This window comes from Cupriavidus sp. Agwp_2 (assembly GCF_040784895.1).
Taxonomy (GTDB): domain Bacteria; phylum Pseudomonadota; class Gammaproteobacteria; order Burkholderiales; family Burkholderiaceae; genus Cupriavidus.
In genome coordinates this window covers 1,311,255-1,540,531 of the sequence record NZ_CP088084.1, presented here as the reverse complement: position 1 = coordinate 1,540,531, position 229,277 = coordinate 1,311,255, and the positions used below count along the sequence as shown (strand labels likewise).

Below are 229,277 nucleotides of genomic sequence, written 5' to 3'. Positions count from 1 at the left end.
CAAACGCTGGAAATGCCCTTCCAGCAGGGTCGGCACGCTGCCGAGCACGCTTTGCTCGCGCGCGCCCAGCACGCGCTCCATCACGGCATCGACCATCGCCAGCCGGGCCATGTCCGGCGCACGCGTCGACAACGCCGCCCGCAGCCGCCCGCGCAAGGCGCCGATCGCGGTCTCCATGGCCTGCTGCTGCGACACGTAGCGGTGGCGGTAGATGGCGTAGTCCACCTGCGCATCCACGGCCTCGGCAAGCGCCGATGGCCGCCCCGGCCCGCGCCGGCGCGCGGCGAGGGCGTTGTCCCCGGCGATGGCATCGGCCAGCGCGCCGCGCACGCGCGCGCATTCCTGCTCCTCCGCAGTGGCGCCGGAGGCACGCGGGTTGGCCGGCACCGCAGCCGGCGCACCTTTCAGGGCGGCCGACAGGGCGATCGCGTCCGGCCAGCCCAGCCATTGGCTCAGCTGGCCCGAAAGTGACGTTGCAGGAGGTGGGGCGTCGGCGTCGGTCAGGCGCGCCAGCAGCCGGACTAGCGTCGGACCGCTGAAACCTGTGCGCCGGGGCTCTTGGGACATACCGCCGGATTCAAAAAGCCAGCAGTTTACACGCCTCGGGGAGGCGGGCGGCAGTATCCGGGGGAGGGGAGTGGCGGCAAGGGATGCCGCCGTGGGCGAGCCGGGCTGTTCAGGAAATCCCGCGGTTCGTGAATCCTGAACCTGCCGCGAGCAGGAACAGGCCGGCCGCGTCCCTTCAATGCATCAGGCCGCGAGCTTCTGCAGCGACGCGACCGTGCGGACGCAGGCCTGCGCCGCCTCGCGGCCCTTGGTCACGAAGTGCTCGGCGAAGAAGCGATGGTGCTCGTCGTGCTCGTGGAAGCTCTTCGGAGTCAGCACGGCGGAGAACACAGGGACCTCGGTGTCGAGCTGGACCCGCATCAGGCCGCTGATGACGGCATCGGCGACAAATTCATGGCGGTAGATGCCGCCGTCGACGACAAAGCCGCTGGCGACGATGGCGGCGTATTTGCCGGATCTGGCGAGCCGTTGCGCATGCAGGGGGATTTCGAAAGCCCCGGGGACATCGAAGATGTCGATGACATCCGCGGTGACGCCGAGCTTTGCCATTTCGGCCACGAACGCGTCGCGCGCGCGATGGACGATATCGGCATGCCATTGGGCATGGATATAGGCAATACGCTTGCCTTCGGGGAGGGAAAAGCCGGCCGCGGGTGCGGTGGCACGCTGGAAAGCTGAGACAGGCTGATTCATGGTGTTCCTGTACGGATGGAGTTGGCCAGAATCAGGGCGCACGAGACTTGCCCCCGTGGAGGCGGGGGCATTTTTGCTCGCTCTCTTTCATCCGGACTATTACCGTCGGCTTCGGATTTGAACCGAATCTGCTGACCCCGGCGTGTGGACACGCCGGGCGCTCGCGGGCTTGTGCGTCAGACGCCTTCACCGCCGGTAGGGACTTCCACCCTGCCCTGAGAACGTTGCCGCGTTGTGCTTGGTTGTGCGTTCAACGCGGCGGGGGAATCATACCGCAGAGTGGCGTTCGGTGTTGGCGGCCGGTTTCGTCAGGTGCGCGCAGCGGTCAGCGCCTGCACCGGCGCCACCGACAGCGCCGCCAGCAGCCTGAGCGTTGCCACCTCTGCCGCCGACCAGATCGCGCGATCGGCCAGGTAGTTGAAGGTGCCGATCACCGCGCCCTGGTAGCCCAGCGGCACATTGACCACCGCCGTGCAGCCGAGGGTGCGGATTACCTGCACGTCGTCGAACACCGCCGCCAGCGCGTCATCGCCTTCGCCGACAAAGACTTCGCCGCGTTCCAGCAATTGCCGGCGCCACGGGCTGTCGCCCTTGGTCTTGTGCCCGCCGACCGGATAGGCGGCGGTGTCGGAAGACCACAGACGTTCGATCCGCGCAGTCTCCACATGCCAGGCATTGATCGTCAACAACCCGGGGCCGAGCGTGCGCAGCGTGGCCGCGCCGATCGCATCGAGCGCCGCGGCTGGTTCGCGCGCCTGCCGCAGCGCATCGCACAGCAGGTTGACCTGCGCGATCAGCGAGCCGGCGTCTTCCAGCGGTGCGCCGGCTTGCGGGACGAAATGAGATGCCTGGTGCGATGCCTGGCTCACGTCATTCCCCCTGGATGCCGAGTTCGCGGATCAGCTTGCCGTAGCGGTCGGCATCGCGGCGCATGATGGTGCCGAACTGTTGCGGCGTGGAGGTCGCGGTTTCAACGCCGATGGCGTTCATCTTGGCCTTGACTTCAGGCATCGCCATCACGGTGTTGATCTCGCGGTTCAGCCGCGCCGTCAGCTCGGCGGGCATGCCCTTGGGCCCGAAGGCGCCGTACCAGACCGCCAGCTCGTAGCCGGGCAGGGTCTCGGCAACGGTCGGCACGCTGGGCAGCAGCGGTGAGCGCTTGCTCTCGGTCACGGCCAGCAGGCGCAGCTTGCCCGCCTTGACGTGCGGCAGCGTCTGCGTGCCCGCCGAGAACAGCAGCTGGGTCTGCCCGGCCACGGTATCGACCACCGCCGGCGCGCCGCCCTTGTACGGCACGTGCAGCATCTGAATGCCGGCCATCTTCTCGAACAGCACCGCGCTGAGGTGGTTGGTGGAGCCGGGACCCGCGCTGGCGTAGGCCAGCTTGCCCGGGTTGGCCTTGGCGTAGGCCACCAGTTCCCTGACGTTCTGCGCCGGCACCGACGGGTGTACCACCATGGTGTTGGTCACGTACGCCAGCAGGCCCAGCGGCGTGAAGTCATCCACGCCGCGGAACGGCATATTGGACATCAGCGCCGGGTTCATGGCGTGGGTGCTCATCGAGCCCACCAGCAGCGTGTAGCCGTCGGGCTTGGCGCGGGCCACCATGGCGGAGCCGATGTTGCCGGAAGCGCCCGGCTTGTTGTCGACGATCACCGGCTGGCCGAGCGAGCGCGTCAGGTGCTCGGACAGCACGCGCGCGAGGATATCGGTCGAGCCGCCGGCGGCCCACGGCACGATCAGCGTGATCGGCTTCTGCGGCCAGGTTTCGCTGGCGCCGGCCGGGGCCGCCAGGCACATCGCCAGCGCGGCCACGCCGCCCAGCAGGGTTTTCAGTACTGCGCGCATTTTTCCTTCCTCCTTGGTACTTGCGCGGACCTGGTGCGGTCCGCTGTCATGCATCGAATCGTCAGCGACGCATCGGTCAGCGACCCACTGCGTAGCCCTGCATGCCGCGCGGATTGGCGCCGGCGCGCAGCACCAGCCGCCCGCGCCCGTCGCGTTCGCGCGAGCATGCCGACATGCGGCCTTCGGACCAGGCCTCGCCCACGCGCACCTCATGCCCGCGTTCGCGCAGCGCCGCCAGCGTTGCCGCCGGGAAGCGCGATTCCACGCTGATGCGGTTGAGCACGGTCTGGCGCGGCCAGAACGAGCCCGGGAAATGGTCGATATGCCAGGCCGGCGCGTCGATCGCTTCCTGCAGGTTCATGCCATGGACCGCATGGCGCAGGAAGAATGCCAGCGACCACTGGTCCTGCTGGTCGCCGCCCGGGGTGCCGAACACCATGTAGGGCTCGCCGTCGCGCAGCGCCAGCGACGGCGACAGCGTGGTGCAGGGGCGCTTGCCGGGGGCCAGCGTGTTGGGCAGGCCCGGCTCCAGCCAGGTCATCTGCAGGCGGGTATTGAGCGCGAAGCCCAGCGTCGGGATGGTCGGGCTGGAGGACAGCCAGCCGCCCGACGGCGTGGCGGCGACCATATTGCCGTGGCGGTCGATCACGTCGATATGGCAGGTGTCGCCGACGAACAGCTCGCGTTCGGCCCATTCGGCCACCGGCGGCAGCTCGGCGAAGGTCGGCTCGCCCACGCCGAAGCGCACGTCGGCGCGCCGCAGCGTGCGTTCGGCCGCGCCCAGGTCGGGCAGGCGCGGCGCCATGCCGTTGAGCGTGCCGGGATCGATAGCCAGCGCCGCGCGTTCGCCGATGCGCTGCGCGCGCGCGGCCAGGTAGCCGTCGTCGAGCAGCGCGGCGAGCGGGCTGTGCGCGAAGCGGGGATCGCCGTACCACGCCAGGCGGTCGGCCATGGCCAGCTTGGTGGCCTCGGCAATGCGGTGCACGAATTCGGGGGAATCGGGCGCATGCTGCGCCAGCCCGGCGTGGCGCAGCATGCCGAGCTGCTGCAGGAACACCGGACCCTGGCTCCAGATGCCGCACTTGGCCACGGTGTGGCGGCCGAAGTCGAGCGTGACAGGATCCTCTTCCTCGGGTGTCCAGCCGGCCATGTCGTCATAGCGCAGCAGGCCGGTGTGCTTGTCGCCGGTGGTGTCGCGCACCGGCGTGTTGCGGCAGTACGCGTCGATTTCTTCGGCGACGAAGCCGCGGTACCAGCAATTCAGCGCGGCGTCGATCTGGCCGGTGCGGCTGTCGCTGCGGCGCTGGGCATCTTCGACGATGCGGGTGTAGGTATCGGCCAGCACCGGCAACGTGTGCAGGCTGCCCGGGCGCGGCACCTTGCCGTCCGGCAGCCAGGTGGCCGCCGAGCTGTGCCATTCGTCGCGGAACAGCGCCTGCACCGCCAGGATCGCGCGCGAGATCCGCGGCACCAGCGGGAAGCCGTCGCGCGCGTAGCCGATGGCGGGCGCCAGCACGTCGGCCAGCGACCACGTGCCGTGATCACGCAGCATCGTCAGCCATGCGCCGAAGGCGCCGGGGACGGTGGCCGGGACCAGGCCGATGCCCGGCATCAGCTCCAGGCCCTGCGCGCGCAGCGCGGCGGGATCGGCAAGCGCCGGCGCCGGGCCCTGGCCGCACAGGGTGCGCATGCGGCGCTCGCGCTCGCTCCAGAAAATGATCGGGACTTCGCCCCCGGGGCCGTTCAGGTGCGGCTCGACCACCTGCAGCACAAAGCCGGCCGCCGCGGCGGCGTCGAAGGCATTGCCGCCGCGTTCCAGCACGCCCATGGCGGTCTGCGTGGCCAGCCAGTGGGTGGAGGCGGCAACGCCAAAGGTGCCGACGATTTCGGGGCGGGTAGTGAACATGGATTGCAGCTCCGGTGATGCGAGCCAGTATAGGACTGGTGAATAACCACGATCGCCTGAATAGTTATCGTTGTATTACGATTTGGTTATACGACTGTCCGCCGACTGTTCTCCCTGTTTGCAGGAATTCCCCGTGTCCCTCGCCGCCCCCGACAAGCTGGTCCACAACCTCGTCTCGCGCCTGCGCCTCAGGCACCTGCCGCTGCTGCTGGCGCTGGAACGCCAGCGCTCGGTGTCGCGCGTGGCCGCGGAGCTGAACCTGTCGCAGCCCGCGGTCACCAAGACCCTGCGCGAGATCGAGGACATCTTCATGGTGCCGCTGTTCACCCGCACCCGGCGCGGCCTGGAGCCCACGCCCACGGGCCGCGCGGTGCTGGCGCATGCGCGGCTGACGCTGGCGGATACCGATGCGCTGGGTCGGGAGCTGGCGGCAATCGGTGCCGGCATGTCGGGGCGGCTGCGCATCGGCGTGATTCCGTTTATCAGCCGTACCGTCCTCGATGCCGCCTGCAGCTTTGGCCTGACCCAGTCGCCGCGGGTCTCGGTGCTGGTGCGCGAGGGCACCACCGACGAGCTGGTGGCGGCGCTGCGCGAGCACGAGCTGGATTGCGTGGTGGCGCGCACCTTCTACGCGCCCGGCGCGGACATCGCCCAGCAGCCGCTGTATCGCGAGGAGCCGGCGCTGGTGGTGCCCGCCGGTGCCGCCAGCCGGCTCGGGCGCGGGCCGCTCGACTGGCGCCGGCTGGCCGAACGCGACTGGATCCTGCCGCCGCCGAACACGCCGATCCGGCGCACCATCAACACCATCTTCGCGGTGGCCGGCGTGGCGCAGCCGGTGCCGATCGTCGAGACCTACTCGATCAAGACCATGGCCACGCTGCTGCGCAACCACGCGGCGGCCACCACCATCGTGCCGCGCGCGGTGGCCGGGGAGCTGGTCGAGGGCGGGGGCGCGGCGGTCTTGCCGCATGCGCTGAGCTGGGACTTGCCGCCGGTGGGGGTGATGTGGCGGCGGCAGGCGCTGGAGGATGATGTGGTGGTGTCGCTGGTGGCGACGTTGGGCAGCCTGAAATGGGCGGAAGGGTGAGGACGCTGGCATTGCCGCCAAGGCTCGGCGATCATAAGCAGCTTCACGTCCCGCATTGCCCTCAACCCCAACCCGGAGCAATACCCATGCGACTCATCGGCATGCTCGATTCCCCCTACGTGCGCCGTGTCGCCATCACGCTGCGCCTGCTGGGTTTGCCGTTCACCCACGAATCCATTTCCGTGTTCCGCACCTTCGACCAGTTCCGCGCCATCAACCCGGTGGTCAAGGCGCCGTCGCTGGTGTGCGACAACGGCGTGGTGCTGATGGACTCGACCCTGATCATCGACTACGCCGAAGCGCTGTCCGGCCGCAGCCTGATGCCTGCGTCGCTGGACGAGCGCCAGCGCGCGCTGCGCACCATCGGCCTGGCGCTGGCTGCCAGCGAGAAGGCAGTGCAGCACGTGTACGAGCACAACCTGCGGCCGGCGGAGAAGGTGCACCAGCCGTGGGTCGAGCGCGTCGACGGCCAGCGTGCCAGCGCCTTTGCGCTGCTGGAAGACGAAATCGCCCGCATGCCTGTGCCGGCCGACGAGGCGGCCGTGACCCAAGCCACGCTGACCGCGGGCGTGGTGTGGACCTTCACCCAGGCGCTGCTGCCCGGCCACGTCGACCGGGCGGCGCACCCGGCGCTGGCGGCGCTTGCGGCGCAGCTCGAAAGCTTTCCTGCTTTTAGCGCGCTGCCCCACGCATGACAGCTCCCGGGAGCCCGGCCGCCGATTGCGGTAAGCTTCTGGCGCACCCATCGCTCCCGCCTGGCCGGCTCCGCCGGGTGACGCCGCCAACACAGGCAGCGCCCCGGCGCCAGATGCAAGCCGCACCATGGCCGCAGACCATGAACCACGACCGATCCATTGCCACCCAGATCGTTGCGCTGATCCAGGCCGAAGGCCTGACCGTCGGCGCGCACCTGCCGGCGCAAATGCTGGCCGACAAGCTGCGCGTATCGCGCTCGCCCGTCAACGAGGCGCTCGCGCTGCTGCACGAGAAGGGCGTGCTTACGCGCGAGAAAAACCGCGGCTTCTTCCTGGCGCAGCCGGTGGCGGCGCCGGCCGCGGAGTTTGCCTCGCAGCTGGGCCTGGCCGAGCCCGACCTGGCCAGCGCGGCCTATTTCCAGATCGCGGAAGACTTGCTGCAAGGGTCCCTGGAAATGGAGGTCTCCGAGCAGCACCTGCGGCAGCGCTACGGCCTGACCGCCACCCAGCTCAGCACCGTGCTCAAGCGGATTGCGCAGGAGGGCTGGGGCGAGCGCAAGCCCGGCTATGGCTGGGAGTTCTCGTCGATGCTGACCACGCCCGATTCGCTGCTGCAGTCCTACCGGCTGCGGCTGGCGCTGGAGCCGGCCGCGCTGCTCGAACCCACCTACCGGCTCGAGCCACAGGCGATCGAGCGGCTGCGCGCCGCCGAGCGGCACCTGCTGGAAGGCGGCATCGAGACCGACAGCGCCGACCAGCTGCACGACCGCGGCGTGCGCTTCCATGAAACGCTGGTCGAGGCGTCGGGCAACGCGTTTTTCATCGACACCATCCGGCGCGTCAACCGCGTGCGCCGGCTGCTGTCCTACCGCTCGATGCGGGATCGCGAGCGCTACCCGGAACACGCCAGGCAGCACCTGCACGTGCTGGACCTGCTTGCGCGCGAGCGCAACGAGGAAGCCTCGGAGGCGATGCGCGAGCACCTGCAGCACACGCTCAACGCGCTGGCGCAGATCAGCCGGCTGCTGGAGCCGTAGCCGATTCTGTCGGCGGCTGGCTCAGCAGGTCCAGCGCCACGTCCACGATCATGTCTTCCTGACCGCCCACCATGCGCCGGCGCCCCAGCTCGACCAGCACGTCGACGGTCTTCAGGCCATAGCGCGCCGCGGCCGCTTCGCTGTGGCGCAGGAAGCTCGAATACACCCCCGCATAGCCCAGCGCCAGTGTCTCGCGGTCGACCCGCACCGGCCGGTCCTGCAGCGGGCGCACCAGGTCGTCAGCGGCGTCCATCAGCTGGTACAGGTCGGTGCCGTGATGCCAGCCCATGCGCTCGGCGGCGGCGATAAACACCTCCAGCGGCGCATTGCCCGCGCCCGCGCCCATGCCGGCCAGGCTGGCGTCGATGCGGTCGCAGCCTTCCTCCACCGCGACGATGCTGTTGGCCACGCCCAGGCTCAGATTGTGGTGCGCGTGCATGCCGGTCAGCGTTTCGGGCTTGAGCACATCCTTGAATGCGCGGAAGCGGTCGCGCACGCCATCCATGGTAAGCGCGCCGCCGGAATCGACCACGTAGCAGCAGGTCGCACCGTAGCTCTCCATCAGCCTGGCCTGCTGCGCCAGCTGCTGCGGCGTGGTCATGTGGCTCATCATCAGGAAGCCGACCGCTTCCATGCCCAGCTCGCGCGCCGCCTCGATATGCTGGCGCGAGATGTCGGCCTCGGTGCAGTGCGTGGCCACGCGCACGATGCGCGCGCCGGCCTGGCAGGCGTCCTTGAGGTCGTGGACGGTGCCGATGCCGGGAAGCAGCAGCGTGGCGATCCTGGCGTGGCTGACCACGTCGGCGACGGCCTCGATCCACTCCAGGTCGGTATGCGCGCCGAAGCCGTAGTTGAAGCTGGAGCCTTGCAGCCCGTCGCCGTGCGCGACTTCGATCGAATCGACGCCGGCCTTATCGAGTGCCGCGGCGATCTGGCGGACCTGCGCCACGCTGTACTGGTGGCGGATGGCGTGGCTGCCGTCGCGCAGCGTCACGTCGGAGATATAGAGTTTCTTGTCGGTGCTCATGGCGTGGTTCCTGTTCAGGCCGCGGCGGACTCGGCGAGCATGGCTTCGGCCATGCTCTCGGCGGTGTTCAGCGCGGCGCTGGTCATGATGTCCAGGTTGCCGGCATAGGCGGGCAGGTAGTGCGCGGCGCCCTCGACTTCAAGGAACACCGTGGTTTTCAGGCCGGCAAGGCGTCCCAGCCCCGGGATATTGAGCGGCGCGTCCGCGGTGATTGCCTCGAACTGCACCGCCTGCTTGAGGCGGTAGCCCGGCACATAGCGCTGCACGTCGGCGGCCATGCGCGCCACCGATTCGGCAATGGCGTCCTGGTCGGCCGGCTCGCTCAGGCAGTACACGGTGTCGCGCATGAGCAGCGGCGGCTCGGCCGGGTTCAGCACGATGATGGCCTTGCCGCGGCGCGCGCCGCCCACCTGCTCGATGGCGCGCGAGGTGGTTTCGGTGAATTCGTCGATATTGGCGCGCGTGCCGGGGCCGGCGCTCTTGCTGGAGATGCTGGCGACGATCTCCGCGTAGTGCACCGGCGCCACGCGCGATACCGCCGCCACCATCGGGATGGTGGCCTGGCCGCCGCAGGTGACCATGTTGACGTTGGGCGCGTCCAGGTGCGCGGCGCCGTTGACCACCGGGATGCAGTACGGGCCGATCGCCGCCGGGGTCAGGTCGACCATGCGCAGCGCCGGGCGCAGCGCGCGCAGGAAGGCGTCGTTCTTCACGTGCGCGCCGGCGCTGGTGGCATCGAAGACGATGTCGATGTCGCCGAATACCGGCAGCCGGCTCAGCCCTTCCACGCCTTCATGCGTGGTGGCCACGCCCATGCGGGCCGCGCGGGCCAGGCCGTCGGAGGCGGGGTCGATGCCGACCATCGCGCCCATCTCGACCTGCCGGCCATGCCGCAGGATCTTGATCATCAGGTCGGTGCCGATATTGCCCGAGCCGATGATGGCGGCTTTGAGCTTGCGCGTCATAGGGATTCTCCTTGGATGGGTTACTCGACACTGGCGCCGCTGGCCTTGACCAGCGGGGTCCAGCGCGTGCTTTCGCTGGCGAGGAAGGTGCCGAACTGCTGCGGGTTCATGGGCATGGGATCGAGGCCCTGGTCGGCGAAGCGCCTGGCCACTTCCGGGGCCTTGAGCGCCTTCAACGCGGACTCATTGAGCCGTGCGACCACGGCATCTGGCGTGCCGCTGCGCACCACCATGCCGAACCACACGCCGGCATCCAGGCCGGGCACGCCCAGCTCGGCGAGCGTGCGCACATCGGGCAGGCTGGCCGAGCGCTTGCTCGACGCGATTGCCAGCGCCTTGACCTTGCCGCCCTTGATCAGTGGCGAGGTGGTGATGACCGGGTCGAACATCATGTCGACCTGGCCCGCCATCACGTCCTGCAGTGCGGGCGCGGAGCCCTTGTAGGCAACGTGGGTGAACTTGCCGCCAGCCTTGTCGCCGAACAGGCCGCCGAGCAGGTGTCCGATCGAGCCGATACCCTGCGAGGCGTAGTTCACTCCGTCCGAGCGCGACTTGGCCAGCGCGACCAAGTCTTTTACCGAATTGGCCGGGCTGTTCTGCGGCACCACCAGCACCAGCGGCGATGCCGCCAGCGCCGTCACCGGCTTGAAGTCCTTGAGCGGGTCGTACGAGAAATTGCGGTACAGGCCCGGGTTGATCGCAAACATCTCGGTGGCCGCGACGAACACCGTATGCCCGTCCGGCTCGGCGCGCTTGACCGCCAGCGCGGCGATCTGCCCGCCGCCGCCGGGGCGGTTCTCCACGATCACCGGCTTGCCGAGGTCGCCCTGCATCTGCTGCGCGACCTGGCGCGCGATCATGTCGGTGATGCCGCCTGCCGGGAACGGGACCACGATGGTGACGGGGCGGGTTGGGAAGGCGGGCGCTTGCGTTGTCGCTGCGCCGGCGCTGCCGATCAGGGCGGCGCCGATGGCAAAGGGGGCGAGCAGCCTAACCAGCAGGCGATGGTTGCGATGGGGGCGTTGCATGCTTGTCTCCGTTTCTCTGTCGTTATGGGTTGAATGCTTCCGGGGGCGTGTCAGCTGTCGGCGAACTTCGCGCGCACCGTGCCGACGCCGGCGATATGCGCCTCATAGGTCTTGCCGGCCTGCGCCGGCACCATCGGCCCCAGCGCTCCGGTCAGCACCAGGTCGCCGGCGCGCAGCGGATCGCGCAGGCTGGCCAGCTTGCGCGCCAGCCACACTGCAGCGTTGAGCGGATGGCCCAGGCAAGCGGCGCCGTTGCCTTGCGAGACGCGTTCGTCGCCGCACCGCATCTCCATCTCGACGGCCTTCAGGTCCAGCCCGGACAGTGGCACCGGCACCGCGCCCAGCACGACCAGCCCGCTGGAAGCGTTATCGGCCACGGTGTCGACATACGAGATGTCCCAGTTGGCGATGCGGCTCCCGACCACCTCGATCGCCGGCAGCACGTAGTCCACCGCGCCCAGCACGTCTAGCACCGTGGCATCGGCCACGTCGAGGTCGCGGCGCAGCACCAGCGCCACCTCGGCCTCGACCTTGGGCTGCAGCGTGCGCGCCATCGGGATCGGCTCGTCGTCGCCGTAGACCATGTCTGCAAACAGGGTGCCGAAGTCGGGCTGGTCCACGCCCAGCTGGCGCTGCACCGCGGGCGAGGTCAGGCCGATCTTGCGGCCGACCACGCGGCGACCTGCCGCTTGCCAGACGGCGACGTTGGCGCGTTGCACGGCATAGGCGGTGGCCGCGTCATCGGCGGCGATTTCGCCGCGCAGCGGCGGCACCGGCGCGCGCCTGCGTTCGGCTTCGCGCAGGCGAGCGGCGAGGGCGAGGATGGTTTCCTGGTCGGGCATGGCTGTTGTCCTTGTGATGGGTCAGGGGGCTGCGTTCAGCGGGCAGGCGCGGCGTGCATCAGCGCGAAGCCGGCGATCCATTCCGGGATCGGGCGGTAGTAGTCCAGTTCGGCGCGGTAGGCGCCGCTCGCCGCGAGCGCGGCAAAGGCGGCGATCCAGGTGCGCACCTCATGGGCCGATTTGCCGGCGTCGCGCGTAATGCCGTCGTTGGTCATGCTGTCGACCCGGGCCAGTTCGCCACTGGCGAGCAGCGCCAGGAACGCGCGGTCCCAGTCAGGGTTGAGCGCATGCAGTTGGCTGTCGCCGCCGGCAAAGGCGCGCGCGGCGGCCACGGTGCGCTCCTGCCGCGCCTGGCGTGAAGCCGGCGGCGGGTTGCGTCCCGCGATCAGCCGTTCCGCCACCTCCGCGCTGGCGCCGGCGATCTCCGGCACTGGCGGCTCGTGCGAGATGCCGCCGGAGCCGACCACCAGCACGCGCTTGCCCAGGCCCGCCAGGTAGCGGCCGATGGCATCGCCCAGCAGCCGCGCGCGGCGGCAGCTTGCCATCGGCGGCGCGACCGAGTTGATGAAGACCGGGATCACCGGGTAGCGGCCGAGCGCGCCGGTCAGCACTTCCAGCGCCTGCGCGCAGCCGTGGTCGACCTGCATGCGGTACGACACCGCCACGTCGAGGTCCTGCGCCATCACCGCTTCGGCCAGGCCGAGCGCCACGTCCTGCGGCACGTCGAGCGGACCGGCGAGGCTGTTGAAGTCGCCGATGGCGCTGGCGGCCACGCCGACACAGAACGGCGGCATCACGTCATAGAAGAAGCCGTTGTAGTGGTCGGGCGCAAACACCACCACCAGTTCGGGATCAAAGGCTTCCACGCGGGCGCGCGCCGCGGCCTGCAGGCGCTCGACTTCGGCCACGATTTCCGGCGCGGGGTCGTAGTAGCCGTGCAGCGGCGTATGCGACAGGCATTCAAGATGGACCGGCATGTCAGGCTCCTGCGGCAAGCTGCCGGACGGCGGCGGCCTGGGTGTCGTACGAAGGCGCGGCGGTGCGGGCGGCGGCACGCGTATCGGTTTCCCCGGTTTCCTCGGCTTCCTCGGCTTCCTCGGCAGCCGGGGTGCGCAAGGCCAGCTTGCGCGCCAGCGCCACCACCGATTCCGAGACCTGTTGCGGCGAGCACATGCCCGCGACGAAGCGGTCGGGCCGGAGCAGCACCACCGAGCCGGGCTGGTTGCCGAACCAGTCCTTGAGCCGGCCGTGCGCGTCGCCCACGGCGATCACGCCGTCGGGCACGTCGTCGCGGTATTCGAGCTGCGGGTCCGGCTTGGCCAGCACGAACACGCCGCCAAGCTGGCGCCACACCGCGCGTGCCTGCGCGGTCAGGCCGAAGGTGGGATCGGTGCCCCAGCCAAGGATGGCGAAGCGGTTGCCGATCACGTCGTCGAGGCGCTCGACGGTATTGGCTTCGGTGCGCACCAGCGGCTGGATGAACATGCGGCCCACCGGCGAGTTGCCGGCCGGGTCGCGGCCATGCACCAGACGTCCGGCCAGCGACTCGCGCTTCTCGCTCATCAGCCCCAGCAGACGGCCCAGCGCGGAGTTGCCAGAGCGCTCCAGCCAGCGCGCCAGCAGGCCGGGATGCGAAGGAAGGCGCTGGCCTTCGGGCAAGAGCACGACGCCTTGCTCGTAGCGCGGCATCGGCTTGAAGCGCATCTCGACAAAGTACTGCTTGACCGCGGGGAACCGGTTCAGCACCCTGGTCAGCCCATCGCGCAGCGCCGACCCCGCGCGGCTGGCAGGCGCGAAGATATCGCCGGCCACTTCCGACAGGTGGATCATCGAACGCGCATGGGCGCGGCGCTCGGCGGTGTAGGTGTCGAGCAGCGCATCGCCGGCCTGGCCCTTGACCACCATCGCCAGCTTCCAGCCCAGGTTGCTGGCGTCGCGGATGCCACTGTTGTAGCCCTGGCCCTGCCACACCGGCATGATGTGCGCGGCATCGCCCGCCAGCAGCACGCGGCCGGCGCGGAAGTCGCGCGCCAGGCGTGCGTTGTGCGTATAGACGCGCTGGCGGATGTAGTCGACCTTGTCCGGGTCGGCGACGACCTTGCGGATCAGTGCGGCCATGTTCTCGGGGCGCGACAGTTCTTCCTCGGTCTCGCCGGGCATGACCATGAACTCGAAGCGGCGGATGCCGTGCGGCAGCGCGGCCGACACATAGGGCCGCTCGGGGTCGCAATGCATGTAGATGTGCGGCGTACCGATCGGGTCATTGCGCACGTCCACCACGATCCACTGGTTGGGCTTGGTGCGGCCTTCGAACGGCATGTCGAGCGCGCGTCGCACCAGGCTGTTGCCGCCGTCCGCACCGACCATGTAGGCGGCACGGATGCGCACCGGCCGGCCGGCGTCGTCGGCGGCATCGACCTGCACGCCGTGGTCGTCATGCGTGAACGACGACACGCCGTGGCCCAGCAGCGTGCGCACATGCGGGAAGCGCTGCAGGCCCTCGAACAGGATGCGGTCGGCCAGCGGCTGGATAAAGGCATTGCGGCGCGGCCAGCCGAACTCGTCGGTGCGCGGCTCGATCGACGCAAAGCAGCGCCCGCCCGCGGTGACGAAGCGCATCCAGTGATTGGGCGTGGTGTGCGGCAGCAGCGTCTGCGCCAGCCCGACCGACTGGAACACGCGCAGCGCTTCGTCGTCCAGGCCGATGGCACGCGGATAGTCGATGATCTGCGCGAGCTTTTCCACCAGCACCACGCTGACGCCCTGCAGGCCGAGGATATTGGCGATCATCAGGCCGACCGGCCCGGCACCGACGATGGCGACGTCGCAATCGAAAGTGTCGGGACGAGCGTCGCCGCCCGCCATGGCGATGGCGTGGGTCATGTCTGTCTCCGTTTTATGTTGTGGGTGTCCGGGCGCGGCCCGGACCGTCAGGGATGCGCGTAGCGCGGTCGTCAGGGATGCGCGTAGCGCATCAGACCGTGGTCGCCTCGGGCACCGGCTTGCCGAGCAGGAAGTCCAGGTGGATGCGGTTGAAGGTGTCGGCGTCCTCGAACTGCGGCCAGTGGCCGCAGCCATCCATCACCGTGAACAGCGCGCCGGGAATCATGGTGGCGATGCGGCGGCCTTCGGAGACATCGGCGGTGGGATCGTCGGAGGTCCACAGCACCAGCGTCGGCGCCTGGATGCGGCCGTAGTCGCCGGCACGCAGGATGTTGCGCTGGCGCGTCTCCATGTCCTGCAGGATCATGCTGCCGCGCTGCGCCTCGACCATGCCGGGCTGCGCATAGATTGCCTGGCGCGTGGCGACGAGGTCGTCGAAGACCCTGGACTTGTCGGCCATCAGCCATTCCACGCGGGCCTTGATGAAGTCCCAGCTCGGGTCTTCGACCGCGCGCATCGACAGCGTCTTCAGGCGTTCCATCACCACCGGGTCGGCTTGCGAGCCGCCTGCGGTGTTCAGCACCAGGCGCTCGATGCGCTCGGGATGGTCGATCGCCAGTTGCGAGGCGACCCAGCCGCCCAGCGATTCGCCGCTGAACGAGGCGCGTTCGATGTCGAGCGCATCGAGCACGCGGATCACGTGGTCCACGTAGGCCGACACCTCGCGCGGGCCATCGGGCTTGTCGGTCCAGCCGTGGCCGATCATGTCGATGGCCCAGACGTCGAAGTGCTCGGCGTGCGCCTTCAGGTTGCGCACATAGGCCTCGGCGTGGCCGCCGACGCCGTGCAGCAGGATCAGCGCGGGCTTGCTGCGATCGCCGGCGTGCAGGTAGCGTGTCTGGATGCCGCCGGCATCGAGCCAGCCCTGGGTGAAGCTGACGCCGCGCAGGTCGGCCCAGATGCTCTGGAACGGCTTGGCGGCGGGGGAGGAAGTGTTGGGGGCGGTGGCCGGGGCGGCTTGCGTCGACATCGGTTGTCTCCAGGTTCTGTGCAGGGTGCCTGCATTCGGGGGGCTTGCTTTGAACGGAAGTCTAGAGACCGCGTTGCTCGCGGCAAAAAAAATGTGCAAACTGTGCAAGGAATGCACGGCATTGATTTAAAAGGACTTTTTATGGCGCTGGAGCGGGATGCCATTTACGCCAATGTCAGGGGACTGACGCGCGGCCTGGATGTGCTGCGCGCGCTGAACCGCATGGAAAGCGGGCGCGCAACGGCCCAGCAACTGGCGCAAGAGACGGGGCTGCACCGCACCACCGTGCGGCGCCTGCTGGAGACACTGGTGGGGCAGGGTTTCGTTCGGCGCAGCGAGTCTGACGACACCTTCCGCCTGACGCTGCAGGTGCGCACGCTCAGCGAGGGCTTCACCGACGACGAGTGGATCTCCACCACCGCCGCGCCGCTGATGGGCGAACTGCTGCAGCAAGTGGTGTGGCCCTCCGACCTGACCACGCCCGACGGCGACGCGATGATCATCCGCGAGACCACGCACCGCTTCAGCCCGCTGTCGTTCCACCGCGCCATGGTCGGGCGGCGGCTGCCGATGCTGCTGACGGCGTCAGGGCGCGCGTACTTTGCCAACTGCACCGAGGCCGAGCAGGAGAGCGTCGTCGCGATGCTGCGCGCTGGTGCCGGCGGCGAGCGGCAGGCCGCGCTTGCGAGCGATGCGCAGTTCGTGCAGAACCTGGTGAAGCGTGTGCGGGAGGACGGCTTCAGCACCAATCATGGGGACTGGAGCGAACAGCGCAACATCAGTGCCATTGCGGTGCCGCTGCGTGCGGGCGAGCGCGTGCTCGGCAGCCTGAACGTGGTTTATCTGTCGCGTGCGCTCAAGCCGGCCGAGGCGGAGGCGAAGTTCGTGGCGCCGCTGGCCAGCATTGCGGGCAAGATCGCGGCGGGCCTTGCAGGGGACTGAGCGGACTGGCGCCTCCTTGTAAGGATCGGACTTCCGGGAAGGATCCGGTTTGGTTTTTTGTGTTGTGTGTTGTGTGTTGTGTGCTGCGTGCTGCGGCTGGGCATCTGGCGGATATTTGATATGTCCTGTTCCGCCCTTTAGGGCGGAACCGGGCGTATCAAATATCCACCAGATGCCAAGCCGGAGGCACAACACACCCACCCCGCCAAGCCCCCAAGGTTTACCATTATTTGACACGATATCAAATAAATCCTACATTATTGAGACGGTATCATTTACCACCCAACAAGGAGCCCCCGTGACCGACCAAGACAAGCCACAAGTAACCGCAGGCATGCGCGGCGCCTCGTGGGACACCCGCCTGATGTCCCGTCCGTACCAGATGGTCCCCTATGCGCTCACCACGGCAGATGGCCAGCGCACGCTAGGCTTCCTGTTCACGGTCACCGGAAAAGAAAAAACCGTCGTCTCCCTGATGCACCCCCGCGAAATGGCCATCACCCACTACCTGGTGCCATTCGTGCTGGACGCCGGCTGCGCCTGCTGGGTCCAGGGCCCGCGCTCGATCGGCAACGATCTGCGCCTGGAGCATGAACTCGCCTTGCTCGACGTAGCCGCCGGCATGACCCACTTGCGCGAGCTCGGCTACGAGCGCATCGTGCTGCTAGGCAACTCCGGCGGCGCGGGACTGTATGCCTTCTACAACCAGCAATCGCAAGCGGCCCCCGACCAGCGCATCGCCCGCACGCCAGGCGGCCGCCCGACCAACCTGGCCGAAGCCCCGATGCCAGTGGTCGACGGCATGATCCTCGTCTCGCCGCACCCCGGCCAGGGCAAATTGCTGATGAGCGGCCTCGACCCCTCCGTCGTCGACGAGAACGACCCCATGCAAACCGACCCGTCGCTCGACCCGTTCTCCGCCGCCAACGGTTTTGACGCCGCCGCCGGCCGCGGCACCTATGCGCCGGACTTCATCGCTCGCTACCGGGACGCGCAGGAAAAACGCGTGGCCCGCATCGACAACCGCGCCCGCGCACTCCTCAAGGCCAAGCAGGAAGCGCGGCAGCGCATCAAGGCCGGCAGCGGCACCGAAGCCGACCGCCGCGTGGCCGCGCATGCCCCTATCTTCGAGGTCTGGCGCACCGATGCCGACCTGCGCTCGTGGGACATCTCGCTTGATCCCTCGGATCGCAAGACCGGCTCGCTGTGGGGCAAGGACCCGTTCGTGTCGAACTGGGGCAGCGTCGGCTTCGGCCGCGTGGTCACGCCGGAGTCGTGGCTGTCGACGTGGTCCGGGCTGTCGTCGAATGCCGCGCTCGACAAGACCCTCGACGCGCTGCACCAGCCCACGCTGCTGCTGGAATACACCGGCGACCAGTGCACCTTCCCGGCCGACATCGAAGCGATCTACCGCCAGATCCCCGGCACGCGCAAGCAGCTCCTGCGCGTGCGGGGCAACCACCACGGCATGGCGCTGAGCCGGGACGAGGAACCGGGGCAGCGCATCGCCGGCCGCCACATCGTTGCCTGGCTGCGCGAGAACATGAACTAACCGGCAAGCATCCACCAGGGCCAGCGCGCACGTCGCCCCCCGACATCAAGCGCGCGGCTCCGACCATCGACTACAAAGGGTAGAGACACATGCTGCAGAACCACACCGTCCGTCCGCCGCAATTGCTGGAGGGAGTCAGGTATCCGGATGAAGACCGCCTGCGCCGCTATGTCGCCGAAGGCGTGCTGACCGGCGAATCCCTGGCGGGCGCCTTCCGTGAATCGTTCGAACGCCATGCAGACCGCCTGGCGCTGGTGGGCCCCGAAGGCGAGCTGACCTATCGCCAGCTTGACGAGCAGACCGACCGCCTGGCCGCCGCGCTGCTGGCGCTCGGCCTGAAGCCGCTGGACCGCGCCGTGTTCCAGTGCGGCAACTGCAATGAACTGCTGCTGGCGTTCTTCGCCTGCCTGAAGGCCGGCATCATCCCACTGTGCTCGCTGCAGGCCTTCCGCAAGCTGGAGATCGGCTACCTGGGCAACCTGTGCGAAGCGCGGCTGCACCTGGTGCAGGGCGACGATTCCAAGTTTGACGATGTGGCTTTTGCCGAAGAAATGCAGGCCGAGGTGCCGAGCCTTGCCCATATCCTGCAGGCGCGCGGCGAGCGTCGTGGCAAGGCAGTGTTGATTGCCGACCTGATCCAGGAGATGCCGCTGGCGCGGGCGCGCGAACTGCTCGCCGGCGTGCGGCACGATCCCTTCCAGGTGGCGGTGTTCCAGCTTTCCGGCGGTACCACCGGCGTGCCCAAGATCATCCCGCGCTTCCAGAACGAATACCTGTACAACATGCGCGCGGTGGCCGCGTGCAACGGCTACACGCAGGAAGACGTGCTGTTCTTCCCCACGCCGTACATGCACAACCTGAACATGGGTTGCTTCTTCGGCCCGTTCCTGCTCGCCGGTGCGACCGTCACCGTGACGCCTGACATCGGCGAGGAGAACCTGCAGCGGCTGGTGCGCGACTACCGCCCGACCTGGTTCGGCGTCGCCGGCCCGATCCTGACGCGGATCGCGCCGGAGCTGGCCAAGGCCGGTGCGGCCGAGCGCGCGCGCCGCAACTTCGTCGCGCCCAAGAATGCCGCGGGGCTGACACGGCTGACCGGCTCGCCGACGCACCATATCTTCGGCATGACCGAGGGCGTGATCATGTTCGCGCGCCGCGACGATCCGCAGGAGATCCGCGATACCTCGGTCGGCAGTCCGGTGTCCGAGCATGACGAAGTGAAGATCGTCCATCCCGGCACCGAGGATCCGGTGCCCGACGGCGAGGCCGGCGAGGCGCTGTTCCGCGGCCCGTACACGATCCTCGGCTACTACAAGTCAGAGAAGGAAGATGTGACGCGCTTTACCGCCGACGGCTTCTACCGCTCCGGCGACCTGATGTCGGCGCGCGTGGTCGACGGGCGCCGCTATTACTTCTTCTGCGGCCGCATCAAGGACGTGGTCGACCGCGGTGGCGAGAAGATCAATGCGGAAGAGCTGGAGAACGTGATCAACCTGCATCCGGCGGTGCTCGCCTGCGCCGTGGTGGGCATGCCCGACCGCATCTACGGCGAGCGCGTGTGCGCGTTCATCGTGCCCAAGCCGCCGGCTACCAGCCTGTCGCTGCCGCAGCTGACCCAGTACCTGCACGAAGCGGGCCTCGCCAAATTCAAGTGGCCGGAGCGGCTGGAAGTTGTGCGGGAATTCCCGCTGACCGCCTCCGGCAAGCTCAGCAAGGCGCTGCTGCGAGAGCAGATTATCCAGACGCTCGAGGCCGAGGCGGCCCGTGGCAACACCAACGAAGGGAAGTGAGATGACCCAAGCGACGACCCAATCGACGACCCAAGCGACAAACATTGCCGCAGCGCCTGCCGTGCAGCTGCATGGCGTGCACCACACCGCGCGCCCGACCTGGAAGCTGGCCGAGACCGTGCATTTCTACCGCGACCTGCTCGGCCTGCCGTTGGTGCATGCGATCTCCGCCAAGGGCTGGGGGCCGGACAACCATGCCGACTTCCTGCACTTCTTCTTCGACAGCGGCAACGGCAGCACCATCGCCTTCTTCTACTACATCGGCACCGAGCGCCCGGACTGGCTCACCGTGCGCGAGCACTACCAGGACCGCGCCACCCACACCGCCTGGCGCGTGCGCGACGAGGCCGAGCTGCTGCTGTGGCGCCAGCGCGTCGAAGCGGTCGGCATCCCGCTGCGCTACCAGATCCGCCATGAGGTGATCGAGTCGATCTACTTCAACGATCCCAACGGCTACCCGATCGAGATCACCTGGCAGGTGCGACCGTTCAGCGAGTCCGATGCCGAAGACGCACGGCTGACCATCGAGGCCGCCATCGAGCTGGAGAACGCCGGCAAGGACGGCGCGCCGTTCGGCTCGATCGAGCCGGTGTGGCAGCGCAAGGCCGCGCTGATCGACAAGAGCGCGCCGGCCGGCAAGGCTTCGGTGTTCGTGCTCGATGTGCCCGAGTTCTCTGCGTTGCTCGACGTGGCCGGCAAGACCGAAGGCTACAACACGACGTCGCTCGGCAACGGCTACGTGCGCATCGACGGCAACCCCGGCATCCGCTTCGGCCGCAAGGCGCTCGGCTTCAAGCCGGCGGTCTGGTACGGCGCGCTGACCGGCGGGCTGGCGGGGCGCATCGAACAGTTCGACATGGATGCATTGGTCATCGCCCCGGGGGACGCCAAATGAAGATCGCCATCATCGGGGGCGGCCCGTCGGGGCTGTTCCTGGCTATCCTGCTGAAGGAACGGCTCGCCGGAGTCGACATCGACATCTACGAGCAGAATCCGGAAGACGCCACTTTCGGCTTTGGCGTGGTGCTGGCCGATACCGGGCTGTCCAACCTGCGCGCGGCGTCGCCGGCCGTGGTCGATGAGCTGGCGCGCGCGATGCGCTTCAGCGACCGCCATTCCATCGTCAGCCACGAGCACCCGATCACGATGAAGCGCCCTGGCGCGGGCGGCGGCGCAATTCCGCGCCTCCGGCTGCTGCAGATCCTGCAGGCGCGCGCGCGGGAGCTGGGGGTGCGGATCACGTACAACCAGCGCATCAGCGATTTCTCGGCGATCGATGCCGACCTGGTAGTCGGTGCGGACGGCGTCAATTCGCAGCTGCGCGCGGCCAACGAGGCCGGCTTCGGCACGCGCCGCCACAGCCTGACCAACCACTTCGCGTGGTATGGCGTGGAGAAGCCGTTCCCGAACCCCGCGCTGGTGTTCCGCAAGTACGAAGGCGGGTATTTCGTCGCGCACTACTATCCCTACTCGGACTCGATGAGCACCTTCGTGGCCGAGTGCGACCACCAGACCTGGCTCGACTTCGGCATGGAGTCGATGACGCAGGAAGAGCGCCAGGCGCTGTTCGAGAAGATCTTCGCCGCAGAGCTGGGTGGCTACCGGCTGGTGTCGAACAACTCGGTGTGGCGCCAGTTCCCGGTGATCGTCAATGACACCTGGCATGTCGGCAACCAGGTGCTGATCGGCGATGCGCTCACCAGTGCGCATTTCTCGATCGGCTCGGGTACGCGCATTGCCATGGAAGACGCGATCGCGCTGGCCGAGGCCATCGTCGCCTCGCCGGATGATGTGCAGGCTGCGCTGCAGCGTTACGATGCCAGGCGCCGCCCGGAGAAGGCCAAGCTGATCAGTGCGTCCGAGGCCTCGTACAACTGGTACGAACGCATCCGCGAATGGATGGATCTGCCCACGGCGCATGAGTTCGTGTTCCGCTTTATGACCCGTACCGGCCGCGTCGACCTGAACCGGCTGCGCGAGCAATACCCGAACCTGCTTGCCGAGCTGACGGCGGCGGGCGTGTCGGTGCCGGCCGGGCAGCACCCATGATCCGCGCCACCGAGTATGTACTCAGCGAGCAGCCATTCGTGGTGCGCCGCACCGTGCGCTGGGGCGACTGCGATCCGGCCGGGGTGGTCTACACCGGACGCTTCACGGACTACCTGCTCGGTGCGGTGGGGTTGTTCTCCGACCATATCGCCGGTGGCACGGGCCGCCTCGGCACCGCGCATGGCGTCGGCACGCCGTGCAAGGCCATGCGTTTCGAATTCATCGGCACCTTGTGGCCGGACGATGTGATCGACATCGAGTGCCGGGTCGAAGCGATCCGCACGCGTTCCTACGACATCCGCTGCACGGCCAGGCGCCCGGACGGGAGCGCGGTGTTCGACGCGACCTTCTCGCCGATCTGCGTGCGGCTGGACGAGCGCGTCGGCACGCCCATCCCCGACTCCCTGCGCGCCGCGCTGTCGGCTTTCCAGCGGCCTGCGGCAGCGCGCTGATGCGCGGCACTGCCGCCGACTTTCTCGAATTTCATCATGCAATACAGAATCGGACAGATCGTTCCCAGCTCCAACATCACCATGGAGCGCGAAGTCCCCGCCATTTTCGCCGGCCGCATGCAGGTGCTGCCCGAACGCTTCTCCTTTCATTCGAGCCGGGTGCGCATGCACCGCGTGGTGGCCGAGGAACTGGCGCAGATGAACCGCGACATGGGCCGCTGCGCGCAGGAACTGGCCGACGCGCGCGTCGACATCATGAGCACCGCATGCCTGGTCGCGACCATGTGCATGGGGCAGGGCTACCACCGGCAGGTCATCGAAGACCTCACCGCGGCGATCGGCGACGCGCCGCATTTGCCCGAAGTAATGACCTCGGCCGGCGCGCTGGTGGAGGAACTGAAGGACTTCGGCGCGCGCCGCATTGCGCTGCTGGCGCCATACAGCGATGCGCTCACGCGCACCGTGGTCGACTACATCGAAAGCGAAGGCATCGCGGTGCAGGATGCGATCAACTTCTCGATCCTCGACAACCTGGAAGTCGGTGCGCGCGACCCGATGCAGTTGCTGCAGGATGTGCAGCGGCTGGATACCGCCGGCGTCGACGTGGTGGTGCTGTCCGCCTGCGTGCAGATGCCATCGCTGGCGGCGCTGGAGCCGGCGCAGCAGGCGCTAGGCATCCCGGTGACGTCGACGGCGGCCTGCACCGCGCGCCAGATGCTGCGCCGGCTCGGCCTGCGCGCCGAGGCGCCGGGCGCAGGCGCCTTGCTCGGCAGCCGCACCGGACTGGCATGACGCAAGACGGCCGCCCGCAGAGGCCGCCGCCATCCGCCCACCATCGGCACGGAGACAACCACCATGCAGCAAGCCCCCCAACCGGCGCCCGCCGCCGGCCGCTGGACCTATGTCGCCGTCATCCTGGGCGCGGCGCTCGGGATGCTCGCGGGCTACGCCCCGCTGTTCAATGCTACCGCCGGCGTCTTCGTACAGCCGCTGGCGCAGGAGTTCGGCTGGGGGCGCTCGGAAGCCTCGCTGTCGTATGCGGCGTCGATGTTCGGGCTGGCGGTGGTCAGCCCGCTGGTCGGCACGATGATGGACCGTTTCGGCATCCGGCGCGTGATCGCGGCGTCGGCGCTGGTGTTCGGGATTGCCACGGCATGCATGGCCTTGCAGGATGGCAGCAAGGCAATGTGGGTGAGCTTGTCGGTGGTGGTCGGCGTGTTTGGCGCGGCGACCTCGGTGCTGGGCTACCTTGCGGTACTGCCGCAGTGGTTCGACCGTCGCCTGGGGCTGGCGCTCGGCATTGCCATGTGCGGGCTCGGGGCGGGCACAGTGCTGATGCCGGCCACCGCGCAGTACCTGGTGACCGGCTATGGCTGGCGCACGACGTATGTGGCGCTGGGGCTCGGGTCGATCGTGCTGTCGCTGCTGGCCTGCATGCTGCTGCGCGAACGCCGCGTGCCCGGCGTGGCACGGGCCGCGTCCGGGGCGGCGGCGCCCGGGGTGCCGCTGCGTGAGGCACTGCGCAGCTATCGCCTCTGGGCCATCTGGGCGGTGTTTATCCTGGCGTCGTCGGCGACGCTGTCGCTCGGGCCGCACCTGCCCGCGATGTTTGCCGACAAGGGCTTCAGCCCGGCGGACGCCGCGCGTAGCGCGTCGATGGTCGGCGTGGGGCTGCTGGTGGGCCGTATCCTGACCGGAGTGCTGATCGATCGCATCCACGCGCCGTTCGTCGCCTGCGTGTTCTTTGTCGGTGGCGCTGCGGGCATCTACCTGCTTGGCGTCACGCGGGATTACCAGTTGCTGCTGGTCGCCGCCACCCTGATCGGCCTGACCATCGGTGCCGAGGGCGACCTGATCTCTTACCTGGTGCGCTCGTATTTCGGGCTGCGGGCGTTCGGGGCGCTGTTCGGCATCGCGTTCTCCGGGTATGGCTTCGGCGCGGTGATCGGGCCGATCGGGCTGGGCGGATGGTTTGACCGGCATGGCAACTACGACACCGCGCTGCTGGTGCTGCCGTGCATGCTGCTGGCGGCCGGGGCGCTGACGCTGTCGCTGGGGCGTTATCTGCGCCCGAGCTCGCATGGTTCCGGTTTGCCCGAGCCTGCCGGCGCCTGAGTTCGCCATGGCTGGCGCAGCGCGGTAAAATTACCAGGGCCGCAATTTACGCGGCCCTGTGTCCATGACCGGTCAAACCAACATGCCAGCCGCTCGCCGCAATACCACAGCCGCCGCCGCACCCGCCGGAAAGGCAACCGCCACCCCCACTGCGCCGCGCCGTCGCGGCCGCCCGCCCAAGACCGATTCGCCTATCGGCGCCGAGCCGATGCTGAGCCGTGTCGCCATCCTGCAGCATGCGATCAAGCTGACCAAGTCCATGCCGCTGGACCAGATCTCGATGGTGCAGCTGGCCAAGGATTTCGGCGTGGCGCCGGGGTTGATCCACTACTACCTCGGGGGGCGTGACCAACTGGTGTCTGGTGTACTCAACGACTACTACCGCCAGCGGGTTGGCGTGCTGCCGTCGTTGACTGGCGACTGGCGTGCGGATGTGGAGGGGATTGCGCGGCTGAGTTTCGAAGTTGCCGTGGAGAATCCCGGGGTCAGTATCTACGTCGCGTCGCATAACCGGTATCGCTTGTTCCAGGAAGTGGAGCCGGGGGAAACCGATTACGGGATGGAGTTCTTCAACCGGATGACGTCGGCCATCATGCAGGGTGGTTTTACTGCCGAGCAGGTGGCGCTTGGCTATCACCTGATTGCGCAGTATCTGGTGTCGGCCAGCATGGCCGAGGCCTCGCGGCAGTTGCCGGCTTATCACCAGGCCTTTATCGAGAAGAAGCTGGAGTCGGCTTCCGAACTGCAATATCCGGGAGCGCGGTTCGTCAGCAAGGCGTTTTCGCGGTTGACTTCCGATGTGGCGTTTGAGGAAGGGCTGCGGATTACGCTGGATGGGATTGAGGGGTGGAAGGTTAGTGGGAGGGGTGTTGTGGTCAAGAGGGCCAGGAAGAAGGTTGCTTGAGGTTTGTGGCCTGGCGGCCGGCATCTGGTAGCAGTTGATATGCCCTGTTCCGCCCTGAAGGGCGGGTAACTTTTTGTCCGAGCGACAAAAAGTCACCAAAAAGCGCGTTTACTGCCCTGGGCGGGCGGCCACTCTTATCGTAGTGCGCGCGAGCTTTCGTACGGGGCTGGGCGTCGTTGCAGGGCAGGACTGCCTGACGCCATGGTGCGCCACGGTGGCTCGGGATTGACGCAGTTTTTGAACGAGCCCAGAGCTGTTGGGTGGCCCCTGCTGCTAGCGGCGTGGTAGGAACGCCTGCGGCTGCGCAGCGCGCGGGTCCTAGTTGGTCAGCTGGGCTTGGCGACAGGGCGATCGACTACGAAGGTCTTGGCTCGCCCCAGCGAATTGGCTGGCATTACTTCGTAGGGGCTCCGGCCCTCTCCCCCGGCCCCTCTCCCGCAGGCGGGAGAGGGGAGCAAACAGGCGGGCAGGGCTAGGCGCTGAGCCCATCGGCGCTAGCGCCAAGCGAGCGCAGCGACGCGTTCCGTGCCAGGGCCGCTGACCTGAGATGCTGCCGGCGCGCAGCGCAGCCGTAGGCGTTCCTATGTTGACGCTCGCAGCCGGGGCCACCCACAGCTCTGGGCTCGTTCAAACATCGCTTCAATCCCAGCGCACCGTGGCGCACCACGGCGGCAGGCAGCCCTGCTATGTGAGGAAGCCAAGCCCCGTACGAAAGCCCCAGCACACTACGATAAGAGTGGCCGCCCGCAGGGCAGTAAACGCGCTTTCTGGTGACTCTTTGTCGCTCGGACAAAGAGTTACCCGCCCTCAGGGCGGAACCGGGCGATCAAATAGCTACCAGATGCCAGCCGCCAGGCACACGGCAGACAGCACACGGCACTAGGGACATAGTGGTAACCCCTTATTTGATACACAAACAATTAATCTAAAATTAATTGCCAGTATGTCAAATAAAGACGTCCTCGTCCCGCCGCCCTGCATCAGACCCTTGACGACGAGACGCCACACCACACACGGGAGACAACCATGAACCGCCGCACCAGCCTGAGGCTGCTTGTAGCAACCAGCCTGACCGTCGCGGCCGCGGCCGCAGCCGCAACCGCCGCCCCCTATCCAGAAAAAATAGTCCGCATCGTCGTCCCCTCCATCGCCGGCAGCGCCCCCGACATCATCGCCCGCCAGGTCGCCGAACGCCTGACCGCAGTCTGGAAGCAACAAGTCATCGTAGAAAACAAGCCAGGCGGCAACGGCATCGTCGCCATGAGCGCCTTGAAGCAATCCGCGCCGGACGGCTACACGCTAGGCATCTTCCACGCCGCCGCAGCCGTCACCACCCCGGTGATGTACAAGGAAGCCAGGTTCGACATCCAGCGCGACACCGAAGTCGCGGCAACACTGGCCTACACGCCAATGATGTTCGTCGCCGACCCCAAGTCCGGCTTCACGACCCTCGCGGAAGTGCTGAAAGCCGGCAAGGCACGCCCGGACGACGTCACCATCGGCAGCCCCACGCGCGGCTCAGTCCCGCACCTGACCGCTGAAATGATGGGCCAGCTGCAGCAGGCACGCTTCCGCCAGGTCAGTTTCAGCGGCACCACGCAGGCGATCCAGGCCGTGGTCAAGGGCGATGTGCCGGTCTATGTCGACGGCATCGCACCGCTGGTACCGCTGGTGCGCAGCGGCCGCCTCAAGGCGCTGGCGGTGACCGCCGACACCACGCTGCCCGGGCTCGAAGGGATACCCCTTGCGAGGGACGTAGCCCCCGGCCTGGTGGCAAAGGGCTGGTTCGCCGTGTTCGCGCCCAAGGGCACCCCCGCGGCCGCGCTCGACGCGATCAACACCGCGGTCGGCACCGTGCTGTCGCAGCCTGTCTTCGTCGAGCGGCTGAAGGAGCTGGGCACCTACCCGATGCCTCAGAACCGCCAGCAGGGCGAACGCTTCGTGCAGGCAGAGAAGGTGCGCTGGGAAAAAGTCATCCGTGACGCCGGCGTCAAGGCCGAATAAGCACCCGGCGCACCGCAACCCATCCCGCTACAGCACATTCACATCCGCCGTGCCTGCCGCCACTTCAAGCACCCGCGTGCTTGCGGTAGCCGGCAGCGCCGGCGCGACCCCGCCGCTGATGGACTTCATCGTATGGAACGCGCAGCTGAGCTTGTCCGCCGTCAGCGTCACCAGCGCATACCCTTCCGCATTGGTGTCGGCATGGCGAATCCACGGGTTGAACGCGCGCAAAGTGGTATCGAACGCGTTCACCAGCACGCCGCCGACATCGCTGTAGACCAGCTCGCGCAACGCGGCAAAAGCCTGGTCGTTGTCGACGATGGCGCGGAACGAACTCAGCAGCGTGTTGCTCGACACGCCCGCGGTCACCAGGTCGACCATCACCGGCGTGGGCGAAGCCGCATCGTAGTCGTCCATCACCTGGCCGCCGAAGAACGCATGGATGTCGCCACTCAGCGCCACCATGTTGCGCACGCCGTTGGCCTTCAGGAACGCCATCAGGTTCTTGCGCTCGGCGTTGTAGCCATCCCACTGGTCGGCATTGAGGATAAAGCGGTCGAGCAGCGCGATCGCCGGCAGGCGGCTTTCGATCAGCGGCCGGATGTTGGCGTCGAAGGCCGCCGCGTCGATGCCTGCCTGCGACAGCAGGTTGCGCAGCGCGGTGTACGCCAGTCCGGCATAGGAGCCGGCGGCCTTGGCCGCGGCCAGATCGCTTTCCAGCGCACTGGCGATGGCCGACTGCAGCGATGCCAGCGCGCTATTGGCCTGCACCAAGGCCCGCGCGATCAGATCGGCGATGGCCTTGGTGATGTCGACCTGCATGCGCATGAGCGACAGCTGGTTGCCCCACAGCTTCCACGTGGTATTGGCGCCGCCGACGCGGTCCTGCCACCACGCGCGCTGCGCGTCGCCGAGCATCGACACCGGCGTCAGCGCATTGCCGGCATCGCTGATCTTCTGCGCCTCGGTGGAGGCCAGCGTGGCGGCGGGAACGAAGTACAGGCTGCCGACCGCGCGGCCAGTCGATTCCTCCGCGATGATGTGGTCGGCGCGGTACAGCCGTTCGTCGGTCATCAACAGCGTGGCCAGGTTGCCGAAGGTGAAGGCCCGGTAGATCTGGATGTTCTGGAACGACGGGTTGCTCGTGTCGAGGCTGACGTCGGCGGGCAGGTATTCGAACCACGCCTGGCTGGCGGCGCGCCGGCGCGCGGTGTGTGGCGTGAGGTCGTCGTCCGAGTCGTAGGTCTGGCGGTCCTGCCAGCAGTTGTCCGAGAACTCGTGGTCGTCCCAGATCGCGATCATGGGGAAGGCCGCGTGCAGCGCCTGCAAGCGCGTATCGCTGCGGTAGCTGCGGTACAGGTAGCGGTAGTCGTCGAGCGTGGTGGCGTAGACGCTGCCATCCGGCAGCACCGTGCCGTTGGGCAGCTGCAGCGCGGCGTGGCGGTCTTCCACCAGTCCGGCGCGTGAGCCGCCGGGCACGGCTTCGTAGATGTAGTCGCCCACGTGGACGATAAAGTCCAGGTCCTGTTCCACCAGCTCTTCCATGCCGGCCCAGTGGTTGGCATTCCAGTCCTGGCAACTGACAAAGGCGAAGCGCAGTTGCGCCAGCGGCGTGCCCGCGGCTGCTGCGGTGCGCGTGCGGCCTGCGGTGCTGGGGCGGTTGCCGAGCAGGAAGCGGTAGTAGTAGCGAGTGCCGGCGGTCAGGCCCGTGACCTTGTTGCGAATGGTGTAGTCCCATTCCGGAAGGGCCATCAGCGGCTGGTTGACCACCAGCGATTGCGGCGGGAAGTCCTGCTGCGTCGAGACTTGCAGCCGCACCACCACGGGCCGCTTGCCGTTGCTGCCTTCAACGCGGGTCCACACCACTACGCTGTCAGGCTTTGGGTCGCCCGAGGCGACGCCGTGTACGAAATTGAAGTTTTCCGGATTGCCCGTGTCGGGCTCATCGTCGTCGCCACCACCGCCGCCGCAGGCAGCCAGGCCGCCGGTGGCGATCGTGACGGTCATGAAACTTCCCCACTTCAGGAACTGGCGTCGATCCATGATTGCTCTCCTTCTCTCGGGTTGCGGAGCACAGCCGCGGCCCGGACGCCGGAGAGGGCATCATTTTTTGTGGGAGACGTGACTGCTTGTTGCATGGATACTAGTGGCCGGTCTCTGTCTTCGCTGTCGGTGATGCGCCGACATCGATATAGGAGAAGGACGACTGATGCCGAGAGGCGTTGTGCTCGGCCTTTCCAGTCATCCATGGCGTCAGGACGCGATCTCCGCAGCGACGCAATGATTCATCAACGACCGGCTAGGGCACGTCGCGCTGCGGCGCGCCGTCGTAGGTCCACAGGAACTGCCGCGGGATCGGTCCCTTGTTGCGCCCGCCCTGGCAGGTCTGCTCCCACGCGTGCGCGAGGATGCCGACCGAACGCGACAGGCAGAACAGGCCGCGCGCCAGCGGGGCAGGGAAGCCGAGCTCGGCATAGATCACGGCAGTGGCACCGTCGATATTCATCGGAATGGGCTTGCTGCGCCCGGCGGACAGTGCCTGCTCGATGGCACGCGCGATCGACGCATAGCGCCCCGTGACGACGCCATCGGCCGCGGCTTGTTCCACCAGCGCGAGCAGGCGCGGTGCGCGCGGGTCGACCGGATGGAAGCGGTGACCAAATCCGGAGACAAACTTGCCATGCAGGTCGCGATAGCCATGCAGCGCCGCGGCCACGGCATCGTCCATGCTGCTGCCGGCGTCGATGCGCGCGCCGACATCCTCATACAGCGCCACCGCCTGTTCGCCCGCGCCGCCATGCACGTCGCCCAGCACGTTGACCGCCGACGCCATTGCATTGTTCAGCCCCACGCCGCAGGTCGCCGCCATGCGCGCGATGGCAATGCTCGGTGCCTGCGGACCGTGGTCGACGGCGGCCATCAGCGCCGCGTCAAGCAACTCTCCCTGTCCCGGGCCAGGCAGTTCGCCGCGCAGCATCAGCCAGATCATCTGCGCAAACGAGACGCGTCCGATCAGCTGCTCGATGGGATAGCCGCGGTAGCGGATCTCGCCGGGCTTCATGTCGATGATGCCGGTATGCCACCAGTCCTGCGACAGGCGCTGGCCCGGCTCCATGTCTTGTTCGCCGGCGTTGGGATGTTGGCCGATGCCGCTCATATTGCGCGCTCCTGGCTGAGTTGATCGATGTCCGTGCTGCTGTAGCCCAGGCTTTCCAGCACCTGGCGCGTGTGCTGGCCCAGTTCTGGCGGCGGCGTGTCCACTGCCGGCGCCTCGCGGTTGAGCTTGAAGCCGGTGCGCACCACGCGGATGTCGCGGCCCACGCCTGGCACTTCGGCAAATTCGCCGATCATGCCGCGGTCGCGCACTTGCGGATGCGCCAGCGTGTCGGGCACGCCCAGCACCGGACCGGCCGGGACCCCGGCGGCGTTCAGCAGCGGCCACCATTCGGTGGCGGGCCTGGTTGCCAGCTCGGCTTCCAGCGCGTCGGTCAGGGCCGCGCGGTTGGCCAGGCGCGCCTGCCGCTGCGCGAAGCGCGCATCGCCAGCCAGTTCGGGACGGCCGACCACGCGGCACACCGCTTCAAACTGTTCCTGCTTGTTGGCGGCGATATTGAGCAGCCCGTCGCCGGTGCGGAAGGTGCCCGACGGGCTGGCGGTCATGTTCTCGTTGCCCATCGGCACCGGGGCCTTGCCGGCGATCAGGTGGTTGGAGACCACCCAGCCCATGGTGGCGAGCGTGGCCTCCAGCATCGACACGTCGATGAAATAGCCCTCGGTGCGCTGGTGATCCGCCAGCGCCGCCGCCACGGCAAGCGCCGCGGTCAGTCCGCCAATGGTGTCGGACACCGGATAGCCCACGCGGTAGGGCGCCGTCTCCGGATCGCCGGTGATGCTCATCACGCCTGACATGCCCTGGATGATCTGGTCGTACGCCGGCAGCTCCGCCAGCGGCCCGTCCTGGCCGAAGCCGGAGATCGCGCAGTAGATCAGCCGCGGGTTCTCCTGTCTGAGCGTTTCGTAGCCCAGGCCGAGCCGGTCCATCACGCCGGGGCGGAAGTTTTCGACCAACACGTCGGCGCTGCGTACCAGCTTGCGGAACACTTCGTTGCCGCGCGCGTGCTTGAGGTTGATGGTCACGGACTGCTTGCCCGGGTTCTGGGCCAGGAACGAGACGCCCATCAGGCGCTGGTTCAGCTCGGCATCCGCGCCAAGCTGGCGCGCCAGGTCGCCGGTACCCGGCGTTTCCACCTTGATGACCTCGGCGCCAAGATGCGCGAGCTGGTGGCAGCAGAACGGGCCGGCCAGCACGTTGGTGAGGTCGAGCACGCGGATGTTACGCAAGGGTTTTTGCATGGCGTTGGTGTCTGGTCCGTTGTTCGACGATTCAACTATTCGACGCGCGCGCCGGACTGGCGCACGATCTCGCCCCAGCGCGTGTTCTCGCTCTGGATAAAGGCGCCGAGCTCTTTGGCGGTGCCGCCGCGAGGTTCGCTGCCTTCTTCACGCAGCTTGCTCACCGTGTCCGGCTGCGCCAGCGCCTTGTTGACCTCGGCATTCAGCCGCGCCACCACCTCGGGCGGCGTGCCGGCGGGCGCCACCAGCGCCTTCCAGTCTTCCGCCTGGAAGCCTGCGTAGCCCGACTCTGCAATGGTAGGCACGGCGGACAGCAATGGCAGGCGTTTGGCCGATGTCACTGCCAGGGCCCGGATCTTGCCGGCCTTGATCATCGGCATGGCGATCGGCGGCGTGGCGAAATAGAAGTCGGTCTGCCCGCCCATCAGGTCGGTCAGGGCCGGCGAGGCGCCCTTGTACGGCACATGCAGCGTCTTGATGCCGGCGCGCCGTGCGAACATTTCACCGGTCAGGTGCCCGACCGTGCCCGTGCCGGCCGAAGCCATCGACAACTGCTTCGCCTTCGCTGCCGCCACGAGGTCTGCAACAGTCTTGTAGGGAGCGTCGTTACGTACGATCAGCACCACCGGCTGCGCCGCCACCAGCGCCACCGGCGCGAAGTCCTTCAGCGCGTTGTAGGGCATCTTCGGATACAGCGTGGGATTGATCGCCAGGTTGGCGGTCTGCCCCATGCCCAGGGTATAGCCATCGGGCCTGGCCTTGGCCACGCCGTCCATGCCGATGTTGCCGCCCGCACCCGCGCGGTTCTCCACCACCACGTTCCACTTTGTCGCCATGCCGATCTTGTTGAAGACCAGTCGCGACAGCACGTCGGTGCCGCCCGCCGGCGGGAAGGGCACGATCAGGCGGACCGGCTGCGCGGGATAGGCGTCGGCGGCATGGGCGACGCCGGCACCTGCGGCAAGCAGCGCAGGCAGCGCGCAGCAGGCAACGGTGCGCATCAGGGCCCGCACAGGCGCGGCAAGTATCGGGGAACGCATGGAATGGGTGGAACGGAGCGAACGGCGGGTCATGGAGTCTCCTGTCTGATGGAACCGGCAGGCCTGATCTCTTCAGTTGGCGCCGGTTTTGTTCCTTCTGATAGAACTGTGTTCTATGGAGAAGAACTTTAGAGCCAGAATAGAGAGAAACTAATCCGAGTAAACCCGATGATTTCGAAAAAATGTGAAACCTGTGTTCTACTAGGCAGAACTCTGGCCGCTCTGCAACCATGGAAGACAAGCAACCCGCCCACTCCGCCGGCGCCCCCGATACCTCCAGCGGCGTCGCCGTGCTGGACCGCGCCTTCGCCATCCTCGGCGCCTTCGGACCGACCGACGAGCGCCTGTCGCTGACCGAACTGTCGCGCCGCACCGACCTGTACAAGAGCACCGTGCTGCGCCTGCTGGCGGCGCTGGAGCATGGCGGCTATATCCGCAAGCTCGACGACGGCCAGTACGCAATCGGGCCACAGCCGCTGCGGCTGGCGGCGATCTACCAGCGCTCGTTCCGCGTCGGCCCGGTGATCGAGCCGCTGCTGGAGCAGGTCAGCCGCGAACTGGGCGAAACCTCATCGTTCTACGTGCGCCAGGGCGACCAGCGGCTGGTGCTCTACCGTGTGGAGCCGGCGCGTGCGGTGCGCGTTTCCATTGGCGTTGGCGACGCCTTCCCGGTCGACCGCGGCGCCTCGGGCAAATTGCTGCGCGCCTTCACTGAACCCGGCGACGAGCGCTGGAGCGAGGTGCGGGCGCGGCTATGGGCGGCGTCGTATGGCGAGCGCGATGCCGAGACCGCCTCGGCCTCGGTGCCGGTGTTCGGCGCCACCGGCGAGCTGGTGGGCGCGCTGACCTTGTCGGGCCCGAAGCAACGGCTGGCCGCGGCGCCGACAATGTACGCGGCAGTGGCGACCTTGCTCAAGGTCGCGCGGCAGGCCACCGCGGTGCTGGGCGGCAATGGCGCGCGCTACGATCAGGGCATCGCGCAGCTGAGCATGGAGCAGATCATGGCCAGCGGCGCGACCGGCGCCGGCGACGCGGACTAGCTGGCGTCACGCGGGCTTGCGCCTATTCGGACAGCTCGCAGAAGCGCAGCCGGTTGCCGAACGGATCCGCCACCTGCAGTTGCCGGCCCCAGCCGAGCGTCTCGACGCCGGGGCGCGCATACGCGTAGTCCCTGGCCGACAACTCGCGGTGCAGCGCATCGATGTCCTGCATTGGCACGAATACCGTCGATCCGGGCGTGGCGTCGCCGTAGTGCTCGCTGAGGTGCAGCGTCAGGCCGGAGCGCCTGACCTGCATGTACAACGGGAACCCTTCTTGGAACCCTTCTTCGAAGCGATGCTCCCAGTCCACCGTGAAGCCGAGGAAATCCAGGTAGAACTCGCGGGCCTTGTCGACCGAGAAGATGCGCAGGATCGGGATGGCGGGGGACAGTTGCATGGCATTGGCCTCGTCATGGAAACAGTTGGCGGAAAAGGGATTGCCGGATCATAGGCCATGCTTGCCGATTCGCGCTGGATGCATAAGCAACCGCGACATTGTTCGTTGGCTTGCGGCGCGCCCGTGACTATGCTGGCCCTCTTTGCCATTGCCCGGAGTGCCGCCATGAATCCCCGTTACAACGCCCGCCGCCGCCAGTTGCTCGCGGCCACAGCCGCCGCGGGCGTTGCCGCCGCGGCCGGCGCCTGGACCGGCACCGCCCGCGCGCAGGGACAGCCGACGCCGCTGCGCATCGGCTACCAGAAGTCCTCCACGCTGATGATCCTGCTGAAGTCGCGGCAGACGCTGGAGAAAGCGCTGGCACCGAAGGGCGTGGCAGTGCAGTGGTATGAATTCACCTCAGGCCTGCCGCTGCTGGAGGCGCTGAACCTCGGCAACCTCGACCTCAGCGCGGACGTGGCCGATGCGGTGCCGCCTTTCGCATTGGCCGCGGGCGCGGACCTGACCTATTACGCCAGCGAGACCCCCTCGCCGCAGGCGCAGGCCATCGTCGTACGCGGCGATTCGCCGATCCGTGAAGTGGCACAGCTCAAGGGCCAGCGCGTGGCGTTTGCCAAGGGTGCCGGTGCGCACTACCTTGTGCTCGAAGCGCTGGCGCGCGCGGGCCTGTCGATCCGGGATATCGACCCGGTGTACCTGAGTCCGGCCGATGCGCGCGCGGCCTTCGAGCGCGGCAGCGTGGCGGCGTGGGCGATCTGGGATCCGTTCCTGGCGGCGGTGCAGCGCCAGGCCAATGCGCGGGTGCTGCGCGATGGCGACGGACTGGCCAGCTACCGCCGCTTCTACCTGGCCGCCACGCCGTATGCGCGTGCGCATGCGGAGGTGCTCAACGTGGTCTTCGACGCGCTGCGCGACGCCGGCGAGTGGGTCAAGCGCAATCCGGCCGAGGCGGCGCGATGGCATGCGCCACTGATCGGGCTGGATGCGGCCACGGTCGAGGCCGCCAACGCGCGCCGCAGCTACGCGGTGCGCACCGTCGACGGCGCGGCGCTGGCCGAGCAGCAGCGCATTGCCGACGCCTTCACCGCGCAGCAGATCCTGCCGCGCAAGGTCGCGATCTCCGGCTCGCCGGTCTGGCGCAAGGCTTGACCGACTTCGGCTGCGCTGTCAGGGCGCAGCCGCACCCTTCGCATTAGCCCGTCACTGCGCAGGCACCCGCGTTCAACGCCGGTGCCTGCGCTGCTTTTCGCGCCTCCGTTCCCGCATCTTCCTCGCTGCAGCAGCGTGTCTCACGGGCGCGGCCCCGCATGCGTCTCCATGTCTTCAATGTCTCGGCATAACGGCGTAACGGCGTAACGGCGTAACGGCGTAACGGCGATCCCTGACGTGTCGGAAGCGGCTGCCGTGCCGTCCGATTCCTAAGGAATAACCCTTGGGTGCCGAAAAATATATCACGACATGATGTATTGTTCGGGGCTCCGGAAGCGGGCGCCACCGCAATGGCGCCTTCTGTCGCCCCCCAGCTTCAAGGATCCTGCATGCGCATACGCAAACAAACCGACTTCTTGTCCGGCCTGATGTTCATCGTCGTCGGCCTTAGTTTTTCTTTCGTCGCCCGTGGCTACTCCATGGGCACCGCCGCCCGGATGGGCCCCGGATACTTCCCGTTCTGGCTTGGCATCGTGCTTGCGCTGCTCGGCGCCGTGGTGGCGTTCGGCGCCATGTCGAAAGAAGGAGAGGCCGATCGCATGGCCCGCTGGGACATCAAGACGCTGCTGTGGATCCTCGGCTCGGTCGTGCTGTTCGGCCTCGTGCTCAAGGCGCTGGGCATGGTGCTGTCGGTGCTGGCGCTGGTGCTGGTGTCGTCGATGGCCAGCCATGAATTCACGTGGAAGGGCGCCATCCTGAACGCGGTGGTGCTGGTGGCGATCAGCACGGTCGCCTTTGTCTACGGCATCAACCTGCAGATGCCGGTGTGGCCGGCGATCTTCACCAACTAGGAGACACCGATGGAACTGCTCAGTCATCTCGCACTCGGGTTCTCCACGGCGTTGTCGCTGCAGAACCTCGCCTATGCCTTCCTCGGCTGCGTGCTCGGCACGCTGATCGGCGTGCTGCCGGGGCTGGGGCCGCTGGCCACCATCGCCATGCTGCTGCCGATCACCTACACGCTGCCGCCGGTGGCCGCGCTGATCATGCTGGCCGGCATCTACTACGGCGCGCAGTATGGCGGCTCGACCACGGCCATCCTGGTCAACCTGCCGGGCGAGTCGTCGGCGGTGGTGACTACGCTGGACGGCTACCAGATGGCGCGGCGCGGCCGGGCCGGCGTGGCGCTCGCCACGGCGGGCATTGGCTCGTTCTTCGCCGGCAGCGTGGCCACCTTGATCCTGGCCGCATTCGCCACGCCGCTGTCGGAGCTGGCATTCAAGTTCGGTGCCGCCGAGTATTTCTCGCTGATGGTGCTCGGGCTGATCGGTGCCGTGGTGCTGGCGTCGGGCTCGCTGGTCAAGGCGGTGGCGATGATCGTGCTGGGCCTGCTGCTCGGGCTGGTCGGCACCGACGTGAACTCGGGCGCAGCGCGCTTCTCGTTCGACGTGCCGGAACTGACCGACGGCATCAGCATCACGGCGCTCGCGATGGGCTTGTTCGGCTTCGCCGAGATCATCGCCAACCTGGAGCAGAAGGAGCACCGCGAGACCTTTACCGACCGCGTAACCGGTCTGTTCCCGAACAAGGAAGACTTCAGGCGCATGATCCCCGCTGTGCTGCGCGGCACGCTACTGGGCTCTTCGCTGGGCATCCTGCCGGGCGGCGGCGCGTCGCTGGCGTCCTTTGCCGCGTATTCGCTGGAGAAAAAGACATCGAAGCATCCGCAGGAATTCGGCAAGGGCGCGATCGAAGGCGTCGCAGGCCCTGAGTCGGCTAACAATGCCGCGGCGCAGACGTCATTCATCCCGCTGCTGACGCTGGGCATCCCGCCCAATGCGGTGATGGCGCTGATGGTGGGCGCGATGACGATCCACAACATCCAGCCGGGCCCGCAGGTGATGACCAGCAACCCCGCGCTGTTCTGGGGGCTGATCGCCTCGATGTGGATCGGCAACCTGATGCTGGTGGTGCTGAACCTGCCGCTGATCGGCATCTGGGTCAAGCTGCTGACCGTGCCGTACCGCTTCCTCTACCCGGCGATCCTGGTGTTCTGCAGCATCGGCGTCTATTCGGTCAACAACACGGTGTTCGATGTCTTCGCCGCGGCCGCGTGCGGCCTGATCGGCTACATCTTCCACAAGCTGCGCTGCGAACCCGCGCCGCTGCTGCTGGGCTTCGTGCTGGGGCCGATGATGGAGGAGAACTTCCGCCGCACCTTGCTGCTGTCGCGCGGGGACTTCTCGGTGTTCACCACGCGGCCGCTGTCGCTGGGCTTGCTGGTGGCCGCCGCGGCGCTGGTGGCGGTGGTGGCGCTGCCGTCGATCAAGGCAAAGCGGGAAGAGGCCTTCCAGGAGGAATAGGCAAGCCGCCATTCGCGCGGGCGGCGCTACGTGGCGAGACCCTCGCCCGCGCCGGCCAGGCTTGCGATCCGGTCCGCCAGCCACATCAGCCCGGCATCGCTGTCCCGCGCCGTGGTCCAGGCCGCTAGCACGGTGAAGTCGGGCAGTGGCACCGGCGATGGCAACTGTCGCAGCCCCGCGCTGGCACACCACTGGTCCGCCAGCACCGCCGGCACTGTAGCCAGCGCGGCGATGCCATGCAGGATGGCGGGCACGCTGGCGAAGCGCGCGCTGCTGTAGCGCACCTCGCGGGCATGTCCTTGCGTGGCCAGCCATGCGTCGGCGGCACTGTCGAAGCCGCCGCGATACGACACCAGCACGTGGGGAAAGCGCAGGTAGTCGGCTAGCGACAGGCGGCCACCGTCCTGCAGCGGCGCTGCCCCATACACGCAGCGAAAGCCCATGCTGCGCACATCGCGCTCGCGACGCCACGCCGGGCCCTTGGCAAACGGCCCGACACCCAGGTCCATTTCCCCGCGCTCCAGCATGTCGGTGCCGCGGAACGGATCGGTCGGTACGATCGCCAGCCGCACCCGCGGCGCATGCACCGCCAGGCACGCCAGCAGGGGCGGCGCCAGCCACAGTTCGATCCAGTCCGGCATGCCGATGACAAAGGTCCGGTCCGACGCCAGCGGATCGAATTCACGCCGCTGCAGCAGTGCGGCCTCGATCTCGGCAAGCGCCGGCAACAGGCGCCGCTCCAGTTCCAGCGCGCGCGCCGTCGGTGCCATGCCATGTGTGCTGCGGACCAGCAGGGGATCGTCGAACAGTTCGCGCAACCGGGCCAGCGCACCGCTGACCGCCGGCTGCCCGAGATGCAGGTGTTCAGCGGCGCGCGAAACGCTGCGCTCGCGCAGCAGCACGGACAGCGTCACCAGCAGGTTCAGGTCGACACCGCGAAAATGGCTTTCCTTGATTTGCATGCCTCGCTATCTCCTGCGGCAAGTCCGTCGGCGCGTCACGGCAGCGCCGGCGTGGTGGCGGGCGCGCGACGGTGCCGGGTTTGCTGCTCGAACGCGACCGCCATGGCCAGCAGCGCCGCGTCGCTGCCCGCTGGACCCAGCCACGAAACGCCGGCCGGTACGCCCGTCTCGACAAAGCCCATCGGCACGCTGACCTCCGGCATGCCGGAGGTGCTGGCGATGTGCATCGCTGCCAGCGGCTGCGCTGCCCGGCAGTGGTAGGTGGCGTCAGCCATGTCGTAGCGGGGCGAGGCGGGACACGCAAGCGTCGGAAAGACCAACGCATCCACGCGATGCGAATGCATGATGTCGTCGAGCAGGTGGCGCAGGCAACGGGCCGTGGCCGCGTCGATCCGGGGCGGCAGGCCTCGGGTCTCGCATGCGTGGCGCAAGGCGGCAAGCGTCAGCGGGTTGACTTCGCGCCCGTCGTCTTCACGCCGCTCCTGAAGGCTTGCCAGCAGTGCGGCGGCACTGCGCGGCACGGCGCTGCCTGCCAGCCGCAGGTAGCGGTCGAGGCCCGGCACCCATTCGGCGCGCGTAATGTCGTCCAGCAGGTCGGCGTAAAGCGTCAGTGCGGAGATTGGCAGGCGCACTGGGACCGCGTGGGCGCCGCCGGCCTGCATTGCCGCCACGGCAGCGTCGAACAGCGCATCGATCTCATCATTGCCGCCCGCGAAGTCGGTCACGATACCCAGCCGGCGTCCGGCCAATGTGGCCAGCGTGGCCGGCGCGCCGAAGCCCTGGCCTGGCGCCAGCACGTCCATCACCAGCGCCACGTCGGCCGCGCTGCGGCCCAGCGGCCCGACGGTGTCGAACGAGGCCGCCAGCGGCAGTACGCCGGCGTTGTCGAGCAATCCGTGGGTTGGCCGCAGGCCGGCCAGCGCATGCACGCAAGCGGGGCCGCGCACCGAGCCGAAGGTATCGGTGCCCAGGCCGAAGGCCGCAAGGCTGGCCGCGACCGCCGCGCCGCTGCCGCTGCTGGAACCGCTGGCATTGCGCGAGAGCCGGTAGGGGTTGAGCGTCAGTCCGTTGGCCGAACTGTAGCCGAAACGGCCGTTGGAAGCGGCCAGTTCAGACATATTGGCCTTGGCCAGCACGATCGCGCCGGCCGCGCGCAGCCGTGCCACGCATGCCGCATCGGCTGGCGGGTACGCCTGGCTCAGAGCCGCGCATCCGGCCGTGGTCGGCATGCCGGCCGTGTCGATGTTGTCCTTGACCACCATGGGGATGCCGTGCAGCGCACTGCGCGGACCTTGCGTGCGGAGTTCCTCGTCCAGCGCGCGGGCTTCCCGCATGGCGGACGGGTTCACTTCGCTGATCGCGTTCAGGCAGGGCCCGGCGCGGTCGTAGGCAGCAATGCGGGCGAGGCAGCCACCCACCAGCGCCTGCGCCGAGATGCGGCGGGAGCGCATGGCGTCGGCGAGCGCTGCCAGCGATGTTTCGAACGGGTCGACGGCAGCACGCGATAGCGTGTCATGCGCGGGCCATGCGGAGTGCGGTAAGGAAGTCATGGGCGGTCCTGCGGTTTGTTTGCATAGTGGCTGCTCCGGGCTGGTCCGGCAATGGATGTTTCTTCCCACGTTCTTTCCTTCCCGGAATGAATCGACGACAATGCCGGCACCTCGCTGGCCGGCGCGCAATTGCAGCCCGGCTTCCTCCACGACCTACCGACCTGCGCCTGCGCCATGAAGAGCACCACCGGACGCCACCTGCCTGCGCTGGCCAACCTGATCGCGCTGGAAACCACGGCCCGCGTTGGCAGCGTCACGGGCGCGGCCGACGAGCTGTGCCTGACGCAAAGCGCGGTCAGCAAGCAGATCACCGAGCTGGAAGACTATCTCGGCACACGCATGCTGAATCGCCGCAAGGGCGCGGTGGCCCCGACGCCGGCTGGAGAGGAATTCCTGGCGAGCGTGCGCAAGGCGCTGGCCCTGATCGAGGAAGCGACGCTTGAAGTGCAGTCCGGCCGCACCGCCGGCGGGCGCCTTAACCTGTCGGTGCCGGTCTCGCTGGGCAATATCTGGCTGTTGCCGCGGCTGCTGCGCTTCGCCAAGGAGCAGCCGCACATCCAGCTCAACGTCACCACCAAGGTCGGGCCGGTAGACCTGGAGAGCACCGGGCTCGATGCGGCGATCATGTACTGCGCCGGCCCGCCGCCGCGCCATTTTTCGCTCAAGGTCATGCCGCTGGAGCTGTATCCGGTGTGCGCGCCGGAGCTGCTCGGCGCCGGTGTGTCGTTGGCCAAGGCGATCAGGCGACTGCCCTTGCTGCACCAGAACGCCGCGCTGGAGGCGTGGCCCAGTTACCTGCAACAAGCGGGATTCCGGGTCGCGCATCCGGACGATGGCCCGCGCTACGGCCTGCTGACCATGGGCCTGCAGGCTGCGCTGAGCGGCATGGGGCTGGCGCTGCTGCCCGACTACGTGGCCGGAGACGACATCCGCGCCGGCCGGCTGCTGCGCCTGGCGACGCAACCCTATGTCTCGCCCAAGGCTTACTACTTCATCTGCCCGGAACACAAGCGCGACGGCCCCGCGATGCAGACCTTTATCGCGTGGCTGCAGCAACAGAGCGCCGACGACCGCGCGGCTCCCTGAGCGCAGAGGCCGGCGGCATGCCGGCACGCCTCATTGCGCCGAGCGCGCGTTCACCAGCGTCGAGCCGACGAAGCGCCCGGGGCGGGCGTCCAGCGGCGCACCGTCGCGCAGGGTCGCCTGCCCGGCAACGAACACATGGCGCACGCCGACCGAAGGCTGCTGCGGATCGTCGAAGGTGGCGCGGTCCTGGATCGTTGCCGGATCGAACACGGTGATGTCCGCGACATGGCCGGCGCGCAGTTCGCCGCGCCGTTCCAGCCCGAAGCGCTGCGCCGCCAGCCCGGTCATCTTGTGCACCGCTCGTTCCAGCGGAAACAGGCCCAGGTCGCGCGAGTACAGGCCCAGCACGCGCGGGAAAGTGCCCCACAGGCGCGGGTGCGGGGTCTCGTCCGAAGGAATGCCGTCCGATCCGATCATGGTGTCGGGGTAGGCCAGGATGTCGCGCACGTCGGCCTCGTCCATGATGAAGTAGACGGCGCCACCGGGCACCAGTGCCTGCGCCACCTCATGGCGCGAGCGGCCCCATTCCTGCGCCAGGTCTTCCAGGTAGCGCCCGGCGGCTTCAGGATGGGTGGCCGACCACGTGATCAGGATGCGGTCGCATTGCGTGACCCGCTCGGGCCGCAGCATGGTCGACGAAGCTGCGTACGGGTAGCAATCCAGGCACAGCGGCATGGTCTGGGCATGTTCGCGCACCTGCGCGAGCGTGGCGCGGCTGCGGCCGTGGTTCTGCTTGCCGACCAGCTTGTGGTGCGAGATCACGGTGGACACCCCCAGCGCCTTGCCGATGCGCGCGGTCTCGTCGATCGACTCGGCGATCTTGTCGCTCTCGTCGCGGATATGCGCGACCAGCACGCCGCCGAGGCGCCGCATCGGCTCGCACATGCGCACGATCTCGTCCTCGGGCGCCGCCGCCGAAGGCGGATAGAAGGTGCCGGTCGAGACCCCGATCGCGCCCTCTCGCAGCGCCGCTTCTACGTCCTGGCGCATCTGTTCGATTTCCGCGTCGCTGGCGGCCAAGCCGAGCTGGGGCACATGCCGCGCACGCAGCGTCGACTGGCCCACCAGCACTGCCACATTGACCGCTGCCGGGCTGGCGGCGAACGCTTCGCGGTAAGCGCGCACGGAGTCGAAGCGGTAGCCGCCGCGCATGATGTCCAGCGGCGCCGGCGGGATGCTGTCGGTCACCAGCGGGAACAGGCTGATGCCGCAGTTGCCGGCGATGATGGTGGTGACGCCCTGCGTTACCTTGGGCAGCATGCCGGGAGACTCGAACACCATCCAGTCGTCGTGGGTGTGGGTGTCGATAAAGCCGGGCGCGACGATCAGTCCGGCGGCATCCACTTCAGCGTCCGCACGCGCGGCGCCGAGGTCGCCGATCGCCGCGATCGCGCCGTCGGCAATGGCTACGTCAGCGGTGCGGCGTGGCGCGCCGGTGCCATCGATCACGTCGCCGTTGCGGATGATGAGGTCATAGAGCCTGGTCATGTCGGTCTCCTCGCTCAATCGACCCTGGCGCCGCTCTTGCGGACCAGTTCGCCGAACTTGACGGTTTCGGACGCGATCAGCGCCTGGAAATCGCGCGCGCTGCCACCGAGCGGCTCGAACGAAAGCTTGTCCAGTTGCGCCCGGAAGCCCGGATCGCGGATCACTGCGTTGACCTCGCGGTTCAGCCGCTCGATGGCCTCGGCCGGCGTTCCCGGCGCCGCCACCAGGCCTGCCCAGGCGGTCAGCTCGTAGCCCTTGAGGCCGGCTTCGGCCATGGTTGGCAGGTCGGGGAATTGCGGCGAGCGCTTGCTCGACGTGACCGCCAGCGCGCGCACGCGGTTCGCGCTCACGTACGGGCCGATCGACGGCACGTTGTCGAACATCAGCTGCACGTTGTTGCCGACCAGGTCTTGCAGCGCCGGCGTGCTGCCCTTGTAAGGCACGTGCATGATGTTGAGGTTGGTCATGACCTTGAACAACTCGCCGCCGAGGTGGCTGGTGGTGCCGTTGCCGGCCGAGCCCATCGACAGCTTGCCCGGGTTGGCGCGAGCATAGGCCACCAGTTCCTGCGTGGACCGCACCGGCAATGACGGGTTGACCGCCAGGATATTGAAGGTCGTGACCAGGCCGACGATGGGAACCAGCTTGTCCGGGTCGTACGGTAGCCGGCTGTACAGGAAGCGGTTGGTCGCCAGCGTGGCGTTGTTGCCATAGCCGATGGTGTAGCCATCCGCCGGTGCCGCAAGCAGCGCCTGCATGCCGATATTGCCGCCCGCGCCGGGGCGGTTCTCCACCACCACCGCCTGGCCCAGGCGCCGCGACAGGGCATCGCCGAACAGGCGCGCGACGATGTCCGGCGCGCCGCCCGGCGCGGTCGGCACGATCAGGCGCACCGGCTTCTCCGGCCACTCCGCCTGTGCCGCGCCGGGCACGCATGCCACAACGCCGAGGACCCCGGCGGCCAGGGCCTGCATTGCAAACTTCTTCATGTGCTGTCTCCCCTCGTTGGTGGTGTTTCCGGGATTGAGTATCAGCGACGGTGATTGGCCGGCCTATTGAAGTTTCGTGGACCATTGTTTCCGTGGCGGAATGCATGGCGCTTACGGCACTGCGCGGCGGGGGTGGCAGCAGAACGCGATATCGTCCCCCCCGATACCCGCGATCATGCCAAACGATTTGCGCAGGGATGCAGCCGGTCACCACAATGCCAGCCACACCTTAGCCATCCGTTTTCGAGGCCATTCATGAAAATCTTGCGATCCCCATCGATGCAGCGCATGTGGTGCGGCACTGTGCTGGCCGGCGTGGTGCTAGCGTCGGCGCTTGCCATGCCGGCCCGTGCCGCCGCGCCGCAGGTCGGCACGCAGGCGCCGGGCTACTACCGCATGCCGCTCGGCAAGTTCGAGATCACCGCCTTGTCAGACGGCACGGTCGACGTGCCGCTGGCCAAACTGCTCAAGCACGCAACGCCCGCGCGCATCGCCTCGCTGCAGGCGCGCGGCCACCAGTCGGCGCAGGCCGCCGAAACCTCCATCAATGCCTTCCTGATCAACACCGGTGCACAGCTGGTGCTCGTCGATACCGGCGCGGGGCAACTGTTTGGGCCCGGCGTGGGCGGAAAGCTGCCCGACAGCATCCGCGCCGCCGGCTACCAGCCGGAACAGGTCGATGCCGTGCTGCTGACCCATATCCACGTCGACCACTCTGGCGGGCTGTCGGTCGAGGGCAAGGCCGTGTTCCCGAACGCGGTGGTCTATGTCGAGCGCCATGAAGCCGACTTCTGGCTGAACCCTGCCAACGCCGCCACCGCGGCCAAGGGGCAGCGGCACAACTTCGCGCAGTCCGAGGCGGTGTTCGCTCCCTATTTGCGCGCGGGCAAGGTAAAGAAGTTCGAGAGCGGGGAGGTGCTGTTTCCCGGCATCCGCGCGCTGGGCCGGCCGGGCCATACACCGGGCCACACCTTTTTCGAGATCAGCAGCGAAGGCCAGCGCATGCAACTATGGGGCGACACCATCCATGCGCAGCACGTGCAGTTTCCCGAGCCGGGTGTCGCCATCGATTTCGATGTCGATTCCGCCGCCGCGGTCAGGATGCGCAAGCGAGCGATGGCCGATGCCGCCGAGCGGGGCCACTGGGTCGGCGCGGCGCACATCGCGTTTCCCGGGATCGGCCATGTGCGCCGTGACGGCAAGGGCTTTGCCTGGGTGCCCGCGGAATACAGCTTGCGACGTTAGGCGCGCCGCCGTGTAGAGGCGTTCCTGGCCTGTAGGAATAGGTGGCCTGTCGGCAGGCCCGGCAATTGCTGTCAGTTGGATGGCCTTGTTATCGGCGTAAAGCCCTCAATAGAGCTCAACTATTGATCCGATAGCGGGCAGCGATCGAGAAGATTTCCTTCCTCCCGTCCTCCAACTACCCCAGCGCAAGGAGACCGACATGGCCGAAAAGAAGGCAAAACCCAATGCAAACAACGCCGCAGGCCAGAAGTCAGCAGGCACGCCGGCGGGTTACGGCGACGCCCGGCGCGGCACTGGGGGTGAACTGCACCAGACCGCCGGCGGCAGCCATCCGCCGCTGACCACCGCGCAAGGCATCCCCATTCCGGACAACCAGAACTCGCTCAGGGCAAATCCGCGCGGCCCGACCTTGCTCGAAGATTTCATCCTGCGGGAAAAAATTACACACTTCGACCACGAGCGCATCCCGGAGCGGATCGTCCACGCACGTGGTTCGGCGGCACATGGCTACTTCCAGCTGACCGACTCGCTCTCGGCCTACACCACTGCAAAGATGCTCACCGAAGTCGGCGAGAAGACGCCGGTCTTTACCCGCTTCTCCACCGTGGCCGGCGGCGCCGGCTCGGTCGACACGCCGCGCGACGTGCGCGGCTTCGCGGTCAAGTTCTATACCAAGGAAGGCAACTGGGACCTGGTCGGCAACAACATCCCGGTGTTCTTTATCCAGGACGCGATGAAGTTCCCCGACGTGGTCCACTCGGTCAAGATGGAACCAGACCGGGGCTTTCCGCAAGCGGCCAGTGCGCACGACACATTCTGGGATTTCATTTCGCTCACGCCTGAGTCGATGCACATGGTGATGTGGATCATGTCGGACCGCACCATCCCGCGCTCGCTGCGCATGATCGAAGGCTTCGGTGTGCACAGCTTCCGGCTGCTCGATGCGCAGGGCAATTCCACCTTCGTCAAATTCCACTGGCGGCCCAAGCTGGGGCTGCAGTCGACGGTATGGGACGAGGCGGTCAAGATCGCCGGCGCCGATCCCGACTTCCATCGCCGCGACCTGTTCAACGCGATCCAGTCGGGCAACTTTCCGGAATGGGAACTGGGCGTGCAGTTGTTCACCGAGGACGACGCGGCAAAATTCCCGTTCGACCACCTCGACCCCACCAAGATCATCCCGGAAGAGACAGTGCCGCTGAAGATGATTGGCCGCATGGTGCTCGACCGCTGGCCCGACAACTTCTTTGCCGAGACCGAGCAGGTGGCGTTCTGCCCGGCCAATATCGTGCCGGGGGTGGACTTCTCCAACGACCCGCTGCTGCAGGGGCGTCTGTTCTCCTACCTCGACACGCAGTTGCTGCGGCTAGGCTCGCCGAACTTCCACCAGATCCCGGTCAACGCGCCGAAGTGCCCGTTCGCCCATCACCAGCGCGATGGCCATATGCAGATGGAGCGGCCGCGCGGGCGCGTGGCCTATGAGCCCAGCTCGCTCGATGACGGTTCCCCGCGCGAGGCGCCCGATCTTGGCTTCCCCAGCGCACGCGTGCCCGAGCAAGGCGACAAGGGCCGCATCCGTGCCGAGAGCTTTGCCGACCACTACAGCCAGGCGCGCTTGTTCTTCCGCAGCCAGACGCGCGCCGAGCAGGCGCATATCGCCTCGGCGCTGGTGTTCGAGCTGTCCAAGGTCGAACATGTGCACGTGCGCGAGCGCATGGTGGGGCACCTGCGCAATATCGACGACAACCTGGGCCAGCGCGTCGCCGATGGCCTGGCGCTGGACCAGCTGCCGGACCCGCTGCCGTCCGCCGTGCCGGTGCAGGACCTGCCGCCGTCACCGGCGCTGCAGATCATCGGCCGCATGAAAGACACGCTGCAGGGGCGCGAGGTTGGCATCCTGGTTGCCGATGGCTCCGATGGCGCCACCGTCGAATCCCTCCGGCAGGCAGCAACCGCCGCCGGCGCCACGGTGAAGATCGTCGCGCCCAAGGTCGGCGGCGCGGTGCTGGCCGACGGCAGCAAGCTGGCCGCGGATGGCCAGCTTGCCGGTACCCCTTCCGTGATGTTCGATGCGGTGGCGGTGGTGCTGTCCGCCGACGGCGCGGCGCAGCTGGCGCAGGAAAGCGCGGCGCTGGACTTCGTCTGCTTTGCCTATGCGCACCTGAAGGCCATTGCGGCCGATGACGGCGGCGACGCGTTGCTGGCGCAGGCCAACCTGAAGCCCGATAGCGGGGTGGTGCCGGCCAGCGATACCGCGCGCTTTATCGCGGCGGCCAAGACGCGGCAGTGGGAGCGCGAGCCGCAGGTGCGGATGCTGGCGTAAGGCAAGCTTCGGCAGGCGAGAGCAGGGCCTTCGCTATTTCCCCTGCCGCATCACCCATTGCACCGCCCGCGCCGGGAACGGCGAAGTACCGCCCTTATGACCATCCGAGCAGCCGAGCCCGCGCGAGCAGCGCATGTCGCGGGCGACGGCTGGCCCCGCGCTGCGCTCCGGCCGGCCCGGCGCCTCGCCGGACCGGCCGGCGACGCGATATCCCAAGGGAAACCCACTAGAAGACCCCCTCTGCCTTTGGCACATAATGTGCAAGCGATGCCGGTGAAACGGCACACGCGAGCGGGCTACCCGCCGCCACAGAGGGGAGACAATGAGCAGTTCAACCGACAAGTTCTCGGCCACCATGCGCGCCGGGCTGGCCGACCTTGCCCGCCGCCTGCGCTTCGCCATGGAGGAAGGCGCGATCTGGCTGGACGAGCAACGCATGATCCTGATCCACACCGCGGCCCTTGGCGCGCTGCGCAAGGAGCTGGTGGACACCATGGGCATGGAGCGCGCGCGCGGCCTGTTCATGCGCATGGGCTTCCATTCCGGCATGCGCGATGCCGAAGTCGCGAAGAAGCTGCGCGCCGGCCAGAGCGACTTCGGGCAGCTTGAAATCGGGCCGTGCCTGCACACCATCGAAGGCGTGGTCCGCGTCACGCCGGTCAAGGTCGATATCGATATCGCCGCCGGGATCTACGACGGCGAATTCCTCTGGGAAGACTCGTTCGAGGGCGACGTCCACCGGCAACTTTTCGGCATCGTCGACGAGCCTGCCTGCTGGATGCAGATCGGCTATGCCACCGGCTACACCTCGGCGCTGATGGGCCGCACCATCCTGTATCGCGAGGTGGAATGCATTGCCTGCGGCCATGCGCACTGCCGCATCGTCGGCAAGCCGGTCGAGGCCTGGGAGGACGGCCAGCAGGTGCTGGCGCTGTACCAGCCCGATCCCGTGATCGAAACCATCATGGCGCTGCAGAGCGAGGTCGAGAACCTGCGCGCGCTGCAGGAAACCCGCGCCACGCCGGCCGATCTGGTGGGCAGTTCACCCGGCTTCCGTGCTGCCTGGAACCTGCTGCAGCGCGCTGCCGGCAGCAACGTGACGGTGCTGCTGTTGGGCGAGACCGGCGTCGGCAAGGAGCGCTTTGCGCAGGCGCTGCACAGTGTCAGCGGTCGTGCCGACAAGCCTTTCATCGCCGTCAACTGCGCGGCGATTCCCGATGAGCTGATCGAGTCTGAACTGTTTGGCGTGGAGAAGGGCGCCTTTACCGGCGCGCACCAGTCGCGGCCGGGGCGCTTCGAGCGCGCGCATGGCGGCACGTTGTTCCTGGACGAGTTGGGGGAGCTGTCGGCATCGGCGCAGTCCAAGCTGTTGCGGGTGCTGCAGGAGGGGGAGGTCGAGCGCGTGGGGGGCTCGGGGTCGCGCAAGGTGGATGTGCGGCTGGTGGCCGCGACCAACGTCGATCTGGCGCAGGCGGTCAAGGAGGGTACCTTCCGCAAGGACTTGTACTACCGGCTCAACGTGTATCCGGTGACGATTCCGCCGTTGCGGGAGCGGCTGGATGATATTCGTTTGTTGGCCGAACGCTTCGTGGCGCGCTATGGGGCGCGTCATGGCAAGCGCATCCTTGGTATTACCGATCGGGCGCTGGCCGAGTTGCGGCGCTATGACTGGCCGGGGAATGTGCGGGAACTGGAGAACGTGATCGAGCGGGGGGTAATTTTGGCCAGCAACGGGGGGCAGATTGGTGCCGATCATTTGTTCTTGCCCGCCAGTGCTGCGCCGCCGGTCGATACCGCGCCACGCCTCGGCGCCGGCGGCACGCTGCCAGAACTGCGTGAGGCGGCTGTGCATGCGCTGCTTGACCAGTTGTCGGAGCAGCAGCTGGCGCTTGGGGATGTGGAGACTGTGTTGATGGAAGCGGCGATGCAGCGCACTGATGGGAATATGAGCCAGGCGGCGCGGTTGCTGGGGATTACGCGGCCGCAGTTGGCTTATCGGTGGAAGATGAGGAGAGGCGGGAATTGATGTTTTTTTGATGTTGCCTGCGGCTTGGCGCCGGCAGCATCTCAGGTCAGCGGCCCTGGCACGGAACGCATCGCTGCGCTCGCTTGGCGCTATCGCCGATGAGCCCGAATGCCTGTACCTGCCCGCTTGTTTGCTCCCCTCTCCCGCTTGCGGGAGAGGGGCCGGGGGAGAGGGCCGGAGCTTCCACGAAGTGCACGCAGTCAATCCGCTCAGGCGTCCCTGGCGAGGACCTTCGTTAGCGGTAGTCATGTCGCCAAGCCCAGCTGACTAACCAGGACGCGCGCGCAGCGCAGCCGCAGGCGTTCCTACCACGCCGCTAGCAGCAGGGGCCACCAAACAGCTCAGGGCTCGTTCAAAAACTGCGTCAATCCGAAGCCACCGTGGCGCACCCTGGCGTCAGGCAGCCCCACTCTGCAACGAAGCCCAGCCCCGTACGAAAGCCCCGGCACACTACGATAAGAGTGCCGCCCGCCCAGGGCAGTAAACGCGCTTTCTGGTGACTCTTTGTCGCTCGGACAAAGAGTTACCCGCCCTTTAGGGCGGAACAGGGCGCATCAAATATCCACCAGATGCCCAGCCGCAACGCACACCCCAAAGCAGCTTCACCATTTGATCCATATTAAATCCCGCCACCCAGCCCCCGCAGCAGCGCAATGCTGCACCGCGCAGTCGGAATTTCAGCACCACATCAACACGTTAGCAGCGTACGCAAGCACGCCGCTGCTGCGCCGCAAGGCCCACGTACCCAGCCACCCTCGCTACCCGCAAACGTCCATCCCAAGCGGCTTTTAACCATTTGATCAAACGCCCTCCACAGCTTGATCAATCGATCAAACACCACAACGCCAGCGCTTGCGGGTTAACGCGGACGCAAGCCACGCCCATTCCCTGCAATCCCTTATCCCATCACGCTTCAAAGCCCTTGGCACAGTCTTCGCAATAAGCCCCGCACCCCAAGCCATCGCGAAGGAGCCAGCCATGACCCCCTCATCGGTCCCCCTGTTCGAAGCCACGCCGCGCTACGTCCGCGTCGAAGGCCGTACGCCCGAAGGCTTCGTGCAATTCGCCTTCAGCGTGGCCGACCCCGACCTGAACGTCGAACTGATCATGCCCGAGCCGATGTTCGAAGCCTTCTGCTGCGTCAACCGCGTGCGCTTCCTGCCGCCGCTGGCAGAAGGCCCGCAGGAAGACGAAGACTGACAAGCCAACACCACCCACCGCACCACAAGAGAGGGACACAGGAGACCAAGCGATGCAAGTCGATATCAAGACCCAGCAGATCCAGCCGCTGCGCCAGACCTACGGCCACGTGGCGCGCCGCTTCGGCGACAAGCCGGCGTCGCGCTACCAGGAAGCGACCTACGACGTGCAGTCGGAAGTCAACTTCCACTACCGCCCCACCTGGGACCCCGGCTTCGAGCTGTACGACAAGCGCCGCACCGCCATCGTGATGCAGGACTGGTACGCGCTGAAGGACCCGCGCCAGTACTACTACGGCGCCTACGTGACCACACGCGGCCGCCAGCAGGATGCCGCCGAGAAGAACTTTGCCTTTGTCGAGAAGCGCGGCCTGTTGCAGGCGCTGCCGGCCGAATGGCAGGAGCGCCTGGCCACGGGCCTGCTGCCGCTGCGCCACGTGGAGTGGGGCGCGAACATGAACAACTTCTATTGCGCCGACTACGGCTGGGGCACGGCGATCACGCAGGCCTGCACCTACTGCGCGATGGACCGCCTCGGCATCGCGCAGTACCTGTCGCGCATTGGCATGCTGCTCGATGGCAATACCGGCGTGGCGCTGGAGCGCGCCAGGGTGGCGTGGCTGGACGGCGCCGCGTGGCAGCCGCTGCGCCGCTATGTCGAGCACACCTTCGTCACCGAAGACTGGTTCGAGACCTTTGTCGCGCAGAACCTGGTGCTCGACGGCTTGCTCTACCCGCTGGTCTACCAGCATGCCGACGCAGTCATCGTGCGCGCCTGCGGCACGGGCCTCGCCGTGCTGACCGAGTTCATGAACGACTGGCGCGACGAGCATGCGCGCTGGGTCGATGCCGTGATCCAGGCCGCCGCCGCCGAGTCCGACGCCAACCGCGCGCTGCTGTCCGGCTGGGCGCACGCCGCCGCCGCGCAGGTGGCCGAAGCGCTGGTGCCAGTCGCCGACGCACTGACCGGCGCCGACGGCGCGCAGATCGTATCGCTGTGCCGCGAGCAGTTCGAAGTGCGGCTGAACAAGCTCGGCCTCGCCGCCTGATCCCACGGACACACGGACACACGGAGACAAGACATGACGACCGCCGCCAACGTCTACATCGCCCTGCAGAACAACGACGACACCCGCCCCATCATCGACGCCATCACCGAAGCCAACCCGCACGCCGTGGTCTCGCAGTTCCCGGCCATGGTCAAGATCGACGCCCCCGGCCACCTGACCATCGTGCGCGAGCTGGTCGCCGGCAAGCTCGGCCGCGACTGGGACCTGCAGGAGATCCACCTCAACCTGATCTCGCTGTGCGGGAACATCGACGAAGACGAAGACGCCTTCACGCTGCGCTGGAACAGCTGACACCACGCACACAGGACACCACGGAGACATCATGGACGCACGCAAGAAGCTCAACCTGCGCGAGAAGTACGCCTCGATGACGCGCGACCTCGCCTGGGACACCACCTACGAGCCGATGGACAAGGTCTTTCCCTTCGACAAGTACGAAGGCATCAAGATCCACGACTGGGACAAGTGGGAAGACCCGTTCCGCATGACCATGGACGCGTACTGGAAATACCAGTCCGAGAAAGAGCGCAAGCTGTACGCGATCATCGACTCGTTCGTGCAGAACAACGGCCACCTCAATGTTTCCGACCCGCGCTACCTGAACGCGCTGCGGCTGTTCCTGACCGGCGTGACGCCGCTCGAATACGCCGCGCACCGGGGCTACGCCCACCTGGGCCGGCACTTCCGCGGCGCCGGCGCGCGCGTGGCGGCGCAGATGCAGTCGATCGACGAGCTGCGCCATGCGCAGACCCAGCTGCATACGCTGTCGGTCTACAACAAGTACTTCAACGGCTTTGGCGAATGGCGCCACATGCACGACCGGGTCTGGTACCTGTCGGTGCCCAAGTCGTACTTCGAAGACGCCATGAGCGCGGGGCCGTTCGAGTTCATCACCGCGATCTCGTTCTCGTTCGAATACGTGCTGACCAACCTGCTGTTCATGCCGTTCATGTCGGGCGCGGCGTACAACGGCGACATGGCCACGGTGACCTTTGGCTTCTCGGCGCAGTCCGACGAGTCGCGCCACATGACGCTGGGGCTGGAGGTGGTCAAGTTCCTCTGCGAGCAGGATCCCGGCAACATCCCGCTCCTGCAGAAGTGGCTCGACAAATGGTTCTGGCGCGGTTTCCGCCTGCTGACGCTGGTCGGCATGATGATGGACTACATGCTGCCCAAGCGCGTGATGTCGTGGGCCGAAGCGTGGGAGATGTACTTCGAGCAGGCCGGCGGCGCGCTGTTCAAGGACCTGGAGCGCTACGGGCTGCGCATGCCCAAGTACCACGAGGTCGCGACCAAGACCAAGGACCGCATCACGCACGAGGCGTGGGGCACCTTCTACAACTACGCCGCCGCGGCCGGATTCCACACCTGGGTGCCGAAGCAAGACGAAATGGCGTGGCTCGCCGGGAAATACCCAGAGACCTTCGAGCGCTACTACAAGCCGCGCCTGGATCACTGGCAGGAGCGGCAACAGGAGGGCGAGCGCTTCTACAACGCCACGCTGCCGATGCTGTGCCAGACCTGCCAGATCCCGATGGTGTTCTCCGAGGCGGACGATCCCACCCAGACCTGCTACCGCGAGAGCAGCTACCACGGCATGAAGTTTCACTTCTGCTCCGACGGCTGCAAGGACATCTTCGACGACGAGCCCGAAAAGTACGCACAGGCCTGGCTGCCGGTGCACCAGATCTACCAGGGCAATTGCGGCGGGGCGACGCTGCCTGACGTGCTGCAGTGGTATCGCATCAACCAGGGCGCCGACAACCTGGACTTCGAAGGCTCGCAGGACCAGCGCAACTGGAATGCCTGGAAGGGCATCGCGCCGGCCGCCTGAGCAGGCGCATAACAGACAAGGAGACAACCATGCCCGTCGTATCCATCGGCGACTACACCTTCGCGCCGGCCGACCGCGAAGACGCATTCCACGGCAACCGCCTGCTCTACATCGGCTGGGACGGCCACCTGCTGTTCTGCGCGCCGCACTGCTTTCCGTTCGCGCCGTCGATGCCGCTGCGCGCGGTGGTGCAGGACGTGCTGCCCGCGGTCTACGGCTATCACCCAGACTTCGCCCGCATTGACTGGAGCACGGTGCAGTGGCTGCGCGGCGGCCAGCCGTGGCAGCCCGACCTGGACCGCACGCTGGAAGAGAACGGCCTGGGCCACAAGGACGTGATCCGCTTCCGCACGCCGGGGCTGGACGGCATCGCCGGCAGCGGCAGCTGATGCGCGCGGTTAGCAAGCAAGGAGACCGAGATGTATTCGCTGACCATTGAACCCATCGGCCAGACCATCCCCATCGCCCCGGGGCAGACGGTGCTCGATGCCTGCCTGCGCAATGGCGTGTGGCTGCCGCACGCCTGCTGCCACGGCCTGTGCGCCACCTGCAAGGTGCAGGTGGTCGACGGCGAGGTCGACCAGGGCGAGGCTTCCAGCTTCGCGCTGATGGACTTCGAGCGCGACAACGGGCAGTGCCTGGCCTGCTGCGCCACCGCGCAGTCAGACCTGGTGATCGAGGCCGATATCGAGGAAGATGCCGATGCAGAAGGCCTGCCGCTGGCGGACTACCGCGCCGAGGTGGTGGCCACGCGCGCGCTGACGCCGACCATCCTCGGCATCTGGCTCAAGCCAACGGACGGCCAGCGCGCCGCGTTCCAGGCCGGCCAGTACCTGAACCTGCAGGTGCCGGGCTGCGACCAGCCGCGCGCGTTCTCGCTCGCCAGCAAGCCCGGCGACGAACTGGTCGAACTGCACGTGCGCCGCGTGCCCGGCGGGCCCGCCACCACGTGGTTGCACGAGCAGCTGGAGGTGGGCAGCGAGCTGCGCTTCTCGGCCCCGTACGGACGATTTTTCGTGCGCAAGTCAGCGCAGGTGCCGATGCTGTTCCTGGCCGGCGGCTCTGGCCTGTCCAGCCCGCGCTCGATGATCCTCGACCTGCTCGCCGCCGGCGAGACGCTGCCGATCACGCTGGTGCAGGGCGCGCGCAACCGCGGCGAGCTGTACTACGACGACGAGTTCCAGGCGCTGGCGCAGGCGCATGCCAACTTCCGCTACGTGCCGGCGCTGTCGGACGAGCCCGCCGACAGCGGCTGGGACGGTGCGCGCGGCTACGTGCACGACGTGCTGCACCAGCTCTACGCAAACGACGGCAGTGCCGACTTCCGCGGCCACAAGGCCTACCTGTGCGGCCCGCCGCCGATGATCGAGGCCTGCATCCGCACGCTGATGCAGGGCCGCCTGTTCGAGGCGGATATCCACACGGAGAAGTTCCTGTCCGCGGGCGATGCGCAGAACAGCGCGCGCAGCCCGCTGTTCAAGATCTGAGCGGGGAGGCCATGCATGCATACCGTAGAAATCGCCGGCAGCGGCCAGCGCTACGCATGCGCGCCGGAACAGAACCTGTTGCGGGCCATGGAAGTGCTGGGCCAGCGTGGCATTCCCGCCGGCTGCCGCGGTGGCGGCTGCGGCGTGTGCAAGGTGCGTATTGAGGCCGGGCAGTACCACGTGGGCAAGATGAGCCGCACCTGCCTGTCCGAGTCGGAGCAGCGCGACGGACTGGTGCTGGCCTGCAAGACCTATCCCGACAGCGATATCCGGCTGCGCCCGGTGGCGTTGCTGCAGCGCTGCCTGGAGCGGCATGCCGCCAGACGCGATCACGCATGACCAAGCAGTGAAGACACACACAAGGAGACAGACATGGCATTGACTGGCGTATTGCGCCCGGGGCACGTGGCCCTGCGCGTGCTGGAGCTGGAACCGGCGGTGAAGCACTACACCGAGGTCCTGGGCCTGATCGAAACCGCCCGCGACGAGCAGGGCCGCGTGTTCCTGAAGGCGTGGGACGAGCACGACCACCACAGCGTGGTGCTGCGCGAGGCCGACAGCCCGGGCATGGACTACATGGGCTTCCGCGTCGACAGCGGCCGCACGCTGGAGCGGCTGGCGCAGGAGGTCGAGCAATCCGGGCTGGCTACCGGGTGCCAGTGGATCGCCGCGGGAGAGCATCCGCATACCGGCGTGCGCTTCCGCTTCACGATTCCCACCGGCCATGCGATGGAGCTGTTCGCGGACAAGGACAAGCCGGGCTGCAAGACCGGTGACCTCAACCCCGATCCCTGGCCGGACGACCTGCGCGGCATGGCGCCGAGCCGCTTCGACCACTGCCTGCTGTATGGCGACGATGTCGACGGCACCGTGAAGCTGTTCCGCGATGTGCTCGGGTTCTCGCTGGCGGAGCAGGTAGTGGCTGGCCCGGATGGCGAGGTGCTGATCGGTGCCTTCCTGACGTGCTCGAACAAGGCGCATGACGTGGCCTTTATCCGGCATCCGGAGAAGAACCGCTTCCACCATGCGTCGTTCCTGCTCGACAACTGGAGCGAGGTGCTGAAGGCGGCGGACATCATTTCCAAGAAGGACGTGTCGCTGGATATCGGGCCGACGCGGCATGGGATTACGCGCGGGGCCACGATCTACTTCTTTGATCCGTCCGGGAACCGGAACGAGGTGTTTTCCGGCGGGTATATCCACTACCCGGACAAGCCGACGATCACGTGGACGGATAACGAGCTGGGCAGGGCGATCTTCTATCACGACCGCAAGCTGAATGAGGCGTTTTTGAATGTGCTGACCTGAACGGCGCCACTGGTTTGCTCCCCTATCCCGCTTGCGGGAGAGGGGAGCGTTTGCCGGCCTTGGCAGCCGTCTCCACCGCAACCGCTGCTGACACGTCTTCCGCACTGAACACCAGAGAACCAACATGAAAGACTTCAAGAACTTCATCAACGGCGAGTGGGTCGGCACTACCCGCACGTTCCCCAACCGCAATCCCGCCGACAACACCGTGATCGGCCACGTCCACGAAGCCGGCCAGGCAGAAGTCGATGCTGCCGTGCAGGCCGCGCGCAACGCGCTGCATGGCCCCTGGGGCCGCATGACCGTAGCGCAGCGTGTCGAACTGCTGCACGCCGTGGCCGACGGCATCAACCGGCGCTTCGAGGAATTCGTGCAGGCGGAGATCGCCGATACCGGCAAGCCCTATGCGCTCGCCAGCCATGTCGACATCCCCCGCGGCGCGGCCAACTTCAAGGTCTTCGCCGACCTGATCCGCAACGTCCCGACCGAAAGCTTCACCATGGACACGCCGGACGGCGGCAAGGCCGTCAACTACGCCGTGCGCAGCCCGCGCGGCGTGATCGGCGTGGTCTGCCCATGGAACCTGCCGTTGCTGCTGATGACGTGGAAGGTCAGCCCCGCGCTGGCCTGCGGCAACACCGTGGTGGTCAAGCCGTCGGAAGAGACCCCCGCCACCGCCACGCTGCTGGGCGAGGTGATGAACGAGGCTGGCGTGCCGCCGGGCGTCTACAACGTGGTCCACGGCTTCGGCCCGGATTCGGCCGGCGCGTTCCTGACGGCGCATCCGCAGGTCAACGGCATCACCTTCACCGGCGAAACGCGCACCGGCGAGGCCATCATGAAGGCGGCCGCCAACGGCGTGCGTCCGGTGTCGTTTGAACTGGGCGGCAAGAACGCCGGCATCGTTTTTGCCGATGCCGATTTCGACAAGGCCGTGGCCGGCATCACCCGCTCGGCGTTCGAGAACAGCGGCCAGGTCTGCCTGGGCACCGAACGCGTCTACGTGCAGCGTCCGGTCTTCGAGCGCTTCGTTGCCGCACTCAAGGAGAAGGCCGAAGGGCTGAAGCTTGGCGCGCCCACTGAACCCGGCGTCAGCATGGGCCCGCTGGTCTCGCACGAGCACCGCGACAAGGTGCTGTCCTACTACCGCAAGGCCGCAGAGGAGGGCGCCACCGTAGTCACCGGCGGCAGCGTGCCGCAGATGCCCGGCAAGCTGGCCGAAGGCGCGTGGGTGCAGCCGACCATCTGGACCGGCCTGCCGGAAGGCGCCGCGGTCATCCGCGAGGAAATCTTCGGGCCGTGCTGCCATATCGCCCCGTTCGACACCGAGGAAGAAGTCATCGCGCTGGCCAACGCCACGCCCTACGGCCTTGCCGCTACCGTGTGGACCGGCGACCTCGGCACCGCCCATCGCATGGGCAGCGCGCTGGAGGTCGGGATCTGCTGGATCAACGCGTGGTTCCTGCGCGACCTGCGCACCGCTTTCGGCGGCGCGAAGCAATCCGGCATCGGACGCGAAGGCGGCGTCCATTCGCTCGAGTTCTACACCGAGCTGCGTAACGTCTGCGTCAAACTGTGAGCCACCCCATGCAAAGCGAACAAATCCGCGAACTCGGTGCCAGCCTGCATCAGGCGTTGGCCAGCCGGCGCCCTCTGGCACCGCTGACCGAATCCTGGCCCGACCTGACCCTGGATGATGCCTACCGCATCCAGCTCGCCATGGTGCAGCACCGGCTCGACGCCGGCGAGCGCGTGGTCGGCAAGAAGATCGGCGTGACCAGCCGCGTGGTGATGGACATGCTGGACGTGCGCCAGCCTGACTTCGGCCACCTGCTGTCGGGCATGGTGTATGCCGACGGCGCCGCCATTGCCGCCGATTTCCTGATCGCGCCCAAGGCCGAAGGCGAGATCGCCTTCGTGCTCAAGGACGACCTCGCAGGCCCCGGCGTGACCAATGCCGACGTGCTGCGCGCAACCGCTTATGTGCTGCCGTGCTTCGAGATCGTCGACTCGCGCATCCGCGACTGGAAGATCCGCATCCAGGACACCGTCGCCGACAACGCCTCCTCGGGCGTATTCGTGCTGGGCGATGCCGCAGTCGATCCGCGCCAGCTAGATCTCGGCACTGTCGGCATGACGCTGGAGAAGAACGGCGAGATCGTCGCTACCGGCGCCGGCGCAGCTGCGCTCGGGCACCCGGCCAATGCGGTGGCATGGCTCGCCAACACGCTGGGCAGGCTGGGGCTCGGCCTGAAGCGCGGCGAGGTGATCCTGTCGGGCTCGCTGGCCGCGATGGTACCGGTGGCTGCCGGCGACCAGTTGCGCATCAGCCTGGGTGGCATCGGCTCGGCCGGCGTGCGCTTCGTCTGATCCTTTCCATTCCTTCTGCAGGACAATGCCATGAACCTCACGCAAGACACCATCGCCCGGCTGGCCGAGCACCTGGAAAACGCCGAGCTGCACCGGGAAGCCGTGCCGAAGATCACGGATGCGCATCCAGAGATGGACTGGGACGACGCCTATGCCATCCAGGACGCGATCCGTGCGCGCAAGGCGGCACGCGGCACCCGTATCGCCGGCCTCAAGATGGGACTGACCTCGTTCGCCAAGATGCGCCAGATGGGCGTGAGCGATCCGGTCTACGGTTTCCTCACCGACTACGGCGCGTGCATGGACGGCGCCGCCATCGATACGTCGTCGCTGATCCATCCCAAGGTCGAAGCCGAGATCGCCTTCGTGCTGAAGGCCCCGCTGAAGGGCCCCGGCTGCCATATCGGCGACGTGCTGGCCGCGACCGACTTCGTGGTGCCGGCGGTGGAGGTGATCGATTCACGCTACGAGAACTTCCGTTTCGACCTCAAGAGCGTGATTGCCGACAACACCTCGTCCGCGCGCTTCGTCGTCGGCGGCAGCCACCGTGGCGCCGATGGTCTCGACCTGAAGACGCTAGGCGTGGTGCTGGAGAAGAACGGCGAGGTGGTCGCCACCGCCGCCGGCGCCGCGGTGCTGGGGCATCCCGCCAACAGCGTTGCCATGCTGGCCAACATGCTGGGCGCGCGCGGCCGCGAGCTGCCAGCGGGGACTTTCATCATGACCGGCGGCGTGACCGAGGCCATTGCGGTCGCCGCCGGCGACAGCATTACCGTGCGCTACCAGCATCTCGGCACGGTCTCGATGCGCTTCACCTGAACCCGCACCGCGAACGCATAGAAAGGAGACACACCATGCCGATCATGCAGGTCTTCCTGATCGAAGGCCGTACCGATGAACAGAAGGCGCGCCTGATCCGCGCGCTGACCGATGCCGCGGTGGAAGCGGTGGGCGCGCCGGTGGAAACCGTGCGCGTGATGGTCACCGAGGTGCCGAAGACGCAGTTCGGCATCGGCGGCACCACCGCCAAGGCGCTGGGGCGCTGAGCGCCGCGATCAGTACAACGAAGACAGCGCAGACAACGGAGAGGACAGCGACATGGACATGAAAGCAAACGCCCGGCACAAGGTGGCCATCATCGGTTCGGGCAATATCGGCACCGACCTGATGATCAAGGTGATGCGGCAATCGCAGCACCTGGAGATGGGCGCAATGGTCGGCATTGACGCGGCCTCGGACGGGCTCGCGCGTGCGGCACGGCTTGGCGTGCCTACCACGGCGGAAGGGATCGATGGCCTGGTCGCCATGGCCGGCTTCGGCGACATCCGCGTTGCCTTCGATGCAACGTCGGCCGGCGCGCATGCGCACCACAACCGCGTGCTGCAGCAGCACGGCGTGCGCGTGATCGACCTGACGCCGGCGTCGATCGGGCCGCACGTGGTGCCGGTGGTCAACCTCGACCAGCATCTGGAGGCGGCCAATATCAACATGGTCACCTGCGGCGGGCAGGCCACCATCCCGATGGTGGCCGCGGTATCGCGCGTGGCCAGGGTGCACTACGCCGAGATCGTCGCATCGATCTCCAGCAAGTCGGCCGGGCCGGGCACGCGCGCCAATATCGACGAGTTCACCGAGACCACCAGCCAGGCGCTGTGCTCGGTCGGCGGCGCGGCGCGCGGCAAGGCCATCATCGTGCTGAATCCCGCCGAGCCGCCGCTGATGATGCGCGACACCGTCTTCACCTTGTCGGAGGATGCCGACACGGCGGCGATCGAGGCGAGCATCGAAGCCATGGCGCAGGCGGTGCAGGCCTACGTGCCGGGCTACCGGCTCAAGCAGCGCGTGCAATTCGAGCGCATCGACCCGTCGGCGCCGCTGAATATCCCGGGGCTGGGACCGATGAGCGGACTCAAGACCTCGATCTTCCTCGAGGTTGAGGGCGCCGCCCACTACCTGCCGGCCTATGCGGGCAATCTCGACATCATGACCAGCGCCGCGCTGGCCTGCGCCGAGCGCCTGGCCGCGACCCGGCTGTCCGCCTGAGCGCGGCCCTATCACCGCAGGGAGACCAACATGACCTTACCGTCCGACATGCCCAACAAGAAGCTCTACATTTCCGACGTAACGCTGCGCGACGGCAGCCACGCCATCCGCCACCAGTACAGCCTGGACCAGGTGCGCCGCATCGCCGCGGCGCTCGACGCGGCCCGGGTCGATTCGATTGAAGTGGCGCATGGCGATGGCCTGTCGGGCTCCAGCTTCAACTACGGCTTTGGTGCCCACACCGACCTGGAATGGATCGCCGCCGTGGCCGAGACCGTGCGCCACGCGCGCGTGGCGACGCTGCTGCTGCCCGGCGTTGGCACCGTGCACGACCTGCGCGCCGCCTATGACGCCGGCGCGCGCGTGGTGCGCGTGGCCACGCATTGCACCGAGGCCGATGTTTCGCGCCAGCATATCGAGTCCGCGCGCGAACTTGGCATGGACACCGTCGGCTTTCTGATGATGAGCCACATGACTTCGCCGGCGGCGCTGGCGCAGCAGGCCAGGCTGATGGAAAGCTACGGCGCGCAGTGTGTCTATGTCGTCGATTCCGGCGGCGCACTCAGCATGCAGGACGTGCGCGAGCGCTTCCGCGCGTTCAAGGACGTGCTCCGGCCCGAGACCGCCACTGGCATGCACGCGCACCACAACCTGAGCCTGGGCGTGGCCAACTCTATCGTCGCCGTGGAAGAGGGGTGCGACCGCATCGACGCCAGCCTGGCCGGCATGGGCGCCGGCGCTGGCAATGCGCCGCTGGAAGTGTTCATCGCCGCCGCCGAGCGGCTGGGCTGGCACCACGGCTGCGACCTGTACACGCTGATGGATGCCGCCGACGACATCGTGCGGCCGCTGCAGGACCGCCCGGTGCGGGTCGACCGCGAGACGCTGGCGCTGGGCTACGCCGGGGTTTACTCCAGCTTCCTGCGCCATGCCGAGGCGGCGGCAGCGCGCTACGGGCTGGGTACGGTCGATATCCTGGTCGAGCTGGGCAAGCGCCGCATGGTCGGCGGGCAGGAGGACATGATCGTCGACGTGGCGCTGGACTTGCTGGCGCGGGAGGGGCAGGGACAGCCAGCGGTGGCGTCTGCCTGAGTGATGGCGTGCAGTTGTGGAAACAGGCGCACATCGAGGCCAGGCATGGGGCATCCTTATCGCGCTGTGTCCGTACTCTAGTAGGGATCAGTTCGACTTCCCGCCGCCTACACGGATTTCACCAAGGCACGCCAGAAGGCCGCTTGCTGGCGGCGCTGCGCGTCATGAACGAGCGCCTGCCCGCCACCGTTACGCAGGTGCGCGCCAGCAGCGCCAATATCGCGCTGTCGACCAGCGAGATCGCCACCGGCAATGCCGACCTGAGCAGCCGCACAGAGGAGCAGGCCGCGTCGCTGGAACAGACCGCGGCCAGCATGGAAGAGCTGACCGAGACCGTGCGCCAGAATACCGACAACGCGCGCCAGGCCAGCGAGCTGGCGGGCAGCGCCGCCGACGTGGCGCAGCGCGGCAGCATCACGGTGCAGCGCGTGGTCGGCACCATGCAGGACATCAGCACCAGTTCGGCCAAGATTGCCGAGATCACCGGCATCATCCACGAGGCCGCCATGGCATCGCGCGCGCTGGAAGAGCAGGGGCGCGCGCTGGAAGAGCAGGGGCGCGAGCTGAACGAGGTGGTGGCGTTCTTCCGGCTGCCGGGCGAGGGGGCAGGGCGTGTGGCGTCGGGTGCGGCAACTGCGGTGCACCGTGCGCGAGGGGCGTTGGCGACGGCGTAGCGATACCGTGCTCCCTCCCTCCGGGAGAGGGTTGGGGAGAGGGTTAGGGAGAGGGCCGGCGTGGCAACGAAGTCACGGTTGCGGTATGCCACGGCCATGCCTTCTCCCCCGGCCGCTCTTCCGCAGGCGGGAGCGGGGAGCAAACCGGCGGGTGCATTGGGCGCGCGGGGCAGGTAGACTTGCCTGTCCCGCTTCCCTTTCTCCGCCATCGCCATGCCGAACCTGCCGATCTCCTTCGAAGACATCGTCGCCGCCCACGACCGCATCCGTGCCGCAGCCCACCGCACGCCGGTGCTGACTTCCACGACCGCGGACGCGGCCACCGGCGCGCAGCTGTTCTTCAAGTGCGAGAATTTCCAGCGCATCGGTGCCTTCAAGTTCCGCGGCGCCTATAACGCCATCGCCCAGTTCACGCCGCAGCAGAAGGCCGGCGGGGTGCTGGCGTTTTCCTCCGGCAACCACGCGCAGGCGATTGCGCTGTCCGCACGGCTGCTGGGCGTGCAGGCGGTGATCGTGATGCCGCAGGACGCGCCCGCGATCAAGATCGAGGCCACGCGCGGCTATGGCGCCGAGGTGGTGCTGTACGACCGCTACACCGAGGACCGCGAGGCGCTGGGCCAGCGCATCGCCGCCGAGCGCGGCATGACGCTGATCCCGCCGTACGACCATCCGCACGTGATGGCCGGGCAGGGCACCGCGGCCAAGGAACTGCTGGAGGAAACCGGCCCGCTCGACATGCTGGCGGTGTGCCTGGGCGGTGGCGGGCTGCTGTCGGGCTGTGCCGTGGCGGCGCACGCCATGTCGCCCGGCTGCGCGGTCTACGGCGTCGAGCCCGAAGCCGGCAACGACGGCCAGCGCAGCCTGCGCAGCGGCGAGATCGTCCGCATCGACACGCCGCGCACCATAGCCGACGGCGCCCAGACCCCGTTTCTCGGCCAGTACACCTTTGCCGTGATTCGCGAACGGGTCACCGATATCGTGACTGTTTCGGACGCAGAACTGGTCGAAACCATGAAGTTCTTCGCCGGGCGCATGAAGATCGTGGTCGAGCCGACCGGATGCCTGGCAGCGGCCGCGGTGCTGCACGGCAAGCTCGATGTGAAGGGCAAGCGCGTGGGCATCATCGTCTCCGGCGGCAATGTCGACCTGGGCAGTTTTGCCGGCTTTTTGCAGGGGAAGGCAGGCTGAGCCGCGACTGCCTTGCGTTCTCCGGAATCCGCCCGGCACCCGGCCGTCTAACCTGCAACGCAATGGCAACGCAGGACAGACCATGACGGCCAGGCAGCACTATGACGTTCTCGAGACCGGCGCCGGCAAGCCGGTAAAGATGTGGACCCGCGGCGTCCCGGTGGAAGACGCCGCGCGCCAGCAGCTTGTCAATACTGCGCAGATGCCGTTTATCTTCCGCCACATGGCGGTGATGCCGGACGTGCACCTCGGCAAGGGATCGACCATCGGCTCGGTGATCCCGACCGTGGGCGCGGTGATCCCGGCCGCGGTGGGCGTGGATATCGGCTGCGGCATGATGGCGGTAAAGACCTCGCTGACCGCCTCCGACCTGCCCGATAACCTCGGCCCGCTGCGCAGCGCGATCGAGCACGCGGTGCCGCATGGCCGCACCGCGCAGGGCCGGCGCCGCGACGAAGGCGCCTGGGGTTCGGTGCCGTCGCACGTCGACGCCGCCTGGGCGGGCATGGCCGACGACTTCCGGCGTATCACCGAGAAATACCCGCAACTGGCGCGCACCAACCACCGCAACCACCTGGGCACGCTTGGCACCGGCAACCACTTTATCGAGGTCTGCCTGGACGAGTCGCAAGCGGTCTGGTTCATGCTGCACTCCGGCTCGCGCGGCGTGGGCAATGCCATCGGCACCACCTTCATCACGCTGGCGCAGCAGGACATGCGCCGCCACCAAGCCAACCTGCCCGACCGCGATTTGGCCTACCTCGTCGAAGGCTCGCAGCACTATGCGGACTATGTCTTCGCGGTGTCGTGGGCGCAGGCGTTCGCGCGCCGCAACCGCGAGCTGATGATGGAGGCGGTGCTCGCGGCGGCGCAGCGCGTGCTGCGCAAGCCGTTCCAGGCGCGGCTGGAAGCGGTCAACTGCCACCATAACTATGTGCAGAAAGAACATCACTTCGGCAAGGAAGTGCTGGTGACACGCAAGGGCGCGGTCAGCGCGCGCGCCGGCGAGCTGGGCATCATCCCGGGTTCGATGGGCGCGCGCTCCTTCATCGTGCGCGGCAAGGGCAATCCGGAATCGTTCTGCTCCTGCAGCCACGGCGCGGGCCGCACCATGAGCCGCACCGAAGCCAAGCGCCGCTTCACCGTGGCCGACCAGAAGCACGCGACCGAAGGGGTGGAATGCCGCAAGGACGCGGCGGTGATCGACGAGATCCCGATGGCGTACAAGGACATCGACGCGGTGATGGCGGCGCAGTCGGACCTGGTCGAGGTCGTGCATACGCTGCGGCAAGTGGTGTGCGTGAAGGGATAAGTGCAGGTGATTTTGGTGGGCCGGCCGCTATCGCGGCCGGTTTTCCTGACAGCCGCACGCGGCCAACGCCTGCCCGGCAGATTGAGGACATAGGGACGAACGCGCTCTCACGGGGGCTGGCTTGCGCCCGTGCGGCAACGATGAAATGCGGGAAGGTGAGGGGATCTGGCTGCTGTAGCCCGGCCGGCGCCGCGGGCGGTCAGTCGACGAGCAGATTGATCTTCGTCGCGAATTTCTGCCAGCGATCGATGTCGGAGGCCACCAGCTTCTGGAATTCTGCGGGGGTGCTGGTGGTCGTGGCAAAGCCGAGCTGCGTCAGCGAAGCCTTGATCTCGGGCTTGGCGACGGCCCTGGCGATTTCCGCGTTGAGCTTCTGCACGATCTCGGGCGGCGTGTTTGCCGGCGCGAGGATGCCGAACCACTGGTCGACGTCATAACCGGCCACGCCCAGCTCGCTCACGGTCGGCACGTCCGGCAGGAACTGCGAGCGCGCCTTCGACGTCACGGCCAGCGCGCGCAGCTTGTTGCTCTTCAGGTAGGGGATGGTGTTGGTCAGCGTATTGACGCTGACATCGGCCTGGTTGCCCAGCACGTCCGCGATGGCGGGGGCGCAACCCTTGTACGGCACATGGAGCATGTCCATCTTCGCCGAGACCTTCAGCAGTTCGCCAGCCAGGTGTTGCGGCGTGCCATTGCCGCATGACGCGTAGCTGGGAGGCGTGCCGCTCTTGCCCGCCGCCAGCAGGTCGCTGAAGTTGCGGATCTTCGAATGCGAGGGCACGGCGATCACCGAGGGCACCGAAGCGAAGGTGATGACCGCGCTGAAATCGGACTTTGGATTGAACTGCAGCTTCTTGAAGACACTCGGGTTGATGGCAAAGCTGCTGTTGACGATCAGCAGCGTGTAGCCGTCGGCCGGGCTCTTGGCGACGAACTCGGCACCGATATTGCCGCTGGCGCCGGGGCGGTTGTCGACCACCACCGGCTGCCCCAGCGATTTGCTGATGTCGGTTCCGATCAGCCGCGCCAGCGAATCGGTCCCTCCTCCGGCCGGGAACGTCACCACCATGCGGATGGGCTTCTGCGGGAAGGTACTTGCGATGTTCGCCTCGGCGCGGCCTGGCATGGCTGCCAGGCTGCCTGCGACAAAGAGCAGCGATGCCAGGCTGCTGACGACGGATAGGGGTCTCATTGATTTGCCTCGTCGGTTAGGGTGAAGGAAGGGGGGGAACCGGTCAATCGGGATCTATACGCACTGCCTCGCCGCACTCGCCGCCGACGCGTGTCAGTGCCGCGGCCGCCTCAAGTGCTGCATCGCAGCCCGCATGGATGCGGTAAAGGGGTTGCCCTTGCGCCACCTTTGCACCGATCGTGCACAGCAGGTCGATGCCGGCACCGGCGTCGCGCGGGGCCCCCGCGGCGCGCGCGACGCCGGAGATCTGCAGTCCGTCAATGGCCCCCACGCGGCCCTGCATGGCGGCGCACACCACGTGCGTATGCGCTCCCGGCGCCACGGGGTCCGGGCGAACGCCCTGCGCGGCGGCAATGCGATCGAACGCTTCTCTTGCCTTGCCTTCGTTCAGCAGGGCGGTTGCAATTCGCATGCCTTGGTCGGGCGAACCCACGCGCGGATCGAAAGCGATGATTTCTCCGGCAAAGCGCAGTGCTTTCTCCCGCAGGTCCGCTGGCGCCTGCGGGTCGTTGCCGAGCACCAGCCGGACGTCGCGCACTTCCAGCGCGGGCCCGATGCCGCGGCCGATCGGGCGGCTGCCGTCCGTGACCAGCGCGCGCACGTGCAGGCCGAGTCCCTTGCCGACGTGCTCGAACATGGCGCCCAGCGTCTCGGCGTCGGCGCGGGTCGCCAGCTTGGTTTGCGGGCCATAAGGCAGGTCGACGATGACGTGGGTGGCGCCGGCGGTGTATTTTTTTGACAGGATCGATGCTACGGACCAGCGGCGGGAATCCAGGCGCAGCGGCCGCGTGATCGCGTTCATCACATCGTCGACCACGGAATGGTTCAGGCGGCCGTTCCACGCGATGCAGGCACGCGCCTGGCCCACGCAGCGGCGCACGTCCTCGTGCGCCAGGTCGACGCGCGCGACGGTCTCCATGGCGTCGGCCGTGCCGGCGGCGGAGGTGATGGCACGCGACGATGTCTTGGGCATGGCCAGCCCGTACGCCGCGACAATCGGCACCACGATCAGCGTGATGCGGCTGCCGGGCACGCCACCGATGGAATGCTTGTCGACGACGACCGGCTCGTCCCAGTCGATGCGGGGCGTAAATGCCGTGCGCGCGCGTGCCAGTGCCACGACTTCGTCGTCTGTCAGCGTACGCGTGGCGGCAACCAGGAACTCGGTCAGTTCCGCCTCGGTGTACCGTCCGGCAATGGCGTCCTGCAGGATGGCAATGTAGGCAGCTTCGTCGAGCGACTCGCCGCGCAGCTTCGCCATCAGGTTGGTGCGGCTGGCCGCAGACCCGTTGCCGCCTGCCCGGGTGCCATGCCGCAGCGCTTCCACAAAGCGTGCCATGCCCACGTCGAGCGTGCTGTCATTCGACACCGTGATGCATGGGACATCTGGCGGCACCTCTGCGCCGGTCCGCGCCACGCGCCGTGCAACCTGGTCGCCCGATTCACGGCCGCGCGCGGCAATGCGCCGGGCCAGCACCTCATGCGGCGCCGTCACCAGGACCACCACGAAGCGCGGCAATCGTCCGGCGAGTTCCGCGATGACGGCGCGCGAGCCGTTGGCGACGACGTTGCGCCCGCGTTCCAGCTCAGCCATCAGGGACTGGGGCAATCCGTAGCGCAGGTCGTGCGCATCCCAGGTGACCAGGAACTCGCCGCTGCGCTGGCGCCGTGCGAACTCGATCTCCGAGACACCCTCGTGCGCTTCGCCGACCGCGCCATCGGGGCGGGTGATGACGCGCCGCGCAAATACATAGTTGTCATCGAGCGCTGCACGCGCACCGTCCATCAGCGAATCCTTGCCCGCGCCGCTGGGTCCTACAACAAAGAAGAATGTGCCGGTCGTGTCCATGACAAATACCTTAGATGTCGAAGTTATGTGGCAATGCTAGCACCGGCAAAGGGGGTGTCAAGATAAGTTCGATGTCTAAGGTAATGCAAGCAACGGGCCAATTGCCGCAAATCCAGTGTGTACGCGGGATTCGCGTTCTCGTAGGGGAAAACACGGGTAAGCGGCGTGCGCGCTCGCGGTGCTTCATGCATCGGTTGCGCGCATCGTGCACTGATGGAGTGAACGCTACATTGGCGGAAATGGCGCGGGCGTGCGGCGTCGCCGCGTGCACGCCGGAGGCGCTATCATGTGCGCTGTCGCCGGCACTGTTCGCCTGGTGCTGCATGCATACGTTTCACTTACCGTCACGACTATGGCCACAAAGAAGCCGGATGCTCCGGTCAACATCACGCCACCGGATGAAGCCGATGAAGAGCGGCTTGCCCACCTGGTAAAGGACGCCGCGCGCGCCTATATCCGCGCGCTGCAGCTGCGGCTGGCGGAACATTCGGTGTCGTACGGCCACTGGACCATCCTGCGCATCCTGTGGCGCCATGACGGCCTGTCGCAGCGCGAGCTGAGCGAGCGGGCCGGCGTGACCGAGCCGACCACGTTTGCGGCAGTCAAGGCGCTGGAAGCGCTGGGCTATGTCGAGCGCACGCATCTTCCCGGCAACAAGAAGAAGGTGCATGTGTTCCTCAGCAAGACCGGGCGTGCGCTGCGCCGCAAGCTCGAGCCGCTGGCGACCGAAGTGAATGAACTCAGCGTGGAAGGGCTGAGCGAAGCAGATGTGCTGACCACGCGCCGCGTGCTGATCACGATCGCCAAGCGGCTGGTCGCCGACGAGGTCGCCTCTGCCGAGCATGGCCGGCGGGTTCCGTCCACGCAGGAGGTGGGGCGGCTGCTCTCGGACCTGTAGCGGGTCCGCAAACGAAAAGGCCCTCGCCGGGTGAGACCGGCGAGGGTGAATGCCTCGGGTAGAAGGCGTGAATCGCTATGGATCGCTATAGACCTATATGGAAAGGCTGGCCTGGCAGGCCTCAGGCTTCGTCGAGCCCGATATCGACCGCCGGAGCAGACTGGGTAATCTTGCTCGTGGAGATGTAGTCCACGCCCGTTTCCGCCACCGGCCGGATCGTCTCCAGGCGGATGCCGCCCGACGCCTCGACCTTGGTCCGGCCATTGACGATCTGCACGGCTTCCTTCATGTCAGGCACCGACATGTTGTCCAGCATGATCACGTCGACTCCGGCTGCCAGTGCCTCGTGCACCTGCTCCAGCCGGTCGCATTCCACTTCCAGCTTGGTCAGCACCGGCAGCTTGCGGCGCACGCGTTCCACCGCGGCGGCGATGCTGCCGCACACGGCGATGTGGTTGTCCTTGATCATCACGCCGTTGTCCAGGCTCAGCCGGTGGTTCAGGCCACCGCCGCAGGTCACGGCATGTTTTTCCAGCGCGCGCAGTCCGGGCGTGGTCTTGCGGCTGTCGATCAGGCGCGCCTTGGTATGCGCAATGGCCTGGGCATAGGTGGCCGTGTGGTTGGCGATGCCGCACAACCGCTGCATGATGTTCAGCGCGGTGCGCTCGGCGGTCAGCACGCTGCGTGCATTGCCGCTCACGTTGAGCAGCACCGCGCCTTTGCCGACCTTGTCGCCGTCCGCGACGCGCACATCGACAGTCAGCGTGGGGTCGTAGCGGGCGAAGATGCGGGCCGCCACGTCGATGCCGGCAATGATCATCGGCTCGCGGGCGTTCATGCAGAAGGTGCCGGTCTCGCCCGGCTCGATCATGGTGTGGACGGTCAAGTCGCAGATGCCGATGTCTTCGGTCAGCCAGAGGTCGATCAGCTTGTCGGTGGCAAAGAGGTCGTACATGTAAGGGCTCCTGAGCGGTGGTTGCGGTACCTCAATAATCTTAGAGATCGAAGTACATGGCGTAATACTAGCGCCTCGCCGTCCCGTGTCAAGGAATATTCGACATCTAAGATAAATGCGCGCAGGCGTTGAAGATCAGCGTGACGCAGCGTTACCTTGTCGAAAGGAGTGGAGTTGCATCCGCAATAAGGGCGCGGTGCCGCCGTACCGCTAGCGCCCGAACTGCGCCAGCACCGTTCCGATCGACTCCAGCCCGGCCTCGATCATGTGTTGCATGTAGGTGCCCATCTGCGGCATCACCAGCATCAGCACCAGGAAGCCGCCCGACAGCGTGACCGGGAAGCCCACCGCGAAGATCGACAACTGGGGCGAGGCGCGGTTCAGGATGCCCATGGCCAGGTTCAGCGTCAGCAGCGCCGCGATCATCGGCAGCGCCAGCAGCAGGCCCGATGCGAACACCATGCCGCCGGCGCGCGCCACTGCCATCGCGCCGCCCGCCGACAGCGGCGTGCCACCAACAGGCAGTCCGTTGAAGCTGTCGACCAGAGCGCCCAGCATCATCAGGTGGCCGTCCAGCGCCAGGAACAGCAGCACCGCGATGATATTGAGAAAGCGCGACAGCACCATGGTCTGCCCGCCGGCGGAGCGATCGAAGAAGGAGGCGAACGACAGGCCCATCTGCAGGCCGATGATTTCGCCCGCCTGCTGCACCGTGGCAAAGACCAGGCGCATGACAAAGCCGGTGGCCAGGCCGATGCCGACCTCGTTGAGGATGATCAGCAGGCCCTCGAAGGAGTACACCGGCACCGCCGGCAGCTGCGCGATGGTGGGCGACACCACCATCGCGATCATCGCCGACAGCGCGATCTTGGCGCGGCGCGGGATGGTCGATTCACCGAACAGCGGCGCGGTGCCGATCAGCGCCAGGATGCGGAAGAAGGGCCACAGGAATGCCGCGAGCCAGCCGTAGAGCTGGGCTGAGGTGAATTCGACCACGGCAGTCTGTCAGCAGGGCGAAAGGAGGGAGGCGTCAGTGCGCCAGCGCGGGGATGCTCTGGAACACCTCGCGCATGTAGTCGACCATGGTATTGATCATCCACGGGCCGGCCAGCACCATGGTGGCAAACAGCGCGATCAGCTTGGGGATGAAGGTCAGCGTCATCTCGTTGATCTGCGTCGCGGCCTGGAACAGGCTCACCACCAGGCCGGCCGCCAGCGCCACCAGCAGCAGCGGCGCGGCCAGCAGCAGGGTCATCTTCATCGCCTGGGTGGCGATGGTCATTACGGTTTCCGGTGTCATGGCTCGGGTCCTGCGGAAGGAATGCGGAGGGCGAGGCCAGGGCCTCAGTTCATGAAGCTCTGCGCCAGCGATCCCAGCAGCAGCTGCCAGCCGTCCACCAGCACGAACAGCATCAGCTTGAACGGCAACGAGATGGTGGCCGGCGGCACCATCATCATGCCCATCGCCATCAGCACGCTGGCGACCACCAGGTCGATGATCAGGAACGGGATAAAGATGGTGAAGCCGATCTGGAACGCGGTCTTCAGCTCGCTGGTGACGAAGGCGGGCACCAGGATGCTCAGCGGCACTTCTTCCGGGCCCTGCATTTCCGGCGCCTTGGCCATCTGCGCGAACATGGCCAGGTCCTTTTCGCGGGTCTGGCGCAGCATGAAGGCCTTGAGCGGCTCGGCGGCCCTGGCGGCGGCCGTTTCCAGGCTGATCTTGTTTTCCGACAGCGGCTTGTAGGCGTCGTTGTAGACGCGGTCGAACACCGGCCCCATCACGAAGAAGGTCAGGAACAGCGACAGTCCCACCAGCACCTGGTTGGGCGGCGAGGTGGCCGTGCCGAGAGCGTTGCGCAGCAGGCCCAGCACGATGATGATGCGGGTGAATCCGGTCATCATCAGCATCGCCGCAGGCAGGAATGACAGCGAGGTCAGCAGCACCAGCGTCTGGATCGGCAGCGACCAGATCTGGCCGCCGCCCGGGACGGGCTTGCTGATAACGCCGGGCAGCTGCTGCGCCCAGGCGGGCGCGGGCGCCAATGCCAGCACGGCGGCGGCAAGGGTCAGGACCAGGGCAATCGACAACGGGCGGCAGCGCGCGGCCACGGCAAGGCGGGGCCGAAAACGGCGCCGCCATGCGGCACGCAGGGAATTCATGACTTGAACTGGGATTGCAGCGAACGCAGCAGCTTCTCGGCGAAGGTGCCGCCGGTCGGCGGTTGCGGCATGCCGGTGGCGTGTGCCGGGGTCAGCGGGTCGGCGGAGGTACTGCCAGTGGTGTGCGCCGGCATGCTGTGCAGCGGGCGGATTTCGCCGGGGCTGACGCCCAGCACCAGCCAGGTATCGCCGACTTCCACCAGCACCAGCCGCTGGCGCGCGCCCAGCATGGTGCTGCCGACTACCTTCATCACCCCGCCGGTGGCATGGCGCACCAGCCCGGCACGCCGCGCCAGCCAGGCCATGCCGAGGATCAGCGCGATCACGGCAAACAGCCCCAGCCCGGCCTGCGCCAGGCTGCCCGCGCCGCTGATGGCCGGTGCCGGCTTGTCGTCGGCGGCCAGTGCCAGCGCCGGGGTCAGTGTCGGGGTTAGCGCGGCGAGACTGGCGCCAGCCGCCCAAAGGCGGCCAGCACCGCGCGTGGGGTACTTCCGGACGGTCATTTGTTCAGCTTGCGGATGCGTTCGGACGGCGTAATGATGTCCGTCAGGCGGATGCCGAATTTGTCGTTCACCACCACCACCTCGCCCTGCGCGATCAGGTAGCCGTTGACCAGCACGTCCATCGGCTCGCCGGCCAGCCCGTCCAGTTCGACCACCGAGCCCTGCGCCAGCTGCAGCAGGTTCTTGATGGGCACCTTGGTGCGGCCCAGCTCGACCGTCAGCTGCACCGGGATATCGAGGATCATCTCGATATCGTTGTGGAAGCCGCTGGTCGCTTCCTTGGCCAGCGGCTGGAAGACGGTGGCGGCGGCCGGCGTGGCCGCGGGCGCCGCGGCCGGGATCTCGGCAGCTGTGGCGCTGGTCTGCTCCGCCAGCGCGCTGGCCCAGTCGTCCATCGGATCGACCGGCTTGTCCTCGAAGCCGTCACTCATAATCGGTGTCCTCGGTGTCCAGGTGGGATTGGCCGTCCTGGTGATTGATCATTCGTTCTACCCGCAGCGCGTACTGGCCATTCATGGTGCCGAAGCCGCACTGCATCACGGGCACGCCGTCCACCTTGCCGAAGATCTTCTCCGGCAGCTCGATCGGCAGCACGTCGCCGGCGCGCAGCGCCAGCACTTCGGCCACCGTGCTCTGCAGGTGCGCGAACTCGGCGACCAGTTCCACTTCGGCCGCACGCAGCTGCTTTGACAGCTGGTTGACCCAGCCCTTGTCGACTTCCTTCTCGTCCTGCAGCGGATTCATCAGCAGGTCCTTGAGCGGCTCGATCATCGCGTACGGCAGGCACACGTGGAGCTGTCCGCCGACGGCGCCCAGTTCGATATGGAAGGCGGTGGTCACCACGGCTTCGTTCTGCGTGGCGACATTGGCAAACTTGGTGTGCATCTCCGAGCGGATGTACTCGGTCTCGATCGGATGCACGGTGCGCCAGGCGCTGCCATAGCTGGCCAGCGTCAGTTCCAGCATGCGCTGGATGATGCGCTGCTCGGTCTGGGTGAAGTCGCGTCCTTCCACGCGGGTGTGGAAGCGGCCGTCGCCGCCGAACAGGTTGTCCACCACCAGGAACACCAGGTTCGGGTCGTAGACGAACAGCGCCGTGCCGCGCAGCGGCTTCAGGTGGACCAGGTTCAGGTTGGTCGGCATCGGCAGGTTGCGGGCGAAATCGCCGAACTTCTCGATCCTGACGGTGCCGACAGAAATATCCGCGCCGCGGCGGATGAAATTGAACAGCGCCGAGCGCAGCGACCGCGCGAAGCGCTCGTTGATGATTTCCAGCGTGTGCAGGCGGCCGCGGATGATGCGTTCCTGCGTCGCCAGGTTGTACGGGCGAACCCCGCTGTCATCCAGCGCCGGCTCGCTGGCCTTGGGCGTATCGGCCTCGCCGGATACGCCCTTGAGCAGCTCGTCGACCTCGTCTTGCGAGAGGAACTTGTCGTAGGCCATCTGGTGTCCTGCCCCTTGTGCGGCTTTATGCGGCTTTTATGCGGCGTTATGGATGAAACCGTTGCGGCGTGCCCAGGCGCGCATCACCGTGCCCGGCGGCATGCGGTGGCGGGGTCTGGCTGGGTGGCGGCGGACAGTTTCATATCGGTTGCGGGGCAGGGCGCAAGCGGGCGCTTACTGCACCACGAAAGAGGTGAACAACACATCCAGCACGCGCTGGCCGGGCAGTCCGGTGGCGAAGGGCTGGGCGATGGTGGTGCGGATGTCGTCGGCCAGCTTGCGCTTGCCTTCGACCGTGGCCAGATCCGCGGGCTGGCGTGCCGACAGCAGCAGCAGGATGCGGCTGCGTGCCTCGGGCAGGTACTGCGCCAGGCGCGCCTGCGTCTCGGCATCCGCCACCTTCAGCGACAGGCCGGTATGCAGGAAGCGGTCGCCGTCCTCGCTCTTCAGGTTGACGGTGAACGCATCCAGCGGCACGAAGATCGGCGGCGGAATGACCGGGGTTGCCGGCGCGGCGGCAGCCGCGGGCTGGCGGTTGCTCAGCACGCTGCCCAGCACGAAGCCTCCGGCACCCAGTGCCAGGACAAGCACGCCGCCGCCGATCAGCAGCAGCCGACCGCGCTTGCCTGTGTTGCTGCCAGTCCGGGAAGGGGAAGCCGTGTTCGCCATGAGAAGCCTGTGTCGGAATGCCTGCCATTCTTCCGGAATCGCAGGCCAGCAAAGGGCCGAAAAAAAGGGGGAAACCCTTTCAGCTTGGCCGTTTGAGCGGAAAGGGGGCAGGCATGGCTACGCTAGCGGGCGCTTTGTGGTGCGCGCCTGCAGGGGGGTTAACGAGTGGTGGGGCGGGAACTTGAGGTATTGGGGTTATTGGGGGATCTGTGATTTTTTGCCTGGCGGCTGCCAAGCCGAAGGCACATAGGCAAGAAGCAATCATTCCCTACTGCTCTACTCAGGTAGTCCCTATGCAAGCCCATCAAGTCTTCTATTCAGGACAGCATTGATTCTTAACGTTTTTCCAAAACCAACTCTTATATAAGATATAAGACATTTGACCGATGCCCCCCGACGTACTACAATCGCGACGTCAAAGGAAGTTTTTCAAAACCTAATTACTCAGCAGGTTCCCATGCTTGAAAACTATCGCGCACATGTGGCCGAGCGCGCCGCGCTTGGTATCCCTCCTCTGCCCCTGACCGCCAAGCAGACGGCCGAGCTGATTGAACTGCTGAAGAATCCGCCCGCAGGCGAAGAGCAGAACCTGGTTGAGCTGATCACCAACCGCGTTCCCGCCGGCGTGGACGACGCCGCCAAGGTCAAGGCCTCGTACCTGGCCGCCGTCGCCCTGGGCAAGGAAAAGTGCGCGCTGATTTCCCGCGCCAAGGCCACCGAACTGCTCGGCACCATGCTGGGCGGCTACAACATCTCGCCGCTGATCGAGCTGCTGGACGACGCCGAAGTCGGCGCCGTCGCCGCCGACGCGCTGAAGAAGACCCTGCTGATGTTCGACGCCTTCCACGACGTGAAGGAAAAGGCGGACAAGGGCAACGCCAATGCCAAGGCCGTGCTGCAAAGCTGGGCCGACGCCGAGTGGTTCACCAGCCGCCCGGAAGTGCCGCAAAGCCTGACCATCACCGTGTTCAAGGTGCCGGGCGAAACCAACACCGACGACCTGTCGCCGGCCCCGGACGCCACCACCCGCCCGGACATCCCGATGCACGCGCTGGCCATGCTGAAGAACAAGCGCGAAGGCGCGGCGTTCCAGCCGGAAGAAGACGGCAAGCGCGGCCCGATCAAGTTCATTGAATCGCTGAAGGACAAGGGCCACCTGGTTGCCTACGTGGGCGACGTGGTCGGTACCGGCTCCAGCCGCAAGTCGGCCACCAACTCGGTGCTGTGGTTCACCGGCGAAGACATCCCGTTCATCCCGAACAAGCGCTTCGGCGGCGTGTGCCTGGGCAACAAGATTGCCCCGATCTTCTACAACACCATGGAAGACGCCGGCGCGCTGCCGATCGAGCTGGACGTGTCCCAGATGGAAATGGGCGACGTGGTCGAACTGCGCCCGTACGAAGGCAAGGCCCTGAAGAACGGCGCCGTGATCGCCGAGTTCAAGGTCAAGTCCGATGTGCTGTTTGACGAAGTCCGCGCCGGCGGCCGCATTCCGCTGATCGTCGGCCGTGGCCTGACCGCCAAGGCGCGTGAAGCGCTGGGCCTGGCCCCGTCGACGCTGTTCCGCCTGCCGCAGAACCCGGCCGACACCGGCAAGGGCTTCACGCTGGCCCAGAAGATGGTTGGCCGCGCCTGCGGCCTGCCGGAAGGCAAGGGCATCCGCCCGAACACCTACTGCGAACCGAAGATGACCTCGGTGGGCTCGCAGGACACCACCGGCCCGATGACCCGCGACGAGCTGAAGGACCTGGCCTGCCTGGGCTTCTCGGCCGACCTGGTGATGCAGTCGTTCTGCCACACCGCCGCCTACCCGAAGCCGGTCGACGTCAAGACCCACCACACCCTGCCTGAGTTCATCAGCACCCGCGGCGGCATCTCGCTGCGCCCGGGCGACGGCGTGATCCACTCGTGGCTGAACCGCATGCTGCTGCCCGACACCGTCGGCACCGGCGGCGACTCGCACACCCGCTTCCCGATCGGCATCAGCTTCCCCGCAGGCTCGGGCCTGGTGGCCTTTGCCGCTGCCACCGGCGTGATGCCGCTGGACATGCCGGAATCGGTGCTGGTCCGCTTCAAGGGCCAGATGCAGCCGGGCGTGACCCTGCGCGACCTGGTCAACGCCATTCCGCTGTATGCCATCAAGCAAGGCCTGCTGACCGTGGCCAAGCAAGGCAAGAAGAACATCTTCTCGGGCCGTATCCTGGAAATCGAAGGCCTGCCCGACCTGAAGGTCGAGCAAGCGTTTGAACTGTCGGACGCTTCGGCAGAACGTTCGGCTGCCGGTTGCACGGTGCGCCTGAACAAGGACCCGATCATCGAATACATCAACAGCAACATCACGCTGCTGAAGTGGATGATCGCCCAGGGGTATCAAGACCCGCGCAGCCTGCAGCGCCGCATCCAGGCGATGCAGGGCTGGCTGGCCGATCCGAAGCTGCTGGAGCCGGACGCCGACGCCGAGTACGCCGCCGTGATCGAGATCGACCTGGCCGACGTGCATGAGCCGATCGTGGCCTGCCCGAACGACCCGGACGACGTGAAGACCCTGACGGATGTGGCCGGCGCCAAGATCGACGAAGTCTTCATCGGTTCGTGCATGACCAACATCGGCCACTTCCGCGCAGCCTCCAAGCTGCTGGAAGGCAAGCGCGACATCCCGGTCAAGCTGTGGGTGGCCCCGCCGACCAAGATGGACCAGAAGCAGCTGACCGAGGAAGGCCACTACGGCGTGTTCGGCACCGCCGGTGCCCGCACCGAAATGCCGGGCTGCTCGCTGTGCATGGGCAACCAGGCACAGGTGCGCGAAGGCGCGACCGTGATGTCGACCTCGACCCGCAACTTCCCGAACCGCCTGGGCAAGAACACCAACGTGTACCTGGGTTCCGCCGAACTGGCGGCGATCTGCTCGCGTCTGGGCCGTATCCCGACCAAGGACGAGTACATGGCCGACATGGGCGTGCTCAACGCCAACGGCGACAAGATTTACAAGTACATGAACTTCGACCAGATCGAGGACTTCAAGCAAGTGGCGGACGGCGTGACGGTCTGAGCTTCGCACTGAGCTGGCAAGGGCGCCGCACAACGGCGCCCCACACGGCAAGACGAAACCCCGCATCTCGCAAGAGATGCGGGGTTTTGCATATTGGCCTGCGGCCCCCGGCATGGTTTGCATCGGCGGGCTATCATCCGTGGTTTCAGCTATCCGATGCCCGCCACGCGCCGGGCACCGCGCCACCGGAGCCCACGTGTCCGATCTGTCCGCTTTCCCCATCACCCGCAAATGGCCGGCGCAGCATCCCGACCGCATCCAGCTCTATTCGCTGCCAACGCCGAACGGCGTCAAGGCATCGATCATGCTGGAAGAGAGCGGCTTGCCGTATGAGCCGCACCTGGTGCGCTTTGACACCGACGACCAGCTCTCGCCGGAATTCCTGTCGCTCAACCCGAACAACAAGATCCCCGCGCTCCTCGACCCCAGCGGCCCGGGCGGCAAGCCACTGGCGCTGTTCGAATCGGGCGCGATCCTGCTGTACCTGGCCGACAAGTCGGGCAAGCTGATCCCGGCGGACCCGGCACGGCGCTACGAGACCATCCAGTGGCTGATGTTCCAGATGGGCGGTATCGGGCCGATGTTCGGACAGGTCGGCTTCTTCCACAAGTTTGCCGGCAAGGCCTATGAAGACAAGCGCCCGCGCGACCGCTACGTGGCGGAGAGCCGGCGCCTGCTGAACGTGCTCGAGCAGCGCCTGGCGGGCCGCACATGGATCATGGGCGATGAGTACACCATTGCCGACATCGCGACTTTCCCATGGGTGCGCAACCTGGTCGGCTTTTACGAGGCGGGCGACCTGGTCGGCTTCAAGGACTTCGCCAACGTGCGGCGCGTGCTGGACGCGTTCGTGCAGCGTCCGGCGGTGGTGAAGGGGCTGGATACGCCGCATCGGGGCTGAGCGCCGGCGCATGGCGGGCGGGCGTGGGCAATGTCCTACGCCGGGCCTTCCCGGGCGCCTACAGAGGGGCCGGCAGCCCGCTCCTATAGTCGAGAAGCGGGCACATCCTGCATTGCCCGAGGAGTCCGGACCATGCCGCTGCCCAAGCCCTTCCCGTCTTCTTTCCGCCTGTGCGGCGCAGCGCTGCTGGTGGGCGCTGCAGCGGCGCTTTGCGCCTGCAGCGAATCGGCGAAGCTGCCTTCGGAGGCCGGATTCGGCCCGACGCCGCAGCTGCCGCCGCCGAACAAGACCTCCATCCCCACCGTCAAGATCGCACCCGCCATTGGCTGGTCCGAGGGCCAGCGCCCGGTGCCGGCCGAGGGCATGGCGGTGACCGCCTTCGCCGACAAGCTCGATCACCCGCGCTGGGTCTACGTGCTGCCCAACGGCGACGTGCTGGTGGCTGAGAGCAATGCCCCGCCCAAGCCCGACGACGGCAAGGGTATCAAGGGCTGGATCATGAAGAAGATGATGAAGCGCGCCGGCGCCGGCACGCCCAGCGCCAACCGCATCACGCTGCTGCGCGACAGCAACGGCGACGGCGTCGCCGACCAGCGCTCGGTGTTCCTGAAGGACATCAACTCGCCGTTCGGCATGGTGCTGGTCGGCAACGACTTCTACGTGGCGGCCACCGACGCCGTGCTGCGCTTCCCGTACCAGGCCGGCCAGACCCAGATCGCCGCGGCGCCACAGAAGGTGGCGGACCTGCCCGGCGGGCCGCTCAACCACCACTGGACCAAGAACATCATCGCCAGCCGCGACGGCAGCAAGCTCTACGTGACGGTGGGCTCGAACAGCAACGTGGCCGAGCATGGCATGGACAAGGAAGTGGGCCGCGCCGCGATCTGGGAGGTTGACCCCAGGAACGGCACGCACCGCATCTTTGCCAGCGGCCTGCGCAATCCCAACGGCATGGCGTGGGAGCCGGTCACGGGCGTGCTGTGGACCGCGGTCAACGAGCGCGACGAGATCGGCAGCGACCTGGTGCCGGACTACATCACCTCGGTGCGCGATGGCGGCTTCTATGGCTGGCCGTACAGCTACTACGGCCAGCATGTCGATGAGCGCGTCAAGCCGCCGGCGCCGGAACTGGTGGCCAGGGCGATCGCGCCCGACTACGCGGTCGGCGCGCATACCGCGGCGCTGGGGCTCGCGGCGGCCACCGGCAACAGCCTGCCGGCGCGCTTCCAGGATGGCATGTTCGTGGGCCAGCATGGCTCGTGGAACCGGCGGCCGCTGGCGGGATACAAGGTCATCTTCGTGCCGTTCAGCAACGGCCGGCCGAATGGCGCGCCCTTCGACGTGCTGACCGGCTTTGTCGACGGCGAGGGCAATGCACGCGGCCGGCCCGTGGGCGTGGCGATCGACAAGCGCGGCGGGCTGCTGGTGGCGGACGACGTCGGCAATGTCATCTGGCGCGTGAGCGGGACGAAATAGCGGCTGTGCCGGTGCCGGTGCCGGCCCGGCCAGCGCCGCCTCAAGGAGCGGGTAGGCCCGGCCCGGCTGGGTGCCGCCTGCCTGATCGCCGCCGGCGTGGCCACGCTGCGTTTTGCCTGAGCGCGGCACATTGCGCGGAGGGTGCGAGGAGGTTGCGCGGAGGTTGCGAGGAGATCGCGCGGCCATTGCCAGACCATTGCGACGGCGCCGCGCTGACTATACTTCGCTTGGATGGGGGCGCGGCGCATCAATCGTGCCTGCTTCGTCCCCGCACAAACCGCAGCCTGGACACCGACGCCTGGGAGGGGGGCATGGATCACACCGGAGATTCGTTTCGCGCCTTTGAGCTGGCTGGCTGGGAGGATCCCGAAGTCGTCAGCCGCTACCAGGAGCACCTGTCGCACGTGACCCGGCAATCGATCGAGGCGCTGCTGGACGAGGCGCGCGCCGGCAGCGGGCTGCGTGTGCTCGATGTCGCCAGCGGCTCGGGCCATATTGCCGCGGCCGCGGCGCGGCGCGGCGCCGAGGCCATCGGCATCGATTTCTCGCTGGCGCAGGTGGAGCTGGCGCGCAAGCTCTATCCCGACATCGACTACCAGCAGGCCGACGCGCAGGCGCTGCCCTACGGCGATGCCAGCTTCGATGCGGTGGTGAATGGATTCGGCATGTGCCACCTGTCCGATCCCGATGCCGCGCTGCGCGAGGCCTTCCGCGTGCTGCGCCCCGGCGGGCGCATTGCCTTTACGGTGTGGGATGCCCCCGAGCGGGCGGTGGGCTTCGGCGCAGTCTATGCCGCTATCCGCGCCTATGGCTCGATGGAGGTCGACTTGCCGGCGGGGCCCAATTTCTTTCTTTTCAGCGATCCCAACCAGTGCCGCAGTGCCTTGCAGCAGGCCGGCTTCGTTGCGCCCTCGTGCCGGAACGTGCCGCAGGTGTGGCGCTTTTCCACGCCGGACCAGCTCTTCGATGCGCTGGCGCAGGGCACCGTGCGTGCCGCCGCCACGCTGCGCGCGCAGACCCCGCGGGCGCGCGACGAGATCCGGGCCGTGCTGCGCGGGACGGTGGCCGGCTATATGCGCGGCAGCGGCTTCGAGGTGCCGATGCCGGCAGTGCTGGCCGCCGCGGTAAAGCCCTGAGCCTGCGTCGCCCCGAGCCTGCGTCGCCCCGAGCCTGCGTCGCGCGCCGCCGACCGTCACCTCAAGCCAGCACGCGGCGCCGGCGCGCCATGAAGTCGCGCGGGGTTTGCCCAAGTGCGCGTCGGAACATGGTCGAGAACGCGCCTGCGTGGGCGTAGCCGGTTTCCGCGGCCACATGCGCCAGCGGCCGGCCGCGGCTCATCAGGTCGATCGCGTGGGCCAGGCGCAACTGCTGGCGCCAGCTGCCGAAGCTGGTCTTCAGCTCGCTTTCGAACAGCCGCGCCAGCGTCCGCTCGCTGGCGCCGGTGCGCGCCGCCCATTCGGACAGCGTCAGGCTGGATCCGGGATCTTCCATCAGCGCGTGGCACAGCGCCTGCAGCCGCCGGTCTGAAGGCAGCGCCAGCCCCAATGACAGCGTAGGCGCGGCGGCCAGTTCCTCCACCAGCAGGCTGGCGCACAGCTGACGGCGGCGCTCGCCGAGCGTGTCGTCGTGGGCCAGGGCTTCCATCAGCTCGCGCAATAGTGGCGACACCTCCAGCACCGCGCACGAATCGGCCGACAGCGCGCAGGCCTGCGGCGCGATGTAGCAGGCGTAGAAGCGCACCGTGCCCAGCACCACCACGTTGTGCTCCACGTCGGGCGGGATCCAGACTGCGCGCATCGCCGGCACCAGCCATGTGATGCCGCCGGCGGTGATGCGCAGGCTGCCGCTGATCGGAAACGACAGCTGGCCCCACGGATGGCGGTGCGGGTGGATCACCGCATTGGGCGGCGGACGCCGCAGGTGAGCGATCACCGGGTCGGCGGCGCTGGGGCGTGCGCGCGGCACCGGCGAGTAGACCGGGCGGCGGCGGGCCGGGGCGGCAGGCGCGTCAAGTGAGGCAAGCGAGCCAGGAGTGGGGGCGACTTCGCGTGGCATGGAATCGTAAAAAATTGCCCGATTAGTGTAACTCCGCCAATCGGGGCCGGCCTACGATGCTGACATCGAGTGGCCGCGACCGGGAACGGGACCGGCCAGTTGCCGAACAGGCACCGGCCCGCCGCAATCGCGCGCGGCATGGGACCGGCGCCATTGACGAGACGTTTCTCCATGCCTCCATTCGTACGCCGCGCCGCGGCGCGTTTCGGCCTGGGCGGCCCGGGTGCCGCGCCGGCCACCGCCGGCACGGTGCCGCCCACCACGCCTACCACGCTCGCCACGTCCGCCACGTCCGCCACGCCCACCACGCCCGCCACGCCCGATACCGGCCTGCAGCAGTCTGCCAGGGCCGCCTTCGCCATCGGCGCGTGCATCGCGCTGGTGTTGAGTGCCGGCCACGCCATCGATGCGCCGCCGGCGCTGGTCTGGGCCGCGGCGCTGGTGCTGTCCACCGTGTGCTGCTGGGCGCTCGGCGCCTTGCCCGAGCCCACCGCCACGCTGCTGTTCTTCCTGTGCGCGGTGGTGTTCCATATCGCGCCGCCCAAGGTGGTGTTCAGCGGTTTCGCCTCGCCCGCATGGTGGCTGATGTTCGGCGGCGCGGTCACCGGCGTGGCGCTGCGCAACAGCGGGCTGGCGCTGCGGCTGGCCGATGTTATCTTCCAGCGCCGGATGCACGGCTATCCGCAACTGGTCGCGCTGGTGGCGGTCAGCGCCGTAGGCCTGGCGTTCCTGATGCCGTCCACCACCGGCCGCGTGCTGCTGCTGATCCCGATCGTGCTGGCGCTGGCGGACCGTGTGGGCCTGGCTCCGGGCTCCAACGGCCGCATCGGCCTTGTGCTGACGGTGGCCGCGGCCAGCTATATGCCGCCGACCACCATCCTGCCGGCCAATATTCCCAACAGCGTGCTGCTGGGTGCGGCCAGTTCGCTGTACGGCATCAACCTCAGCTACGGCAGTTACCTGCTGCTGCACTTCCCGGTGCTGGGCCTGCTCAAGACCGTGGTGCTGGTCTGGCTGGTGTGCCGGCTGTTCCCGCACGACGCGCCGCTTGTGGCGGCGCCTGCGGCAGTGCGCGCGCCAATGGGCCGGCAGGAGCGGCTGCTGGCGGTCATCCTGGCGATCGCCGTGGTGGGGTTTGCCACCGATGCGCTGCATGGCATCTCGCCGGCGTGGATCGCGCTGGCCGCGGGCATCGTATGCCTGCTGCCGGGCGTGGGCCTGGTCTCGTCCAAAGCGCTGGCCGAGCAGGTCCACCTGGTGCCGTTGCTCTATGTGGCGGGCTTCCTCGGGCTTGGCGCGGTGGTGGAGTCCACCGGACTGGGCACTGCCGTCAGCCACGCGCTGCTGCACTGGCTGCAGCTGACGCCGGGGAACACGATGGTGAACGTTAGCGCGCTCGGGGCCGTGGGCGCCAGCATGGGACTGATGACCACGCTGCCGAGCCTGCCGGCCGTGTTGTCTCCCCTGGCGCGGGAGTTTGCCAGCGCCACCGGCTTGCCGCTGGAAACGGTGCTGATGCTGCAGGTGCCGGTGTTCTCCACGGTGTTCTTCCCGTACCAGTCGCCGCCGATCGTGATCGCAATGCAGCTGGGCGGGGTCGGGCTGCGCCATGGCACGCGGCTCTGCCTGGCGCTGGCGGCCATCACGGTGCTGGTGTTGCTGCCGCTGGATTACCTGTGGTGGCGGCTGCTCGGGTACCTGCCCTGAGCCAGCGGGTGGTGTTGGACGGATGCCGACAGCTTTTGGCTGACCGTCGGTCTTTCGCCAACGAGTTACCTTCGGATTGACCCGGGAAAGTGCGTCACGCCGCGCTGCAGGCGACGTGGTGGTGGTGGCACGGTCATTGCGGATCAGACAGCGAGCGCGGCGCCGATGCTCGTTGTCCCACCCGCCAGCAATGGCTTCCCGGAGAACTCCGATGAATCCCCAATCCCCCTGCCAACGCGGGCAGGCCGCGTCGCGCCCGCAAAAGAAACTGGTTCACCGTACACGCCGCGCTGTCGTGCTGCTGCGCGTACTGGGGCTGTGCCTGAACAGCGTCGCCTGCGCACAGGCCGAGGCCCCGCAGCCGGTCGCTCGCGCGGCAGTGGCTGTTATCCCCGAACAGAAATTCGCCCCCGGCTACCTCGAGGCCGTGTCCACCGGCTATGACAATGGCGTGGCATGGCAGGAACCGGAAGGCATCGCGCCGCTGCGGCAGCCGCGCGACGTGCGTGGGCCGGCTGCGGGAGATGCCGGCGCGGCGGTGCGACCGGTCGCGGCAAAGCCGCCGGTCCGTTGAGCGGGGTCCGAGGGAGTCAGTGAGGGATTTGCGATTCTCGGTTGGGATCTGCCTACAATGCGTCACACCGGCCATTGCAGCCCCGACCATGGACATCGAACTCGCCCGCACCTTCCTGCAAGTCGTGCGTACCGGCAGCCTGCTGGCGGCCGCTGACAAGCTGCACGTCACGCAAACCGCGGTAACGGCCCGGATCAAGAGCCTGGAGTCGCAGCTGAACTGCCGGCTGTTCGAGCGCAACAAGGCCGGCGCGCGCCTGACCGCCGATGGCCAGCGTTTCCTGGGCTATGCCAGCCAGCTGGTGCAGACCTGGGAGGCGGCGTGCCGCGAGTTGCCGCTGCCGGCGGGGCTGGAAAGCCTGTTCCGCTTTGGCGCGGAGATCAGCCTGGGCAATCCGCTGGTGCTGCTTTGGGCCACGCGCATGCGCCAGCAGATGGCGGCGCTGGCGGTGCGTGCTGAAGTGGGGGAGGGCGAGGCACTGCAGTACAAGCTGCAGTCGGGCACGCTCGACGCGGCGCTGGTCTACCAGCCGGAGTACGCGCCCGGCATGCATGTCGAGGCGCTGATGGAAGAAAAGCTGATCCTGATCCGCTCGACCCAGCGCGACGGCCCCTATGTCTACGTCGACTGGGGCCCGGAATTCCGGCGCCAGCATGACAGCGTGCTGCCCCAGCATGCGCGCGCGTCGCTGTACTTCAACCTGGGGCCGCTGGCGTTGCAGTACATCCTGCAGTTCGGGGGCAGCGGCTATTTCCGCACGCGGGTCGTGCAGAGCTACCTGGACAGCGGCGTGCTGACGCGCGTCGACAGCGAATCGGAATTCTCGTATCCGGTGTTCCTGGTGTGCGCCAGGAAGCCAGCCGGCACGACGCAGGAGGCTGTCCGCATCCTGCGCGATATCGTGCGCGAAGAATCTGACTGGTCGCAGCGCTGGGACGTGCCGCTGTAGCAGGCGCCACTTGCATCAGGCGCGCACCGGTACGGCCTGTGCCGCCAGGACCGGCCATCCCGCGGCAGGCACCAGCCGGTATTGCCGCACGCGCTTGCCGCCGCGCGGCCGGCGTGGCGGCCTCGGTTCCAGGCCGGCGAAACGGCCATGCCGCTGTGCGCGCTCGAATACCGGTTCCGGTACCCGCGTGCCGATCAGCCAGGTGACGGTGCCTCCCAGCGCCACCAGCGCCAGCGCCAGCGCAATCCAGAGGACGGCTTCCATGGTTTCCCGCTCCATCGAATAGGTGTCTGTGCTTCCAGTATTGGCACAAAGCATGCCCGCGGGTAAATGAAAGTTATCGTCGGTTCATATCAATATATTTGCATTGAATCGCTTATGCCGGCAAAACCGGCATGCACACGGCTTGTAGAAAAATCATCTTTTCCGACGAACCTGAGGCACGCGGCACGGCAGACACTCAACCGATCCGCACACCACACCGAAAGGGGACTCCAGCCATGCAACGCCTGATCTTCGAAGCCGAACACGACGCCTTCCGCGAATCCGCCCGCCGCTTCTACCAGCGCGAGGTCGGGCCGCACGGCGAGCGCTGGCGCGAGCAGGGCTGCGTCGACCGCGAGGTGTTCCGCAAGGCCGGCGAGCAGGGCTACCTGCTGATGTGGGCCGACGAGAAATACGGCGGCGCCGGCGTCGATGATTTCCGCTATGAGCAGATCCTGATCGAGGAAAACGCGCGCCATGGCGACTCCGGCTTCTTCGGCACGCTGCATTCGCGCCTGGTGGCGCCGTATGTCGGCCGCATCGGCAATGAAGAGCAGCGCCTGCGCCTGCTGCCGGCCGCGGCGCGCGGCGAGGCCATCTTCGCCATCGCCATGACCGAGCCGCAGACCGGTTCCGACCTGGCCGGCATCCGCACGCGCGCCGAGGACCGCGGCGACCACTGGGTGCTGAACGGCGCCAAGACCTATATCTCCAACGGCCAGCTGGCCGACTACGTGGTGGTGGTGGCGCGCACCGATCCCGAGCGCAGCCACGGCCTGACCCTGTTTATCGTCGAGCGCGGCATGCCGGGCTTCGAGCGCGGCCGCAAGCTGCGCAAGATGGGGCTGCATTCGCAGGACACCTCCGAGTTGTTCTTCGACAACGTCAAGGTGCCCAAGGCCAATGTGCTCGGCGAACCGGGCCAGGCCTTCCGCTACCTGACCCGGCACCTGGCCGAGGAACGGCTGATCGGCGCCTGCGGCTACATGGCGTCCGCGCAGGTGGCGTTCGACCTGACGCTGGACTACGTCAAGGAGCGCAAGGCCTTCGGCCGGCCGATCGGCACCTTCCAGAACTCGCGCTTCAAGCTGGCCGAGCTGCGCGCCCAGCTCGACGCCATCCAGACCTTCGTCGACCAGTGCGTGCTGCAGCACAACGCGGGCACGCTGACGGTGGAGACGGCGGCGTCGGCCAAGCTCCTGACTTCCGAGCTGCAGGGCCGCGTGGTGGACGAGGGCGTGCAGCTGCACGGCGGCGCCGGCTATATGGAGGAGTACCGCATCTGCCGGATGTATTCAGATGCCCGGATCTCGCGCATCTACGCCGGCAGCAGCGAAATCATGAAAGAGATCATCGGACGCAGCCTCGGGCTGGACGATCGCGTCAAGGCATAGGCACCCCGCAGGGCGAAGGCCGAATAGCGGCCCGGAAGCAGCCGACCCACGCGTCGGCCGCTTCCGGGCCGTTTGCCGTTTTTCTTCGCCGCCACGCCGCGGAACTTGGGGTTTTCACGCAGTTAAAGGCTTTTGTCAGGGATATGAAAGCCGTTTGTAATGCGATTCGGTTTGAATGCCGTCGGGAGATCGTGTCCGGGTGGCGTCTAAAGCATCAGGACAGCAGGCGAGGGCGCGGCAAGACAGCCCGGCCGAGCGACCGCGGAGGCGGCTGGCCGACGGATGAAAATTCATCGGTCGGTGCACCGTTCGGTGGGCACGGTCGTTTACCGCAGACCGCTGACCGCAAACCGCATTCGAACCGAGCCAGACTGACCGTGCCTGTTGTCTTTACCCGTGCCGCCGCGGGGACCCTGCTCCTGCTGGGTGCTCTCGCCAGACCCGCGGCCAGCATTGCCGCCGAACCCCAGCCTTCGGCGGATACCGCCGATGCCGCCGCTCCCTGCACGCCACCGCCCGCCGGTGCCACGCTGACGCTGGCCCAGGTGCGCCTGGACGCGCTGCGCTGCAACCGCACCATCATCGCCGCGCGGCGCGGCGTGGAAGCCAGCCAGGCCGATGTGCAGATTGCATCGCAGCGGCCCAACCCGGTGCTGAGCCTGGGGGTCGAGAACATCAATCCGCACGCCGGCGTTGGCTCCGGCAACCTGCGCAGCAAGACGGTGGACTCCAAGCTGCGCGTGGACCAGCTCGTCGAAACCGCCAACAAGGGCAACCTGCGCGTGGACGCCGCGCGCAAGGCCAGCGCCGCGGCGGGCGAGGTGGTGCAGGCCGTGGTGGCGCAGCAGACCGCCGCGGTCGAGCAGGCCTTCTTCGAGGCGCTGGTCAGCCAGGAACGCGTGGCGGTGCTCCGGGAAACGCTGGGTTTGTACGAGCGCACCCGACAGGCCAGCGAAACGCGCCTGAAGGCGGGCGACGTGGCGCGCGCCGACGTGAACAAGCTGCAGCTCGACGTCCTGCGCTCGCAGAACGACATGCGCCAGGCCATGACCGACCACTACAGCGACAAGGCCGCCCTGGCGCAGGCGATGGGGGTTCCGGGCACGCTGTCGGATAACCGGCTGGTCGCCGACTGGCCGGCGCTCGATGCGCCGGCGCCGCAACCCGATCCCTACCTGCTCGAGCGCCGCCCCGACGTGACCGCCGCCGAGGCGCGCCTGGCCGCGGCCGCCGCCGCGCGCGACCTGGCCCGCGCGGGACGCGTGCCCGACGTGACCATTGGGGCGCAGGCCGAGCACTATCCGGTCTCCCCCACCAATTCGTATGGCACCGGCAACAGCTTCGGCGTGTTCCTGACGATCCCGCTGTTCGTGCGCCACCGCAACGGCGGCGAGGCGCGCCGCGCCGAAGTCGACTACTACGCCGCGCTGGATGACCGCAACCGCGTGATGCTGGAGGCCGGCAACGAAATCGACCGGCTGCGCAGCCAGCTCGAAACCGCGCGCCAGTCGCTGCGCCAGATGCGCGACGAGGTGCTGCCCGCCGCCGAAAGCGTCGCCGGCAGCGCCGAGTTCGCCTACAACAAGGGCGCCACCGGCGTGCTCGACCTGCTCGACGCGCGCCGCGCGCTGCGCCAGACCCGGCTCGACGCGGTCGAAGCGCAGGGCGCGTACGCCAAGGCGCTGTCGGCCTACCGCGCCGCGTTGCAGACCACTACCACCACGGGCGAGCCCGTGGCCTCGCAGGCACGTCCCTGATCGCAGTTCCAGCGCATTCTTCATGTATCACTTGTCACGCATGTTCCGCCGCACGTCCTGCACCCATCGCCCGCGTTCCACCGCCGTGCCCGCACGGCTGTCTTCCGTCTGCGCCGTGGCGCTGTGCGCGCTGGTGCTCGCCGCCTGCGGCAAGTCCGAGCCGCCCAAGCCCGATGACGATCCCAAGGTCAGCGGCAACACCATCCAGTTCCCGGCCAGCGTGAAATCGCTGCCCGGCATCACCGGCGAACCCGCCAGGTCCGGCGGCGAACGCATGCTGAACCTGCCGGGCCGGCTGGTGTGGAACGAGGACAAGACCGTGCGCGTGTCCACGCCTTTTGCCGGCCGCGTGACCGAGGTCCTGGTGCAGCCCGGCGCCACCGTCAAGGCCGGCCAGCCGCTGGCCAGCCTGACTTCGCCGGACTTCGGCGTGGCCCAGGCCGACGCGCGCAAGGCCGCCGCCGACAGCGCGGTCGCGGCCAAGGCGCTGGCGCGCCAGCGCGAGCTGTACGGCGCCGGCGTCATCGCGCAGAAGGAACTGGAACAGTCGCAGGCCGATGCGGCGCGCGCCGCGGCCGACCTGCAGCGCACGCAGGCGGCGCTGCGCCAGTACGGCGCTGCGGCAGGCAGCGACGGCGTGAACCAGCGCTTCGCGCTGCGCAGCCCGATCGACGGCCTGGTGGTCGAGCGCAACATCAACCAGGGCATGGAGCTGCGCCCCGACCAGCCGCCAGCCGCGCCGCTGTTCCTGATCACCGACCCGACCACGCTGTGGGCGCAGGTCGATGCGGCGGAATCCGACCTCAGCCTGTTCCGCGACGGCGTCATCGTGCAGGTAGTCACCGCCGCCTACCCCGGCGAAACCTTCACCGGCACCGTGGTCAAGATCGCCGACTATGTCGACCCGACCGCGCGCAGCATCAAGGTCCGGCTGAGCGTGCCCAATCCCGGACGCCGCCTGAAGGCCGAGATGTTCGTTACGGCGCGCATGCCCGCGGCATCGTTCGAAGGCATCGCGGTGCCTTCCAAGGCCGTGTTCCTGGCCGACAACCGCAACTATGTCTTCGTGCGCACCGCCCCCAACACCTTCGAGCGCCGCCAGGTGCGCGTGGGCGTGACCATGCCCGGCACTACCGAATTGCTGGAAGGCGTGAAGGAAGCCGAGACCGTGGTGACCGAGGGCAACCTGTACCTGCAGGACATCCTGCGCGATGCCACCGCCCTGAACGCGGCAAGTGCGGCGCGTGCGGCCGACAAGAAGTGAGGACGGCGGCCACATGATCTCTCGCATCGTCAGCTTTGCCCTGCACCAGAAGCTCTTTGTCTGGCTGGGGCTGCTAATCTTCGTCGGCGGCGGCCTGGCCGCGTTCAAGAACCTGCCCATCGAGGCCTTCCCCGACGTTTCCGACATCCAGGTCAACGTCATCACGCTGTACCCCGGCCGCGCCGCGGAAGAAGTCGAGCGGCAGGTCACCATCCCGATCGAGACCGCGCTGGCCGGCACGCCGAATGCGGTGCGGGTGTTCTCGCACACCCAGTTCGGCCTGTCGTTCATGATGGTGACCTTCAATGACAAGGCTACCGACGTGACCGCGCGCCAGCAGATCCTGGAGCGGCTGCGCAGCGTCGACCTGCCCGACGGCGTGCATCCGGACCTGGCGCCGCTGTCCACCGCGATCGGCGAGATCTTCCGTTTCCGCCTGACCGGCAAGGGCTATACGCCGCAGGAACTGCGCACGCTGCAGGACTGGGTGGTGGAGAAGAACCTGCGCCAGGTGCCGGGCGTGGCCGACCTGGTGACGATCGGCGGCACTATCAAGCAGTACGAAGTCAACCCCAACCTGGCGCGCATGCGCGACGCCAGGATCTCGCTGTCGCAGCTGTTCACGGCGCTGCAGCGCGCCAATGCCAACGCCGGCGGTGGCGCCGTCGCGCACGGGCGCCAGCAGTTCCTGCTGCGCTCGCTGGGCAGCTTCCGCACCTCGGCCGATATCGCCAACGTGGTGGTGGCCGAGAACAACGGCACGCCGATCCTGGTCAAGGACATCGCCGACGTGAAGGTCGGCAGCGCACCGCCGCAGGGCCTGATGGGCCAGGACGACGAGAACGATATCGTTTCGGGCATCGTGGTGATGCGCAAGGGCGAGAACCCTTCCGCAGTGCTGGAAGCATTGAAGGCGAAGATCGAGCTGCTGGACGACCAGATCCTGCCCAAGGGCGTGAAGATCGTGCCGTACTACGACCGCTCCACGCTGATCGACAAGACCCTGCACACGGTGTTCGGCAACCTGGTGGAAGGCGCGCTGCTGGTAATGGCGGTGCTGTACCTGTTCCTGGCCAATGTGCGCGCCGCCGCCATCGTGGCGCTGATCATTCCGCTGGCGCTGATGTCGACCTTCATCGGGCTGACGTGGGTGGGCATCCCGGCCAACCTGCTGTCTTTGGGTGCGATGGACTTCGGTATCATCGTCGATGGCGCGGTGATCGTGGTCGAGAACATCTTCAAGCGGCTGGGCGAGCTCAAGGAGCAGCAGATCAAGGACAGCAAGGCGCGCCTGCATGCCATCCTGCAGGCCACCACGGAGGTAGGCCGTCCGACCGTGTTCTCGATGGTCATCATCATCGCGGCGCACGTCCCGATCTTCACGCTGCAGCGGCACGAGGGCAAGATCTTCGCGCCGATGGCCTACACGGTGACGGGGGCGCTGATCGGGTCCCTGATCCTCTCGCTGACACTGGTGCCGCTGCTGTGCCACCTGTTGCTCACGAAGAATATCGCGCACGACGACAACTTCCTGGTGCGTCACTGCAAGCGGCTCTATGAGCCGATGCTGGCCTGGGCGCTGGACCACAAGAAGATGGTGATCGGCACGGCCCTGGGCCTGCTGGTGGCGACCGTGGGCGTGGGCAAGTTCCTCGGCAGCGAATTCCTGCCTGAACTGGACGAAGGCTCGATGTGGGTCAGCTTCGACCTGCCGGCCTCAGTCTCGATCGACGAGGCGCGCGACCAGGCGCGGCTGCTGCGCAGCGTCATCCGCAAGACGCAGGAGGTCAACTCCACCATCTCCAAGGTGGGCCGCCCCGACGACGGCACCGACCCCAAGCTGATCAACACCGTCGAGATCCTGGTCGACCTCAAGCCCGAGAAGCAATGGCGCGATGGCTTCAACAAGCGCGCCATCATCGGCGAGATCGACAAGAACCTGCGCCAGCTCCCCGGCATCGAGCCCAATTTCTCGCAGCCGGTGCGCGACAACATCCTGGAAAGCATCTCGCAGATCAAGGGCCAGATCGTGATCAAGGTGCAGAGCGACAGCCTTGAGCAGAACAAGAAGGTGGCCGACCAGATCCTGGCCAACGTGCAGTCGGTCAAGGGCGTGATGCGCGCCTTTATCGACCGCGACGGCGAGCTGCCGCAATACGTGCTGGAGTTCGACCGCGCCCAGGCGGCACGCTACGGCATCAACGTGGCCGACGTGCAGGACCTGATGGAAACCGCGCTGGCCGGCAAGGCCGCCACCGAGCTGTGGGAAGGCGAGCGCCACTTCAGCGTGGCGGTGCGCCTGAAGCCGTCGGAGCGCGAGCTGCCCAACCTGCCCAATATCTTCATGCAGACCGCCGACGGCGCGCAGGTGCCGCTGTCGCAACTGGTGACGTTCCGCGCGGCGTCGGGCGCGATGAACATCAGCCGCGAGAACGGCCAGCGCACCACCTCGATCGGCATCTTTATCCGCGACCGCGACATGGGCAGCGTAGTCAAGGACATGCAGGCGCTGGTGAAGAAGAACGTCAAGGCCGACGACGTCAAGATCAGCTGGTCGGGCGAGTTCGAGAACCAGGAGCGCGCCATGGCGCGGCTGGCGATCGTGGTGCCGCTATCGGTGCTGATGATCTTCCTGCTGCTGTTCAACGCGTTCAAGTCGTTCAAGAGCGCCACGCTGATCATCTCGAACATCCCGTTCGCGCTGATCGGCGGCGTGTTCGCGCTGTTCCTGACCGGCATCCCGCTGTCGGTGTCGGCAGCGATCGGCTTTATCGCGCTGTTTGGCCAGGCCGTGCTTAACGGCGTGGTGATGGTGACCTACTTCAACCAGCTGCGCGATGAAGGCATGCCGGTGCGGCAGGCGGTGCTGACCGGTTCGATGGACCGGCTGCGCACGGTGTTGATGACCGCGCTGCTGGCGATGCTGGGCCTGTTCCCGATGGCGATCTCGCGGGCGATCGGCTCGGAGACGCAGCGCCCGCTGGCGATCGTCATCATCGGCGGGCTGATCACGGCCACGGTGCTGACGCTGATCGTGCTGCCGACGCTGTACGAATGGATGGTCGGCCGCAACTGGCCGGACGAAGAGGGCGAAGCGACTGACGAGAACAAGCTGACGCCGTCGATTTCGGGCTGAGGCTGTTTCATTGTTCGCCGGTTCGCGCCCCTCTCCCGCATGCGCTTGCGGGAGAGGGGCGCCTGCTTCAGGCGCTATTTCCTTCCTGCCAGCGTGCCTGTCTGCCACGCCAGACATGGCGACCCCGCCCAGTCCCATCCCCGCAACCCATTGCATACCCCAAGTGCTCGCGCCGGACCCTGGTGTCGGAATCGTCTGACGTACCTTTCGGAACCCCACGCCTGCTTCCGGGACCCCCCGGCTCCTACTCTGTACTTACGGCGTGGCCAGCAGCATAGCCGCCGGCCTCTCATGCGTACCCTTACGCAAACAACCGGAAAGGAGCCCGACATGATGAAGAAATGGCTGACCGCAGCAGTATGTTCGATGATGGTTGCCGCCCCGGCAGGTTTCGCCCTCGCGCAGACGGCGCCGGCTGGATCCAAGGCCGACTATGACGCGGCTGTCAAGCAGGCAGACGCGGACTACAAGGCTGCCACTGCCAAGTGCGATGGCATGAAGGACAACGCCAAGGACGTCTGCAAGGCCGAAGCCAAGCGCGACCGTGACGTGGTCAAGGCCCAGGCCGAAGCCAAGCGCGACGGCACGCAAAAGTCGTTGGCCAAGGCCGAGAAGACCAAGGCTGACCGCGACTACGACGTTGCCAAGGAATTGTGCGACGACAAGAAGGGCAACGACAAGGACGTTTGCAAGAAGGACGCCAAGGCATCTCATGAAAAAGCCCTGACCGCAGCCAAGGTCGACAAGGCCGCGGCGACCGGCTCGCGCACCGATGTGGCGGAAGCCCGCGCTGATGCCAAGAAGGACACCATGGACGCCGCTTACAAGGCCGACAAGGAACGTTGCGACGCGCTGTCCGGCGATACCAAGGACAAGTGCCAGGCTGACGTGAAGGCCAAGTACGGCAAGTAAGTCGGGCAAGCAAGTCGGGCAAGCAAGTCGCCCAGTAAGCCCTCGCAAGCCGACTCGCGCTGCGGACGGCTGGCAGACCACTCATCGAAGCAATGGCGGAAGGACCCTCGGTCCTTCCGCCCCGCATGAAGGAGCACAACATGAACTGGGACCAGATCGAAGGCAAGTGGGAACAAGCCAAGGGCAAGGTCAAGGAAAAGTGGGGCAAGCTCACCGACGATGACATCGCGCAGATCAACGGCAAGCGCGACCAGCTCGCCGGCCGCATCCAGGAGCGCTATGGCTATACCAAGGAGCGCACCGAGGAAGAAATGAAGGCGTGGGAGAACGACTCCCGCTGGTAAGCCCGCCGGGAGGCAGTCGCCATACCGGCTGCAGCAGACGACGGGGCGCCATCAGGCGCCCCGCCGTTTTTTTTCGGGCTTCACTTGATACCCCCAATACGTGGGGTGATCTGTACTGCATTAAGTGGGCGTTAGCTCTGTATGCAAGGAAATGATGCACGCATCACGCGCGGACGGCATAACATGTCGCGTCGCGCAGCAACGCCATGGTTGGCGCCGCCGGTTGCTGCGCTCCCGCCTGGCTTGTCCGGCCTGTACCCGCTCTGCGCATGTACGCTGCCCTGCCTGCCTTCGTCTCGTCCATCTTCCTCGGTTACGGCCTCTATGTGCTGGTGACCAAGGGCGTCACGCGCGTATCGGCATCGTTCTTCCTGCTGTGCGTGACCACCTTTGCCTGGCAGGGCACCTGGGTCTTCCTGTTCCAGGCGACGCATCCCGACGTGGCGCTGCTGCTGGCCCGTTTGGGTTACCTGTTCATCCTGTTCCTGCCGACGACGTTCTACCACTTCATCGCCGAAGTGACCGAGCGCCGCCAGGAGCGGCCGCTGCTGCTGGCGTCCTATGCGCTCAGCCTGGTGCTGGCGGTGCTGCTTCTGACTACCGGGCAGGTGATATCGGGTTACTACACGTATTTCTTCGGCGACTATCCCAAGGCCGGGCCGCTGCATCCGCTGCACCTGGCGCAGACCACGCTGGTCGCGCTGCGCAGTGCCTGGATCCTGGCCGAGGCCCGCCGCAACGCTGCCGCCGAACGCCGCAAGCGCTACAACCTGTGCCTGGTCGCGGTGGCGCTGTACTCGCTGGCGGCGGTCGACTACCTGGTCAACTACGGCGTGGCCTTCTACCCGCCGGGCGTGGTGTTCGTGGCGGCGAGCCTGGGCATCCTCGCCGTCAGCGTGGTGCGCTACGACCTGATGCATCCGTATTCGCTGGCGGCCACGGTCGCGCATGAAGTGCGCACGCCACTGGCGACCATCCGCATGCAGGCGCAGGAACTTGCGCGTACCTGGCCACAGGTGCTGCAGGGCTACCAGCTGGCGGTCGAGCAGGGCCTGTGCGAAGACCGCATGCGTCCCGGGCAACTCGAGCGCGTGTCGAGCCTGGTTGGCGCGATCACGCGCGAGGTCGACGGCACCAGCACCGTAATCGACATGGCGCTGGCCTCGGTCACGCTCGAGCGGCTGGACCGCAGCACCTTCGCGCCGCACGGCATCGCCGACTGCGTCCACGCCGCGCTAGAGCGCTACCCGTTCCAGGGCGACGAACGTGGCTGCGTGCAAGTGCGCGGCATCGACGCCGGCTGGCGGTTCGTCGGTTCCGACACGCTGCTGGTCTATGTGCTGTTCAACCTGATCAAGAATGCGCTGCACGCGATCCGCGCCACCGGCGGCGGGCACATCGACATCACCGGTGCGACCGAAGGGCAGTACCACGTGATCCGCTTCCGCGACTCCGGCCCCGGGATCGCGGCCGACGTGCTGCCGCGCATCTTCGAGCCGTTTTTCTCGACCAAGGCGCATGGCCTGGGCGCCGGCCTCGGGCTGGCGTTTTGCCGGCGCGTGATCGAGACCTTCGGCGGCCGCATCGAGTGCGAATCGCTGCCCACGGTGCACACCACCTTCACGCTGCGGCTGCCGCGCTTCACCGCCATGGCCGACAGCCAGCTGCGCACCAGCACCGCCGGCTGAACCACGCCGGCGGTACGTGTCCTACGGCATTGCTTGCTGCATGTCAGCGGATGTCAGGCAGGCACTGACGCATGCCGCGCCGCCGCGGCTTCAGCTGGCGAACCTGGGCATCGCCAGCTCATATTCCTTCACCCGTTCGATGATGCCCGCCGGAAAGCGCGTGATGCGCTTCTGCCGGTCGGCAAACACGATCTGCTGGTACCCCAGCGACACCGGCTTGCCGCCGACGCAGAAGCGGAACAGCAGGTAGGCCGAGCACTGGCGCACCTGGAAGGTGTTCAGGTAGCAGTCCACGCGCTGGAACGGGAAGGTTTCCTCGACATACTCCTGGTGCGCGCGCTTGGTCACGAAGACGCCGCCCGCGGCCAGCAGGTTGTCGTGGATGCATTCATGGAACCACCGCTCGCGGCAGATACCCTGCCATTCGAAATAGCGGGCGAAGTACGTATTCATGAAGGCATTGGAATCCTTGAGGTAGATGTCGATTGCATGGTGGAACGTCTTGTGTCCGCCCGCATCGAGCGAGCCTGGCTCCGGCATGGCCGTCGCGTGGTTCAGGACTTGGGGGATCACGTCTCGCATCAACATGAGTTGACTCCTTGAAAGGGCTGCAGGCGGCAGCCACGCCTGCCCCGGGGAGGTCGGGGCATGCTGGCATTCTGGCCGGATGCGGTGCGCTGATGTGCATGATGTGGCACGCCGTGGGGCTGCGGTGTGGCGTGGGACGTACGCTGATATAGTCGCCGATGACAACCCGCTAACCTGCACACCGAGACATGGACGACACACAAGCGATGAACGGCGCCGAAAGCCTGGTCAAGACCCTGCTGGCCAACGGCGTGGACACCTGTTTTGCCAACCCCGGCACCAGCGAGATGCATTTCGTCGCGGCGCTCGACCGGATTCCGGGCATGCGCTGCGTGCTGGGCCTGTTCGAAGGCGTGGTCACCGGCGCCGCCGACGGCTATGCGCGCATGGCAGACAAGCCCGCCGCCACGCTGCTGCATTGCGGCCCGGGCCTGGCCAACGGCCTGGCCAACCTCCACAACGCAAAGCGCGCACAGACGCCGGTGGTCAATATCATCGGCGACCAGGCCACCTACCACCGGCCGCTGGATGCGCCGCTGACCGCCGATACCGAGGGCTGGGCCCGCCCTGTTTCAGTATGGACGCGTACCGCCACGCATGCCGAGTCGGTCGGCGCCGATGCCGCGGCCGCGGTGCAGGCCGCACGCGCCGCCCCGGGCGGGGTCGCCAGCCTGATCTTGCCGTCGGACGTCTGCTGGGACGCGGGTGGCGTGGTCGCCGGCGCGCTGCCGCCGCTGCCGGTGCCCCGGGTCGCGCCCGACGCCGTGCAACAGGCCGCGCGCGTGCTGCGCTCAGGCCAGCCGGTGCTGATCGTGCTGGCGGGCAGCGCGCTGCGCGAAGCGCCGCTGGCCGATGCCCACCGCATCGCCGCCGCCACCGGCGCGCGGCTGATCACGCCGATGTCCAACGCACGCGTAGCGCGGGGCCGCGGCCGCCTGGCAGTCGAGCGCGTGCCGTATTCCGGCGACGCCGCGCGCGACAAGCTGGCCGGCATCCGCCACGTGATCCTGGTCGGCGCGCCGGCACCGGTGACCTTCTTCGCCTACCCGGGCAAGTTGGCGCGCCCCTATCCGGAAGATGCGGTGCTGCATGTGCTGGCACGGCCCGAAGAAGATCTGGCCGAAGCCCTGGCCCGGCTGGCGGACGAAGTTGGCGCCCGCAATGCACCGCTGCCGGCAACGGCTGCGCCGGCGCCGGCCGAGCCCGCGCGCGGCGCGGTCACTTCCGAAGCCGTAGCACGCACCCTCAGCGCATTGCTGCCCGAGCAGGCCATCGTGGTCGAGGAAAGCGTCAGCTTCGGCCGCGCCTTCTATCCCGGCACGGTCCACGCGCCCCCGCATGACTGGCTGCAGCTGACCGGCGGTGCCATCGGCGACGGCCTGCCGCTGGCAGTCGGCGCGGCGGTCGCGGCGCCGGACCGGCGCGTGGTGTCGCTGCAGGCCGATGGCTCGGCCATGTACACGCTGCAGTCGCTGTGGACCATGGCGCGCGAACGGCTCGACGTCACCGTGGTGCTGCTCGCCAACCGCAAGTACGCAATCCTGCTGGGCGAACTGGCTGGGGTCGGGGCGAATCCGGGCAAGACCGCGCTGGACATGCTGGACATCGGCAATCCGGACCTGGACTGGGTCAAGCTGGCCAACGGCATGGGCGTGGAAGGGGCGCGGGCGAAGGATATGGAGACATTCGCCGACTTGTTCCGGACGGCAAACGGACGGAAGGGCCCATTCCTGATCGAGCTGGTGATCTGACCAGGCGGTATTGCCGCTACCTGCTGACGGGTCGGCCCGACATAGTCCACCCGCGACCGGTCCGGTGCCGGGAACGGCAACGGCCGCGGGCCTTCGGTCTCGACGGTGCAGGGGGCGCCCGGGAAAGTCAGCGCTGTCGGGCGAACGCCTGCAACCTGGCCCGCCCGGATACCGCAACGAAGCATGATCCTGGCGGCACTCGCTAGCTCTCGCGCTGCGGCGCTGGCGCTTCATAGCCCAGCAGGCTTGCCAGCAGCGGCCAGCGCCGCGCAGCCGCCTGTGCGGCGCGCAGTTCCTGGTGGTCGAAATAGCGGCGTGGGTCAAAACCGTCGACCTCGTTGCCGAGGACGTCGATGTCGCTGCGTGCCAGCGGCAGCCCGCGTGCGTTGGCCGGCTTCATGGCTTGCCCTCGATCCAGACCCCGTCCGGCGTGCGCACGACATAGCCGTTGCCTTCGCGCATGGTCACGGTGGCTTCGTTCTCGCCGACCATCTGCGTCTGCGGCAGGTCGCTGGCATAGCTGGCCAGGGCCGGCGCCTGCGCGGTGAACGGGTTGTCGGCAATCAGGTTGGACAGCAGTTGCGACAGGCCCAGGTAGCTGGTCGGCGCATCGATGGTGACAGTGCTGTTGTTGGGCTTGGGCAGTCCCACCAGCTTGACGCCCACCGGCACGTTGATGATGCGCGGGGTCGGGATCTCGCGCATGCCGGCGATCTGGTTGGCGTCGCCGCGCAGGGCCGCGCCGTGCTCGGGCACGAACACGATCACCGCGCGCCGGCCCGACTGCGCCACCATCTCGATGACCTTGTCGATGTCGCCCAGCAGCCGCGACAGCCGCAGCGGATAGGACTCCAGGCTGGACAGCCGGTTGTCGGACATGCGATTGCCGTCGTGCAGCGTCACGGTGTTGTAGTACAGCGCCTGCGGGCCGCCGCCGGCCTGCTGGCGATCGCGGAACCAGCGCTGCAGCACGTCGAAGTCGCCCACGATGGGCGAGCTGTCGAACGAGCGCATCGCCACCGGCAGGCCGGTATTGGGGGTCGGCGCGACGCCGTCGACGCCGATCTCCTTCTGCACTTCCTTGAGGAAGTTGTCGAAGTGGCCGTCGTGGTTAAGCAGCATGCGGGTAGAGAAACCCGCCTGCGCCAGCGCCTGGAACAGGTGGCACTGGCCCGGCGCCGGGTCGTACAGCCCCTTGTGCTCGGGCTGGCCGCAGGCCGCGCGCAGTACGCGGATCGCCGCCGGGCCGCTGTAGCTGGCCGCCGAGCTGAAGTTGGTAAAGAGGAAGTCGAAGCGCTGCAGCAGCGGGTTGTCGCGTGCGCGCGCCGTGTCGAGATCGTCCCACGACAGCGAGCAGATATGCAGCACGATCACGTCGTACTGTGTATCGGACGTGTTGGCCGTGGCCGCCAGCCGCGTGAAATTCACCTGCCGCTGCGCTTCCTGGTTGCGGAACGCGGCCAGCCGGGCGTCCGGGCCGCTTGCGGAGACCTCGGCGCCGCCAGTGCCCAGCGCCGCGCCCGTGGTCAGTGCCGCGGTCGCGGTGCCGGCGCGGGCGCCTCCCTGGCCGCCCGGGCCGCCCGCGTCATACAGCGCCTGCCACAGCGGCACCGCCACCAGCGCGCCCAGCACCAGCGTGGTCACCCGTACCCAGCGGTTCACGAGCCAGAAGATCACCAGCGCCGCCAGCGCGACCAGCAGCATCTCGCGCGTGATGACGCGCTGCGCCAGTTCGAGCATGTACGCCGGCGTAAATGCATGCAGGTTGGCGAACTGCGAGACCACCCGCGAGAACGGTGGCAGGTCCGATTCGCGGTACATCAGCGCGGCGCCCGCCACCACCGCCAGCACGTGCCGCAGCGCCGACAGCGCCGGATGGCGGATGCGCACTACCAGCAGCAGCGCGAACAGCAGGTTCAGCAGCCATTGCGGATGCAGCCGCCCGATATAGAACAGGTACAGCTTGGCGATGAAGTAGAGGTTCCAGATACCCATTGTCCGAAGCGTGGCGTTGCCGCGTTTCCGTCGTGTTTCCGTTGTGTTTGAGGTCAGAGCCGGCGCGGGCGCACGCGCTCGGCCAGTGCCATGGTGGCGCCGCGGAACGCATCGACCAGCCGCAGCAGCCCCTGGTAGCCCATCTCGATCACTTCCTTGAGGCCGCGCAGCGGCACGTCGACCGGTTGTTCGTCGACCCAGTGGATCCAGGCGTCGGCCCGGCCGAAGGTGCACTGGATCAGTTGCTGCTCGGTGCGCGCGTCCATGTCGTCGAAGCGCACGCCCATCTGCCGCTCGACATTGCGCGTGACCACCGCCGGGAAATGGTAGCTGCGGGTGCCGCGCGACAGGCATATGCCCACGTGCGTGCCGGGCTCGACCCTGGCCTCCACCGGCAGCGCCAGGCCCAGGCCGCCGAGCGAGTAGTTGTCGGTCTTGCAGGCGAGCGTGCGGCCGTCGGGCAGCAGCAGCGTCGCCGGCACGCGCATCGGGATGCGGTGCGACACGCGCACCTGCCGCGCCTCGCGCGCCACGCCGATGGCCGCGCCCAGCATCACCAGGTTGGCCACCGCCCAGCCCAGGTTCATGATGATGGCTGAAGCCTCGAAGGCCGGATCGAACAGGATGCGCCCGAAGCCCAGCAGCAATGCGATCACGTTCAGCGCCAGCAAGACCAGGTAGGGCTTGGAAATGGTCCAGTCCAGATATTCTTCCTTGATCTGCCCGCCCTTGGCCGTGACGTTGAACTTGCCCAGCTTCGGGTTGATGAACGCCATCGTGGTCGGCAGCACGATGTACCAGGCCAGCACCGATTCATAGACCTCGGCCCAGAACGAATGCCGGTAGCGTCCCTGCAGGCGCGAGTTGGTGACATTGGCGACGAACAGGTAGGGCAGCACGTAGGCCATGATCAGCACCGCCGAAGTGTGGATCACATGCAGCCCGAAATACAGGTACGCGATCGGCATGGTCAGGAAGATCAGCCGCGGCACGCCATAGAAGAAGTGCAGCATCGCGTTGGTGTAGCACAGGCGCTGGAACAGGTGCAGGCCCTTGCCGAACATCGGATTGTCGATGCGGAAGATCTGCGCCATGCCGCGCGCCCAGCGGATGCGCTGGCCGATATGGCCGGCCAGGTTCTCGGTGGCGAGCCCGGCGGCCTGCACGATGCGGATATAGGCGCTGTTGTAGCCGCGGCGGTGCAGCTTCAGCGCGGTGTGGGCATCCTCGGTCACGGTCTCCACCGCGATGCCGCCGACTTCTTCCAGCGGCACGCGCTTGATCACCGCGCATGAGCCGCAGAAGAAGGTGGCGTTCCAGAAGTCGTTGCCGTCCTGGATCAGCCCGTAGAACAGGCTGCCTTCATTAGGCACGCGGCGGAAGGTATCGAAATTGCGCTCGAACGGGTCCGGCGAGAAGAAATGGTGCGGGGTCTGCACCATCGCGCATTTGGGGTCGGCGATGAACTCGCCCATCGTCATCTGCAGGAAGGAACGCACCGGCATGTGGTCGCAATCGAAGATCGCGACGAACTCGCCCTGCGTGTGCCGCAGCGCCGAATTGATATTGCCGGCCTTGGCGTGCGCGTGCTCGGTGCGCGCCAGGTAGCCCACGCCGGCATCGCGAGCGAAGTCGCGCACCTCGTCGCGGGCACCGTCGTCGAGGATGTAGATGCGCAGCTTCTCGGGCGGCCAGTCCAGGCCCAGCGCGGCGTAGACGGTCGGCTGCAGCACCCGCAACGGTTCGTTGTAGGTGGGGATCAGGACGTCGACGGTGGGCCAGGTGGCGGAATCGGGCGGCAGCGGCGCCGGCTGGCGGTTGAGCGGCCAGATGGTCTGCACGTAGCCCAGGAACAGCACGATCCAGGTATAGACCTCGGCCGCGAACAGCAGGTAGCCGAACACCGCCTCCGGCGCATTCTCGAACTGCAGCGTGCTCGTGATCCGCCACCAGATATAGCGCCCGGCCATCAGCACCGACAGGGCCGCCATGGTCAGCGTGGCGGCGCGCCCGGGGATGCGGCGCAACACCAGCAGTCCCAGGATGATCAGCACGGCCAGCAGGAACTGGTCTTGCAGCGGCAGCGGCGTGGTACACAGCAGGATGCCCGCGGCGGCGGCCAGCGACAGCAGCGCCGGCATCAGCCACGGCACGCCGGACAACGTGGGCGACAGCGACTCGAGCCGCAGTCCCACGCGTTTCCAGTCGATGCGCGGCAGCCGTGCCAGGATCCTGCGTCGCAGCCGCTTGGCGCGGAAATAGACCGGTTCGAGCCAGCCGCGGAACCAGCGCCGCAGCGCGCTGGGCTCGGGCGGCGCCTGCGGCTTGCGGCGGTGGTGCACGTCGGCGGCGAGCGGCACCAGCGCGCGTGGCGGCCGCAGCAGCGCGCGGCGCAGCCAGATACCCGGGCCGTACTGGTGGCGCGGGATGTCCAGGCGCTGGCGCAGGCGCCGCCGCACCCAGTTGGCGCCGAGCAGCGCCACGTCAGGGCGCCCGCGCGGCGGGGTGCGGAAGAACACCCGCAGCAGCCACAGGCTGACCGGGGCCTCGGCGGCCACGCCCAGCTCGCGCGCGAGCGCGCGGCGCAGCGCCTGGAACCAGTCGGCCACGCGGCGGCGCAGCGGCAGGGGCAGCAGCGCGCGCATCATGTCCGGTCGGCCTCGGTGGCCATCGGGCGCGCGCCCATATCGCGCACGCTGTCGGGGCCGGCCTTGCCGCGCACGGCCAGCAGGCTCCAGCCCGATACCCACGAGGCCAGCCCCTGCAGGTCATGCGCCGCCTGCGAGTAGGGCGTGCTGCGGCAAAAGCTCTCGCCGCGGGCAAAGGCTTCGGGCACGGCGGCGTCCTCATGCACTTCGTATGGCAGCAGGTCGCCGTCCAGCGTGGCGCGCAGCAGCACCGAGATATCGGTATGGAGCTGGCGCGCCGGCTGCAGCCGCGTGACTGCGCAGGCGACAGCGGCGCCGGTCTCGCGCAGCGCCGCGCGCAGCGGCGGCAGCGTGGCGCAGGTCTGCGGCTGCGGCGGCACCAGCACCAGCACGAGATCCGCCGCGGCGATGGCCTGGCGCGCATACGGCGACGGCCACGGCGCGCTGTCGACCAGCGCCAGCGCGTTGGCCGGCAGGTCTACCTGGGCCAGCAGGCCGCGCAGCCAGTGCGGATCGCGTTCCAGGCGCTCGGCCATGCGGCCTTGCTCCATGGCGCTGCCCGGATCGCCCCACGGCACGAACAGCACGCCGTCGTCGCTGCGCTGCCCCGCATCGCTCCAGTTCGCGCTGTTGCATAACCCGGCCCCGGCCGGCGCGCGCAGGCCGAAATGGAAGCCAAGCAGCCCGCGCGGGTCGCATTCGACGGCCAGCGCAGGATGGCCGTGCCAGGCCAGCAGCGTGGCCAGCTCGGCGGTGACGGTGGTGCGGCCCGCGCCGCCGACGGTCGAGACGATGGCCACGGTCTTCATTCGCGCTCTCCGGTCACTTCGCGCCAGCGCCGGCCGCGGATCACCACCGGCTGCAGCTGGGGCGGCAGCCGCACCGCGCGGCGCGCGCGCGGCAGGCGCCAGCGCGGCAGCAGCCGCAGCAGCCGGAAGTGCCAGACGACCCAGGCCACCGGCACTGCCAGGATCAGTCCCCAGATGAAATAGCCGAGAAACAAGTCCATGGTGTTTCCTGTCGATCGTGCCTAGCGTTGCGGCTTCAGCGGGATGGCAAACGCCTGCGGCTGCGCGCGCCGGCCACGGCGCGCGCGCGAGGTTGCGGGCAACGGGATCGGCGCGTCCTGCGGCGGCAGTTCCGCCGGCGCCGTCACCGGCGACAGCCCGGGCTGGCTGGCCAGCCAGCCGCTGTAGTCCTGCACCGGGCGCTGTGCGATATCGGATTCAAGCCGCTTGAGCGAGCCCAGGATCGATTCGGGATCGCCGCAGCGCAGCTCGCCGCCGAACAGCTCGGACATCGGCCGCACGAACACATGGCGGCACGCGGTCTCGACGTTCTCCATGCGGCAGGCGAAGAAGAAGGCGTAGACCGCATTGCTGCCTGCGGTGCAGAGGTCGCCGGCATCGTGCATCTGGCACGCGCGCAGCGCATCGACGTGGGCCGCTTCGGGCAGCAGCGGCAGCTCCAGCAGCACATGCGGCAGCCGGATCACGCTGCTGCGTTCGAGCGTGGTGCGCACCAGCGAGATAAAGTCGGCGGGCGGCACGTAGCCCGTGGCGGCGGTGGCCACCACCGCGGACAGCGCGCTCTTGTAGTCAGGCAGGATCGGGCGCGAAAACACCTGGCCCTGGATCGCCTCGATCATGGTCTGCACGCGCGCGAAGGGCGTATTGCGGTGGATCACCAGGCTGGCGCCCAGCGTCATCATCAGCAGCTCGTAGCGCTGGCGCAGGATCTCGTGGTCCTCGCGCACCACGATTTTGAGCGCCTTGCCGCCGTCGTGGCGCAGCTGGTGTACCTGGCCGGCAAGGGTCTCGAGTTCGGCGATCTGGCCGTAATGCAGCACCACGGTGGCCGCGACCGCACCGCCAGCGGCAGCCACCGCGGTGGCATTGTCGTCGACCACCTGCCAGTGCGCGGGGATCCAGCGCTCGCGCAGCACCGCTTCGCGGCTGACGATGACGCGGTCCTCGTCGGGGGCCAGCAGCGTGGGCGCCTCGCCGGGCGCGATGGAGTCGTCGGCGCCGGCGCCGGCCACCAGGCCGCGGTCGACCGGCGAGAAGCGCAGCGGCACCACCTCCGGCGGCAGGATCGCATCCTTGTGGCGCCAGAAGCCGACCTCCCAGACAAACTGCCCGTGCTGCTGCGCCAGCCGCGCCACGCCGGCGAAATGCCGGTGGAACCCCGCCAGTGACACCAGCTGCAGCGCCGCCGTGCCGCCGGGCGGCTCCATCACCAGCAGCACGCCGCAGCTGTTGCTTCTGCACCATTGCGCCAGCAGCTCGCCGTCATCGGCCAGCGCGACCGGGTCTTCCCAGCGGAAATATCCCTGCGCGCCTTCCACCAGGAACTGGCTGCCCTGTGCGCCGCACTGGTCCACCACGGCCTGCAGCGCTTCGGTCAGCACGGCGATGCCGGAGCGGTCGGGCACGCCGCGCAGCGTGCAGACGTTGGCGCGCGGATGCAGCGTGCGCGAGCGTTCGATGTCGAGCCCGTGCGCGCGCAGCATGTCGGCGATCCCGGCCGGCTCGCGCGGCGACAGCACCGTGGTGCGTGCGCGCAGCAGCCGTGCCGCACTTTGCCAGAACAGCGCGTCGCAGGCGGGCGTGGCGTCGGCATAGACCACGTGCACGGCGGTGGGCTCGAGCGCCGCCAGCGCGGGCGGCAGCGCATCGATGGCCAGCGCCGGGCGCGCCTGCAGCCAGGCGCGCGGCTTCTTGCGCAAGCTCGGCGGCGGCGGGGCGGTTGGGCGGCTGGCGTCGTTCATGGTGTGGCTCGGTATGTGGCTTGCTATGTGGCTTGGCAAGTCGCTTAGTAAGTCGAATAAGGCCGCACCGGCGTGGGCGGGTAGGGCACGGGCCCCTGCTGCTTGTCGAAGAAATAGCGCACGTACGCCTGCGCGCGGTTCGGCGCGTAGTCGCGCGAGCGGTCGATCTCGAACACCGCGCCGGCGACCCAGTGCGGTGCGAAGCGGTACTCGACCGCCGCGCCGATGGTATAGCTGAAACCGCCGCCGGACCCGCCGCCATAGGTGGCATTGCCGGAGAGTTCCTGCAGCCGGGAATCGGTCGGGTAGTACGGCATCGACTTCTCATACGTGCTCGACAGCCCCACCGAACCGCGCACGCGCCACGACAGCTTGTCGCGCCGCCCGGTCCAGTCGAGCGGGATGCCGAACGACAGGTAGCGCTGCGGACTGTAGTAGCCGCCGTGGCCGAAGCTGTAGTAGCGCTCGTTCTCGCTGTAGCGCCAGTAGTTCAGCACCAGGCCGCTGGTGAGGCGCTGGTCGCGCCGCACGAAGACGGGCACGTCGAAGCCGGTGCGCACGGTGAACTCGCGGTTGGTCAGGACATTGTGACCAGTGTAGATGCCGTAGCCGAGATCGGCGAACAGGCCGAAGCGCCCCACATCGCGCGCATAGCGCACATGCACGCCGTTGCGCACCACGCCGCCCCAGGTGGCCGCGGGCGTGACCACCCCGGTGGCCGGGTCGACATGGGCGGGGTCGGTGGCGCCGGCGTACGACACCAGGCTGCTGGTGACGGCGCGCCGCGACACGTCGATGGTGGTCGATGCCAGCCCCATTTCGCCGCGCCAGCGCAGTCCGCCGACGATGTTCTGCCGCAGGAACCCCAGCGGCGTGGTGCCGATGTCGGCACGCCAGCTGTTGTAGGCGCCGTTGAACTCGTAGCCGGCGGCCAGCGCCACGCCGCGGTCGTTCTGGCCGATGGGGCTGAGGCCGGTATTGCCGAGCGCGCGGATGCGCCCGAAGTCGCGCGAGGCGGACAGGTTGTCGGCGGGCAGCGTGCCCGCATTGAGCAGCACCGTGTCGGCATGGAAGAAAGTGTGGCCGGTGTAGCCGTGCGGAATGCGCACGTACAGCGGGATCTCGGTGGCCAGCAGGCGCGAGATGCCGGGATCGCCGGTCTTGTGCGAGAACAGCACCGCCGAGGCCACCTGGCCTTCGCGCCGGGCCTCGAGCGAGGCCAGCGCGCGGCCGGCCGCGGTGCTTGCGGGGCCCTCGGGGCCTGGGCTGACGCCCTCGCGCTGCTCCAGCACGCGCGCCTCGCGGTACAGCGCCGCGGCCTCGTCGAAGTTGCCGCGCGACTGCGCGATGCGCCCGGCCTGCACCGTGATGTCGGCGCGCTCGGGATAGCGCTGGCGCAGCGGCCCGACCACCGCCAGCGCCTCGTCCTCGCGCCGCATCGCGGTGAAGCGGCGCGCGATCGACAGGCGCGTATCGATGTCGTCCTCGGGCGTGTCCGCCAGCACCGCGCGCACGATCTCCAGCGCCTGCTTCTCGTCGCCCTGGCGCTCCAGCATGTTGGCCACCATCAGCCGCGCGCCGGCGTCCCTGGGGTTGGTCGCGAGCACCTGCCGCGCGGCGTCGGCGGCGCCGGCATAGTCGCCCTCGGCCTCGCGCAAGTCGGCCAGCGCCAGCAGCCAGCGCCGCTCGCGCTGCTGCGCTTCGGGCACGGCCATCAGCGTGCGCTGCGCCCCGGCGAAATCGCCCTCGGCAATCAGGCGGTCGCTCTCGCGCACCGCCAGCCGCAAAGATTGGTCGTCGAGATCGGCGCGCTGCGCGGCGTTCAGGCCGGGACGCGCGCGCACGTCGGCGATCCACGCGCGCAGTGCATCGTCGCGCCCGGCCGCGGCCAGCAGTTCGCCATAGCGGATGCGCACGTCGATGGCGGGGTCGTCCGGATGGGCGTCGAGCCAGTCCGTGACCAGTTTCAGGCCGGTGTCGGGCTGGCCCAGCGCGATCCATTCGCGCCCGACCGAGGCCAGCATCTGCGGATCGTCGGGCACCTCGGCCGCGGCGGCGCGCAGCCTGGCCATGGCCTCGTCTTCGCGGCCCTGCGCGGACAGCTGGCGCGCCTCGCGCAGCAGGCGCTGCGCCGCCAGGTTGCCGGACAGGCGGCGCATGCCTTCGGAGCGCCCGGCGTCCGGCACGCCAGCCAGCAGCGCACTGGCGGCGTCGATGTCGTCGACCGAATTCAGGTACAGCGCCGCGGCGTAGCGCATCTCGGCATTGCCGGCGGCGGCCACGCCTTCGTCCATCACGCGCCGGCCCAGCGCGGGCAGGCCCAGGTCGCGGTAGGCGCGCGCCAGCGTGAAGCGCGTCCAGGGATCCTGCGGCGCCAGCCGGATCGATTCTTCCAGGCGCGCCAGCGCCGGGCTCTGCTTGCGCTGCGCCAGCAGCTGTTCGCCCTGCAGCGCGAGCAGCTCGGCGCGCAGGCTGCGCAGTTCTTCGGCCGAGCCCTTGAGGCGGCTGGCGGTGCTGGCGATCAGCGGCCCGGTCTCGTCGCCGCGCCCGCTTTCGTTGAGCAGCTTGACCAGCGTGCGCAGGCTGCCGATGTCCGGCTCGGGGCCGGCCAGGTTGGCGCGCAGCAGGCGTTCGGCCTCGGCCGGCTGGTCCTGCGCGATCAGCGCGTCCGCGAGGATGGCGCGGGCATTGGCGTTGTCCGGCTGCTGCTGCAGCGCCTGGCGCGCCAGGGCCTCGGCCTGCGCCGGCTTGCCCTGCGCGTTGGCCTCGCGCGCACGCGCCAGCGTGCCCCAGAACGTGGCGGTGCCCTGCAGGCTGCGCCATTTACTTCGGTTGCCGGTATCGAGCTCGGCGGCGCGCGTGAACAGCTCGCGCGCTTCGTCGTGGCGGCCCTGACGCAGGCGCACCAGCCCCAGGTTGCCGAGCGTCTCGCCTTCGTTGCGGCGCTTCCGGTTGGCGATTTCCAGCGCGGTCTCGGCCTCGCGCACATTGCCGCGCGCCAGCTGCTTCTCGCCTTCGCGCCGCGCCTGGTATGCCGGGCTGGCCTGCTCGCGCTGGCGTGCGGTGGTGCGCTTGCCGAGCTCGGCCAGGGTCTGGCGCGCGGCGTCGTCGTCCGGCACTTCCTGCAGGTAGGCATCGTACCACTTGTAGTACGCGGGATCGTCGCTGACGTTGTAGAGCGTGCGCCGCCACATCTCCAGCGCGCCCTTGCGGTCGCCGTCCGGCCGCCGGGCAATGCGCTGCAGGATGCCGAGCCCTTCCTGGCGCGTCGCCTCGCGGTCGGTCAGCAGGCTGGCCAGCGCCATCTGCAGGCGCAGGTCGTCCGGGTTCTGGCGCACGCGCGTGCGCAGCTCGGCGATGGTGGCGGTGCGCCCGGCGGGCGTGCCGGCCAGGATGCGGTAGTAGTCGATCGCCAGTTCGCCGCGCGGGGCGCCGCGCGGGAACAGCTTATGCAGCCGGGCGATCGCTTCGTCGGACTTGCCGGCGCGCGCCAGCAGCCGGATGCGCGCCATCTCGGCCTTGTCGCGCGTGGCGATGCGCCAGGCGTCTTCAAGCTCGAGCGTGGCGGGGTGGCCGGGGTTGGCCTGGCGCAGCCGGCGCAGGATCTTCTCGGCTTCGAGCGGGCGGTTGGAGCGCAGCTCGATCAGGCCCATCAGCATCAGCGCGTCTGGCTGGCTGGGATCGATCAGCAGCGCCTTGTCGAGGATGCCGCGGGCCACGTCGGTGCGGTTCTTGGCTTCCCACATGCGCGCCGCGGACAGCAGCTGCGCCAGTTCGGGCGAAGGTTTGGCGGCCTGCTGCGCCGGCTGGGCCAGCGCCGGCGCGGCTGCCATCGGCGCCACGGCGGCGGCGCCGAACAGTGCCGGCAGCAGGATCGGGTTCAGCGCGCGGGGCATCCGGTCTTCCATGCAGGCAGCAGCGCACCGTCCCGGGCGAAGCGGTACTGGCCGTCGAGGTAGCCGAGCCCGAACAGCGTCAGCACCTGGGTGTAATAGCCGGCCTGTCCGCCAGGCTCGCGCTGCGCCAGCTCGCGCGTGCGGCGCGCCTGCGCGGCGGCCTGGTCGGCGCGGCCGAGCGCGGCCAGGTACGGTGCCACCGCGGCGCTGAAGCCGCCGTTGCCCGCGTTGGGACCCGGCTGGCCGGTCTGCGTGTCGATGCGCTCGGGCGGATAGCCCCTGGCCGCGACATAGTCGGCCAGCGGCGTGAAGGTGCGCAGCAGCGCGGCGCGCTGGGGCTCGTCGGCGGGCAGCATGCCGGCCCACAGGTAGACACGGATCGCGTTGTAGGCGCTTTCGGCGTGGGTGGCGGCGTCGGGCAGGAAGCCGCGATCGGCCTCGTATTCGACCCAGTCGGGCGAGAAACCGCGCGGCGCCGTGTCCAGCATCAGCCGCGCCGAAGTGCCCACCAGCTGCTGCCACGCCGGTTCTTCCGGCAGCGCGGCGGCCAGCCGGCGCATCACCTGCAGCGGCACGTAGCTGGGGTTCAGGCGCCAGCGCTTGTCGCCCAGCCTGAAGCCCTGCGGTCCCGGCAGCACGGTGCGGCCCAGGCCGGGCAGCACCGCGGTTTCCTCGCGCAGGATGCGTCGTGCCAGCAAGGTGCCGAGCGCGGTGAAGCGGCGCTCCTGCCACAGCCGGCCCGCTTCCAGCAGCGCATAGGCGATCCACAGGTCTGCATCGGATGCCGGATTGCTGTCGATCACGCCCCAGCCGCTGCCTGGGTTGCCTGCGTGGCCGGCGCTGGCCGCCTGCGCGGGCGTGAGCCTGCCCCAGATCCATGCGGGCAGGTGCGAGACCAGGTCGCCCTGCGCGAGGTTGTTCTCGGTCCAGGCCAGCAGCTTGTCGAAGCTCGCGCGGTCGTTGGCCACCAGCGCAAAGAACAGGCCGTAGGCCTGGCCTTCGGAAACGGTGGCCTGCCGGTCCGAGCTGCGGTCGATCACGCGCCCGTCGGCGCTCAGCAGGTGCTGGCGGAAGGCATCCCAGTCGGCCCACTTGCAGGCAGGCGCGGGCGCGGCCGCTACCGCCGCCAGGGAGGCACAGGCCAGCGCGCCGGCTGCCAGCCATCGGCACAGGCCTGTCAGCGTGCGCCGCATGTCAGCTCCCGCCGCGCCGCGCAGCCAGCCTGCCCAGTGTCCAGAACAGCGACAGCGCCACCACCAGCCCGGCCAGCAGCCCGCCGATCGCCATCAGGCTGGGGAAGGCCGAGACCCGCACCCAGATGCGCGCGTACCACGGCAGGTCGCCGACGTAGTAGCGCTCGCCCAGGCGCAGGCCATCGACCTGGTCCTGCCGGATCACGGTCAGGTCGCCGCGCATCTGCGCCACCTTGCCGGGGTTCTCCAGGGCGTCCAGCACATCGGCCACGCGGCGGTCTTCGGTGGCGGTCAGCGCGACCACGGTATTGCCGCCGGACAGCGGCGATTCGAAGCCGACCAGTGCCGCCACCGGCCCGTCGGCGGACAGTATGGCGCGCCCGACCGGCGTGACCGGGTCTTCGCGCACGCCGGCCAGCCAGTTCGACCAGATGCCGGTGCGCTGGTCGCGCAGCGTGAGTTCGGTCTTGCCGCGCGCGATCAGCAGCGGCAGCGACTTGCCCCATTTTTCCAGCGTGGCGGCGCCGCTGCCGGTGCCGATCAGCAGCAGGTTCTGGTCGCGCACGCTGTCGATCTTCGCCGTCGGCACCACCGTCACGCGCAGCGACGGCAGGCCGGTCCATTTGCCCATATGGCCCAGCAGCGACAGCAGCGCTTCCTGGTCCATGGCGGTCGGTGCGTCAGGCACGACCACGGCGGTGTCGGCGAGGTCGGCCAGCCGGGTGAAGGGATAGCCGCTGTTGGCGAAGTACGCCAGGTTGGGCAGCCCGGTGTAGTGCGAGAAGCTGCTGAAGTCGATGGTCGAGTCCGGGTCGATCGCCGCGCGCGCCACGTCGGTCGCGGTGGAGGTACACAGCCCCGTCTTCTGCGAATCGATATGGAACTGGAACTGCATCTGGTTGTTGCTGCCGACGCGGAACGCCGGGATGCCGACCCGCTGCGCTGCCGACGCGGTGGTGCCCGACAGCAGCGGCACGCTGACCACGTTGTGGTCGTCGGTGCTGGCCAGGGGACGCAGGCGGTACGAGCGCACCAGCTGGTCGTTGATGTCGATGCTCAGTACCGAGTCGTTGTAGGCGGGCGGCGCGGTGTAGCGGTAGCGCAGGTTCAGCGGCACGTTGCTGCGGGTCCAGTCGTACAGGTCCGCCGGCACGCGCAGGTTGACGCGGATCGGGTTCGGGTTGCTGCCGGCCACCTGCAGGTCCTGCGGGTCCGGCACCAGTTCGCGGAACAGCACCGGGCGGTCGGTCGGCGCCCACGCCGGCGCGTCATAGGGCCGGCGCGGCTTGCCGATGTCCACCGATTCCACGCGTGCGCTGTTGCCGGCCATGGCCACCTTGCCCAGCACCAGGGCATTGACCGCGGTCTGCAGGTCCTGCGGATTGCGCCCGGCTATCACCAGCAGCTTGCGGTCCGGGCTGGCCGGGTTGGGCATGAGGCTGACGGTCGGGCCCGCGATCGCCGGCAGGTTCAGGCCCGCCGGGATGGTCTGCGGCGTGACGAAGGCGATGGCGTCGCTGCCGGCCGGCGCGGTCCGCGCCACCGGGAAGCGCGCCTCGCGCCAGGCGGCCAGCGCGCCCAGCCACGACGCCGCAACCCCGGCGGCGCGCAGCGTTGCGCCGTCGGCGCCGGCCGGCAGCACGAACGGCACGGTCACGCGGCGGTTGTCGCGGCGGTCGAAGAACGGTGCCGGCAGCAGCGCCAGGTTATCCGGCAGCGTCACGCGCGAGGTATTGAGCGTCAGCGTGGTGGCCGGGCTGATGTCGGCCCACAGGCTCGAGTGCAGCGGGTCCTCGCAATGATCCAGCGTGTAGTGCGCGATCAGCTGCACGCGCAGGTGGTTGAAGTCGGTGAAGAAACGCGGATCGATATCCAGTTCGCGCGTGACCAGGCGGCCGGCTTCTTTCTCTTCCAGCGGCAGCGTGGCGATGACTTCGTCGTTCAGCGTCAGCTTGATATGCGACAGCGGGAACACCAGCGCCGGCGAATAGGTAAAGGCCAGCTTGAGCCTGGCCGCCGTGACCACTTCATCGAGCCGCACGCCGACGTCGAGCTGGCGCGCGTGGTCCACGCCGCGCAGCGCGATCGGGCCGTAGGCGCCCATCTGGCGCAGGGTGAGGACGTGGGTGGCGGTATTGGCTGCGGCGGGCTGTGTCGCGCTGGCGTTCGGGGGCGGGGCTGCCGCCTCGGTGGCGGGCGGGATGGCAGCCTGCCGCGCGGCAGGCGCCTGGGCGCCCGCCGGCCACGACAGGCACGACAGGCACGACAGGACGAGGAGGCTGGCGGCGGCGCGAAGCTGGGGCCGGTGGAAGCGGGGCGGGGCGGAGCGGGTCATGGGCAGGATGACGGTTCCTTTGCATGCTTCCAGGGCGGACGGCGCACGCGGTGCGGAAACTTAATCCCGCCGCGATGGCACGGCGCAATGTTGCGGCAGGCTTACGGCTTACGGCTTGTGGCTGGCTGATGGTCGCGCAAGTGTAGCTGCAAAAGCACTGCGGGCTCCACATCGCGCCAGTGCTCTAAAAAATATTCAACAGCGAACAAAAAAAGCGGAAATGCCACCCTCTTGCCAAAGGGGGGCATTTCCGCTCCGGTTTTGTAGGAGAAGCACTGGCACGGACCCACGGCAAGTCGTCCGCGCTCCACCCCGGCGTGCCGCTTATCCGCAGGTGTCGTCTGCCCGGCAAACGCCGTGCACCACCATCTCTCCCATCAGGTCCAGTGTCGGCTGGTCGGCAATCGCCTCGCGCATGGCGTCCAGCACGGCATCGTGCGGGTCGCCGGGATTGCCGGCCGCGAGCGGCGTGTCATGCCAGCGGCGGGGCACGGCGGCGGGATCGATGTCGACACCGGCGCCCTCGGCCAGCGCGTCCAGCACCGCCTGCTCGGCCGCCGCGATGGCGTCGGCGCTCAGGCGAGCCGCGTGCTCCGGGCCGAAGCTGTCGAAGATGCGCGCCGGCGGCCCGTCCAGCAGCTTCCACAGTGCCAGTTCGGTCAGCGGGGTGCAGTTGACGGTTTGCCCTGCCAGCACCAGGCCGTGGAGCTGCTGCCGGTTGGCCTCGCCCTGTGCCAGCCCGCCGTCGCACCGCACCATGGCCGCGCCGTCCGGCACGCCGGCCAGGCGGAAGGCGCCGCTGGCGTCGGTGGTGGCCTGGCGCACCTGGCCTTGCGTGTCGCGCAGCTGCACCGATGCGTCCGCCAGCGCCGCGCCTACCGCGGCCGTGCCGCCGATGTCGCGCGATTCGTCATCCCCGCATGCCGCCAAGGCCGCCACCGCGCACGCGAGCACGAGGTGGCGCCAGTTTCCAGGTTGCTTGCCCATGGCGTCGTCCTCAGGGCGCCAGCGCGGCCAGGTCGCGGTGCGAGCGGTTGAACAGGCCGCGCGCCAGCGGCGTCGGGCGGAAATCCACGTCGAGCGGCGAGATGGTGATGAACCTGGCCAGGAAGGCCGGCGTCTCCGCCGTGCGCGCAAGCGCCTTCGGCTCGGTTTCCGCCGCTCCCACGTCGATAGAGACCGTGTTGTCGGCATTGCGCTTGTACGCGGTGGTGAACGAGTCGACCGAGCCCGGCACCGTGAGCCGCACCCCGGCAGGGGCCTGCCCGCCGGAAGCGATCGGGTAGTTGATGCTGAGCGGGTGCGCCACCGGCAGCAGCGGCTGGCCAGCCGCGCGCGCGGCTTCCAGGCTGGCGAGCACGCGGACCAGGAAGGCGCCGGCCTTGGGGAACGCGGCCAGCGTCGCGGGAAAGCCGCTGCGCGCTTCGGCAAAGTCGACGCCGACGCTCAGCGCGATGCCCGGCACGCCGCGCCGCGCCGCGAACAGGACGTTCATCACGGTGCCCGAATGCGGGATCGAGTCCGACAGGTTCTCGCCGAAGTTGGCGCCGGAGACGACGAGGTCGGGCGTGAAGCCGCTTTCCGGGCCGACGATCTTCAGGCCCATCGCGGTGGCGTCGACGGGCGAGCCGCTGCCGATGTAGTCGGCGTTGGTGGCATTGAGCGCGCCGCCGGCCACGTAGCTGGCCTTGACGCGGTGCACGCAGTACGTGTCGGCGCCGCCGGCCAGCGGTTCCACCACCAGCCGCGTGCGCCCGTCGGGCACGGCATAGGCGGCACCGGAGCCGCTCTGGTTGCTGGCCGGGCCAACCGTGATGACGCGGTGCCCCGCATCCTGCAAGGCCTTGCGCACGGCGGTGATGCCGGGCGCGGAGCAGCCATCGTCATTGGTCAGCAGCACATTGAGCGCATGGGCGGGCCCGGCTACCGCGGCCAGGGCCGCGGCGGCGAGACTCAGCCGCAAGGGGGCGGGAAGTCGAAGCATGGAACCAGTCTCCTCATTCTGATGGTATGGAAAGCGCTGCATGGCCGCGGCGCCAGGTAAAAAGCCAATGCACCGGCGTCCTATGCCGTGAGCAATCCCCGCGCGCGCGCCAGCGTGATCGCCGTGTCCTCGATCATGTCTTCCTGTCCGCCCACCAGCCGCTGCCGTCCCAGCTCGACCAGGATCTCGCGCGCGGGGATGCGGTACTTGGCCTCGGCGCGCTTGGCGAACAGCAGGAAGGACGAATACACGCCGGCATACCCCAGCGTGAGCGCGTCGCGATCGATGCGGATGGGGTGGTCCATGATGGGCACGACCAGGTCTTCGGCCACGTCGGCAATGCGGAACACATCGACGCCGGTCTCGATGCCCATGCGCTCGCACACCGCCACCAGCACCTCCATCGGCGTGTTGCCGGCGCCGGCACCCAGTCCCGCGGCGGCGGCATCGATGCGCGTGGCGCCGGCGGCCATCGCGGCGAGAGAGTTGGCCACGCCCATGGCGAGGTTGTGGTGGCCGTGGAAACCCAGCTCGGTTTCGGGCCGCAGCGCCTGCCGCACGGCGGTCAGCTTCTCGGTGACGTCATGCGGCAGCATGTGGCCGGCCGAATCGGTGATGTACAGGCAGTTGGCGCCATAGCTTTCCATCAGCAGCGCCTGCTGCACCAGCGTCTGCACCGGCGCCATGTGCGCCATCATCAGGAAGCCCACGGTATCCATGCCGAGCCGGCGCGCCATGCCGATATGCTGCTCCGACACGTCGGCCTCGGTGCAATGGGTGGCGACGCGGATGGTCTGCACGCCGATGTCGTGCGCCATGCGCAGGTGGTCGACGGTGCCGATGCCGGGCAGCAGCAGCGCGGACACGCGCGCGTGCTTCAGTTCGCCCAGCACCGCGCGCAGGTACTCCTCGTCGCTGTGGGCGGGAAAGCCGTAGTTGACCGAGGCGCCGCCCAGGCCATCGCCGTGGGTCACTTCGATCAGCGGCACGCCGGCGGCGTCCAGGCCGCGAGCAATGCCCTTCATCTGTTCCAGCGAGATCTGGTGGCGCTTCGGATGCATGCCGTCGCGCAGGGTCATGTCGTGCAGGGTGATGCGTTGGCCCATGGCGTGGCTCCTCAGGCGGTGGTGGTGGCGGGGGTGGCGGGGCTGGCCGGTTTGGCGGCGGCGGAGGACAGCATCGCGGCGGCAATGCACTCGGCGGTGCGGGCGGCGGAGGCGGTCATGATGTCGAGGTTGCCGGCATACCTGGGCAGGTAGTCGCCCAGGCCCTCGACCTCCAGGAAGATCGACACGCGCTTGCCGTCGAACACCGGGCCGTTCTTCAGCGTGTAGCCAGGCACGTACTTGCGCACCTCGGCGATCATGTCGTGCACCGAGGCGGTAATCGCCGCGACGTCCGGGGCCTCGTCGGTCAGGCAGTGGATGGTGTCGCGCATGATCAGCGGCGGCTCGGCCGGGTTGATCACGATGATGGCCTTGCCCTGGCGCGCGCCGCCCACGGCTTCGATCGCGCCCGCCGTGGTGCGCGTGAATTCATCGATATTGCGGCGCGTGCCCGGCCCGACCGAGCGCGACGACACCGTCGCGACGATCTCGCCATACGCTACCGGCTGCACGCGCGACACCGCATACACCATCGGGATGGTGGCCTGCCCGCCGCAAGTGACCATGTTCACGTTCATCTCGTTGCTGCCGATGTGGGCCTCCAGGTTGACCGGCGGCACGCAGAACGGCCCGATCGCCGCCGGCGTCAGGTCGATCACGCGCACGCCGCGCGCGGTCAGCTTTGCCGAGTGTTCGGCGTGGACGTAGGCGGACGTGGCATCGAAGGCGATGCGGATATCGTCGGCCTCCAGGTGCGGCAGCAGGCCGTCGATGCCGTCGCTGGTGGTCTTCAGGCCGAGCTCGCGCGCGCGGGCCAGGCCCTCGGACGCGGGCTCCACGCCGACCATCCAGACCGGTTCCAGGATGTCGCTGCGGCGCAGCTTGTAGAGCAGGTCGGTGCCGATATTGCCGGGCCCGATCAGGGCGCATCGGATTTTGTTCATGGTGTCTCGCGTGGCAAGTGGAAAGAATCAGGAAGTCAGCAAGGAAGTCAGCAAGGAAGTCAGCAGAACGCGGCGCTGCAGCCGCCGATGCCGGTGATGTGCATGGACAGCCGGTCGCCGGCCTGGACCGGGATCAGCGCCGCAAGCGAGCCCGACAGGATGGCCTCGCCGGCCAGCAGCGGGATGCCGAAGCTGCCCAGCGTGTTCGCCAGCCACGCCACCGCGTCGGCGGGATGGCCGAGCGCGGCGCTGCCCAGCCCCGTGGCCACGCATTCGCCGTTCTTCTCCAGCGTCATCGCGCACGCGGCAAGATCAAGCGCGTGCGGGCTGACACGCTCGTCGCCGAGCACGTAGACGCCGCAGGAAGCGTTGTCGGCGACGGTGTCCTCGATGCGGATGCGCCAGTCGCGGATGCGCGAGTCGACGATCTCGAAGCACGCCGCCACCGATTCGGTCGCGTCGAGCACATCGTCGCGGGTCACGCCCGGACCACGCAGGTCGCGTCGCAGGAAGAAGGCGATTTCGCCCTCGGCGCGAGGCTGGATCAACGTGCTCGCCGGAACAGGCGTGCCCGCCGCGTAGTGCATGCTCTGCAGCAGGATGCCGAAGTCAGGCTGGTGCACGTCCAGCATCTGCTGCACGGGCTTGCTGGTCACGCCGATCTTCTTGCCGGTGATGCGGTCGCCCGCGGCGAGCCGGTGCGCGATAAAGCCCTGCTGGATGCGATAGGCATCGCTGACGTCGAGCTTGAGCCCGCGGCCGCTGAGCGGCGGCACCGGCGAGCGCGTGACGAGCGCGTGGTGAAGTTCGTGGCTGAGCGTGGCGATCTGGTCGTCGTGCATGGCGGGAATCGGGTTGCGCCGCCGCGGCGCCTGCCGCGGCAGCATGGGACAAAGCGGGCGTCAGAACGAGCGTCAGAACGAATACTTGGCGTTGAAGGCCACGTAGTCGCGGTCTGCCAGCGGGCGGTTGGTAATGCTCGGTCCGCCGATAAACGCCGCGTAAGTCAGGTTGAGCTCCAGGTTGTTCAGGTACTTGAAGGTCACCCCCACACTGGCGCGCCGGTCGCCATAGCCCATCAGCGTGCCGAAGGCGCCGGCCACGGCCGAGCGGCCGCTGAACTGGTGCGCGTAGGTGAGTGGCACGGTCAGGTCCCAGCCATCGAACACGTTGTTATAGGTCAGCGACCAGCCGAGCTGGAACGCCGCCGAGTTGCGCGTGTTGGTCAGCTGGCTGAAGCCCATCACCGGATCGACGCTCAGCACATGCAGGTAGGCGACTTCACCGAGCAGCGACTGCGAGTTGGCGAGGAAGGTCGGCCCCACCGAATAGATCGCGGAAAGCTGCCCCTGCAGTGCCTTGCCGCGCGAGGCGGTGGGCGAGCCGGCCACGTCCACCAGCATCGGTATGCCGTCCTTGTAGCTGACCTCGCCGGCGATGTTGGCGCCGAGCACCTGGGTGGAGAAGCTGGCGCCGGTCAGGTTGATGCCGCCGAAGAACTTCTCCTGGTATTGCAGCGTCGGGAACATCGAGGTCACCACGCTCGGGTTCTTGTCGTGGTAGCGCAGCTGGTAGAGCCCGATCTCGGTGCCTTCGAGCACGCGCCAGCGCGCGCCCACGCCCCACTGTCCCCAGTCGGACGGGCGGACGTCCGGCCCGCGCGGAATGCGGAAGCCGGGCCCGATGATGAATTCCGCGCCCGGGCCGACCAGGTCGCTGGTGCTGAAGTAGCTGCCCGGCGCCGACAGCTGGTTCGGCTTGAAGGTGAACTGGTAATAGCCCATCAGGCTGAACGATGGCGTGACCTGCAGCTGCAGCGATGCCTGGGGTACCGGCAGCAGGATGTCCTTGACCTCGGCGCCCGGCACGAAGGCCTTGGTGGCATCCGCGGGCCCCTGCGCGCCCGCGATATTGGCGAAGAACAGGCTCTCGCCCCATGCCACCACCTGGTTGCCCAGCTTGAAGCTCAGCTGGGTGCCGCCGATCGGCGTGGTGCCATAGACATAGGCATCGAGCAGCTGGGCGCGATGCTCGTGGTAGTCCTGCGCCGATTCGGTGAACTGGTTGAACGGGCCGCTGTGGTTGACCGTGAACGGTGCATTGTTCGAGTTGGTGCCGCTGTAGGCCCAGTCGTAGAACACGCTGCCGCGCAACAGCGCGCCGAAGGCGCCGTGGCGCAGGTGGGCTTCGCCCAGCAGCGACACGCGGTTGGCGATCATGTCGCCGGGCTTGAAGTTGCGGTCACCGTCGTCGCCGTTGATATTGGCCGGGCTCAGCAGCGTGTCGCTGCGGTGGCCCGTGCGCACCGCAGCGCCGTAGGACGCGGTGACGCTGTAGTCGAGCGTGGTGTCGCGGCCGAAGTCGATGGTGTCGCCGGCTTGTGCGGCAGGCGCCAGCATCGTAGCCAGCGCCGCCAGCATGGCCGCTGCGGCGATCGGCCGCAGCCGGCTGCGGCGCTTCGCTGGGCCGCGTGGTGGTTGGTGCATGGTGGTCTCCCCTTGGTTTCGGTGGTGGTTCATGGCCTGGCACTTCGAATGGCGCGCATCTGGCCGCAAGCGTAGAGAGGGGGAGACCTGCACAAATCGGCAGAACGGACTAGGCGGTTTCCCTACGCGGCGTGGTTGAGCGATGCCGCGTCGAGAAAGGCCGGGCGCTCGCCACCGCCATCGATCACGAGGTTGGCACCGGACACGTACGACGCCTGCGGCGAGGCCAGGAACAGGCACGCGCTGGCAATGTCGTCCGGTTGCGCGAGGCGGCCCAGCGGCACCGTTGCCGCCATCGCGCGCAGCGCCCCGGGGTCGCCATAGTGCTGGTCGCGCGAGGTGTCGGTCAGCACCATGCCCGGGCTGACCGCGGCAACGCGCACGCGTGGCGCCCATTCCACCGCGAGGGTGCGCACCGCGTTGAGGATGCCGGCCTTGGCGGCGCCATAGGCCGCGGTGCCGGGCGATGGCCGCAGCGCGCTGACGCTGCCGACGAACAACTGCGTGCCGCCGCCGGGCTGCTGCTGCATCCGGGCATTGACCCGTTGCGCCAGTTGCAGCGGCGCCACCAGGTTGAGCCGGATCACCGATTCCAGCAGCCGTGGCGAGGCATCGGCGACCAGCGCGTACGGCGCGCCGCCGGCGTTGTGGATCACGACGTCGAGCGTGGGGCTGGCCTGTGCAATCTCGGCCAGCATGGCATCGGCCTGTTCGAGGTCGCGGATATCCGCGGCGATGAAGCGGGCGCTGCGCCCGCTTGCGCATGGCAGCTCGCCGTCATTTGCGGGCGCGGTGCGCCCGCACACGAAGACCTGCGCGCCGGCGCGCAGGAAAGCCTCGCTGATGGCGCGGCCGATGCCGCGCATGCCGCCGGTCACCAGCACGGCCTGGCCGGTGTAGTCGAATCCTGTCATTGGGGTCCCCTGATGCGTGGAGGGCCCATCGTAGGAGAAGTGGCCGGATCGCTCGTAGTCCGAATGAACGATGCCCGGCAGGCCGGTGCTGCGCAAACTCGCTGGAAAATATCGCTCGCAACTTCGCTGGAAACCTTGCTGGCAAATCACACGGGAGACGCCCTCATGTCCGCTACGCCGCAGCAAATGCCTTCATCCCTGCATCCGAACCTGCCCGTGGGGCGCTTCATCACCACCTCCGCGGGCCTGCGGCTGCACTGCCTGGATGCCGGCAGCGGCGAACCCGTGGTCTTTATCCATGGCAGCGGGCCGGGCGCGAGCGGGCACAGCAACTTCCGCTTCAACGTGCCGGCCTTCGCCGCGGCGGGTTTCCATACGGTGGTGGTGGACCTGCCCGGGTATGGGTTGTCATCGAAGCCAGACGACGTCGAATACACGCTGGATTTCTTCGTCGCCGCGCTGCGCGAGCAGTTGCTGGCACTGGACCTGCCGCGCTGCGTGCTGGTCGGCAATTCGCTCGGGGGCGCGATCGCGCTGCAGTACGCGCTGGATTATCCCGACCATGTGAGCCGGCTGGTGATGATGGCCCCGGGCGGCGTGGAAGAGCGCGAGACCTACTTCCAGATGGAAGGCATCCAGCGCATGGTGTCGCTGTTCACCGGCGGGCATATGAACCCGGAAACCATGCGCCAGCTGCTGCAGTTGCTGGTGCATGACGCAAGCCTCGTCACCGACGCGCTGGTGGATGAGCGCATGGCGGTGTGCCGCGAGCAGCCGCGCGAGGTGCTGGCCACCATGAAGGTGCCCAACCTGACCGCGCGGCTGGGCGAGATCCGCTGCCCGGTGTTGGGCTTCTGGGGCACCGAAGACCAGTTCAATCCCGCCGCCGGCGCGATGAAGTTCCTCGGCGGCTGCGCCGATGCGCGCTTTGTCATGATCAACCGTTGCGGCCACTGGGTGATGGTCGAGCACGCCGCGTATTTCAATCGCGAATGCCTCGGCTTCCTGGCCGATACCGCACAGGCCGGCGCGGCATAATTGATCGCGCATGCCCCTACAACGACAATTCAGGAGACATCATGGAATACCCGTATAGCCTGTTCGACCTGCGCGGCAAGGTGGCCGCCATCACCGGCGCCGCGCGCGGCATCGGCGCGGAAACCGCCCGTGTGCTGGCCGCCGCGGGCGCGAAGGTCGCCGTGCTCGATGTGCTTGAAGCGGACGGCAAGGCCACCGCCGAGGCCATCTGTGGCGCGGGCGGCGAGGCCGCGTTCTGGAAGTTCGACGTCACCAGCGAAAGCGAGGTGGCGCGCGTGTTCGACGAAATTGCTGCCCGCTTTGGCGGCCTCGGCATCCTGGTGAACAACGCCGGCATCGAAGGCACGAACGAGCCCACCCACCAGGTGACGCTGGAGCAATGGCAGCAGGTGATGGCGGTCAACGTGACGGGCACGTTCCTGTGCACCAAGCATGCCATCGCGCACCTGGAGCGCGCCGGTGGGGGTGCCATTGTCAACGTATCGTCGATGTACGGCATTGCCGCGGGGCCGGACGTGCCGCCCTACCATGCATCCAAGGCCGCGGTGCGAATGATGGCCAAGACCGACGCCATGCTTTATGCGGCCAAGGGCATCCGCGCCAACTCTATCCATCCGGGCTATATCCGCACGCCGATGCTTGAACACGTGGCGCAGGCCTCGGGGCAGGGCGAGGCGCTGTTCGACTACCTTGGCGGGCTGACGCCGGTCGGCAAGGTGGGGCAGCCGCGCGATATCGCGGCGGGCATCCTTTTCCTGGTATCCGACGCCGCGCGCTACATGACCGGCGCCGAACTGGTGATTGATGGCGGCTACACCGCGCGCTGACGGACAAGGAGAGCACCATGCCCGATAGCGCTGCGATGAAAGCCACGCTGCTTGCCTATGTCGAACGCTTCAATGCCGGCGATGCCGAGGGCGTCGCCGCGCTCTACGCGGACGACGCGACGGTGGAGGATCCGGTCGGGTCGCAGCCGCTTGCCGGCAAGCCGGCCATCCTCGCCTTCTACCAGCACGCCACCTCGCGCGGCGCGCGCCTGGAGGTGGCGGCGCCGCCGCGCGGTTCGCACGGCAACGCCGCCGCGCTGACCTTTGCGGTGCATGCGCGGCTGGAAGGGCGGCCGGCACGGATCGACGTGACCGACATCATGACGTTCGGCGCGGACGGGCGCATCCAGGGCATGCGCGCCCACTGGGGGCCGGACGACGTTCATTTCCTGTAAGGCAACCGCCCTCAACCGCATCAACCGCATCAACCGCACCGGTCCCGGCCATGGTCAGGCGTAGCCGCGACGATGCCGTCGCCACGCGCGAGCGCATCCTGGCCAGCGCGCAGCAGCTGATGCACCAGCGTGGCGTGCATTGCGTCACGCTGGAGGATGTGGCCCGCGCCATCGGCATGACGCGCGGGGCGGTGTATGCGCATTTCCGCTCACGCGCGGCGCTGCTCGGTGCGCTGCTGTCGTGCGCGGAGGCGGATCTTGCCGAGCGGCTTGCACCGATGGGCCCGATTGGCGCCGGCGAGGCGCCGGCGGCGCTGGAGCCGGGGCTGGCCGCGCTGCTCGATGGCGACGGCATCGCGCGCCATGTCAGCCTGCTGGCGTTCCTGCTGCAACACAAGTGCGGCGCTGACTGTGAGCTGTGCCCGTTGCGGGCGCGCGTGCTGCGGGACATCGATGCGCTGCGCGACACGCTGGCGGCCCGGATGCCGACGCCCGCGCTGGCTGGGCTGCTGGTTGCGCATCTGTGGGGCTTGCTGAGCGCCCATGCGCTGCAGCTGGCGCCGTCGGGATTATCCGGATGCGCGGCCTCGCTCGCGCGGCTGTATGCGGCGCCGGGTATGCAACGCGGTGCATCGCCGGATGGCGCGGCTGGCCCGGCCTTTCCCCGGGATACCACCTAGTCTGCTCGGACGAAGAGCCGGCGGCCGGCGCCGCCTACGATGCTGTCAAAGGACCCGGAAAGGGTGCGGAGGAGACAGCGAATGAAGCGGCTCGGATTGCGTTGGGCGGCTGGGCTGGCCGCGGTGGGGGCTGGCTTTGGCGTGGCCTGGGTGCTTGCCGGCGGCAACGGCGCTGCTGTGGCGTACGGCGGTCACGATGATGTCCGTGCCGCCGACACGGCTCCGGATGGGTGTGATGCTGCCTGCGTGCGTAGCCGCGGTGTCGCGGCCATGGTGGTACTTAGCCAGCGCCCGCCGCAATGATGGCGGCGGGGTTGCCTGCCACGCTATCGGTCAGCGTTGGCGCTGCGCGTGCAGCGCTTCGGCACGCGCCTTGACATCTCTTGCTACCTGGTCGAAGCCCTGTTTCACCCAGGCGCCGTGTTCGCGCATGATGGTTTCGGCGTTCAGACCCAGGAACAGGTCGGTGGTGAAGTAGCGGGTGCGGGCGGGGGCGATCGCTTCGATGTACTGGTCGCGGCGGGCGGCGTCCTTGTTTTCGTCCGTGGGACGCTGCTCCCATGACAGCAGGCGTTCTGGCTCCCACGCCACGAGGTACTCATTGACCGGGATGATCTGGTCGGTGCCGGGGATGCGGACTTGCATGTGGACCATGTCGCCTAGCGTGGCTGTCGTTTCCAGGCCGGGGCAGAAGGTGTTCCATTCGGCGTAGCGCGGGAAGTCGGTCAGGACTTCCCATACCAGGGAGGCGGGGGCATCGATTTCCACGGTGATCGAGGTGACGAGGTTTTCGGGCTTGGCCATGTTGTTGTCTCCTTTCATTCCTTGATTGGAAGTACAACACTAGGGCGGGGCTGTGGGGGGCGCATACCCTGAATGGACGAGTCCGGGCGGACGATGATGGGTTGGCGTTGCTGCGGGATACTGCGGGTATGCTCCGCGAGTCTCCAGATGCTGTGAGCTTGGTGCCGGCCTGGGGGTGATGGTCGGCATTTTTTTTGTTGGTTAGGGCTGCGGCTGGGCATCTGGTGGATATTTGATATTCCCGGTTCCGCCCTGAAGGGCGGGTAACTCTTTGTCCGAGCGACAAAGAGTCACCAGAAAGCGCGTTTACTGTCCTGGGCGGACGGCCACTCTTATCGTAGTGTGCAAGAGCTTTCGTACGGGGTTTGGCTTCCTCACAAAGCAAGACTGCCTGCCGCAGTGGTGCACCACTGTGGCAGGGATAGACATGCTGGTTGAACGAGCCCAGAGGGTTAGTGGTCCCTGCTATGGGGGTCAACGCAGGGACGCCTATGGCTGCGCTGCGCGCCGGCAGCATCTCAAGTCGGGCAACCGGGCACGGAGCGTCGCTGCGCTCGCTTGGCGCTATCGCCGGCTAGCCAGCAATCCTTTCCGTGCCCGCTTGCTTGCTCCCCTCGCCCGCTTGCGGGAGAGGGGCGGGGGAGAGGGCCGGTGCGTCCACGAAGTCCCGTGCCTTGATGAGGGCGCCGCCTCACCCCATCCCCGCAACACTGGAGAGCAGCATCTTCACCAACACCGCCTGCCGCGTCGCTCCGGTCTTGGCAAAGATCCCCCGCAGGTGCGCGCGGACCGTGTTTTTCTTCACCCCCAGCCTGACGGCTGCTTCATCGAGCGTCAGGCCATCGACCATCAGCAAGGCCAGCTCGATCTCCGTCGGCGTCAGGTGGAACAGCTTGCGCAGGCTGGCATGCGTGTTGCGCGGAGAGCCGGCCGGGTCGCGGATGAATACCGCGACCGCTGGGCGGCGGGCCTTGTCTTCGGTGCGGTAGCTGAGCGGAATCGGCCGCACCAGCACGCTCAGCGGCGTGGCCGTTGCGGGGCGGCTAAGCAGCGTGACTTCGCTGCGCGATGCGGCCAGCGCGTGGGCCTGCGCGGTGTCTTCAAGGATCCTGCGGAAGCGGCGGCTTTCGACCGGGCAGTGTGCGTGCAGCGAGCCGTCTGACAGATAGAGGCCGTCGCGCGCCTGCAGCAGGCGCCTGGCGACGTCGTTGCTGCGGATGGTCTTGCCGTGCTCGTCGAGGATGATGGTGCCGACCAGCAGCCGGTCTACGGCTTCCGCGTACAGGGCACGCTCGGATTGCAGCACGTCGAGCGCGGCATGCAGGTCGACCGCGCGCTTGAGGTGCGGCAACAGGCTCTGCAGCAGTGCCTTCTCGGATTCGCCGAAGTCCTGGCCTGTCTGGGCGCGGCTGATGAACAGGGCGCATTCCACGCCATCGGCGGTGACCAGGTTGGCGGCGAGGATATAGCGCAGGTGCAGCGGCGCCAGGTACTGGGTATAGAACGGGTGGGCCAGCCATCCGGCTTCGCCGAACAGCTCATCGGCGCTGAAGAGGCGGTCGGGATGCAGGTCGAGGAAGGGGCACAGCGCGTAGTACTGCTCGCTGTACGAGGGCTCGCCCGGCAGGTGCGGGCCGTAGGTGGAGGCGTTGACGATCAGGCCAGGGCGGTCCGTGGCGGGGTGGCGCAGCACCAGCGTGACGAAGACGGCGTCGAGGCGCTGGCGCACGGTTTCGAGAAAGCCGGCCCAGGGCACGGCTTCCGTGGGGCCCTGGTAGAGCTGGGCGAGCAGGGCGCTGAGTTCGGCGGCCTGCAACGAATATGGCAGCATGGTCGAGGCGTTTCGGTTGATTGCCGGTGTGCTCCCCTCTCCCGCTTGCGGGAGAGGGGAGCATGCAGTGGGCCATGCAAGCGCATTGGATCCACGCGGGCGCGGTCAGCATTCCCAGCTGAAATTCGGTTTCGCCCATCGTACCCAACGCCACCACCGCCTCATCGTCCGTTCAGCCTAAGGCTTATCCCGCAGCCACGCTACGACACGCTCCGCCGCTTGTTCCGCCGTGTCGGCCGTGGTGTCGATGCGCAGTTCGGGCCGTTCAGGCGCCTCGTACGGCGAATCGATGCCGGTGAAGTTCTTCAGCTCGCCACGCCGCGCCTTGCGGTACAGCCCCTTGGGATCGCGCTCCTCTGCCACCGCCAGCGGCGTATCGATGAAGACTTCGACAAATTCCCCGTCGCCTGCCAGCGCGCGCGCCATCTCGCGCTCGGAGCGGAACGGCGAGATAAACGAGACCAGCACGATCAGCCCGGCATCGAGCATCAGCCTTGCCACTTCCGCCACGCGCCGGATGTTCTCGACGCGGTCGGCCTCGGAGAAGCCCAGGTCCTTGTTCAGCCCATGGCGCACGTTGTCGCCGTCGAGCAGGTAGGTGTGGTGGCCCAGCGCATGCAGGCGCTTTTCCACCAGGTTGGCGATGGTGGACTTGCCCGCGCCGGAGAGCCCGGTGAACCAGACGATGCGCGGCGACTGGTGCTTGAGCGCGGCGTGGGCGTGCCGGTCCACGTCGATGGCCTGCCAGTGGACGTTTTGCGCCCGGCGCAGCGCGAAGTGCAGCATGCCGGCGCCGACCGTGTTGTTGGTCAGCCGGTCGATGATGATGAAGCCGCCCAGCTCGCGGCTGCGTGCATAGGGGTCGAACGCCACCGGCCGGTCCAGGTGCAGGTTGCACACGCCGATTTCATTGAGTTCCAGCGTGCGCGCGGCCAGCTGTTCGAGCGTATTGACGTTGACCTTGTATTTGGGCTGCGCGACGGTCACGCCCACGATACGCGTGCCAAGCTTGAGCAGGTAGGGACGGCCGGGCAGCATCGCGTCCTCGTTCATCCACACCAGCGTGGCTTCGAACTGGTCGGCCACCGCGGGCGGGTCTTCCGCGCACGCCAGCACGTCGCCGCGGCTGATGTCGATCTCGTCGGCCAGCGTCAGCGTCACCGCCTGGCCGCGTACGGCATGCTCGCATTCGCCATCGGCACCAACGATGCTGGCGACGCGGGACTCCCGGCCGGAGGGAAGGGCGCGAACGCGGTCGCCGCGGCGGATCTCGCCGGCGCTGACGGTGCCGGCGAAGCCGCGGAAGTCCAGGTTGGGGCGGTTGACCCACTGCACCGGCAGCCGGAACGTTTCGTCCTGCACGGGGGCGCTGTCGATCGGCACGGTCTCCAGGTGTTGCATCAGCGTCGGGCCCTGGTACCACGGCGTGTTGGCACTGGGCGCGGTGATGTTGTCGCCGCGCAGCGCGGACATCGGGATGCAGGTGATATCGGTCAGGCCGATCTGGCGTGCGAATTCGCGGTACCCGGCTTCGATGCGCGTGTAAACCTCGCGCGAATAGTCCACCATGTCGAGCTTGTTGACCGCCAGCACCACGCGCCGGATGCCCAGCGTGGATACCAGGTAGCTGTGACGGCGCGTCTGCGTCTGCACGCCGCGGCGCGCATCCACCAGCAGGATGGCGAGGTCGGCGGTCGATGCGCCGGTGACCATGTTGCGCGTGTATTGCTCATGCCCCGGCGTGTCGGCGACGATGAACTTGCGTTTGTCGGTGGCAAAGAAGCGGTAGGCGACATCGATGGTGATGCCCTGCTCGCGCTCGGCGGCCAGGCCGTCCACCAGCAGCGCGAAATCGAGGTTTTCGCCCTGCGTGCCCATCTTCTTCGAGTCGGCTTCGAGCTGCGCGAGCTGGTCCTCGAACAGCATCTTCGATTCGTACAGCAGCCGGCCGATCAGCGTGCTCTTGCCGTCGTCGACGCTGCCGCAGGTGATAAAGCGCAGCAGGCTCTTGCTTTGCTGCGCACGCAGGTAGTCGGCGATATCGTGCTGTGCCGCGTTTTTCGCCGCATTTTTCGCCGCGTTTTTCGCCGCGTTTGCCGCCGCTTGTGACGCCGATTCCGGCGCGTTGTCGATCAAGGTTTCCATCAGAAGTACCCCTCCTGCTTCTTCTTCTCCATCGAACCGGCCGAATCGCTGTCGATCAGCCGTCCCTGGCGCTCCGACGTGGTCGCCAGCAGCATTTCCTGGATGATGCCGCCGAGCGTGTCGGCCTCGCTCTCGATTGCGCCGGTGAGCGGATAGCAGCCCAGCGTGCGGAAGCGGACCTTGCGCATCTGAGGCTTCTCGCCGGGGCGCAGCGGCAGGCGTTCGTCGTCGACCATGATCAGCGTGCCGTCGCGTTCGACCACCGGCCGTTCCCTGGCGTAGTAAAGCGGCACGATGGGGATGTCGTTCAGGTAGATGTATTGCCAGATGTCCAGCTCGGTCCAGTTCGACAGCGGGAATACGCGCAGGCTTTCGCCCTTGCGCTTGCGGGTGTTGTACTGGCGCCAGAGTTCGGGGCGCTGCATCTTCGGGTCCCAGCGGTGCTGTGCGGTGCGCACCGAGAACACCCGCTCCTTGGCGCGTGACTTCTCCTCGTCGCGGCGTGCGCCGCCGAAGGCGGCGTCAAAGCCGTAGTGATCCAGTGCCTGCTTCAGGCCCTGCGTCTTCCACACATCGGTGTGGACGGCCGAACCGTGCTCATGCGGGCTGATATTGCGTTCCAGCCCTTCGGGGTTGATATGGACGCGCAGGTCCAGGCCGAGCCGGTCGACGGTCTGGTCGCGGAACGCGATCATCTCGCGGAATTTCCACGTGGTATCGACATGCAGCAGCGGGAACGGCGGCCGCGCGGGATAGAAGGCCTTCATCGCAAGGTGCAGCATCACGGCGCTGTCCTTGCCGATGGAATAGAGCATGACGGGGTTTTCGCATTCCGCCACCACCTCCCGCATGATGTGGATGCTCTCCGCCTCCAGTTGCTCCAGGTGGGTCAACATCGCGTTCTCCTCTTGATCCTCTTAGTTGTGCCAGCCCCCGGACAGGGATTGGCATGGCCACAAGGTAGCGAGCCGGGGCCCCGCGCCACTTCGTCCGGGCGGACTAAGAAATCGCGGGCCGCCGCACGCATTTCCTAGTCCGCCCGGACGAGGAGGCGCTTGCCCTGCGCTGGGTATCGTTGCTACGCCGACGAACCACGGGAGCAGGCAGATGGCGACCACCGCCGAAGACCAATTGCTGAGCGGCCACACCTGGGCCGAGTTTTGCGAAGTGCTCAAGCGCAGCGGGCAGCAGATCCTGCGCCCGGAAGCGCCGACCGACGCGCTCACGCGCGCCGAGGGCTTCCGCTACCTGAGCCGATTGCTGCGTATTGCGCTGGAGATGCACGTGGAATTTGCCGATCCGGCGTTTCCTGGTTTCTTCTCGCCGTCGCATGAAACCGCCAAGATCGGCGCGGACAATCCGGACAACCTGTACCGCTACGCGCGCCTGGACGGCAATGCGGCATACCGCATTCGCGGCCGGCGCGGCACGGTGGCGTATCTCAGCTTCGGCACGCAAAAGGGAGGCTACGAAACGGACGGGCGCATGGTGCAGACCGGTTTTATCGACAGCAACAGGCTGGCGGTGGCGGCGGACGGCAGCTTCGAGATCGTCCTCAGCGCGCAGCCGCGCGACGGCAACTGGGTGCGCATGGAGCCGGCCACCAATGCGCTGGTAGTGCGCCAGACGTTCCTGGACCGCAAGGCGGAGACGCCGGCCGAACTGCACATCGAGCGGCTCGATGGCAATGGCAAGCCGCCCGCGCTCAGCGCGGAGCGCCTGCACGGCGGCCTGCTGCGCGCCGCGGATTTTGTCGAGGGCACCGCGCGCATCTTTGCCAACTGGGCACAGGGCTACGGCGGCCATGTCAACGCCTTGCCACCCGCGGACCAGGCGGTGTGCCAGGCAGCTGGTGGCGATCCCAACATCTTCTACTACCACTCCGGTTGGCAACTGGCCGACGACGAGGCACTGGTGGTCGAGGTCGACCACGTGCCGGCGTGCGACTTCTGGAACTTCCAGATCAATAACTACTGGATGGAGTCGCTCGACTACCGCTACCACGACATCTGCATCAACAAACACGGCGCCCGGCTCGACGCCAGCGGCGGCGTCACGGTCATCCTCAGCGCGCGCGATCCGGGCCTGCCCAACTGGCTGGAGACCGCCGGCCACCGCAACGGCACCATGTGCTGGCGCTGGGTGGGGGCGGCGCAGCCGGTGCATCCGCGCACGCGCGTGGTCAAGCTTGCATCGCTCAGGGAGAACAACGCATGAATGGAATCAACGTGGAGCGCCTGCTTGCGCAGGCGAGCGAGGAGGCCGGCGGACTGGCCGACTTCGGCCCGGGCAACTACCGCGAGGCCCTGGAAGTGCTGTCCGGCTCGCTCGCACGCGAGGCCAACCTGTCGCCGCAGGGCGCGCAACTGCTGGAGGGCAAGCTGCTGGCGCAGCTGGTGAACCGGCTGGTGATCCAGGACTACTGCCAGCGCCATCCGGAGATCCTGCAGGAACGCGTGGAAGACCCGCTGGTCATCGTCGGCCTGCCGCGCACCGGCACCACGCTGCTGCAGCGCATGCTGGCCACCGACGCGCGTTTCTGTTCGGCAGCGTGGTGGGAAACCCGCTACCCGGCGCCGCTGCCCGGCGAGGACGTGCGCGACGCCAGCCGGCGCATCGCGCTGGCACGCGAGGAAGTCGCGCAGATGATCCGCTTCATCCCGGACATCCTCGCCATCCACCCGCTCGACGCGATGGCCGCCGACGAGGAATTCATGCTGATGGAGCATGCCTTCCTGTGTGCGATGGATTCCTACGCCAACGTGCCCGCCTATGCCGACTGGCTGGCGCGCCAGGACCGCACGGAAGTCTATGCCTGGCTGAAGACCATGCTGCAGTTCCTGCAGTGGCAGAAGCGCCAGCGCGCAGGGACTCCGGCGGCGCCGGCGCAGCGCTGGGTGCTGAAGACACCGCAGCACCTGCATACGCTGGAGGTCCTGTTCCGGGTCTTCCCGGGGGCGCAGGTGGTGCTGACCCACCGCGATCCCGCGCAGACCATCCCGTCCATGGCCAGCATGGCGCATACGCTGTGGAAGCTGTACGCCGATGCGCCCGATCCCGTCACGGCGGGCCGGCAATGGAGCGAACAGATGCGGCGCGGCACCGATCACGCCATGGCCGTGCGCGACGCCATGCCTGCCGAGCGCTTTCTCGACGTGCGTTTCGAGGACACCGTGCGTGATCCCTTCGGCGTGGCGCAGGCGGTCTACCGCTTTGCCGGCATGCCGCTGACCGAGGCCGCGCGCGCCGGCATGTGGGCATGGATGGAAAGCAATCCGCGCAACCAGCGCGCGGCGCACGCCTATACGCCCGAGCAGTTCGGGCTGAGCCAGGCTCAGCTGGAGCGCGACTTTGCCGGCTATCGCGCGCGGCACATCGTAGCCCGCAGCTAACTGATACCGAAAACATCGAGGAGACAACAATATGCTGCTGAAAGACAAGATCGTCATCGTGTCCGGCATCGGCCCGGGACTGGGCATCAAGCTCGCGGTGGAAGCCGCGCGCGAGGGCGCCCGCGCCGTGGCCATTGCCGCGCGCACCGCCGCCAGGCTGGACGAAGCGCAGGCCCGCATCGACGCACTGGGCGCCGACTGCGAAGTGCTCAAGGTGGTGACCGACATCACCGACCGCGCCCAGTCCCGCCATCTGGCCAGCGAGGCCATGCGCCGCTTCGGCCGCATCGACGCGCTCGTCAACAGCGCCTTCCAGCACGGCAACTTCCCCGAGCCGGTGGAATCCGCCGACCTGGACGTGTGGCGCCAGGTGTTCGACACCAATGTCTTCGGCACCATGACGCTGACGCAGGAGGTGGCCGCGCTGATGAAGCCGCAGGGCGGCGGCGCCATCGTGATGATCAATACCCAGGCCACGCGCAAGCCGATGCCCGGGGAATCGGGCTACGCGGCGTCCAAGGGCGCGCTGGCGGTGGCGGTCAAGTACCTGGCGCGCGAGCTGGGGCCACATGGCATCCGCGCCAACAGCATCTTCATGGGCTGGATGTGGGGCGCGCCGGTGCAAGGCTATGTGCGCCACGCCGCGGCCGAGCAGGGGGTCGCCGAGGACGCTATCATCGCACCGGTGGCTTCCCAGATCGCGCTGGGCCGCATGCCGACGGACGACGACTGCGCGCGCGCGGCGCTGTTCCTGGTGTCGGACTACGCCCGGGCGATCACCGGGGCCTCGCTGGATGCCAACGGTGGCGACTTCATGCCCTGACCCGCCGGACTGACTGCTCAACTGCCAACTGCCATGACCCGCTACTTTGCCTTCAACGGCGACGCCGACGGCCTGTGCGCCCTGCAGCAGCTGCGCCTGGCGCATCCTGGCGATGCGACCCTGGTCACCGGCGTCAAGCGCGATATCCGCCTGCTCGAGCGGATCGACGCTTGCGCCGGCGATACCGTGACCGCGCTGGACATCTCGCTCGAACAGAACCGGGACGGGCTGCTGCGGCTGCTCGCCGCCGGCGCGCAGGTGGACTACTTCGACCACCATCACGCCGGCGAACTGCCGTCGCATGCCGGGCTGCGCGCGCATATCGACGAAGCCGCGGCGGTCTGCACCAGCATCCTGGTCGACCGCCACCTGGCCGGGCGCCACCAGCGCTGGGCCATCACCGCTGCCTTTGGCGACAACCTGGGCGACGTGGCGCGCACCATGGCGGCGCAGGCACGGCTGGACGCGCGCGAGACCGTGCTGCTGGAACGGCTCGGCACCTGCCTGAACTACAACGCGTATGGCGAGTGCGTGGCGGACCTGCATTGCGATCCCGCCGAACTGGCCCGGCACATGTTGCCGTTCGCGGACCCGCTGGATTTCGCCGGGCAATGCGACGCCTACGCGCTGCTGTGCGACGGCTACGAGGACGACATGGCGCAGGCGCGCCGGCTGGCGCCTGTGCATGAAGTCCCTGGCGCGGCGCTGCTGGTGCTGCCCGACGCGCCATGGGCGCGGCGTGCGATCGGGGTGCTGGCCAATGAGCTGGTGCGCGGGCGTCCCGGCGATGCGATCGGCCTGCTGTCGCCCAGGTCCGGCGGCGGCTTTGCGGTCAGCGTGCGGGTGCCTGCGCACAGCGCCACCGGCGCGGCCGACTTCTGCCGAGGCTTCGAGACCGGCGGTGGCCGGCGCCTGGCCGGCGGCATCAACCACCTGCCCGACGCCGAGGTAGAGCGCTTTACGCGCAGCTTTGCCGACTGCTACGGCGCGCCGCTCAGCCCGGCGGGACAAACTCCGTAACCTCCAGCTCGAAACCGGTGACCGCGCGGTAAGGCACCGGGTGGCTGAGCAGGCGCAGCTTGTGCGCGCCCACATCGCGCAGGATCTGCGCCCCGACGCCCAGCGCGCGCTGGGCGAAGGCCGGCGCCGGCGCGGCGGCAGGCGGCGCGGCCAGCCGCTCCAGCCGCTGCTGCGGCGATTCGCGCTCGTCCAGCAGCACCAGCACGCCGCAGCCTTCAGCACCGATGCGGGCGAGCGAGCGTTCCAGGTTCCAGGCCGGTTGCAGCGGCGTGCCGAAGGCGAGCACGTCGCGCTGCATCTCCACGGCCTGCACGCGCGTCAGCACCGGCTGGCCCGGATCGGGCTCGCCCAGCACCAGCGCCAGATGGAGCGCGTCGGCCGGCGCGTCGTGGTAGGCGTGCACGGTGAAGCGCCCGAACGGCGTGTCCAGCCGGGTCGAGTGCGTGCGGCGCAGCGCGCCTTCGGTCAGCAGCCGGTGGTGGATGAGCCCGCTGATCGAGACCGCCGCCAGCCCGTGGTGCTGCGCAAAGGCAAGCAGGGCGGGGCCGCGCAGCAGGTCGCCGTCGTCATCGAGCAGCATCGCATAGGCGCCGGCGGCGACGCGCCCGGCCAGCCGGGGCAGGTCGGAGCAGGCCTCGGCAAAGCCGGCGCGGCGCAGCACGCCGTCGGCCTGCGCGACCACCGGAAAGATGTGCCCGGGCTGGACCAGGTCCGCCGGCTGCGCACGCGCAGCCGCCGCCACGCGCAGCGTCAGCGCCCGGTCCGCGGCGGAAATGCCGGTGCTGACGCCGGTGGCTGCTTCGATCGACACCGTGTAGCGCTCGCGCTGGCGCTGGTTGGCGGCCATCGGCGGCAACTGCAGCCGATCCCGGCGCGCCTCGGTGATGGCCATGCAGACCAGGCCGCGCGCCTCCGCGGCCATGAAGTTGACGTCGGCCTCCGTGGTGCGTTCGGCGGCCACCAGCACGCAGCCAGTGGCCTCCGCGGTCTCGTCTTCGATCACCACCACGCGCTGGCCGGCGGCCAGCGCGGCAAGCACGTTGGCCATCGGCGGCAGGACGTTGGCCGTGTTCATGCTGCCTCCTGCCGGCTGTTGCCGAATGCCCGGACCAGCGCCGCCGCGGCCACATCCAGCGCATCGCTGGCCGCGTCGATCACGCCCTGCATGCTGATAAAGCCGTGGAACTGCCCCGGCCAGCGCCGCACGGTGGCGCTGTCGCCCGCGCGTTGCAGCGCCTCGCCGTAGGCTTCGCCCTGGTCGCGCAGCGGGTCGAACTCGGCGGTGATGATGGTCGCAGGCGGCAGGGCATGCAGATCGCGCTGCTGCAGCGGGCTCGCGCGCACGTCGGCGGCGTCGGCGCGATCGGCAAGGTACTGGGTGCGATACCAGTCCAGTTCCGCCGCGCCGAGGAAGTAGCCGGCCGCGCAATCGCGATAGCTCGCGCTGGCCGTCGCGCCATCGGTGCAGTCCAGGTAGGGATAGAGCAGCAGCTGATGCCGCAGGGCGATGCCGCTGCCGCGCAACTGCTGGCAAGCCACGGCGGCGAGGTTGCCGCCGGCGCTGTCGCCCGCCACGGCGATCCGTGACGGGTCCGCACCCAGTTGCGCCGCATGCGCGGCCGCCCATCGCACCGCCGCGACCGCATCATCCGCGGCGGCCGGGAAGCGCGCTTCCGGCGCGAGCCGGTAGTCGACCGACAGCACCAGCGCGCCGCTGCGGCGCGCCAGGCTGCGGCAGATGTTGTCGTGCGAATCCAGGCCGCACAGCACAAAGCCGCCGCCGTGGAAATAGATGACAAGCGGCAGCGCGGCGCTGTCGTCCGGCCGGTACAGACGGGCCTTCAGCGGGCCGGCCGCACCGTCCAGGGTCAGGTCTTGCTGCGCGGCGATGGCGTCGCCGGGCGCGAACCCCGGCATGGCCGCCAGCGCGGCACGATAGTCGGCGGCGCGCAGCGTGGAGAAGTCTGGGCTGGGCATGGCGGCCATGGCATCAAGCATGGCGCGGGCCTGGGGGTCGAGCGGCATGGTGTCTCCCGGTTGCCGTTGAGGATTCAAAGTTCAGAGCGCGAACACCGGCTGGCTGCCGGCGGCAATGCCTTGCGCGCGCGCCAGCGCGGCCTGCGCGGCCTGCTCGTGCGGCAGGATCCAGAAGCGGCCGGCCGCCACGCCATCGAGGATCACGTGCGCGACCTCGTCCGGCGTCATGCCGGCGGCAATGCCGCTGCGCAGCGCGCCGTTCATCTGGTTCACCTCCTGCGAGCCGGCGCCATCCAGGTCCGCCGCGATGCCGGTGGCGACCGGGCCGGGGCAGACCACCGACACCTGGATCGGAAGGCCGGCCGCCTGCAGCTCCAGCGCGAGGCCTTCGCTGAGCGCTACCACGCCCTGCTTGGACAGCGTGTAGGGCGCCAGCCAGGGGCCGACCGCGAGGCCCGCCATCGACGCCACGTTGACGATATGGCCCGAGCCCTGCGCCGCCATGCGCGGCACGAAGCAGCGCAGCGCGTGCAGCACGCTCCACAGGTTGATGCGCAGCACGCGCTCGAATACTTCCGGCGCCAGCTCCCAGCAGCGCCCGGTGGCCAGCACGCCGGCGTTGTTGACCAGCAGGTCGACGCGGCCCAGGCGCAGGAAGGCTTCCGCGCACAAGTGCTCCATCTGGCGCGCGTCGGCGACGTCGGTCGGGATGGCAATTGCAATGGCCCCCTGGCCGGCAAGCGCCGCGCGCGTCGCTTCCAGTGCATCCGCATCGATATCGGCGAGCGCCAGCGCGTAGCCTTGCGCCGCCAAGGCGTGTGCCAGCGCACGGCCGATGCCGCTGCCCGCACCGGTGATCACTGCGGCCTGCTGCCGCGGGTTTGCCGCCATGGTCATGGTTCTCCGTGGAAAAAAACGGGAATGACGGGCAGCGGGGATCGCCGCCCATGGCTGACTTGTAGCGGCGGCGCGGCGGCGCGGCATCGTCTGTTTGGGTAGGGCGGCGTCACATGGCGCCATCTGGCGCATAGGTGTTTGCCCGCGCCTGGCCGGCCATGGGTCTGCCCTTAGTCTGTTTGGAGTATGTGTTTGCGACGCCGGCGCGTGAGGATTGGCCTGTCCCGCGGGACTAGTCCGGCGTGCCTGTCATGCCGGCATGGACTAGGGCAAACCATGAAGGCAGGGGGCAAGCCGCGACCCCTTCGCCGTCCCTATAATCGGGGCACAAAAAAGGGCCGCAGAGCTCGCAGGAAGGCCAGCCGCCCGGCACGTCCGGGGCGCTGCGCACGCCACAATGGAGACAGAGGAAATGCTGATGGAGGCGAGCCACAACCAGGCAGCCGCGCACCTGTTCGCGCAGACGACGGTGTCGCTGTCTGACTTCAGCGCGTTGCTGGGCAATATCTACCAGGGACCGATGGAACAGGTGCCGTGGGGCAAGGCGCTGGAGCAGATCCGCAGGCAGCTCGACGCCAACTACGTCACGCTGATCCTGCGCTCGCCTGCCACGGACCGGCGCGGGCTCATGATCAATGCCTCGGAGCACGGTGGTTCGACGCTACCGGGCGAGACTTCCTACAACAACTACTACTACGCGCTCGATCCTTTCATCGGCCTGCCGTCGGACCGCGTGGTGACCATCGACGAGCATCTCGGGCCGGGCGTCTGGTGCCAGAGCGAAATCTACCTGCAGTTCCTCAAGGACATCGGCATCCGCTACATCCTGGGCGCGGACCTGCGTACCGACGATGGCGTGGAATGCCGCTTCCGTGTCTGCCGCAAGCATGACGGCCGCGACTTCTCGGCCGCCGACAAGGCGCTGTGCACCGCGCTGCTGCCGCACCTGAAGCGCGCGGTGGACCTGCACTCGCGCCTCGACGTGGTGGAGTCGGAGCGCACTGTCTATGCCAGCGCCATCGACCGCATGCTGGTCGGCATGGTGATCCTCGACGAGTCCGGCGCCATCATCAAGACCAACGCCGCCGCCGACGAGATCCTGGGCGCCAAGGACGGCATGCGGATCGCCAAGGGCGGGCTGGACGTGGAATACGGCCAGGAGAACCGCAAGTTCCAGCGGTCGCTGCGCCAGGCGATGATGGGGCACCTGGGCACCGCGCCGGCGCTGATGGAAGCGATGTCGATCACGCGTCCGTCCGGCAGCGCCAGGCTGGGCGTGCTGATCCGCACCATCCCGCTCAGCGAGTGGTCGGAGGACAACCGCAAGCGCCCGGCCTGTGTGGTCTTCATCCGCGATCCCGAACGGCGCTCGCAGGCCTCGCACGATGTGGTGCGCCAGCTGTTCGACCTCACGCCCGCGGAGACGCAACTGGCGCTGCAACTCGCCAACGGCCTCACGCTCGATGAAGCCGCGGACGAACTGGGCATCAGCAAGAACACGGCACGCGCGCACCTGCGCGCGATCTTCTCCAAGACCGGCGTGACCCGGCAGGCCACGCTGGTGCGCATGCTGCTGAGCAGCGTGATTTCTCTGGGCTAAGGCAAACGTCAGGGCTTTGCGCTGAGCACCAGCGCAAAGCCCTGCGGAGTCTGCAGTACCGCGCGGGTCTCATGCGGGCCCTGCGCCGCGGGCATCGTCACAGCGGCACCCGCATCCACCAGCCGCGCGATCGCCGCGGCAATCTCCTCACCCTCATCCACCTTGAACGCGAGCGCGGCCTGGTCCACCAGCCGTTCTTCGCCGGCCACCAGCGCCAGCGTGAGTGCGCCCGCATCCAGCGCGCAATAGCGGTCGCCGTCGCGAAACTTCACGGCCAGTCCGAGCCCTTCCGTGAAGAACGGCAGCGCGGCGTCGAGGTTTGCAACGGGGTAAAGCAGCAGTCTGGCTTGCATGGTTTCCTGGTCCTTTCGAAGTTCAAGAACGGGCATCGGTGCCCGCGAACCATGATAGGGATGCGCCAGGCACTGCTCATAATCCAATCAGACGATGTTGCAACGCCTTGCGCCGCCCACACTGCAAGCACACAGGCCGCTTCCGGCCCGAGGCGCGGCAACCGGCGGCGTCCCGGCGGCGGTCCTGAACCATTCAATGCCAAGGGAAGGGGACTGCAATGCGTTTTTCGCTGATCTATGAAGCACAGACCGTCGATGCCTCGCGCGCCGGTGACCACAAGGTGTTCGATGAAATCATGGAACAGGTGGTGCTGGCCGAGGACATGGGCTTCGACGTGGTCTGGGCGGTCGAGCACACCGCGCTGACCAACTACGCGCACATGAGCGCGCCGGAAACGTTCCTCGCTTTCGTTGCCGGGCGCACGCAGCGCATCGGCATCGGCCACGGCGTGGTGTGCCTGCCGCCGGCGATGAACCACCCGGTCAAGGTGGCCGAGCGCATCGCCACGCTCGACATCCTGTCCGGCGGCCGCGTTCACTTCGGCGTGGGCAAGGGCGGCACGCAGCAGGAAGCGGGCACCTTTGGCTACGACCTGAACAGCCTGCACCCGATGATCGACGAGTCGATGTACCTGATCCCCAAGATCATGACGCAGGACGAGATCGAGCACGATGGCGAGTTCATCAAGATCCCGCGCCGCCCGATCCACCCCAAGCCGCGCCAGGATCCGCATCCGCTGATGTACCTGGCCTGCACCAATGCCGACACGCTGCAACGCGCCGGCGCGCGCGGCATGGGTGCGCTGGTGCTCGGCTTCGGCGGCCCGGAGGATGTGGCCAGGAAGAACGAGATCTATCGCACCGCGTGGGAGTGCCGCAAGCCGGAGGACCAGGTCGGCTTCCGTCCGCACCAGCATCTCGCCGCGCTGTGCCCGACCATCGTGCTGGAGGATGGACTGGCCGCGCGCAAGATCGGCATCAAGGGCCAGCGCTATTTCATGGAGTCGCTGTCGTACTGGTACGCCGGCGGCGAGCGCCCGGATCCGGCTGCCTGGGACGACGAGCATGTCACCGCGACGGACGCGCAGGGCAAGGCTGTCATCAACACGAAGTTTGCTTCCGAGAAGGTCTCGGTGGACTTCAGCGACCCGTCGATGATGATGCTGAACCCCAATCACGCCTACGGCACGGTGGAGGACTGCATCGGCTACGTGCAGCGCCTGATCGATGCCGGCGCCGATGAAATCCTGTTCATCTGCCAGATGGGCACGGTGCCGCAGTGGGCGCAGCTCGAGACCATCCGCAATATCGGCGAGCACGTGATCCCGCATTTCCGCCAGCAGGGCCGCAAGCTGCGCGCGCTGGCGTGAACATCTGCTGACCGATGGCTTGCGCCTCTCTCCCGCAAGCGGGAGAGGGGCCGGGGGAGAGGGCCGGCGCATCCACGAAGTGCCGCGCACCGAATCGCGAAACAGCTAGTCCCATCAGACGATGGCGCCCCGCCCACCCGATGCAAACATCAACGCCAGCCACAAGACAAAGCACAAAGGAGACCGCGGTGCATCACGACAACAACCCCAAGGAACTGGCCGCGCGCCTGATCGCGCGCGCCGAGCAGATGATCCCCGCGCTGGCGGAACGCGCCACCCGTGCCGAAGCCGAAGCGCGCATCCCCGCCGAAACCATCGCCGAGATGCAGGCCGCGGGCTTCTTCAAGGTGCTGCAGCCGCGCCGCCACGGTGGCTACGAGCTCGACCCGCAGACCTTCTTCCGCATCCAGATGGCGCTGGCCAGGGGCTGCATGTCCACCGCCTGGGTCTACGGCGTGGTGGGCGTGCACAACTGGCAGCTCGCCCTGTTCGACGAGCGCGCGCAGCAGGAGGTCTGGGGCAACGATCCCGCCACGCTGATCGCCTCGACCTACATGCCGGTCGGCAAGGTCACCCCGGTCGAAGGCGGCTATCGCTTCTCCGGCCACTGGAAGTTCTCCAGCGGCAGCGAACTGTGCGACTGGATCTTCCTTGGCGGCCTGGTGCCGCCGTCCGAACCGGGCGGCGCCTATGACTACCGCACCTTCCTGCTGCCGCGCTCCGACTACAGGATCGTGCGCAACTGGGACGTGCTGGGCCTGCGCGCCACCGGCAGCCACGACATCGTCGTCGATGATGTGTTCGTCCCCGACTACCGCACGCACCGCGCCGTCGATGGCGCCATGGGCACCAGCCCGGGCCTGGCGGTGAACGACGTGCCGCTGTACCGCCTGCCATTCGCGCAGATATTCGTGCGTGCCGTGTGCACCGCGTGCATCGGCGCGCTGGAGGGAACCCTCGACGATTTCGTCGCCTACGCCGACGGCCGCGTCAGCAGCAATGGCGGCAGCAAGACCGCGGAGGACGGCGGTGCGCAACTGGCCTGCGCCAATGCCCAGGTGGCCGTCGACGAAATGCGCACCGTCCTCGAACGCAACTTCGACGAGCTGCTGGCGGTTGCGCGCGAAGGTGGCCAGGTGCAGACGCCGCGCCGCCTGCATTTCCGCTACCAGTCGTCCCAGGTGGCCGAGCGCTGCGCGCAGCTGGCCAACAGCCTGCTTCGGTATGCCGGTGGCAACGGCATCTACCGCACCAACCCGATGGTGCGCCGCTTCCTCGACCTGCACGCGGCGCGCGCCCACTACGCCAACAACCTGGACCGCTTCGGCCAGAACCTGGGCGGCGTGATGATGGGCCGCGCCAACACCGACTTCTTCATCTGAAGCCGCGCACCGGCAAGGGAATCCATCATGACCCAGAGCACAGCGCGCATGCAGGCGAAAGTATTTGACGTGGTGGTGATCGGCTCAGGCGCCGGCGGCATGCTGGCCGCGTGCCGCGCCGCCGACCGGGGCCTGTCGGTGGTGGTGCTGGAGAAGAGCAGCCAGTACGGCGGCACCTCGGCGGTGTCCGGCGGCGGCATCTGGATTCCGCAGAACCACCATATCGCGCCGGCGGGCGGACAGGACAACCATGCCAGGGCGCTGGAATACGTGCTCGCCTGCACCGGCGAAGACGGCGACCCGCAGCGCATCCTTGCCTACCTGGAGCAGGCGCCGCGCATGCTGCAGTACCTGGAGCAGCAGGCTGGCGTGCATTACTACACGCTGCCGCGCTACGCCGACTACTTCCAGAAGCTGCCCGGCGCGATGCCCGGCTACCGAGCGCTCGACCCGATGCCGTTCGACGGCGCGCGCCTGCGCGAAGAATTCGACCGGCTGCGTCCACCGTCGCCGGGCACGCTGGTGGGCGGCCGCGTGGCCGTGACCTCCGGCGAGGCGCACGCGCTGCTGAGTCGCTCGCCCGGCTGGTTCGGGCTGGCGGTGCGCCAGTTCGCACGCTACTGGCTGGACTTCGGCTGGCGCCGCAAGACCCCGCGCGACCGGCGGCTCACGCTCGGCAACAGCCTGGTCGGTGGCTTGCGGCGGGCGATGATGGACCGCGCCATTCCGCTGTGGCTGGACACCGCACTGCAGGACCTGATCGTCGAAGACGGCACGGTGCGCGGCGTGCGCGCCTTGCAAGCCGGGCAGCCGCTGGAAATCCGCGCCTTGCACGGCGTGATCCTGGCCGCCGGCGGCTTCGAGCGCAACCAGGCCATGCGCGAGCAATACCTGCCGCAGCCGACGCAGGCCGGCTGGAGCGCGACGCCGCCCAACAACACCGGCGACGCGATCCTCGCCGGGCAGGCCGCCGGCGCCGGCGTAGCGCTGATGTCGCACGTATGGGGCGCGCCTACCCTGCACGTGCAGGGCGAGGAAAAGCAGCGCGCGCTCTTTATCGAGCGCGCCATGCCGGGCTGCCTGGTGGTGAACGGGCAGGGCCGGCGCTTCGCCAACGAGGCCGCGCCGTATTCCGAGTTCGTGCCGGCCATGTACCGCGACCACGAGAAGACCGGCTGCAGCGTGCCGGCGTGGATGGTGTTCGACGCAACCTTCCGCCACAAATACCCGTGCGGGCCGATCCTGCCGGGCTCGGTAATGCCGGACCGCAGCATTCCGGCGGGCATGTCCGGCATCCTGGTGCGCGCCGACACGCTGGCGCAGCTGGCGCAGCGGATCGGGGTGGACGCCGACGGGCTGGCCGGCAGTGTCGCCCGCATGAACCGCTACGCCGCCACCGGCGTCGACGAGGAATTCGGCAAGGGCGACAACCTGTTCGATACCTACTACAGCGATCCGGCGGTGCGGCCCAACCCGTGCCTGGCACCGATCGGCAAGGCACCGTTCTACGCCGTGCGGCTCGATGCCGGCGATATCGGCACCAAGGGCGGGCTGGTGACCGACGCCAGCGCGCGCGTGCTGCGCGAGGACGGCAGCGCCATCGCCGGCCTGTTCGCCATCGGCAATACCAGTGCCTCGATGATGGGCAGCAGTTATCCCGGCGCGGGCTCCACCCTGGGCCCGGCCATGACCTTCGGCTATATCGCTGCGGACGTGATCGCGCAGCAAGCGCGGCGGCCCGCCGCCGCGCCCCACGCTCAAACCGTACAGGAGGCCCTATGAGCGCCAGTTCAGACACCAGCGCCGAAACCAGCACCGCGCTGCGCGACGACATGCTGAAGGCGATGCGCCGCATGGCGCGTTCGGTGGCGGTCATCAGCTGCCGCCAGGGCGAGCGCCGCTATTCGATGTCGGTGACGGCGGTCGATTCGCTGTCGGCCGATCCGCCGTCGCTGCTGATCTGCATCAACCGCGGTTCGTCGATCTACCCGCCGCTCGACGCCGGCACGGACTTCTGCATCAACCTGCTGGCTGCCGACCACCAGGACATCGCGGTCGACTGCAGCGGCCGCCTCAAGGGCGAGGAACGCTTTACCAGCGGCGAGTGGGAGGACGACCTGCTTGGCGTGCCGTGCCTGCGCGACGCCCAGGCCAACCTGGTCTGCCAGCAGGACGGACGCTTCGACTACGGCACGCACGCGGTCTTCATCGGGCGGCTGCGCGAGGTGCGGCTGGCGGGCGAGGTGTCGCCGCTGGTCTATGTCGACGGCGCCTATACGACTTCCGCGCCGCTGCGCGCGCTGTGTTCGGCCTGAGCAAGGGGCACAAGCATGCATCCCGATTCCGTTACGCCGGTCTACGCACCGTTGCGGCTCGATGACCCCGACGCGCACCGGTGGCAGGCAGTCTGCGACGCGGTGGTGGTGGGTTTCGGCGCAGCGGGCGCTTGCGCCGCACTGGAAGCAGCGCACGGTGGCGCGCGCGTGATCGTCGCGGAGCGCTTCGAAGGCGGTGGCGCCAGCGCGAAGAGCGGTGGGGTGGTTTATGCCGGAGGGGGCACGTCTTACCAGGCCGCCGCGGGCTATGCCGATACGCCGCAGGCGATGGCGGACTACCTGCGCCAGGAGACCGGCGAAGTCGTCAGCGAGGCCTCGCTGCAGGCATTCTGCGAGCATAGCCGCGACATGATCGGCTGGCTGGAAGGTGTTGGCGTGCGCTTTGCCGCCACCGTACCGCCGCGCAAGACGTCATACCCGGCGCAGCCGTATTACCTCTACTACTCCGGCAACGAAGCCGTGGCCGCATATGCGCAGCACGCCGCGCCGGCGCCACGCGGGCACCGCGTGAAAGGCCCCGGCATGTCTGGCCGCACGCTGTACGACGCGCTGCGCGGGGCCGTGGAAGCCCGGGCGGACATCACAGTGATGCGCCGGGCGGCGGCACGACGGCTGATCGTGGACAAGGACGGCGCAGTCATCGGGGTCGAATTGTGGCAGGTGCCACCGGGACGCCACCAGAAGCGCCACGCCCGCCTGTCGCGGCTTGCCGAGCGCCTGCACAACGGCATGCCGGGCGTCGCCGACCTGCTGCGCCAGCGCGTGCTGCAGCTCGAGCTGCGCCATGCACGGCCCGTGGCTGTGCGCGCCCGCGCCGTCGTGCTGGCCACGGGTGGCTTTATCTTCAACCGCGCCATGGTGGCGCGCCACGCCGGCAAGTATCTGCAGAACTGGCGCCTCGGAGCCAGCGGTTGCGACGGCAGCGGCATCAGGCTCGGCGAATCAGCGGGTGCGGCCGTGCGGCACATGGAGCGCGTGTCTGCCTGGCGCTTTATCAATCCGCCGTTCGACTGGGCGCGCGGATGCGTGGTCGACGGCCGGGGCGCGCGCATCGGCAACGAGGAAACCTATGGCGCCACGCTGGGCCACGCCATCTGCGAACGGCATGGCGGGCGCGCGTGGCTGATCCTGAACCGCGCGCTGGCGCGCGCCGCCCTGCGTGAATGCGCTGGCGGGCGGCTCTGGGCCTTCCAGGCTTTGCCCGCCGCGCTGCTGATGCTGACCGGCGCGCGCCGTGCCGCCAGCCTGGAGGCCCTTGCCGACAAGCTGGGCATGCCCGGCGCGGCGCTGCGGGCAACGATCGATGCCTGCAACGCCGCTGCCCGCGGCGAGATTGCCGATCCGGCCGGCAAGTCGGCGCAGATGTGCGCCTCGCTTGAAACCGGGCCATGGCTCGCCATCGACATCTCGGCAAACAGCCGCGTCTTCCCTTGTCCTGCGATCACGCTTGGCGGCTTGTCCGTGGAAGAGTCCAGCGGCCGGGTGCTGGCCATCGCAGGCGGCGCCCCCATTCCGGGCCTCTACGCCGCAGGCCGGACCGCGGTGGGCATCGCATCCAACCATTACGTAAGCGGCCTCTCGCTTGCCGACTGCATCTGGTCGGGGCGCAATGCCGGCCGCCACCTGACCGGCCGCCACCTGACACAACAGCCTGCCGCAGACCGGCAGGCACACACCAACGAGGAGATTTTCCATGAGCCGACGTACTGAAGGCAAGATCGCGATCGTCACCGGGGCCGCCAGCGGCGTCGGCAAGGAAGACGCACTGCTGCTGGCGCGCGAAGGCGCGCGCGTGGTGCTGACCGACCTCAACGAGGAAGCGGGCCATGCGCTGGCGCGCGAGATCGGCGAGACCGCGCTGTTCGTGCCGCACGACATCGCCAGTGAAGCCGGCTGGCAGCAGGTGATGGCGCGCACCGTACAGCGCTTCGGCGCGCCGAACGTGCTGGTCAACAACGCCGCGATCCTGGTGCTGGGTTCGGTCGAGGACGCCACGCTGGAGCAATGGCAGCGCGTGATGCGCATCAACGCCGACGGCTACTTCCTCGGCTGCAAGTACGGCGTGGCCGCGATGAAGGCGGGCGGCGGCAGCATTGTGAACATGTCATCGGTGGCGGCTCTGGGCGGCATGGGCGCGTTCTGTGCCTACAGTGCCAGCAAAGGCGCGGTGGCGGCGCTGACGCGCGCCGTGGCGGGCCACTGCAAGCAGAGCGGCTACAAAGTGCGCTGCAACTCGATCCATCCGGACGGCATCCTCACGCCGATGACCGCGGCCTTCCTGCCCGGCGGCGCCACCGCGCTGCCGGAGGAAGTCGGCGGCGCCGAGCCGATGCAGCGCATGTGCCATCCGCGCGACGTGGCCAACCTGGTGCTGTTCCTGGCCTCCGACGAATCGCGCTTTATCAATGGCGCGGAACTGCGCATCGACAACGCGCAGACCATCATGGGCGTGGCCTGACGCCACCCAGAGCGAAAGAAGGACATCATGGCGCCAGTGCAATTCCATCGGCTGCAGATCGCCGAAGTCGTCACGGAAACGGAGCATGCGCGTTCGCTGGTGTTCGCGCTGCCGGACGGCCTGCGCGACACCTTTGCCTACCGTCCCGGGCAGTTCCTGACCCTGCGCGTGCCCGTCGACGGTGTGCCGCTGCAGCGCTGCTATTCGCTGTCGAGCACGCCCGAAGTGGACAACGCCTTGCGCGTGACGATCAAGCGGGTGCAAAGCGGGCGCGTGTCCAACTGGATCTGCGACCACCTTGGCGCGGGCGATACGGTCGAGGTGATGCCGCCTGCCGGCGTCTTCACCCCGCCCACGCTGTACGGCGATTTCCTGCTGCTGGCCGGTGGCAGCGGCATCACGCCGGTGCTGTCGATCGCCAGGGCGGCGCTGCGCCACGGGCGCGGCGCGGTGACGCTGGTGTATGCCAACCGCGACGAGCACTCCATCATCTTCCGCGAGGCGCTCGGCGAACTGGCGAACAACCACCCCGGCCGGCTGCGCGTGATCCATTGGCTGGACAGCGTGCAGGGGCCGCCGACGCAGCGCCAGATAGAGGAGCTGGTGCGGCCCTGGAGCCTGGCCGAGTGCTTTGTCTGCGGCCCGGGCCCGTTCATGGACGCGGCGCAGGCGGCGCTGCAGCAGCTTGGCGTGCCGCGCGGCAAGCTGCATGTCGAGCGCTTCGTTTCCCTGCCGGATGCACCGGCGGCAAGGCCCCCGGCGGGGCCTGCCTCGATCGAGCCGGCCGCCATGCGCGGCGCGGCGCTGACGGTGCAGCTCGACGCAGACACACACCAGCTCAACGTAGCGCCCGACGAGACCTTGCTCGACGCGCTGCAGCGCGCCGGCGTGGCCGCCCCCAGCTCCTGCCGGGCAGGCCTGTGCGGCGCCTGCATGTGCCAGGTGACGCAGGGCGACGTGACGCTCGGCGAAAACCATGTGCTCGACCGTGCCGACCTGGACGCGGGCTGGACGCTGGCCTGCCAGGCGCGTCCGGCGAGCGATGAAATCCACCTGAAGTTCCCGGATTGACATGACCCCATCTGACACCATCGACGCCATTGCGGAGCCGGCGACCCTCGACGCCGCTGCCCATGAGGACATTGCCGCCACCATTCCCGAACTGGTGCGGCGCGCGGCGCTACGCCATGGCGAGCGCATCGCCATCCAGGAAGACGGGTTGCGCCTGAGCTATGCCGCGCTGGATGCCTGCCGGATCCAGGCGGGCCGCGCGCTGATGGCGCTCGGCGTACAGGCTGGCGACCGGGTTGCCGTGTGGGCGCCGAACTTCTCCGAATGGATCATCGCGGCGCTGGCTACGCAAAGCGTCGGCGCGGCGCTGGTGCCGCTGAATACGCGCATGAAAGGTGCCGAAGCCGGCACCGTGCTGGCAGACAGCGGCGCGCGGCTGCTGTTCTGTGTCGACGACTTCCTCGGCGAAAGCTATCCGCAGATGCTGGCGCCGCATCGTCCCGCCACGCTGGAGCGGCTGGTGATCCTGCGGCCCGGGCAGGGCAGGGCGCTGGCCGACGGCGAGCTGGCGTGGGATGGCTTCCTTGAACTGGCGCAGCAGTCAGACATGGCGGCTTTCGCGCAGCGCGAGGCCGGCGTGCGCGGCGACACGATGATGGACATCATGTTCACGTCGGGCACCACCGGGCGCCCCAAGGGCGTGATGACCGCCCACGCGCAGAACCTGCGCGCCGTCGACGGCTGGGCTGCGATCACGGGCGTGCGCGCCGGGGACCGCTACCTGATCGTCAATCCTTTCTTCCATACCTTCGGCTACAAGGCGGGATGGCTTGCCGCGCTGTCGCGCGGGGCCACGGTGCTGCCGCACCTGGTGTTCGATGCCGACGCCGTGATGACCCGCGTGGAGAACGAACGCATCACGGTGCTGCCGGGGCCGCCGACGCTCTACCAGACGCTGCTCAACGCGCCACGGCTGCGCGAGTTCGACCTGTCATCGCTGCGGGTTGCGGTGACCGGCGCCTCGGCGATCGCGCCCGTGCTGATCGAACGCATGCGCGATGAACTGGGCTTCGACACCGTGATTACCGGCTACGGCCTGACCGAGTCTTGCGGCTTTGCCACGCTGACCCGCGCCGGCGACGATGCCGAGACGGTTGCCGGCACCTCCGGGCGCGCCATGCCGGGGATCGAACTGCGCTGTATCGATGCGCAGGGGCAGCCGGTCGCCACCGGCGAGCCGGGCGAGGTGCTGGTGCGCGGCTACAACGTGATGCAAGGCTACTTCGGCTTGGCCGGCGCGACGGCAGAAGCCATCGACGCTGACGGCTGGCTGCATACGGGCGATGTCGGCACGCTCGATGCACGTGGCTACCTGCGCATTACCGACCGCATCAAGGACATGTTCATCGTCGGCGGTTTCAACTGCTACCCGGCGGAGGTCGAGAAGCTGCTGACAGCCCACCCGGCGGTAGCCCAGGTCGCCGTGGTGGGCATGCCGCACGAGCGCCTGGGGGAGGTCGGACGCGCCTACGTCGTCCTGCGCCACGGCGCACGCCTGGATGCCGAAACCCTGATCGTCTGGGCGCGCAGGCAGATGGCCAACTACAAGGTGCCGCGCGAGGTGCAGTTCGTGGCGTCTCTGCCGGTCAGCGCGGCGGGGAAGGTGCTGAAGTACCAACTGCGCGAAGGCTGATCAACGGGGGACTGAATATGACCGACATTGCCAGCATTGCCGACCGCCTTGCGCGGCTGGAAGCCTCGGATGCGATCCGGGCGCTCAAGTTGCGCTACCTGCGCGCCTGCGATGACAAGGATACCGAAGCCATGCGGGCCTGCTTCGTGCCGGACAACGCGCATATCCACTATGACCGCATTGGCAGCTTTCCCGGGCGTGATGCGCTCGTGCAGTGTTTTGCGGAGCTGGCTTGCCGGCCTACGCTGCGCGAGATGCATTTTGCCGGGCAGTCGGATATCCGGCTGCTGGATGAGGCGTCGGCGCAGGGTAGCTGGGATCTTGCGTACCTGGCGTTTGATGATGCCAGTGGTTTGCGTACGTTCCTGACCGGGCGTTATGCGGACGAGTATGTGCGGGTCGATGGGGAGTGGTTGATCCGGTCGACGGTGTTTACGACGGGGTTGTTGTCGCAGGGCAGCTAAAGCCGCGCTTGTTCCTCCCCGCTCCCGCTTGCGGGAGAGGGGAGCGATGCGCGGGGCGTTGGCTAGTCCAATCCCTATTCAACGATCGCCGGATGCACCGCCGGCGGGCCACCCAGCACCTCCCGGTACGAAGGCGGCTGCACCCCCTCGGCATCGACAATCCCATACTCCAGCGCCGCCTCCGCCGCGATCAGCACCTGGCCCGATTTCTCCATCAGCTCGGGATCGCGATACAGCGCTTCAATGACTTTCCCGGTGAATTCAGGGGTCTCCGCCACCGGTGCGAATGACGCGTACTTGTCGGGATGCTGCTCCCACACGCGCTGCGTGCGCGCGGTGCGCAGCGGCCCCATCCATACCGATACCGCGGCGACGCCATGCGCGCGCAAGTCAACCGCCATGTCATGCGCGAACTTGTCGATGCCGGCCTTCTGCGCCCCGTAAGCCGGCCCATGCATATAGCAATTGGCGCCGAAGGATGATGTAAACACGATCAGCCCCCGCCCGCGCGCCGCCATCATTGGCGCCGCATGCCAACTGGCCACGTAGCCGGAGCGCAGGCCCACGTCGAGAATACCGGTCATCTCCAGCGGCTTTTGCCAGAACGGACCGGGCATGATCAGTTCGTCATGCAGGAAGGTGGCGTTGTTGACCAGGATATCGATCCGCCCCGATTCCTCGCGCACCTGTGCAAACAACCGCGCAACCTGCGCATCGTCACGATGGTCGCACGCGACCGCGATGCCGCGCCCGCCCAGCGCATCGATCTCGCGCGCCGTGGCATGGATGGTGCCTGGCAGCGGCGCGCTGCCTTCCTGTTCCGTGCGCCCGGTCACGTACACCGTGGCGCCGGCAGCGCCGAGCGCCAGCGCGATGCCCTTGCCGGCACCGCGCGAGCCACCGGTGACAACCGCGACGATGGCCTGTTCCGCCTGCTTCATGTCTGTCTCCTGTATCAGTGATGGGCGGGCGCCGTTGCGGCTGCCCGCGCTCGTCGAAGCTTGGGGCGGGCGAGGCCCCGGTACATCCTTCGTTCGGACTAAGCGGCCTGCCCACCGGCTACTCCACGCGGACGATGGCCCGCTGCGCGGCAGGGCTGACGATAGTCACCATCCCAACGACCGGCCGCGCATCTTGCACCGGGCGGTCACAACCAAGGAGTGAGCCTGGCCATGTCCGAACTGGAGCACAAGCAAGCCATTCACGCGCTGACCTGCCGCTACGCGCAGGCAGTGGACCGGCGCGATTTTCCAAGCCTGGCGGAGCTGTTCACCCCGGATGCGCGGCTGAGCGGGCCGGGCTTCCGCATGGACGGACCGCAAGCGATCGCCGACGGCATGACGGCGCTCGGCCAGTACCACGCCACGCAGCATCACGTGCACCAGCAACTGGTGGAAATCGACGGCGATACCGCGGCCGGCGAAACCTATTGCGTGGCCAACCACCTGTACGAGCAGGGCGGCGTGCCGCGCAAGCTGGACTGGGGCATCCGTTACCAGGACCGCTTCGAGCGATCCCAGGGCCAGTGGCGCATCGCGGCGCGCGAGCTGGTGGTCGAGTGGACGCAGGACCTGCCGCTGCAGGGGGCACGATGACCACGGACCGTGTACTGGAAGGCAAGACGGCCCTCGTCACCGGCGGTGCCGGTGGCATAGGCGCGGCCAGCGCGCTGGCGCTGCTGCGCGACGGCGCGGCGGTAGTGCTGATGGGCCGGCGCCGCGAAGCGCTGGAAGCGGCACGGCGCGACCTGCTTGCGCAAGTGGCCGGCGCCACGGTTGCCATCAACGTCGGCGACGCTTGCCGCGAGGCTGACGTGCAGGCCGCGCTGCAGCAGGCCTGGGAACTGGGGGGCCGCCTCGATATCGTGGTGGCGACGGTCGGCGGCGGGGGCTTCCGTCCCATGCTGATGCATGACACCCCGTCACTGATGGCGGAGCTGGAGCTGAATATCGCCAGCGCCTTCCTGGCGGTACGCCACGCATCGCCGCTGATGGCGCCTCATGGCGGCGCGATCGTCTGCATTTCTTCGAACGCGGCACGCATGACCTGCCGCTGGCTGTCGGCATACTGCGCCGCCAAGGCGGGCCTGGAAGCATTCGTGCGCGCGGCGGCCGAGGAACTGGCCGGATGCGGTATCCGCGTCAATGCGGTGCGGCCGGGCCTGACACGCTCCGGCGCGACCGGGCCGATGTTCGAGAACCCGGCCATGCTCGACAAGTTCGTTGCGCAGATGCCGCTGGGCCGCGCCGGCGAGCCGGACGACATTGCCAGCGCGGTGCGCTACCTGGCAGGGCCGGAATCGGGCTGGGTCACCGGCCAGAGCATCGCCGTCGATGGTGGCAGCGAGCTGCGCGGCAATCCCATCCTCGATGAAACCGTGGCGGCGGTGTATGGCGAAGCCGCGCTGCGCGCGGTGCTGGCCGGCAGGATTCCCGACGCGGCCTGAAGCGGCCTGAAGCGGACCACACAAGGAGAGAAACGATGAATCAGGTCAAGGACAAGGTCGCGCTGGTCACCGGCGCGGCCAGTGGGGTAGGGCGCGCCGATGCGTTGCTGCTGGCTGCGGAAGGCGCGCGCGTGGTGCTCACCGATGTCAATGAGGAGGCCGGGCGCGCGCTGGCCCGCGAGATCGGCGATGCGGCGCAGTTCGTACGCCACGACATCGCCAGTGAAGAGGACTGGCGCAAGGCCATGGCCGCCGCGCTGGACCGCTTTGGCCGCCTCGACGTGCTGGTCAACAACGCGGCCATCTGTCCGGTGGGATCGATCGAAGAGACCTCGCTCGACTGCTGGCGGCAGGTCATGCGCGTCAATGCCGACGGCTATTTCCTCGGTTGCAGGTTCGGCGTGCAGGCAATGAAAGGCAACCCGGCCGGTGGGTCCATCGTGGTGATGTCGTCGGTGGCTGCACTGGGCGGGCTGCCGATGATGTGCGCGTACAGCGGTGCGAAAGGTGCCGTGACCGCGCTGACGCGCAGCGTAGCCGTGCACTGCAAGCGCAACGGCTACCGCATCCGCTGCAATTCGATCCACCCCGACGGCATCTGGACACCGATGACGCAGGCGCTGGTGCCGGACCTGGATCCGGTGGCGCTGGGCATCGGCACGGACCCGATGGCACGCATGTGCCAGCCGGAGGATGTGGCCAAACTGGTGCTGTTCCTGGCGTCGGACGCGTCGCGCTTTATCAATGGCGCGGAACTGCGCGTCGATAACGCGCAACTGATCTCAGGACTGTAGGGCCGGGTGCGGCGGCCTGCTTGCGCGGGCCGCCGCCATGCCTGCTTACCGATACTGCGCCACGATCTCGCTCACCGTGCGCAGGATGTCACGGCGGCGATAGCCGAGCAGCGCGGTCTCGGCCGCATCCGGCTCGTAGTAGAGCGTGTTGCCCCGGCCGAAGCAGATCGCCGAGTCAGGCAGCAACGGATGTTCCTGGTCGATGACCGGCGGAACCGGGCGGCCGGCATCGCGGAAGAACGCGCCGAAGTAGTCCTGGAACGTCAGGTTCTCGTCGCCCACGAGGTAGGCCCTGCCATTCTCGCCGCGCAACAGCGCACCTTCGATCGCCTCCGACAGCGACATGGCCGAGATGAAATTGACGCCGCCCGGCGGCGCGAAGTCCGGCATCGGCGCAAAACCGCCCCTGGCGTAGTCGGTATAGGCCTTGAACATCGGGACCATCAGGCCCGGCACCGTGCCCACCACGAACGGGGCATTCACGCTGCTGACGCGGAAGGCATCCGTCGCCAGTGCGCGCACGCCTTCGTCGGCCAGCTTGCGCGAGCGGATATAGGCGTTGTCCTCTGCCAGCCGCGGTGCCGCCTGCGGATAGAAGCTGCCGACATGCACCGCGACCCGGATGCCCGCATCGCGCGCCGCGCGGAAAAAGCGAGGCACGCCTTCGACGTTGGCGCGTTCCCAGTGTGCCGCTTCATCGCCGCCGGGCGGGACATGGCGCACATCGTTGCCCGCGGCGAATACCAGCGCCTCGAAGGCACCGAGCTGCGCCGCGGGCAGGTCATTGGCGATGTAGTCGCAGCGCAGGAAGTCCAGTGCGCCCAGCGGCGTGCCGGAGGCGGGGCGGTTGCGGCCCGCGATGGTGACATCGTGCCCGCGGCTGCGCAGGTGCAGGGCCGCGTGGCCTCCGATCATGCCGTTGCCGCCGACGATCAGTATCTTCATGCTTGTCTCCTTGGTTGGGTGATGTGGCCGGGTGGTGCGGCCGCGTGGCGCGGCCATCAGAGGTTCATGCCGTTGCCGCCGATGACCGGCATGTTGGTCCACGCCCCATTGGGGTCGCGGTACCAGCCGGCGGCGGCCAGGGCGCCGCCGTTGACATGCAGGGCCGTGCCGGTGATCCAGGCAGCGCGCGCGCTGGCCAGGAACAGGATGCCGTCGGCGATGTCCTGTGGCGTGCCGAAGCGGCCCAGCGGGATCCAGCGCGGGATATGGTGCTGGTGCTCCGCGGCGACCATCTGCGACACCGGGACCTGCGGGGTTTCGGTGGTTTCGGGTGCGATCAGGTTCACGCGGATGCCCGCCGGCGCCAGCTCCAGCGCCAGGCTTTGGGTGAAGCCGGTGATGGCGGCCTTGAAGGCGCCGTAGACGCTGCAGTAGGGAATGCCGCGGAAGCCCTCGATCGACGACACGCTGACGATGCTGCCGGCCCCGCTGCGCCGCAGCAGCGGCAGCATGGCGCGCGTGACCGTGAAGACGTGGCCGAGGTTGGCGGCGTAGAGGCTGGCAATCTCGTCGTCGGCGTAGTGCTCGAACGGCTTGGCGATGCGCAGGAAATCCCCCACGTTGTTGACCAGCACGTCGAGGCGCCCAAATCGTTGTTCGATCTGCGCGGCCAGTTCGCGTACGGTGCCGGCATCGGCAGCATCTCCCTGCACCACCAGCACGTCGGCGCCGGCCTTGCCCAGCAGCGTGTGGGCATGGTTGGCGCGCTGTGCGTCGATCTCGATGATCGCGACGCGCGCACCCTGCTCCAGAAAGGCTTGCGCGGTAGCGAGCCCGATGCCGGCGCCGCCGCCGGTGACCAGCACGGTCTTGTCGGTGAAATCCATCTCAGTTGCTCTCCTTCGGTTGCACTGCGGGGATGCGTGCATTGGATCCGCGGCGGGCGGGGCGAACATCGTCCGATTGCAGGTCAGGGAAAACACGGAGAGCCGCGCATTGGCGGGCAGCGGGCGGACAGCGTCCCTATAATCTGCGCTGCCCCCAGGTGCCGCAGAGCGCCGGTCAGCACACACGTGGTGTGGATTCAGGAGACAAGGAATGTTGATGGCGACCGTTGAGGCGCAGGAAATGGCGTCGCCTTTGCTTGCGCAGTCAGGCTTGAGCGTCACGCAGTTCAGCGCGCTGCTGGCCGCGGTCTATGAAGGGCCGATGGAACCCGTGCCCTGGGGCCACGCGCTTGAAATGCTGCGCAAGCAACTCGATGCCAGCTATGTGAGCTTTATCCTGCGCTCGCCCGCCAGCGACCGCAGCGGGCTGGCGGTGCATGCCTCGGCGCACGGCACTTCGCTGGAGGCAGAGGCCTCATACAACAGCTACTACTACGCGATCGATCCCTTTATCAACCTGCCCACCGACCGCGCGGTGACGGTCGATGAAGCGCTGGGCGCCGGCAACTGGTGCCACAGCGAGATCTACCGCCAGTTCCTGCAGCCGCTCGGCATCCGCTACCTGTTGGGCGCGGACATCCGTACCGAGGATGGTGTCGAGTGCCGCCTGCGCATCTGCCGCCAGGACGACACGCGGGATTTCTCCGAAGTGGACAAGGCGACATGCGGCGTGATCCTGCCGCACCTGAAGCGCGCGATCCGGCTGCATTCCCGGCTGGACGTGGTCGAATCCGAGCGCTCTCTCTATGCGGGCGCGATCGACCGCATGCTGGTGGGCATGGTGATCCTCGACGCCTCCGGCAAGATCCTCAAGAAGAATCCCGAGGCTGACGAAATCCTGGCGGAGAACGACGGCATCCGCCTTAACGGGAACACTTTCGAGATTGCCTACGCCCAGGAGAGCCGCAAGTTCCAGTACCTGCTGCGCCGCGCGCAGTTGGGACATCACGGCAGCGAGCCGGCGCTGGCCGAAGCCATGTCGATCACCCGTCCGTCGGGGCGCGGCAAGCTCGGCGTGCTGATCCGCACCATCCCGCTCAGCGAATGGTCGGAAGAAAACCGGCATCGGCCCGCCTGCGCGGTCTTTATCCGCGATCCCGAGCGCAAGTCGCGCGCCTCGCACGAGGTGGTGCGCAAGCTGTTCGACCTCACCCCCGCCGAAACCGCACTGGCGCTGGTGCTTGCCGATGGCATGACGCTCGACGAAGCAGCACAGGCCCTGGGTACCAGCAAGAACACGGTACGCGCCCACCTGCGCTCGATCTTCTCCAAGACGGGGGTTACGCGGCAGGCCACGCTGGTGCGCATGCTGCTGAGCAGTGTCGTGACGCTCGGCTGAGTGCCATCGCAAAGTACGTCCCCCTAGTCCGATTGGAGGATGAGCGCCGCCATCCGCGCGCCTAGCATGCACAGGACCAGCGGGCGCGGCACAAGGATGGCACGTCAGGCGGATGCAGCAAGGCATGCGGTCCGCGCCCGTTCCTGTTTCGCGCACGCTTCAACCTGTCCGGCCACGGCCGGCACCTGTACCAGGGAGCGTGGAGCATGGAAAAAATCATCTATATCGTCTGGCGCGAGCCGCGGACCGAGCCGGCGGATTTCGCGCGCCGGCTGCGCACGACGCTTGCGGACAAGCTGTTGGCGCTGGGCGCGCGCGGACTGCAGGTCAACGTGGCGGATGACGCCGTACTGCCTGCCGCCGGCCTGCGCCAGACCAATACCCGCCCGCAGATGGAGGGGCTGGTCTCGGTCTGGATCGACAGCGCCGTCGACCGCCTGCGCCAGCCGTTCGACCAGGCGGTCGAGGCCGCGGCCGGCCGCATGGCGGGCTATCTTGTCACGGAGTCCCAGCCGATCCGCAATACGCGCTTCCCGGCCGCGCCGGGCGAGCGCACGCCCGGCTTCGCGCAACTGGCTTTCCTGACGCGGCCGCCCCGGCTCACGCCGCAGGCGTGGCTGGACACCTGGCACAACCACCACACGCAGGTGGCGGTCGAGACCCAGGACAACTTCCTCTACGTGCAGAACGTGGTGGTGCGGCCGCTCACCTACGCCGCGCCACCTTGTGACGCCATCGTCGAGGAATGCTTCCCCGACGCGGCGATGACCGACCCGCAGGCGTTCTTCGATGCCGTCGGCGATGAAGAGAAGTTCCAGCGCAACCTGCAGGCCATGATGGCAAGCTGCCAGCGCTTCATCGACTTCGACAAGATCGACGTGGTTCCCACCAGCCAGTACATCGTCCGCCCCGCCACCGCCTGAATCGGGCACCGGAAGCCGGCACCGGATCGGCTAGTCCCACTGGACGATGTGCCGGGTGGCAGCGCACGGAAGAATAGGTCTCATCAGCCAGTAGTGGCAACGAACCAGAGGAGACCGGCATGTTGGATATCCGTGCGCTTGGCTACATCGTGGTCGAGTCCACCGACCTGGGGCAATGGCGGCACTACGCCGAGCAGGTGCTCGGCATGGCCTGTTCCGGCGCCCCCGGCGGTGCACTGTACGTGAAGATGGATGAGCGCGACTACCGCTACCTGGTGGTGCCGGGCGCGCGCGACCGCTACCTGGCATCCGGCTGGGAACTGGCCGACGAACTCGCTTACCGTCACGCACTCGACGCGCTGCGCCAGGCTAATGTTGAAGTCGTGCACGCCAGCGCCGCGGAGCTGGCGCAACGCCGCGTGCAGGCCATGGCATGGTTTGCCGATCCGTCGGGCAACCGCCACGAGATTTCATGGGGCATGCGCTCGGACTTCCTGCGCTTTGTCTCGCCGGTCGGCGTGCCGCGCTTCATCACCGGCCCGATGGGCGCCGGCCATACGGTGCTGCCCGCTCCGGCCTTTGACGAGACCTACGCCTTCCTGCGCGACGTGATGGGCTTCGGCCTGTCCGACATCTTCCGCGTGCGCTTCACCAGCGACCCCAACGAGCCGGAGAAGCGCATCCACTTCCTGCACTGCGCCAACGGCCGCCACCACAGCCTGGCGATCTTCGAAATGCCGTCCGAGGCCGGCTGCATCCACGTGATGGCCGAGGTGCCTGACATGGCCGAGGTGGGCCGCGCGCTCGACCGCGTGCAGCAGCACGGCGTGAAGCTGTCCGCCACGCTGGGCCAGCACTGCAATGACCGCATGACTTCCTTCTACATGAAGACCCCCGCCGGCTTCGACCTCGAATACGGCCACGGCGGCCTGGTGGTGGACTGGGGCCATCACGCCGCCTACGAAGCCACGCGCGTCAGCCTGTGGGGACACGACTTCAGCATCGGATACCGCTAAACGCTATGACCAAGACAATCGACAAGACCATGAGCGCGGCCGACGTGGTCGGCCAGCTCGCCGATGGCATGACCCTCGGCATCGGCGGCTGGGGGCCGCGCCGCAAGCCGATGGCGCTGGTGCGCGAGATCCTGCGCTCGCCGCTGAAAGACCTGACCGTGGTCGCCTATGGCGGCCCCGAGATCGGCATGCTGTGCGCGGCCGGCAAGGTGCGCCGGCTGGTGTTCGGCTTTGTCTCGCTCGACGTGATCCCGCTTGAGCCTTATTTCCGCCAGGCGCGCGAGCGTGGCTTGCTGGAGGTGACGGAACTGGACGAAGGCATGCTGCAGCTCGGCCTGCGCGCGGCGGCGGCGCGGCTGCCGTTCCTGCCGACGCGCGCTTCATTGGGTACCGACGTGCTGGCGAAGAATCCGCAACTGAAGACCGTGCGCTCGCCCTATGCCGATGGCGAGGTACTGGTGGCGATGCCGGCGATCGAGCTCGACGCGGCGCTGCTGCACGTGAACGAGAGCGATGTGCTCGGCAACACCCGCATCGACGGCCCGGACCCGTTCTTCGATGAATGGTTCGCCCGCGCCGCGCGGCGCTGTTATGTGAGCTGCGAGACGTTGCATGCGCGCCTTGAGGAAGAAGACCTGGCGCACGCCCGCAACAACCCGTTCGAGCGCTCGCTGGTGGCGGGCGTGGTGCATGCCCCCGCCGGTGCCCATCCGACTTCCTGCGCACCGGCCTATGGCTGGGACCTCCCCGCGCTGAAGGCGTACTGCGCCAGCGCCGAGGCAGAGGACGGCTTCCGCGCTTACCGCGACGAAGTCGTAGGCCAGAGCGAGGCGGCCTACCTGGAGCGCATCGGCGGCCTCGGCCACGTGCGTGACCTGCCGCTGCCGGTGCTTTGATTTCGCCAACCTACCCGGCAACTAACTCGCCAACCCAAGGAGCGACCGTGAGCGCCACTTATGAATTCACCCGCGCCGAGCTGATGATCGCCGCTGCCGCCCGCGTCTGGAGCGACGACGGCGAGGTGCTGGCCACTGGCATCGGCACCGGCCCGCGCATCGCCGCCGGCCTGGCGCGGCTTGCGCATAACCCCGGCCTGCTGATGACCGACGGCGAGGCCTACCTGGTGGAAGCGCCGGTGCCGCTGGGCCCGCGCGAGCCCGGCTACAAGGTACGCGCCAGCGGCTGGATGGGCTATTCGCGCGTGTTCGACTGCCTGTGGGGCGGGCGGCGCCACGCGCTGGTGATGCCGACGCAGATCGACCGCTTCGGCCAGGCCAATATCTCCTGCCTGGGCGGCACGCATGCGCAGCCGAAGACGCAGCTGCTCGGCGCGCGCGGCTTCCCGGGCAACAGCATCCACCACGCCAATTCCTTCTTCGTGCCGGGGCACAGCACGCGCGCGTTTGTCGGCGGCGAAGTCGACATGGTCTGCAGCGCCGGCTACAACCCGGCGCGCCAGATCGAAGGGATGCGCAGCTTCGTCGACCTGCGCGTGATCGTCACCGACCTGTGCGTGATGGATTTCGGCGGACCCGACCACGCCGTCCGCGTGCGCTCGCTACACCCGGGCGTGAGCTTCGGGCAGGTGCAGGCGGCCACCGGTTTTGCGCTGGCAAGTACGCCCGGCGAAAGCTTGCCGGAGACAGCACCGCCGACGCCGGAAGAGCTGCGCCTGATCGCCCGGCTCGATCCGCACAACCTGCGCGCGACGATCGTGCGCGGCAATCCTTCCGGACGCGCTTGAGACTGGGAACACGCCGACATGACAACGCCAGCCATCGAACCCACCAGCCTGGGCCCTAACGCCGAGGTGCTCTACCAGGTCGCGGACGGCATCGCCACCGTGACCATGAACCGGCCGCAGTTCCACAACGCGCAGAACTCGAAAATGACTTATGCGCTGGACGAGGCCTACCGGCGTGCTGCGGCGGACGACACAGTCAAGGTGATCGTGCTGCGCGGCGCCGGCAAGCATTTCTCCGCCGGGCACGACATCGGCACGCCGGGGCGCGACATCAACGAGTCGTTCGAGCGCGCCTCGCTCTGGTATGACCACGTCAACAAGCCTGGCGGCGAATTCCTCTATGCGCGCGAGCAGGAGGTCTACCTGGGCATGTGCCGGCGCTGGCGCGAGCTGCCCAAGCCGACCATTGCGATGGTGCATGGCGCCTGCATTGCGGGCGGGCTGATGCTGGCGTGGGTGTGCGACCTGATCGTGGCGTCGGACGATGCCTTCTTTGCCGATCCGGTCGTGCGCATGGGCATCCCTGGCGTCGAGTACTTCGCGCACGCCTACGAGCTGCACCCGCGCATCGCCAAGGAATTCCTGTTCCTGGGCGAGCGCATGGGCGCGGAGCGCGCCGAGCGCATGGGCATGGTCAACCGCGTGGTGCCGCGCGACGCGCTGGAGGACACCGTCTACGGCATGGCCGCCAAGGTCGCGCAGATGCCGCGGCTTGGGCTGACGCTGACCAAGCAGGCGGTCAACCATGTGGAAGACCTGCAGGGCAAGCGCACTGCGATGGATGCCGTCTTTGCCTGGCACCACTTCGCCCATGCGCACAACGAACTGGTCAGCGGCGACAAGCTCGGCGGCTACGACGCGCGCGCCATGGCGGCGTCGCAACGTACCGGCGGCGAGGGGAAGGCATGAACACCGGCATGAGCAACGCGAGCCTGCACACAGTGCTGTGCGACCTGCTGGGTTGCCGCTACCCCATCGTCCAGACAGCGATGGGCTGGGTGGCCGATGCGAAGCTGGTCGCGGCCAGCGGCAACGCCGGGGCGTTCGGCTTCCTGGCCGGCGCGACGATCCCGCCCGGCGAGGTCGAGCAGGAGATCCTGCGCGTCAAGGCGCTCAGCGACCGGCCCTTTGGCATCAACTTCCACATGTTCCAGCCGAACGCGGACGAAGTTATCGAGATGGCGATCCGCCACCGGCTGCGCGCGGTCAGCTACGGGCGCGGCCCGGACGCGAAGATGGTTGGCCGGCTCAAGGCGGCTGGCATCGTCTGCATGCCCACGGTCGGCGCCGCCAGACATGCGGCCAAGGCCGTGGAACTGGGCGCCGACGTGGTCACCGTGCAGGGCGGCGAGGGCGGCGGCCATACCGGCGGCACGCCGACGACGCTGCTGCTGCCGCAGGTGCTGGACAGCGTCAGCGTGCCGGTGGTGGCCGCGGGCGGTTTCTTCGACGGCCGCGGACTGGCCGCGGCGCTGGCCTACGGCGCGGCCGGCGTGGCCATGGGCACGCGCTTCCTGATGTCGGCCGAATCGCCGGTGCCGGCGCAGACGCTGGAGCGCTACGTCACGGTGCGCGACCCGGCCCGCATCCGGGTGTCGCTAGCCATCGACGGGCTGCCGCAGCGGATGATCGACAACACGCTGCTGCTGGAACTGGAAAAGGCCGGCCCGTGGCGGCGCACCTGGCTGGCGCTGTCGGCCGCGCGCAAATGGCAGGCACGCACCGGCATGCGCAGCGCGCAGATGCTGGCGACCGCCTGGCGCGCCATGCGCGAGCAGGACTACAGCGCCGCCCAGACGCTGATGGCGGCCAACGCGCCGGTGCTGATCCAGCGCGCGATGGTGGAGGGGTGCCCGGACGAGGGTGTGCTGCCCAGCGGCCAGGCCGCCGCGGCAATCGGCGCGATCGAATCGTGCGAGCAGATCGTTTCCGGCATGGCCGCGCAGGCGCAGGCACGGCTTGCCGCGCTGGCGGGGACCGGACTGGCTGCGGCGGCCTGACACACAGACAGAGGAAACCATGCAAACGAACCACAAGACCGGGCCGTTCCGTATCGATATCGCCGACGGCATCGCCGAACTGGTGATCGACCATCCGCCCGTCAACGCACTCGACAACGCCGGCTGGCACGCGCTGGCCGCCGCCATCGACCGCCTCGGCACCGATCCCGCCGTGCGCGTGGTCGTGCTGCGCGGCGAAGGCCGCGGCTTCTGCGCGGGCGTCGATATCAAGGAGTTGGCCGCGCACCCGCAGCGCATTGTCGACGTCAACGCCGGCAACTATGCGACGTTCCGCGCCGTGCACCGCAATCCCAAGCCGGTCATCGTGGCGGTGCACGGCTTCGTGCTGGGCGGCGGCATCGGCATCTGCGGTGCCGCCGACCTCATCGTAGCGTCCGATTGCGCGCGCTTTGGGGTGCCGGAGATCGACCGCGGCGCCATGGGCGGCGGCGCGCACCTGCAGCGCATGTTCGGCGTGCAGAAGGTCAGGGCGATGTACTTCACCGGCGAGATGATCGACGCCGCCGAGGCGTATCGCCTTGGCGCGGTCGAGCGCGTGGTGTCCCGTGCCGAGCTGCGCGACGCCGCCATGACCCTGGCCCGCCAGATCGCGGCCAAGAGCCCGGCCATGCTGCAGCTCGCCAAGGAAGCGCTCAACGGCGTGGAAGACGGCAACCTGGAAGACAAGTATCGCTGGGAGCAGGGCTTCACGCTGCAGGCCTATATGAGCGCCGATTCCGGCGAGGCGCGCGCCGCCTTTGTCGAAGGCCGCGAAGCCAGCTTCGCCGGCATGGCACAAGGGGCGCGCGATGCAGCTTGAATATACCCGCGCCCAGCGCGCCTTCCGTGCCGAGGTGCGCGACTGGATGGCCGCGCACGTGCCGCGCACGCCGCTGGCCAGCTTCGACACCGAGGAAGGCTTTGCCCAGCACCGCGCCTGGGAAGCCACGCTCAACCAGGGCCGCTGGAGCATGGTCACGTGGCCGGCCGAACTGGGCGGGCGCGGCTGCGACCTGATCGAGTGGCTGATCTTCGAGGAGGAGTACTGGCGTGCCGGCGCGCCGATGCGCGTCAACCAGAACGGCATCTTCCTGCTCGGGCCCACGCTGATGGAATTCGGCACGCCCGCGCAGAAGGCGTGCTTCCTGCCGCGCATGGCCTCGGGCGAGCATATCTGGGCGCAGGGCTGGTCCGAGCCGAACGCCGGCTCCGACATGGCGGCGATCCGCTGCAGCGCGATCCGGGACGGCGATGACTATGTGATCAACGGCCAGAAGATCTGGTCGACGCGGGCGGTGTGGGCCGACTGGCTCTTTGGACTGTTCCGCACCGATCCCGCCTCGACGCGCCATCACGGGCTGACCTTCGTGCTGGTGCCGCTGAATACGCCGGGCATCACCGTGCGCCCGATCCGCCAGCTCAACGGCCAGACCGGTTTCGCCGAGATTTTCTTCGACGAGGTGCGCGTGCCGGTGGAGAACCGCCTCGCCGCCGAAGGCGCCGGCTGGCAGGTGGCGATGGCCACCGCCGGCTTCGAGCGCGGCCTGATGCTGCGCTCGCCCGCCCGCTTCCAGGAAACCGCGCGCGCGCTGGTCAGGCTGTACCAGGCCAACCGCGAGGCGGCGGACCGCGACCCCTCGCTGCGCGACGCGGTGCTGCGCGCATGGATGGACGCCGAAGCCTACACGCTGTCCACCTACGCCACCGCGAGCCGGCTGGTGCGAGGCGGCCATATCGGCGCGGAGTCGAGCACGAACAAGGTGTTCTGGTCCGAGCTGGATATCCACATGCACGACACCGCGCTGGCCATCCTGGGGCAGGCGGCGGAGGTCGCACCCGCCGGCCAGCCGCCGGGTTCGCTCGGCCACTGGCTGGACGGCTTCCTGTTCTCGCAGGCCGGCCCGATCTACGCCGGAACCAACGAGATCCAGCGCAACATCGTCGCCGAGCGCCTGCTCGGCATGCCGCGCGCATGACGGCACCGGGGGGAAACACGATGGATTTCGCATTGACCGAAGAGCAGGAACAGTTTGCCGATGCGATCCGGCGCTTCCTGATGACAGAGATGACGCCCGAGCTGACGCGCGAGCTGTGGAGCACGGGTACCGGCCGCTCCGACGCGCTGTGGCGCCAGCTTGCCGACCAGGGGCTGACCGCGCTGATGGTGCCGCAGGAGCAGGGCGGATTGGGACTGGGCGAGGTCGAGTGGGCGCCGCTGGCGCAGGCTTGCGGCTATTTCGCGCTGCCCGAGCCGCTGCTCGACACCGCGCTGGTGGCAACCGGCCTGCTGCGCGATGCACTAGCCGCCGCCCCGTATGCGTCGGCGCGCGAGCGCTGCGCCGCGCTGCTGGAGCGCATCGCCGCCGGCGAGGCCCGCGTGGCGGTCGCGCATCCGCAGGAGCGACTGGTGGCCGACGCCCATGTCGCCGATGCCATCCTCTGTGCGCATGAAGGCGCGGTCCACCTGCTGCGCCCAGACCAGGCCACGCTCACGCCGCGCACCGGCCTCGATCCGTCGCGCCGATTGTTCGAACTGGCGTGGCAGCCCCACGCGAGCACCGAGCTGATCCCCGCCGGCACCGGCCTGTGGGACATGGCGCTGAACCGTGGCGCGCTCGGCGTGGCCGCGCAGCAACTGGGATTGACGCAGCGCATGCTCGACCTGGCGATCGACTACAGCGCCCAGCGCAAGCAGTTCGGCAAGGCCATCGGCGCCTACCAGGCGGTCAAGCACCTGCTGGCCGACGTGGCGATCCAGCTTGAATTCGCCAAGCCGGTGCTGCTGCGCGCCGCCGCCGCGCTGGCGCATGGCCTGCCGGATGCGGGCCTGCATGTCTCGCACGCCCGCGTCGCAGCCGCCCGCTGCGCGTGGACCGCGGCGCGGCAGGCGATCCAGGTGCATGGCGCGATGGGCTACACCTGGGAACTGGACCTGCAGATCTTCACCAAGCGGGCCTGGGCACTGGCGGGCAGCTGGGGCGACCGGGCCTTCCACAAGGCGCGCCTGGGCGCGCACATCCTGGACGGCGCGCATGGCATCGGCGCCGGAGCGACCTTCGCCTGAATCCATTGAGAGCAAATGACCATGAAAGACGCCTATATCGTTGATGCCCTGCGCACGCCCACCGGGCGCCGCAAGGGCGGACTGTCGCACATGCACGGGGCCGACCTGGGCGGCTTCGTGCTGGCCGAGCTGGTGCGCCGCAACGGCATTCCCGCAGAAGACCATGACGACGTGGTATTCGGCTGTGTCGATACCATCGGCCCGCTGGCCGGCAATATCGCCCGCAGCGCGTGGCTGGCCGCCGGCCTGCCGCTGACGGTGCCGGGCGTGACCGTGGACCGCCAGTGCGGCTCGTCGCAGCAGGCCGTGCACTTTGCCGCGCAGGCAGTGATGAGCGGCACGCAGGACGTGGTGATCGCCGGCGGCGTGCAGACCATGACGCAGATCCCGATCTCGTCGGCCATGCTGGCCGGGCAGGCGCTGGGCTTTGCCGATCCGTTCTCGGGCAGCAAGGGCTGGCAGGCGCGCTTCGGCGATGCGCCGGTGTCGCAGTTCCATGCCGCGCAGCGCATTGCCGAGCACTGGAAGCTGTCGCGCGAGGCCATGGAAGCGTATGCGCTGCAAAGCCACCAGCGCGCCGCGGCCGCGATCGAGGGCGGCCGTTTCGCCCGCGAGATCGTGCCGTGCGAAGGCGTGATGCAGGACGAGACGCCGCGCCCTGATACCACGCTGGCGAAGATGGCCGCGCTGGAACCGCTGATGCCGGGCAGCGCGCTGACCGCGGCAGTGTCGAGCCAGACCGCCGATGCCGCCGCCGCGCTGCTGATCGTCTCCGAGGACGCGCTCAAGCGCTACCAGCTCAAGCCGCGCGCGCGCATCGCGCATATGAGCGTGATGGGCGACGACCCGCTGTGGATGCTGACCGCGCCGATTCCGGCAACGAAGCGCGCGCTGGAACGCAGCGGCCTGCGTCTGTCGGATATCGACGTAGTCGAGATCAACGAGGCCTTTGCCTCGGTGGCGATGGCGTGGCTGGCCGAGACCGGCTACGCGCCCGAGCGCACCAACCCCAACGGCGGCGCGATCGCGCTGGGCCACCCGCTGGGGGCCACCGGCGCGCGCCTGATGACCACGCTGCTGCATGAACTGGAACGCACCGGCGGCCGCTACGGCCTGCAGACCATGTGCGAAGGCGGCGGCCTGGCCAACGTCACCATCATCGAACGGTTGTAAGGAGACCGCCATGGGTATTTGCGACGGACGCACCGTCATCATCACCGGCGCCGGCGGCGGGCTGGGCCGTGCCTATGCGCTGGCCTTCGGCGCCGAGGGCGCCAACGTGGTCGTCAACGACATCCGGCGCGAGGCGGCCGAAGCGGTCTGCGCGGAAATCCGCGGCGCTGGCGGCAGTGCAAAGGCCAGCGATGACGACATCACGCAGCTCGCCACCGCGCAGCGCATCGTCGATGCCGCGGTCGAGGCGTTTGGCGAAGTGCACGTGCTGGTCAACAACGCAGGCATCTGCCGCGACCGCATGTTCGTCAGCCTGACCGAGGCGGACTGGGACGATGTCATGCGCGTGCACCTGCGCGGCCACTTCTGCCTGGCCAACTTGCTGGCCAGGCGGTGGCGCGATGCGGCCAAGGCTGGCCGCGCCGTGGACGCACGCATCATCAACACCAGTTCCGGCGCGGGCCTGCAGGGTTCGGTCGGGCAATCCAACTACGCCGCCGCCAAGGCCGGCATTGCCGCGCTGACGCTGGTGCAGGCGGCCGAACTGGGCCGCTACGGCATCACCGCCAACGCACTGGCGCCGGCCGCGCGCACCGGCATGACCGAGCAGGTCTTCGCCGACATGATGAAAGCGCCAGAAGGCGGCTTCGACTACTACGACCCGGCCAACGTCGCGCCGCTGGTGGTGTGGCTGGGCAGCGCTGACTCTGCACAGGTCAACGGCCGCATGTTCGAGGCGGCGGGCGGCATGGTGTCCGTGGCCGACGGCTGGCGCACCGGCCCGAAGGCCGACAAGGGCGGGCGCTGGCAGCCGGCGGAAGTGGGCGTGGCGGTGGCCGGACTGCTGGCGCAGGCCCTGCCGCCCCAGGCGGTCTACGGCAGCTGAGCACGACGGCCATGGACTTCTCCATTTCTGTCGAACACCAGATGGTCCGCGACAGCGCGCGCGACTACCTTGCCACGCACAGCGATTCGGCGGCGGTGCGGCGCGTGACCGAGGCGGGTCCGGCGCACGATGACGCGCTGTGGCGCGCGATCGCCGGCGACCTTGGCTGGTGCGGCATCGCGTTGCCCGAAGCCGTGGGCGGTGCCGGCCTCGGCGCGCCGGGGCTGGTGCTGCTGCAGGAGCAACTGGGGCAGCGCCTGGCCTGCGTGCCGTTCTGGTCCACCGCCTGCGTGGCGGCGCCGTGGCTGCAGGGCAGCCTTGCCCGCAGCGCGCAGTGGCTGGAACGGCTGGCCGCTGGCGAGTCCCGTGCCGCGGCGGTGCTGCCGGACGATGCCGGCTGGCACTACGACGGTGTCGCGATCCGTGCGCTGGCAAGCGCGCACGGCTTCGTACTGCACGGAAGCGCCGCCCAGGTGGCCGATGCCGCCGGCGCCGACTGGCTGCTGGTGCCGGCGCGGTTCGAGGACGGCACACCCGCGCTGTTCCTGCTGGAGCCCGCTGCGCTGGCACAGGATGCGCGATTCAGGCTGGCACCGCTCGACACGCTCGACCGTACGCGCCCGCTGGCCTCGCTGCGGCTGGACGGCCTGGCCGTTCCGGCAAGTGCCTGCCTGGCACGCGGGGACGACGCGGTGCGGGGTCTGGCGCAAGCCTGGTGGCACGGCAAGCTGATGCTGGCGGCCGAGCAGCTCGGCGCGGCCCAGCAATGCCTGGATCTCACCGTCGCCTATGTGTCGGAGCGCATCCAGTTCGGCCGCGCCATCGCCTCATTCCAGGCGGTCAAGCACCGCTGCGCGCGGATGATGGTGCTGGTCGAGGCCGCGCGCTCGGCGGTGTATGGCGCGGCGCAGGCATGGGAATCCGCCGACCTGGCCGAGGCCCGTCAGGAAATCGCCGCCGCTTCCGTTGCCGCCGACGAAGCCCTGCGCTTCAACGCGCAGGAGGCCATCCAGCTGCATGGCGGGGTCGGTTTTACCTGGGAATACGACCCCCAGCTTTATTTCAAGCGCGCACAGGCCGCCAGCCACTGGCTGGGCGGCGCCGGTGCCGCGCTCGCATACCTCGCCCAATTCGTCGATAGCGGCCCGCACGCCTGGAGGACAGCATGACTGCGCACGAAGAGTCGGCATTCCGCGCCGAGGTGGCGCAATGGATGGCCGCCCACCTGGCCGGCGAATTCGCCTGCCTGAAACACCGCGGCGGCCCCGGCGACGAAGACGCTTTCCCCGAGTTGCGCAAGGCCTGGGAACGGCGGCTTGCCGAAGGCGGCTGGACCGGCCTGGGTTGGCCGCGCGCGCATGGCGGGCGCGAGCTGCCGGTGATGCAGCAGGTGATCTTCCATGAGGAATATGCGCGCGCCGGCGGCCCGGGCCGCATGGGCCATATCGGCGAAGGGCTGATCGGGCCGACGCTGATCGCCTTCGGCACCGGGGACCAGAAGGCGCGCCTGCTGCCCGGCATCCGCAATGGCACCACGTTCTGGTGCCAGGGCTATTCGGAGCCCGGCGCGGGCTCGGACCTGGCCAATGTGCGCACGCGTGCGGTACACGATCCCGCCAGCGGCGACTGGCTGGTCAGCGGCCAGAAGGTATGGACCTCGCTCGCGCACGATTCCGACTGGATCTTCGTGCTGGCGCGCTGCGAGCCCGGCTCGCGCGGCAGCAAGGGCCTGATCTTCCTGATGCTGCCGCTGGACCAGCCCGGCATCGAGATCCGCCCGATCCGGCAGATGGGCGGCGGCGCCGAATTCAACGAGGTGTTCTTCGACGGCGCGCGGGCGGCGGCGGCCGACGTGCTGGGCGAGCCCGGCGACGGCTGGCGCATCGCCATGGCGCTGCTCGGTTTCGAACGCGGCATCTCCACGCTCGGCCAGCAGATGCAGTTCACGCATGAGCTGGAGTGGGTGGCGCAGGCCGCGCGCGACAACGGCAGCAGCCGCGACGCGCTGGTGCGCCAGCGCATCGCGCGCGCCTGGGCCGGCCTGAGGGTGATGCGCGCCAATGCGCTGCGCATGCTGGCCGGCGCGGCGCAGGCGGGCCAGGACGGTGGCACCGCGTTGCAGCGCGAGGCGCTGATCTACAAGTACTACTGGTCCAACTGGCACCGCGACCTGGGCCAGCTCGCGCTGGACGTGCTGGGCCCGCTGGCCAACGTGCTGGACGCCGGCGAGACGGGCGATGTGCGCCGCACCCAGCTGCAGCAGATGGCGCTGTTCTCGCGCGCCGACACGATCTACGCCGGTACCAACGAAATCCAGCTCAACATCATTGCCGAACGCGGCCTCGGCATGCCGCGCGAGGCCCGAGGACAGTCATGACCCTTAACACCGAAGCTCCCGCCGTTCCGGCCTATGTGCCCGGCCACCAACTGCTCGCCGGCAAGAGCGTCCTGATCACCGCGGCCGCGGGCGTCGGCATCGGCTTTGCCGCCGCGCGCCGCTGCGCGGAGGAGGGCTGCCGCGCGCTGATGATCTCCGACGTCCATCCCAGGCGGCTGGACGAAGCCGTAGCGCGCTTGCGTGCGGAAACAGGGCTGCAGGCGATCCATGGACAGCTTTGCGATGTGTCCGACGAAGCGCAGGTACGCGCACTTGTGGCTGCCGCGGAAGAGGCGCTCGGCGGCACCGACGTGCTGATCAACAACGCCGGGCTGGGCGGCTCGCGCCGCCTAGTTGATATGGACGATGCCGAGTGGTCGCGCGTGATCGATATTTCCCTCACCGGCACCTTCCGCATGACGCGCGCGATGCTGCCGCACATGCAGGCGCGCCGGCGCGGCGCCATCGTCAACAACGCCTCGGTGCTCGGCTGGCGGGCGCAGAAGGAACAGTCGCACTACGCCGCGGCCAAGGCCGGGGTGATGGCGCTGACGCGCTGCAGTGCGATGGAGGCCGCGGAGTTTGGCGTGCGCATCAATGCGGTGGCGCCGAGCATCGCGCTGCATGACTTCCTGAAGAAGTCGGCGCCGGCGGATTTGCTGCGCCAGCTCAGCGAGCGCGAAGCGTTCGGGCGTGCGGCGGAGGTGTGGGAGGTAGCGAATGTGATGGTGTTCCTGGCCAGCGACTATGCCTCGTACATGACAGGTGAGGTGCTGCCGGTGAGCAGCCAGCGGGCTTGAAGCACTGACAAGGGCCGCCATGGTGAGGAAACACAGGAAACAGCAATGCCAAGAATCTTCCGCTCCGCACAGGACATCCACGCCGCCGCAGGCCAACCGCTCGGCGAAAGCCCCTGGACCCGCATCACCCAGGACCAAGTCAACCAGTTCGCCCACGCCACCGGCGATCACCAGTGGCTCCACGTTGACCCCGAACGCGCCGCGCAAGGCCCCTACGGCGCCTGCATCGCCCACGGCTACCTGACGCTGGCCCTGGTCAACCAGTTCCTGCCGGAACTGGTCACCGTCGAAGGCATGAAGTTCGGCGTCAACTACGGCTGCGACAAGGTTCGTTTCCCCGCGCCGGTGCGCGTGGGCGCCCGCGTGCGGGGCGTGGGTGAGTTGATACGCGCCGAGTCGCTGCCAGGCGGCGTGCAGTCGGTGGTGCGCGTCACAGTGGAGATCGAGGGCGAGGCCAAGCCCGCCTGCGTGGCCGAGACGATCAGCCGCTACTACTTCTGAACCAAGGAATCGAGCATGAAAGACGCAGTCATCGTCGCCGTCGCGCGCAGCCCCATCGGCAAGGCCTTCCGGGGCGCCTTCAACGATACCGAAACCCCGGTACTGGGCGGCCATGTGGTGCGCGCGGTGGTCGAGCGCGCGGGCGTTGACCCGGCCGAGGTCGACGACGTGCTGATCGGCGCGGCCGCGCAGCAGGGCACCCAGGGCTACAACCTGGGCCGCCTGTGCGCGGTGGCGGCGGGGCTGCCCGACAGCGTGCCGGGCATGACCATGGACCGCATGTGCGGCTCGGGCCTGATGACGATCGCCGCGGGTGCGCGCGCGATCCAGTGCGGCGAGGCCGACATCATCGTGGCGGGTGGCGCGGAATCGATCTCGCTGACGCAGAACAAGCACAAGAACAGCTACCGCGCCCAGTCCGAAGCGGTGCTGGCGCGGCAGCCGGCCGCCTACATGGCGATGATCGAGACCGCCGAGGTGGTGGCGCGCCGCTATGGCATCAGCCGCGCCGAACAGGACGCCTACGCCTGGCGCAGCCAGCAGCGCACCGCCGAGGCGCAGCGCCGCGGTGCCTTCGACGATGAGATCGTGCCGCTGGAAACGCGCCGCGCGCTGTTCGACAAGGCCGGCGCGCTGACGGGGCACGAGAGCGTGACGCTCGTACAGGACGAATGCAACCGGCCCGATACCACGGCCGCGAGCCTGGCGGCGCTCAAGCCCGTCTGGAGCGGCGGACAGGCGGTGGCCGAAGGCGAGCACATCACCGCCGGCAATGCCTCGCAACTGTCTGACGGCGCCGCGGCGGTGCTGCTGATGAGCGTCGACGAGGCGCGCCGCCGTGGGCTGCGCCCGCTGGGGCGCTACCGCGGCATGGCGGTGGCGGGCTGCGCGCCGGATGAAATGGGCATCGGTCCTGTTTTCGCGGTGCCGAAGCTGCTCGCGCGCCATGGCATGACGGTGGCGGATGTGGGCCTGTGGGAGCTGAACGAGGCCTTTGCCTGCCAGGTGTTGTACTGCCAGCAGAAGCTGGGCATCCCGGATGCGCGGCTGAACGTGAATGGCGGCGCGATTTCGGTTGGGCATCCGTTCGGCATGTCGGGCGCGCGCATGACCGCGCATGCGTTGATCGAAGGCCGGCGCCGTGGCGTGCAGCAGGCGGTGGTGACGATGTGCATTGGCGGCGGCATGGGTGCTGCCGCGCTGTTCGACGTCCTGTAGCAAAAGAAAGCCGCTGGTTTTCACCCCTCTCCCATTCATGGGAGAGGGGCGGGGGAGAGGGCAGGAGCCTCCATGAAGTGATGCGTTGCGATGCTTGCCACGCGCTGCCCTCTCCCCCGGCCCCTCTCCCGCAAGCGGGAGAGGGGAGCAAACATTCAGCTTATCGAAGCAGCCCCGGCAACGTACGGCCCGCCACGAGGCCGCCTGCCACCACTCCAATCGGAGGAGACACATGAAACGACTGATCGGCATCGCCATGTCGCTGGCCGTGCTGGCCACCGCGGTCTGGGCCTTCGCGCCGCGCCCGCTGCCGCCGTTCCCGGCCACCGCGCTGCGCCCCGACGGCCTGCAGGTCAACGGCATCGCCCGCGCCGGCGAGCGTCTGGTGGCCGTGGGCGAGCGCGGCAAGATCCTGTTCAGCGATGATCAGGGCCGCGACTGGCGCGTGGCCGCCGTTGACAAGCCCCAGGGCGCCACGCTGACGCAGGCGGCTTTTGCCGACAGCCGCCATGGCATCGCGGTCGGCCACAGCGGCCTGATCCTGCGCACGGAGGATGGCGGCACGCACTGGCAGCAGGTCGCCTTCGACGCGCAATCGTCCGACCCCCTGCTGGGTGCCCTGGCGCAGCGCACCGGGCCGTGGTTCGCCGTGGGCAGCTTCGGCCGTTTCCTGGTGTCGCGCGACCAGGGCAGGCATTGGGAAGAGGCCGCTGACAAGGCCATGCAGGACCGCCACCTCAACGCCATCGCCGGCGACGGGCAGGGGCGCCTGATGCTGGTCGGCGAAGCCGGGCTGGTGCTGCGCTCGACTGATGGCGGCGGCCGCTGGGAGCCGGTCAAGACTCCCTATGAAGGCTCGCTGTACGGCGTGCTGCCGCTGCGCGACGGCGCGTGGCTGGCCTTCGGCATGCGCGGCAACGCGCTGCGCAGCGAGGATTTCGGCACCACCTGGCAGGCCGCCGAGATCGCTCTGCGCACCTCGTTCTTCGGCGGTGCCGAGTTGCCGGACGGCCGCATCGTGCTGGCCGGGCAGGGAGGCACGCTGGTGATCTCCGCCGATGGCGGGCGCCATTTTGCGCCGTTGCCCGCCGGCAGCCCGCAGACGCTGGCAGCGCTGGTGCCTGCCGCTAAAGACAAGCTGGCGCTGGGTGGCAGCAGCGGCCTTGCCGGCGCGGCACTCGCCTCAAATCGCTGATCCCCGCCTCACCGAACGCGAGAACGATCATGACCCGCTCCCAATCCCCCGGCCGCCTGGGCCGCTTCGTCGATGGCTGCGCCCGCGTGCTGATGCGCCGGCGCCGCCTGCTGCTGTTGCTGTGCCTGGCGGTGACCGTGGCGCTGGGCTTCTCGGCCACGCGCCTGCGGCTCGATCCCGGCTTCAACAAGATGATCCCGCTGCAGCATCCGTACATGCAGGTGTTCACCAAGTACGCGAGCACCTTCTCCGGTGCCAATACCGTGCTGGTGAGCCTGCGCTGGAAGGGCGACGGCGATATCTACAACGCCGCCTTCATGGACAAGCTGCGCAGCGCCACCGATGAAGTGTTCTTCATCCCCGGCGTGGACCGCTCGCGCGTGTTCTCGCTGTTCACGCCCAACGTGCGCTACACCGAGGTGACCGAGGCCGGCTTCCGCGGCGACGTGGTGGTGCCGGGGCGCTTCTCCGGCGCGCCGGCGGAGCTGGAGAAGGTGCGGCGCAATGTGGCGCGCTCAGGGCAGATCGGCAGGCTGGTCAGCAATGACCTCAAGTCCGCACTGATCCGCGCCGAGTTGCGCGAGACCGATCCGGCTACCGGCAAGACCATCGACTACGGCTCCGTCGCACGCCAGCTGGAGAAGATCCGCGCGCAGTTCAGCGGCACCGATGTCGAAGTCAATATTGTCGGCTTCGCCAAGCTGGTGGGCGATGTCGAAGAGGGCATCGCCGGCGTGATGGGCTTCTTCGCGCTCGCCTTCGCCGTGACCGCGCTGCTGTTGTGGCTATACACGCGCTCGCTGCGCATCACGGTGCTGGCGCTGGTGGTGGCACTGCTCCCGGTGGGCTGGCTGCTGGGCCTGTTGCCGCTGCTGGGCTACGGCATCGACCCGATGTCGATCCTGGTGCCGTTCCTGATCTTCTCGATCGGGGTCTCGCACGCGGTGCAGATGACCAATGCCTGGAAGCAGGAGGTGGTGCAGGGGCACAGCGCGCTGGACAGCGCCAGCGGGGCCTTCCTCAAGCTGTTCATCCCCGGCACGGTGGCGCTGCTGACCAATGCGCTGGGCTTCATGGTCATCATGCGCATCGAGATCGATATCGTGCGCGAACTTGGTATCACGGCCTGCCTGGGCGTGCTGCTGATGATCGTGACCAACAAGGTGTTCCTGCCGATCCTGCTGTCGTACACGCGGCTGGAGCCGTCGGCGCTGGCGCGCTCGCAGGCGCGGCGCGCGCAGGGTGGCGGCGGCCTGTGGCAGAAGTTCGGCGCGCTGGCGCGCCCGGCACCCGCGCTAGGGGTGTTCGTCGCGGCGCTGGCGCTGCTGGCGGCCGGCGCGATCGAATCGCGCGGCCTGAAGATCGGCGACGTCGGCACCGGCGCGCCGGAGCTGCGCGCGGATTCGCGCTACAACCGCGACAGTGCCAGCATCGTGGGCCAGTACAACATCGGTTCGGATGCGCTGACCGTGGTGGTGGAGCCGACCGGCTTCGACGACGGTTGCCTGCACTACCCGGTGATGAGTGCGGTGGAGCGCTTCGAGATGCATATGCGGGGCGTGTCCGGCGTGCAGTCGGTGGTGAGCGTGTCGTCGCTGGCCAAGGTGGTGATCGGCGCCTACAACGAGGGCAACCCGCGCTGGGAGGCGCTGCCGCGCAGCAGCGAAGGCCTGGGGCAGGGTGCCAAGGCCTACGACCCGGACAACGGCATGAATACGTCCAACTGCCAGGCGATCCAGGTGCTGATCTACACCGCCAACCATGAGGGCGCGACCATTGCCCACATCATCCGGGAAATCCGCCGCTTCAACGCCACCGACAAGACGCCCAACGTCGCCTTCCGCCTTGCCGGCGGCAATATCGGCGTGATGGCGGCGACCAACGAGGCGGTGGAGGAAGCCGAGGTGGCAATGCTCCTGGCGATCTTCGGCGCGATCACGCTGCTGTGCCTGCTGACATTCCGCTCATGGCGCGCGGTGCTGTGCATCATCGTGCCGCTGACGCTGGTGTCGGTGCTGTGCAATGCGCTGATGGCGCGCCTCGGCATCGGGCTGAAGGTGTCGACGCTGCCGGTCATCACGCTGGGCGTGGGGGTTGGCGTGGACTACGGCATCTACCTGTACGAGCGCATCCAGCACCAGATCCGCGAGGAAGGCCAGAACCTGCCGCAGGCTTTCGCCGAGGCAATGCGCCAGCGCGGCTCGGCGGCGCTGTTCACGGCGCTGACGATGTGCATCGGCGTGGGCACCTGGGCCTTTGCCGCGCTCAAGTTCCAGGCCGACATGGGGATCCTGTTGGCCTTCATGTTCCTGGTGAACCTGTTCGGCGCGGTGTCGCTGCTGCCGGCGCTGGCCGCGTGGCTGGGCGTGGAGGATGAAGAGCGTGCCCGCGTGGCGGCTGCCGCTGCCGCGGGCGGAGACACCGCGCCGCCGGCGCACGCCCTGAAATCCGATGCGGCCTGAGCGTCGCGGGTGAACCGGAAGGACATCATGCACGATAGCCAGGCATCCGCAGCGTCGGCCTTCACGCCGCTGCACATCGGCCCGCTCACGCTGCGCAACCGCTTCGTCAAGGCGGGCGCCAACGAAGGCATGACGCCGCACGGCCTGCCAACGCAGGCACTGGTCAGGCACCACCGCGAACTCGCCGCCGGCGGCGTGGGCATGACCACGGTGGCCTACGCAGCCGTGGCTGACGACGGACTTACCTTCGCGCACCAACTCAGCATGCGGCCCGAGCAGATCCCACACCTGCGCGTGCTGACCGAGGCGGTGCATCGCGAAGGCGCGGCGGCCTGCCTGCAGATCACGCATGCAGGATCGTTCACCACGATGCGCCACGGCGGCAGCCGCGCGCCGGGCAGCGCCTCGTCCGGCATGAACGCCTTCGGCATGATGCACGGCGTGTATTTCCAGCGCGCCATGCGTGAGGCCGACATGGCGCGCGTGGCCGGCCAGTTTGCCGCGGCGGCGCGGCTGGCGCGCGAAGCCGGCTTTGACGCGGTCGAGATCCACATGGGCCACGGCTACCTGCTCAACCAGTTCCTGTCGCCGCTGAGCAACCGGCGGCGCGATGCGTTCGGTGGCAGCGTGGAGAACCGTACGCGCTTCCCGGCCGCGGTGCTGCGGCAGGTCAAGGATGCCGTCGGCGCCGAGCTGGCGGTCTGCTGCAAGCTCAGCGTCAGCGACGGCGTCCCGGGCGGCAACCAGCCCGCGGATTCCGCCGTGACCGCGCGCATCCTGGAGGCGGAAGGGGCCGACCTGCTGACGCTCAGCGGCGGCCGCAACGTGGAAAGCCCGTGGGTGCTGTTCGGCAGCCCGATGCCTACGGCGCAGATGAAGGCCGCGGCCCCGACCGCGCTGGCGCGCTTCGGCATCACCATGCTGGAACGCAGCACGCCGCGCGACCTGGCCTTCCGCGAACTGTATTTCCTCGAGGCATCGCGCGTGATGCGGCAGGCGGTGCGCATGCCGCTGGCCTATGTCGGCGGCGTCAAGTCGCTCGACAACGTGGCGCAGGTGATGGCAGAGGGCTTTGACTGCATCGCGCTGGCGCGCGCGCTGATCCACGATCCCGCGCTGGTCGCCAACTGGCGCAGCGGCGCCGTGCAGCGCTCGGCCTGCGACAGCTGCAATGGCTGCGTGGCCAGGATCTACGATCCCGCCGGCGTCAGCTGCGTGCATGGCCCGGGCAATGATCCGGCGCTGACGCGCCTTGTCGCACTGCAGTAGTCCGATGGGACGATGAGGTACCGGCCAGACGCTCTTATCTTGAAGTTCCCACGGGATTTCAAGGAGACACCATGAGCCAAACCGGCATCAGCGGCTACAAGATCGAATCACGCCCGCCCGAGGCCCGCTACGCGCGCGGCTGGCACTGCCTCGGCCTGGCCGACGCCTACCGCGACGGCAAGCCGCACACACTCGATATCTTCGGCCGGCGCCTGGCGGCGTTCGCCGACTCGACCGGCGCCATCCGCGTGATCGACGGCCACTGTCCGCACATGGGCGCGGACCTCAGCACCGGCACCGTGCAGGGCGACAACCTGGTGTGCCCGTTCCACGGCTGGCAATGGGGCGGCGACGGCGGCTGCAAGTCCATCCCCTACTGCAAGCGGGTGCCGCCCAAAGCGCGTGTCGGCGCGTGGCAGACCTGCGAGCAGAACCGGCTGCTGTTCATCTGGCACGACCCCGAGGGCCGCGCGGCGGCGCCGGAGGTGGCGATTCCGCGTATCGATGCGTGCTTCTCGGCGGAGTGGTCGGAATGGGCCATGGACGAGATGGTGATCCGCACCAACTGCCGCGAGCTGGTGGACAATATTTCCGACATGGCGCATTTCGGCACCGTCCACGGTTCCCCGGTCGACTATTTCGCCAACCTGTTTGAAGACCACAAGGCCACGCAGCTGATGATCGGGCGCAGTGCCCGGCTGTCGGGCGACGCGCAGCTGACGGCGTTGTCCACGTACTTCGGTCCGGCGTACCACATCACCGATATGAGTGGCCGCATGGGCGACCAGGAGATCCACTCCGTCCTGCTCAACTGCCATGTGCCGATCGACCTGCACAGCTTCGTGCTGCGCTACGGGGTGCTGGTGAAAAAGATCCCGGGGCTGAGCGACGAGCAGAACCGCGCCATGGCGCAAGCCTACGTGGAGCAGGCGCGCCAGGCGTTCTATGAGGACGTGGCGATCTGGGACAGCAAGATCCGCATCGACAACCCGCTGCTGTGCGAGGGCGATGGGCCGATTTACCAGATGCGTGACTGGTACCAGCAGTTCTACACCGACGTGGAGCAGGTGCGCGCTTCCAGCGTGGCACGGCGCGTGATCGAGCTGAATCCGGGCAATATCGAGCCGCCGGTGCTGCGGCACGTGTTTGAGGGCTGACCACGAGAGCCGTGGTCGTTACCGATGCCGCCTCTGGCTCCTTTGCGGGCCGCAGGCGGCATTTGTGCATGCCTGGGTGGTGTCGATGGACGGCGGCCTTGATGCGGTGCAGCGTTGGCAGCGCCCTTGCGCACCAGAGGGCGTCCCATGATGCTCAAGGTCGACGAAGCGCTTGCAACGTGCATTTTCTTAGAGAGATTTGGGTGGATATGAAATGCAAAGCTTCGGAGTGTTGTCGCGGAAATATGTGCTAATCAATCGTCTTTTCTTCTTATCGATTTTCAAGTTGATAAATTCGTCACCGCAGCGCGGGAAGTATTCTTTAAAATTCCTTGTGGTTTTTGAGTACAAAAACACCCGATGAATAAAATATACTCCCATTCCCTCATCCAGGTATTTCAGTGAGAAATCAATTTTTCCATCAAAATTGTAATCTACCTTTTCGATTCGAATGGAATTTGAGTTGTCAGCGTCAACGCTAAAGACGCTGCTATTACAATTCCTTGTGCTGCATACGCGCACGGAAACGAGGCTGTCATGAATTGCAATGGTTGCCTTTACGCCAGCGGACGGGGTAAAAGCGATTTCTTCTATTGCTTTTGCGTTTCCGCAGTGAACAATTAACGCGAGAACAAACAAATATAAACTGTTGCGCATATTCTAGGATGCCACTTCCATGTTTGGGGAAACTTTCGCTTTTGGTGCTGGAGGTGCAATTGTCTCGGCGAATCTTTTGTCGGAGCGATCAAGCATCCTGTTAAGAATAAATGCTGTGTATGCCTGTCTCTCATAATACCCATTCCCTCCGCCATTAACGAGGCGATTAATTAGGTCGATTTGCTTGGGGCTATATTCGCGATCGGCAACGCGATTTATGTTCGTCCCCTCCGAAAATGGCTTTGATATCCAATAGTAGCCGCCGGAGTCACAGGAAAAGAAGGGACTCTCCCCAATGATGTCTGGATCATATCTAGGGGCCCATTGGATGAGTTTCCCACTATCGCTTGGGTTCGATGTGGTAGTGTAGTGAACTACTCGTAATTCTAGGTGATGCTGGGGTTAGGCGCTCAGTATATGCGGCAATATGATTGGGGATGGCAGCAAACGTTCCATAATCGCGATAGTTTCCAGCCCACGTGAGTTGCGCAATTCCGCGGCCATAAAATACCGTGTAGTACTGGGTGGCGGGGTTCGCGCTCGAATATTGGCCGAAGCCCCACTCATGCAACAATCGCCTCGATCCGCCGAGATTTCTCCACTGAGCGGTTTCCAGAAGAATTTGCGCCAAAAATATACCTACTCGTTTCTTGTCAACCCCAAGATACTTTCGCATGCATCTATTTAACTCGATCACAAATTTTGCAATGCGAGACTCAGCATCGTTATGAGTGAGCGTGTAGGTGGGGCCGGTAGTCGTAATTGCGGTTCTGATAGCACCTGATGTCGTATAAAACATGTGCTTGGGAAGAGTCGAGGCAATTTCAGTTTGATTCAGCCACCCACACTTCCTGAAATGCCGCAAAAACGCGAGCGGGTGGAAGAACCAGAACTTCTTGCCGCCGCCGAGTGGGGTCTGCTCCATGAACTGGAACTGCGTGTGGAACGCCATGAATTTGTCGTAGCCATACGGGTCGATGTCCTTGCGCCTGCCAAAGAAGCCATCGGGGTCCTTCAGCGGCTTGTGGCGCGCCTCGTTGGCGCTCGCATCCCATTCACTCGGGGCGTGACAAATGAGACCCCGCAGTTTCGCCCGTACCTCGGCGTGCGTGTGGATATACGCGGCCAGCTTGTCTTCCTGCTCGAATCCTTCGCGTAGCCGGTCAGCGGGCGTTTCCAGGTCCTCGACCACCGCGACCATCTTGCGCAGTTCGTCCTGGTCGCACAGACCGTCCTGGCTGAACGGCGTATTGCCTTCCTCGATCTCCTGCCATCCCATGAAGAAGGGGAAGTCTGCGTCAGAGAGCTTCTGGATCGTGTTCAGACTGATGTCGACGTATCCCTGCTTGCCCGCCTCGAACGGCACCGACACCCATGTTTTCTGCGCTGCCGGCGGCAGCTTCGGCTGCTCGCTCAGGATACGGCCAAATCGCAGCAACTCGTAACCGTCACTCGGGCATGAGGGATAGAGCGCGGTAGCGCGCGCATACATCTTGTACTCGTATTCGGCATAGGTGTCCCGTACCGGCTTGGGGGTCAGGAGCGTGAGGGCGCCGTTTTTTTCCACCCAGGCGCGCGTGTAGCGGTGGCCCTTGTGAAAATACGCCGCGACATACAACTTGCTAGCCGCGTCCAGCGTGCCCGCCTGCAGCGGCGGGAAGTAAGGGGCGGTGGTGCCAATGGCCCCGGGCGGTGCGCTGACGAATGCCTGACCGCCGGGAATCACGAAATAGCTGTGCCCCCAGTAGTCCTTGGACGCCGGTGTGGTGGGGGTCTTGTTGCCGAGTTGGACCGCATGGCCGGACTGATTGAACCACGCCGCGAAGTCGCTCTCGGTCATGAAGGTCTCGAAGTGTAGGTGCGATTGCCCGTGGCATGCCCCGGGATATCCGAGCATATCCTTGCGGTAGACCTTCAGGCCCTTGGGCGATTGCACCCCATCGGTCGGATAGGCGAGCCATTTCGGCAGCGCGGTGGATGACCCGACCTCTGGCGGATTGTTCGGCAACGGCCCAATCTTTTTTCTAATGCTGTCGAGGTCCAGCAGGTGCATGTACAGCGAGTAGAAGGTGATTGTGCGGCCATCGCCGGTGTCGGTCTTGTGCCTGAGCATCACAAAGCCGAGATTGGAGTTCAGGGCATCGCCGCCATTGACGTCCTTTTGTCCGTCAGCAATAGCCTTCTGGCAGACGCGATAGGCAACGACTTCCCCGTCGGCTAAGGCACGGACGGCATCGTTCTGGTACTTCGGTTGCAGGTGCGCGCCGCAGTGCCAGCGGCGGTCGAAGGCGATGGGATAGACGCCGTGGTGGGCCAGTTCGAACTTGTCCACGGCATCCATCATCGGATCGATACTGTCCGGGTCGTTGGAGGTCAGTCCATCGGACGGCAGAAAGGGAGGGCTGAGGATCATGATTCAAGGGGTAGACGGGCACGGATCGCCAGGTCGGACATTCGCCGCCGCAGCCAAGGGATTGGCAATTTTGCGGAGCAATCGCTGCGCCCGCATTTGAGACGCGTCAATAGTTTTCCATCGGGCGCGCCCGACCCCGAAGAATGAAGCGCGCTTGCGGTTGGCGACTTGCGATTGGATCGGCATAAGATCCGATCTGGTATCGGCAACGAGGTCGGCCCATCTTTGGTGCCCCGAGCCCGTTCAATAGTTGGACCCGCAGCCCTGCGAGCACCCCAAATTGCGACCACGGGTGGTGACACCCCGGAGCGCGCCTAGTAGATTTCGACAACGAGGGCTGCTGCCGATGCCATAGACTCTGGCAGGAGTCATGCAAGTTCTCTATCACCGTTGTGCCGGACTCGACGTCCACAAGGACACCATCGTGGCCTGTGTGCGCTGCGTCTCGGCGCCCGCGCATCAGGAAGTGTGCAGCTTTGACAGCACCACCGCCGGCTTGCTGGCGCTGGCCGACTGGCTGGCGCTGCACGGCTGCACCCACGTGGCTATGGAAGCCACCGGGGTGTACTGGAAGCCGGTGTGGCACATCCTCAAGGGCAGCTTCGAGTTGGTCCTGGCCAACGCCCAGCACATCCGCAACGTGCCCGGCCGCAAGACCGACGTCAACGACGCGATGTGGATTGCCGATCTGCTCGCCCATGGTTTGATCCGATCGAGCTTCGTGCCGCCGGCGGCCATTCAGGAGTTGCGCGATCTCACGCGCACCCGCAAGCAACTCGTGCGACGGCGTTGAATATGCCGACCTTGGTCCCGACTACTTCGACCGTCACGACGTCAACAAGACCATCCGCCGCCTGCTCAAACGCCTCGCCTCGGGTGCAACGTGGATCCCATGGCTCATCCTGTTTAGCGCTTCCTAGTAGATGTCGAATAGTAGGGAAGGGGGCGCGCAGCGGAATATCGGACGTTTCCTAAAGATCATTCGATCACGCCGAATCTCCCGGCGACGTCGTGACAAAATTTTTGCAATGCGATTAAACGCTCAGTGCACGCGACACTCGCGCAGATAGCTGGCTGATCGCCGCGCCCATGTTCATGGCGCATGGCCACGCCGGCGCCAGGCATCACGGTCGTGCGCGCGCGCAGTGGCGGGGGAAAAAGGGGGGGAGGAGATGTGGCAAGGCCGGGCGAAGCCTCGCCCGGCCGGAGATCATGCGATTCGATCAGGTACCAGTCCCGCGTGCAGCGTCCGGGGAGAAGAATGCTTCGGTGAACTCGGGGCTGTTGTTCAGCTGGAACATCGGGCCTTCGTTGGTCAGGCGGTCCGCAAAGTAAGCGCCGGAAATCAGGTCATGGTAGAACACCGCGGTCGGATGATAGCGGCGCGCATCGTAGGCGTAGACCGAGGCCTGGAGGTTGGTGCGCCACAGCTGGCCGCGGCCATCGTAGTTGTCGGCGGCGAGGGCTTGCCAGGTGTCTTCGTCGAGATACAGCACGCGCTTCGCATACTGGTGACGGAAGCCGGACTTGAGCGTTGCTTCCAGGACCCAGACGCGATGCAGCTCATAGCGCATGACGTCAGGGTTGGCGTGGCCGCTGGTCAGCAGGTCCTTGTACTTGATCGACGTGCTCTGCAGCTTGTAGTTGTGGTACGGGACATAGACCTCCTTCTTGCCGACGATCTTCCAGTTGTAGCGCTCGCCGGAGCCGTTGAAGAGGCGATCGTCATCCACGGTGCGGAAGCCGCCGGGGCCCTGGGGCTGGTCGAAGCCGAATTCCGGCGCCTGGCGCACGCGCCGCGTGCCCGGGTTGTAGATCCAGGTGCGGTTGGTGTCCGAGCCTTCCTGGTCCCATACGGCATAACCCACGATCACCTGGCCCCGGTCGCGCAGCGGCAGGTCGGTTGCAGTGCGGAAGAACGAGCGCTCGTTGAGCGCGTTGTGCGGGTCGAACTTGCCGTTGTTGCGCGGCGAGAGGATGCTGTACGAGACTCGTCCCCACGCGGTCGTGCCATTCGGATAGACCACGGCCTGGTCGTACTGCGCCTTCTCGGTGCCGACGGCCGAAGAGAAGCGCTGGTTCCACAGCAGCTCCATTGCCGTCTTCGGGATCGGATAGGGCACTTGCGGGCCCGCGTCCTTCAGGCCGTTGGCATCGTCCGTCATCTTGACGGTGGTGGCGTAGGTGCGGATGTCCTTGTAGACGGCGTCTTCGTAACGGAAGTCGCGATGGCTGGCGTACACCGGCATCTTGAAGGTGTCGGGGTACTTCTTGAACAGCGCCTTCTGGCCATCGCTGAGCCGCTCCGCATACTGCGCCATGTTCTGCGCGGTGATGACGAACAGGGGCTTCTCGTCGGCATACGGGTCCGGATACCGTTCGCCGCGCTGGTATTTGACAGTTGGCGGCGTGCCCAGCCATTTTCCGGCCCATTGGGGCACATCGCCGTCCTTGCTGGCGGCCCGCTCCGCGCCCATCGGCGTCAGGTTGCCGTCAAGCTGCTTGAGGTCTTCAGGGGTGACCTTCGCCCACGATGCCGCGGCCAGTGCCATGCTGGTCACCAGCAGGCTGCCGCGCAGCAGTCGATGTGTAGTGGATGTCATTGCAGTCTCGCTCCTTGATGGGATGGCCGGCGGCGCCTGTGCCTGTGGAGACAGCGTAGTGATGGTGGGCGGGAGGGGAATCGTTGGAACGGACTAGTGGATTTCCCTAGGCACCTCGGAGCTGCCGCGCGCGCGGCGCAGGTGGACCCGGGGCCCTGAGACTTGCGGGAGTGCCTGGGCGCGGCGTACGCGCCGCAAGAGCGGGATAATCAGGCGGGTAGCATGCAAGAAGCCCATGGCGCGCGCCATGGGCTCCGGCATTGCACGGCGCAGCTTAGAGCATGCCCATCGCCGGGTCGGTCACCGAGTGGCTTCCGGTTTCCACACGGCCCGCAAAGCGCCGGTAGAACGTGGCATCGCTGCTGCTGGTCACCGCGAAGTCATACCAGCTGCCGCTGTCCTTCAGCGCCCAATGCAGGGTCTGCGAGCCGCCTGCCGGCACCGAGGCTTCCCATGGCCCGTCCGTCCGGTAGGCCAGCGGCGTGACGCGGAACGTGCACGGCGCATTGCCCATGTTAATCAGGTCGACATACACGTCACCGTTGGCGACTTCGTAGCAGACCCGGATCTCCGGATTGGCACGCGCGGCGTCGAGTGCCTTCGTATCTCCGCTGAAATGCCGGTGGTAGCCGTTCGGGCCGAGTACCCAGAGATCGTACTGGCCGGCATCGGCCGAAGAGGTAGCCCAGCTATCGGACAAGGTCTTGCCGGCCTCGACCATGTAACGACGCGGCACGCTGTCCAGGTCGTTGCGGTCGTAGACGTGGAAGACGGCGGCCTGCTTTCCCGAATTCGCGAACAGCAACTGCACGGTGCCGTTGACGTTGCCGCGCGCACTGGTGTGCAGCTCGTAGGGCAGGGCTCGCGACGGGCGCGAACCCGTGTCCTGCTGCGGCAATTGCGCGGTCGTCGGTACCGGCACGGCCGGCAGCGCCTGCTGGGCGGTGCGCAACTGGTCCGCGGACGTACGGGTGCCACGCCCGGCCAGTGTGGGCAGCGCCTCGGTGTTCGGTGTCTGGAAGTTGAATGCCGTGGTCAGGTCACCGCAGACCGCGCGGCGGAACGGGCTGATATTGGGCTCCTGCACGCCGAAGCGCGCCTCAAGGAAGCGCAGCACGGAAGTGTGGTCGAACACCTGCGAGTTGATCCAGCCGCCGCGGCTCCACGGCGAGATCACGAACATCGGCACGCGCGGACCCGGACCGAAGACGCGGCCGTCGCGCGCCGGCTGGCTTGTACTGCCGGCCGGTGGTTGCTGCGTGTAGTACTCGGCGGCGAGGTCGGCGTCGGGCAGCGTGGTCTTGCCGGCCAGCGAGCTGTCCGGATGGCGCGACGGGGCTGAAGGCGAGGGCACGTGGTCGAAGTAGCCGTCGTTTTCGTCGAAGTTGACCAGCAGCACCGTCTTGCTCCAGACGTCCGGGTTGCTGGTCAACGCGTCCAGCACTTCCTGCAGGAACCAGGCGCCCTGGACCGGCGACGAAGGTCCCGGATGCTCGCAATAGATCGACGGCGCGTTGATCCACGAAACGTGGGGCAGCGTGCCGTTAGCGATGTCGCGTTTGAAAGCGTCAAGGTACTGGTCAGGCTGCGTGCCCGGCAACGTGTTGGCCACGCCCTTGTAGAGCGGGTTGGCGGCGTTGTCGCTGGCTGCATCGTAGGCGTGGTACGGCAGCGCCTGGCCGGTGCTCGTGTACGGCGATTGCGGCGCACCGCCGCTGGACACCGGGAAGCCCGAGTTCAGGTTGGCACGGCGGAAGCTCTGGAAGGCACCAAGCATGTTGTCGCCCCATTCGTCGGGCATGTTCTGGTAGCTGATCCAGCTGATACCGGCTTCTTCCAGGCGCTCGGCGTAGGTCTTCCACGTGTAGCCGGTGCTGGCATCGGCGGCGACGCCGTTGATCGCATCCCACTCGTTGTTGACGAACGCCACGTTCTGCGGAATCACGCCGTTGGTGCCGGTCATGTGGAACGAGCGGTTCGCGTCGGTGCCCGTGTGCATCGCGCAATGGTAGGCGTCGCACAGCGTGAACGCCTTGGCGAGCGCGAACTGGAATGGAATTTCCTGTTCCTTGAAGTACCCCATCGACGTATCGGTCTTCGCGACGGGCCAGCGCGACATCCGGCCGTGGTCCCAGGCGGCCTGGCTGTCGGCCCACGCGTGCGGCGTGCCGGCCGTGCGCTGTGCGTTGTTGGCGCTGCCGTTCAGATGGTAGGGCGTCACGATGCTGCCGTTGGCACGCGCCTGTTGCCAGACGTTGCGCCCGTTCGGCAGCGGGATCGTGAGGCGGTCGCCAAATCCGCGCACGCCTGCCAGCGTGCCGAAGTAGTGGTCGAATGAGCGGTTTTCCTGCATCAGGATGACCACGTGCCGGACATCCATGATGGTGCCGGTGGCATTGTTTGCCGGGATAGCCAGCGCGCGGCGGATGCTCGGAGGAAAGGCGGCCAGCGCCGCGGCGGAAAAGGCCGCGCCGGTGCTCGCCTGCAGAAACTTGCGGCGGGAGATCATGTCGTTGTGCTGGGAGGATGTGGATGGACGCGGGCTATGCCAGCCGCGGTCAGGGCGCGCAGCGCTTGTCGGGCGCCGCAGGGGCCGCAGGCGTCGAGGCGCCCGGCTGGGCTGCGGCTGGCGGCTGCACAGGCTTCTCGTCGTCGCTCCCGCCGCAGGCACTCAACAGCAGCGCTGCGAGGCACGCGGCCACAAGGCCAGGTGTCAGTTTGGCTTCTTCCATGGGCATCGTTGGATTGTTGTGATGGGTTTGCCGGATCGGCAGGCCGCAAGGCTAAGCGGTGGCGATGACATGCTCGTGACGCGTTGTGCACTGGCCCGCCGGCCCGCCGGTTCCGCCGAATTGCGCTCAGGGGAATGGGGCGCCTGTCCCGACATGGCCGGGAGAGGCGGACAGGGGCTTACGCGTCCAGCCGGATGTGCACGCTGTTGGGGGTATGGACGGGCGCCGCGTTGAAGCCGTCCACGGTCACGGTGGTGAACTGGCCGCGCGAGATCGTTGCCGACTGCCGGGTGGCGGCACGTCATGCTGCGGTCAGCGGCCCGTACCGTCAGTCACGCTGTAGTTCTTGCCGCGGCGGTCGTCGGAGTACGCGGCTATGGCCTGTGGCGGCTTGCGGCCCCCTGGACGCCACGCTGTGGCGACGGGAGGCGACTTGTATGAATATCACCTGGCCGGGGCAGGATGCGAGCGTCTTGCGCTGCGATAAAACGACACGTGGCCGGGCAGATGCCCGGCCACGCGCACGACTGCGGCCAGTGGCCGCAACCGGGATCAGGCTTCCATCACTTCGCCGAAGCGCTGCATATGGTAGTCGCTGTCGCCCAGCAACTGGTCCAGCATGGTCAGGCGCTTGAAGTAGTCGCCCACCGACAGCTCGTCGGTCATGCCCATGCCGCCGTGCAGCTGCACCGCTTGCTGGCCGACAAAGCGCCCGGCGCGTGCAACCGTCACCTTGGCGGCAGACAGCATGCGCCGGCGCGCGGCCGGATCGGTTTCATCCAGCGCCTGCACGGCCACGTAAGCCATCGACAGCGCCAGTTCCTTCTGCACCAGCATGTCGGCCATGCGGTGCTGCAGCGCCTGGAAGCTGGCCAGCGGCTTGCCGAACTGCTGGCGCGTGGCGAGGTACTCGCCGGTGATCTGGATCAGCTTTTCCATGGCACCCGCGCCTTCCGCGCACAGTGCGGCGATGCCGTGCTCCAGCCCGACGCCGAGCGCCGCCAGGCCGTCGGCGGGCTGGCCCACCAGCGCGCTGGCCGGCACGGTAACGTTCTGCAGTGACAGGTCGGCGGCGCGCAGGCCGTCGATGGTGGGATAGGCGGTCACGCCCAGGCCCTTGCTGTCGCGCGGCACCAGGAACAGTGCGATCTCGTTGCTGCCGGATACACGTGCGGTCAGCAGGTAGGCGTCGGCGGCGGCGCCGTGCCAGACCACGCTCTTGGTGCCGCTGATCACGTAGCTGTCGCCGCTGCGCTCGGCGCTGGCGCGGGCCGATTCCGGGCGGTAGCGCGTAGTCGGTTCCAGGTAGGCCAGCGTGACGATGCGTTCGCCCGATGCGATCGCCGGCAGCCATTCCTGCTTCTGCGCGTCGCTGCCGTAGGCGTTGAGGGTGGCGGCGGCCATCACGCCGCTGGGCGTGACCGGTTCCAGCACCAGGCCGCGGCCCAGCTCGCGCTGCACCACCAGCTGGCTGGCGGGGCCTTCGCCGAAGCCGCCGAAGTCGGCGGGCACGGTCAGGCCCAGCACGCCCATTTCGGCCAGCTTGTTCCACATGCCGCGATCCAGGCTTTCGCCCTGGCGCGCGCTCTTGCGGCGGGCCTCGAAGGTGTATTCGGTGTCGATGAAGCGACGCAGGCTGTCCGCCAGCATCTGTTGCTCTTCGCTGTAGGTGAAGTCCATGTCAGCTATCCCTTCAGAAACCCAGGATCATCTTGGAGATGATGTTCTTCTGCACTTCGGTTGCGCCGCCGTAGATCGAGGTCTTGCGCATGTCGTAGTACGTGGAGGCAGCGGGGGCGGCCCACTCGGGGCCGGACACCGGCTGCATCGCGCCGGGTTCGAGCCAGTCCGGCGAATACGGCCAGGCGTTGGGGCCGGCCACTTCCATCATCAGCATTCCCAGGTCCTGCTGCACTTCGGAGCCGCGGATCTTCACGATCGACGCTTCCGGGCCCGGGGTGCCGGCGGCCTGCGTGGCGACGCGCAGGAGCAGCATTTCCAGCGCCATGATGTCCATTTCCACGCGGGCGATCTTGTCGCGCATGCGCACGTCTTCGATCAGCGGACGGCCGGCGCCGTCGGTGGTCTGGCTGGCGTAGTGCTTGAGCTGGCGCAGTTCGCGGTGGCAATGGCCGATGCCGGCAATGCCGGTGCGCTCATGGCCGAGCAGGTACTTGGCGTAGGTCCAGGCGCGGTTCTCTTCGCCGACCAGGTTCTCGACCGGCACTTCCACGTCTTCGAACCAGGTTTCATTGACGTCGTGGCCGCCGTCCAGCGTCTTGATCGGGCGCACCGTCACGCCGGGCGACTTCATGTCGATCAGCAGCATGGAGATGCCTTCCTGCGCCTTGGCTTCGGGATCGGTGCGCACCAGGCAGAAGATCCAGTCGGCGAAGTGGGCCATCGTGGTCCAGGTCTTCTGGCCATTGACGATGTACTTGTCGCCCTTGCGCACTGCGCGGGTCTTCAGCGAGGCCAGGTCGGAGCCGGAGCCCGGCTCGGAGTAGCCCTGGCACCAGAAGTCTTCGACGCCCGGCATGCGCGGCAGGAAGCGCTGCTGCATCTCCGGGCTGGCGTACTTCATCAGCACCGGGCCGATCATGGTCAGGCCGAACGGCAGCAGGCGCGGCGCGCCGGCGCGGAAGGTCTCGATTTCAAAGATCAGGCGCTGCAGCGCGGTCCAGCCGGTGCCGCCCCATTGCGTGGGCCAGGTGGGGGCGCCCCAGCCTTGGGCCTGCAGGATGCGGTGCCAGCGGACGTAGTCGTCCTTTTCCACGCGCTGGTGGTTGAGCACCTTGTTGCGGATGTCTTCCGGCAGTTTGGCCTGCACGAAAGCGCGGACCTCCTCGCGGAAGGCCTGTTCCTCGGCGGTGAAACGCAAATCCATCTGAATGTCCCCTCGTTACGCGGGCGGTCCGGTGCTGGCAAGCAACCGGTTGCAGCCCTAGGTGTGCCGGCCGATTGTAGGGCGCGGGCGTCCTCCATTGCTTTTTCAATCATAAAGTCGCCCTTCGTGCCGGCGGAACCACCTGAGCCGGGTGGTGGCGGCACTGCCGAACACGGCCTTAGCCAATTCCAAATACCGCGGCGGCCGGCCTTGGCGCAAACTGGCGCGGCCTGCTCAAGTGCGTCGGGGTGCATTCCGGCGCATTCGCCGCCGGCAAGCATCGCCAACCCAGCCGTATCCCGAACGAGCCAGCCGCATGTCTTCCTTCCGTCCCCAATACATCCACGATATCCCCCGCCACTGGGCCGCGCAGACGCCCGGGGCGCCTTGCCTGTACGAGAACGGCGCCGTGCTCAGTTATGGCGATCTGTGGCGGCGCATCGAAGCGGCGCGCGACTGGCTGGTGGCGCAGGGCGTGGGCGAGGGCGACCGGGTCATGGTGGTCGGCGAGAACTGCAACGAGATGGTGGTGACGTTGTTCGCCAGCAGCCTGCTGCATGCGTGGCCGATCCAGGTCAATGCGCGCCTGTCCGCGCGCGAGATCGACAATATCCGCGACCACGCGCAGCCGGCGCTGGTGCTGTTCACCGGCCATGTGTCCGAGGTGGCCGCCGCGCACGGTACGCGGCTCGGCGCGCAAGCCAGCGGTTGCCCGGTCTTTGCCGACGGCATGCTCGCGGTGCGCGCTGCCAGCGCGCCGGAACGCGTGGCCAGCGAAGAGGCCCGCCAGGTCGCCACCCTGATCTATACCTCCGGCACCACCGGCGCGCCCAAGGGCGTGATGGTGCCGCACGTCGGCCTGACGCACTTCGCCCGCATCTCCGCCACCTCGCGCGACATGGGGCAGGAAGACGTGGCCTATGGCGCACTGCCGATGTCGCATATCTTCGGCATCGCCACCGTGCTGATGGCCACGCTGTACGCCGGCGCCAGCCTGTTCATGCGCCCGCGCTTTGACGGCAATGACGTGTTCGAAGCGCTGGTGTCGCCCGGCGTGACCATCCTGCAGGGCGTGCCGACCATGTTCACGCGCATCCTGGCGGTCGCGGCGGCGCACGGTGCCGGCCCGGGCAAGTATCCGCGCCTGCGCTACCTGTACACCGGTGGCGCGCCGCTCGATCCCACGCTCAAGCGCGACGTCGAGACCCTGTTTGGCCAGTCGCTGCACCATGGCTATGGCATTACCGAATACGCCGGCTCGCTGTTCATCACGCGCATGGACGCGCCGCGTGCCGACTGCTCGGCCGGACATATCGTCGAAGGCGTCGAGATCGAGATCACCGACGATGCCGGCACGCCGCTGCCGGCCGGCGAGCGCGGCCAGATCCGCGTGCGCGGCCCCGGCGTGATGCTCGGCTACTACCGCAACCCCGAGCAGACGGCAGAGGCGCTGCTGCCCGGCGGCTGGCTCAATACCGGTGACCTGGGCTACCTGGATGCCGACGGCGCGCTGTTTATCTCCGGCCGCTCCAAGGACCTGATCATCCGCTCGGGCTTCAACGTCTACCCGATCGAAGTCGAATCGGTGATCAACGCCTTCCCCGGCGTGCGCCAGTCGGCGGTGGTGGGACGCCCCGCCAGCGACGGCAACGAGGAAGTGGTCGCCTTTATCGAGACGCAGGAAGGCGCCAGCGTCGATCCCAAGGCGCTCGACGCCTACCTGCGCGAATGCCTGGCCCCGTACAAGCGCCCGGCGGAAATCCGCACCGTCGACGTCATTCCCACGACGGCCAGCGGCAAGCTGCTCAAGCAGCCGCTGCGTGCATTGCTGGACTGAGCCCGAATTCCCTTTACCGGGCTGGTTCGACATGCCAGCCCGGGCATTTCAGCCCTATCTGGAGGAGACAACAATGAAAACCTGGAACACACTGGCGGCACTGACCACGACCCTGCTGCTGCAGGGCGCGGCCTGGGCGACGGACGTCTATCCGTCGCGGCCGGTCAAGCTGCTGGTGGGCTATGCCCCGGGCGGCCCGGTCGATACCGCGGCGCGCATCTACGCCGAACAGCTGGGCCGCGTGCTCAAGCAGCCGGTGGTGGTGGACAACCGCGCCGGCGCCAGCGGCGCGATCGCGGCCGACATGACCGCCAAGGCAACGCCTGACGGCTATACGTTGTACTTCGTCGCCAGCCCCACCATGACCATGACACCGCTGATCCAGCGTTCGGTCAACTTCAACCCGGTCAAGGACTTCACCTACATCGGCCTGATCACCGACTACACCAACGTGCTGCTGGTGAACAAGGACTTCCCGGCCAGGAACGTCGGTGAACTGGTCGATTACGCGCGCAAGCACCCGCAGGACGTCTCGTTCGGCTCGGCCGGCGTGGGGGCTTCGAATCACCTGTCGGCGGAACTGCTGGCGCAGATGAACGGCGTGAAGATGCTGCACGTGCCTTATAAGGGCAATTCGCCGGCGATGGCGGATGTGATGAGCGGCAAGGTGACTTTCATGTTCGATATCACCGGCACCGCCATCGGCCATATCAATGGCGGCAAGGTGCGGGCGCTGGCGGTCACGTCGAAGACGCGCAATCCGGCGCTGCCCAATGTGCCGACCATGATCGAGTCGGGGCAGAAGGACTATGACCTGACTGGATGGTATGCGTTGATCGGACCGCAGAAGCTGCCGGCGGATGTGGTGGACAAGCTGGTCAAGGCGCAGAAGGCGATTGGCGACGATCCGGCTTACCGGCAGCGGATGGCGGCGGGTGGGTATGACGTCAATGTCAGTTCGCCGAAGCAGCTTGGGGATCGGATCCAGCGGGAGTTGGCGCTGTGGGGTGGGGTGGTGAAGAAGGCGGGGATTCAGGCGGATTGAGGGGATTTTTGAGGTGCGAGGGGGCCTGCGGGAAGCCGGCCCTGTTGTTCTAAGGGTTGCTCGAGGACTGGTCGCTTCATGTCGCTGTTGATGACATGCTGTCGGCCGTTGAACCGCCTGGTTCCGCCCTCCTGGGCGGGTTACTTTTTGGCCGAGCGCCAAAAAGTAACCAAAAAACGCGTCGCCTGAGCGGCTGGCTATCAATTTGGCGGCGTGGGTGGGTCGGGCGGCGGTGATTTCCGTTTGGGCTCGGTGCCCGTTCGGGCCTGCTAACGCTGTGTGATTCAGGGCCAGTGCCTGGCGTTAACCGGCTCTTGAACGATCCCCATGCCGGGCGTAGGCCGCCTGCTGCATGTCATATTGGTGGGACGCCTTCGGCTGCGCTACGCGCGGGCCCTAATGTGGCAGCGCGGCCGATCTCCCTCTGGTCATTGCCGTCGCCGCTTAGCGAGCGAAGCGATGTGGATTCGTGCCAAGGCACCTCACCCGCGAGACTGAGCCGCGCGCAGCGCAGCCGAAGGCGATGATGCGATACCGCAGGCAGCAGGCGGCCTACACCCGTCCTGGGGATTGTTCAAAAGTGGGGGTTCGTCAGGCACCCACACTCACTCACTTGGCGTAGCAGGCTGGAATCGCGACCACGCCTCACTGAAACCCAAATCGCCAATATCACCAAAAGCGCCAAATTGGCTCAGCCAGCCGCTAGGCGACGCGCTTTTTGGTTACTTTTTGGCGCTCGGCCAAAAAGTGACCCGCCCAGGAGGGCGGAACCAGGCGGTTCAACGGCCGACAGCATGTCATCAACAGCGACAGCGCGCGCTTAAACGGCCGACAGCATGTCATCAACAGCGCCCCGCCCAGCAGGGCGGAACCAGGCGGTTCAACCAGCGACAACATCTCACCAGCACCACAGATCCACCAAGCACCTGATTGAATGCCATCCAGGCATAGCCTTTGATGGTGATGCGCACCTCCGCCAAGGCGTGGCCCGACCCCGCAATTCTCCGCTACGCGAGGTCGCGCGCCGATTCCCCGAGATGGCACTCGCCATCCATGCTCAGAGAATCAGCGCCTGCAGCAACCGCCTGCGGCCCTCGCCTCTACCTTTACCCTTCAATCTCCGCCCACCCCTGCATCGCCTGCCCGCCAGCATCATCGCCAGTCCAAAGCACCAGCCGGCCAGCCTGCGCTGGATCGGCCGCGCCGCCAACGGTGATCGTGTCCTGATCAAACAGCGGCGCCAGCCCCCGGAACCCAAAGCGCTTCACGCGCGCCTGCGGCTGCTCGCGTGCCACCAGGTCCAGCATCAGCATCGCCTGCATCGGGCCATGCACCACCAGGCCGGGATAGCCCTCGACGTCGCGCGTATAGGCGCGGTCGTAGTGGATGCGGTGGCCGTTGAAGGTCAGCGCCGAATAGCGGAACAGCATGACAGGGTCGGCCTGCAGCGTGCGCTGCCATTGCGCGGTTTGTTCCAGGCGCGGGCGCGGCGGCTGCGGCTTGGACGGATCCGGCATGGCGCGGTAGACGATGTCGTGGCGCTCGTTGACCGCGGTCTTGCCGTTCACGGTCAGTTCGTGGTCGACCGCGACGAACCACAGTTCGCCGCTACGGCCGGTCTTGTACTGCACGTCCGCGATGGTGGAGGTGCGCGTGACGGTATCGCCGATATGCAGCGGATGGCTGAAGGTCAGCTCGCTGCCGGCCCACATGCGGCGCGGCAGCGGCACCGGAGGCATGAAGCCGCCGAGGTGCGGGTGGCCGTCGCGGCCGATGTCGCGTTGCTGCGCGCGCGGCAGGAAATAGAGCCAGTGCCACAGCGGCGGCAGCGGGCCCGCGGCAACGGCCTCGGGGTCCAGGTCGAAGGTGGCGGCGAGGCCGACCACCGGTTCGGGCGACAGCGTTTCGGTGCGCGATTCGCTGCGGCCGATCCAGCCGCGCAGGCGTTCGAGTTCGGAAGTGGCGTCAGTCATGGGCTTGCAGGTTCGGGTTAGACAGGAAAGGCGGGGCGCTATTGCGCCAGCGCCAGCAGGCGTTTCGCCTGCTCGATCACGGGCCGGTCGACCATCTTGCCATCGACCTGCACGGCATGGCTGCCGCTGGCGGTGGCTTCGAGCACGCGGCGGGCCCAGTCAAGCTGCTCGGCGCTCGGCAGGAAGCCGGCGCGCACCGCGCCCAGCTGCGCCGGGTGGATGCACAGCTTGCCGGCAAAGCCGAGTTCGCGCGCGTAGGCGACGTCGCTGGCCAGCACGGCTTCGTCCTTCAGCGCGGTGGTGACGCCGTCCACCGGCGGCGGCAGCCCGGCCACGCGCGAAGCCAGCACGATGCGGGCGCGCGCGAACGCCAGCGCGTCGCGGGTGTGGCTGCAGCCCAGGTCGACGGCATAGTCGAGCGAGCCGAATGCCAATCGTGCCACGCCGCTGGCCGTGGCCACCGTGTCGACGTGGTGCAGGCCGAGTGCGGTCTCGATGATGGCGACCAGCTCGCCCTGCGGGTTGATCGCGTGCAGCGCCTGCGCGATCTGCGCCAGCGCGGCGGCGTCTTCGGCCTTGGGCACCATCAGCCCGGCCAGCGCCGTGCCGGCCGGCAGCGAGCGCAGCCAGGCCAGGTCAGCCGGAAACGCGGGCGAGGCGCTGTCATTGATGCGGACCATGGCGCGCGCAGCGGGCTTGCCCGCCAGCCAGGCGCCAATGGCTTCGCGCGCGGCGGGCTTGGCGTCGGGGTGCACGGCATCCTCGAGGTCGAGGATCATCACGTCGGGGCCTGCGGCGGCGGCCTTGTCGAAACGCTCCGGCCGGTCGCCGGGGACGAACAGGTAGGTGACTGCGGTAGACATGCGGGGCGTTCCTCAGCGTGCGGCGGGCAGCCAGTCGTTGACGTTGGGCGCCTGCTCCAGCGCCCACACGCGCGCGATGATGGCGCGCACCTCGGCCTCGCTGGCGCCATTGCGGAATGCGCCCAGCTGCAGCGCCTTGGCTTCCAGCTCGGGGCGCGACAAGGTGTTGTCCGGGTCGCCCTTGGGCACGTCCACGCGCGCGGCCAGCGTGCGGCCGTCGGTGGTCTTGACCGTGACGCGGCCGATCCACTGGCGCGGGTAGGCGGCGTTGATCTCGTTGTCGAGCTCCATCGTGACCTTGCCGCGGAAGTCGACGACTTTCGCGTCGGGCAGCGCGTACTGCTCGAATTCCGCCAGGCCGGCGTGGCCATGCACGGCGACCAGCCCCAGCACCGTGCCCATCGAGAACTTGGCCTGGTGGATGGTGACCGGGTTGACCACCGGGCCGAGCACGTCGATGGCGCCCTGGTGCACGTGGGTGGTGACGCTGGCGATCTGGTCAGCGCTGATGCCTTCGCGCTGCATCAGCACCTTGAGCGCGTCGGCGGCCGGGTGCGTGTGGCGGCACGAGGCAAAGAACTTGAACGAGGTCTCGGCGGTGGCCCAGCGCGTGCCCAGGCCATCGGTCAGCGCGGCGGGGTTGGCGTCGCTGGACATGCCGGTGGCCATGCCTTGCTTGCCTTCGAGGATCTGCTTTGCGCCGGTGAAGCCCGCGCGCGCCAGCCACGCCGATTGCAGGCCGTCGGCCGCGGCCTTGGCGGTGTGGAGCTGCTTGGAGTCGGCGGCGTCGCGCAGGAACTCCCACAGGCCGGCGGCCTGCGTGCCGGCCGAACCCAGCGCCTGGTTGATGCCTTCGGCATCCAGGTTGTATAGCTTGGCCACGGCGGCAGCGGCGGCGAGCGTGCCGACGGTGCCGGTGGTGTGGAACACGGTGTAGTGCGAACGGCCCATGAACTCGCCGATGCGGATGCCGGCCTCATAGCCGGCGATCGACGCCAGCAGCACTTCGGCACCGGTCTTGCCTTCGGCCTGCGCCGCGGCCACCACGGCCGGGAACACGACCGCGGCCGGGTGCAGCACCGAGCCGTTGTGCACGTCGTCCTGCTCGACCACGTGCGACGAAGCGCCGTTGATCAGCGCGGCGAAGTAGGACGAGGTGCGGCGGCGGTCCACCAGCACTTCGGCACCGCCCTGCGCGGGGCCCATGGCCGCGGCGAATTCCTGCAGGCGGCGCACGGCGGGAGCGTCCTTGCCGGCGATGGCCGAGGCGATCCAGTCGAGGAACAGGTCCTTGGTGCGCTCGATCACGGGCGCGGGCACGTCCGTCAGCTTGAAATCGGCCAGGAACTGGCACAGCTGGCGGGTCGGGTAGTTGGTGTCTGCGGCTTGGCTCATGCAGGCTCCGATGCGGAAATGGTTTCGTGGAAATGGAAAAAGCCCGGCGTCCTGTGCGAGATGGCCGGGCGTGGTGCGTTCAGATGGTCTGCTTGTCGGCCAGCGCGGCGATATCGCCGTCGGCATAGCCTAGCTCGGCCAGAATCTGCCTGCTGTGCGCGCCAAGTGCCGGTACGTCGCCCATGACGGGCTCTACGCCCGACAGGTTGGCGGGCGGCAGCAGCGCGCCGATCGGGCCGCCCGGGGTGGCCACTTCGCGCCAGCGCTGGCGTGCCTGCAACTGCGGATGGTTCCATACGCCCTCGATGTCGTTCATCGGGGCATTGGCGATCTGCGCCTCGTCGAGCAGTGCCTCGGCCTGCGCCACGGTCATCGACGCGAAGCGCGCTTCGATGATGGCGGTGAGTTCGGGGCGATTGCGCACGCGGGCCGTGTTGCTGGAGAAGCGTTCGTCCTGCGCCAGTTCCCGGTTGCCGAGCACGATCTCGCAGAAGCTGGCGAACTCGCGTTCGTTCTGCACGCTGAAGATCACGCTGCCATCGCCGGTGCGATGCACGCCATACGGGGCGATGGTCGGATGCGAAGCGCCGAAGCGCGCCGGCGGCTTGCCGCCGTAGTGGCCGAAGTAGAGGACCTGGTTCATCCACTCGGCCATCGCCTCGAGCATGGTCACCTGCACGCGCAGGCCCTTGCCGGTGCGGCCACGCTGCAGCAGCGCCGAAAGGATGCCGCTGTAGGCGTACATGCCGGCCGAGATGTCGGCGATCGAAACGCCGGCGCGCGACGGCTCGTTCGGGCCGCCGGTGAGGCCCACCAGGCCGGCGGCGGCCTGGATCAGCAGGTCGTAGGCCTTCTTGTCGCGATAGGGGCCGGAATCGCCATAGCCCGAGATGTCGCAGACGATAAGCTTGTCGTACTTGCCGTGCAGGCTGTCGAAGTCCAGGCCCATGCGCGTGGCCGCGCCGGGGGCGAGGTTCTGCACCAGCACATCGGCATCGGCCAGCAGCCGGTGCAGGATGGTCTGCGCCGCTTGATCCTTCAGGTCCAGGGTCAGGCTTTCCTTGCCCCGGTTGAGCCACACAAAGTACGAGGCCTGGCCGTGCACGGACTGGTCATAGCCGCGTGCGAAGTCGCCCACGCCGGGACGCTCGATCTTGATGACGCGGGCACCAAGGTCGGCAAGCTGGCGAGTGGCGAAGGGGGCCGCAACCGCGTGTTCGAGCGAGACCACGCGGATGCCGTCGAGCGGGCGGATGCCCTTGGAGTTGTCAGGGGACATGCAAAAAGCCTCAGAACGAACGCGGCAGTTCGAGCACGTGCTCGGCCACGTAGGACAGGATCAGGTTGGTGGAAATCGGCGCGACCTGGTACAGGCGCGTTTCGCGGAACTTGCGCTCGATGTCGTACTCTGCGGCAAAGCCGAAGCCGCCGTGCGTCTGCAGGCAGACGTTGGCCGCTTCCCACGAGGCATCGGCCGCCAGCAGCTTGGCGATATTGGCTTCCTTGCCGCACGGCTTGCCGGCATCGAACAGCCGCGCCGCCTTGTAGCGCATCAGGCTGGCGGCCTCGACGTTGATGTACGAGCGTGCGATCGGGAACTGCACGGCCTGGTTCTGGCCGATCGGGCGGTCGAACACGATGCGGTCGCGCGCATAGTTGCTGGCGCGCCCGACAAACCAGTAGCCGTCGCCGACGCACTCGGCGGCGATCAGGATGCGCTCGGCGTTGAGGCCGTCGAGGATGTACTTGAGGCCCTTGCCTTCCTCGCCGATCAGGTTCTCGGCTGGCACCTCAAGATTGTCGAAGAACAGCTCGTTGGTCTCGTGGTTGACCATGTTGCGGATCGGCTTGACCGTCAGGCCCTTGCCGATGGCATCGCGCAGGTCGACCACGAACACCGACAGCCCCTCGGACTTGCGCTTGACCTGGTCCAGCGGCGTGGTGCGCGCCAGCAGCAGCATCAGGTCAGAGTGCTGCACGCGCGAAATCCATACCTTCTGGCCATTGACGATGTACTTGTCGCCCTGGCGTACCGCGGTGGTCTTGAGCTTGGTGGTGTCGGTGCCGGTGGTGGGCTCGGTCACGGCCATCGACTGCATGCGCAGATCGCCCGAGGCGATGCCCGGCAGCCAGCGGCGCTTCTGTTCTTCGGAGCCATGGCGCAGCAGGCAGCCCATCACGTACATCTGGCCGTGGCAGGCTCCGGAATTGCCGCCGCTGCGGTTGATCTCTTCCATGATGACGGAGGCCGCGGTCAGCGACAGGCCCGAGCCGCCATAGCTCTCGGGAATCAGGGCCGACAGCCAGCCGGCCTGGGTCAGCGCCTGCACGAAACGCTCGGGAAAGGCTTCCTGCTCTTCCACGCGCTGCCAGTATGCCGAATCGAAGCCGGCGCAAAGATCGCGCACGGCCTCGCGGATTTCGGGATACAGCTGCTCTGGATCCTGTTCTGCAAGCATGGGGAGGCCCCGTCTGATTCGAATGCGGCCATTATTCCCGACCCCCCTGTTCGCCGAAATTCGGATTTGCGAAAGAGCGGCTTAGGGTCGCCGGAAGCGCTTGCGGCGCCCTATGCACCTGGTTGCGCAGCGGGTCCGGAACGCAAGACGCCCGGCTTGGCCGGGCGTCTGAGGTATTTCCAGGCAGGGCGCGTGGCCCTGCGGCAGTGTCAGCGTGGTGTCAATGTACGAACAGCCAGATCAGGATCAGGACGAAGGCCGGGACACCAAGTAGCCAGGCGAGGATGTAGGGCATGGTGTAGCTCCTGTTTTGCACTAGTCGTGGTGATTCCAATATAGGGTCGGCCCCGCGACGGGACTGTCGGGGAGCTTCCGCTTGCCGTGTAGGACGCCGCCGCACGCCCGGGTAGGGCGTTGCCGCATCGATGTGCGGCCCGCGCCAGGGGCTCGCGGCGCGTGCTACGCTCAGGTCTGTACCAAAGCACCTGGAGGGCGGGCGATGGACGGGGTCTGGTCGGAAATCTACAGCGCCATCCGCGCCGAATTCAGCGATGTGCCCGACGCCGGAGAAGCCACCCGCATCCTGGTGCGGCTGACCGTGGCGGTGGTGCTGGGCGGGCTGATCGGCTATGAGCGGGAGGCCTCGGGCAAGGCCGCCGGGCTGCGCACCCATATGCTGGTGGCGCTGGGCTCGGCACTGTTCGTGCTGGTGCCGCTGCAGGCGGGCGTGCCGCTGGCGGACATCAGCCGTGTGCTGCAGGGGCTGACCGCCGGGATCGGCTTCCTGGGCGCGGGTGCGATCCTGAAGCAGAACAGCGAAGCCGACATCAAGGGCCTGACCACGGCAGCCAGCATCTGGATGGTGGCGGCGATCGGCGTGGCAGCAGGGCTCGGGCGCGACACCACGGCGGTGATCGCCACGGTATTCACGCTGGTCATCCTGCAAATCCTGCTGCGCCTGAAATAGCGCTGCGGCAGGCAACACGCCGGCCCTCCCCCCGGCTTGCGCCAATCTCCTTCCAATGCGCGCCAGCGCACGCTGCGCAGGCAAGCGCCGGCCTATGCTGTGCAGACTGTTCCGCGACGACGGAGCAGGCAGTAGGCAGGGGAGAGTGGCATGAAATCATCGATCCGTGACGATGCGGCGCTGGCCGTCTTCGTGGGCCCGCGCTACGCGTATTACAGCGGCCGCTGGGCCCTGGCCGGGGCGCGCGGCGGCATGTCGTGGAACTGGGCAGCATGCCTGCTCGGCCCGTTCTGGATGGCCTACCGGCGCATGTACTGGCAAGTGGGCGTCTATGCGGTGATTGTCTGCGCGGAGCCGGTGCTGCATGCGCTGTTCCGCTTCAACATGCCGCTGGCGCTGTCCCGGCCGCTGCTGTATGCGCTGGCGCTGTTGCTGGGCATGTATGGCAACCAGCTGTACCGCTGGCATGCCGAATCCACCATCCGGCGCCTGCGCGAATACCACTGGTCGCCGGAGCTGGTCAACGATTCGCTGGCGCGCTGTGGCCGCACCAGCTGGCCGGGCGTGTTCGCCATGGGGCTGCTGCTGGCGGTGATGGCAGTCTCGCTGCGCCCGCTGGCCGGGCTGGTAGCGCATTCCGCGGGGCTGGCCGCCGGCTGATGCGGCGTGCGGCGCGTTCGTTGCGTTCGTTGCCTTCGTCGCGCCGCGCTTCCACCGTACTTACACCGGCTCGCGCGCCGCGTCGACCAGGTACTGGATCAGGGTCTCGGCAAACTGGGGCAACTCGCGCCCGGGGCGCCGGACCAGGCGCAGCTCGCGCTTGGCCCATTCGTCTTCCAGCTGGATAAAGCGCAGCACCTTGCGGCTGGCATAGCGCCGCGCGCAGCTGTTGGGCACGATGGCGATGCCGGCACCGGCCTCTACCATGCGGCACACCGCGTCGAAACTGCCGACCTGGATGCGCAGGCTGATGCGCTTGCCCATGCCGCTGGCAATGCGGTCCAGGAACGACTGGATCGCGCTGAACTGGTTCAGCCCGACGAAGCGGCAGGTATCGAGCAGGTCGGCGAAATGCAGCCGCTTGAACGCCGGCAGCGGGTGGTTCACCGGGGCGATGACGATCAGCTCGTCGCTGCACAGGTGCATCACGTCCAGGTCCTGCGTGGCGACTTCACCCGCGACGATGCCCAGATCGGCCGCGCCCGCGCTGATGGCCGACACGATTTCCTGCGACAGGTGCTCTTCCAGTTCGATATCCACGTCGGGGTTCTCGGTCAGGAAGCGCGACACACCGGTGGCCAGGAAGGAGTTGGTGGCGGTGGTATTGGCCAGCAGCCGCACGCGCCCCTTGATGCCCTTGGCGTAGGGGCGCAGGTCGGCGTGCAGGCATTCCAGTTCGCGGAAGACCTCGCGCGCATGAAGCAGCAGCGCGTCACCGGCCGGAGTCAGGCGAACGCCCTTGACCTGGCGGATCAGCAATTGTGTCTGGAACGCCTCTTCCAGCTGCTTGATCCGGGTGCTGGCCGCCGGCAGCGACAGGAAGCTGCGCTCCGCGGCGCGGGTGAGGTTTTCCGTCTCGCCGACGTTCAGGAAAAGGCGCAGATCGGTCAGGTCGTAATGCATGGGCTTCCGTCAGGCCAAAGGCCACTTTTGTGATTCGTGAATTCCAAAGACGCGGGTGCCAATTTATCGTATCCCACGCGGCAATGACATCCGGAATCACAGCACCCGGGCGTCGCCGGTCTGGTGGCGAGCCGATAATCGCACCGGAATTCGGACCGGACCGACATGTGAATGGCGAATCCGGACGATCATCGCGCCGTACGTACCAGTTTCGCCGTACGCACCGTAGGCACCGTAACCACCGTACCGATGGGCAGCGGTGACCGGATGACAGCATTTCAGAGGATTTGAGAGGAGCAAGGCAATGAGCGGTTTGATGGCAGGCAAGGTTGCGCTGGTGACGGGCGCGGGTGGCGGGATCGGGCGCGGGATCGCGCTGGCATTGGCTGCCGCCGGCGCCAAGGTGGTGGTCAATGACCTGGGCGTGTCGATGACCGGCGAGGGCGGCGACACGGGCCCCGCGCAGCGCGTGGTGGAAGAAATCCGCGCCGCCGGCGGCGAGGCCGTGGCCAACACGGACAGCGTCTCGACCTGGAACGGCGCCAACGCCATCGTGCAATGCGCGCTGGACAATTTCGGCCGCATCGACGCGGTGGTCAACAACGCGGGCAACCTGCGCGACCGCATGTTCTTCAAGATGAACGAAGAAGAATGGCGCTCGGTGATCGACGTGCACCTGCACGGCACCTTCTTCGTCAGCCGCGCCGCGGCCAACTACTTCAAGGACCAGGAGAGCGGTGCCTACGTGCACATGACTTCCACCTCGGGCCTGATCGGCAACCTGGGCCAGGCCAACTACTCGGCGGCCAAGCTGGGCATCGCGGCGCTGTCCAAGTCGATCGCGCTGGACATGCAGCGTTTCAACGTGCGCTCGAACTGCATCGCGCCGTTCGCCTGGAGCCGCATGACCAGCTCGATCCCGGCCGAAACCCCGGAAGAGAAGGCCCGCGTGGCCAAGCTGCAGAAGATGGAAGCCGGCAAGATCGCCCCGGTGGCGGTGTACCTGGCCAGCGATGCTGCGTCCGAAGTCAACGGCCAGATCTTCGCGGTGCGTGCCAACGAAATCATGCTGATGAGCCAGCCGCGCCCGGTGCGCTCGGTGCATATGAGCGAAGGCTGGACCCCGGAAAGCGTGGCCGAGATCGCCATGCCGGCGATGCGCAACAGCTTCTTCAAGCTGGAGCGTTCGCCCGACGTGATCGGCTGGGACCCGATCTGAGATGGCGGGGGCGCAATCCCTGCCCGGCACCCGCGGCGCCCTCCAGGGCGTGCGGGTGCTCGACCTGTCGCGCATACTGGCCGGACCGTGGTGCGCGCAGAACCTGGCCGACCTGGGGGCCGAGGTCATCAAGGTGGAGCGCCCCGGCGCCGGCGACGACACCCGTTCGTGGGGGCCGCCCTGGCTGCCCGATGCCAACGGCGAGTCGTCGCGCGACGCCACCTACTTTGCCGGCGCCAACCGCGGCAAGCAGTCGGTGACGCTGGATATCGCCAGCCCGGAAGGGCAGGCGATCGTGCGCGAACTGGCGGCCAGGTCGCAGATCGTGCTGGAGAACTACAAGGTCGGCGACCTCAAGCGCTACGGGCTGGACTATGAAAGCCTGAAGGCGGTCAACCCGGCGATCGTCTATTGCTCGATCACGGGCTACGGCCAGACCGGGCCGAGCGCGCACAAGCCCGGCTATGACTTCATCTTCCAGGGCCTTGGCGGCCTGATGAGCGTCACCGGCGAGCGCGACGACCTGCCCGGCGGCGGGCCGCAGAAGGTTGGCGTGGCGGTGGTCGACATGCTCACGGGCATGTATGCCACGGTGGCCGTGCTTGCCGCGCTGCGTCATGCCGAACGTACCGGCGAAGGCCAGCATATCGACATGGCGCTGCTCGACGCGGTGGTGGCGGTCGGTGCCACGCCGATCATCGCCCAGCGCGTGACCGGCAAGGCCATGCCGCGCTATGGCAATGCGCACGCCAACATGGTTCCCTACCATGTGTTCGCCACCGCCGACGGCTACATGATCGTGGCGGCGGGCAACGACGGGCAGTGGCAGGCCTACTGCCGTGGCATCGAACGCCCTGACCTGGCGGGGGACGAGCGCTTTGCCACCGGCCCCGGCCGCATCGTCCACCGCGAGACGCTGGTGCCGATGCTGGAGGCGCACATGCGCACACGAGAGACGGCCCACTGGGTCCAGGCGCTGGAAGCGCAGGGCATCCCGTGCGGCCCGATCAACGACTACGGCCAGGTGCTGGAAGACCCGCAGGTGCGTTACCGCGAGCTGCAGGTCGACCTGGTGCGCGATGACGGCAGTCTCTGCCCGACGGTCAAGAGCCCGTTGCGGCTGTCGGCGACGCCGGTGCAGTACGATGCGCCGCCACCGCGACTCGGGCAGCATACCGAGCGTGTGCTGGAAGACGTGCTGGGTTTGTCTGCCGCACGCATTGCCGCGCTGCGGGAGCAGGGCGTCATCTGAAGCACAGGTCCCGGGGGCGCCTGCACAAAGCCCCCGCATCGCCTAGGCTGTTTCCAGGCGCACCGCGCGCCTTACTCCACCTTAGTCCCGGAGACAGCACATGGATGAGGAAACCTTCAACCTCAGCATCCGCAAGTTCCTCAAGGTCGTCGGCGTCAGCTCGCAGCGCGAAATCGAGCAGGCGATCGCCCAGGCCATTGCCGACGGCACCATCGCCGGCACCGGGCGCTTTCCGGTGACGATGACGCTGGAATTGCCGGCGGCAAACCTCAAGTCGAAATTCGACGGCGAAATCCAGCTTGAATAGCAGCTTGAATAGCAACTTGTTTGGCAGCTTGAATGGCGCGGGTCAGCCCGGCTCGCGCTCGCCGCGCATCCCCCGCAACCGGTACTCGCCGGGCGCCACGCCGGTCCATTTCTTGAACGCGCGGTGGAAGGTGCTCGGCTCCGAGAAGCCGAGCCGCAGCGCCACCTCCTGCAGCGTCATGCCGGGGTGCTCCAGCATGCCGATGGCGACATCGCGGCGCAGGCTGTCCTTGATGCTCTGGTAGCCCCGGCCCTCGTCGCGCAGCCGGCGGCGCAGCGTCTGCGGCGTCAGGCGCAGCATCTGCGCCATCTGCTCGAGCGACGGCAGCTCGTCGTTCAGGTGCGAGCGCAGGTGCTGCCGGATGCGTTCGGCCAGGCAGCAGCTGTCGCGGTAGCGGATCAGCAGGTTGCGCGGCGCCTCCTGCAGGAAGGCGCGCAGGCTGGCGCTGTCCTGCATCACCGGCAGGCGCAGGCAGGCGGCGTCGAAATGCAGCGCGGTAATCGGCTGTCCGTAGTGCACCGCGGTCTTGAACACGCGTTCGGTGTCGCTGCCGCCCTGCGGGCGTTCGTTGGCCAGGTCGACGCGCAGCAGCGGGATATGCTGCGCCACCAGCCAGCTCACCAGCGCATAGCCCTGGAACACAAAGGTCGATTCCGCGAAGCTGCGGCATGCGGAGGTGGGCGCGCGCCGGTGCAGCCTTATCGACGCGATCCGGCCGTCGGCGCTGACATGCAGGCGCGGCGTAAAGGCATCGACATGCAGCCGGTACAGGCGCATTGCGGCGTGGATGGCGTCTTCCAGCGTGGCGCAATGGATCATGGCCCGCGCCGTCTGGGCAAACGTGCCGGGCGGGACCGGCCGGTCCAGCAGCCCCCAGAGCTCATCGCGCATGACGCGGCGCAGCGTGCGGATCAGCGCCGCGTACTGCCCCTGTGTCACGCGCGCACTCGGCGAGGCCAGCAGCGCCGGCGAAACACCCGCGCGGCGCAGCAGCGCGTCGACGTCGTGGCCGAGGCGGTGCGCACCCTGCAGGATGCGGTGCACGTGCTGGATCGCGACCGTGTGGCGAGCCGGGGCCTGGCCAGACGTGGCAGCCATGGCGGCCTTGCCTTGTGCCGCGCCGGGCAGGCGCGCGGCGCCGCCGGGCACCGGACCCTGCGCCAGTGCGCCGGCAATGTGGAGCTTGCCCGGCACTGGCGGGCGCAGCGATGGCAGGACAGCGGTGTGCATGGGTCTCCTCGTCAGGTTGACGCGCCGGCACGGACATTCCCGGTCTTTGCGCCACCTTATCAAGCGCCGGCTGCACCGCACAATCGGGATTTGCCAAAGCCTGCCTTTTGCCTGAGCGATTCGGCCAATCATTTTGGCCCGTCTGGTCATTGTCCACGCACCGCAGCATCGCGCACTCTCCGGCTAATACAAGAAACGGGCCCCGCAAGGCGGCCAGTACCGGTTGAGCCGGGGCCACGCGCCCGGTTCGCTCGGATAAGAAGCCAAAGGAGACGACAACATGCAGGCAGTGCGGCGTAGTGAGGAACGTGGTGCGGGGCGTGGTGCGGTGTGTGGTGCAGACCGTCGTAGCGCATTCAGGCGCTTCGGAGCCGCCTTGCTGGCGGCGGCCGGCGTGGGGCTGCTGACCTCGGGCACGGCCTGGGCCGAGTCAGCCTTCCCGAACAAGACCGTGCGGCTGGTGGTGCCATATCCGGCCGGCGGCGCCACCGACGTGCTGGGGCGCGCGGTGGCGGATGGCCTGGGCAAGGCCTGGAAACGCCCGGTGGTGGTGGAGAACCGCCCCGGCGCCAGCAGCATGATCGGCTCCGAAGCCGTGGCCCGCGCCGAGGCGGACGGCCATACCGCGCTGCTGACGATTACCACGCTGGTGCAGGCGCCCAGCCTCTACGCCAAGCCTCCGTTCGACCCGGTCAAGGATTTCGTGCCGGTGTCGGAGCTTGGCACGACCAACCTGGTCTTTGCCGTGCACAGCGCCGTGCCCGCCAGCAACATCAAGGAATTCATCGAACTGGTCCGCGCCAAGCCGAAGCAGTTCTCCTATGGCTCCTATGGCACCGGCTCGAGCGGCCACCTGTACGGCGAGATCTTCAAGGAGTCGGCCAAGCTCGACATGGTGCACGTCTCGTACAAGGGCGAGGCGCCGGAGCTGAACGACCTGCTCGGCGGCCAGGTGCCGGCCGCCATCATCTCCGTGATGGGCGCCAAGCCGCACAACGCCTCGGGCCGCCTGCGCGCGCTTGCCGTCACTGGCCCGGCGCGCTCGCCGCAGCTGCCGGACGTGCCGACCTTCCGCGAAGCCGGCGTGGCCGGCATGGACGGCCAGGGCTGGTTCGGCCTGTTCCTGCCGGCGGCGACGCCGCGCGCCGTGGTGGACAAGTACGCCGCCGAGGTCAACCGCATCCTGGCCCAGCCCGAGCTGCGCAAGCGCATGGGCGAAATGGGGATCGTGCTGACCGGCAGCACGCCCGACGCCTTTGCGCAGACGGTGCAGACCGACTACGCCCGCTGGGGCAAGGTGATCCGCGTCAACAACATCCGGCTGGACTGATTTCCCATTTCTTGATCTGAACCGCTTGAACCGCTACCCCTGCTGCAAATGAAGCCTGCTACAAGTACCAACCTGCCGTTCCGTTCCCCGGCCTGGCCGCCGGGCTTGCCCGCCACGCTGCACACGCCGCGCACCGGCCTGTTCTACAACGTCGAGGCCGCCGCGCGCCGCTATCCGGACAAGACCGCGATCCAGTACTTCGGCACCGCGATCTCGTATGCGCAGTTGCAGGACGAGATCGAGCGCATGGCTGGCTACCTGCAGCAGGCCTGCGGCATCCAGCCTGGCGACCGCGTGCTGCTGTTCAGCCAGAACTGCCCGCAGTTCATCATTGCCTACTACGCGATCCTGCGTGCCGAAGGCGTGGTGGTGCCGGCCAACCCGATGTGGCTGGAGGCCGAGCTGGCGCACGTGGTGTCCGACAGCGGCGCCGTCGCCGCCTTCGCCGGCAGCGAGCTGTACCAGTGCCTGTCGCCGCTGCATGGCCCGGCGCTGCGCCACGTGATCGTGCACGACTACGCCGGCATGCTGCGCGACGACGGTGGCCTGCCGGTGCCGGCATGGCTGCGCGAGCCAGCGCCGGCGCTGCAGCCGGCACCTTCCGGCGCCATGCCGGTGGCATGGGATGCCGCCAGCGCGGCCGGGCACCGGCCGCTGCCGCACCGGGCCGGCTTCGACACGCTGTGCATGCTCGCCTACACCTCGGGCACCACCGGCAATCCCAAGGGCTGCATGCATACGCACGGCACCATGATGACCGCGGCGGTCGGCTCGCAGATCTGGCGCAGCAGCACGCCCGAGTCGGTGGTGCTGGCGGTGGCGCCGATGTTCCACCTGCTGGGCATGCAGAACTGCATGAATTCGCCGATCTACCTCGGCGCCACCGTGGTGCTGATGCCGCGCTGGGACCGCGCCCTTGCCGCCGACCTGATCGAGCGCTATCGCGCCTCGGTGTGGGGCGCGCCGCCGGCGATGATGGTGGACTTCTTCTCGCAGCCCGGCATCGGGCAGCGCGACCTGTCGAGCCTGGCCTTCCTCGGCGGCGGCGGCGCGGCGATGCCCGACGCCGTGGCCAACATGCTGCAGGAGCGCTTCGGCCTGCCCTATGTGGAAGCCTACGGCATGACCGAGACCGCCTCGTTCCTGTTGTCCAACCCGCGCAACAAGCCCAAGCGCGAATGCCTGGGCATTGCCACCTTCGGCGTGGATGCGCGCGTGATCGACCCGCAGACGCTGGCAGAGCTGCCGCAAGGCCAGACCGGCGAGATCGTCGCCCACGGCGGCCAGGTGATGCAGGGCTACTGGCGCAACCCCGAGGCCAACGAGGTCTCGTTCGTCGAGCTCGACGGCAAGCGCTTCCTGCGCACCGGCGACCTGGGCTTCATGGACGAAGAGGGCTACTTCTTCATGCGCGACCGCCTCAAGCGCATGATCAATGCCTCCGGCTTCAAGGTGTGGCCGGCCGAGGTGGAGAACCTGCTGTATGGCCACCCCGCCATCCATGAGGCCTGCGTGATCGCCGCGCGCGACGAGCGCCGCGGCGAGACCGTCAAGGCGGTGATCGCGCTGCGCCCCGAGGCGCGCGGCACCGCCGAGGCCGATCCCGAACGCATCATGGCCTGGTGCCGTGAGCGGCTGGCCGCCTACAAGGTGCCGCGTATCGTCGAGTTCGTCGAGGCGCTGCCCAAGTCGGGCACCGGCAAGATCCAGTGGCGCGCCCTGCAGGAACGCGAGATGCAGGCCGAAGCCCCGCGCGCCTGAGCGCGCGGCGAAACACAGAAGAAAGCGAGACACAGCATGCAGCAAAGCAGACGCAACTGGCTGGCGCAGGCCGGCACCCTGGCCGGCGCGGCCATCCTCGGCACCACGGGCCAGGTCTTCGCCCAGCAGCCGTATCCGAGCAAGCCGATCCGCCTGATCGTGCCGTACCCCGCCGGCGGCGGCACCGATACCGTCGGCCGCCTGGTCGGCCAGCGCCTGGCCGAGATCCTGGGCCAGCCGGTGGTGGTGGAGAACAAGCCCGGTGCCAGCGGCATGCTGGGCAACGACACCGTCGCCAAGGCGCCGGCCGACGGCTACACGCTGCTGCTGGCGATCACCGCGATGATCCAGTCGCCGAGCCTGTACAAGCGCATGCCGTACGACGTGGCCAGGGACTTCACGCCGGTGTCGCTGATCGCCAAGTCCTCGGACCTGTTCGTCGTGCCCAACCGGGTGCCGGCCAACAACATGCGCGAGTTCCTGGCGCTGGCCAAGTCGGGCAAGCTCAGCTACGGCTCCTACGGCAACGGCACCTCGTCGCACCTGCATGGCGAGCTGCTGCGCCAGCAGGCCGGCATCGACATGGCCCATATCCCGTACAAGGGCGCCGCGCCGCTGATGAGCGACGTGCTCGGCGGGCAGGTGGACTCGGCCTTCGTCGACGTGACCTCGGCCAATGCCTACCTGGGCAGCAACAAGTTCAAGATCCTCGGCATCACCGGCAGCCAGCGCTACAAGGCACTGCCCAATGTGCCGACCTTTGCCGAGCTGGGCCTGAAAGGGTTTGAGCCCAATGGCTGGTTCGGGCTGTTCCTGCCCGGCGGCGCGCCCAGGGACGTGACCGCCAGGCTGGCCGCCGAGACCGCGCGCATCGTGAAACTGCCCGAGGTCTCGCAGAAGCTGGCCGGCATGGGCCTGCAGCCGGTTGGCTCGACTCCGCAGGAGCTGGCCGAGGTGGTCAGCGGCGACATGCCCAAGTGGGCCAAGATCGTGCGCGACGCCAACATCCAGCTCGACTGATCGGCATTGACCGTCGCTGACCGCCACGGCACCGCATACCGGAGTCTATCCATGGAAACCATCCGCTTTGCCATCGAAGACGGCATCGCCACCCTGACCCTGAATTACCCCGAGCGCAAGAACGCGCTGTCGATCCCGATGCGCGGCGAAATCGGCGAAGCCGTCCGCCAGGTGCGTGCCGACGAGAGCGTGCGCGCGTTGATCCTGACCGGCGCCGGCACCGATTTCTGCTCGGGCGGCGACATCAGCTCGATGCAAATCGAGATCGACGCGCCGCAGGGACGCCGCCGGCTGCAGCAGGCGCACGGCTGGCTGGAAGACCTGATCCAGCTCGACGTGCCGGTCATCGCCGCGGTCAACGGCGCGGCCTACGGTGCCGGCTTCAGCCTGGCGCTGACCGCCGACATCATCCTGGCCACGCCGCGCGCGCGCTTCGGGCTGCCATTCCTGCGCATGGGCCTGATCCCCGACTGTGGCGTTTTCTACACGTTGCCGCGGATGATCGGCCTGCAACGCGCCAAGGCGCTGATGTTCTCGATGCGCGAACTCAATGCCGCGGCCGCGCAAGACCTTGGCATCGTCATGGAAATCGTGCCGGAGGAAAGCCTGGCCGAGCGCGCGCAGGCGCTGGCGCGCGCCTTCACCGAGGCTTCGCCGGTCGCGGTCGGGCTGACCAAGCAGGCGCTGAACGCGTCGCTCAACCAGGACCTGCACACCATGCTGGCGATGGAAGCGGATGGCCAGGGCATTGCCTTTTCCACCGGCTACCGCCGCGAGGCTGCCGACCGCTTCATGGCCAAGCAGCCGCTGCGCTACCGCTGGCCCGACTGAAAACCCGGGACCGCCATGCTGTGTCGCAGCACGGCGGCAACGTTCGCGCTAAACCGCACACACCGTTTACGTATACAGGCGCGGCTGCCCGACAGCGCCGCCGCCTGTGCCGATTACTCGTTTACCCTCGTATCCGCACACCTATGGCATCCCAACACCAACATGCGGCGCCCGCCGCACGCCAGACTCCCTGGATGACCGAAGACCTGGAGATGTTCCAGGACACCGTACGCCGCTTTATCGAGCGTGAACTGGCGCCGAACGAAGCGCGCTGGGCCGCGCAGGGCTACATCGACCGCGACGTATGGCGCCGCGCCGGCCAGGCCGGCCTGCTGTGCGCCAGCATCCCGGAAGAGTACGGCGGCGGCGGCGGCAACTTTGCGCATGAAGCGGTGATCACGCGCGAGATGGCGCGCGCCATCTTCACCAGCCTGGGCAACAACGTGCACAGCGGCATCGTGGCACATTACCTGCTTAATTACGGCACCGAAGCGCAGAAGAAAAAATGGCTGCCGCAGATGGCCAGCGGCGAGATGGTCGCGGCCATCGCCATGTCGGAACCCGGCGCGGGCTCGGACCTCAAATCGGTACGCACCCGCGCGGTGCGCGAAAAGACCGCCAACGGAGACTGCTATCGCATAAACGGTGCAAAGACATTTATTACGAACGGTTACCACGCCGACCTGGTGTGCCTGGTCGCCAAGACCGATCCGGAAGCCGGCTCGCGCGGCGTCTCGCTGATCATGGTCGAGACGCGCGAGCTCGAAGGCTTCCGGCGCGGCCGCATCCTGGAGAAGATCGGGCAGAAGGGCCAGGACACCGCCGAACTCTTCTTCGACGACGTGCTGGTGCCGTGCGACAACCTGCTCGGCGAGCAGGAAGGGCAGGGCTTTTACCAGTTGATGCAGCAGCTGCCGCAGGAGCGGATGATCATCGCCCTGGGCGCGACCGCATCGATGCATCGCGCGATCGAGCTCACCACCGAATACGTGCGCGAGCGCAAGGTCTTCGGGCAGGCGCTGGCCGACCTGCAGAACACCCGCTTCCGCCTGGCCGAGTGCAAGACCGAGGCGACCATCGCCGCCACCTTCGTCGACGACTGCATGATGCGCCTGATGGCGGGTACGCTGGATGCCGCGACCGCGGCGATGGCCAAGTGGTGGTGCACGCAAAAGAACTGCGAGATCATCGACGAGTGCCTGCAGTTCCACGGCGGCTACGGCTACATGCTGGAATACCCGATCGCGCGCATGTACGCCAACGCACGCGTCGGCAAGATCTACGGCGGCTCCAACGAGATCATGAAAGAGCTGGTGGCGCGCACGCTCTGATGGCCGCGCGCGGGCAGCGCTGACTGCTATCAGCACTCAGCCTATGCTGATGCGCGCATGAGCTATTTCTGAAACCAACATAAAAGCCGGCAACTGTGCCGGCTTTTGTGTTTCCGGTTACAAAACCGGCTGTGCAGGGACCTGCGGAAAGGTGTAAGGTTTGTCACAAGCATGGTCAATGGCCCGTCGCGCGCGGGGTGCGGCACCGAGATGAAATATCAGCCAAAAGCTGACAGCGCCACCAGCCGAATCAGGCGATAAACGCAGCGTGGAAACAAGCGTTGCGTCGATGCAAGATTCGTCAACTCGGACTCCACCATCGCCGTTATTTGACTATGATGAAGTAAAGTCTTCGCAACATTCACCGGTCGTCAAGCCGGGGTGGCGAACCACGGAACTTGCGAAGTCTTGAAGGGTAGAACTACCTTCGCCTCGGATGTGAACTCTGACGGGAGTGAGGTATGGACATTTTCGGCCATTACGCTACGCGCTTCGAAGCTCGCAAGGAAGAGGAATACACCATCCAGGAATACCTGGAGATCTGCAAGAAGGATCCCACTGCCTACGCGACCGCTGCCGAGCGCATGCTCGCCGCGATCGGCCAGCCGGAACTGGTGGATACCCACCATGATCCCCGGTTGTCCCGACTCTTCTTCAACAAGGTCATTCGCATCTATCCGGCCTTCCGCGATTTCTATGGCATGGAGGACACGATCGAGCAGATCGTCTCGTTCTTCAAGCACGCGGCGCAGGGCCTGGAAGAGCGCAAGCAGATCCTGTATCTGCTCGGGCCTCCCGGCGGCGGCAAGTCCTCGCTCGCGGAGAAGCTCAAGGCGTTGATGGAGCAGATCCCCATCTACGCGCTGAAGGGCTCACCGATCCATGAGTCGCCCCTGGGGCTGTTCGCGCCGGAAGAAGACGGCAAGATCCTGGAAGAGGACTATGGCATCCCGATCCGCTACCTGAACACGATTGCCTCGCCGTGGGCAGTCAAGCGCCTGCATGAGTTCAACGGCGACATCACCAAGTTCCGGGTGGTGAAGCTGCGCCCGTCGGTGCTGTCGCAGATCGCGATCTCGAAGACCGAGCCGGGCGACGAGAACAACCAGGACATTTCGTCGCTGGTGGGCAAGGTGGACATCCGCAAGCTCGAGGACTTCCCGCAGGACGACCCGGATGCGTACTCGTATTCCGGCGGCCTGTGCCTGGCCAACCGCGGCCTGCTCGAGTTCGTCGAAATGTTCAAGGCGCCGATCAAGGTGCTGCACCCGCTGCTGACCGCAACGCAGGAAGGCAACTACAAGGGCACCGAAGGCTTCGGCGCGATTCCGTTCGACGGCATCATCCTGGCGCACTCGAACGAGGCGGAGTGGACGACCTTCAAGTCGGACAAGAACAACGAGGCATTCCTGGACCGTATCTACATCGTCAAGGTGCCGTACGTGCTGCGCGTGTCCGACGAGGTGAAGATCTACGACAAGCTGCTGCGCTGCAGTTCGCTGTCGGCCGCGCCGTGCGCGCCGAACACGCTGAAGATGATGGCGCAGTTCGCGGTGCTGACCCGCATCAAGGAGCCCGAGAACTCCAACGTCTTTTCGAAGATGCGCGTCTATGACGGCGAAAGCCTGAAGGACGTGGACCCGAAGGCAAAGTCGTACCAGGAGTACCGCGACTACGCCGGCATCGACGAGGGCATGAACGGGCTGTCGACGCGCTTTGCGTTCAAGGTCCTGTCCAAGGTCTTCAACTTCGACAACACCGAAGTGGCGGCCAACCCGGTGCATCTGCTGTATGTGCTCGAGCAACAGATCGAGCGCGAACAGTTCCCGCCGGAACAGGAAGCCAAGCTGCTGGCGCACATCAAGGAGTATCTGACCACGCCGTTCGTGGAGTTTATCGGCAAGGAGATCCAGACCGCTTACCTGGAGTCGTACTCCGAGTATGGCCAGAACATCTTCGATCGCTATGTGGTGTTCGCCGACCTGTGGATCCAGGACCAGGAGTACCGTGATCCCAACACCGGCGAAATCCTCGATCGCAACGCGCTGAACGACGAACTGGAGAAGGTGGAAAAGCCCGCGGGTATTTCCAACCCGAAGGACTTCCGCAACGAGATCGTCAATTTCGTGCTGCGCGCGCGGGCTAACAACAGCGGCAAGAACCCGGTGTGGACCAGCTATGAAAAGCTGCGGATGGTGATCGAGAAGCGTATGTTCTCCACCACGGAGGACCTGCTCCCGGTGATCTCGTTCAACGCCAAGTCTTCTCGCGAAGACCAGGACAAGCACGAGAACTTCGTCAACCGCATGGTCGAGAAGGGGTACACGCCCAAGCAAGTGAGACTTCTGGTGGAGTGGTATCTGCGCGTAAGAAAATCATCGTAACGGCGCCGCGGAAGCAGTCTCTCAACGAGGGCAACTTATGGCTACGGTCATCGATCGGCGCGAGAACGGCGGCAACAAGAGTGCCGTCAATCAGCAACGCTTCATCAAGCGCTACCGCGAACAGATACGGCAGGCGGTGGCAAAGGCGGTGTCCGGCCGGAAGATCATGGACATCGAGCAGAGTGGCCAGGTGTCCATTCCGGTCAAGGACATCTCCGAACCGATTTTCCACCACGGCCAGGGCGGGCGGCGCGAGTGGATCCACCCTGGCAACAAGAAGTTCGTCAAGGGGGATTCCTTCGACCGCCAGCAGCAGGGCGGTGGCGGGACCGGTTCGCGGGCCAGCGACAGCGGCGAGGGCGAGGACGATTTCGTCTTCACGCTGTCGCGCGAGGATTTCCTGAACTTCTTCTTCGAGGACATGGCGCTGCCGGACCTGGCCAAGCGCCACCTCGCCAAGATCGCCGAGGTGCGCAAGGTGCGCGCCGGCTATTCCATCGACGGCACACCGTCCAACCTGTCGATCCTGCGCACCATGCGCAGCTCGATCGGGCGGCGCATCGCCCTGTCCAGCCCTTACCAGAAGCGCCTGCGCGAGCTGGAGCTGGAGTATGCCGAGGCGCTGGAAAAAGACGGCCCCTACGCCGAAGGCACGCTCGAGCTGATGGAGAAGATGCGGCACCTGCGTGCCTGCATCGACCGCGTGCCTTTTATCGAGAAGCTCGACCTGCGCTACAACAACCGCGTGCTGAAGAAGCGCCCGCAGGCCCAGGCGGTGATGTTCTGCCTGATGGACGTGTCCGGCTCGATGGACGAGAGCCGCAAGGACCTGGCCAAGCGCTTCTTCATGCTGCTGTACCTGTTCCTGAAGCGCAACTACGAGCGCATCGACGTGGTGTTCATCCGGCATCACACCGTGGCCAAGGAAGTCGAAGAGGAAGACTTCTTCCACTCGCGCGAGTCCGGTGGTACCGTGGTGTCCAGCGCGCTGAAGCTGATGGTGGAGGTGGTCCATGACCGGTATCCGCCAAGCCAGTGGAACATCTACTGTGCGCAGGCCTCCGACGGCGACAACTGGGCTGGCGACTCCGAGCTGTGCGGACGCCTGTTGCGCGAGTCGATCCTGCCGCTGGTGCAGTACTACGCATACGTGGAGGTGGCGTCCGAGGAACCGCAGAACCTCTGGGAAGAGTACCTGACGGTCAAGAACCAGTTCGACCACTTTGCGATGCAGCGCATCATCGGCGCGGACGAGATCTACCCGGTGCTGCACGACCTGTTCCAGAAGCGCGCGGCCTAGGTCGACGCGCGGCCGGCGCTACGGAAACACCGAACGGGCCCGATGCTGAAGGCCCGCAGTGATGGCAGTGGCAAGTGAACGCGGACCACGCGGCGCGGCAGCTCGCACGCCCGCGGGGTCGGGGCGGGCCTTGCCCGCAACAAGGGGCGAAGATGGCTTATCTCTCCACGGGTTCGGAATGGACCTTCGAGCTGATCAACCGGTATGACCGCGAGATCGCCCGCATCGCCGGCGAATTCGGGCTGGATACCTACCCCAACCAGATCGAGATCATCACGGCCGAGCAGATGCTGGACGCCTACGCGTCGGCGGGTTTGCCGGTGGGATACAACCACTGGTCGTATGGCAAGCATTTCCTGGCGTCCGAGCGCAGCTACCAGCGCGGCCACATGGGGCTGGCCTACGAGATCGTCATCAACTCCAATCCCTGCATCGCCTACCTGATGGAGGAGAACACGATGCCGATGCAGGCGCTGACGATCGCGCATGCCTGCTACGGCCACAACGCGTTCTTCAAGGGCAACTACCTGTTCCGCACCTGGACCAACGCTGACGCCATCGTCGACTACCTGCTGTTCGCCAAGAACTACGTGGCCGAGTGCGAGCAACGCTACGGCGAGCAGGAGGTGGAGGCGCTGCTCGACTCCTGCCACGCGTTGCAGAACTATGGCGTCGACCGCTACAAGCGGCCCAAGAAGCTCTCCATCACCGAAGAAAAGGCGCGCCAGGCCGATCGGGAGAACTACCTGCAGATGCAGGTCAACGACCTGTGGCGCACGCTGCCCAAGCATCGCCAGCATGCGCTGACCGCCGACGACGAGTCGCATGAGCCGGAAATTGCGTTTCCGCCCGAGCCGCAGGAGAACCTGCTGTATTTCATCGAAAAGAACGCGCCCAAGCTCGCGCCGTGGCAGCGCGAGATCGTGCGCATCGTGCGCAAGATCGCGCAGTATTTCTACCCGCAGCGGCAGACCAAGGTGATGAACGAGGGCTGGGCCACGTTCTGGCACTACACCATCCTGCACCAGCTCTACGAGGAAAAGCTGGTCAATGACGCCTTCATGATGGAGCTGCTGCAGGCGCACACCAACGTGATCTACCAGCCGCCGTACCATAGCCCGTACTACAGCGGGCTGAACCCGTACACGGTCGGCTTCCTGATCTTCCAGGACCTGCGCCGCATGTGCGAGAACCCGACCGACGAGGACTACCGCTGGGCGCCGGAGTTCGCCGGCAGCGACTGGCGCACGACGCTGGACTTTGCGATGCGCAACTTCAAGGACGAGAGCTTCCTGCTGCAGTTCCTGTCGCCGCGCGTGATCCGCGAACTGAAGCTGTTCTCGGTGCTCGACGACGACCGCGAGGGCAAGCTGCGCGTCACCGCCATCCACGACGACGAGGGCTATCGCGGGATCCGCCAGCTGATGGCTGCGCAATATGACCTGTCGACCATGGAGCCCAATATCCAGGTGACCAATGTCGATATCGGCGGCGACCGCTCGCTGACGCTGCGCCACCTGCAGAACGACCGCCGGCCGCTGGCGCACAACTTCGACGAGGTGGTGCGGCACGTGACGCGGCTGTGGGGCTTTACCGTACGGCTGGAAGTGGCCTATGAAGACGGGCGCACCGAACTCAAGTACGAGTGCAAGCCGGAACGCCGGCACCGCAAGCCGCACGGCGGCCTGAGCCTGGCCGCCTGATCCCTCGCTGTGCTTGCCGCGCGCGTTGCCTGAGGCTTCTTCAGGCAGCGGGCGCGCGCTTACGCCCCCACTCCCGCACTCTCACTCCCACTCTCACTCGCACCATCCGCGCACCAGTTCGACCGCGGGGCTGTCCGTGCCGGCGAACACCGCCTCGCCCAGCACGCGGCTCCACCAGCGCTCCGACCCGTCCGCCACGCGCCAGGCATGCAGCCGGCGCGTGTAGAGCTGCAGGTCGTATTCCTCCGTGATCCCGATTGCGCCATGCACCGCATGGGCGATGGCCGCCACTGGCGTGACGGCATCGCTGGCGCGCAGCTTGCCGATCGCGGCGCGCAGGCGGTCGGGCTCTCCGGTGCTGCTGTCGCAAGCGAGCTGCGCCGCCACGCGCGCCGCCGCCACGTGCTCGGCCATTTCGCTGACCTGGTGCTGGATCGCCTGGAACTTGCCGATGGCGCGGCCGAACTGCTGGCGGTCGTTGGCGTACTGCAGTGTCAGGTCGAGCACCCGCGACAGCGCCCCGGCCAGCTGGACGGCGTGCAGGCAGGCGCCGAGGGTGCGCAGCGTGCCGGGCGGCAGGCGGAACGCAGCCGGCGCGGCGGCGTCCGGGCGCGGCAGGCGCAGGGTCAGGTCGGCGTGCGCGCCGGTGGGCTCGGCGCGCGCGTCGGCCGCCGGCAGCAGCAGGCAACGTTCGCCGTCCTGCAGCAGGAACCACTGGGCATGGCGCGCATCGGCGACAAGGGCGGCGGGCGCGCCGTCGTCGAATCCCGCCAGCGCGATCGGTCCGTCGGGCAGGGCGATGCCATGCGCGTGCAGCACGGCGCGGGCGAAGATGGTTTGTGCCAGCGGCAGCGGCAGGACATGGCGGCCAGTGACGAACAGCACCGGCGCCAGCTCAGGCAGCGGCAGCGCGGCGCCGCCGGCGGCCTCGGGCAGCAGGCAGTCGGCAAAGCCGCTGTCGCGCAACGACTGCCACAGGGCTTGCCATGCGGCGCGGGGATCGGCCTGCTGTTCCAGCGCGCGGATCGTGGCGGGCGTGCAGCAATCGCGCAGCAGCGCGTCGAGGGCGTCGGAGTAAGCGTTATGCATGATGGATCTCGTCGGGGTGCAGGGCGTCGGGACGGTGCAGCGCTTCAGCGCAGGCCGAGACCGCGCGCGATCATGCCGCGCAGGATTTCGCGCGTGCCGCCGCGCAGCGAGTACGACGGGGCGATCTGCGTGACGTAGGCCAGCGTGCGGTACAGCGCGCCGTCGGCGGCCAGTGCCGGTTCGTCGCCCAGCGCCGCTTCTACCAGCGCCGGGATCGATTGCTCGAAGGTCGTGCCCAGGTCCTTGACCAGCGCGGCTTCGACCACCGGACTGGCGCCGGCCGCCAGGCGCGCGGTCACCGCCAGCGACATCGCGCGCAGCACCGCCAGATGCCCGGCCAGGCGGCCCGCGGTCACCGTGTCGCGCCGCGCCGGCGGCAGGCGGCGCATGGCGTCAAGCCAGGTATCGAGCAGCACCACGCTGGAGTACAGCCGTTCCGGGCCGCTGCGCTCGAACGCGAGTTCGGCGTTGACCTGCTCCCAGCCGCTGCCTTCGTGGCCCACCAGCGCATCCGGTGCCAGCGCGACCTCGTCGAAGGTGACCTCGGAGAAGTGCGCATCGCCTGCCAGGTCGTGGATCGGACGCACCGAGACGCCGGGCGCGTGCAGGTTGACGATGAACTGCGACAGGCCCCCCTGGCGGTCCTGCGGCGTGCCCGAGGTGCGCACCAGCGCGATCATGAAGTGGCAGCGGTCGGCGTTGGTCGTCCAGATCTTGCGGCCGGTCAGGCGCCAGGAGCCATCGGGCTGGCGCACCGCGCGTGTCGTGACGCTGGCGAGGTCGGAGCCGGAGTTCGGCTCGCTCATGCCGATGCAGAAGAACGCTTCGCCACGGCAGATCGCGGGCAGGTAGCGCGCTTTCTGCGCATCGCTGCCGTAGCGCAGGATCAGCGGGCCGCTTTGCCGGTCGGCGATCCAGTGCGCCGATACCGGCGCGCCGCGGGCCAGCAACTCCTCCACCAGCACGAAGCGCGAGTAGGGATCGAGGCCGGCGCCGCCGTATTGCGGCGGCAGCGTGATGCCGACCCAGCCGCGCGCGGCCAGTGCGCGGCTGAACGCCGCATCGAACCCCATCCACGAGCGCGCACGGGTTTCCGGCGGCAGGGCGGGCAGGTGCTCGTCAAGAAAAGCGCGTACCTCGGCGCGGAACGCGAGCGCGTGCGGCGGCAGGGGCGTCAGGTCGAAGGTGGAAAGCAGGGCAGTCACGGTGAAGTCCTGTAGCTGTGGCACGCGAGCCCGGCGGAACGCGGCGGCTACTGCCTTGCATTCCGGATGGCTCAGGGTGGGGCACAGCGTAGTTCACGCGTGGAGCGCCAGTCCAATATCGATTTATTGCGAAGCGATACCGATTCGATATTGGCGCAGAGTGGCGCCCCGGACGGGGCGCTCCGGACCTGATGCCCTGGCGTCAGGCCGTTCCCGAACGCGACGGGCGCGGCCGGACGGCCGAGGTCACTCCGGTGCGCTCGAGGTTGACGCCCGGCAGCAGGTGCAGCAGGCGCACCAGTTCGGACTGGCGATGCGTGCCGGTCTTGCGCAGCGTATCGCGGATATGCACGCGCACCGTATGCGGCGACAGGAACTCGCGCTCGGCGATTTCATTCAGCGTCTCGCCGGCGGCGAGCCGGATGGCGATGATGCTCTCCTTGCGCGACAGACCGAACAGCGAAGTCAGCACGCCCGCATCGAGCACCGAGCGCGACTCTGAATTGCCGAACAACATCATCGCGGCCGGCAATTGCCACGGCCCTTCCACTGGCTGGCGCGAGACCAGCGGCGTGACGATGATCGGTACCGGCTGCCCGCCGGAGGTGATGTGCATCCATGAGCCGGACGCGGCCTCGGCGCCGCGGCCGCGCACGGCGCCGTCCAGCAGCGTGCGCAGCACGGCCTGCAGCGTGTCGCTGTGGGCGCGCAGCACGCCGTCCTGCAGCGACAGGTGGCTGTCGGCCTGCACCAGCGCCTCGGCCCAGCTGTTGGCGTAGCGCACGCGCAGGTCGGCCTGCAGCACCATCACGCCAAAGTCCAGCGTGTCGAGGCCGGCCAGGCCAAGGCTGGCCAGCCCGCTCAGTTCGAAATTGCGCTGCTGCATGCGCGCGGCGCGCACCCAGTGCGGCATGACGTGGGCCAGGCGCCGCTCGCGCTGGCCGGCGCTGATGCTGCCCGCGCTGGTGCCGCTCATCAGCACGCAGATTTCGGCGTTCTCGATCAGGCGGACGCCTTGTTCGAGTCCGCTGCAAGCCAGCATGGCCGCCGAACTCGCGACCACGGCGCCATCGTGCGAGGCAGCATGCATGGGCGTGCAGTCGGGACTGTCAGGCGTGTCGGCCGGCGCGCAGCAGGGGCCGGCGTGGGGCAGGTCGAGCGGACTGGGCAGCCATTCGGGAACGCTTGCGCCGCTGGTGAAGCATCCGTGGGGCGTGACGCCCAGGCGTGCATGGCCCGCGAGCTTGTCCCAGATGAGGTAACGCGGGCTGCCGGTGGAGGTGTACCGGGAAAAGAGGTCCAGGGCCGCGGGCATTGCCGCAACGTCCAGCGCGGACTCGTAGATGGAGTCGACCAGACGATGGAAATCCTCGTCCGCAGTCGGGTGTTCGCCCATGTTCACATTTCCCCCGGTGGCAAACGCCTCTTGCTTCGTGCCCACGGCAAATGGCCACGTTCTTTTGTGTTATCGCCGCTCTGGCGTTCGAATATGCGCCGATACGGTCATCGCAGCGATCCCGCCATATTCCGGTAGGCTGCATAAAACAATGATGCCAAACAATAATGTTTGTTTAATGCCCCATGGCGGGAGGGAAAACACCGATTGCAGGCGTTAGCCTCGGCCTGCTGGCGAGGGAATTGCTGCACTGCAGCGTACTGGCGCCGCCAGCGCGGCCGCCTCTTTGGGGCGTGATGCGAATCCGCGTGACGAAAACGTCAAATTTTTCAGCGCTGAAATAGCCCGGAGCGTGTCACGCACGCCACACCTGTCCGAAATATTTGGGACATAAAGACCCTGTAATCAGGTCGGAAAATGGCTTCCGTACCCATTTCTGCGAACGTCTGCGAAGGTGGGCACGCGACTATTGCGGTGCCGGCTCTGCTTTCTCGCCGCCCGCCAACTGCACGCCCTTGCCATCCACCTGGATCGTCAGGCTGGGCGATGCCATGCGGATGCCGTGGGCGTCGAAGTTGCGCTTCAGGCGTGCATTGAACGCGCGCGTGATTTCCGCCTGCGTCAGCGGCCGGGTCTTGAACTGTGCCATCACCACTGGCCCGCTCGGGTCGAAGCGGTCCAGGCCAAGAATGTCCAGCCCCGACATCAGGTTGCGCGAGTAGCGGTAGTCGCGCGCGATTTCCGTGCCGGTGGCGCGGATCAGCTCGAGCGCGCGGTCGAGGTCGCTTTGATAACTGATGCCGATGCTGAACACGGCATAGCCATAGCCGCGCGACAGGTTCTTGACTGCCTTGATCTGGCTGTAGGGCAATGTGTGCAGTGCGCCGCGGCCGTCGCGCAGCTTGACCGTACGGATGGTCATGCCTTCGACCACGCCGGCATGGTCGGGCAACTCGATCGAGTCGCCGATGGCAATCGAATCCTCGACCACGATGAACAGCCCCGTGATCAGGTCCTGCACCAGGCTCTGCGCCCCGAAGCCGATCGCCAGCCCGACCACCCCCGCGCCTGCCAGCAGCGGTGTCACGTTGACGCCCAGGTTGGCCAGCACGGCGATTACCCCGATCACCAGCAGGGCGATGAACGAGGCATTGCGCACCAGCGGCAGAATGGTCTTGGCGCGCAGGCTGGGCTGCGCGCCGCGTCCGTGCGCGGGCGACAGCGTCTGCGTGATGGCGGTGTCGATCAGCAGCCAGACCAGCCAGGCCAGCAGCACGGTGCTGGTCACGCTGAACACGGTCTCGGTGATATGGCGGCCCGCTGCGGAAGATTCCGCCAGCCGCATCAGCGACGTGCCCCAGACACGCATCACCATGGCGACGAACACCGCCCAGATCAGCACCCGCAGCAGCGCCATGGCGAAGCGGCCGAAGCGCTGCACATAGGCCGAGCGCCGGCGGTCGCGGAAGCGTGGCGGCTGTGCCGTTGCCTTGGGCGAGCGCCCGGCGACCATCGTCAGCAGCAGCGCCGCCACGAACAGTGCCACCGAGGCCACGGTGCGGCGCAGGAGCACATCGGCGTGCCCCGCGGCCAGCAGCGTGCCGATCACAGACGCGACCACCACCGCGAGCACCGGAAGGTGCCAGGCCTGGCCGATCAGCCGCAGCAGGTCGGTCAGTCCCGGGTGCGCCTGGCGGAAGGCCAGTGGCCGCTGGCTGATCAGCTGGCCGATCTGGCGCCTGAAAACGAGCGCGAACACGCCGATGCCCAGTGCCGCGGCGATATTGGCCGTGGTCGACACCAGCGCGGCGAGGTTGGTGCCGATCACCGCGACGACGCGGCTGTCGGTGGCGCTGTCGCCCAGCGCCGCCAGTGCGCCGGTGCAGAACAGCAGCCACGGCGAGCGCGCCAGCAGCTGCCGTACCGCAACCTGGCGGTGCGCGGTGCGGAACAGGACGAAGATGACCTGGCACATCGCGGCGGCGATCGCGCCGGCCACGATGGCGTATGCGACCAGCACCGCGGCCACGGCGGCTGGCGACTGCGCGAAGGTGCGCGTCGCCATCAGCAGCGTGATGCCGAAGGCGATCACCCAGGGCCCGATATGGCGCAGCATGAAGACCCCGACATCCACCCACGACGGCACCTCGGGCAGCCTGGCGCGCTCGGTACGCGGGCGCGGCGGTGCGCGCCGGCGCCGGATGCGGTGGCCGATCTCCCACAGGCCCCAGCCAGTCGCGGCCCATACTGCCAGCACCAGCGCGAATTCGCGCAGCGAGTCCAGCGCCGAGCGGGTGCCGCGATGGGTCAGCGCGGCGCGCCATTCGTCGCCGGCGAAGCGCGAGCGCCAGCCCCAGTATTGCCATGGCCCGCGGTCCTTGCGCAGGTGCGTGTCGACTTCGTCGAGCACCTCGGCCACGGCGCCGATCAGCCCCGGTGCCGAAGCCCCGGCCGCGGCGGCGGACGCCGGCGCCGGCACTGCGCCGGAAGCGTCCAGGCCGCGCCGCATGGCTTGCAGCTGACCGACCAGCGCACGCCGTTCGCTGTCGTCCTGCAGGGTGGCGATCACCTGGTCGAGCGACTGCGCCAGCGGCACGCTGGCCGGAGCCGCCGGCGCACTCGCGGGCGCGGGTTTGGCAGGTGTCAGCAGCGTGGCAAGCGGGCCTGCGGCCGTGGCAGGCGCCGGTAGCGCACACCACAGCAGTGCGAGCGCCAGCAGCAGGACATGCGCGGCCAGGCTGGCACATGGTGCGAGCGGCGCGAGCCGGCGTGGCCACATCGATCGGGAGGGGGCGTTGCGATCGGGTTTGCACATGGCTGGATGTCCGTGCGGGGTCCGGCGTGACGCTGCCGGCCCGGCGTGGGAATGACCGTCGATCGCGCCACTGTAGCGCATCGGCGGTGCCGGGTGACCACCGCGGCATCCGGACTGCCGGGTCGTCTGCCGGACCACTGTCCGGCCATTCGTCGCTTCGGACGATGCGTCGCTTGCGCCGATCCACGAATCTCGAACCCACTCCGGCGTGGGCATTCCCGCACCCGCCGGCCCACTTCACAGTCTCACGGATCGCGGGCGCGCGCACCGGAACCGGTGGCCTGTCCGGCCCGACAACAACACACAAAGGAAAGACGGCATGGAACTCAATGCATCGGTATCGGCAGTGGTGACGGGCGGCGCTTCGGGCCTGGGCGCGGCAACGGCGCGTGCGCTGGCGGCGCACGGCGTGCGCGTGGCGCTGTTCGACCTGAACGCGGAGAAGGGCGAAGCGCTGGCGCGCGAACTGGGCGGTGTGTTCTGCCAGGTCAACGTGACTTCCGAGGCCGAGGTCGAGGCCGGCTTCGCCAGGGCGCGTGCCGCCATCGGCCAGGAACGCATCCTGGTCAACTGCGCCGGCACCGGCAATGCCATCAAGACCGCATCGCGTTCCAAGGAAGCGCCGGACCAGATCAAGCAATTCCCGTCCGATGCCTTCGAGCGCATCATCCAGATCAACCTGATCGGCACCTTCCGCTGCATCGCGCGTTCGGCCGCCGGCATGCTGACGCTGGACACCGCGGGCGGCGAGCGCGGCGTGATCATCAACACCGCCTCGGTGGCGGCGCAGGACGGCCAGATGGGGCAGGCCGCGTACTCGGCGTCCAAGGCCGGCGTGGTCGGCATGACGCTGCCGATCGCGCGCGACCTCGCGGGCGAAGGCATCCGCGTCAATACCATCCTGCCGGGCATCTTCAATACGCCGCTGCTGCAGGGCGCGGCCGAGAACGTCAAGGCCGCGCTGGCCGCATCTGTGCCGTTTCCCAAGCGCCTGGGCCAGCCGGAAGAATTTGCCTCGCTGGCGGTCGAGATGTGCCGCAACGGCTATTTCAACGGCGAATCGGTGCGGCTGGACGGCGCCATCCGGATGGCGCCGCGCTGAGCGACGCGGACTGGGTCAAATCAATACGGAGACGCCGATGGATTTCAGCTACCTGAGCACGCTGCCTGACGCCGTGCGCCATTTCGCCAGGCTGCGGCCCGACGCGGTGGCGTATGCGTTCGAGGGCCGCCAGACCACCTACGCCGACTTCGAGCGCAATACCGACCGGGTCGCGCAGGCGCTGCTGGCCGAGGGCGTCCGCGCCGGCGACCGCATTGGCTATATCGGCAAGAACAGCGACCGCTACTTCGAACTGCTGCTTGGCGCGGCCAAGGCCGGTGTCGTCACCACGCCGGCCAGCTGGCGCCTGGCGCCGCCAGAGGTCGAATTCATCGTGGGCCATTGCGATGCGGTGGTGCTGTTCGTCGGCCCGGAATCGGCGGCAATGGTGAAGTCGCTGCGGCCGGCGCTGCCGATGGTGCGCAAGGTGGTGCTGATGGAACCGTGCGCCGACGGCGGCGATGCCGCTTGCTACACCGACTGGCGCGACGCACAGCCGGCGACGCCGCCGGCACACCGTCCGGCGCCGCATGACGTGGTGTTGCAGCTATACACCTCCGGCACCACCGGGCGGCCCAAGGGCGCGATGCTGACACACCGCAACCTGACCATTGGCACCGAGGTCAGCGAACGCGAAGGCATTCCCTGGTCGCACTGGACGTCCGACGATATCTCGCTGGTGGCGATGCCTGTGGCGCATATCGGGGGCTCGGGCTGGGGCTTGCGCAATCTGCTCTCGGGCGCCAAGGGTGTGGTCGCACGCGAATTCGACCCGCGCGCTGTGCTGGATTTCATCGAGCACGAACGCGTCAGCAAGCTGTTCATGGTGCCGGCGGCGATGCAGATCGTGTTGCGCGATCCGCGCGCGCGCCAGGTGGATTACTCGCGCCTGAAGTACCTGCTGTATGGCGCCGCGCCGATTCCGGCGGCGCTGCTGCGCGAAGGCATCGAAGTGTTCGGCTGCGGCTTCGTGCAGCAGTACGGCATGACCGAGACCACCGGCACCATCGTCGCGCTGCCGCCCGAGGACCACACCACGGAAGAGGTGCCGCGCATGCGCGCTGCGGGCAAGCCGCTGCCGGGCGTGGAGATCAAGGTGGTGGACTATGAAGGGCGCGCGCTGGGTCCGGACGAAGTCGGCGAGCTCGTGGTGCGCTCGCAGCACAATATGGCCGGCTACTGGAAACAGCCCGAAGAAACCGCGCGCACCATCGATGCCGACGGCTGGCTGCGCACCGGCGACGCGGGCTATATGGATGCGGAGGGCTACCTGTACATCCATGACCGCGTCAAGGACATGATCATCAGCGGCGGCGAGAACGTCTATCCGGCCGAGGTCGAAAGCGCCATCTACGGCCACCCGCAGGTGGCCGACGTCGCGGTGATCGGCGTGCCGGACGAGAAGTGGGGCGAGGCCGTCAAGGCCATCGTCGTGCTCAAGCCAGGGCAGTCGCCGGACCGCGACGGCATCATTGCGTGGACGCGCCAGCGGCTGGCTGGCTTCAAGGTGCCGAAGAGCATCGAGTTTGTCGACGTGCTGCCGCGCAATCCGTCCGGCAAGCTGCTGCGGCGCAAGCTGCGCGAGCCGTTCTGGGAGGGGATGAACCGGCAGGTGAACTAGCCTGGCACCCTGTCCCGCTTGCGGGACAGGGTGCAACTACTTCTTCTTGATCACGCTGACCTTGCCATCGGCTTCCAGGTACAGCGCCTTGATCTCCTCGATCTTCTCGACGCCCTCTTCACGGTATTTGGCTTCCAGTTCGTCGTCGGTGATGGATTCACGCCGCATGTTCTCGCGCAGCTTGGTGCCGTCGCGCACGAGCAGGATCTTCCTCGCTTCGGCAAAGCGCTGGAATGTGGGGAAATGGTAGGCAAGCAGGTCGATCAGGCGGTTCCACGCGATCAACGTGGCAACCAGCAGCATGGCGTCGGCAACGCCTTCACCCTTGCCGGCCATGCCGTTCTGCGCAGCATCCGCAACGATCACGACCACCAGCAGGTCGGCAATGCCCAGCGAGCCGATGTCGCGCCGCACCACGAAGCGGAACATCAGGAACAGCGCCCAGTACATCACCGTGCCGCGAACGACGATCTCGAGCGGCGAGATGGTGAAGAAGAGGGCTTCGCGCCAGTCGAACGAGAGGTCCATGCCTGCAAGCGCAGCAACTTCCGGGCCACTTTGCGGGGATGGCGCTGGTGCACGCCACGCCGCCGTGCTGACGGTAATTCTTGCAGCGGCTGCGTACGGATTGCCGTGGCGCACCCGGCGGGCTCCTGCTTTCGCAGGAAGCCGCTGGTGCGAAGGTCAGTCGGCCTGGATGCCGAACTCCTTCACGATCTTCGTATAGCGCGTGGTATCCGCGGCGATCAGCTTCGACAGCGTGGCCGGCTCGCCGCCCGCCGGCGTCACCGCGATAGTGGCCATGCGGGCGACCACGTCGGGCATCTTCAGGATCTCGTTGATATGTGAGTTGAGCGTGCGCACCATGTCGGCGGGCATGTTCTTCGGACCCAGCAGCGCCTGCCAGGCACCGATCTCGACATCCTTGTAGCCCAGTTCCGCCAGCGTCGGCACATTGGGCGCGAACGGCGAGCGCTTCTGGTCTGCCACGGCCAGCGGCACCAGGCTGCCATTGCCCACGTACTGCGCCACCGCGCCGTAGGTGACGTAGGTGACCGGGACCTGGCCGCCGATCACGTCGACGATGGCGGGCGCCAGGCCGCGGTACGGCACCTGGCTGATCTTGATGCCGGCGGACTTGTTGAACAGTTCGCCCATGATGTGCATCGGCGAGCCGTTACCCGGCGTGGCATAGGTTTCCACCTTGCCCGACTTGGCGCGCGCCACCAGGTCGCTGACCTTGGTGATGCCGGTGCCCTTGTTGACCACCACGAACAGCGACTGCGTGCCGATCTGCGCGATCGGCGTGAAGTCATGCTGCACGTCGTAGGTGGCGCCGGTGCCGGCCTTGAGCACCAGCGGTGCGATGGCGACGGTGTTGGGCGCCAGCAGCAGCGTGTAGCCGTCCGGGTTGGCGCGGGCTACGTAGGCGCTGCCGATGGTGCCGGCGGCGCCGGTGCGGTTTTCCACGACCACCGACTGTTTCAGGCGCGGTGCCAGCTTTTCCGCGAACAGGCGTGCCAGGACGTCGACATCGCCGCCGGCCGGATAGGCAACGACGATGGTGATGGGTTTGCTCGGGTACGCGCCCTGGGCCAGGGCGGTGCCGGTGCCGGTGCAGAGCACGGTGGCGGCGGCGGCCAGCGTGGCCAGGACTTTGCGGCGTGCAGACTTCATGATGTTCAGACCTCGGTAAAACTTGGCGCCCGGCGGGGGCCGGGGCCACATGGCTGGTGAAGCCCGGCGCGCGGCGCCGGGGCGTCGCTACCGACTCAGAAAATGTGCTTGATGCCCAGCATCGAGCCCCACTGGTTCGCGCCCGGGCGGGGGTTGGAGCCAGGCGAGCCGCCGCTTACCGACATGGCGAGCTGGCCGTCGTTATTGATATAGCCGGCGGTGGCATAGACCGAGGTGCGCTTGCTGAAACTGTAGGTCGCGCGCAGCGCGTAGAGCATCGCCTCGTTGTCGCTGCCGTGGTAGTTCAGGAAGTAGACCTGGCCGGCCAGGTTGACTGCCGGGGTGATGTCGTAAGACACGCCGGCGTAGTACAGGTCGCTGATCGGGGTGGGGCTGCCTTCGTTGTCGCGGCGGATCCAGCCGGCGCCAAGCTTGGTGTTCTTCAGCAACATGTAGCCGCCTATCGACAGGCGGTCGTCGGTCAGGTTGCTGTTGGTCAGGCCGCCGAAGGCGCCGGGACCGCCGCGCTGCGAATCGTAGGCCGCGATCACGCCCCAGGTCTTGCTGTCATAGCCGACCATGGCCGACCACTCGCGGCACGCCTTCTTGTCGGCCGGGTTCTCGCCGGCGCAGTTGGTGCCGGCCGGGCTGGGGCCGGCGTTGACCGCGTCGCGCCCGAAGCTGTAAGTGGCACCGACCACGAAGCCGTTGAAGTTGGCCTTGTACGCGACGGCATTGTCGGCGCGCGTGTTGGGCAGGTAGCTGTCAAGCGAGCCCGAGCCGTACACGTTCGGCCCGAGGATATCGCTGTCGAGAATGGCCCAGAACAGCATCGTGTACTGGCGGCCGAACGACAGCTGGCCATACTGGTTGCTCAGCCCGACCAGCGCCTGGCGCCCGAACAGGCGGCCGCCCTGGTTGGCGTTGCCCGTGTCCGGCGAGAAGCCCGATTCCAGCACGAACAGGCCCTTCAGCCCGCCGCCCAGGTCTTCCGTGCCGCGGATGCCCCAGCGCGACGGCACCGTGGCGGTGTTGTTGGGCATGCGCACCAGGCTGTCGCCGTTGGCGCCGACATTGCTCACGTACTCGACACCGGTATCGATGACGCCATACATCGTCACCGATGATTGGGCCGAGGCCAGCAGGGGGGAAGCGGCAAGCAGCGCCGCGGCGGTTCGTGCAAGTTTCATCTACCAGTTTCCTTCCGTTTTTCCGTCTTGTAATCGTCTTTGTGGTCCGGACTGCTGCGATGGCGGCCGGGTGTCAGGGCAGGCTTGTTGTTGGCAGGGTGTTCTCCTCTTGTGGATCCTTGTGGGCTGGGATGCCTAGCAAAAATGCTGCGACAGCCGCTTTTATGTTTTATATATGGAACATCAAACAACATAAGAAACGTTGAGCAAAATATAGCCGCGAGTTTCCTAAAGCTGTGAGGAGGGTTATCCCTAGTGCGGCACGGCGACGACGCGCCGGACAGCCGCCGGCTGCACCCGCGCAGGGCCGGGCGTGCGCACGGGCGGTGCATCGGCACTACGTGGCGCGCGCCACCGGAAGTCCGGTCGCCCAGGCGTCGTGCCGCACCGGCAAAGGCGCTGCGCCCGATGCCATAAAGCAAGAGCCTGGCGCGCCGTGCAAACCGGTGCGTGCACCAGCCCGGCGCGTTGACGTTTTCGTGTCGGACAGGCCTATCGTTTACCCTGATCCCGTTTCCTGAAGCGCACGCCTATGCTTTAAAAGTTTTATTC

193 protein-coding genes, 2 pseudogenes and 1 riboswitch (1 of these 196 only partly in view) are annotated in these 229,277 nt (G+C 67.6%); of the genes and pseudogenes, 114 read left to right on the top strand and 81 right to left on the bottom strand.

Annotated elements, in window-relative coordinates; genetic code table 11:
- The 5 genes from LPA45_RS24700 to LPA45_RS24680 form a co-directional block, all read right to left on the bottom strand.
- On the bottom strand, positions 1–567 hold the 5' portion of the coding sequence (locus LPA45_RS24700) for a DUF3348 domain-containing protein (RefSeq protein WP_116318795.1). It extends 186 nt beyond the left edge of the window; 567 of the gene's 753 nt are visible here — the first part of the coding sequence; the start codon lies at positions 565–567; its stop codon lies beyond the left edge, outside the window.
- Between the two features lie 183 nt (positions 568–750).
- Positions 751–1,260 carry a 6,7-dimethyl-8-ribityllumazine synthase gene (locus LPA45_RS24695; protein ID WP_116318794.1) on the bottom strand — a complete coding sequence of 170 codons (510 nt, stop codon included), beginning with the start codon at positions 1,258–1,260 and terminating at the stop codon, positions 751–753.
- 75 nt (positions 1,261–1,335) lie between these two features.
- A riboswitch (FMN riboswitch) is annotated at positions 1,336–1,487 on the bottom strand.
- 81 nt (positions 1,488–1,568) lie between these two features.
- Positions 1,569–2,129, bottom strand: coding sequence for a GAF domain-containing protein (locus tag LPA45_RS24690; protein ID WP_317921419.1), 561 nt, complete (start codon positions 2,127–2,129; stop codon positions 1,569–1,571).
- Between the two features lies 1 nt (position 2,130).
- The gene (locus LPA45_RS24685) at positions 2,131–3,108 is read right to left on the bottom strand and encodes a tripartite tricarboxylate transporter substrate binding protein (protein ID WP_116318793.1); all 978 of its coding nucleotides are present in this window, start codon (positions 3,106–3,108) and stop codon (positions 2,131–2,133) included.
- Between the two features lie 76 nt (positions 3,109–3,184).
- Entirely contained in the window at positions 3,185–5,014 is a 1,830-nt protein-coding gene (locus LPA45_RS24680; RefSeq protein WP_116318792.1) for a gamma-glutamyltransferase family protein, read from the bottom strand.
- Between the two features lie 133 nt (positions 5,015–5,147).
- On the opposite strand from LPA45_RS24680, the gene LPA45_RS24675 reads away from it, so the two are divergent.
- From LPA45_RS24675 to LPA45_RS24665, 3 genes are all read left to right on the top strand, one after another.
- Positions 5,148–6,101: a LysR substrate-binding domain-containing protein gene (locus LPA45_RS24675; RefSeq protein WP_116318791.1), complete on the top strand. Its 954-nt coding sequence runs from the start codon at positions 5,148–5,150 to the stop codon at positions 6,099–6,101.
- Between the two features lie 86 nt (positions 6,102–6,187).
- Positions 6,188–6,796, top strand: a complete 609-nt coding sequence (locus tag LPA45_RS24670) for a glutathione S-transferase (RefSeq protein WP_116318790.1) — start codon at positions 6,188–6,190, stop codon at positions 6,794–6,796.
- Positions 6,797–6,936: 140 nt separating this feature from the next.
- The gene (locus LPA45_RS24665) at positions 6,937–7,833 is read left to right on the top strand and encodes a GntR family transcriptional regulator (RefSeq protein ID WP_116318950.1); all 897 of its coding nucleotides are present in this window, start codon (positions 6,937–6,939) and stop codon (positions 7,831–7,833) included.
- Here LPA45_RS24665 and dmpG (LPA45_RS24660) read toward each other — a convergent pair.
- The 7 genes from dmpG (LPA45_RS24660) to LPA45_RS24630 all read right to left on the bottom strand — a co-directional run bounded on the left by dmpG (LPA45_RS24660) (position 7,811) and on the right by LPA45_RS24630 (position 15,608).
- Entirely contained in the window at positions 7,811–8,860 is a 1,050-nt protein-coding gene (dmpG, locus tag LPA45_RS24660) for a 4-hydroxy-2-oxovalerate aldolase (protein WP_317921424.1), read from the bottom strand. The two genes, LPA45_RS24665 and dmpG (LPA45_RS24660), sit on opposite strands and share 23 nt — an antisense overlap.
- Positions 8,861–8,874: 14 nt before the next feature.
- On the bottom strand, positions 8,875–9,825 hold the full coding sequence (locus LPA45_RS24655; RefSeq protein ID WP_317921426.1) for an acetaldehyde dehydrogenase (acetylating): 951 nt from the start codon (positions 9,823–9,825) through the stop codon (positions 8,875–8,877).
- A gap of 20 nt (positions 9,826–9,845) precedes the next feature.
- Positions 9,846–10,853 (bottom strand): tripartite tricarboxylate transporter substrate binding protein, encoded by a 1,008-nt coding sequence (locus LPA45_RS24650; protein ID WP_116318787.1) that lies wholly within the window; start codon positions 10,851–10,853, stop codon positions 9,846–9,848.
- A gap of 50 nt (positions 10,854–10,903) precedes the next feature.
- On the bottom strand, positions 10,904–11,695 hold the full coding sequence (mhpD, locus tag LPA45_RS24645; RefSeq protein ID WP_116318786.1) for a 2-keto-4-pentenoate hydratase: 792 nt from the start codon (positions 11,693–11,695) through the stop codon (positions 10,904–10,906).
- Between the two features lie 35 nt (positions 11,696–11,730).
- Positions 11,731–12,672, bottom strand: coding sequence for a 3-carboxyethylcatechol 2,3-dioxygenase (locus LPA45_RS24640; protein WP_116318785.1), 942 nt, complete (start codon positions 12,670–12,672; stop codon positions 11,731–11,733).
- 1 nt (position 12,673) lies between these two features.
- Complete coding sequence (locus LPA45_RS24635; protein WP_116318784.1) at positions 12,674–14,578, bottom strand: bifunctional 3-(3-hydroxy-phenyl)propionate/3-hydroxycinnamic acid hydroxylase; 1,905 nt, start codon at positions 14,576–14,578, stop codon at positions 12,674–12,676.
- Between the two features lie 91 nt (positions 14,579–14,669).
- Complete coding sequence (locus LPA45_RS24630; protein ID WP_317921429.1) at positions 14,670–15,608, bottom strand: alpha/beta fold hydrolase; 939 nt, start codon at positions 15,606–15,608, stop codon at positions 14,670–14,672.
- 141 nt (positions 15,609–15,749) lie between these two features.
- Between LPA45_RS24630 and LPA45_RS24625 the strand changes: the two genes are divergently transcribed.
- From LPA45_RS24625 to LPA45_RS24580, 10 genes are all read left to right on the top strand, one after another.
- Positions 15,750–16,550, top strand: a complete 801-nt coding sequence (locus LPA45_RS24625) for a DNA-binding transcriptional regulator (RefSeq protein WP_116318782.1) — start codon at positions 15,750–15,752, stop codon at positions 16,548–16,550.
- Between the two features lie 298 nt (positions 16,551–16,848).
- Complete coding sequence (locus tag LPA45_RS24620) at positions 16,849–18,102, top strand: alpha/beta hydrolase (RefSeq protein ID WP_199414558.1); 1,254 nt, start codon at positions 16,849–16,851, stop codon at positions 18,100–18,102.
- Positions 18,103–18,191: 89 nt separating this feature from the next.
- The gene (locus LPA45_RS24615) at positions 18,192–19,892 is read left to right on the top strand and encodes an AMP-binding protein (RefSeq protein WP_116318781.1); all 1,701 of its coding nucleotides are present in this window, start codon (positions 18,192–18,194) and stop codon (positions 19,890–19,892) included.
- A gap of 1 nt (position 19,893) precedes the next feature.
- Positions 19,894–20,787 carry a VOC family protein gene (locus LPA45_RS24610; protein ID WP_317921432.1) on the top strand — a complete coding sequence of 298 codons (894 nt, stop codon included), beginning with the start codon at positions 19,894–19,896 and terminating at the stop codon, positions 20,785–20,787.
- Entirely contained in the window at positions 20,784–21,941 is a 1,158-nt protein-coding gene (locus LPA45_RS24605) for an FAD-dependent monooxygenase (RefSeq protein WP_317921433.1), read from the top strand. Before LPA45_RS24610 ends, LPA45_RS24605 begins: the two co-directional genes overlap by 4 nt.
- Positions 21,938–22,393, top strand: a complete 456-nt coding sequence (locus LPA45_RS24600) for a thioesterase family protein (RefSeq protein ID WP_116318778.1) — start codon at positions 21,938–21,940, stop codon at positions 22,391–22,393. Before LPA45_RS24605 ends, LPA45_RS24600 begins: the two co-directional genes overlap by 4 nt.
- A gap of 36 nt (positions 22,394–22,429) precedes the next feature.
- Positions 22,430–23,185, top strand: coding sequence for an aspartate/glutamate racemase family protein (locus LPA45_RS24595; RefSeq protein WP_116318777.1), 756 nt, complete (start codon positions 22,430–22,432; stop codon positions 23,183–23,185).
- A 63-nt stretch (positions 23,186–23,248) separates the two neighbouring features.
- Positions 23,249–24,508: an MFS transporter gene (locus LPA45_RS24590; protein WP_317921435.1), complete on the top strand. Its 1,260-nt coding sequence runs from the start codon at positions 23,249–23,251 to the stop codon at positions 24,506–24,508.
- A gap of 64 nt (positions 24,509–24,572) precedes the next feature.
- Complete coding sequence (locus LPA45_RS24585; RefSeq protein WP_233528079.1) at positions 24,573–25,412, top strand: TetR/AcrR family transcriptional regulator; 840 nt, start codon at positions 24,573–24,575, stop codon at positions 25,410–25,412.
- A gap of 1,026 nt (positions 25,413–26,438) precedes the next feature.
- Entirely contained in the window at positions 26,439–27,416 is a 978-nt protein-coding gene (locus tag LPA45_RS24580; protein WP_116318775.1) for a tripartite tricarboxylate transporter substrate binding protein, read from the top strand.
- Positions 27,417–27,443: 27 nt separating this feature from the next.
- Here the strand turns inward: LPA45_RS24580 and LPA45_RS24575 are convergent, their stop codons facing one another.
- The 4 genes from LPA45_RS24575 to LPA45_RS24560 all read right to left on the bottom strand — a co-directional run bounded on the left by LPA45_RS24575 (position 27,444) and on the right by LPA45_RS24560 (position 32,770).
- Positions 27,444–29,459 (bottom strand): alkaline phosphatase, encoded by a 2,016-nt coding sequence (locus LPA45_RS24575; RefSeq protein WP_317921439.1) that lies wholly within the window; start codon positions 29,457–29,459, stop codon positions 27,444–27,446.
- 256 nt (positions 29,460–29,715) lie between these two features.
- A complete protein-coding gene (locus LPA45_RS24570; RefSeq protein ID WP_317921441.1) occupies positions 29,716–30,573 on the bottom strand; it encodes a citryl-CoA lyase in 858 nt (285 codons plus the stop codon).
- Positions 30,570–31,769 carry a CaiB/BaiF CoA-transferase family protein gene (locus LPA45_RS24565; RefSeq protein WP_317921442.1) on the bottom strand — a complete coding sequence of 400 codons (1,200 nt, stop codon included), beginning with the start codon at positions 31,767–31,769 and terminating at the stop codon, positions 30,570–30,572. Before LPA45_RS24565 ends, LPA45_RS24570 begins: the two co-directional genes overlap by 4 nt.
- Before the next feature lie 35 nt (positions 31,770–31,804).
- A complete protein-coding gene (locus tag LPA45_RS24560) occupies positions 31,805–32,770 on the bottom strand; it encodes a tripartite tricarboxylate transporter substrate binding protein (protein ID WP_116318947.1) in 966 nt (321 codons plus the stop codon).
- Positions 32,771–33,039: 269 nt separating this feature from the next.
- On the opposite strand from LPA45_RS24560, the gene LPA45_RS24555 reads away from it, so the two are divergent.
- Entirely contained in the window at positions 33,040–33,849 is an 810-nt protein-coding gene (locus LPA45_RS24555; protein WP_116318772.1) for an IclR family transcriptional regulator, read from the top strand.
- A 22-nt stretch (positions 33,850–33,871) separates the two neighbouring features.
- Here the strand turns inward: LPA45_RS24555 and LPA45_RS24550 are convergent, their stop codons facing one another.
- Complete coding sequence (locus LPA45_RS24550) at positions 33,872–34,246, bottom strand: glyoxalase superfamily protein (protein ID WP_317921444.1); 375 nt, start codon at positions 34,244–34,246, stop codon at positions 33,872–33,874.
- A 165-nt stretch (positions 34,247–34,411) separates the two neighbouring features.
- On the opposite strand from LPA45_RS24550, the gene LPA45_RS24545 reads away from it, so the two are divergent.
- The 3 genes from LPA45_RS24545 to LPA45_RS24535 all read left to right on the top strand — a co-directional run bounded on the left by LPA45_RS24545 (position 34,412) and on the right by LPA45_RS24535 (position 37,758).
- Positions 34,412–35,395 carry an aliphatic sulfonate ABC transporter substrate-binding protein gene (locus LPA45_RS24545; RefSeq protein WP_317921445.1) on the top strand — a complete coding sequence of 328 codons (984 nt, stop codon included), beginning with the start codon at positions 34,412–34,414 and terminating at the stop codon, positions 35,393–35,395.
- Between the two features lie 389 nt (positions 35,396–35,784).
- Positions 35,785–36,246 (top strand): tripartite tricarboxylate transporter TctB family protein, encoded by a 462-nt coding sequence (locus tag LPA45_RS24540; RefSeq protein WP_116318769.1) that lies wholly within the window; start codon positions 35,785–35,787, stop codon positions 36,244–36,246.
- A 9-nt stretch (positions 36,247–36,255) separates the two neighbouring features.
- Positions 36,256–37,758 (top strand): tripartite tricarboxylate transporter permease, encoded by a 1,503-nt coding sequence (locus tag LPA45_RS24535; RefSeq protein ID WP_317921447.1) that lies wholly within the window; start codon positions 36,256–36,258, stop codon positions 37,756–37,758.
- 26 nt (positions 37,759–37,784) lie between these two features.
- Here LPA45_RS24535 and LPA45_RS24530 read toward each other — a convergent pair whose 3' ends face one another.
- Positions 37,785–38,720, bottom strand: a complete 936-nt coding sequence (locus LPA45_RS24530; protein WP_317921449.1) for a LysR family transcriptional regulator — start codon at positions 38,718–38,720, stop codon at positions 37,785–37,787.
- A gap of 35 nt (positions 38,721–38,755) precedes the next feature.
- Positions 38,756–40,270 carry an amidase family protein gene (locus LPA45_RS24525; protein WP_317921451.1) on the bottom strand — a complete coding sequence of 505 codons (1,515 nt, stop codon included), beginning with the start codon at positions 40,268–40,270 and terminating at the stop codon, positions 38,756–38,758.
- 174 nt (positions 40,271–40,444) lie between these two features.
- Between LPA45_RS24525 and LPA45_RS24520 the strand changes: the two genes are divergently transcribed.
- Positions 40,445–41,356 carry a LysR substrate-binding domain-containing protein gene (locus LPA45_RS24520; RefSeq protein WP_116318766.1) on the top strand — a complete coding sequence of 304 codons (912 nt, stop codon included), beginning with the start codon at positions 40,445–40,447 and terminating at the stop codon, positions 41,354–41,356.
- Positions 41,357–41,386: 30 nt separating this feature from the next.
- On the opposite strand, the gene LPA45_RS24515 is transcribed toward LPA45_RS24520, so the two are convergent.
- Positions 41,387–42,844 (bottom strand): amidohydrolase family protein, encoded by a 1,458-nt coding sequence (locus LPA45_RS24515; protein WP_317921452.1) that lies wholly within the window; start codon positions 42,842–42,844, stop codon positions 41,387–41,389.
- Between the two features lie 14 nt (positions 42,845–42,858).
- A complete protein-coding gene (locus LPA45_RS24510; RefSeq protein WP_317921453.1) occupies positions 42,859–43,833 on the bottom strand; it encodes a tripartite tricarboxylate transporter substrate binding protein in 975 nt (324 codons plus the stop codon).
- 255 nt (positions 43,834–44,088) lie between these two features.
- Here LPA45_RS24510 and LPA45_RS24505 point away from each other — a divergent pair, with 255 nt between their 5' ends.
- From LPA45_RS24505 to LPA45_RS24410, 20 genes and pseudogenes are all read left to right on the top strand, one after another.
- Entirely contained in the window at positions 44,089–45,078 is a 990-nt protein-coding gene (locus tag LPA45_RS24505; RefSeq protein ID WP_233528077.1) for an MBL fold metallo-hydrolase, read from the top strand.
- 199 nt (positions 45,079–45,277) lie between these two features.
- A complete protein-coding gene (locus LPA45_RS24500; protein WP_116318763.1) occupies positions 45,278–47,401 on the top strand; it encodes a catalase in 2,124 nt (707 codons plus the stop codon).
- Positions 47,402–47,723: 322 nt separating this feature from the next.
- Positions 47,724–49,427, top strand: coding sequence for a phenol degradation transcriptional regulator PoxR (gene poxR, locus LPA45_RS24495; protein WP_116318762.1), 1,704 nt, complete (start codon positions 47,724–47,726; stop codon positions 49,425–49,427).
- Positions 49,428–50,405: 978 nt separating this feature from the next.
- Entirely contained in the window at positions 50,406–50,627 is a 222-nt protein-coding gene (locus LPA45_RS24490; RefSeq protein ID WP_116318761.1) for a phenol hydroxylase subunit, read from the top strand.
- Between the two features lie 52 nt (positions 50,628–50,679).
- Positions 50,680–51,675, top strand: a complete 996-nt coding sequence (locus LPA45_RS24485; RefSeq protein WP_317921918.1) for an aromatic/alkene monooxygenase hydroxylase subunit beta — start codon at positions 50,680–50,682, stop codon at positions 51,673–51,675.
- A 33-nt stretch (positions 51,676–51,708) separates the two neighbouring features.
- Positions 51,709–51,987, top strand: coding sequence for an MmoB/DmpM family protein (locus LPA45_RS24480; RefSeq protein ID WP_317921917.1), 279 nt, complete (start codon positions 51,709–51,711; stop codon positions 51,985–51,987).
- A 31-nt stretch (positions 51,988–52,018) separates the two neighbouring features.
- Positions 52,019–53,530 (top strand): aromatic/alkene/methane monooxygenase hydroxylase/oxygenase subunit alpha, encoded by a 1,512-nt coding sequence (locus LPA45_RS24475; RefSeq protein WP_317921916.1) that lies wholly within the window; start codon positions 52,019–52,021, stop codon positions 53,528–53,530.
- A 29-nt stretch (positions 53,531–53,559) separates the two neighbouring features.
- A complete protein-coding gene (locus tag LPA45_RS24470; RefSeq protein ID WP_116318757.1) occupies positions 53,560–53,919 on the top strand; it encodes a phenol hydroxylase subunit P4 in 360 nt (119 codons plus the stop codon).
- Between the two features lie 30 nt (positions 53,920–53,949).
- Positions 53,950–55,017, top strand: a complete 1,068-nt coding sequence (locus tag LPA45_RS24465) for an NADH:ubiquinone reductase (Na(+)-transporting) subunit F (protein WP_116318756.1) — start codon at positions 53,950–53,952, stop codon at positions 55,015–55,017.
- A 15-nt stretch (positions 55,018–55,032) separates the two neighbouring features.
- Positions 55,033–55,356, top strand: coding sequence for a 2Fe-2S iron-sulfur cluster binding domain-containing protein (locus LPA45_RS24460; protein WP_116318755.1), 324 nt, complete (start codon positions 55,033–55,035; stop codon positions 55,354–55,356).
- 33 nt (positions 55,357–55,389) lie between these two features.
- Complete coding sequence (locus tag LPA45_RS24455) at positions 55,390–56,325, top strand: catechol 2,3-dioxygenase (RefSeq protein ID WP_116318754.1); 936 nt, start codon at positions 55,390–55,392, stop codon at positions 56,323–56,325.
- 124 nt (positions 56,326–56,449) lie between these two features.
- Positions 56,450–57,904 carry a 2-hydroxymuconic semialdehyde dehydrogenase gene (locus tag LPA45_RS24450; protein ID WP_116318753.1) on the top strand — a complete coding sequence of 485 codons (1,455 nt, stop codon included), beginning with the start codon at positions 56,450–56,452 and terminating at the stop codon, positions 57,902–57,904.
- An 8-nt stretch (positions 57,905–57,912) separates the two neighbouring features.
- Positions 57,913–58,695 carry a 2-oxopent-4-enoate hydratase gene (gene dmpE, locus LPA45_RS24445; RefSeq protein WP_317921914.1) on the top strand — a complete coding sequence of 261 codons (783 nt, stop codon included), beginning with the start codon at positions 57,913–57,915 and terminating at the stop codon, positions 58,693–58,695.
- Between the two features lie 30 nt (positions 58,696–58,725).
- A complete protein-coding gene (gene dmpH, locus LPA45_RS24440) occupies positions 58,726–59,514 on the top strand; it encodes a 2-oxo-3-hexenedioate decarboxylase (protein WP_317921913.1) in 789 nt (262 codons plus the stop codon).
- Between the two features lie 35 nt (positions 59,515–59,549).
- Complete coding sequence (locus LPA45_RS24435) at positions 59,550–59,741, top strand: 2-hydroxymuconate tautomerase (protein WP_367395045.1); 192 nt, start codon at positions 59,550–59,552, stop codon at positions 59,739–59,741.
- Between the two features lie 52 nt (positions 59,742–59,793).
- Positions 59,794–60,738, top strand: a complete 945-nt coding sequence (locus LPA45_RS24430) for an acetaldehyde dehydrogenase (acetylating) (protein WP_116318749.1) — start codon at positions 59,794–59,796, stop codon at positions 60,736–60,738.
- Positions 60,739–60,786: 48 nt separating this feature from the next.
- Entirely contained in the window at positions 60,787–61,830 is a 1,044-nt protein-coding gene (gene dmpG / locus LPA45_RS24425; RefSeq protein ID WP_116318944.1) for a 4-hydroxy-2-oxovalerate aldolase, read from the top strand.
- A gap of 137 nt (positions 61,831–61,967) precedes the next feature.
- Positions 61,968–62,504, top strand: a pseudogene (locus LPA45_RS24420) (methyl-accepting chemotaxis protein); the annotation flags it as partial.
- 213 nt (positions 62,505–62,717) lie between these two features.
- A complete protein-coding gene (locus tag LPA45_RS24415) occupies positions 62,718–63,692 on the top strand; it encodes a threo-3-hydroxy-L-aspartate ammonia-lyase (RefSeq protein WP_317921912.1) in 975 nt (324 codons plus the stop codon).
- A gap of 82 nt (positions 63,693–63,774) precedes the next feature.
- Positions 63,775–65,004, top strand: a complete 1,230-nt coding sequence (locus LPA45_RS24410) for an RtcB family protein (RefSeq protein WP_116318746.1) — start codon at positions 63,775–63,777, stop codon at positions 65,002–65,004.
- A 199-nt stretch (positions 65,005–65,203) separates the two neighbouring features.
- On the opposite strand, the gene LPA45_RS24405 is transcribed toward LPA45_RS24410, so the two are convergent.
- Positions 65,204–66,196, bottom strand: coding sequence for a tripartite tricarboxylate transporter substrate binding protein (locus tag LPA45_RS24405; RefSeq protein WP_116318745.1), 993 nt, complete (start codon positions 66,194–66,196; stop codon positions 65,204–65,206).
- 43 nt (positions 66,197–66,239) lie between these two features.
- Positions 66,240–68,045, bottom strand: coding sequence for a phosphonate metabolism protein/1,5-bisphosphokinase (PRPP-forming) PhnN (phnN, locus tag LPA45_RS24400; protein ID WP_116318744.1), 1,806 nt, complete (start codon positions 68,043–68,045; stop codon positions 66,240–66,242).
- A gap of 352 nt (positions 68,046–68,397) precedes the next feature.
- On the opposite strand from phnN, the gene LPA45_RS24395 reads away from it, so the two are divergent.
- Entirely contained in the window at positions 68,398–68,943 is a 546-nt protein-coding gene (locus LPA45_RS24395; RefSeq protein ID WP_116318743.1) for a MarR family winged helix-turn-helix transcriptional regulator, read from the top strand.
- Positions 68,944–69,064: 121 nt separating this feature from the next.
- On the opposite strand, the gene nadC is transcribed toward LPA45_RS24395, so the two are convergent.
- The 8 genes from nadC to fliL all read right to left on the bottom strand — a co-directional run bounded on the left by nadC (position 69,065) and on the right by fliL (position 74,676).
- The gene (nadC, locus tag LPA45_RS24390) at positions 69,065–69,898 is read right to left on the bottom strand and encodes a carboxylating nicotinate-nucleotide diphosphorylase (protein WP_029047086.1); all 834 of its coding nucleotides are present in this window, start codon (positions 69,896–69,898) and stop codon (positions 69,065–69,067) included.
- 210 nt (positions 69,899–70,108) lie between these two features.
- On the bottom strand, positions 70,109–70,894 hold the full coding sequence (gene fliR, locus LPA45_RS24385; RefSeq protein WP_116318742.1) for a flagellar biosynthetic protein FliR: 786 nt from the start codon (positions 70,892–70,894) through the stop codon (positions 70,109–70,111).
- Positions 70,895–70,928: 34 nt separating this feature from the next.
- Positions 70,929–71,198 (bottom strand): flagellar biosynthesis protein FliQ, encoded by a 270-nt coding sequence (gene fliQ, locus LPA45_RS24380; protein WP_029047088.1) that lies wholly within the window; start codon positions 71,196–71,198, stop codon positions 70,929–70,931.
- Between the two features lie 44 nt (positions 71,199–71,242).
- Positions 71,243–72,061, bottom strand: a complete 819-nt coding sequence (fliP, locus tag LPA45_RS24375; RefSeq protein ID WP_317921911.1) for a flagellar type III secretion system pore protein FliP — start codon at positions 72,059–72,061, stop codon at positions 71,243–71,245.
- Positions 72,058–72,564, bottom strand: a complete 507-nt coding sequence (fliO, locus tag LPA45_RS24370; RefSeq protein ID WP_116318740.1) for a flagellar biosynthetic protein FliO — start codon at positions 72,562–72,564, stop codon at positions 72,058–72,060. The genes fliP and fliO overlap by 4 nt, the downstream gene beginning before the upstream one ends.
- Positions 72,561–72,995, bottom strand: coding sequence for a flagellar motor switch protein FliN (gene fliN / locus LPA45_RS24365; RefSeq protein ID WP_063239558.1), 435 nt, complete (start codon positions 72,993–72,995; stop codon positions 72,561–72,563). Before fliN ends, fliO begins: the two co-directional genes overlap by 4 nt.
- A complete protein-coding gene (fliM, locus tag LPA45_RS24360) occupies positions 72,988–74,007 on the bottom strand; it encodes a flagellar motor switch protein FliM (RefSeq protein ID WP_317921906.1) in 1,020 nt (339 codons plus the stop codon). The genes fliN and fliM overlap by 8 nt, the downstream gene beginning before the upstream one ends.
- A gap of 174 nt (positions 74,008–74,181) precedes the next feature.
- Positions 74,182–74,676, bottom strand: coding sequence for a flagellar basal body-associated protein FliL (fliL, locus tag LPA45_RS24355; RefSeq protein WP_116318738.1), 495 nt, complete (start codon positions 74,674–74,676; stop codon positions 74,182–74,184).
- Positions 74,677–75,133: 457 nt separating this feature from the next.
- On the opposite strand from fliL, the gene acnB reads away from it, so the two are divergent.
- The 4 genes from acnB to LPA45_RS24335 all read left to right on the top strand — a co-directional run bounded on the left by acnB (position 75,134) and on the right by LPA45_RS24335 (position 81,238).
- Complete coding sequence (gene acnB / locus LPA45_RS24350; RefSeq protein WP_116318737.1) at positions 75,134–77,725, top strand: bifunctional aconitate hydratase 2/2-methylisocitrate dehydratase; 2,592 nt, start codon at positions 75,134–75,136, stop codon at positions 77,723–77,725.
- 196 nt (positions 77,726–77,921) lie between these two features.
- Positions 77,922–78,626 (top strand): glutathione S-transferase N-terminal domain-containing protein, encoded by a 705-nt coding sequence (locus LPA45_RS24345; RefSeq protein WP_116318736.1) that lies wholly within the window; start codon positions 77,922–77,924, stop codon positions 78,624–78,626.
- A gap of 132 nt (positions 78,627–78,758) precedes the next feature.
- Complete coding sequence (locus LPA45_RS24340; RefSeq protein WP_116318735.1) at positions 78,759–80,102, top strand: sorbosone dehydrogenase family protein; 1,344 nt, start codon at positions 78,759–78,761, stop codon at positions 80,100–80,102.
- Positions 80,103–80,413: 311 nt separating this feature from the next.
- Entirely contained in the window at positions 80,414–81,238 is an 825-nt protein-coding gene (locus LPA45_RS24335; protein WP_116318734.1) for a class I SAM-dependent methyltransferase, read from the top strand.
- 61 nt (positions 81,239–81,299) lie between these two features.
- Here LPA45_RS24335 and LPA45_RS24330 read toward each other — a convergent pair whose 3' ends face one another.
- Positions 81,300–82,157: a helix-turn-helix domain-containing protein gene (locus LPA45_RS24330; protein ID WP_116318733.1), complete on the bottom strand. Its 858-nt coding sequence runs from the start codon at positions 82,155–82,157 to the stop codon at positions 81,300–81,302.
- A gap of 171 nt (positions 82,158–82,328) precedes the next feature.
- On the opposite strand from LPA45_RS24330, the gene LPA45_RS24325 reads away from it, so the two are divergent.
- The 3 genes from LPA45_RS24325 to LPA45_RS24315 all read left to right on the top strand — a co-directional run bounded on the left by LPA45_RS24325 (position 82,329) and on the right by LPA45_RS24315 (position 85,387).
- Positions 82,329–83,864 carry an SLC13 family permease gene (locus tag LPA45_RS24325; protein WP_317921898.1) on the top strand — a complete coding sequence of 512 codons (1,536 nt, stop codon included), beginning with the start codon at positions 82,329–82,331 and terminating at the stop codon, positions 83,862–83,864.
- 211 nt (positions 83,865–84,075) lie between these two features.
- Positions 84,076–84,438, top strand: a complete 363-nt coding sequence (locus LPA45_RS24320) for a hypothetical protein (protein WP_317921897.1) — start codon at positions 84,076–84,078, stop codon at positions 84,436–84,438.
- An 88-nt stretch (positions 84,439–84,526) separates the two neighbouring features.
- The gene (locus tag LPA45_RS24315) at positions 84,527–85,387 is read left to right on the top strand and encodes a LysR family transcriptional regulator (protein ID WP_317921895.1); all 861 of its coding nucleotides are present in this window, start codon (positions 84,527–84,529) and stop codon (positions 85,385–85,387) included.
- A gap of 15 nt (positions 85,388–85,402) precedes the next feature.
- Here the strand turns inward: LPA45_RS24315 and LPA45_RS24310 are convergent, their stop codons facing one another.
- A complete protein-coding gene (locus tag LPA45_RS24310; RefSeq protein ID WP_116318730.1) occupies positions 85,403–85,651 on the bottom strand; it encodes a hypothetical protein in 249 nt (82 codons plus the stop codon).
- Positions 85,652–85,887: 236 nt separating this feature from the next.
- Here LPA45_RS24310 and LPA45_RS24305 point away from each other — a divergent pair, with 236 nt between their 5' ends.
- The 7 genes from LPA45_RS24305 to LPA45_RS24275 all read left to right on the top strand — a co-directional run bounded on the left by LPA45_RS24305 (position 85,888) and on the right by LPA45_RS24275 (position 96,146).
- A complete protein-coding gene (locus LPA45_RS24305) occupies positions 85,888–87,045 on the top strand; it encodes an acyl-CoA dehydrogenase family protein (RefSeq protein ID WP_116318729.1) in 1,158 nt (385 codons plus the stop codon).
- Between the two features lie 377 nt (positions 87,046–87,422).
- Positions 87,423–88,802: a TolC family protein gene (locus LPA45_RS24300; protein ID WP_317921892.1), complete on the top strand. Its 1,380-nt coding sequence runs from the start codon at positions 87,423–87,425 to the stop codon at positions 88,800–88,802.
- Between the two features lie 40 nt (positions 88,803–88,842).
- Positions 88,843–90,066, top strand: coding sequence for an efflux RND transporter periplasmic adaptor subunit (locus tag LPA45_RS24295; protein ID WP_116318727.1), 1,224 nt, complete (start codon positions 88,843–88,845; stop codon positions 90,064–90,066).
- 13 nt (positions 90,067–90,079) lie between these two features.
- On the top strand, positions 90,080–93,202 hold the full coding sequence (locus tag LPA45_RS24290) for an efflux RND transporter permease subunit (RefSeq protein ID WP_116318726.1): 3,123 nt from the start codon (positions 90,080–90,082) through the stop codon (positions 93,200–93,202).
- Positions 93,203–93,532: 330 nt separating this feature from the next.
- Positions 93,533–94,114: a hypothetical protein gene (locus LPA45_RS24285; RefSeq protein ID WP_317921890.1), complete on the top strand. Its 582-nt coding sequence runs from the start codon at positions 93,533–93,535 to the stop codon at positions 94,112–94,114.
- Positions 94,115–94,254: 140 nt separating this feature from the next.
- Positions 94,255–94,458, top strand: a complete 204-nt coding sequence (locus LPA45_RS24280; RefSeq protein WP_116318724.1) for a CsbD family protein — start codon at positions 94,255–94,257, stop codon at positions 94,456–94,458.
- A gap of 269 nt (positions 94,459–94,727) precedes the next feature.
- Positions 94,728–96,146 carry a sensor histidine kinase gene (locus LPA45_RS24275; RefSeq protein WP_317921888.1) on the top strand — a complete coding sequence of 473 codons (1,419 nt, stop codon included), beginning with the start codon at positions 94,728–94,730 and terminating at the stop codon, positions 96,144–96,146.
- 90 nt (positions 96,147–96,236) lie between these two features.
- On the opposite strand, the gene LPA45_RS24270 is transcribed toward LPA45_RS24275, so the two are convergent.
- The gene (locus LPA45_RS24270) at positions 96,237–96,734 is read right to left on the bottom strand and encodes a thioesterase family protein (RefSeq protein WP_116318722.1); all 498 of its coding nucleotides are present in this window, start codon (positions 96,732–96,734) and stop codon (positions 96,237–96,239) included.
- A gap of 206 nt (positions 96,735–96,940) precedes the next feature.
- Here LPA45_RS24270 and LPA45_RS24265 point away from each other — a divergent pair, with 206 nt between their 5' ends.
- Positions 96,941–98,485 (top strand): acetolactate synthase large subunit, encoded by a 1,545-nt coding sequence (locus LPA45_RS24265; RefSeq protein ID WP_317921920.1) that lies wholly within the window; start codon positions 96,941–96,943, stop codon positions 98,483–98,485.
- A 202-nt stretch (positions 98,486–98,687) separates the two neighbouring features.
- Here LPA45_RS24265 and bcsR read toward each other — a convergent pair whose 3' ends face one another.
- The 16 genes from bcsR to LPA45_RS24185 all read right to left on the bottom strand — a co-directional run bounded on the left by bcsR (position 98,688) and on the right by LPA45_RS24185 (position 120,756).
- Positions 98,688–98,885: a BcsR/BcsP family cellulose biosynthesis protein gene (gene bcsR, locus LPA45_RS24260; protein WP_116318721.1), complete on the bottom strand. Its 198-nt coding sequence runs from the start codon at positions 98,883–98,885 to the stop codon at positions 98,688–98,690.
- Positions 98,882–100,480 carry a cellulose biosynthesis protein BcsG gene (bcsG, locus tag LPA45_RS24255; protein WP_317921886.1) on the bottom strand — a complete coding sequence of 533 codons (1,599 nt, stop codon included), beginning with the start codon at positions 100,478–100,480 and terminating at the stop codon, positions 98,882–98,884. The genes bcsR and bcsG overlap by 4 nt, the downstream gene beginning before the upstream one ends.
- Positions 100,481–100,533: 53 nt before the next feature.
- Positions 100,534–103,128 (bottom strand): UDP-forming cellulose synthase catalytic subunit, encoded by a 2,595-nt coding sequence (gene bcsA, locus LPA45_RS24250; protein WP_317921885.1) that lies wholly within the window; start codon positions 103,126–103,128, stop codon positions 100,534–100,536.
- Positions 103,125–103,937 (bottom strand): cellulose biosynthesis protein BcsQ, encoded by an 813-nt coding sequence (bcsQ, locus tag LPA45_RS24245; RefSeq protein WP_116318718.1) that lies wholly within the window; start codon positions 103,935–103,937, stop codon positions 103,125–103,127. Before bcsQ ends, bcsA begins: the two co-directional genes overlap by 4 nt.
- Positions 103,934–104,137 carry a hypothetical protein gene (locus tag LPA45_RS24240; protein WP_116318717.1) on the bottom strand — a complete coding sequence of 68 codons (204 nt, stop codon included), beginning with the start codon at positions 104,135–104,137 and terminating at the stop codon, positions 103,934–103,936. The genes bcsQ and LPA45_RS24240 overlap by 4 nt, the downstream gene beginning before the upstream one ends.
- Positions 104,138–104,158: 21 nt before the next feature.
- Complete coding sequence (gene bcsE, locus LPA45_RS24235; RefSeq protein ID WP_317921882.1) at positions 104,159–105,898, bottom strand: cellulose biosynthesis protein BcsE; 1,740 nt, start codon at positions 105,896–105,898, stop codon at positions 104,159–104,161.
- A 44-nt stretch (positions 105,899–105,942) separates the two neighbouring features.
- Positions 105,943–109,794 (bottom strand): cellulose synthase subunit BcsC-related outer membrane protein, encoded by a 3,852-nt coding sequence (locus LPA45_RS24230; protein ID WP_317921880.1) that lies wholly within the window; start codon positions 109,792–109,794, stop codon positions 105,943–105,945.
- Positions 109,779–110,987, bottom strand: a complete 1,209-nt coding sequence (bcsZ, locus tag LPA45_RS24225; protein WP_116318714.1) for a cellulose synthase complex periplasmic endoglucanase BcsZ — start codon at positions 110,985–110,987, stop codon at positions 109,779–109,781. The genes LPA45_RS24230 and bcsZ overlap by 16 nt, the downstream gene beginning before the upstream one ends.
- A gap of 1 nt (position 110,988) precedes the next feature.
- Complete coding sequence (gene bcsB / locus LPA45_RS24220; RefSeq protein ID WP_317921878.1) at positions 110,989–113,322, bottom strand: cellulose biosynthesis cyclic di-GMP-binding regulatory protein BcsB; 2,334 nt, start codon at positions 113,320–113,322, stop codon at positions 110,989–110,991.
- Between the two features lie 324 nt (positions 113,323–113,646).
- Positions 113,647–114,309 carry a carboxypeptidase-like regulatory domain-containing protein gene (locus LPA45_RS24215; RefSeq protein ID WP_317921876.1) on the bottom strand — a complete coding sequence of 221 codons (663 nt, stop codon included), beginning with the start codon at positions 114,307–114,309 and terminating at the stop codon, positions 113,647–113,649.
- A 10-nt stretch (positions 114,310–114,319) separates the two neighbouring features.
- Positions 114,320–115,306, bottom strand: coding sequence for a 5'/3'-nucleotidase SurE (gene surE, locus LPA45_RS24210; RefSeq protein WP_116318711.1), 987 nt, complete (start codon positions 115,304–115,306; stop codon positions 114,320–114,322).
- A gap of 80 nt (positions 115,307–115,386) precedes the next feature.
- The gene (gene dmpG / locus LPA45_RS24205; protein WP_116318710.1) at positions 115,387–116,412 is read right to left on the bottom strand and encodes a 4-hydroxy-2-oxovalerate aldolase; all 1,026 of its coding nucleotides are present in this window, start codon (positions 116,410–116,412) and stop codon (positions 115,387–115,389) included.
- Between the two features lie 11 nt (positions 116,413–116,423).
- Positions 116,424–117,356: an acetaldehyde dehydrogenase (acetylating) gene (locus tag LPA45_RS24200; RefSeq protein WP_367395044.1), complete on the bottom strand. Its 933-nt coding sequence runs from the start codon at positions 117,354–117,356 to the stop codon at positions 116,424–116,426.
- A 59-nt stretch (positions 117,357–117,415) separates the two neighbouring features.
- A complete protein-coding gene (gene dmpE / locus LPA45_RS24195; RefSeq protein ID WP_317924726.1) occupies positions 117,416–118,198 on the bottom strand; it encodes a 2-oxopent-4-enoate hydratase in 783 nt (260 codons plus the stop codon).
- Positions 118,199–118,270: 72 nt separating this feature from the next.
- The gene (locus tag LPA45_RS24190; protein WP_317924725.1) at positions 118,271–119,842 is read right to left on the bottom strand and encodes a DUF1302 family protein; all 1,572 of its coding nucleotides are present in this window, start codon (positions 119,840–119,842) and stop codon (positions 118,271–118,273) included.
- A gap of 122 nt (positions 119,843–119,964) precedes the next feature.
- Complete coding sequence (locus LPA45_RS24185; protein WP_317924724.1) at positions 119,965–120,756, bottom strand: SDR family oxidoreductase; 792 nt, start codon at positions 120,754–120,756, stop codon at positions 119,965–119,967.
- Positions 120,757–120,921: 165 nt separating this feature from the next.
- Here LPA45_RS24185 and LPA45_RS24180 point away from each other — a divergent pair, with 165 nt between their 5' ends.
- The 4 genes from LPA45_RS24180 to LPA45_RS24165 are packed head-to-tail and all read left to right on the top strand — an operon-like array spanning position 120,922 to position 123,696.
- Positions 120,922–121,794 carry an alpha/beta fold hydrolase gene (locus tag LPA45_RS24180; protein ID WP_317924723.1) on the top strand — a complete coding sequence of 291 codons (873 nt, stop codon included), beginning with the start codon at positions 120,922–120,924 and terminating at the stop codon, positions 121,792–121,794.
- Between the two features lie 41 nt (positions 121,795–121,835).
- Positions 121,836–122,621 carry an SDR family NAD(P)-dependent oxidoreductase gene (locus tag LPA45_RS24175; protein ID WP_116318705.1) on the top strand — a complete coding sequence of 262 codons (786 nt, stop codon included), beginning with the start codon at positions 121,836–121,838 and terminating at the stop codon, positions 122,619–122,621.
- Between the two features lie 17 nt (positions 122,622–122,638).
- Positions 122,639–123,016 (top strand): nuclear transport factor 2 family protein, encoded by a 378-nt coding sequence (locus LPA45_RS24170; RefSeq protein WP_317924722.1) that lies wholly within the window; start codon positions 122,639–122,641, stop codon positions 123,014–123,016.
- Between the two features lie 50 nt (positions 123,017–123,066).
- Positions 123,067–123,696 (top strand): TetR family transcriptional regulator, encoded by a 630-nt coding sequence (locus LPA45_RS24165; protein ID WP_116318703.1) that lies wholly within the window; start codon positions 123,067–123,069, stop codon positions 123,694–123,696.
- A gap of 333 nt (positions 123,697–124,029) precedes the next feature.
- Here the strand turns inward: LPA45_RS24165 and LPA45_RS24160 are convergent, their stop codons facing one another.
- From LPA45_RS24160 to cysD, 4 genes are all read right to left on the bottom strand, one after another.
- Positions 124,030–124,500, bottom strand: a complete 471-nt coding sequence (locus tag LPA45_RS24160) for an SRPBCC domain-containing protein (RefSeq protein WP_116318701.1) — start codon at positions 124,498–124,500, stop codon at positions 124,030–124,032.
- A gap of 691 nt (positions 124,501–125,191) precedes the next feature.
- Positions 125,192–126,331 (bottom strand): helix-turn-helix transcriptional regulator, encoded by a 1,140-nt coding sequence (locus LPA45_RS24155; protein WP_317924720.1) that lies wholly within the window; start codon positions 126,329–126,331, stop codon positions 125,192–125,194.
- A gap of 177 nt (positions 126,332–126,508) precedes the next feature.
- On the bottom strand, positions 126,509–128,476 hold the full coding sequence (gene cysN, locus LPA45_RS24150; RefSeq protein WP_317924719.1) for a sulfate adenylyltransferase subunit CysN: 1,968 nt from the start codon (positions 128,474–128,476) through the stop codon (positions 126,509–126,511).
- Complete coding sequence (gene cysD, locus LPA45_RS24145) at positions 128,476–129,372, bottom strand: sulfate adenylyltransferase subunit CysD (protein ID WP_116318699.1); 897 nt, start codon at positions 129,370–129,372, stop codon at positions 128,476–128,478. The genes cysN and cysD overlap by 1 nt, the downstream gene beginning before the upstream one ends.
- A gap of 211 nt (positions 129,373–129,583) precedes the next feature.
- On the opposite strand from cysD, the gene LPA45_RS24140 reads away from it, so the two are divergent.
- From LPA45_RS24140 to LPA45_RS24125, 4 genes are read left to right on the top strand one after another with little or no spacing between them, the layout of a single operon-like run.
- A complete protein-coding gene (locus LPA45_RS24140) occupies positions 129,584–130,693 on the top strand; it encodes a DUF1214 domain-containing protein (RefSeq protein ID WP_317924718.1) in 1,110 nt (369 codons plus the stop codon).
- Entirely contained in the window at positions 130,690–131,868 is a 1,179-nt protein-coding gene (locus tag LPA45_RS24135) for a sulfotransferase (protein WP_317924717.1), read from the top strand. Before LPA45_RS24140 ends, LPA45_RS24135 begins: the two co-directional genes overlap by 4 nt.
- 31 nt (positions 131,869–131,899) lie before the next feature.
- Positions 131,900–132,691: an SDR family oxidoreductase gene (locus LPA45_RS24130; RefSeq protein ID WP_116318696.1), complete on the top strand. Its 792-nt coding sequence runs from the start codon at positions 131,900–131,902 to the stop codon at positions 132,689–132,691.
- Between the two features lie 33 nt (positions 132,692–132,724).
- Positions 132,725–133,711: an acetyltransferase gene (locus tag LPA45_RS24125; RefSeq protein WP_317924715.1), complete on the top strand. Its 987-nt coding sequence runs from the start codon at positions 132,725–132,727 to the stop codon at positions 133,709–133,711.
- Here LPA45_RS24125 and LPA45_RS24120 read toward each other — a convergent pair.
- Genes LPA45_RS24120 through LPA45_RS24110 form a run of 3 tightly spaced genes read right to left on the bottom strand, consistent with a single transcriptional unit; the run spans position 133,686 to position 136,579 of the window.
- The gene (locus LPA45_RS24120; RefSeq protein WP_116318694.1) at positions 133,686–134,786 is read right to left on the bottom strand and encodes a 3,4-dihydroxy-2-butanone-4-phosphate synthase; all 1,101 of its coding nucleotides are present in this window, start codon (positions 134,784–134,786) and stop codon (positions 133,686–133,688) included. The genes LPA45_RS24125 and LPA45_RS24120 overlap by 26 nt on opposite strands.
- Complete coding sequence (locus LPA45_RS24115; protein WP_317924714.1) at positions 134,783–135,736, bottom strand: alpha/beta hydrolase; 954 nt, start codon at positions 135,734–135,736, stop codon at positions 134,783–134,785. Before LPA45_RS24115 ends, LPA45_RS24120 begins: the two co-directional genes overlap by 4 nt.
- A 33-nt stretch (positions 135,737–135,769) precedes the next feature.
- On the bottom strand, positions 135,770–136,579 hold the full coding sequence (locus LPA45_RS24110) for an SDR family oxidoreductase (RefSeq protein WP_116318940.1): 810 nt from the start codon (positions 136,577–136,579) through the stop codon (positions 135,770–135,772).
- A 418-nt stretch (positions 136,580–136,997) separates the two neighbouring features.
- Here LPA45_RS24110 and LPA45_RS24105 point away from each other — a divergent pair, with 418 nt between their 5' ends.
- Entirely contained in the window at positions 136,998–138,185 is a 1,188-nt protein-coding gene (locus LPA45_RS24105; RefSeq protein ID WP_116318692.1) for a helix-turn-helix transcriptional regulator, read from the top strand.
- Between the two features lie 8 nt (positions 138,186–138,193).
- Here LPA45_RS24105 and LPA45_RS24100 read toward each other — a convergent pair whose 3' ends face one another.
- On the bottom strand, positions 138,194–138,538 hold the full coding sequence (locus LPA45_RS24100; RefSeq protein ID WP_317924713.1) for a VOC family protein: 345 nt from the start codon (positions 138,536–138,538) through the stop codon (positions 138,194–138,196).
- Between the two features lie 218 nt (positions 138,539–138,756).
- Between LPA45_RS24100 and LPA45_RS24095 the strand changes: the two genes are divergently transcribed.
- From LPA45_RS24095 to LPA45_RS24055, 9 genes are all read left to right on the top strand, one after another.
- On the top strand, positions 138,757–139,908 hold the full coding sequence (locus LPA45_RS24095) for an LLM class flavin-dependent oxidoreductase (protein WP_317924712.1): 1,152 nt from the start codon (positions 138,757–138,759) through the stop codon (positions 139,906–139,908).
- A gap of 188 nt (positions 139,909–140,096) precedes the next feature.
- Positions 140,097–141,290, top strand: a complete 1,194-nt coding sequence (locus LPA45_RS24090; protein ID WP_116318689.1) for a flavin-dependent monooxygenase — start codon at positions 140,097–140,099, stop codon at positions 141,288–141,290.
- A gap of 27 nt (positions 141,291–141,317) precedes the next feature.
- The gene (locus tag LPA45_RS24085) at positions 141,318–143,072 is read left to right on the top strand and encodes an FAD-dependent oxidoreductase (RefSeq protein ID WP_317925306.1); all 1,755 of its coding nucleotides are present in this window, start codon (positions 141,318–141,320) and stop codon (positions 143,070–143,072) included.
- Positions 143,069–143,605, top strand: coding sequence for a flavin reductase family protein (locus LPA45_RS24080; protein WP_116318687.1), 537 nt, complete (start codon positions 143,069–143,071; stop codon positions 143,603–143,605). The genes LPA45_RS24085 and LPA45_RS24080 overlap by 4 nt, the downstream gene beginning before the upstream one ends.
- 15 nt (positions 143,606–143,620) lie before the next feature.
- Complete coding sequence (locus LPA45_RS24075; protein WP_317925307.1) at positions 143,621–145,336, top strand: FAD-binding protein; 1,716 nt, start codon at positions 143,621–143,623, stop codon at positions 145,334–145,336.
- Positions 145,320–146,084, top strand: a complete 765-nt coding sequence (locus LPA45_RS24070) for an SDR family oxidoreductase (RefSeq protein ID WP_317925309.1) — start codon at positions 145,320–145,322, stop codon at positions 146,082–146,084. The genes LPA45_RS24075 and LPA45_RS24070 overlap by 17 nt, the downstream gene beginning before the upstream one ends.
- 27 nt (positions 146,085–146,111) lie before the next feature.
- Complete coding sequence (locus LPA45_RS24065) at positions 146,112–147,155, top strand: ferredoxin--NADP reductase (protein WP_116318684.1); 1,044 nt, start codon at positions 146,112–146,114, stop codon at positions 147,153–147,155.
- A gap of 1 nt (position 147,156) precedes the next feature.
- Complete coding sequence (locus LPA45_RS24060; protein ID WP_317925311.1) at positions 147,157–148,788, top strand: FadD3 family acyl-CoA ligase; 1,632 nt, start codon at positions 147,157–147,159, stop codon at positions 148,786–148,788.
- 17 nt (positions 148,789–148,805) lie between these two features.
- A complete protein-coding gene (locus LPA45_RS24055) occupies positions 148,806–149,252 on the top strand; it encodes a nuclear transport factor 2 family protein (protein ID WP_367395117.1) in 447 nt (148 codons plus the stop codon).
- A gap of 74 nt (positions 149,253–149,326) precedes the next feature.
- Here the strand turns inward: LPA45_RS24055 and LPA45_RS24050 are convergent, their stop codons facing one another.
- Positions 149,327–150,193, bottom strand: coding sequence for an SDR family NAD(P)-dependent oxidoreductase (locus tag LPA45_RS24050; RefSeq protein ID WP_317925313.1), 867 nt, complete (start codon positions 150,191–150,193; stop codon positions 149,327–149,329).
- Between the two features lie 231 nt (positions 150,194–150,424).
- Here LPA45_RS24050 and LPA45_RS24045 point away from each other — a divergent pair, with 231 nt between their 5' ends.
- The 3 genes from LPA45_RS24045 to LPA45_RS24035 are packed head-to-tail and all read left to right on the top strand — an operon-like array spanning position 150,425 to position 152,492.
- Positions 150,425–150,847: a nuclear transport factor 2 family protein gene (locus tag LPA45_RS24045; RefSeq protein ID WP_116318680.1), complete on the top strand. Its 423-nt coding sequence runs from the start codon at positions 150,425–150,427 to the stop codon at positions 150,845–150,847.
- Positions 150,844–151,698 carry an SDR family NAD(P)-dependent oxidoreductase gene (locus tag LPA45_RS24040; RefSeq protein ID WP_317925314.1) on the top strand — a complete coding sequence of 285 codons (855 nt, stop codon included), beginning with the start codon at positions 150,844–150,846 and terminating at the stop codon, positions 151,696–151,698. The genes LPA45_RS24045 and LPA45_RS24040 overlap by 4 nt, the downstream gene beginning before the upstream one ends.
- Before the next feature lie 35 nt (positions 151,699–151,733).
- Positions 151,734–152,492: an SDR family oxidoreductase gene (locus tag LPA45_RS24035; protein ID WP_317925315.1), complete on the top strand. Its 759-nt coding sequence runs from the start codon at positions 151,734–151,736 to the stop codon at positions 152,490–152,492.
- 45 nt (positions 152,493–152,537) lie between these two features.
- Here the strand turns inward: LPA45_RS24035 and LPA45_RS24030 are convergent, their stop codons facing one another.
- Positions 152,538–153,437, bottom strand: coding sequence for an NAD(P)-dependent oxidoreductase (locus LPA45_RS24030; protein WP_317925316.1), 900 nt, complete (start codon positions 153,435–153,437; stop codon positions 152,538–152,540).
- Positions 153,438–153,493: 56 nt separating this feature from the next.
- Positions 153,494–154,324, bottom strand: a complete 831-nt coding sequence (locus LPA45_RS24025) for an SDR family NAD(P)-dependent oxidoreductase (RefSeq protein ID WP_317925317.1) — start codon at positions 154,322–154,324, stop codon at positions 153,494–153,496.
- A 211-nt stretch (positions 154,325–154,535) separates the two neighbouring features.
- Between LPA45_RS24025 and LPA45_RS24020 the strand changes: the two genes are divergently transcribed.
- The 21 genes from LPA45_RS24020 to LPA45_RS23920 all read left to right on the top strand — a co-directional run bounded on the left by LPA45_RS24020 (position 154,536) and on the right by LPA45_RS23920 (position 177,508).
- A complete protein-coding gene (locus tag LPA45_RS24020; protein ID WP_317925318.1) occupies positions 154,536–155,723 on the top strand; it encodes a helix-turn-helix transcriptional regulator in 1,188 nt (395 codons plus the stop codon).
- A gap of 206 nt (positions 155,724–155,929) precedes the next feature.
- On the top strand, positions 155,930–156,646 hold the full coding sequence (locus LPA45_RS24015) for an EthD domain-containing protein (RefSeq protein WP_317925319.1): 717 nt from the start codon (positions 155,930–155,932) through the stop codon (positions 156,644–156,646).
- 119 nt (positions 156,647–156,765) lie between these two features.
- Entirely contained in the window at positions 156,766–157,662 is an 897-nt protein-coding gene (locus LPA45_RS24010; protein ID WP_317925320.1) for a VOC family protein, read from the top strand.
- 5 nt (positions 157,663–157,667) lie between these two features.
- Positions 157,668–158,558 (top strand): CoA transferase subunit A, encoded by an 891-nt coding sequence (locus LPA45_RS24005; protein WP_317925322.1) that lies wholly within the window; start codon positions 157,668–157,670, stop codon positions 158,556–158,558.
- A gap of 47 nt (positions 158,559–158,605) precedes the next feature.
- Positions 158,606–159,406, top strand: coding sequence for a CoA-transferase subunit beta (locus tag LPA45_RS24000; RefSeq protein ID WP_317925323.1), 801 nt, complete (start codon positions 158,606–158,608; stop codon positions 159,404–159,406).
- Positions 159,407–159,424: 18 nt separating this feature from the next.
- A complete protein-coding gene (locus LPA45_RS23995) occupies positions 159,425–160,315 on the top strand; it encodes an enoyl-CoA hydratase (protein ID WP_317925324.1) in 891 nt (296 codons plus the stop codon).
- Between the two features lie 8 nt (positions 160,316–160,323).
- The gene (locus LPA45_RS23990; RefSeq protein WP_317925331.1) at positions 160,324–161,406 is read left to right on the top strand and encodes a nitronate monooxygenase; all 1,083 of its coding nucleotides are present in this window, start codon (positions 160,324–160,326) and stop codon (positions 161,404–161,406) included.
- Positions 161,407–161,425: 19 nt separating this feature from the next.
- On the top strand, positions 161,426–162,226 hold the full coding sequence (locus LPA45_RS23985; RefSeq protein WP_317925325.1) for an enoyl-CoA hydratase family protein: 801 nt from the start codon (positions 161,426–161,428) through the stop codon (positions 162,224–162,226).
- Positions 162,216–163,382 (top strand): acyl-CoA dehydrogenase family protein, encoded by a 1,167-nt coding sequence (locus LPA45_RS23980; protein ID WP_317925326.1) that lies wholly within the window; start codon positions 162,216–162,218, stop codon positions 163,380–163,382. Before LPA45_RS23985 ends, LPA45_RS23980 begins: the two co-directional genes overlap by 11 nt.
- 20 nt (positions 163,383–163,402) lie before the next feature.
- Positions 163,403–164,470, top strand: coding sequence for an acyl-CoA dehydrogenase family protein (locus LPA45_RS23975; RefSeq protein WP_317925327.1), 1,068 nt, complete (start codon positions 163,403–163,405; stop codon positions 164,468–164,470).
- Positions 164,471–164,491: 21 nt separating this feature from the next.
- A complete protein-coding gene (locus tag LPA45_RS23970) occupies positions 164,492–165,643 on the top strand; it encodes an acetyl-CoA C-acetyltransferase (RefSeq protein ID WP_317925332.1) in 1,152 nt (383 codons plus the stop codon).
- A 10-nt stretch (positions 165,644–165,653) separates the two neighbouring features.
- Entirely contained in the window at positions 165,654–166,529 is an 876-nt protein-coding gene (locus LPA45_RS23965; protein WP_116318666.1) for an SDR family oxidoreductase, read from the top strand.
- A gap of 11 nt (positions 166,530–166,540) precedes the next feature.
- Positions 166,541–167,698, top strand: a complete 1,158-nt coding sequence (locus LPA45_RS23960) for an acyl-CoA dehydrogenase family protein (protein ID WP_317925328.1) — start codon at positions 166,541–166,543, stop codon at positions 167,696–167,698.
- Positions 167,695–168,906, top strand: coding sequence for an acyl-CoA dehydrogenase family protein (locus LPA45_RS23955; protein ID WP_317925329.1), 1,212 nt, complete (start codon positions 167,695–167,697; stop codon positions 168,904–168,906). The genes LPA45_RS23960 and LPA45_RS23955 overlap by 4 nt, the downstream gene beginning before the upstream one ends.
- Complete coding sequence (locus LPA45_RS23950; protein WP_116318663.1) at positions 168,903–169,706, top strand: SDR family oxidoreductase; 804 nt, start codon at positions 168,903–168,905, stop codon at positions 169,704–169,706. Before LPA45_RS23955 ends, LPA45_RS23950 begins: the two co-directional genes overlap by 4 nt.
- Positions 169,707–169,751: 45 nt before the next feature.
- Complete coding sequence (locus LPA45_RS23945; protein ID WP_116318662.1) at positions 169,752–170,207, top strand: MaoC family dehydratase; 456 nt, start codon at positions 169,752–169,754, stop codon at positions 170,205–170,207.
- 15 nt (positions 170,208–170,222) lie between these two features.
- A complete protein-coding gene (locus tag LPA45_RS23940; RefSeq protein ID WP_367395116.1) occupies positions 170,223–171,425 on the top strand; it encodes an acetyl-CoA C-acyltransferase in 1,203 nt (400 codons plus the stop codon).
- A gap of 232 nt (positions 171,426–171,657) precedes the next feature.
- Positions 171,658–172,620 carry a YCF48-related protein gene (locus LPA45_RS23935; protein WP_317924813.1) on the top strand — a complete coding sequence of 321 codons (963 nt, stop codon included), beginning with the start codon at positions 171,658–171,660 and terminating at the stop codon, positions 172,618–172,620.
- Positions 172,621–172,649: 29 nt separating this feature from the next.
- Entirely contained in the window at positions 172,650–175,082 is a 2,433-nt protein-coding gene (locus LPA45_RS23930; RefSeq protein ID WP_317924815.1) for an RND family transporter, read from the top strand.
- A gap of 27 nt (positions 175,083–175,109) precedes the next feature.
- Positions 175,110–176,351 (top strand): NADH:flavin oxidoreductase, encoded by a 1,242-nt coding sequence (locus LPA45_RS23925; protein WP_317924817.1) that lies wholly within the window; start codon positions 175,110–175,112, stop codon positions 176,349–176,351.
- Between the two features lie 71 nt (positions 176,352–176,422).
- The gene (locus LPA45_RS23920; RefSeq protein ID WP_317924819.1) at positions 176,423–177,508 is read left to right on the top strand and encodes a Rieske 2Fe-2S domain-containing protein; all 1,086 of its coding nucleotides are present in this window, start codon (positions 176,423–176,425) and stop codon (positions 177,506–177,508) included.
- 189 nt (positions 177,509–177,697) lie between these two features.
- On the opposite strand, the gene LPA45_RS34230 is transcribed toward LPA45_RS23920, so the two are convergent.
- Positions 177,698–177,889: a hypothetical protein gene (locus tag LPA45_RS34230; RefSeq protein ID WP_376790679.1), complete on the bottom strand. Its 192-nt coding sequence runs from the start codon at positions 177,887–177,889 to the stop codon at positions 177,698–177,700.
- 616 nt (positions 177,890–178,505) lie between these two features.
- Positions 178,506–180,578, bottom strand: a complete 2,073-nt coding sequence (locus LPA45_RS23915) for a hypothetical protein (RefSeq protein WP_317924821.1) — start codon at positions 180,576–180,578, stop codon at positions 178,506–178,508.
- A 370-nt stretch (positions 180,579–180,948) separates the two neighbouring features.
- Here LPA45_RS23915 and LPA45_RS23910 point away from each other — a divergent pair.
- Positions 180,949–181,368: pseudogene (locus LPA45_RS23910) on the top strand (transposase); the annotation flags it as partial.
- 433 nt (positions 181,369–181,801) lie between these two features.
- Here LPA45_RS23910 and LPA45_RS23905 read toward each other — a convergent pair.
- From LPA45_RS23905 to LPA45_RS23890, 4 genes are all read right to left on the bottom strand, one after another.
- Entirely contained in the window at positions 181,802–183,181 is a 1,380-nt protein-coding gene (locus LPA45_RS23905; protein WP_317924822.1) for a DUF1329 domain-containing protein, read from the bottom strand.
- 274 nt (positions 183,182–183,455) lie between these two features.
- Complete coding sequence (locus tag LPA45_RS23900) at positions 183,456–185,690, bottom strand: phosphocholine-specific phospholipase C (RefSeq protein WP_317924823.1); 2,235 nt, start codon at positions 185,688–185,690, stop codon at positions 183,456–183,458.
- Between the two features lie 775 nt (positions 185,691–186,465).
- The gene (locus LPA45_RS23895) at positions 186,466–187,593 is read right to left on the bottom strand and encodes an acyl-CoA dehydrogenase family protein (protein WP_317924824.1); all 1,128 of its coding nucleotides are present in this window, start codon (positions 187,591–187,593) and stop codon (positions 186,466–186,468) included.
- 13 nt (positions 187,594–187,606) lie between these two features.
- Entirely contained in the window at positions 187,607–188,800 is a 1,194-nt protein-coding gene (locus LPA45_RS23890; protein WP_317924825.1) for an acyl-CoA dehydrogenase family protein, read from the bottom strand.
- 316 nt (positions 188,801–189,116) lie between these two features.
- On the opposite strand from LPA45_RS23890, the gene LPA45_RS23885 reads away from it, so the two are divergent.
- Positions 189,117–190,637 carry a class I adenylate-forming enzyme family protein gene (locus tag LPA45_RS23885; protein ID WP_317924826.1) on the top strand — a complete coding sequence of 507 codons (1,521 nt, stop codon included), beginning with the start codon at positions 189,117–189,119 and terminating at the stop codon, positions 190,635–190,637.
- A gap of 73 nt (positions 190,638–190,710) precedes the next feature.
- Complete coding sequence (locus tag LPA45_RS23880; protein ID WP_116322630.1) at positions 190,711–191,682, top strand: tripartite tricarboxylate transporter substrate binding protein; 972 nt, start codon at positions 190,711–190,713, stop codon at positions 191,680–191,682.
- A 1,106-nt stretch (positions 191,683–192,788) separates the two neighbouring features.
- Here LPA45_RS23880 and LPA45_RS23875 read toward each other — a convergent pair.
- From LPA45_RS23875 to LPA45_RS23855, 5 genes are all read right to left on the bottom strand, one after another.
- Positions 192,789–193,655: a MaoC family dehydratase N-terminal domain-containing protein gene (locus LPA45_RS23875; RefSeq protein WP_317924828.1), complete on the bottom strand. Its 867-nt coding sequence runs from the start codon at positions 193,653–193,655 to the stop codon at positions 192,789–192,791.
- Positions 193,656–193,693: 38 nt separating this feature from the next.
- Entirely contained in the window at positions 193,694–194,518 is an 825-nt protein-coding gene (locus tag LPA45_RS23870; protein WP_317924829.1) for a CoA ester lyase, read from the bottom strand.
- 12 nt (positions 194,519–194,530) lie between these two features.
- On the bottom strand, positions 194,531–195,913 hold the full coding sequence (locus LPA45_RS23865; protein WP_317924831.1) for an MmgE/PrpD family protein: 1,383 nt from the start codon (positions 195,911–195,913) through the stop codon (positions 194,531–194,533).
- A 79-nt stretch (positions 195,914–195,992) separates the two neighbouring features.
- The gene (locus tag LPA45_RS23860; RefSeq protein ID WP_317924833.1) at positions 195,993–197,192 is read right to left on the bottom strand and encodes a CaiB/BaiF CoA-transferase family protein; all 1,200 of its coding nucleotides are present in this window, start codon (positions 197,190–197,192) and stop codon (positions 195,993–195,995) included.
- A gap of 10 nt (positions 197,193–197,202) precedes the next feature.
- A complete protein-coding gene (locus LPA45_RS23855; protein WP_116322635.1) occupies positions 197,203–198,372 on the bottom strand; it encodes an acyl-CoA dehydrogenase family protein in 1,170 nt (389 codons plus the stop codon).
- A gap of 499 nt (positions 198,373–198,871) precedes the next feature.
- Between LPA45_RS23855 and LPA45_RS23850 the strand changes: the two genes are divergently transcribed.
- Together LPA45_RS23850 and LPA45_RS23845 are read left to right on the top strand one after the other, a co-directional pair.
- Complete coding sequence (locus tag LPA45_RS23850) at positions 198,872–199,339, top strand: MgtC/SapB family protein (RefSeq protein WP_116322636.1); 468 nt, start codon at positions 198,872–198,874, stop codon at positions 199,337–199,339.
- A 150-nt stretch (positions 199,340–199,489) separates the two neighbouring features.
- Positions 199,490–199,999 carry a DUF2628 domain-containing protein gene (locus LPA45_RS23845; protein ID WP_116322637.1) on the top strand — a complete coding sequence of 170 codons (510 nt, stop codon included), beginning with the start codon at positions 199,490–199,492 and terminating at the stop codon, positions 199,997–199,999.
- Between the two features lie 60 nt (positions 200,000–200,059).
- Here the strand turns inward: LPA45_RS23845 and LPA45_RS23840 are convergent, their stop codons facing one another.
- Positions 200,060–200,962 (bottom strand): LysR family transcriptional regulator, encoded by a 903-nt coding sequence (locus tag LPA45_RS23840; protein ID WP_116322638.1) that lies wholly within the window; start codon positions 200,960–200,962, stop codon positions 200,060–200,062.
- Positions 200,963–201,266: 304 nt separating this feature from the next.
- Between LPA45_RS23840 and LPA45_RS23835 the strand changes: the two genes are divergently transcribed.
- The 3 genes from LPA45_RS23835 to LPA45_RS23825 all read left to right on the top strand — a co-directional run bounded on the left by LPA45_RS23835 (position 201,267) and on the right by LPA45_RS23825 (position 203,740).
- Positions 201,267–202,181 (top strand): SDR family NAD(P)-dependent oxidoreductase, encoded by a 915-nt coding sequence (locus LPA45_RS23835; protein ID WP_116322639.1) that lies wholly within the window; start codon positions 201,267–201,269, stop codon positions 202,179–202,181.
- Position 202,182: 1 nt separating this feature from the next.
- Complete coding sequence (locus LPA45_RS23830) at positions 202,183–203,433, top strand: CaiB/BaiF CoA-transferase family protein (protein ID WP_116322640.1); 1,251 nt, start codon at positions 202,183–202,185, stop codon at positions 203,431–203,433.
- Positions 203,434–203,533: 100 nt separating this feature from the next.
- A complete protein-coding gene (locus LPA45_RS23825; RefSeq protein WP_116322641.1) occupies positions 203,534–203,740 on the top strand; it encodes a DUF6494 family protein in 207 nt (68 codons plus the stop codon).
- A 42-nt stretch (positions 203,741–203,782) separates the two neighbouring features.
- Here LPA45_RS23825 and LPA45_RS23820 read toward each other — a convergent pair whose 3' ends face one another.
- Positions 203,783–204,970 carry an AraC family transcriptional regulator gene (locus LPA45_RS23820; protein WP_116322642.1) on the bottom strand — a complete coding sequence of 396 codons (1,188 nt, stop codon included), beginning with the start codon at positions 204,968–204,970 and terminating at the stop codon, positions 203,783–203,785.
- 280 nt (positions 204,971–205,250) lie between these two features.
- On the opposite strand from LPA45_RS23820, the gene LPA45_RS23815 reads away from it, so the two are divergent.
- From LPA45_RS23815 to LPA45_RS23780, 8 genes are all read left to right on the top strand, one after another.
- Positions 205,251–206,300, top strand: coding sequence for a tripartite tricarboxylate transporter substrate binding protein (locus LPA45_RS23815; RefSeq protein WP_116322643.1), 1,050 nt, complete (start codon positions 205,251–205,253; stop codon positions 206,298–206,300).
- A gap of 48 nt (positions 206,301–206,348) precedes the next feature.
- The gene (locus LPA45_RS23810) at positions 206,349–208,061 is read left to right on the top strand and encodes a long-chain fatty acid--CoA ligase (RefSeq protein WP_317924836.1); all 1,713 of its coding nucleotides are present in this window, start codon (positions 206,349–206,351) and stop codon (positions 208,059–208,061) included.
- A gap of 36 nt (positions 208,062–208,097) precedes the next feature.
- Entirely contained in the window at positions 208,098–209,081 is a 984-nt protein-coding gene (locus LPA45_RS23805) for a tripartite tricarboxylate transporter substrate binding protein (protein WP_116322645.1), read from the top strand.
- Between the two features lie 51 nt (positions 209,082–209,132).
- A complete protein-coding gene (locus LPA45_RS23800) occupies positions 209,133–209,912 on the top strand; it encodes an enoyl-CoA hydratase/isomerase family protein (RefSeq protein ID WP_116322646.1) in 780 nt (259 codons plus the stop codon).
- 143 nt (positions 209,913–210,055) lie between these two features.
- On the top strand, positions 210,056–211,243 hold the full coding sequence (locus LPA45_RS23795) for an acyl-CoA dehydrogenase family protein (protein WP_317924838.1): 1,188 nt from the start codon (positions 210,056–210,058) through the stop codon (positions 211,241–211,243).
- Between the two features lie 461 nt (positions 211,244–211,704).
- A complete protein-coding gene (locus LPA45_RS23790) occupies positions 211,705–213,627 on the top strand; it encodes a PrkA family serine protein kinase (RefSeq protein WP_116322648.1) in 1,923 nt (640 codons plus the stop codon).
- 37 nt (positions 213,628–213,664) lie between these two features.
- On the top strand, positions 213,665–214,927 hold the full coding sequence (locus tag LPA45_RS23785; RefSeq protein WP_116322649.1) for a YeaH/YhbH family protein: 1,263 nt from the start codon (positions 213,665–213,667) through the stop codon (positions 214,925–214,927).
- 152 nt (positions 214,928–215,079) lie between these two features.
- Positions 215,080–216,630: a SpoVR family protein gene (locus LPA45_RS23780; protein WP_116322650.1), complete on the top strand. Its 1,551-nt coding sequence runs from the start codon at positions 215,080–215,082 to the stop codon at positions 216,628–216,630.
- A 93-nt stretch (positions 216,631–216,723) separates the two neighbouring features.
- Here the strand turns inward: LPA45_RS23780 and LPA45_RS23775 are convergent, their stop codons facing one another.
- From LPA45_RS23775 to LPA45_RS23760, 4 genes are all read right to left on the bottom strand, one after another.
- The gene (locus LPA45_RS23775) at positions 216,724–217,719 is read right to left on the bottom strand and encodes an acyl-CoA dehydrogenase (RefSeq protein ID WP_116322651.1); all 996 of its coding nucleotides are present in this window, start codon (positions 217,717–217,719) and stop codon (positions 216,724–216,726) included.
- A gap of 44 nt (positions 217,720–217,763) precedes the next feature.
- A complete protein-coding gene (locus tag LPA45_RS23770; protein ID WP_317924840.1) occupies positions 217,764–218,924 on the bottom strand; it encodes an acyl-CoA dehydrogenase family protein in 1,161 nt (386 codons plus the stop codon).
- 202 nt (positions 218,925–219,126) lie between these two features.
- Complete coding sequence (locus tag LPA45_RS23765) at positions 219,127–220,320, bottom strand: helix-turn-helix transcriptional regulator (protein WP_116322652.1); 1,194 nt, start codon at positions 220,318–220,320, stop codon at positions 219,127–219,129.
- A 466-nt stretch (positions 220,321–220,786) separates the two neighbouring features.
- The gene (locus LPA45_RS23760) at positions 220,787–223,135 is read right to left on the bottom strand and encodes a mechanosensitive ion channel domain-containing protein (RefSeq protein ID WP_317924841.1); all 2,349 of its coding nucleotides are present in this window, start codon (positions 223,133–223,135) and stop codon (positions 220,787–220,789) included.
- A 319-nt stretch (positions 223,136–223,454) separates the two neighbouring features.
- Between LPA45_RS23760 and LPA45_RS23755 the strand changes: the two genes are divergently transcribed.
- Positions 223,455–224,237, top strand: a complete 783-nt coding sequence (locus tag LPA45_RS23755) for an SDR family NAD(P)-dependent oxidoreductase (protein ID WP_317924842.1) — start codon at positions 223,455–223,457, stop codon at positions 224,235–224,237.
- A gap of 37 nt (positions 224,238–224,274) precedes the next feature.
- A complete protein-coding gene (locus LPA45_RS23750; RefSeq protein WP_116322655.1) occupies positions 224,275–225,858 on the top strand; it encodes a fatty acid--CoA ligase in 1,584 nt (527 codons plus the stop codon).
- A 36-nt stretch (positions 225,859–225,894) separates the two neighbouring features.
- Here LPA45_RS23750 and LPA45_RS23745 read toward each other — a convergent pair whose 3' ends face one another.
- From LPA45_RS23745 to LPA45_RS23735, 3 genes are all read right to left on the bottom strand, one after another.
- Entirely contained in the window at positions 225,895–226,386 is a 492-nt protein-coding gene (locus tag LPA45_RS23745; RefSeq protein WP_116322656.1) for a DUF421 domain-containing protein, read from the bottom strand.
- 156 nt (positions 226,387–226,542) lie between these two features.
- The gene (locus tag LPA45_RS23740) at positions 226,543–227,535 is read right to left on the bottom strand and encodes a tripartite tricarboxylate transporter substrate binding protein (RefSeq protein ID WP_116322657.1); all 993 of its coding nucleotides are present in this window, start codon (positions 227,533–227,535) and stop codon (positions 226,543–226,545) included.
- Positions 227,536–227,630: 95 nt separating this feature from the next.
- Positions 227,631–228,725, bottom strand: a complete 1,095-nt coding sequence (locus tag LPA45_RS23735; RefSeq protein WP_116322658.1) for a porin — start codon at positions 228,723–228,725, stop codon at positions 227,631–227,633.
- Positions 228,726–229,277: the final 552 nt, after the last annotated feature.

Coding starts and splice junctions, on each gene's coding strand:
- fliP (WP_317921911.1), bottom strand. CDS start 72,061: ATGAATTCCCTGCGTGCCGCATGGCGGCGCCGTTTTCGGCCCCGCCTT.
- LPA45_RS24320 (WP_317921897.1), top strand. CDS start 84,076: ATGAATCCCCAATCCCCCTGCCAACGCGGGCAGGCCGCGTCGCGCCCG.
- LPA45_RS24135 (WP_317924717.1), top strand. CDS start 130,690: ATGAATGGAATCAACGTGGAGCGCCTGCTTGCGCAGGCGAGCGAGGAG.
- LPA45_RS24515 (WP_317921452.1), bottom strand. CDS start 42,844: ATGACCAGGCTCTATGACCTCATCATCCGCAACGGCGACGTGATCGAT.
- dmpG (WP_116318710.1), bottom strand. CDS start 116,412: ATGGGCCAACGCATCACCCTGCACGACATGACCCTGCGCGACGGCATG.
- LPA45_RS24475 (WP_317921916.1), top strand. CDS start 52,019: ATGGACGCACGCAAGAAGCTCAACCTGCGCGAGAAGTACGCCTCGATG.
- LPA45_RS24680 (WP_116318792.1), bottom strand. CDS start 5,014: ATGTTCACTACCCGCCCCGAAATCGTCGGCACCTTTGGCGTTGCCGCC.
- LPA45_RS24590 (WP_317921435.1), top strand. CDS start 23,249: ATGCAGCAAGCCCCCCAACCGGCGCCCGCCGCCGGCCGCTGGACCTAT.
- LPA45_RS23815 (WP_116322643.1), top strand. CDS start 205,251: ATGCAGGCAGTGCGGCGTAGTGAGGAACGTGGTGCGGGGCGTGGTGCG.
- LPA45_RS24435 (WP_367395045.1), top strand. CDS start 59,550: ATGCCGATCATGCAGGTCTTCCTGATCGAAGGCCGTACCGATGAACAG.
- LPA45_RS23785 (WP_116322649.1), top strand. CDS start 213,665: ATGGCTACGGTCATCGATCGGCGCGAGAACGGCGGCAACAAGAGTGCC.
- LPA45_RS24040 (WP_317925314.1), top strand. CDS start 150,844: ATGACCACGGACCGTGTACTGGAAGGCAAGACGGCCCTCGTCACCGGC.
- LPA45_RS24695 (WP_116318794.1), bottom strand. CDS start 1,260: ATGAATCAGCCTGTCTCAGCTTTCCAGCGTGCCACCGCACCCGCGGCC.
- LPA45_RS24060 (WP_317925311.1), top strand. CDS start 147,157: ATGACCCCATCTGACACCATCGACGCCATTGCGGAGCCGGCGACCCTC.
- LPA45_RS24450 (WP_116318753.1), top strand. CDS start 56,450: ATGAAAGACTTCAAGAACTTCATCAACGGCGAGTGGGTCGGCACTACC.
- LPA45_RS23890 (WP_317924825.1), bottom strand. CDS start 188,800: ATGGATTTGCGTTTCACCGCCGAGGAACAGGCCTTCCGCGAGGAGGTC.
- LPA45_RS24155 (WP_317924720.1), bottom strand. CDS start 126,331: ATGCTGCCATATTCGTTGCAGGCCGCCGAACTCAGCGCCCTGCTCGCC.
- LPA45_RS24175 (WP_116318705.1), top strand. CDS start 121,836: ATGGAATACCCGTATAGCCTGTTCGACCTGCGCGGCAAGGTGGCCGCC.
- dmpG (WP_317921424.1), bottom strand. CDS start 8,860: ATGAGCACCGACAAGAAACTCTATATCTCCGACGTGACGCTGCGCGAC.
- LPA45_RS23735 (WP_116322658.1), bottom strand. CDS start 228,725: ATGAAACTTGCACGAACCGCCGCGGCGCTGCTTGCCGCTTCCCCCCTG.
- LPA45_RS23980 (WP_317925326.1), top strand. CDS start 162,216: ATGCAGCTTGAATATACCCGCGCCCAGCGCGCCTTCCGTGCCGAGGTG.
- LPA45_RS24005 (WP_317925322.1), top strand. CDS start 157,668: ATGACCAAGACAATCGACAAGACCATGAGCGCGGCCGACGTGGTCGGC.
- bcsQ (WP_116318718.1), bottom strand. CDS start 103,937: ATGAAGACCGTGGCCATCGTCTCGACCGTCGGCGGCGCGGGCCGCACC.
- surE (WP_116318711.1), bottom strand. CDS start 115,306: ATGCTTCGACTTCCCGCCCCCTTGCGGCTGAGTCTCGCCGCCGCGGCC.
- LPA45_RS24215 (WP_317921876.1), bottom strand. CDS start 114,309: ATGGGCAAGCAACCTGGAAACTGGCGCCACCTCGTGCTCGCGTGCGCG.
- nadC (WP_029047086.1), bottom strand. CDS start 69,898: ATGTACGACCTCTTTGCCACCGACAAGCTGATCGACCTCTGGCTGACC.
- LPA45_RS24655 (WP_317921426.1), bottom strand. CDS start 9,825: ATGACGCGCAAGCTCAAAGCCGCCATCATCGGCTCGGGCAATATCGGC.
- LPA45_RS24160 (WP_116318701.1), bottom strand. CDS start 124,500: ATGGCCAAGCCCGAAAACCTCGTCACCTCGATCACCGTGGAAATCGAT.
- LPA45_RS24640 (WP_116318785.1), bottom strand. CDS start 12,672: ATGCCGGTCCATCTTGAATGCCTGTCGCATACGCCGCTGCACGGCTAC.
- LPA45_RS24200 (WP_367395044.1), bottom strand. CDS start 117,356: ATGAACAAAATCCGATGCGCCCTGATCGGGCCCGGCAATATCGGCACC.
- LPA45_RS24535 (WP_317921447.1), top strand. CDS start 36,256: ATGGAACTGCTCAGTCATCTCGCACTCGGGTTCTCCACGGCGTTGTCG.
- LPA45_RS24460 (WP_116318755.1), top strand. CDS start 55,033: ATGCATACCGTAGAAATCGCCGGCAGCGGCCAGCGCTACGCATGCGCG.
- LPA45_RS24140 (WP_317924718.1), top strand. CDS start 129,584: ATGGCGACCACCGCCGAAGACCAATTGCTGAGCGGCCACACCTGGGCC.
- LPA45_RS23845 (WP_116322637.1), top strand. CDS start 199,490: ATGAAATCATCGATCCGTGACGATGCGGCGCTGGCCGTCTTCGTGGGC.
- phnN (WP_116318744.1), bottom strand. CDS start 68,045: ATGGACACGACCGGCACATTCTTCTTTGTTGTAGGACCCAGCGGCGCG.
- LPA45_RS23810 (WP_317924836.1), top strand. CDS start 206,349: ATGAAGCCTGCTACAAGTACCAACCTGCCGTTCCGTTCCCCGGCCTGG.
- LPA45_RS24315 (WP_317921895.1), top strand. CDS start 84,527: ATGGACATCGAACTCGCCCGCACCTTCCTGCAAGTCGTGCGTACCGGC.
- LPA45_RS24485 (WP_317921918.1), top strand. CDS start 50,680: ATGCAAGTCGATATCAAGACCCAGCAGATCCAGCCGCTGCGCCAGACC.
- LPA45_RS34230 (WP_376790679.1), bottom strand. CDS start 177,889: ATGGGAGTATATTTTATTCATCGGGTGTTTTTGTACTCAAAAACCACA.
- bcsA (WP_317921885.1), bottom strand. CDS start 103,128: ATGATGCGCGCGCTGCTGCCCCTGCCGCTGCGCCGCCGCGTGGCCGAC.
- LPA45_RS23900 (WP_317924823.1), bottom strand. CDS start 185,690: ATGATCTCCCGCCGCAAGTTTCTGCAGGCGAGCACCGGCGCGGCCTTT.
- LPA45_RS23960 (WP_317925328.1), top strand. CDS start 166,541: ATGGACTTCTCCATTTCTGTCGAACACCAGATGGTCCGCGACAGCGCG.
- LPA45_RS24180 (WP_317924723.1), top strand. CDS start 120,922: ATGTCCGCTACGCCGCAGCAAATGCCTTCATCCCTGCATCCGAACCTG.
- LPA45_RS24190 (WP_317924725.1), bottom strand. CDS start 119,842: ATGCACCAACCACCACGCGGCCCAGCGAAGCGCCGCAGCCGGCTGCGG.
- acnB (WP_116318737.1), top strand. CDS start 75,134: ATGCTTGAAAACTATCGCGCACATGTGGCCGAGCGCGCCGCGCTTGGT.
- LPA45_RS23755 (WP_317924842.1), top strand. CDS start 223,455: ATGGAACTCAATGCATCGGTATCGGCAGTGGTGACGGGCGGCGCTTCG.
- LPA45_RS23950 (WP_116318663.1), top strand. CDS start 168,903: ATGACCCTTAACACCGAAGCTCCCGCCGTTCCGGCCTATGTGCCCGGC.
- LPA45_RS24600 (WP_116318778.1), top strand. CDS start 21,938: ATGATCCGCGCCACCGAGTATGTACTCAGCGAGCAGCCATTCGTGGTG.
- LPA45_RS23920 (WP_317924819.1), top strand. CDS start 176,423: ATGAGCCAAACCGGCATCAGCGGCTACAAGATCGAATCACGCCCGCCC.
- LPA45_RS23975 (WP_317925327.1), top strand. CDS start 163,403: ATGGATTTCGCATTGACCGAAGAGCAGGAACAGTTTGCCGATGCGATC.
- LPA45_RS23865 (WP_317924831.1), bottom strand. CDS start 195,913: ATGAGCCAAGCCGCAGACACCAACTACCCGACCCGCCAGCTGTGCCAG.
- LPA45_RS23880 (WP_116322630.1), top strand. CDS start 190,711: ATGAAAACCTGGAACACACTGGCGGCACTGACCACGACCCTGCTGCTG.
- fliL (WP_116318738.1), bottom strand. CDS start 74,676: ATGGCGAACACGGCTTCCCCTTCCCGGACTGGCAGCAACACAGGCAAG.
- LPA45_RS24035 (WP_317925315.1), top strand. CDS start 151,734: ATGAATCAGGTCAAGGACAAGGTCGCGCTGGTCACCGGCGCGGCCAGT.
- LPA45_RS24625 (WP_116318782.1), top strand. CDS start 15,750: ATGGCGCTGGAGCGGGATGCCATTTACGCCAATGTCAGGGGACTGACG.
- LPA45_RS24105 (WP_116318692.1), top strand. CDS start 136,998: ATGCTGATGGAGGCGAGCCACAACCAGGCAGCCGCGCACCTGTTCGCG.
- LPA45_RS23935 (WP_317924813.1), top strand. CDS start 171,658: ATGAAACGACTGATCGGCATCGCCATGTCGCTGGCCGTGCTGGCCACC.
- LPA45_RS24010 (WP_317925320.1), top strand. CDS start 156,766: ATGTTGGATATCCGTGCGCTTGGCTACATCGTGGTCGAGTCCACCGAC.
- LPA45_RS24415 (WP_317921912.1), top strand. CDS start 62,718: ATGCCGAACCTGCCGATCTCCTTCGAAGACATCGTCGCCGCCCACGAC.
- LPA45_RS24100 (WP_317924713.1), bottom strand. CDS start 138,538: ATGCAAGCCAGACTGCTGCTTTACCCCGTTGCAAACCTCGACGCCGCG.
- LPA45_RS23835 (WP_116322639.1), top strand. CDS start 201,267: ATGAGCGGTTTGATGGCAGGCAAGGTTGCGCTGGTGACGGGCGCGGGT.
- LPA45_RS24065 (WP_116318684.1), top strand. CDS start 146,112: ATGGCGCCAGTGCAATTCCATCGGCTGCAGATCGCCGAAGTCGTCACG.
- LPA45_RS24650 (WP_116318787.1), bottom strand. CDS start 10,853: ATGCAACGCCCCCATCGCAACCATCGCCTGCTGGTTAGGCTGCTCGCC.
- mhpD (WP_116318786.1), bottom strand. CDS start 11,695: ATGCCCGACCAGGAAACCATCCTCGCCCTCGCCGCTCGCCTGCGCGAA.
- LPA45_RS24580 (WP_116318775.1), top strand. CDS start 26,439: ATGAACCGCCGCACCAGCCTGAGGCTGCTTGTAGCAACCAGCCTGACC.
- cysN (WP_317924719.1), bottom strand. CDS start 128,476: ATGGAAACCTTGATCGACAACGCGCCGGAATCGGCGTCACAAGCGGCG.
- LPA45_RS24120 (WP_116318694.1), bottom strand. CDS start 134,786: ATGAACACGGCCAACGTCCTGCCGCCGATGGCCAACGTGCTTGCCGCG.
- LPA45_RS23870 (WP_317924829.1), bottom strand. CDS start 194,518: ATGTCTACCGCAGTCACCTACCTGTTCGTCCCCGGCGACCGGCCGGAG.
- LPA45_RS24075 (WP_317925307.1), top strand. CDS start 143,621: ATGCATCCCGATTCCGTTACGCCGGTCTACGCACCGTTGCGGCTCGAT.
- LPA45_RS24430 (WP_116318749.1), top strand. CDS start 59,794: ATGGACATGAAAGCAAACGCCCGGCACAAGGTGGCCATCATCGGTTCG.
- LPA45_RS24125 (WP_317924715.1), top strand. CDS start 132,725: ATGACCCGCTACTTTGCCTTCAACGGCGACGCCGACGGCCTGTGCGCC.
- LPA45_RS24505 (WP_233528077.1), top strand. CDS start 44,089: ATGAAAATCTTGCGATCCCCATCGATGCAGCGCATGTGGTGCGGCACT.
- LPA45_RS23750 (WP_116322655.1), top strand. CDS start 224,275: ATGGATTTCAGCTACCTGAGCACGCTGCCTGACGCCGTGCGCCATTTC.
- LPA45_RS23820 (WP_116322642.1), bottom strand. CDS start 204,970: ATGCACACCGCTGTCCTGCCATCGCTGCGCCCGCCAGTGCCGGGCAAG.
- LPA45_RS24465 (WP_116318756.1), top strand. CDS start 53,950: ATGTATTCGCTGACCATTGAACCCATCGGCCAGACCATCCCCATCGCC.
- LPA45_RS24275 (WP_317921888.1), top strand. CDS start 94,728: ATGTACGCTGCCCTGCCTGCCTTCGTCTCGTCCATCTTCCTCGGTTAC.
- LPA45_RS23765 (WP_116322652.1), bottom strand. CDS start 220,320: ATGGGCGAACACCCGACTGCGGACGAGGATTTCCATCGTCTGGTCGAC.
- LPA45_RS24265 (WP_317921920.1), top strand. CDS start 96,941: ATGAACGGCGCCGAAAGCCTGGTCAAGACCCTGCTGGCCAACGGCGTG.
- dmpE (WP_317924726.1), bottom strand. CDS start 118,198: ATGCACGACGACCAGATCGCCACGCTCAGCCACGAACTTCACCACGCG.
- LPA45_RS24510 (WP_317921453.1), bottom strand. CDS start 43,833: ATGAAGAAGTTTGCAATGCAGGCCCTGGCCGCCGGGGTCCTCGGCGTT.
- LPA45_RS23860 (WP_317924833.1), bottom strand. CDS start 197,192: ATGTCCCCTGACAACTCCAAGGGCATCCGCCCGCTCGACGGCATCCGC.
- LPA45_RS24665 (WP_116318950.1), top strand. CDS start 6,937: ATGAACCACGACCGATCCATTGCCACCCAGATCGTTGCGCTGATCCAG.
- bcsZ (WP_116318714.1), bottom strand. CDS start 110,987: ATGCGGCGCACGCTGACAGGCCTGTGCCGATGGCTGGCAGCCGGCGCG.
- LPA45_RS23775 (WP_116322651.1), bottom strand. CDS start 217,719: ATGCATAACGCTTACTCCGACGCCCTCGACGCGCTGCTGCGCGATTGC.
- LPA45_RS23840 (WP_116322638.1), bottom strand. CDS start 200,962: ATGCATTACGACCTGACCGATCTGCGCCTTTTCCTGAACGTCGGCGAG.
- LPA45_RS23925 (WP_317924817.1), top strand. CDS start 175,110: ATGCACGATAGCCAGGCATCCGCAGCGTCGGCCTTCACGCCGCTGCAC.
- LPA45_RS24240 (WP_116318717.1), bottom strand. CDS start 104,137: ATGGACTTGTTTCTCGGCTATTTCATCTGGGGACTGATCCTGGCAGTG.
- LPA45_RS23970 (WP_317925332.1), top strand. CDS start 164,492: ATGAAAGACGCCTATATCGTTGATGCCCTGCGCACGCCCACCGGGCGC.
- LPA45_RS23985 (WP_317925325.1), top strand. CDS start 161,426: ATGCAAACGAACCACAAGACCGGGCCGTTCCGTATCGATATCGCCGAC.
- LPA45_RS24520 (WP_116318766.1), top strand. CDS start 40,445: ATGAAGAGCACCACCGGACGCCACCTGCCTGCGCTGGCCAACCTGATC.
- LPA45_RS24455 (WP_116318754.1), top strand. CDS start 55,390: ATGGCATTGACTGGCGTATTGCGCCCGGGGCACGTGGCCCTGCGCGTG.
- cysD (WP_116318699.1), bottom strand. CDS start 129,372: ATGTTGACCCACCTGGAGCAACTGGAGGCGGAGAGCATCCACATCATG.
- LPA45_RS24595 (WP_116318777.1), top strand. CDS start 22,430: ATGCAATACAGAATCGGACAGATCGTTCCCAGCTCCAACATCACCATG.
- LPA45_RS23940 (WP_367395116.1), top strand. CDS start 170,223: ATGAAAGACGCAGTCATCGTCGCCGTCGCGCGCAGCCCCATCGGCAAG.
- LPA45_RS24185 (WP_317924724.1), bottom strand. CDS start 120,756: ATGACAGGATTCGACTACACCGGCCAGGCCGTGCTGGTGACCGGCGGC.
- bcsR (WP_116318721.1), bottom strand. CDS start 98,885: ATGAAGCCGGCCAACGCACGCGGGCTGCCGCTGGCACGCAGCGACATC.
- LPA45_RS23855 (WP_116322635.1), bottom strand. CDS start 198,372: ATGCTTGCAGAACAGGATCCAGAGCAGCTGTATCCCGAAATCCGCGAG.
- LPA45_RS24080 (WP_116318687.1), top strand. CDS start 143,069: ATGAGCGCCAGTTCAGACACCAGCGCCGAAACCAGCACCGCGCTGCGC.
- LPA45_RS24270 (WP_116318722.1), bottom strand. CDS start 96,734: ATGTTGATGCGAGACGTGATCCCCCAAGTCCTGAACCACGCGACGGCC.
- LPA45_RS24480 (WP_317921917.1), top strand. CDS start 51,709: ATGACGACCGCCGCCAACGTCTACATCGCCCTGCAGAACAACGACGAC.
- LPA45_RS24295 (WP_116318727.1), top strand. CDS start 88,843: ATGTTCCGCCGCACGTCCTGCACCCATCGCCCGCGTTCCACCGCCGTG.
- LPA45_RS24540 (WP_116318769.1), top strand. CDS start 35,785: ATGCGCATACGCAAACAAACCGACTTCTTGTCCGGCCTGATGTTCATC.
- LPA45_RS24045 (WP_116318680.1), top strand. CDS start 150,425: ATGTCCGAACTGGAGCACAAGCAAGCCATTCACGCGCTGACCTGCCGC.
- LPA45_RS23800 (WP_116322646.1), top strand. CDS start 209,133: ATGGAAACCATCCGCTTTGCCATCGAAGACGGCATCGCCACCCTGACC.
- LPA45_RS24280 (WP_116318724.1), top strand. CDS start 94,255: ATGAACTGGGACCAGATCGAAGGCAAGTGGGAACAAGCCAAGGGCAAG.
- LPA45_RS24325 (WP_317921898.1), top strand. CDS start 82,329: ATGCCTCCATTCGTACGCCGCGCCGCGGCGCGTTTCGGCCTGGGCGGC.
- dmpG (WP_116318944.1), top strand. CDS start 60,787: ATGCCCAACAAGAAGCTCTACATTTCCGACGTAACGCTGCGCGACGGC.
- LPA45_RS24305 (WP_116318729.1), top strand. CDS start 85,888: ATGCAACGCCTGATCTTCGAAGCCGAACACGACGCCTTCCGCGAATCC.
- LPA45_RS23830 (WP_116322640.1), top strand. CDS start 202,183: ATGGCGGGGGCGCAATCCCTGCCCGGCACCCGCGGCGCCCTCCAGGGC.
- LPA45_RS24545 (WP_317921445.1), top strand. CDS start 34,412: ATGAATCCCCGTTACAACGCCCGCCGCCGCCAGTTGCTCGCGGCCACA.
- LPA45_RS23850 (WP_116322636.1), top strand. CDS start 198,872: ATGGACGGGGTCTGGTCGGAAATCTACAGCGCCATCCGCGCCGAATTC.
- LPA45_RS24560 (WP_116318947.1), bottom strand. CDS start 32,770: ATGCGCACCGTTGCCTGCTGCGCGCTGCCTGCGCTGCTTGCCGCAGGT.
- LPA45_RS23945 (WP_116318662.1), top strand. CDS start 169,752: ATGCCAAGAATCTTCCGCTCCGCACAGGACATCCACGCCGCCGCAGGC.
- LPA45_RS24025 (WP_317925317.1), bottom strand. CDS start 154,324: ATGGATTTCACCGACAAGACCGTGCTGGTCACCGGCGGCGGCGCCGGC.
- LPA45_RS24605 (WP_317921433.1), top strand. CDS start 20,784: ATGAAGATCGCCATCATCGGGGGCGGCCCGTCGGGGCTGTTCCTGGCT.
- LPA45_RS23930 (WP_317924815.1), top strand. CDS start 172,650: ATGACCCGCTCCCAATCCCCCGGCCGCCTGGGCCGCTTCGTCGATGGC.
- LPA45_RS24685 (WP_116318793.1), bottom strand. CDS start 3,108: ATGCGCGCAGTACTGAAAACCCTGCTGGGCGGCGTGGCCGCGCTGGCG.
- LPA45_RS24525 (WP_317921451.1), bottom strand. CDS start 40,270: ATGACTTCCTTACCGCACTCCGCATGGCCCGCGCATGACACGCTATCG.
- fliM (WP_317921906.1), bottom strand. CDS start 74,007: ATGGCCTACGACAAGTTCCTCTCGCAAGACGAGGTCGACGAGCTGCTC.
- LPA45_RS24405 (WP_116318745.1), bottom strand. CDS start 66,196: ATGAGACCCCTATCCGTCGTCAGCAGCCTGGCATCGCTGCTCTTTGTC.
- LPA45_RS24500 (WP_116318763.1), top strand. CDS start 45,278: ATGGCCGAAAAGAAGGCAAAACCCAATGCAAACAACGCCGCAGGCCAG.
- LPA45_RS23955 (WP_317925329.1), top strand. CDS start 167,695: ATGACTGCGCACGAAGAGTCGGCATTCCGCGCCGAGGTGGCGCAATGG.
- LPA45_RS24565 (WP_317921442.1), bottom strand. CDS start 31,769: ATGCAAAAACCCTTGCGTAACATCCGCGTGCTCGACCTCACCAACGTG.
- LPA45_RS24470 (WP_116318757.1), top strand. CDS start 53,560: ATGCCCGTCGTATCCATCGGCGACTACACCTTCGCGCCGGCCGACCGC.
- LPA45_RS23745 (WP_116322656.1), bottom strand. CDS start 226,386: ATGGACCTCTCGTTCGACTGGCGCGAAGCCCTCTTCTTCACCATCTCG.
- LPA45_RS24550 (WP_317921444.1), bottom strand. CDS start 34,246: ATGCAACTGTCCCCCGCCATCCCGATCCTGCGCATCTTCTCGGTCGAC.
- LPA45_RS24335 (WP_116318734.1), top strand. CDS start 80,414: ATGGATCACACCGGAGATTCGTTTCGCGCCTTTGAGCTGGCTGGCTGG.
- LPA45_RS23740 (WP_116322657.1), bottom strand. CDS start 227,535: ATGAAGTCTGCACGCCGCAAAGTCCTGGCCACGCTGGCCGCCGCCGCC.
- LPA45_RS24340 (WP_116318735.1), top strand. CDS start 78,759: ATGCCGCTGCCCAAGCCCTTCCCGTCTTCTTTCCGCCTGTGCGGCGCA.
- LPA45_RS24055 (WP_367395117.1), top strand. CDS start 148,806: ATGACCGACATTGCCAGCATTGCCGACCGCCTTGCGCGGCTGGAAGCC.
- LPA45_RS24310 (WP_116318730.1), bottom strand. CDS start 85,651: ATGGAAGCCGTCCTCTGGATTGCGCTGGCGCTGGCGCTGGTGGCGCTG.
- LPA45_RS24070 (WP_317925309.1), top strand. CDS start 145,320: ATGAGCCGACGTACTGAAGGCAAGATCGCGATCGTCACCGGGGCCGCC.
- LPA45_RS24165 (WP_116318703.1), top strand. CDS start 123,067: ATGGTCAGGCGTAGCCGCGACGATGCCGTCGCCACGCGCGAGCGCATC.
- LPA45_RS24630 (WP_317921429.1), bottom strand. CDS start 15,608: ATGTCGACGCAAGCCGCCCCGGCCACCGCCCCCAACACTTCCTCCCCC.
- LPA45_RS24115 (WP_317924714.1), bottom strand. CDS start 135,736: ATGCCGCTCGACCCCCAGGCCCGCGCCATGCTTGATGCCATGGCCGCC.
- LPA45_RS24575 (WP_317921439.1), bottom strand. CDS start 29,459: ATGGATCGACGCCAGTTCCTGAAGTGGGGAAGTTTCATGACCGTCACG.
- LPA45_RS24085 (WP_317925306.1), top strand. CDS start 141,318: ATGACCCAGAGCACAGCGCGCATGCAGGCGAAAGTATTTGACGTGGTG.
- LPA45_RS24610 (WP_317921432.1), top strand. CDS start 19,894: ATGACCCAAGCGACGACCCAATCGACGACCCAAGCGACAAACATTGCC.
- LPA45_RS23995 (WP_317925324.1), top strand. CDS start 159,425: ATGACAACGCCAGCCATCGAACCCACCAGCCTGGGCCCTAACGCCGAG.
- LPA45_RS24020 (WP_317925318.1), top strand. CDS start 154,536: ATGTTGATGGCGACCGTTGAGGCGCAGGAAATGGCGTCGCCTTTGCTT.
- LPA45_RS24130 (WP_116318696.1), top strand. CDS start 131,900: ATGCTGCTGAAAGACAAGATCGTCATCGTGTCCGGCATCGGCCCGGGA.
- bcsE (WP_317921882.1), bottom strand. CDS start 105,898: ATGAACGACGCCAGCCGCCCAACCGCCCCGCCGCCGCCGAGCTTGCGC.
- LPA45_RS24670 (WP_116318790.1), top strand. CDS start 6,188: ATGCGACTCATCGGCATGCTCGATTCCCCCTACGTGCGCCGTGTCGCC.
- fliO (WP_116318740.1), bottom strand. CDS start 72,564: ATGACCGTCCGGAAGTACCCCACGCGCGGTGCTGGCCGCCTTTGGGCG.
- LPA45_RS24410 (WP_116318746.1), top strand. CDS start 63,775: ATGACGGCCAGGCAGCACTATGACGTTCTCGAGACCGGCGCCGGCAAG.
- LPA45_RS24285 (WP_317921890.1), top strand. CDS start 93,533: ATGATGAAGAAATGGCTGACCGCAGCAGTATGTTCGATGATGGTTGCC.
- LPA45_RS24290 (WP_116318726.1), top strand. CDS start 90,080: ATGATCTCTCGCATCGTCAGCTTTGCCCTGCACCAGAAGCTCTTTGTC.
- LPA45_RS23760 (WP_317924841.1), bottom strand. CDS start 223,135: ATGTGCAAACCCGATCGCAACGCCCCCTCCCGATCGATGTGGCCACGC.
- LPA45_RS23895 (WP_317924824.1), bottom strand. CDS start 187,593: ATGGACTTCACCTACAGCGAAGAGCAACAGATGCTGGCGGACAGCCTG.
- LPA45_RS23915 (WP_317924821.1), bottom strand. CDS start 180,578: ATGATCCTCAGCCCTCCCTTTCTGCCGTCCGATGGACTGACCTCCAAC.
- LPA45_RS23795 (WP_317924838.1), top strand. CDS start 210,056: ATGGCATCCCAACACCAACATGCGGCGCCCGCCGCACGCCAGACTCCC.
- bcsG (WP_317921886.1), bottom strand. CDS start 100,480: ATGGGTATCTGGAACCTCTACTTCATCGCCAAGCTGTACCTGTTCTAT.
- LPA45_RS23965 (WP_116318666.1), top strand. CDS start 165,654: ATGGGTATTTGCGACGGACGCACCGTCATCATCACCGGCGCCGGCGGC.
- poxR (WP_116318762.1), top strand. CDS start 47,724: ATGAGCAGTTCAACCGACAAGTTCTCGGCCACCATGCGCGCCGGGCTG.
- LPA45_RS24050 (WP_317925313.1), bottom strand. CDS start 150,193: ATGAAGCAGGCGGAACAGGCCATCGTCGCGGTTGTCACCGGTGGCTCG.
- LPA45_RS24585 (WP_233528079.1), top strand. CDS start 24,573: ATGACCGGTCAAACCAACATGCCAGCCGCTCGCCGCAATACCACAGCC.
- LPA45_RS23885 (WP_317924826.1), top strand. CDS start 189,117: ATGTCTTCCTTCCGTCCCCAATACATCCACGATATCCCCCGCCACTGG.
- LPA45_RS24615 (WP_116318781.1), top strand. CDS start 18,192: ATGCTGCAGAACCACACCGTCCGTCCGCCGCAATTGCTGGAGGGAGTC.
- bcsB (WP_317921878.1), bottom strand. CDS start 113,322: ATGACCCGCTCCGCCCCGCCCCGCTTCCACCGGCCCCAGCTTCGCGCC.
- LPA45_RS23790 (WP_116322648.1), top strand. CDS start 211,705: ATGGACATTTTCGGCCATTACGCTACGCGCTTCGAAGCTCGCAAGGAA.
- LPA45_RS24095 (WP_317924712.1), top strand. CDS start 138,757: ATGCGTTTTTCGCTGATCTATGAAGCACAGACCGTCGATGCCTCGCGC.
- LPA45_RS24110 (WP_116318940.1), bottom strand. CDS start 136,579: ATGGCGGCAAACCCGCGGCAGCAGGCCGCAGTGATCACCGGTGCGGGC.
- LPA45_RS24030 (WP_317925316.1), bottom strand. CDS start 153,437: ATGAAGATACTGATCGTCGGCGGCAACGGCATGATCGGAGGCCACGCG.
- LPA45_RS23805 (WP_116322645.1), top strand. CDS start 208,098: ATGCAGCAAAGCAGACGCAACTGGCTGGCGCAGGCCGGCACCCTGGCC.
- LPA45_RS24395 (WP_116318743.1), top strand. CDS start 68,398: ATGGCCACAAAGAAGCCGGATGCTCCGGTCAACATCACGCCACCGGAT.
- LPA45_RS23780 (WP_116322650.1), top strand. CDS start 215,080: ATGGCTTATCTCTCCACGGGTTCGGAATGGACCTTCGAGCTGATCAAC.
- LPA45_RS23825 (WP_116322641.1), top strand. CDS start 203,534: ATGGATGAGGAAACCTTCAACCTCAGCATCCGCAAGTTCCTCAAGGTC.
- fliQ (WP_029047088.1), bottom strand. CDS start 71,198: ATGACACCGGAAACCGTAATGACCATCGCCACCCAGGCGATGAAGATG.
- LPA45_RS24230 (WP_317921880.1), bottom strand. CDS start 109,794: ATGCCCCGCGCGCTGAACCCGATCCTGCTGCCGGCACTGTTCGGCGCC.
- dmpE (WP_317921914.1), top strand. CDS start 57,913: ATGCAAAGCGAACAAATCCGCGAACTCGGTGCCAGCCTGCATCAGGCG.
- LPA45_RS24330 (WP_116318733.1), bottom strand. CDS start 82,157: ATGCCACGCGAAGTCGCCCCCACTCCTGGCTCGCTTGCCTCACTTGAC.
- fliN (WP_063239558.1), bottom strand. CDS start 72,995: ATGAGTGACGGCTTCGAGGACAAGCCGGTCGATCCGATGGACGACTGG.
- LPA45_RS24555 (WP_116318772.1), top strand. CDS start 33,040: ATGGAAGACAAGCAACCCGCCCACTCCGCCGGCGCCCCCGATACCTCC.
- LPA45_RS24635 (WP_116318784.1), bottom strand. CDS start 14,578: ATGACCCACGCCATCGCCATGGCGGGCGGCGACGCTCGTCCCGACACT.
- LPA45_RS24170 (WP_317924722.1), top strand. CDS start 122,639: ATGCCCGATAGCGCTGCGATGAAAGCCACGCTGCTTGCCTATGTCGAA.
- LPA45_RS24570 (WP_317921441.1), bottom strand. CDS start 30,573: ATGAGCGGCATCGGCCAACATCCCAACGCCGGCGAACAAGACATGGAG.
- LPA45_RS23875 (WP_317924828.1), bottom strand. CDS start 193,655: ATGACTGACGCCACTTCCGAACTCGAACGCCTGCGCGGCTGGATCGGC.
- LPA45_RS23905 (WP_317924822.1), bottom strand. CDS start 183,181: ATGACATCCACTACACATCGACTGCTGCGCGGCAGCCTGCTGGTGACC.
- LPA45_RS24490 (WP_116318761.1), top strand. CDS start 50,406: ATGACCCCCTCATCGGTCCCCCTGTTCGAAGCCACGCCGCGCTACGTC.
- dmpH (WP_317921913.1), top strand. CDS start 58,726: ATGAACCTCACGCAAGACACCATCGCCCGGCTGGCCGAGCACCTGGAA.
- LPA45_RS24015 (WP_317925319.1), top strand. CDS start 155,930: ATGGAAAAAATCATCTATATCGTCTGGCGCGAGCCGCGGACCGAGCCG.
- LPA45_RS24530 (WP_317921449.1), bottom strand. CDS start 38,720: ATGCAAATCAAGGAAAGCCATTTTCGCGGTGTCGACCTGAACCTGCTG.
- LPA45_RS23990 (WP_317925331.1), top strand. CDS start 160,324: ATGAGCAACGCGAGCCTGCACACAGTGCTGTGCGACCTGCTGGGTTGC.